The sequence below is a fragment of the Mesorhizobium sp. ORM8.1 genome (assembly GCF_053005525.2).
This window is the reverse complement of record NZ_CM132600.1, coordinates 4,900,938-5,131,140: the sequence shown is the minus strand read 5'-3', so window position 1 is coordinate 5,131,140 and position 230,203 is coordinate 4,900,938. Positions and strand designations below refer to the sequence as shown.

Here is a 230,203-nt window from a genome sequence, read left to right as displayed (position 1 = left end):
GGGGCTGGCCAGGACGAAAGAGACCGCCATGACGAAGCCGAAGACGAGAGACCACAGCACCGCGTGGATCATGCCTCTGGGCACCGCGACACGGGCGTTGTGCGTTTCCTCGGCGGTGTGCGCCGAGGCGTCGAAGCCGGTGATCGTATAAAGTGGGTAGAGAAGACCGATCAGAAAGGCCACGAGCGCCGTGCGGGCCGTTGGAACATAGCCGCCGCCGGCATCGCCGGTCGTGTTGACGAACGTCGTCAAGCGCGAAAGATCGAAGCCATGCGCGCCCCAAATCAGGAAGGTCAGCGTCAACACGACCGCGACAACGAGGATGAGGTAGCCGGAAAAGTCGGTCAACATCGTCGTCGTCTTGATGCCGAGATGATTGAACAGGCCCTGGGTGACAGTAATCAGCACGACTGCCGCCGTCTGCTGCCAGAAGCCCCAGGTCGATGTGTCCCAGCCGAAGATCGGACCCGCGACGAGCCCTTGAAACAGCAAATAGACGCCGACATTCACCGAAGCGACGACGAAGATCAGGCCGAGCAGATTGATCCAGGCCGTTGCCCAACCCCAGCCCCGCCCACCGAGAATTGAGGACCAGTGATAGAGGCCACCGGCCGTCGGATAAGCCGAGCCGATCTGTCCGAGCGAAGCGGCGACAACAAGGGCGAAGACACCGCCGATGACCCAGCCGATGGTCGCCTCGAAACCGCTGCCAGTGCTCATTGCCAGCGGGAAAGACGTGATGCCGCCGGCCAGAATGCAAATGATCGAGAAGGAAATAGCGAAGTTGGAGAAGCCGCTCATGCGGCGGGCCAATTCCTGGGCATAGCCCATGCTGTGGAGGATCTTTACATCCTCCGACTTGTCTGAGTGGTCCGGTGCCATTTGAATTCCCCTTTAAGTTTTTAGCTGGCCGATTGTACTGAGTTTCCCATTGCGCGTTGTCGGGAGCCGCTGGCCTGCTCTGGCTCCAGATTCGAAAAAATGCCGGTGAGCAGATCCGCCCATTTCCGCTGCCCGGCTTCGCCGGAGATTTCGTCGTTGCGGATTTCGATCATCGCGCAGGCAAGGCCGCGCGAACGCGCGTGCCGCTCCAGCGTGAAATAGACGCGGTCGGCCGGCGAATAGGGTTCGTTGACGCCGACGGTGACGCCGGAGAGCCGCTGCAGCGCGCCGATCAGCGGCGTGGCCAGCCGGCCGTCCTCGTCATGGATGACGCCGATATGCCAGGGCCGGTTCTTACCCTTGTAGACCGGGGTAAAGGAGTGGACCGATACCAGCCGCGTCTCCTGGCCACGTGCCAGCCGCTCCTCGATGATGTCGGCGATCGCGCCATGGAATGGGCGCCAAGCCAGATCGACACGCGCCGCAAATTGCTTGTCCGACAGCCCGGTGTTTCCAGGGATGGCTGTCGTCTCGCTGACCGGCGGCACGAGATCCGGGGCGTCGAGGGGGCGGTTGCAGTCGATGACAAGGCGCGACACGCGCGTCTCGACCAGTGTCGCGTCGAGTGCCCTGGACATGCGGCTGGCCACAGGCAGCGCGCCGGGATCCCAGGCGATGTGTCGCGTAAGGTCCACCGCAGGCAGGCCGAGCGTTCCGAATTCGGCGGGCAGGAAGTTCGAGGCGTGGTCGCAGGTGAACACGAAGGGGCTGGATCCGCCGGGGTTGGTCACCCTCACGGTCTCAGACGGTGCAAGGCTGGCGGGCCGTGCTTTCTCCATTATCGTCCCCTGGGGAACGCTGTACCGTATGTTACGTATTTTGTCTCATTGCGTCCCTGCGGATGATTTCATACACTTTGCCCGACTTTGTCAAACGCGAATTCCGAAAACGGCGTCGACGGGTCGAAGGGGCGGGGGAAAACAATGATTTCCAGCATTGCCGAACTGATTTCCGACCGTATCGGCACTATGCCGGCGGGCGAGCGTCGCGCCGCGCAGACGCTGATCGCCAACTATCCGCTGACCGGGCTGAAGACGGTCGCCGAGTTTTCCACCGCGGCCGGCGTCTCATCGCCGACGATCCTGCGTTTCGTCGCCAGGCTCGGCTTCCAGAACTATCCCGAATTCCAGTCGGCGCTGCAGGACGAACTGGCCGCGCAGCTGCAATCGCCGGCGACACGCACGCTCAACCCGTCTTCGGCCGCCGGCGCCGCTTCGCCAATGCTGGAAGCGACCCTCGACAACATGCGCGAGACCTTCCGGCATCTGTCCGAAAAGCAGCTTGCCGACATTGCCGCGACGCTTGCCGACCGGCGCGGCAAGACCTTCCTGATCGGCGGCCGCTTCACCGATCCGCTGGCGCGCTACATGGCCGCCCACCTTGCCATCATCCAGCCCGATGTCCATCATCTCGCCGGCCAGGAAAGCATCTGGCGCGATCGGTTGATCGACATGGGCAAGCGCGACGTTCTGGTGATCTTCGATATCCGGCGCTACCAGGAGAGCCTGATCCGCTTCGCCGAGAAGGCGCATCAGCGCGGCGTGCAGATCGTGCTCTTCACCGACCAGTGGCTGTCGCCGATCGCCCGCTTCGCCCGCCACGTCATTGCCGGCCGCACTGCCGTTCCCTCGGCCTGGGATTCGTCGGCCGCTCTCTTGGTCGTTGCCGAGACGCTGATCGGCGCCGTGACCAGGCGGCTCGAGGCGGACGGCGCCAGGCGCATCCGTGACCTGGAGAATTTGCGCTAGCCTATAACCCTCGCCAATCCGTTTGCGGCCGGTGATGATGACGATGATCTGCACCATCCTCGGCGGCGTGCCGCTGGTGCTGGCCGCCGGCGCCGGCGCCGAGGCGCGTGTGGCGCTCGGCTGGGTCATCGTCGGCGGCCTTGGGCTTGCTACCATCTCGACGCTGTTCCTCACCCCGGTCGCCTATCTGCTGCTCGGCCGCTTCGTCACGCCCAAGACGCATGAGGAAGCCCGCCTGATGCGCGAACTGGAGGAAGCCGCCTACATCGATGTCGAGCCGGCGTAGTAGCGCCTTACCAGAAAAAGCGCCGAGCGATTTCTTACTTCAGCAGCCGGCCCTCGATCGACCAGCGCGCCGCCAGGAAGTTCAGCACGGCGGCCACAATCACGCCGCCGATCTTTGCCGGCCATACGCCGACGGTCCCCGCCAGCACGGCGATCGAGAGGCTGGACACGCCAAGCGAAATCAGCGCGCCGAGTGAGACGAAGCGCAGGAACGAATGGTGCAGCCGGATGCCCGGGTCCCGTTCGAACGACCAGAAGCCATTTGCCACGAAGGAGAAAACGACGGCAACGAACCAGGCCGCGACATTGGCGGCCAAAGGCGGCATGGCGAGCCTGAGCAGTAGGAAAAACGCGGCAAGATCGATGCAGGTGTTCGCCAACCCCACCAAGGCGAAGCGGAGGATCTTGCTGCCGGTCGAACGTTGCGGTTGGCCGGCGTCGCTCATGCGCTGCAGCTCATGACGCGGGCTCCGGCCCGGTCCAAGCTGGCGCCGAAATCCTCTGAGCCCAGAACCGCGAACTCGACCTCGCGCGCGCCTTGCATGACGTCTCGCGCGCGCAGCGTTTCGTCGACATGGCCTGGATGGCACATGAACAACCCTTGCTCCGGCAAACTCGTCAATGCGGCGCTCAGCGTCGGAGCGAATTTCTCCGGCTGCCGCCAGTCATAGATACCGGAAAGCGGTGTCATGACGGCAAAGCCCGCGCGTTGCATCGTCTTGTTGAAGCCCGCGGCTAAGGCCGCGATCGCCGCGATCTTGGGCGCCGCGGCATCCAGGCTGGCCAGCACCGGTGCGCCGCGCAGCGCCGGCCTGTCCGTGGCCGTCGCGAAGCGCGCCAGCAGCCATTTGCGCACCACCGGCAGGAAATGCACGTGTTGGTGCCCGTCGATGAAGTCGGGAGGGCCACCCAGCGCTTCGATGAAGCGGTCATACTGGGCATCGAGTTCGGCGTGCACGTCGCGTGCATCGAAGCGGCCGCGGCGGATCGGCAGCGCCAGCGAGCCAAGCGGCGGCAGCCTGCCATCCGGCGCCAGGCTCGACGGACCGGTCACGGCGATCTGGTCGGTAAGGGTCAGATGCAATCCGATCGCCGCCCTGTTGCGGAGAGGCCTTATGCGCCGCGCTTCCTGTTCCCATTCGGGAAAACCGGTCATGCAACTGGTGCCTGTCAGGCGGCAGCGGTCGATGAGGTCGAGGATGCCATTCGATACACCGGGCGCCAGGCCGTAATCGTCGGCGATCAGGCGGATCGATCTGGTCATTTGCCGGCGGTCGCCTGTTCGGCGCCACCGCCATGCAGGACATCGCGCACGATATAGACCGGCCGGTCCTTGCTTTCACTGAGTGTGACCCAGACATATTCGCCGATCAGGCCAAGCAGGGTCAGGTTGAGCCCGCCCAGCAACACCACGGCGACCATCAGGCTTGGGTAACCGGGCACGGAGATGCCGTAGAACAGCACCTCGAAAAGCACCTTCACGCCGTAGGCCAGACCGGCAAATGCCGCCAGCATTCCGATGAGACTGATGATGCGCAGCGGGATCACCGAAAAGGAGGTGAACCCTTCCAGCGAAAAAGCGATCAGGTTCAGCCGGTTCCATTTCGATGTGCCGCTCACCCGGTTCTCGGGCGTGTAGAGCATCGCTTTCTGGTTGAAGCCGGCCCAAGCGAACAGGCCCTTGTTGAAGCGCCGCTTGTCGCGCACGCTGACCAGGGCCCGCACAACGGCGGCGCGCATGACGCGGAAGTCGCCGGCATTCTCTGGGATATCGAAGCGCTGGCTGCTGTTGATCAGCTTGTAGAACAGCCGCGCCATCTGGCTGCGCCGCCAGCTCGCCTCACGCCGGTCGTTCTGGGCGTAGACGACATCGATATGCGCATTCTCGACCAGTTCGCCGATCATTGTCAGGCTGATCTCCATCGAATGCTGGAGATCGGAATCCATGATCAGGACCATGTCGCCACGCGAATGGTCGAGACCGGCGAGCACCGCCGCTTCCTTGCCGAAATTGCGGCTGAGCCGCACTACCTCCCAGGAGCCGGACAGCGCGGCGGCGAATCTTTCGGCGCCGCCATCGCGGCTGCCGTCATCGACCAGTATCTTGCGGACCGACATTCCGAAGCGCTCGGCTACCGCCGCCTCGAGCTTGTCGAGCAATCCGACGAAGGCGACCGCGGATTCGGCTTCGTTAAGAAACGGCGCGATGATGTCGAGCGTTTCAGCCATGCGCGATGGACCTTGTCTCAGCCACCTTTTCGCGAACCTTCGTCCAGAACCAGCCGATGAGCATGCAGGCGATGATGGTGACGCTGATCGGTCGGAACCAAGGGTGGAAGAAGTTGTGCATATCGCGGGTAAGGCTGGTTAGACCCGTAAGGAATAGCAGGACGGCCACAAACCAGCGCATGGATGCGGCTTTCTCGTCCTGCCACAGCAAAGCGACCGAGAGGCCGGCGGGAACCGCCACCATGGCATAGGTGTTCGGCTCGACGCGCGGATTGAACACGCACATGTAGAATGCCGCCACCAGGAAAATGGCGAGCCCCCGGACATTTGTGTCCAGCCTGCGGTCGAACTGGAGCACGATCCAAAGCGTAAGCAATGCCGCGATTGCGCGCACGATCGTTGCGTCAAACTCGGGGATCAGCAGCCCGATGGTGGCAAAAGGTGCGGTGAAATCCGTGGCAACGAACGGGCCGGTATGGTCGACCGCCATCGAGGTCACCATGCGGAAGAAATCCGCATATTGGGCGTTGATATAGCCCGTGGATGCAAAGGCGTAAGGGATGGCGAGCACCACCGCCACCGCCAGCAAAAGCACCGGAATAAGCCGGGGCCGCAGCGCGCCGGCCAGCAGCAGCATGACCAAGGCCGTCGGCTTGGCGATGATGGCAAGCGAGGCCCAGAGGAAGGTTTCCGCGCGGCGCCCTTCAAGCGCCGAAAGAGTGAGGAGCCAACAAGCACCGGCCAGAAGGATCGTCGACTGGCCGTTGCGCACCGCGCCGAGGGACAGCGGCAGCGCCAGGAACAGGGCGTAGGAGAGGCGCCATGCCTGGTCGGAGCCGCCGATCTTGCGCACCTGGCGAACAGCGGCCAGCGTGAGCACACCGAAGCACAGCATCCGCCACAACGTATCGCCGACATACGGACCAAGCTTCAGCAGCGGGACGTAGAGGGCCGCGAAGGCGGGCGCGTAGAGGTAACCCATCGCCAGTTCGACATGGTAGAGCGGACGGGCAGCGATAAAGGCTTCGGAGCCATTTCGGTAGACGAAAACGACCGAACGGGCGTCCGGCGCATGCCAGGCCATGATCTGGACGATCACGAACGCCCCGATCCACAGCCAAAGTCCCAGACGGTCGAAAACCGGTTTGGTCATCGTCATCACCCCATACTCCGGTCAGGACGATTTTTCCCATCATCGTCCGGGCTTCAGGGCCGGCGACATATCACGGAGCAGTCAGCGCGGCATAGAGCGCCGGCTTGTGGCACCCGGAAAATGTGCAAGCGCCAGGCTGCAGACCCCGGAATTCCGGCTTTTTCGAGGGTTTGTGAGGTGTATCACAGCTCTGTGTTCGATATTTTGGACTCCCGTGTGACCCCGCGTAGCCGACGATCACGGTGGAAATTTTCTCTATGGCCTGATGAAAACCTTGCCGTTCGGCTTGGCCAGTTCCGTGGGCAGCCGCGCCATCGCCTCATCGAATGGCACCACCGCGGTGACATCCGTCGACCAGCGTCCGTCGGAAAAGCGCTTCTGCGCCTCCAGCACGGCCGCGCCCAGCCTGTCGCGGAACTGCCGCATCCATTCGACGAGCCAGAAGCCCTCAATATGCTTGTGCTGGAAGATCATCTGGCCAGGTTCGCGGATCACCGTCGGCTCGGCATCGAGCCGACCATAGATGATCCAGCGCGAGCGTTTCGGCATGGCGTTGAAAATGAGCGATGCCAGCGGGCCGGTGACCGCGTCGAGGAAGATGCGCGGCTGCTCGGCCTTGATCACTTCGCGCAGCGAGGCTTCGAAATCGACCGCCTTTTCGTTGAGCACATGGGCGGCGCCGTGCTCTTTGAGCAGTTCTATCTGCTCGTCGCGACGCACGGTCACGATCGGCCGGAAGCCTGCTTCCTTGGCCAGCCCTATGATCAGCTTGCAGAGCTGGCTGGCGCCGGCGGTCATGATAAAAGCCTTCTCGCCAGCCTCTCTGACGATGTCGAACATAGCTAAAGCAGTCAGCGGATTGACGATCATCGCGGCAGCGTCCTCATCGCGCACCGTGTCGAGCAGCGGAATGCAGGATATGGCCTCGGCGACGGCGTAGTCGGCCCAGGCACCCCAGTTCGACACGCCGGTGGCGAAGGCGACACGCTTGCCGTCGAGGCTTTTTGCATAGGCGTCGTCACCGGTGGCAACGACAATTCCGACGCCTTCGAAGCCGGCCGGCCGGCCCTTCACACGCGGCTGGCCGTATTGGCCCTTGATGAAGGCAATATCCGAAGGATTGATCGAGGCGAGGCTGACCTTGATCAGCGCTTGTGTCGGCCCCGGCTTGGGCACAGCGATGCGACCCGGCTGAAGATAAGGCTCCATCGCCTCCAGCGCGGCGGCCGAGGGCGTCCTGGTATAGCCATCGCCGACAAGCAGCAGGCCCTTCATTTCCGACGGAAGCGCCATGATGGTCAGACCTTTTCCTGCGTGTATCTCTTCAGTTCCGTGCGCGCCACCTGGCGCCGGTGCACCGCGTCCGGTCCGTCGGCAAGCCGCAGCGTCCTGAGATGCGTCCATGAGCGGGCGAGTGGAGTATCCTGGCTGATGCCTTGCGCGCCGAACATCTGCACCGCCTCGTCGGTGACTTTCAGCGCCACGCGGGGTGCTACCACCTTGATCTGGCTGATCCAGGGGGCGGCGGCGCGCGCATCGCCCTGGTCGATCATCCACGCCGCCTTGAGGCAGAGCAACCGCGCCATCTCGATCTCCATGCGGCATTCTGCGATGATGTCGAAATTGGCGCCGAGCTTGGCCAGAGGCTGACCGAAGGCCTCGCGCCGCACCGAGCGCTGGCACAGCATCTCCAGCGCCATCTCGGCCTGGCCGATGGCGCGCATGCAATGATGGATGCGGCCAGGACCTAGCCGTCCTTGCGCGATTTCGAAGCCCCTGCCCTCGCCAAGGATCAGGTCCGCCGCCGGCACCCGCACATTCTCGAACCTCAGATGCATATGGCCGTGCGGCGCGTCGTCCTCGCCATAGACCTGCATGGCGCGGATTTTGGTGACGCCCTTGCTGTCCGCGGGCACCAACACCATCGAATGCCGGCGATGCTGCGGTTCCTCGTCCGAGCCCGTACGGACCATCACGATGTAGATGGCGCAGCGCGGATCGCCGGCGCCGGACGCCCACCATTTTTCGCCGTTGAGCACATAGTCGTCGCCGCGCCGCTCGCAGCGCATCGCAATGTTGGTCGCGTCCGACGACGCCACATCCGGCTCGGTCATCAGATAGGCCGAGCGGATCCGGCCTTCGAGCAACGGCTCAAGCCACTGCCGCTTGTGGTCCTCGGACCCATACCGCTCCAGCACCTCCATATTGCCGGTGTCGGGCGCCGAACAATTGAAGGTCTCGGCGCCCAGATGCGCCTTGCCCATTTCTTCCGCAAGGTAAGCGTATTCGACTGTGGAAAGACCGTAGCCGCGCGCCGAATCGGTCAGCCAGAAATTCCACAGTCCGCGCTCGCGTGCGGTCTTCTTCAAACCTTCCAGAATTTCCGTCTGCCTGGCTGTATAGGCCCAGCGGTCGCCGCCTTTGCCGACCTCGGCCAGAAATTCCTCGCCGAGCGGCGCAATTTCGTCACGCACCATCGCGGCCACGCGCTGATGGATCGGCCTCAGCCGCTCGGTGATGCCGAGATTCATGTCCGCCATCGCATCGACCCTTTCGCAGATAAATCTTTACCCGTGGCAAGGATGACCGTACTTCGGCTAGCCTTGTCAACGCGAGTCCCCTCGCCGGTTCGGCCGAGGCATGCGGAGGAGTGCTATGAGTTATCTGGACAAGCTGTTCTCGGTCACCGGCAAGACCGCGTTGGTGACGGGTGCCGCGACCGGCATCGGCCGCATGGTGGCGACCGGCCTGGTACGCGCCGGCGCCAGCGTGATGATCGCCTCGCGCAAGGGCGAGGACTGCGTCAAGGTCGCCAACGACCTGAACGCGCTCGGCGGCTCGGGCCATGCCGAAGGCTTCACCGGCGACGTGTCCAGCGAGGCAGGCATCGCGGCCCTTGTCGCGGAGGTGAAAGCGCGCACCGAGCGGCTGCACATCCTGGTCAACAATGCCGGTATCTCCTGGGGCGCGCCGCTGCAGGAATTCCCCTATAGCGCCTGGGCCAAGGTGTTCGGCGTCAACGTCACCGCCGTCTTCCACCTGACCAGGGAACTGCTGCCGCTGCTCGACGCGGCGGCGAGCGACGAGGATCCGGCCCGCGTGATCAATCTGGGTTCGGTGATGGGCACTCAGCCGCTTGCCGACGACGCCTATTCCTACACCGCCTCGAAGGCCGCGGTTCACCATTTGACGCGCACGCTGGCGCTCGAGTTCGCCGCCCGTCGCATCACCGTCAACGCCTTTGCGCCTGGCCCCTTCCAGAGCCGCATGACGGCCTTTGCGACGGCCACCAAGGCGCAAGCTAAACATGTCGGCAACCATGTTCCGCTCGGACGCATCGGCGTAGCGGATGACATTGCCGGCGCAACGCTTTATTTGTGCAGCCGTGCCGGCAGCTATGTCACCGGCGCCATCCTGCCGATCGACGGCGGCCAGTCGGTTCAGCATGGAATGACATTGTTCAAGGAATGAAGGTGCCCGGTAAAGGTTATCCGGGCGGGGTGGGAGGACATCAGCGTGGAACCGATCAGTCTGGATCTGCTTCTGGCAAGCGTCGGCAAGGAAGTCGGCATCTCGCCCTGGCGAACGGTGACGCAGCGCATGATCGACCAGTTCGCTGACGCCACGGACGACCACCAGTTCATCCATTGCGATCCCGAGCGCGCGGCGCGTGAGACGCCGTTCGGCGGCACCATCGCGCATGGTTTCCTGTCGCTGTCGCTGTTGTCGGCGATGACCTTCGAGACCATGCCGCCGATCGAAAACACCAAGATGGGCGTCAATCACGGTTTCGACACGCTGCGCTTCCTGTCGCCGGTAAAGACCGGTTCGCGTATCCGTACCCACTTCGTGCTGGCTGACGTCAAGGTGAGGCCGTCCGGTTGGGTGCAGACCGCGCATGACGTGACCATCGAGATCGAGGGATCGAAAAAGCCGGCACTGACGGCGCGCTGGCTAACCCTGACGCTGATCGAGCGGCAGCCAGAGACCGCATGACCGGCGATGCCAATGCGCTGAATCAGTCGTCGCTTGCGATCGACCAGTCAGCGCTTGCGCCTTATCTCGAGGCGCATGTCCCGGGTTTCGCCGGGCTTTCCGCGATCGAGAAATTCAAATCCGGACAATCCAACCCGACCTATCTGTTGACGGCCGCCAGCGGCCGCTATGTGCTGCGCGCCAAGCCGCCCGGACAGCTCTTGAAATCGGCGCACCAGGTCGACCGTGAATTCCGGGTGATGCAGGCGCTTGCCGGCACGGCGGTGCCGGTGCCGCGCATGCTGCATCTTTCGAATGAAGCGACGCCGATCGGCCGCATGTTCTATGTCATGGAGTTTCTTGACGGCCGCATCTTCTGGGACCCGTCGCTGCCGGACGCGCCGAACAATGATGAGCGGGCGGCAATCTATGACGCGATGAACGCGACGCTCGCCGCCTTGCACGATGTCGATGTCAAGGCCGTCGGCCTCGGTGATTTCGGCAAGCCGGGCAGTTATTTCGAGCGGCAGTTCGCCCGCTGGACCAGCCAATGCCGGGCCTCCGAAACGGACAGGATCGCCGACATGGATCGGCTGATCGGCTGGCTGGAAACCCATATGCCGGCCGATGACGGCCGCGTTTCGCTGGTGCATGGCGACTACCGGCTGGACAACATGATGTTTGGCAATGACGGACCTCAGGTCATTGCGGTGCTCGACTGGGAATTGTCCACGCTCGGCCACCCCTTTGCCGACATCGCTTATCAATGCATGCAATGGCGGCTGCCGCATGCTTCCGGCTTTCGCGGCCTTGGCGGCGTCGACCGCGCGGCGCTCGGCCTGCCGTCCGAAGAGGCCTATGTCTCGGCCTATTGCCGCAGGCGCGGGATCGACGGCATCGGCAACTGGGCCTTTTTCCTGGCTTTTTCCTTCTTCCGGCTGGCGGCGATCTGCCAAGGCGTCTACCGCCGCGCGCTCGACGGCAACGCGTCCAACCCGGAGAAGGCAAAGACCTACGGCCAGGCGGTAAAACTGCTCGCCGCGCTCGCGGTGGAATTGATCGACAAGAAGAGCTAGAGCAAATTCCAGGAAAAGTGCGGAGCGGTTAAGTTCGGCGACTTCGCCGTAACCCTCCGTCCGGAATTGCGTAAAAACAAAGAGATAAAGCGGAGAGCGGACCAATGGGCCGTTTCAACGGGGCGACCGTACTCATCACCGGCGCGACGGGCGGCCTCGGCAGCGGCGCGGCAAAAGCCTTCGCCGCCGAGGGCGCACGGCTGGTTCTCTCTGATCTTGACGAGGCAGCGCTCAAGGATTTCGCGGTAACGCTCGACGCCGAGACGGCGATCCTTGCCGGCAACATCGGCGACGAGACATTGTCCGAGGATCTGGTCGAGCTTGCCGTCGAAAAATTCGGCCAGCTCGACATCGCGGTCAACAATGCCGGCATCGTGCACAGCTTCGTGCGCCTGCCGCAGGTGACGTCGGACGAAGCGCGCCGCGTGATTGAGATCGACCTGCTTGGCGTCTTTTACGCCATGAAGCACCAGATCCCGCGGATGGAACGGCAGTTCAAGGACAGCGGCAAGGGCGGCGTCATCGTCAACGTGGCCTCTGTTGCTGGTCTCTCCGGCGCCCCGAAGCTTTCCGTCTATGCTGCCGCCAAGCATGGCGTGGTCGGGCTGACGAAGTCGGCCGCGGTCGAGTATGCCAGCAAGGGCCTGCGCATCAACGCCGTCTGTCCGGCCCACACCAGGACCGCGATGGTCGACGGCTTTGTCCGCTCGACGGGCGCGCCGGAGGCTGACGCGCTCGCCGAGTTGACGCGCGGCGTGCCGATGAAGCGGGTGGCCGAGGTCGACGAGATCATCGCCGGAATCCTGTTCCTCGCCGATCCGGCCAATTCTTTCATGACCGGCCATACGCTGGCGCTCGACGGCGGTATCGGCGCTATCTGATGCGTGTCGCGCGGGAGCGACAGCGGATCGGATAACAAATCGTAAAGCACGTCCCCTGATTTTGTCCTGGCGCGCTTGGCATAGACGTTGCGGAACCCGTCTGCGCCCTTGTCCGTTTCCGTACAGCGTATATAATTTCGTGAGGCAACCAACCAACAAGGCAGGCGAATAGTGGCGCTCAGCGTTCAGAAACGCCGCGAAAAACAGAAAGCCGAGCTTCGTTCCGAACTGGTCGCAGCGGCCCACAAGCTTGTTCAGGAAGAAGGCTATGAAGGGCTGACCATCCGCAAGCTTGCCAAGCGGGTCGGCTATGCGCCGATGTCGGTCTATTCCTATTTCGCCGACAAGCAGGACATCCTGTTCGCGCTCGCCGAGGATGCCTTCGAAAGGCTGGCGAGACGCATCGAGGAGCGTCCCGCCAACGATCCTGTCGAGGCGCTCAAGGCGGTGATGGCCGAATATGCCGCCTTTGGGCTCGGCAACCCCAATGAGTATCGCACCGTCTTCATGACCGAAAAGACCAAGCTGCCGGAAGGCCGCAGCTATGAGGACATGGAGGAAGGCAATCCGGCCATGAAGGTGCTGATCAAACGCGTCGAGGCCTGTGTCGCCGCCGGCAAGCTCAAGGGCGATCCGCGCGCCATCGCCACCATGCTGTGGACCGTCGGCCACGGCACGATCTCGTTGCTGATCACCTTTCCTTTCTATCCGTTCGGTGACCCGGAGGCCTACGTGAAGCGCATGTGCAACTTCATGGTGGCCTCACTGTCCACGCAGGACATCCCTCCGCTCACCGAAACACCGCTCGACTGCTGATAGCCTCGGCTTTGCGCGGCGATCGCTTGATCCGCGCCAGCAAATTTCAATGTTCAAAAAAATTTGTCGTACGCGTACAGTTTTCCCCTTGAACTTCGTTTCCGTTAACCGTATTTGTACATCGTATCGTACATGTACAAAAATCTACTGGAGACGGAAAATGAAGAAAACCATTCTCACCCTCGCCGCCGTGCTGGCTTTCTCGGGCGCCGCTTTTGCCGGTGCGAACCAGCCGGTCAAGCATGCCCCTGCCGCCTGCGCCCAGGCCAACGTGACGCTCGATTGCACCTCGACCGGTTCGGTCGAAAAGGCGGACGCCACCAAGAACGAGACCGCCAAGGGCCCGCGCCTCGGCATCGACGTGAATCCTTGGTTCGTGCCTGGCCTGTAAGTTTCATCGCCAGGACCTCAAACGAAAACGGGCGGCACTTGGCCGCCCTTTTCGTTTTACCTATCGCCCAGAGCGATTTGCCGAGCGCTATTTCTTGGGTGTTTTCTTCCCGGACACGACCTTGGCCTTGCCAGGTTTGGCCGGCGCGCCGGGGATGGCGGTGCTGGTGATCGACACCGGATCGCTGGCGGGAAAAGTATCCTCGAGACCTTCCTCGAGCTCCTCTTCCTCAATCTCGTGATGCCTCTCATGCTCCAGTGAACGGACGGCCGCAGTCTTCTTTGGCGATTTCGGCGCGGATTTGGATGGCATCGATTTCTCCCTCGCTGGCCGCAGAAACGATACGGATCGGCGAAGGTTCCTCAGTCCTTCCGGACCGTGGCCGAAGGGTCAGTTCGCCGCGTCGCCTGCCGCTTCCGATAGCAGAGTAAAAACATAGTCCGAGAAGGAACGCCAGCACTCCACCCGGAACGTATCGGGCGCGGTGCGCAACAGCAGGATCTCGGACTTGCCGAGGATGGTGCGCGAGGCAGCACCGACCGGGAACGCTTCGAGGGAAAGATCCTGCGGGCAGGCCGAACCGACCGTCACGGCGGCTGCCGGACCGGCAACGGAAATCCCGACATTGCGATGCGAGATCCCGACCGCCGAATGCAGCGCTGAAACCTTGGCGCAATCGGCGAGCGGATCGTTGCCGGCCTCGTCGATGATCATCCATTCGTCCGGGCCGAGCCACAGCACCGTGCGGCCGGCCTTCGTCGCCGAGGTTTTCGGCCTCGTCGGCAGCGTCACGCCGAGCGCCTTGGAGAGTGCCGCGAGCCAAGCCTGCGGCGCGCGCAGCGAAACGCGCTCTGCCGGCGGTAGCATCTCGACCTTGACGCCCTGTGCCGACAGCGTGCGGCCGGCCAGCGCCGGACGACGCTCGACGGAAGGCGAGGGCCGTGATTTTAGTCCTGGCAGCGGCTTTAGCCATTGAGGTGCTCCCCCTTCTCGTCGACGAACACCATGCCGGTGACCTCGACCTCGATCGTGCCGTTCGGCATCGGCACGTAAAGCGTCTCGCCCATGCGGTCGCGGCCGCCGGCGACCAGCGCCAGCGCGATCGAGCGGCCGCAATTTTCCGACCAGTAGCTGGAGGTGACGTGGCCGATCATCTTCATCGGGATCGGCTGCTTGGGATCGTCGACGATCTGCGCGCCTTCTTCCAGCACCACCTTCGGGTCCTTGGTCTTCAAGCCGACAAGCTGCTTGCGGCCCTTGGCGACCAAGTCCGCGCGAGCCAGGCCGCGAATGCCGACGAAGTCGGTCTTCTTCTTGCCGACCGCCCAATCGAGCCCGGCATCGTTCGGCGTCACCGTGCCGTCGGTATCCTGGCCGACGATAATGTAGCCTTTTTCGGCGCGCAGCACATGCATCGCCTCGGTGCCGTAGGCGGTTGCGCCATGCTTCTGGCCTTCGGCCCACAGCGCTTCCCAGACCGCTTCGCCATAGTCTGCGGGCACATTGACTTCAAAACCGCGCTCGCCGGTGAAGGACATGCGGAACAGCCTGGTCGGCACGCCGCAGATCTTGCCCTCGCGCACCGACATATGCGGCATCGCCTCGTCCGACATGTCGATGCATTCGACCAGCGGCGCGATAATGTCGCGCGACTTCGGCCCCTGCACCGCGATCACGGCCCATTGCTCGGTGATCGAGGTTAGCCAGACATTCAAGTGCGGGAATTCGGTCTGGAGATAGTCTTCCATATGGTTCATGACGCGCGGCGCACCACCCGTCGTCGTCGTCACATGGAAACGGTCCGGCGCCAGCCTGCCGACGACGCCGTCGTCATAGATGAAGCCGTCTTCGCGCAGCATGATGCCGTAGCGGCAGCGGCCGGTCTCCAGCTTCTCCCACGGGTTGGTGTAGAGCAGTTCCATGAACTTGGCGGCGTCCGGGCCGACGACCTCGATCTTGCCCAGCGTCGAAGCGTCGAACAGGCCGCCAACCTTGCGCACCGTCACGCATTCGCGGTCGACGGCGGCATGCATGTCCTCGCCCGTCTTCGGAAAATACCAGGCGCGCTTCCAATGGCCGACATCCTCGAACACAGCACGTTGCGATGCCGCCCAGCCATGCGTCGCGGTGCGGCGCGTCGGGTCGAACAACGCGCCGCGCGCGTGGCCGACGATCGAGCCGAAGGTCACCGGCGTATAGGGTGCGCGGAAGGTCGTCAGGCCGACCTGCGGGATCGGCTTGCCGAGCGTCTCTGCCGCGATCGCCAGGCCGTGCATGTTGGACGTCTTGCCCTGGTCGGTCGCCATGCCGTTGGTGGTGAAACGCTTGACGTGCTCGATCGAGTGCATGCCTTCATGCACCGCCTGGCGGATGTCCTTGGCGGTGACGTCGTTCTGGAAATCGACGAAGGCCTTGACCGTCGTGTCCGGCCCGGCGCCGGGCGCGGCGCCCAGCATGCCGCGCGACCAGCTCTCGCCGGCATCGACCTTCGGCTTGGCGCCCTTGCCGACCTTGCCGGCGGCATCCTTCGCCGCCTTGGCGCCGGCCGCGTAAGCCTCGTCGACCGAGGCGGCCAGTCCGTCGGTGCCGTTGCAGGCGCCGACCGACATACAATCCTGCGCGTACGTCCCGGGCACGAAGCGCTTGGTCTCGTCGTTGAAGGCAACCTTGCCGCGCGACTGCGAGAACAGATGCACCGATGGCGTCCAGCCGGCCGACATCAGGATCGCGTCGACGGCAATCGTGCGCTCGCCGCCGCCATTCTTCGGCTGCACCGTCATCGAGGAGACGCGCAATTTCCCGCCGGCGCGGATCACCGCACGGCCGAAATTGACCTCGATGCCAAGCCCCCTCGCCTCATCGATCACCGGTCCGGTCGGGTTGTCGCGCAGGTCGACGATCGCGGCGACATTGACGCCGGCCTTCTTCAAATCGATTGCGGCGGCGTAGGCGGAATCATTGGCCGTATAGACGCCGACATTCTTGCCGACGGCGACGCCATAGTGGTTGAGGTAGGTGCGAGCCGCCGATGCCAGCATGACGCCCGGACGGTCGTTGTTGGCGAACACCATATGGCGCTCGATGGCGCCGGTCGCGATCACGACTCTGTTCGCGCGGACCTGCCACAGGCGTTCACGCGCGAGCTCCCGACCGGGGTTCTTGACATGGTCGCTGACCCGCTCGACCAGGCCGACGAAATTCTGCGCGTAATAGCCAAAGGCCGTCGTGCGCGACAGCACGCGCACATTGTCCATCGCCTTGAGCTTGGCGATCGCGCTTTGCGCCCAGGCATAGCCGTTCTCGCCGTCGATCTTCGCGCCGCTTTCGAAGCGCAGGCTGCCGCCGAATTCGGCATGCTCGTCGGCGAGGATCACGCGCACGCCGGTCTCGGCCGCGGCAAGGGCTGCGGCAATGCCGGCGGCGCCGCCGCCCAGCACCAGCACTTCGCAATGCGCATAGCGCGCCGCGTAGTGGTCCGGATCGGGCTTGTCGGGGGAAACGCCAAGCCCGGCCGCGGCGCGAATCTTGGGCTCATAGAGGTTCTTCCAGGCCGACTTCGGCCACATGAAGGTCTTGTAGTAGAAGCCGGCCGAAAACATCGGGGACGCAAGGTCGTTGACCGCGCCGACGTCGAAGGCAAGCGAAGGCCAGCGGTTCTGCGAATTGGCGGTCAGCCCGTCATAGAGCTCCTGCACGGTCGCCCGCACATTGGGCGTCTTGCGCGCATCGTCGCGCACGATCTGCACCAGCGCGTTGGGCTCCTCCGCGCCGGCCGACAGGAAGCCGCGCGGCCGATGGTACTTGAACGAGCGGCCGACCAGATGCACGCCATTGGCAAGCAGCGCCGAGGCAAGCGTGTCGCCTTCGATGCCGCCGTAGGACTTGCCGTCGAAGCTGAACGAGGCCGTCTTGGCCTGGCTGAGGCGACCGGCGCCGGAGATGCGGAACGCGGCGTTCATTTCGAGGCTCCAGGCAGCTTCGCCGGCTTCGGCTCGCCGGCCTTGTAGGTCATGACGAACTTGTCGGTGACGGTGTCGCGCACGGCGTTGAAGAAGCGTGCGCAGCCATGGATGTGGCGCCAGCGCTCATAGATCACGCCCTTGGGGTTCGAGCGGATGAAGAAGAATTTTTCGAAATCGTCGGCGCTCTCGCCGGCAATGTTGGCCGAGCGCGCGATATGCGCCTCGCCGGCATTGCGGAATTCGAGTTCCGGGCGCTCTTCCTCGCAATAGGGACAGCGGATGAGAAGCATCTGGTTGATCCTACAATTCGCCATGGCCGACGCGCGCGCCGGCCGGTTGATCGCAAAGCCTCTGGCCGAGCGCCGCGTAGGGCGCGACAAGCCGCATGCGTTCCTCGACACTGGCCGAGGATTTGAACAGAGCGCGGTTCGCCATGTTGCCGAGCGTCAACTGCATCGGGTCGGTGGTGACGATGACCCCTCGCGGCTGGAAGGGCTCGCCTTCCGGCAGGTCTTTTGGCCTGTTCTCGAAAAACATCACCAGCTTTTGGCCACCGCTCCAGACGCAGGTGAGCACGCCGTCGTCGATCGAGAACGGCCAGTCCGTCTCGTGGTCCTCGCGGCTGATTTCCTGGATGCGCACCTCGCGCGCCGAAGGGATGTGGAACATCCCCTGTTCGCCGGCGAGCACCAGCGGCATCGCGACAGCCAGCTCACTCATCATCAGTGCGCCACCGCCGCCGCGGCCGCTTCGTCGATGAGACGGCCGGTGCGGAAGCGCTCGAGCGTGAATCGCGCGTTGATCGGATGCGGATCGTCCTTGGCGATGGTGTGGGCAAAGACATGGCCCGAACCGGGTGTCGCCTTGAAGCCGCCCGTGCCCCAGCCGCAATTGACGTAGAGGCCTTGCACCGGCGTCTTGGCCAGGATCGGCGAACGGTCGGGCGTGACGTCGACGATGCCGCCCCAGGAGCGCAGCATCTTCATGCGCGTGAAGATCGGGAACATCTCGCAGATGGCGTCGAGCGTATGCTGCAATATGTGCAGGCCGCCGGTCTGCGAATAGGAGATGTACTGGTCGGTGCCGGCGCCGATGACCAGCTCGCCCTTGTCGGACTGCGAGATATAAGCGTGCACGGTGTTCGACATGACCACGCAAGGCACCACCGGCTTGATCGGCTCCGACACCAGCGCCTGCAGCGGATAGCTTTCCAGCGGCATGCGCACGCCGGCCATATCCATGATCACCGAGGAATGGCCGGCGGCGACCACGCCGACCTTCTTGGCGCCGATGAAGCCGCGCGTCGTCTCGACGCCGCTGACCGCGCCGTCCGCCGCGCGCTTGATGCCGGTGACCTCGCAATTCTGGATGATGTGCACGCCGCGCGCCGAAGCGCCGCGCGCATAACCCCAGGCGACCGCGTCATGGCGCGCCGTGCCGCCGCGCCGCTGCAGCGCGGCGCCCATCACAGGATAGCGGGCATCCTTTGAAATGTTGAGCGGCGGGCAGAATGCCTTCGCCTGCTCCGGCGTCAGCCATTCATTGTCGATGCCATTGAGGCGGTTGGCGTGGACATGGCGCTTGGCCACCTGCACGTCGTGCACGTTATGCGAAAGCATCATCACGCCGCGTGCCGAATACATGACGTTGTAGTTGAGCTCCTGGGAGAGCCCGTCCCACAGCTTCAGCGCATGATCGTAGATGCCCGCGCTTTCGTCATAGAGGTAGTTGGAGCGGATGATGGTGGTGTTGCGGCCGGTGTTGCCGCCGCCGAGCCAGCCCTTTTCCAGCACCGCGACATTGGTGATGCCATGCACCGTGGCCAGATAATAGGCGGTAGCCAGGCCGTGGCCGCCGGCGCCGACGATGATGACGTCATATTCCTTCTTCGGCTCTGGCGAGGACCACTGCTCTTCCCAGCCCTTGTGGCCGCGCATGGCCTCGCGGGCAATCGCGAATACCGAATATTTCTTCACGTTCCAGCCTCGCCCAAATCTCGCGGAATTCGGCCGGGTCTCGTCCGGCACGCGAGGTGTATCACTAGCGAAACCGCGCTGCCATCCTTGCGCTGTTTGCGACGACCCTTGCCGCTTTGCGCCGCGCTGAAGAAGAGGCATGTGGGCTGGCTGCCGTGGCTGCGTTCAGTCACAATGCCTGTCGCGAGATCCTGGAGGACGAATATGGGCAACGCCTGGTGGAATCTGACATTGCGCTTCCTGCTGGAGCTTGCCGCCTTGCTCGGTCTCGGCATCGCGGGCTGGAACCTGTCCGAAGGATGGTGGCGATGGGTCCTCGCTCTGGTCCTGCCGTTTGTTGCAGCCGTGCTGTGGGGTACTTTCGCGGTGCTCAACGACCCGAGCCGGTCTGGCCGCGCACCGGTACCGGTTCCGGGCACGGTGCGGCTGGTGCTGGAATTGGTCATCCTGTTCGGCGGTGCGGCTAGTTTCTATCTGACCGGCCACACGACCGCTGGCATCATCATGGCTCTGCTGATCGTCATCAGCTACGCATTTTCGCTTGACCGGCTCGGTTGGCTGCTGAAGCAATAAGTCACTAACTGGCCTCGCCCGGCGCGCGGGGCGTGACTAGCGAAACAGCGTTTCCACCCTTGCGCTGTTTGGGATGGCGATTGCCGTTTTGCGCCGCGACGAAAAAGACGGCACGAATCGCAACCTATGCAAAGCGGGAGCCTTATGCGGAAGGCGCGCGTTTCCTAGACAACGTTGAAGACCAGACGGCGTAGACCGGTGTCAGTTGGACACGATAACAGGCTGTCGCGATTTCCTTGACTTCGACATCATGCGACGCTTCAGCCATCGCTAGGAACTGCTCATCAACCACGTAGCGCGGCCTGATTGCGACGGCGGCACCGAAGCGCCGCACGAGTGGGTTCGGATGATCCAGCAGCCACCGCACTGTCTTGGTCGTTGCTGTGAAGTACTGGCCGTGAGCCCTGGCCAAGATCGGGAACGCCGAGTCCGGGCACAAGTTGGCTGCATTTTCCATCGCGAGCCGCAGCTGCCACCAGTCCGCAAGGCGAATGAACTCCGCTGCCTTCCACCGGACACCGAAAGCCTCGTCATCCAGCCTGAGCATCACCCGGCCGAGAATGGCTCCGTCTGCCGGAGTCGTGCATCCCAACAGGGCCCCTATTGCATCAAAGCGAACATGCACGGCCTCGCTGTCGAGTAGGTCCGCTATCTCGGCGACAACACAATTCATCTTGAAGCTTAGCCTGGAGCTTATCTCAGACGCCAAAAAAGCAGCGGCGGTCTGCGTCCGATCGTTGCTGGATGTCAGCAACGGCCGGAGGTTCTCCATCGGAAAGCCCTTGTGGAACTGGGATAGAAGGTCGTTTTCCAATTTGCCGTCGCCCTCGTAACCGGGTTCCAGCAACTTGCTCATCATGTCTTGGGGGTCATTGGAATGGGTGGCGCGTCCACCCGCAAATTTCAACGAGACCTTGGTAGCGTCTCACCCATTGCGCGTCAACAAGCTCCAACGCAGCCTTCGCACGTATCGGGTGGCTCACGCTGCCCCCACCTGCGATCACCATCCCGATTGCCGGCGATGCTGGCGCGAAGAAAAGGATGTAAGAAAATGTTCGCACTCGCCAACAAGGTCGCCATCGTCATCGGCGCCAGTTCCGGTATCGGCCGCGCCACCGCCAAACTCTTCGCGGAGGAAGGCGCCAAGCTCGTCGTCGCCGCCCGTCGCCAGGCCGAGCTCGATACGCTTGTCGGCGAGATATCGGAGGCCGGTGGTTCGGCCATTGCGCTTGCCGGCGACGTCACCGACGAGAGCTATGCGAAGGCCCTTGTCGAACTCGCCGTCGCTCGTTTCGGCGGCCTCGACATTGCCTTCAACAATGCCGGCGCGGTCGGTGTCATGGCACCGGTTCCAGACATGGCGCCGGCGACCTGGCAGGACACGATGGACACCAACCTGACCAGCGCCTACCTCGCCGCCAGGCATCAGATACCGGCCATGCTGGAGCGCGGTGGCGGCTCGCTGATCTTCACCTCCAGCTTCGTCGGCTACACCGCCGGCATGCCCGGCATGGCGGCCTATGCGGCGGCCAAGGCCGGCCTGATCGGGCTGACGCAGGTGCTGGCCGCCGAGTACGGCCCGAAGGGCCTGCGCGTCAATGCGCTGCTGCCCGGCGGCACCGACACGCCCGGCGCCACGACCACGACGCCCGAGGCCCGCGCTTTCGTCGAAGGCCTGCATGCACTGAAGCGCATGGCCCAGCCGGAAGAAATCGCCCGCTCGGCGCTTTACCTTGCCTCGGACGCCTCCAGCTTCACCACCGGATCGGCGCTGTTTGCCGATGGCGGCGTCTCGATCAATCGGACGTGAAGGGCTTCTTGCGGCAAACAGGCCTGTTCGTCGCTGTGACGCGGGCCGCCGGTCTTGATTTTTCCGCGCGATTTGGCGATTGCGGTTTTGTCGAAACAGGCTTCTTGCCGAGACAGGTCCTGGAACCATGATGCTGATCCGAACCTATGTGGCCGCGAGCGCAATCGAGGGCGTCGGCATGTTCGCCGCCGAGCCGATCCGGAAAGGCGCCTCGATCTGGCGGCTCGACCCGGACTTCGACCGGCTGATCCCGATGGAGAAATACGAGACGGCGCCGCAGCCCCTGAAGGAACTGCTCGATCGCTATGCCTATCCGAGCCCGGACAAGCCCGGCTTCATGGTCTATGAGGTCGACAATGGCCGTTTCATGAACCATTCGGCGACGCCGAACACCGATTTTTCGCAATATGGCGGCGCCACCGCCACCCGCGATATCGCCGCCGGCGATGAGATCACCTGCGACTACGGCGAGTTTTTCGAGGATTTCGCCCGCCTCCATCTGGCGACCGCATAGCGCCGGAAAACCTCAGGCAGCCGCGCCCCGGTTTTTGATCGCGGTTTCCAGCAATCAGCGGTGGACAGGGCGGCATGATTCTGCTATCAGCCGCCCACAATTCGCGGTGCAACCCGCTGCGGCGGCATGGCGGCTATGGCTGTATGCCTATCGATATCAAACCCGAAGACAGGATTGCCCGTGCAGGTACTCGTCCGCGATAACAACGTTGATCAGGCGCTTCGCGCGCTGAAGAAGAAGATGCAGCGCGAAGGTATTTTCCGCGAAATGAAGATGCGCGGTCACTACGAGAAGCCGTCCGAGAAGCGTGCTCGCGAAAAGGCGGAAGCCGTGCGCCGCGCCCGTAAGCTGGCCCGCAAGCGCGCTCAGCGCGAAGGCCTGCTGCCGATGACCCCGCGTCCGGCTCCGGCTGGTGCTGCCGGCGCATCGCGCCCGCCGCGCTCATAACGCCTATTTTTCGTCCTTTTCAAAGGATACCAAGGGTGGCGCGATGCGGAATCGCCGCCACCTTTTTGTTTATGCATAGAGGCCGGTTCGGAGAGGGAACGGACTGACGGCGCTGCGGCAGTGAGGACAAAGATGAACGCATTTTCCGTGGAGCGCAGAGCCGCTTTTCGTGGCTTCGCCCTGACGGCGGCCCTGCTTTCAGGCCTGGCGCTTGCAGCATGCCAGACGAACCCAAGCGGCGAGTTCAACTCGATCGACAAGGCGCAAGGCTCTAGCGAGAACATCTCCTCGCTGACGGCGGTCATCCAGCGCAGTCCGCAGGACCCGAAGGCTACAATGTGCGCGGCTCGGCCTATGGCCGCGGCGGCCAGTACCAGGCGGCGCTGAAGGATTTCAACCAGGCCATCCAGCTCAATCCGAATTTCTACCAGGCCTATTCGAACCGCGCGCTCATCCAGCGTTTCCTCGGCAACCAGGAAGCCGCGCTCGCCGACTACAACAAGTCGATTCAGATCAATGGCAATTACGACGCCGCCTATATCGGCCGCGGCAATCTCTACCGCAAGGCCGGCCGCACCCAGGATGCCTTCAACGACTTCCAGAAGGCGATCCAGCTCGACACAACGGATGCGCGCGCCTACCACAATCGAGGCCTGATCTATCAAAGCCAGGGCCAGCACAAATTCGCCATCGAGGACTTCTCGACGGCCATCTCGCTGGCGCCGGATGCCGCCGAGCCCTACAACGGCCGCGGCCTCTCCTACCTGGCGACGGGCGACGAGGACAACGCCTTCGCCGACTTCAACATGGCCATCAAGCTCGACGGCAAGAACGCCGAGGCCTGGGCCAACCAGGCGCTGATCTACGAAAAGCGCGGCGACAAGGTCAGGGCAGCCAAGTCCTACCGCGAGGCCATCCACCTCGACCCGAACTACCAGCCGGCCAAGGACGGCCTGTCGCGCACCGGCGGCAACGCCAGCTGAGTGACGGCCGGCGCGTCGCGGCGCCGGTCGGGATACCGTTCCATTTGCAAGCGCCAGACGCAGCCAAATCGCAACCATTGCGTGTCAAGGCAGCGGGCAGATCGCTCCCGGCCAGCACCGTTGCGCAATTATCACTGCGCGTTAACCGAAGATGACAATGCGTTAACCTTTGCCATGTTCGCGCCAAGTTTTCGGCGGAACGCTCCGCCCACCTCGATCGTTTAAGGCGGGGCCAAGATTTTCGCGAAAGGACCTTTCCAATGATCAAAACACTTGCCTGTGCCGCTGCCGCGCTTGCCGCCACAGCCCTCGCTTCTCCAGTCAGCGCCGGCACGCTCCGGCTCGGCACGCTCGATTGCTCCATTGACGGGGGTACCGGCTATATCATCTCGTCGAACAAGGGGTGTCCTGCGTCTTCCGGCCCTCTCATCACGGGCCGGCCGAGGTTTACAACGGGATGATCTCCAAGCTCGGCATCGATGTTGGCAAGACGCATCAGGGCCAGCTCGTCTGGGCCGTCCTGGCCGCCACCCCCAGTCATGATGCGGGGGACCTTGCCGGCAGTTATTACGGTGTCAATGCCGAGGCAAGCGTCGTGACCGGCGGCGGCGCCAACGTCCTGGTCGGCGGATGGAACAGCGCCTTCATGCTGGAGCCGCTCAGCGTCCAGGCGCAGACCGGCGTCAACCTGGCCGTCACCGTGGCCTCGCTGGACCTCGTCCACTCCTACAAATAAGGCGCCCAGCCGGTAACGACATCCGCTCCCTATACGCGCGGCCCGGAACACGACATTGTAGCCGTTCCGGGCCGCATGTTTTTGGGGGACGTAATGCCGAGGATCATTGCCGCAGCTTTGTTCGCCATCGCTGCATTGACGGGCGAGGCGCGCTCGCAGCACGGCGGCGTCGAACTCGGCGTCCTTGATTGCGCCATTGGCGGCGGCACCGGCTTCATCTTCGGTTCGAGCAAGGATCTGAGCTGCACGTTCACGCCTGCCGACAAGAGCTTCGCGCCGGAAGCCTATTTCGGCGCCGTCAACAAATACGGCCTCGACATCGGCACCACCACCCAGAGCGTGATGCGCTGGCTGGTGCTGACGACCATGAACAACATCTATGCTCCCGGAGCTCTGGCCGGTGACTATGTCGGCGCCAGTGCCGAAGTGACCGCCGCGATCGGCGCCGGCGCCAACCTTCTGGTCGGCGGCACCGGCAACGCCTTCACCCTGCAGCCACTCAGTGTCCAGACCCAGACCGGTCTCAACATCGCCATCGGCGTCAGCCAATTCCAGCTGCGCAGCAGCGCGAACTGATCGCAGTATCAGGTGGTTCCCCAACGCTTCGTCATCCACGGGCGGAGCAAGGAGCGTAGCGACGCGGCGCAGACCCGAGGATCCATGCCATGACGTTAAGGCGTTGAGACGGTGCGGAATTCTGCACCGTTGTGTCCCTCAGCCAGCTCGCGGCATGGATCCTCGGGTCTTCGCGACGCCGCTTCGCGGCTGCTCCGCCCGTGGATGACGAAGCTGAGAGCTCTTCGGCCAATCTCGGCCGTTTGCGCTTCGATAAGAAAAGTCGCTTGAACCCAACCATGGTTGAGGTTTTAGAAGCCAACCCTGCGTGAAACAGCGCGCATGGCCCCGCCGGAAATCCCTACTGGCTTCTAGTGTCATGCGCCGGCACCGAGATATGCAAGGCGGGGTAAAAGGAATGTCTGAAATCACCAGCAACAGGGTCGACTGGCGGGCGCTATGGGCAAGCGGCGATCTGGCGCGCTTCTGCTTCATCAACCTCGGCATTCTGCTCTACGCCACCAACGAGACGATGGTCGCGACCGTGATGCCGGCGATGGTCGGCGAATTGAACGGCGTGCAACTCGTCGGTTGGTCGCTGGCCATCTACGAGCTTGGCGCGATTACCGCCGGCGCCGCAGCCGGGCGGCTGGTCAGCTACGTTTCCTTGCGCAGCAACATGGCGATCGCCGCCTTGCTCTACGCCGCCGGTGCGCTGGTCAGCGCCGTCGCCCCGACAATGGTCCAGTTTCTCGCCGGACGCCTGATCGAAGGTCTTGGCGGCGGCGCGCTCGTGTCCCTTGCCTTCGTCTCGGTCGAGCGGCTTTTTCCACGTAACATCTGGCCGCAGCTTTTCGGCGTGATGTCGGCGATCTGGGGCGTCGCCGCCTTCAGTGGCCCGCTGATCGGCGCCATCATGGTCGACCTTCTGTCCTGGCGCTGGGCGGTCGGCATCTTCACGCTGGGCGGCCTCGCCATCGCGCTTGCCAGCTTGATCGTTCTCAACACCGAAGGCGCATCGCGGCCGCAGGCATCGAGTGGCGCGGCGCCGCCCTTCCCCTATGGCGCGCTCGGCTGTCTCGCAATCAGCGTCGTGTTGATCGCGACCGCCGGCGTCGACATCGCACTGCTTCGCTCATCCCTGCTGCTTTGCCTCGGCCTTGTCGGCCTGGTGCTGTTCATCCGGATCGACGCGTTCAAGCCGCGATCGCGGCTCTTCCCTCGAACCTGTTCTCCTGGCGTTCGCCGGTCGGCAACGGCATGACGATGATCGCCGCCTTTTCGGTGGCGACCTGCTCCTTCGGAATCTACGGGCCGCTGCTACTCACCACGTTGCATGACATACCGCTGCTCACCACCGGCTACATCATTGCCGCCGAATCGATCTCGTGGTCGATCCTGTCGATCCTCGTCGCCAACGCGCCGCCGGAGCGCGAGCGGTCGATTGTCGTCATCGGCGCCCTGATGATTGCCTGCGGCATTGCCGGCTTTGCTTATACGATCCCCGACGGCTCGATCCTGCTGATCCTGCTTTGCGCCCTTTTGCAAGGCGGCGGCTTCGGCATCGCCTGGCCGTTCGTGACCCGCATCATCGTCGCCTCGGCGGCGCCCGACGAACAGACCATCGCATCGGCAGCCGTGCCGACCATGCAGCGTATCGGCTATGCGGTGGGCGCGGCCGTCGCCGGCATCATCGCCAATGCCAGCGGCTTCTCCGGAGGGCTGAGCCGCGAGGCGGCCGCGACCGTCGCCGGCTGGCTGTTCCTGGCCTTCCTGCCGCTCGGCCTGGTCGGCTGTCTGGCCGCGCTGAAGATATTTTCGGGGGCGAACCGGCCCCGCCTGGCGGCGGGCTGACGCCGGCGCCGGTCAAAGCGACGGAAGAACAATCCGGATGTGTTCGGCAAATGCCTCGACCGCGGGCGATCGCCCCGTGTCGGCGAAGGCGACCAGAATGCCGAGGCTGGGCAAAGGTGGAAGCGGGGCGCCTAGTACATACAGGTCGGACGGCACCGCCTCCGCGGCCATCACGCTGATCGCCAGACCGGATCTTGCGACGGCGATCAGCCCGGCAAGGCTGTTGCTGGCGTAGGCGATCTTGTAGCGCAGCCCGGCGCGGGCCATGGCCTCGCAAGCCCCCTTGTGGTCGACGGCGTTCGACGCCGACAATGCCAGCGGCACGGTGTCGCCGAAATCGTAGAGTTCCAGGGCCGGCCTGCTGCCCACCCAGACCAGGGATTCCCGGCGCACGACATCAGCCGACCCGCTCGGATCAGGCGTGGAAACGAGCGCCAGGTCGATCTGGCGCGCGTGCAGAAGCGTTCGCAATTCGACCGTCGGCGCCGAGACCACCTTGATCTCCACATCGGGATACATGGTGCCGAAACTCTTCAGGAGCGCGGGAAAGAACGCGCTCAGATAATCCTCGGGACTGCCGAAGATGATCGAGCCGTGCAGGCCTTTGTCGGAAAGCGCCGAGATCGCCTCGTCGTGGATTTTGAGGATGCGCTCGGCATAGGCAAGGAAGCGTTCGCCGCTGCCGGTCAGCCGCACGCCGCTGCCGCTGCGGTGAAACAAGCTCTGCCCAAGCGCTTCCTCCAGCCGCTGGATCTGCATGGTCACCGCCGATTGCGTGCGCCCGACCTGCACGGCCACAGCGCTCAGCGTGCCCGAATGGGCCGCGCGCACGAATGTCGACAACAGCTTGAGATCGAGCGGACCTTGCATATCAAATCCATTGATATCGGAATCCGACTACTATCAATTTTACTGCACCCACGCCAACCGGTATTTATTGCGCTGGACGCTTTGGTGGAGCTGGACGATGTCGAAAAACCTGGACCGAGGCTTTTGGAATGCAGCGCAAAAGCACCTGATACGCTATGGCGGCAGTTTCGAACCGGCGATCATCGAGCGCGCGGCGGGATCCTTTGTCTACGATGCCGACGACAAGCCGATCCTCGATTTCACCTCCGGCCAGATGAGCGCGCTGCTCGGCCACTCTCACCCCCGCATCGTCTCGACGGTGAGCCGCCAGGTCGGACAGGTCGCGCATCTCTTCAGCGGCATGCTGTCCCGACCGGTGGTCGAGCTCGCCGAGCGCCTCGCGGCGCTGGCGCCGGGGCTCGACCGTGTGCTGTTGTTGTCGACCGGCGCGGAATCGAACGAGGCCGCGATCCGCATGGCGAAGCTGGTGACCGGCAAGCACGAGATCGTCGCCTTTTCGAAGAGCTGGCACGGTATGACCGGTGTTGCGGCCTCTGCGACCTACAGCGCCGGCCGCAAGGGCTATGGGCCGGCCGCCGTCGGCTCGCTGGCCATCCCCGCGCCGAACAGCTTCCGGCCGCGTTTCAAGAATGCCGACGGCTCGCTGGATTGGCAGACCGAACTCGACGACGCGTTTGATCTTGTCGACGCTCAGTCGACCGGCAACTTGGCCGCCTTTGTCGCCGAGCCGATCCTGTCCAGCGGCGGCATATTGGAACTGCCGCTAGGCTATCTGGCCGCACTGCAAAAGAAATGCCGCGAGCGCGGCATGCTCCTGATCCTCGACGAGGCGCAGACCGGCATCGGCCGCACCGGACATATGTTCGCCTTCCAGAGGGACTGCGTCACCCCGGATATCCTCACTCTCTCGAAAACCATCGGCGCCGGACTTCCGCTGTCGGCCGTCATGACCACGGCTGAAATCGAGGAAGAGGCGCATGAGAAGGGCTTCCTGTTCTACACGACCCATGTCTCCGACCCGTTGCCGGCAGCCGTTGGCCTCGCCGTGCTCGATGTCGTGGAAGAAGAAAAGCTGGTCGACCGCGCCCGGCATCTCGGCGCGCGATTGTTCGATGGCCTGTCGCGACTGAAGCAGCGCTACGACTGCGTTGGCGACGTGCGCGGCCGCGGCCTCCTGCTCGGCGTCGAGATCGTCAAGGACGGCAAGGTCCCCGACCACCAGCTTGGCGCGGTGATTGCCACGGAAGCGTTCCGGCGCGGGCTGAGCATGAACATCGTCAAGCTTCCCGGCATGGGCGGTGTCTTCCGCATAGCGCCGCCGCTGACGATCACCGAGGAGGATCTGGACCTCGGCCTGCGGATCATTTCCGACTCGATCGAAGCCGGTCTTGCAGCAGACATCAGCGTTCCGGGCATCGCCGCGGAGTGAGGTTATCGCAATAACGCCCGGCACGCCGATGCGAGCCGGATCAAGCACTCACACGACGATGGACTGCAACTGCTCGGCAATGAGCGCGGCAAGCCGCGCCGCCACCTCGTCCTTGCTCATTTCAGGCCACTCCTCGACGCCGGTCCTGGAGACGATGCGCACCTTGTTGCGGTCGCCGCCCATGACGCCGGACGGCCCGATGCCGCTCTCATGCGAGACATCGTTGGCGACGATGAAATCGGCTCCCTTCCTGGCCAGCTTGGCCTCGGCATTGCGGATCAGATCCTGCGTCTCTGCAGCGAAGCCGATCACCAGCCCCGGGCGCTGCTTGTGATGACCGACACCGGCGAGAATGTCGGGGTTTTCGACCATCAGCAGTGCCGGCGGCCCCTCGCCCGCCACCTTCTTGATCTTTTCGCCGGCCGTGCCGGCGGTGCGCCAGTCGGCGACCGCGGCGACAAAGACCGCGGCATCCGCCGGCAGCAGTTGCTCGACGGCCGCCTTCATCTCACTTGCTGTCTCGACATGCGTCGTCGCAACGCCGGCCGGATCGGCAATGTTGACCGGGCCGGACACCAGCCGCACATCCGCGCCGAGTTTCGCCAGCGCTGCCGCTATCGCGTGGCCCTGCTTGCCCGACGAGCGGTTGGCGATATAGCGCACCGGATCGATCGGCTCATGCGTCGGCCCCGAGGTGATTATGATCCTGCGGCCGGCAAGCGGCTTCGGCTTTTCGTCGAGCATCGCCTCGACCGCCGCGACGATCTCCAGCGGCTCGGCCATGCGGCCCTCGCCGGCCTCGTTGCTCTCGGCCATCTCACCCCTGCCGGGGCCGACAAAGACAATGCCGTCCTTCTGCAGCGTCGCCCGGTTGCGGCGCGTCGCTGGATGCGCCCACATTTTCGGGTTCATCGCCGGCGCCATCAGCACCTTCTTGTCGGTGGCCAGAAGCACCGTTGAGGCGAGATCGTTGGCATTGCCGTTGGCCAGCTTCGCCATCAGGTCGGCGGTGGCCGGCGCGACGACAAGAAGATCGGCCTCGCGCGACAGCCTGATATGGCCGACGTCGTGCTCGTCCTTGCGATCGAACAGCTCGGTGAAGACGTGATCCGCCGAAAGCGCGCCGACCGACAGCGTGGTGATGAACTCCTGAGCGGCCGACGTCATGACCACGCGGACCGCAGCGCCACGCTCGCGCAAGCGGCGGATGAGGTCGAGCGCCTTATAGGCGGCGATACCGCCGCCTATGATGAGCAGGACGCGTTTGCCGGAAAGCGCGCCTCTGGCTGACGGCTTGTTCGATTGGGCGGCAACGGTCGTCGCCTGGCTGCCGGAAGAGCCTGCCAACTCGCGCAACGTCTTCTCGATCTGATCGATGCGGTCGGCTTGCCCTGCCCGGCCTTCGACCGCCGCCCGGATCATCAGCCGCGCCTGCTCCTCCATGGAGCAGCCATTTTCCGCAGCCAGCTGGCGCAGCAGGTCCTTCACGTCATCGTCGAGGTTGCGGATGGTGATGCTGGCCATGTGATTGCACTCGCCTGATCGTCGCGAGTGCAATGATAGCAATGCTATCAGAATCCGGCAATCACAAGATTTTCCAGGCGATGTAGATCAACGTCAGCGCGATCACCCAAAGCGCCACGCGACCCGAACGGGTGTGACGCGCCTCGGCCTTGCCGATGGCGCGCGCGGTCGCCTCGTCGAAGCGCAGGCCGTGCTCGGCCATCAGGTCGATCTCGCGCGACAGCCGGTCGGTGCGGACGGCGAGATCGGGCGCCTGCCTTGCCAGCGTCAGCAGCGCCTTGGCGCCGTCGCGCGCGTCTGTGAGCAATCCGCGCGGGCCGAGATTGCCGGCGATCCAGTCGCCGACCACCGGTTCGGCTGTCTTCCACATGTTGAAGGCCGGATCGAGCGTGCGGGCGACGCCCTCGACCACGACCATGGTCTTTTGCAACAGGATCAGTTCCGGCCTTGCCGCCATGTCGAACAGTTCCGTGACCTCGAACAGCAAGGTCAACAGCTTCGCCATCGAGATGGTCTCGGCCGACTGGCCGTGGATCGGCTCGCCGATGGCGCGGATCGCCTGCGCGAAGGCCGAGACATTGTGCTGGCGCGGCACGTAGCCGGCCTCGAAATGCACCTCGGCGACGCGTTGATAATCGCGCACGATGAAGCCATAGAGGATCTCGGCGAGGAAGCGGCGCTCCTTCTTGCCAAGACGCCCGGCAATGCCGAGATCGACCGCGACGATGGTGCCGTTGGCCTCGACGAACAGATTGCCTGGATGCATGTCGGCATGGAAGAAGCCGTCGCGCAGCGTGTGCCGTAGAAACGACTGGATCAGGTTGGCGGCGATCGTCTTGAGGTCATGGCCGGCGGTGGCAAGACCGGCGATGTCGTTCATCTTGACGCCGTCGATCCATTCCATGGTGAGCACGTCGCGGCCGGTTCGTTCCCAGTCGACCGAAGGCACGCGAAAGCCAGGATCGTCCTTGGTGTTCTCGCCAAGCTCGGACAGCGCCGCCGCCTCGAGCCGCAGATCCATCTCGATCCTGGTGGTCTGCGCCAGCGTTTCGGTGACCTCGACCGGGCGCAGGCGGCGCGACGAGGGGATGTATTTTTCCTGTAGGCGGGCAGCGAGGAAATAGCTTTCGAGGTCCTGGAAGAAGCGCCGCCGCACGCCGGGCCGGATGACCTTCACCGCCACCTGCGAAGCGGCGCCGTCGCGCACGACATCCGCGCTATGCACCTGCGCGATCGAGGCCGCCGCCACCGGCTCGCCGAACTTCGCATAGAGATCGTCTATCTTGCGCCCGAGCGACCCCTCGATTGCCGCGACCGCCTCCGCCTTCGGGAAGGTGTGCATCTTGTCCTGCAAGAGCGCCAGGTCGAGCGCCATGTCGTTGCCGACGACATCGGGCCGCGTCGCCAGGAACTGGCCGAGCTTGACGTAGGAGGGTCCGAGCCGCACCACTGCCCGCGCCAGCCGGTCGCCACGCTGATAGCTCAGCGCACGACGGCGGGTGAACAACCGCGCCACGCGCCAGCCAAACTTCGGCATGCCCGAAAGCTCTTCGCCGGGCAACGCGGCGACGACGCCCTCGCGGACCAGCACCCAGCCGGCCCTGGCCAGCCGAAAGGCGGCGGCGACGCTGCTCATTGGCCTGCCCGTTTGAGTGAGGCCTGTTTCAACGGGGCCTGCTTCAAACGGGCCTTGCTCAAAATGTCCCGCCTCAAAGCTTCCAGCCCGAATGCAGCGCCGCGATGCCGCCGGAATAGTTGCGGAAACTCACCCGGCTGAACCCGGCGCGGGTGATCATGGAAGCGAAATTCTGCTGGTTGGGGAATTTGCGGATCGATTCGACAAGGTACGAATAGGGCTCGCCATCGCCAGTCACCGCCTTGCCAATCCTGGGGATCGCGTTGAACGACCAGGCCTCATAGGCCTTGTCGAGCAGCGGCATGTCCACCTCGGAGAATTCCAGGCACAAGAACCGTCCGCCGCGCTTCAGCACACGATGGGCCTCGGCAAGTGCGGCATCGATGCGCGGCACATTGCGGATGCCGAAGGCGATCGTATAGGCGTCGAACGTCTCGTCCTCGAACGGCAGCGCCTCGGCATTGGCCTCGACGAAGTCGGTGTTTTCAGCCAGCCCCTGCTTCTCGGCGCGATCGCGGCCGACGGCCAGCATCGAACCGTTGATGTCGAGCACGGTGGCGTGCGCCTGGCGTTGGCTGGCCTCAACGATGCGGAAGGCGACATCGCCGGTGCCGCCGGCAACATCGAGCACGCTCCAGCCTGCCCGCTTCGGCGGGTTGAGCCAGGCGACCATCGCGTCCTTCCACAGCCGGTGCAATCCGGCCGACATCAGGTCGTTCATCAGGTCGTAGCGATTGGCGACTTTATGGAAGACGTCGTTGACCAGGGGCTGCTTGTCGCCCTCCCCGACCTTCCTGAACCCATAGGAGGTCTCCATGCCGCCTGCAGCCGTGGTTCTTTCAACCGACATTATTTTCATCCGTCATAAAACCGGCGGGACCATAGCCGATCGATGGTGCCGACGCTATTGTCCAGGGCGCGGTTTTAGGCCGCGCCCTGGAGACGGGCCCGGGAAGTGCATTGCGTGTTTTTCCGGTCGGAATCTGTGCCAGAACATCGTACCGGACGGGATGACCGCATGATTTTGAAAGCCGAACTGCATTGCCACATCGAAGGGGCGGCAGCACCCGAACTCGTCATCGAGCAGGCCCGCAAATATGGCAAGGACCCCTCGCCTTTCATTCGCGACGGCTCCTTCTTCTGGCACGATTTCACGTCTTTCCTTGCGGCCTACGATTTTTCCGCCGACCTGTTCCGCACCGAGGAGGATTACGCGCGTCTGGCGGATCATTATCTCACCAGCCTGGCCCGCGACGGCGCCATCTATTCCGAGGTCTTCACCTCGCCGGATCACGCCAGGAACGCCGGCCTCTCGCCCAAGGCCTATACGGATGCGCTGGGCGAAGGCATGCTCCGCGCCAAGGCCAAGACCGGCATCGAAGGCCGCATGATCGTCACCGGCGTGCGCCATGTCGGGGTCGAGGCGATCGAGCAGGCGGCGCGCTTCGCGGCGCGCTGCGGCCATCCGCTGGTCACCGGCTTCGGCGTTGCCGGCGACGAGCGCATCGGCGACTTCGAGGATTATGTGCGCGCTTTCGAGATTGCCCGCGAGGCGGGCCTCGGCATCACCATCCATGCCGGCGAGTTGATGGGATGGGAGAGTGTGGCGGCAGCGCTCGACCATATCCGCCCGTCGCGCATCGGCCATGGCGTGCGCGCCATCGAAAACCCCGACCTTGTCCGCCGCATCGCCGACCAAGGCGTGGTGCTGGAATGCTGCCCCGGCTCCAACATCGCGCTGAAAGTCTTCGACAGCTTCGCCGCCCATCCCTTCCCGGCGTTGCGCGCCGCCGGCTGCAAGGTGACGCTCAACTCCGACGACCCACCCTATTTCTGGACCTCGTTGAAGCGCGAATACGACATCGCCGCCGAGCATTTTTCCATGAATGACAAGGCACTCGCCGGTGTCACCAGGACGGCCATCGAGGCGGCGTTCGTCGACAGGAAGACCAAGGCGATGCTGCTGGGGCGGCTGGACGCGAAGGTTCGGTGAGTGGTCAATAGGCAGTAGTCAGTAGCGGCCGATTTCGCCGCGCGTATCGCACGGTTGAGGACTGGCGCTTTCCCTCGGGCAGGGACTCGCAAATCGGCTCACTATTCACTACTCACTACTCATCACCCACTGCGAACCAGTCGGAGCAGATCATGCAGGGCGTCACCGTCGTCGACCACCCGCTTGTCCAGCACAAGCTGACCATCATGCGCAAGAAGGAGACCTCGACGGCCGGCTTCCGGCGGCTGTTGCGCGAGATCTCGCTGCTTCTGGGCTATGAGGTGACGCGCAACCTCGAACTGACCACGACCATGATCGAGACGCCGATCGAGGAGATGGAAGCGCCCACGCTTGAAGGCAAGAAGCTGGTCTTCGCCTCGGTTTTGCGCGCCGGCAACGGCCTGCTCGAAGGCCTGCTCGACCTGGTGCCGGCCGCGCGCGTCGCCCACATCGGCCTCTACCGCGATCATGAGACGCTGGAAGCGGTCGAATATTTCTTCAAGGCGCCGAGCGATCTTGCCGACCGTCTGGTGATCGTCGTCGACCCGATGCTGGCGACCGCCAATTCCGCGATCGCCGCAATCGACAAGCTGAAGGGACGCGGCGCGACAAACATCCGCTTCCTCTGCCTGCTCGCGGCACCCGAGGGCATCGAGCGCTTCACCAAGGCGCATCCGGATGTGCCGGTCTTCACCGCCTCGATCGACCGCCAGCTGAACGAGAAGGGCTACATCATGCCCGGCCTCGGCGACGCCGGCGACCGCATGTACGGCACAAAATGAGCGCATTCGTTTACCGCCTGTTTACGCACACAGGCGGTTCCGACGCGCGTTAAAGCTGAAAACACCATGTCGGCCTAAGGATGCACCCTGAAGAGCAATTCCAGGAAAAGTGTAAAGCGGTTTTCCGTTCGGAATTGCTCCAAAACAAGAGATAGAGCGGCTCAACGTTTCCCTGAAACGATAAACCGCTCTAGGGGCGTCCATGCTGCGCAAGCTTCTCATCCTTGGCATCTTTGCCGGAACCTCGGCATCGATCCCGATCGTCTATCAGTCGAATCCGCATCTGCTGGACGGCTTGCTGAAATCGACTGTCGTCTCCAAGCCTGCAGCACCTGAAGCGCAGCCGCAGGTCAACCTCGCTTCGGTCCCGGACAAGCCGGCAGCGCCGGTGCCGCTCGGCCGCCAGGTGCTGGTCAATGCCGACGAGCGCGGACACTTCACCTCGCAGTTCAAGCTCAATGGCCGTCAGGTCGATGGCATGATCGATACCGGCGCCACGCTTGTCGCCATCAACATGTCGACGGCGCGCAGGATCGGCATTTCGCTCAACCCGTCCGATTTCAATCGCCAGGTGAACACCGCCAACGGCGCCATCAAGGCCGCGGTGGTCACATTGGACCATCTGCAGATCGGCAAGATTTCGGTCGACAACATCCAGGCGATGGTGCTCGACGACAAGGCCTTGCAGGTCAACCTGATCGGCATGAGCTTCCTGCAGCGGCTGCAGAAATACCAGGTCCAGGACGGCGCGCTGCTGCTCGTGCAGTGACCCGGCCTATCGAGGCAATATCCGTCTAAGCACGGTCTTCTCGGCTGGTGGCTTCGACGCACCGATCGCATAGGCGGCGCGCACGGCGGCAGCTGCTTCTTGCGCCTCCGCATCGCTGCGGCCATGCACCAGCGCCAGCGGCTCGCCCGCCCGCACCTCGGCGCCGACCGGCAGCAATCTCGTCAGGCCGACGGCATGGTCTATTCTGTCGTCCGGGCGCCTGCGCCCGCCGCCGAGCGTGACGACGGCAAGGCCGATCTCGCGCGTCGCGACGCCGGTGACGAACCCGTCCCCGGCCGCTTTTACCGCCAACTCCACAGACGCCTTCGGCAAATATTTGTCCACATTCTCGACGAAATCAGCGGGACCGCCCAGCGCCGTCACCATGCGCGCGAAGATCGCCGCCGCGCGGCCGCCGGCAAGCGTCTCGGCGGCGCGCCGCAGTCCATCCTGGTTGGACGAGACGACCCCGGCCGATTGCAGCATCTCGGCAGCGAGCGCCAGCGTCACCTCCTCCAGCCGGCGGTCGCGGTAGCGGCCGGTGAGGAAATCGACCGCGTTCTTCACCTCGACCGCGTTGCCGGCGGCCGATGCCAGCGGCTCGTTCATGCCCGTCACCAGCGCCGAGGCTTTCAGGCCAGCGCCATTGGCAACCTCGACCAGGCTGTTCGCCAGGGCGACCGCATCGCGCGACTTTTCCATGAAGGCGCCATTGCCGACCTTGACGTCGAGCACCAGCGAGCCGAGCCCGGCGGCAAGCTTCTTCGACAGGATCGAGGCGGTGATCAGCGGTACGGACTCGACGGTTCCCGTCACGTCGCGGATTGCATAGAGCCTTCGATCTGCTGGCGCGAGATCGGCGGTCTGGCCGATGATGGCGAAGCCGGTTTCCAGAACCGTCTTGCGCAAGCGCGCCACATCGGGCTGGCTGATGTAGCCCGGGATGGCATCCATCTTGTCGAGCGTGCCGCCGGTATGACCAAGCCCGCGGCCGGAGATCATCGGCACATAAGCGCCACAGGCGGCGACGATCGGCGCCAGCATCAGCGAGACATTGTCGCCGACGCCGCCGGTCGAGTGCTTATCGGTGACGGGGCCCGGCAGGTGCGACCAGTCGAGCACATCGCCGGAATCGCGCATCGCGACCGTCAGCGCCACCGCTTCCTCGCGGCTCATGCCGTTGAGAAACACGGCCATGGCGAAGGCCCCGACCTGGCCTTCCGAGATGGCGCCGGCCGTCAGTCCCTCGATGAACGCCGCGATCTCCGGCGATGAGAGCTTGTGGCCGTCGCGCTTGCGGCGGATGATCTCTTGCGGAAGCATCAGTCGGGCAAGCCATCCTGGAAGACACGCCGCAGGATCGTCGCCAGCCGCGCGCCACCGACCGGAGCCATGTCCTTGGTTTCCTGGTGCGAGAGCTCGGCCCCTGTCATCCCGGCCGCGAGGTTGGTGATGACCGAGCAGGCGGCGACCTTGAGACCTAGGAAGCGGGCGAGGATGACTTCCGGCACGGTCGACATGCCGACGGCCGTCGCGCCCATGATACGCGCCATGCGGATCTCGGCCGGGGTCTCGAAGCAAGGCCCCGAGAACCACATATAGACGCCCTGATGCAGCGCGGTGCCGGTGGCCTTGGCCGCCTTCTCGATCGCGCCGCGCAGGCCGGCATCGTAAGCCTCGGTGAGACCGACGAAGCGGCGATCGCTCGGCTCACCGATCAGCGGGTTGGAGCCGGAGAAATTGATATGGTCGCTGATCAGCATCACCGACCCCGGCGCCATTTCGGGATCGACCGAACCGGCGGCGTTGGTGAGGATGAGATGCGAGATGCCGATGCCGGCCAGCACCTCGAGCGCCGGACGCATGGCGGCGGCATTGCCATGTTCATAGTAATGCGCGCGGCCCGACAGCATCAGCACCGGGGTGCCGGCAAAATGCCCGGCGACCACCTCGCCGGCATGGCCGGAAACGCCGCTGCGTGGAAAGCCCGGCAATTCGGCGTAGGAAATGCGCCTGGCGTCCTCGACCTGGTCGACCAGTCCGCCAAGGCCGGAGCCCAGCACGAGCGCCGCGGTCGGCGCCAGCCCGTCGAGCTTCTCGACCAGATGATCCAGCGCTTCCTTCATTTCAAGATATCGCCCCTGAAGCCGTAAGGCAGCATGTCGCCCATGGTCACGGTTTCGGCCACGCCGGCATTGTCGCACAGATAGAGTTTTGTCTCCGGCCGGCAGAATTCCGCCAGCCGCTGGCGGCAGCCGCCGCAGGGCGAGCATTTGGCCATGCGTTCGGCGATCACCGCTATCTCGACTATCCTGCCGCCGCCGCCCATGACGTAATGGCCGAGCGCGGTGGTTTCGGCGCACCAGCCTTCGGGATAGGACGCCACCTCGATATTGGCGCCGGTGAAGACGCGGCCGTCCTCGGTGCGAAGTGCTGCACCCACGGGAAATTTCGAATAGGGCGCATAGGCTTTGGCCATCGCCGCCTTCGCCGCCTCGAACAGATCATGCGACATTCGTCTCTTCTCTCTCACGATCTTGTTCAAATGCCGGTTGTTGCTGAATCGGCAAGCCTGGCCTCAGCGTTCCTTGACGTAAGGCACGCCGCCGGCACGCGGCGGGATCGCCTTGCCGATGAAGCCGGCGAGCAGGATCACCGTCAGCACATAAGGCAGCGCCTGCATGAGCTGTACCGACACCTTGCCGACAATGGGCAACGGTGTGCCCTGCAGGCGGATCGACAGGGCATCGAGAAAGCCGAACAGCAGGCAGGCGAACATGGCGTTGACCGGCTTCCATTTGGCAAAGATCAGCGCCGCCAGCGCGATATAGCCCTTGCCTGCGGTCATGTCCTTCACGAAGCCGCCATTTTGCACCATCGACAGATAGGCGCCGGCAATGCCGGTCAGCACACCAGTGCAGATCAGCGCCCGGTAGCGCAGCCAGGCGACGGAGATGCCGGCGGTGTCGACGGCGGCCGGGTTCTCGCCGACGGCGCGCAGGCGTAGCCCAAAGCGGGTGCGAAACAGCACCCACCAGGTGAATGGCACCATCACGAAGGCGAGGTAGACCAGGATAGAGTGCCCGGACAGAAGTTCGGCATAGATCGGTCCGATGATCGGCACGTCGCGCATGGCCTCGGCGCCCGGCCAGGTGATGGCCTCGAAGCGTTCGCCAGGCTGCAGCGCCGGCGTGCGCCCGCCTTGGCTGAACCAGGCCTGGCCAAGGATGATGGTCGAGCCGGCGGCGATGAAATTGATCGCCACGCCCGAGACGATCTGATTGCCGCGGTGCGTGATCGAGGCAAAGCCATGCACCAGGGCGAATGCGACCGACATGACGATCGCCATGCCGAGGCCGAGAAGGGCCGAATGGAAGACCGAGGCAGCAGCAGCACCGGCAAAGGCGCCGACCAGCATCTTGCCTTCCAGTCCGATGTCGAAAACCCCGGCGCGCTCCGAATAGAGGCCGGCCAGACAGGCGAGCAGCAGCGGCACCGAGAGGCGGATGGTCGAGTCCAGGGTCTGGACGATCATATTGAACGCGTCCATCTCAGGCACCTTTCCCCTTGACCGCTTCCATGCCGACCGATCGCGGACTGAACGAGGCGAACAGCGCCTGCACATAGGGTCGGAACATGTGCTCCAGCGCACCGGCAAACAGGATGACCAGGCCCTGGATGATGACGATCATGTCGCGCGAAATCGCCGGCATTTCGAAAGCGAGTTCGGCGCCGCCCTGGTAGAGCATGCCGAACAGGATTGCCGCCAGCACGATGCCGACCGGATGCAGCCGGCCCATCAGCGCCACGGCGATGCCGACGAAACCGGCGCCGGAGACGAAGTCGATTGCGACATTGTGCTGGTCGCCCATCACCGGGTTGAGCGCCATCATGCCGGCCAGCGCGCCTGAGATCATCATGGCGGTGAGCACGATGCGCGTCTCCGAAATGCCGGCGTAGCGCGCCGCTTTCGGGCTGTGGCCATAGGTGCGCATCTCGTAGCCGAGCTTTGTGCGCCAGATCAGCAGCCAGACCAGGAAGGCCATGACCAGCGCCAGCAGGAAGCAGACATTGAGCGGCGCCGAACGGATCTTGGCGCCGAACAGTTCTATGATCCAGTTGAGCTTCGGCAATTCAGCGCCGGCGAGGAAGTTGCGGGTCTGCGGCGCCTGCGAGGCCGCCGGCTTCAAGGGGCCGACCAGCAAATAGACCATGATCGAGGCGGCGATGAAGTTGAACATGATGGTGGTGATGACGATGTGCGAGCCGCGCTTGGCCTGCAGATAGGCGGGGATCAGCGCCCACAACGCCCCCACAAGCGCCGCGGCGACGATGGCCAGCGGAAATGTCAGCCACCACGGCAGCACACTGTCGAAGGAAAGGCAGACGATGGCGATGCCGAGACCGGCAATGTAGGCCTGCCCCTCGGTGCCGATGTTGAACAGGCCGCAATGCGCGGCAACCGCCACCGAAAGCCCGGTGAAGATGAAGGTGGTGGCATAGAAGAGGGTGAAGGCGATGCCGGTTCCCTTGCCGAACGCGCCCTCGACCAGGATGACGGCGGCGCGGAACGGATTTTCACCGACCAGAAGCACGACGAAGCCGGCGACGATGAAGGCCACAGCCAGGTTGATCAGCGGGATCAGCCCATAATCGGCCCAGGCCGGCAGTTTGGCGTAAGGCGTGCTCATTCTGCAGCCTCCTGGCGCTCGACACCCGCCATCAGCAGGCCAAGCTCGCCCTCGGTCGCCTCGGGACCGCGCTCGCCGACGATGCGGCCGGCAAACATGACCAGGATGCGGTCGGAGAGCGAGCGGATCTCGTCGAGTTCGACAGACACCACCAGCACCGCCTTGCCCTGGTCGCGCATGGCGATCAGCCGCTTATGGATGAACTCGATGGCGCCGACATCGACGCCGCGCGTCGGCTGGCCGACGATGAGGACACCCGGGTCTTGTTCCATTTCCCGCGCCAGCACGATCTTCTGCTGGTTGCCGCCGGAAAAATTCGCCGTCTTCAGCCGCGGGTTGCCTGGCCGTATGTCGTATTTCTCAATCTTGTCCTTGGCATCGGCCATGATGACGTCGATGTTGAGGAACGGCCCCTTCAGATAGCGCGGGTCGTCATGGTAGCCGAGGATCGAATTCTCGTTCTCCTCGAAGGCCAGCACCAGTCCGACATGATGGCGGTCCTCCGGCACATGAGCCAGCCCGCGGTCGCGCAACTCGCCGGGATCGGCGGCACCCGTCAGGTCGATCGGCTTGCCGTCGAGCATGACCGAGCCGGAAACGGCGCGCCTGATGCCGGAGATCGCCTCGAGGAGTTCGGACTGTCCGTTGCCGGCCACACCCGCGATGCCGACGATCTCGCCGGCCCTGATATCGAAGGAGACGTCATCGACCATGGTAACGCCGCGGGAATCCTTCACCGTCAGGTTCTTGACCGCGAGCTTGATGGCGCCCGCTTCCGCCTCGCCCTTTTCGACCCGCAGCAGCACGCGCCGCCCGACCATCAGCTCGGCCAGTTCCTCGACCGTCGTCTTCTTCGTCTCGCGCGTCGCCACCATCGTGCCCTGGCGCATCACCGAAACGGTGTCGGTAATGGCCATGATCTCGCGCAGCTTATGGGTGATCAGAACAATCGTCTTTCCCTGGTCCTTCAATTGCTTGAGGATACGGAAGAGATGGTCGGCCTCGGCTGGAGTGAGCACGCCCGTCGGCTCGTCGAGGATCAGGATCTCGGCGCCGCGATAAAGCGCCTTGAGGATTTCGACACGCTGCTGCAGGCCGACCGGCAGTTCCTCGATGATAGCGTCGGGATCGACTTCCAGCCCGTATTCGCGTTCCAGGCGTTCCAGTTCGGAGCGCGCCTTGGCGATGCTCTTCTTCAGCAACGCATCGCTCTCGGCGCCGAGGATGATGTTCTCCAGCACCGTGAAATTGTCGACCAGCATGAAATGCTGGTGCACCATGCCGATGCCGAGCGCTATGGCGTCATTGGACGTCTTGATCGAGGCCGGCTTGCCGCCGACGCGGATCTCGCCGCTATCGGCCTGGTAAAAGCCGTAGAGGATCGACATCAGCGTCGACTTGCCGGCACCGTTCTCGCCGACAATGCCGTGGATGGTGCCGCGCGTGACTTCGAGATTGATGTCGCGGTTGGCGCGCACGGCGCCAAAGCTCTTGTTGATGCCTACGAGCTCGATTGCGGCTTGCGCCATGCAGCCTGTCCCACTCTTTATTTTTTATCGCTTGGTCAAAATGCCTAGCATGATGCCCCGCGCCTGCCAATCGGCGTTTCACTCTCGACAAATCCCCGCACCCTTGTCAATTTCGAACGTGGCCGGGCGCTTCACATTCGCTAATATGGCGGTCCCGAAATTCGCACCATGGCGCTGGAGTGAGCACCCGAATGGACACGCCCGCCGACCGGTTGACGACGCTGGAAATCCGCGCCGCCGAGCAGGAAAAGACCATAGAGGAGCTGTCCGGCCAGATCGCCGAGCAGTGGAAGGTGATCGAGCGCATGGAGCGCAAGCTCGGTGCGCTGACCAACCGGTTCCTGGAACTGGAAGAGCAGTCGGCTCCCGATGTGCCGGTGACCAAGCCACCGCATTGGTGAGGAGCATGGGAGAAGGCCATGTCCAGTGAGAGCGACCGCGTCGCCAGGGCCGGCGATTATGTCTTTGGCCTGATGAACGACAGGGATCGCGCCCGCGCCGAGCGCGATCTCAAGATTGATCCGATCTTTCGCGACACCGTGCTGAAGCTCGCCGAACGCTTGCGCGCCCTTGACCCCGCCGGTTCCTCCACCGAACGCCAGGACGCCCGCTGGAAGCTGGTCTCGCAACGCCTTGCCGAATTGCCGCAAATGCATGCCCGGCCTGCCGGCCTCGCCGAGGCCGAGGCAGAGCCGCCACCTGTCGTGATCCACCGGCTGCAACGCAAGCCCTACGGCGTTGGCCTGCACGCTCTAGGCGGAAGGTTGGGATTTGTCATTGCGCTGGCCCTGCTGGCCGCCTTTGCGCTCGGCTATCTGGCCGGCACCTTATAAGCAATTCCAGGAAAAGTACGTAGCGGTTTTCCGTCCGGAATTGCGCCAAGCTAAACATCGCAATTCCAGGAAAAGTGCGTAGCGGTTGGGCTCGGCGACTTCGCCGTAGCTTTCCGTCCGTAATTGCGTCAAGGCAAGGATCGCGCCATCAAAAGCATCGGCTCGCCATCCTGCTCGAAGGGTTCGACGGCAATCCAGCCGAGCGTCTCATAGAAGCGGCGCGCCTGCCAAGTGTAGAGATAGAGCTTGCCGACGCCAACCGATGCGGCATGCGCCTCGACGGCCCGGAGCAACGCCCTGCCGACGCCTTGGCCCCGGTATGATTCGTCGACGATCAGCCCGGCCAGCCAGGGTGTAAGATCATGCGCCGGATCGATCTCTTTGCGCACCAGCAGGCAGCTGCCGATCGGCCGGCCCCGATCGCGGGCAACCAAGGCCGCCTCGAACCCGTCGCCGGCAAGCAGACCGCGCAGGCCGGCCATATCCTCATCGAGCGTTCGGCTCGTACCTTCGAAGAACGCCGCAAGCCGAAGCCGTGCGATCGCCTCGACGTCGCCTTCCGTCATGGCTTCGATCGTCAGCCGCATCGTCGTCTCCAAAGCGAAACCGCCGGGCTTTCGCCCGGCGGTTCACAAATCCTGCTTGAAGCCGATCAGTACGGACAGGCGTTGTCGGTGGTGTAGTCGTGCACCTGGATCTTGCCGGAGATGATGTCGGCCTTGGCCTTTTCGACAGCCGCCTTCATCTCATCGGTGACCAGAGCCTTGTTGTTGTCGTCCATGGCATAGTCGACGCCGGCTTCCTTGAGACCGAGATTCTCGAGGCCGCCCTTGAAGGTGCCGTTCTTGCCATCCATGAACGTGTTGTAGACGGCGACGTCGACACGCTTCATCATCGAGGTCAGCACCTTGCCGGGCTGCAGGCCGTTCTGGTTGGAATCGACGCCGATGCCGAGCTTGCCGGCATCCGCCGCAGCCTGCAGCACACCGACGCCAGTGCCGCCGGCGGCCGCGTAGACCACGTCGGCGCCCTGGTCGATCTGCGTCTTGGCGATCTCGCCGCCCTTGGCCGGGTCGTTCCAGGCGGCAGGCGTGTCGCCGGTCATGTTCTGGATGACGTCGGTCGCACCGGCCGACTTGGCGCCGCCGACATAGCCGCATTCGAATTTGCGGATCAGCGGGATGTCCATGCCGCCGACGAAGCCGACCTTCTTCGACTTCGACGCCATCGCCGCCAGGATGCCGACGAGATAGGAGCCTTCGTTCTCCTTGAACACCAGCGAGCGGACATTGGGCAGGTCGACGGCATCGTCGATGATGGCGAAGTTGAGGTCGGGATATTCGGCCGCGATCTTCTTCAGCGCATCTTCCCAGGCAAAGCCAGCCATGACGATCGGATTGCGGCCGTCCTCGGCGAAGCGGCGCAGCGCCTGCTCGCGCTGCGAGGCGTTGGAGACTTCGAATTCGACATAGGCGGTGCCAGTCTCGGCCTTGAACTTTTCGGCGCCGTGATAGGCAGCCTCGTTGAAGGATTTGTCGAACTTGCCGCCGAGATCGTAAAGGATAGCCGGCTGGACATCCGCGGCGAAAGCCGGAAGAACCATTGCGGTTGCGGCCAGAAGGCCGAGAACGATACGTTTCATGTGATCCACACCCTGTCGGTTATTTTTCCGTTATGCGCCGCCTGCCAGCCCGGTTCTCCGGCGGGCTTGCGACGTCAGGCAGGAAGTGTTTGCCCCTCCCGCTCCAGGGCAATCTGGCACGACCCGAAACAAAATTCACGTGGAATTTTGACCTGTTGGAAAAAGCGTTACCGGCAGGCCCGGTCGGTTGTTTGCATTGCCTTCAGGGGCTTGGCGCGAATTCCGCGTTGCGGCGCTTGCGCCGATAGCCGATGGCGTAAAGCAGGAAAGCCAGCACCGCGAACACCGCGAAACCCGGCTGGGCGAGCACCCAGGCGACGATGCCGTCCCAGACCACGGGGCTTGCCTTGGCGCGCACCAGGGTTTCGAAAGCCGCGCGGGTATCGGGCGAGACGGCGAGCCAGCTTGCGTTGAGCGGCGTCATGACCAGAGCCGATTCCGCGACCGACCGTGTCGTATCGATCACCGCCATGATGACGGCAATAGACAGCGCAACCATCGCCGCCAGCCGAAAGATGAAACGCAACATCGAACGCTCTCCCCGGAAGCCCCCGTCGACCCGCAACCGACATAAAGCCTGTGCAATCGCCGCGCAATCGCAGCGGTACAAATTAAGCAACGCTCGCCGGCTTGCGTCGGTTGACCCGCCAGATGGCGAAAATGCCGCCGGCGATGGCGCCTACGATCAGGCCTGCAAGGCCGATGAAAGCCGCGAAAAATCCGCAGGCCCCCTCGAAGCAGCTCATCTGCGTAGCGTCGGCGATGAGCGAGCCGGCAAAGAAACCGGCGCAGGCGCCAATGGCGCCGCCGAGGATGATGCCGAGCAGCCCGGCGAGGATCGACACGAACAGCGGCGGTCGTTTGCTCTCCGGGTTCGAGTAGACCGCGTCGGCGCCGGCATCTGGCCGCAAAAGATAGATGCAGAGCAGGCCGATGGCGATTTCAGCGACGCTGAAACCAAGCGCCTCAGCCGAAAAGGCGAAGCCGGACGCCAGCAGCAGGTAGGCCTGGCGCACCACGAGCCAGATGATGATGACAATCTGCCAGATCGTATAGTGGCGCTGGAAACGCGCCGACCGGTTGAAGGCAAGGCCAAGCAGATACAGGCCCCACAGGATGGTGACGACGCCGCCGGTAAGCCCGCTGTAGATCAGGAAGAGCACGTTTTCCGGCAGGCTGAAGTCGCCGATCAGCCGCCAGTTGGAGAACAGGCCGTAGGCCGACAGCCCCATGACGATGACGAGCCATGCCACCGGGATGAAGGAAAGCCCACCGTCCGGCTGCCCCGCGGGTCGTTGGTCGATCGATGCCATGTCAGGACGATGCCCCTCGCAAAGCCCTAAGCAATTCCATCGAAACGCTCGGCAGTTTCTGTCTGGAATTGCGTGAAAACAAACGTTTAGCCCAGTCGACAGCCGGCCGGGGTTGAAGTCAAGCGGGTCCGGATGGGTCGGCCGATCTGTGCACATCATTCGACATCGGCAAGGCGGCACGAGGGCCGGCATGCCGACCATCCACGGCAAAAACCCTTGCAATGCCATTATGGCTTGGCATTCGCTTTCGGATCGACTAGATGAGCCCCGCGCCTATATGCCTAGACGGCTAGCGGTGCTGGGAAGGGCTGCCCACCGGTTGAAGGCACCCTGGCAAGCCGTTCAAGGCTTTCCCACGGGAGCATCTCCCCAACCAGCGCGGCAAAACCAGCCGACGCGAGATGCGAAACGACGGAGAGGTGGCCGAGTGGTTGAAGGCGCACGCCTGGAAAGTGTGTTTACGGGAAACCGTAACGCGGGTTCGAATCCCGCTCTCTCCGCCATATCATCAATAAAATCAGTGACTTAAAGGGTATTTCAGAACTTACCGCCGAAAAGCCCATCATGCAGGATGCTATTGATTTAGACAGCATGCGACGGCATGAGACATCCGCCGGGATGCCCATTCGGAGCGGCAGTCGCTCCGGGAAAGGAAGCGAGTGAACCGTAGCTTCTCCGTTCCCAAGTCCGCCACCCAGGTGGGAAACCGCGCCAGACGCCAGGGAAAGCCCCTGTGTATTCTTGGGGCGTCAACATTTTTGTGGCTTGAGGGTTAACCTCGGGCTCGGTCGGGGCCGATCCCGACCTCCGGATCACTCGCTAGGCCCGACGAGCTTTACAAACAATCTTTCCCCTGATGTTCATATTTATTGAACGACCTTGGAAAAAGCCGCGTAGGGTTCCCGCCCTGTGACCGCGGCTTTTTACATGGTCGGCCGACGGCTTGCCTTCGTCAAGCGACCCTTCCCCCTCCCCGACCATCAGGCGGGCCGAGGAGTTTCCCGAGGCAACCCTCACGCCCCCTCGCGGGTCCCTCGCGGGAGCGTTCGGGATGCCCTTTCAGCGCGTCGTGCCGGCACACCGAAAGGGCCAGGGGCTCTGTGTTCTTCCAAGATGTGATAGAAGATCGCGAGTCTAAAACGGTGATCAGATGGCAATCGCTATTACCATCGTTGGGGAGAGCGCTAAGCCAGTCGAGAGGTGGTTCGGGACCACACATCTAGACCAACCAGCGAAAGCCCAGAGTTCGACCATGCATTTTGAGGCACATCAGACAAACTTTTGATTCTTTGAGAAATACCGTTTCGACGGCTAGAAGATTAACCAAAAACAGATGGGATGCCATCTGGATGGTTTACAAATTCCTAATTTTAGCCTTTAGTAATATGGCGCATGTAAAGGGCGCGCGGTCGTTAGGGGCGGTCGCGCGAGTAATTGGGAGTTGGGGTTCGTAAGACGAAATTGTCGGACGTGGCGATGGCGCGGCTAGCTTGACGTGCCAGGTGAACTACTTGTGTGGTTGTTCCGGGCGTTTGCATATGTCTTCCGCTATCCGAGCTCTCTTGCTGGGTGGTCGCTGAGGCGAACGGGTAGGGGTAGGTGGGAGTACGTCGGAGAGGGTCGCCACCGCGAAGCCAATGGAGGAAGGCCCCAGGCCTTGTGCGTTTGGGTGGTCGCGAGTTGGCGGAGTTGGGCTCACAGTGCGTTCGCGCGCCAGCTGAACCCCTGTTCATGGATCCCATTGTTTCTGATCTTCCCACGTTACCGAGAAATTTGAGGCCCAAAGAAGGTGCGATCGCACTCGGCGCCCGGCGACTAGCCGCGCCCCAGATGGCGACAGCGCTCGAGGACCGCGTGAATTTTTCCGCCGTTTGTCTGGCCGCGCAAGCGCGCGTCAGCCTCAGGTGCGGCGTCTGCTCGGCTGATTCCCGAGCCGATAAGACGCGCAAGTTCGCCGCGATCGCCGGAGACGGGGATCTCCGCTGTGGAACTGCGAGACGGCTTCCGGCGCCAAATGGCCGGCCGGTCGCCGCTGCTCATGGAAACTCAATGTGCGGTCAACGGACATCAGGATTCTGCAGCCGCTGAAAGGAAGCAAGTCATGGCCTCGACAAGCAATGGCGCGACGGTCGACAACCTTAATGTGCTCGATGCCATCGCAACTAATAACACCGGCGGCGCCCAGATTATCCAGCTGCAAGACATCGCGTCTGCCTTATTTGCTGCCACAAACGCGACTCAACTTCAGACGATCGATACCGCATTCTGGACAAACAATCTGACGCTCACGTTTCTATCCGCTAGCACGGGTCAATACTACACACTGTGGGCCACATCGCTTAACAACTTTGACTTGGTGCAAAGCGATAACTATGGAAACCCGCTTGCTGGCGCCTCCACTATCACCTTCAGCGCGAACAGCGCATCCACTTTTCTGAGTGCCTTTTCCAGCAACGCAAGCCTAGCTGGTTCCGGCCTGTCGGGCACATCTCTGCTGACCGCTCTTGATATCAACAGCAGCATTGGCAAAAACGTCTTTCAAGCAACACTGAACGGCCAGATCACCAACGTCTTCAGTTACGCCACTGCAACGGATTCCTTTAATGGTACCGGGTCGCAGTGGGATGTGATCAACAATTTCAACGAAGGCGTCGACAAGCTCGATTTCAGGAAGCTCCTCAACGACAATACGTTCGTCGGCTCGCAGGGCGGCCAAACCGCCTCCAATGCTGGGCTGGGGGAATTCTTCTGGAAGGGACAGCAGCCGGCTAACACGACCAACCTTGGGGCCGCTGGCGCCTTTGCCGTCTGGTATACCACAGACGGTAGCGGAGGGGTGTTCGTTTATGCTGATAGCAATGGTGATGGCATCGCCGATCTGAAAGTGAACGTCGCTGGCGTTTCGACGCTCACCCCAAACGACTTTCTCGGGGTAGACCCCCCAGCCGCATTCACCGTCAAAATCAATCCGATTGAGCCGAGCCAGTCAAACCCCTGGCTGATCAATTCCGCCGATGCAGCTGCCGGGGTCACCGTAACCGGCACAGTCACGCACTTCACGCCGAGCGCACAGCTTACCATCAGCCTAAATGGCCATAACTACACAGCCACGGTTGCCGCGAACGGTACATGGTCCGCCGTTATTCCGGCAAGCGATCTCGCACACGCTTCATTGGCGGACGGGACGTATACTCTTGCCGCCACGGTGAAGGTTGGTAGCTCGACAGCGGCGTCGGATTCCCATTCGGTAACCGTCGATGAGACTCCTCCTAGCGAGACCATCAGCTCGACGATCGGGACCAACACCGGCCTGACCACTACGATCAGCAGCGGCGGTCTGACCAAGGACAACACGCTGGCGCTGTCAGGCACGGTGAGCGATACCAATGGCGTGGCCTCGGTGCACGTGTTCGACGGCAATACGGACCTGGGCGCGGCCACGGTGAACGGCAATACCTGGACGTTCACCACCGCAGCGCTGTCGGACGGAGGGCACAGCTTCACGGCCAAGGCGGTGGACAACGCCGGCAACAGCACAACGACGGCGGCAATCAGCGCGACGGTCGACACCACGGTGCCCACCGAGACCATCAGCTCGACGATCGGGACCAACACCGGCCTGACCACTACGATCAGCAGCGGCGGTCTGACCAAGGACAACACGCTGGCGCTGTCAGGCACGGTGAGCGACACCAATGGCGTGGCCTCGGTGCACGTGTTTGACGGCAATACGGACCTGGGCGCGGCCACGGTGAACGGCAATACCTGGACGTTCACCACCGCAGCGCTGTCGGACGGAGGGCACAGCTTCACGGCCAAGGCGGTGGACAACGCCGGCAACAGCACAACGACGGCGGCAATCAGCGCGACGGTCGACACCACGGTGCCCACCGAGACCATCAGCTCGACGATCGGGACCAACACCGGCCTGACCACTACGATCAGCAGCGGCGGTCTGACCAAGGACAACACGCTGGCGCTGTCAGGCACGGTGAGCGACACCAATGGCGTGGCCTCGGTGCACGTGTTCGACGGCAATACGGACCTGGGCGCGGCCACGGTGAACGGCAATACCTGGACGTTCACCACCGCAGCGCTGTCGGACGGAGGGCACAGCTTCACGGCCAAGGCGGTGGACAACGCCGGCAACAGCACAACGACGGCGGCAATCAGCGCGACGGTCGACACCACGGTGCCCACCGAGACCATCAGTTCGACGATCGGGACCAACACCGGCCTGACCACTACGATCAGCAGCGGCGGTCTGACCAAGGACAACACGCTGGCGCTGTCAGGCACGGTGAGCGATACCAATGGCGTGGCCTCGGTGCACGTGTTCGACGGCAATACGGACCTGGGCGCGGCCACGGTGAACGGCAATACCTGGACGTTCACCACCGCAGCGCTGTCGGACGGAGGGCACAGCTTCACGGCCAAGGCGGTGGACAACGCCGGCAACAGCACAACGACGGCGGCAATCAGCGCGACGGTCGACACCACGGCGCCCACCGAGACCATCAGCTCGACGATCGGGACCAACACCGGCCTGACAACGACGATCAGCAGCGGCGGTCTGACCAAGGACAACACGCTGGCGCTGTCAGGCACGGTGAGCGACACCAATGGCGTGGCCTCGGTGCACGTGTTTGACGGCAATACGGACCTGGGCGCGGCCACGGTGAACGGCAATACTTGGACGTTCACCACCGCAGCGCTGTCGGACGGAGGGCACAGCTTCACGGCCAAGGCGGTGGACAACGCCGGCAACAGCACAACGACGGCGGCAATCGGCGCGACGGTCGACAACACGGCGCCGACCGCCGGCGCGCTGGCCTTTGCCAACCTGACCGACACCGGCAGCAGCGACGCGACGCCGATCACCAAGGACGGCACCTTCGACCTCAGCCTGAGCGGCGACAGCGACGCCAACGGCGTCAGCGTGGCCTATGAGGTTTCCACCGACGGCGGCGCCACCTGGAGCACGACCTCGGCGAACCAGGCCGGTCTGGCCGACGGCACCTACAGCTTCCACGCCATCGTCACCGACCCGGCGGGCAACAGCTCGACCAGCAACGCGATCACGGTCACCGTCGACAACACGGCGCCGACCGCCGGCGCGCTGGCCTTTGCCAACCTGACCGACACCGGCAGCAGCGACGCGACGCCGATCACCAAGGACGGCACCTTCGACCTCAGCCTGAGCGGCGACAGCGACGCCAACGGCGTCAGCGTGGCCTATGAGGTTTCCACCGACGGCGGCGCCACCTGGAGCACGACCTCGGCGAACCAGGCCGGTCTGGCCGACGGCACCTACAGCTTCCACGCCATCGTCACCGACCCGGCGGGCAACAGCTCGACCAGCAACGCGATCACGGTCACCGTCGACAACACGGCGCCGACCGCCGGCGCGCTGGCCTTTGCCAACCTGACCGACACCGGCAGCAGCGACGCGACGCCGATCACCAAGGACGGCACCTTCGACCTCAGCCTGAGCGGCGACAGCGACGCCAACGGCGTCAGCGTGGCCTATGAGGTTTCCACCGACGGCGGCGCCACCTGGAGCACGACCTCGGCGAACCAGGCCGGTCTGGCCGACGGCACCTACAGCTTCCACGCCATCGTCACCGACCCGGCGGGCAACAGCTCGACCAGCAACGCGATCACGGTCACCGTCGACAACACGGCGCCGACCGCCGGCGCGCTGGCCTTTGCCAACCTGACCGACACCGGCAGCAGCGACGCGACGCCGATCACCAAGGACGGCACCTTCGACCTCAGCCTGAGCGGCGACAGCGACGCCAACGGCGTCAGCGTGGCCTATGAGGTTTCCACCGACGGCGGCGCCACCTGGAGCACGACCTCGGCGAACCAGGCCGGTCTGGCCGACGGCACCTACAGCTTCCACGCCATCGTCACCGACCCGGCGGGCAACAGCTCGACCAGCAACGCGATCACGGTCACCGTCGACAACACGGCGCCGACCGCCGGCGCGCTGGCCTTTGCCAACCTGACCGACACCGGCAGCAGCGACGCGACGCCGATCACCAAGGACGGCACCTTCGACCTCAGCCTGAGCGGCGACAGCGACGCCAACGGCGTCAGCGTGGCCTATGAGGTTTCCACCGACGGCGGCGCCACCTGGAGCACGACCTCGGCGAACCAGGCCGGTCTGGCCGACGGCACCTACAGCTTCCACGCCATCGTCACCGACCCGGCGGGCAACAGCTCGACCAGCAACGCGATCACGGTCACCGTCGACAACACGGCGCCGACCGCCGGCGCGCTGGCCTTTGCCAACCTGACCGACACCGGCAGCAGCGACGCGACGCCGATCACCAAGGACGGCACCTTCGACCTCAGCCTGAGCGGCGACAGCGACGCCAACGGCGTCAGCGTGGCCTATGAGGTTTCCACCGACGGCGGCGCCACCTGGAGCACGACCTCGGCGAACCAGGCCGGTCTGGCCGACGGCACCTACAGCTTCCACGCCATCGTCACCGACCCGGCGGGCAACAGCTCGACCAGCAACGCGATCACGGTCACCGTCGACAACACGGCGCCGACCGCCGGCGCGCTGGCCTTTGCCAACCTGACCGACACCGGCAGCAGCGACGCGACGCCGATCACCAAGGACGGCACCTTCGACCTCAGCCTGAGCGGCGACAGCGACGCCAACGGCGTCAGCGTGGCCTATGAGGTTTCCACCGACGGCGGCGCCACCTGGAGCACGACCTCGGCGAACCAGGCCGGTCTGGCCGACGGCACCTACAGCTTCCACGCCATCGTCACCGACCCGGCGGGCAACAGCTCGACCAGCAACGCGATCACGGTCACCGTCGACAACACGGCGCCGACCGCCGGCGCGCTGGCCTTTGCCAACCTGACCGACACCGGCAGCAGCGACGCGACGCCGATCACCAAGGACGGCACCTTCGACCTCAGCCTGAGCGGCGACAGCGACGCCAACGGCGTCAGCGTGGCCTATGAGGTTTCCACCGACGGCGGCGCCACCTGGAGCACGACCTCGGCGAACCAGGCCGGTCTGGCCGACGGCACCTACAGCTTCCACGCCATCGTCACCGACCCGGCGGGCAACAGCTCGACCAGCAACGCGATCACGGTCACCGTCGACAACACGGCGCCGACCGCCGGCGCGCTGGCCTTTGCCAACCTGACCGACACCGGCAGCAGCGACGCGACGCCGATCACCAAGGACGGCACCTTCGACCTCAGCCTGAGCGGCGACAGCGACGCCAACGGCGTCAGCGTGGCCTATGAGGTTTCCACCGACGGCGGCGCCACCTGGAGCACGACCTCGGCGAACCAGGCCGGTCTGGCCGACGGCACCTACAGCTTCCACGCCATCGTCACCGACCCGGCGGGCAACAGCTCGACCAGCAACGCGATCACGGTCACCGTCGACAACACGGCGCCGACCGCCGGCGCGCTGGCCTTTGCCAACCTGACCGACACCGGCAGCAGCGACGCGACGCCGATCACCAAGGACGGCACCTTCGACCTCAGCCTGAGCGGCGACAGCGACGCCAACGGCGTCAGCGTGGCCTATGAGGTTTCCACCGACGGCGGCGCCACCTGGAGCACGACCTCGGCGAACCAGGCCGGTCTGGCCGACGGCACCTACAGCTTCCACGCCATCGTCACCGACCCGGCGGGCAACAGCTCGACCAGCAACGCGATCACGGTCACCGTCGACAACACGGCGCCGACCGCCGGCGCGCTGGCCTTTGCCAACCTGACCGACACCGGCAGCAGCGACGCGACGCCGATCACCAAGGACGGCACCTTCGACCTCAGCCTGAGCGGCGACAGCGACGCCAACGGCGTCAGCGTGGCCTATGAGGTTTCCACCGACGGCGGCGCCACCTGGAGCACGACCTCGGCGAACCAGGCCGGTCTGGCCGACGGCACCTACAGCTTCCACGCCATCGTCACCGACCCGGCGGGCAACAGCTCGACCAGCAACGCGATCACGGTCACCGTCGACAACACGGCGCCGACCGCCGGCGCGCTGGCCTTTGCCAACCTGACCGACACCGGCAGCAGCGACGCGACGCCGATCACCAAGGACGGCACCTTCGACCTCAGCCTGAGCGGCGACAGCGACGCCAACGGCGTCAGCGTGGCCTATGAGGTTTCCACCGACGGCGGCGCCACCTGGAGCACGACCTCGGCGAACCAGGCCGGTCTGGCCGACGGCACCTACAGCTTCCACGCCATCGTCACCGACCCGGCGGGCAACAGCTCGACCAGCAACGCGATCACGGTCACCGTCGACAACACGGCGCCGACCGCCGGCGCGCTGGCCTTTGCCAACCTGACCGACACCGGCAGCAGCGACGCGACGCCGATCACCAAGGACGGCACCTTCGACCTCAGCCTGAGCGGCGACAGCGACGCCAACGGCGTCAGCGTGGCCTATGAGGTTTCCACCGACGGCGGCGCCACCTGGAGCACGACCTCGGCGAACCAGGCCGGTCTGGCCGACGGCACCTACAGCTTCCACGCCATCGTCACCGACCCGGCGGGCAACAGCTCGACCAGCAACGCGATCACGGTCACCGTCGACAACACGGCGCCGACCGCCGGCGCGCTGGCCTTTGCCAACCTGACCGACACCGGCAGCAGCGACGCGACGCCGATCACCAAGGACGGCACCTTCGACCTCAGCCTGAGCGGCGACAGCGACGCCAACGGCGTCAGCGTGGCCTATGAGGTTTCCACCGACGGCGGCGCCACCTGGAGCACGACCTCGGCGAACCAGGCCGGTCTGGCCGACGGCACCTACAGCTTCCACGCCATCGTCACCGACCCGGCGGGCAACAGCTCGACCAGCAACGCGATCACGGTCACCGTCGACAACACGGCGCCGACCGCCGGCGCGCTGGCCTTTGCCAACCTGACCGACACCGGCAGCAGCGACGCGACGCCGATCACCAAGGACGGCACCTTCGACCTCAGCCTGAGCGGCGACAGCGACGCCAACGGCGTCAGCGTGGCCTATGAGGTTTCCACCGACGGCGGCGCCACCTGGAGCACGACCTCGGCGAACCAGGCCGGTCTGGCCGACGGCACCTACAGCTTCCACGCCATCGTCACCGACCCGGCGGGCAACAGCTCGACCAGCAACGCGATCACGGTCACCGTCGACAACACGGCGCCGACCGCCGGCGCGCTGGCCTTTGCCAACCTGACCGACACCGGCAGCAGCGACGCGACGCCGATCACCAAGGACGGCACCTTCGACCTCAGCCTGAGCGGCGACAGCGACGCCAACGGCGTCAGCGTGGCCTATGAGGTTTCCACCGACGGCGGCGCCACCTGGAGCACGACCTCGGCGAACCAGGCCGGTCTGGCCGACGGCACCTACAGCTTCCACGCCATCGTCACCGACCCGGCGGGCAACAGCTCGACCAGCAACGCGATCACGGTCACCGTCGACAACACGGCGCCGACCGCCGGCGCGCTGGCCTTTGCCAACCTGACCGACACCGGCAGCAGCGACGCGACGCCGATCACCAAGGACGGCACCTTCGACCTCAGCCTGAGCGGCGACAGCGACGCCAACGGCGTCAGCGTGGCCTATGAGGTTTCCACCGACGGCGGCGCCACCTGGAGCACGACCTCGGCGAACCAGGCCGGTCTGGCCGACGGCACCTACAGCTTCCACGCCATCGTCACCGACCCGGCGGGCAACAGCTCGACCAGCAACGCGATCACGGTCACCGTCGACAACACGGCGCCGACCGCCGGCGCGCTGGCCTTTGCCAACCTGACCGACACCGGCAGCAGCGACGCGACGCCGATCACCAAGGACGGCACCTTCGACCTCAGCCTGAGCGGCGACAGCGACGCCAACGGCGTCAGCGTGGCCTATGAGGTTTCCACCGACGGCGGCGCCACCTGGAGCACGACCTCGGCGAACCAGGCCGGTCTGGCCGACGGCACCTACAGCTTCCACGCCATCGTCACCGACCCGGCGGGCAACAGCTCGACCAGCAACGCGATCACGGTCACCGTCGACAACACGGCGCCGACCGCCGGCGCGCTGGCCTTTGCCAACCTGACCGACACCGGCAGCAGCGACGCGACGCCGATCACCAAGGACGGCACCTTCGACCTCAGCCTGAGCGGCGACAGCGACGCCAACGGCGTCAGCGTGGCCTATGAGGTTTCCACCGACGGCGGCGCCACCTGGAGCACGACCTCGGCGAACCAGGCCGGTCTGGCCGACGGCACCTACAGCTTCCACGCCATCGTCACCGACCCGGCGGGCAACAGCTCGACCAGCAACGCGATCACGGTCACCGTCGACAACACGGCGCCGACCGCCGGCGCGCTGGCCTTTGCCAACCTGACCGACACCGGCAGCAGCGACGCGACGCCGATCACCAAGGACGGCACCTTCGACCTCAGCCTGAGCGGCGACAGCGACGCCAACGGCGTCAGCGTGGCCTATGAGGTTTCCACCGACGGCGGCGCCACCTGGAGCACGACCTCGGCGAACCAGGCCGGTCTGGCCGACGGCACCTACAGCTTCCACGCCATCGTCACCGACCCGGCGGGCAACAGCTCGACCAGCAACGCGATCACGGTCACCGTCGACAACACGGCGCCGACCGCCGGCGCGCTGGCCTTTGCCAACCTGACCGACACCGGCAGCAGCGACGCGACGCCGATCACCAAGGACGGCACCTTCGACCTCAGCCTGAGCGGCGACAGCGACGCCAACGGCGTCAGCGTGGCCTATGAGGTTTCCACCGACGGCGGCGCCACCTGGAGCACGACCTCGGCGAACCAGGCCGGTCTGGCCGACGGCACCTACAGCTTCCACGCCATCGTCACCGACCCGGCGGGCAACAGCTCGACCAGCAACGCGATCACGGTCACCGTCGACAACACGGCGCCGACCGCCGGCGCGCTGGCCTTTGCCAACCTGACCGACACCGGCAGCAGCGACGCGACGCCGATCACCAAGGACGGCACCTTCGACCTCAGCCTGAGCGGCGACAGCGACGCCAACGGCGTCAGCGTGGCCTATGAGGTTTCCACCGACGGCGGCGCCACCTGGAGCACGACCTCGGCGAACCAGGCCGGTCTGGCCGACGGCACCTACAGCTTCCACGCCATCGTCACCGACCCGGCGGGCAACAGCTCGACCAGCAACGCGATCACGGTCACCGTCGACAACACGGCGCCGACCGCCGGCGCGCTGGCCTTTGCCAACCTGACCGACACCGGCAGCAGCGACGCGACGCCGATCACCAAGGACGGCACCTTCGACCTCAGCCTGAGCGGCGACAGCGACGCCAACGGCGTCAGCGTGGCCTATGAGGTTTCCACCGACGGCGGCGCCACCTGGAGCACGACCTCGGCGAACCAGGCCGGTCTGGCCGACGGCACCTACAGCTTCCACGCCATCGTCACCGACCCGGCGGGCAACAGCTCGACCAGCAACGCGATCACGGTCACCGTCGACAACACGGCGCCGACCGCCGGCGCGCTGGCCTTTGCCAACCTGACCGACACCGGCAGCAGCGACGCGACGCCGATCACCAAGGACGGCACCTTCGACCTCAGCCTGAGCGGCGACAGCGACGCCAACGGCGTCAGCGTGGCCTATGAGGTTTCCACCGACGGCGGCGCCACCTGGAGCACGACCTCGGCGAACCAGGCCGGTCTGGCCGACGGCACCTACAGCTTCCACGCCATCGTCACCGACCCGGCGGGCAACAGCTCGACCAGCAACGCGATCACGGTCACCGTCGACAACACGGCGCCGACCGCCGGCGCGCTGGCCTTTGCCAACCTGACCGACACCGGCAGCAGCGACGCGACGCCGATCACCAAGGACGGCACCTTCGACCTCAGCCTGAGCGGCGACAGCGACGCCAACGGCGTCAGCGTGGCCTATGAGGTTTCCACCGACGGCGGCGCCACCTGGAGCACGACCTCGGCGAACCAGGCCGGTCTGGCCGACGGCACCTACAGCTTCCACGCCATCGTCACCGACCCGGCGGGCAACAGCTCGACCAGCAACGCGATCACGGTCACCGTCGACAACACGGCGCCGACCGCCGGCGCGCTGGCCTTTGCCAACCTGACCGACACCGGCAGCAGCGACGCGACGCCGATCACCAAGGACGGCACCTTCGACCTCAGCCTGAGCGGCGACAGCGACGCCAACGGCGTCAGCGTGGCCTATGAGGTTTCCACCGACGGCGGCGCCACCTGGAGCACGACCTCGGCGAACCAGGCCGGTCTGGCCGACGGCACCTACAGCTTCCACGCCATCGTCACCGACCCGGCGGGCAACAGCTCGACCAGCAACGCGATCACGGTCACCGTCGACAACACGGCGCCGACCGCCGGCGCGCTGGCCTTTGCCAACCTGACCGACACCGGCAGCAGCGACGCGACGCCGATCACCAAGGACGGCACCTTCGACCTCAGCCTGAGCGGCGACAGCGACGCCAACGGCGTCAGCGTGGCCTATGAGGTTTCCACCGACGGCGGCGCCACCTGGAGCACGACCTCGGCGAACCAGGCCGGTCTGGCCGACGGCACCTACAGCTTCCACGCCATCGTCACCGACCCGGCGGGCAACAGCTCGACCAGCAACGCGATCACGGTCACCGTCGACAACACGGCGCCGACCGCCGGCGCGCTGGCCTTTGCCAACCTGACCGACACCGGCAGCAGCGACGCGACGCCGATCACCAAGGACGGCACCTTCGACCTCAGCCTGAGCGGCGACAGCGACGCCAACGGCGTCAGCGTGGCCTATGAGGTTTCCACCGACGGCGGCGCCACCTGGAGCACGACCTCGGCGAACCAGGCCGGTCTGGCCGACGGCACCTACAGCTTCCACGCCATCGTCACCGACCCGGCGGGCAACAGCTCGACCAGCAACGCGATCACGGTCACCGTCGACAACACGGCGCCGACCGCCGGCGCGCTGGCCTTTGCCAACCTGACCGACACCGGCAGCAGCGACGCGACGCCGATCACCAAGGACGGCACCTTCGACCTCAGCCTGAGCGGCGACAGCGACGCCAACGGCGTCAGCGTGGCCTATGAGGTTTCCACCGACGGCGGCGCCACCTGGAGCACGACCTCGGCGAACCAGGCCGGTCTGGCCGACGGCACCTACAGCTTCCACGCCATCGTCACCGACCCGGCGGGCAACAGCTCGACCAGCAACGCGATCACGGTCACCGTCGACAACACGGCGCCGACCGCCGGCGCGCTGGCCTTTGCCAACCTGACCGACACCGGCAGCAGCGACGCGACGCCGATCACCAAGGACGGCACCTTCGACCTCAGCCTGAGCGGCGACAGCGACGCCAACGGCGTCAGCGTGGCCTATGAGGTTTCCACCGACGGCGGCGCCACCTGGAGCACGACCTCGGCGAACCAGGCCGGTCTGGCCGACGGCACCTACAGCTTCCACGCCATCGTCACCGACCCGGCGGGCAACAGCTCGACCAGCAACGCGATCACGGTCACCGTCGACAACACGGCGCCGACCGCCGGCGCGCTGGCCTTTGCCAACCTGACCGACACCGGCAGCAGCGACGCGACGCCGATCACCAAGGACGGCACCTTCGACCTCAGCCTGAGCGGCGACAGCGACGCCAACGGCGTCAGCGTGGCCTATGAGGTTTCCACCGACGGCGGCGCCACCTGGAGCACGACCTCGGCGAACCAGGCCGGTCTGGCCGACGGCACCTACAGCTTCCACGCCATCGTCACCGACCCGGCGGGCAACAGCTCGACCAGCAACGCGATCACGGTCACCGTCGACAACACGGCGCCGACCGCCGGCGCGCTGGCCTTTGCCAACCTGACCGACACCGGCAGCAGCGACGCGACGCCGATCACCAAGGACGGCACCTTCGACCTCAGCCTGAGCGGCGACAGCGACGCCAACGGCGTCAGCGTGGCCTATGAGGTTTCCACCGACGGCGGCGCCACCTGGAGCACGACCTCGGCGAACCAGGCCGGTCTGGCCGACGGCACCTACAGCTTCCACGCCATCGTCACCGACCCGGCGGGCAACAGCTCGACCAGCAACGCGATCACGGTCACCGTCGACAACACGGCGCCGACCGCCGGCGCGCTGGCCTTTGCCAACCTGACCGACACCGGCAGCAGCGACGCGACGCCGATCACCAAGGACGGCACCTTCGACCTCAGCCTGAGCGGCGACAGCGACGCCAACGGCGTCAGCGTGGCCTATGAGGTTTCCACCGACGGCGGCGCCACCTGGAGCACGACCTCGGCGAACCAGGCCGGTCTGGCCGACGGCACCTACAGCTTCCACGCCATCGTCACCGACCCGGCGGGCAACAGCTCGACCAGCAACGCGATCACGGTCACCGTCGACAACACGGCGCCGACCGCCGGCGCGCTGGCCTTTGCCAACCTGACCGACACCGGCAGCAGCGACGCGACGCCGATCACCAAGGACGGCACCTTCGACCTCAGCCTGAGCGGCGACAGCGACGCCAACGGCGTCAGCGTGGCCTATGAGGTTTCCACCGACGGCGGCGCCACCTGGAGCACGACCTCGGCGAACCAGGCCGGTCTGGCCGACGGCACCTACAGCTTCCACGCCATCGTCACCGACCCGGCGGGCAACAGCTCGACCAGCAACGCGATCACGGTCACCGTCGACAACACGGCGCCGACCGCCGGCGCGCTGGCCTTTGCCAACCTGACCGACACCGGCAGCAGCGACGCGACGCCGATCACCAAGGACGGCACCTTCGACCTCAGCCTGAGCGGCGACAGCGACGCCAACGGCGTCAGCGTGGCCTATGAGGTTTCCACCGACGGCGGCGCCACCTGGAGCACGACCTCGGCGAACCAGGCCGGTCTGGCCGACGGCACCTACAGCTTCCACGCCATCGTCACCGACCCGGCGGGCAACAGCTCGACCAGCAACGCGATCACGGTCACCGTCGACAACACGGCGCCGACCGCCGGCGCGCTGGCCTTTGCCAACCTGACCGACACCGGCAGCAGCGACGCGACGCCGATCACCAAGGACGGCACCTTCGACCTCAGCCTGAGCGGCGACAGCGACGCCAACGGCGTCAGCGTGGCCTATGAGGTTTCCACCGACGGCGGCGCCACCTGGAGCACGACCTCGGCGAACCAGGCCGGTCTGGCCGACGGCACCTACAGCTTCCACGCCATCGTCACCGACCCGGCGGGCAACAGCTCGACCAGCAACGCGATCACGGTCACCGTCGACAACACGGCGCCGACCGCCGGCGCGCTGGCCTTTGCCAACCTGACCGACACCGGCAGCAGCGACGCGACGCCGATCACCAAGGACGGCACCTTCGACCTCAGCCTGAGCGGCGACAGCGACGCCAACGGCGTCAGCGTGGCCTATGAGGTTTCCACCGACGGCGGCGCCACCTGGAGCACGACCTCGGCGAACCAGGCCGGTCTGGCCGACGGCACCTACAGCTTCCACGCCATCGTCACCGACCCGGCGGGCAACAGCTCGACCAGCAACGCGATCACGGTCACCGTCGACAACACGGCGCCGACCGCCGGCGCGCTGGCCTTTGCCAACCTGACCGACACCGGCAGCAGCGACGCGACGCCGATCACCAAGGACGGCACCTTCGACCTCAGCCTGAGCGGCGACAGCGACGCCAACGGCGTCAGCGTGGCCTATGAGGTTTCCACCGACGGCGGCGCCACCTGGAGCACGACCTCGGCGAACCAGGCCGGTCTGGCCGACGGCACCTACAGCTTCCACGCCATCGTCACCGACCCGGCGGGCAACAGCTCGACCAGCAACGCGATCACGGTCACCGTCGACAACACGGCGCCGACCGCCGGCGCGCTGGCCTTTGCCAACCTGACCGACACCGGCAGCAGCGACGCGACGCCGATCACCAAGGACGGCACCTTCGACCTCAGCCTGAGCGGCGACAGCGACGCCAACGGCGTCAGCGTGGCCTATGAGGTTTCCACCGACGGCGGCGCCACCTGGAGCACGACCTCGGCGAACCAGGCCGGTCTGGCCGACGGCACCTACAGCTTCCACGCCATCGTCACCGACCCGGCGGGCAACAGCTCGACCAGCAACGCGATCACGGTCACCGTCGACAACACGGCGCCGACCGCCGGCGCGCTGGCCTTTGCCAACCTGACCGACACCGGCAGCAGCGACGCGACGCCGATCACCAAGGACGGCACCTTCGACCTCAGCCTGAGCGGCGACAGCGACGCCAACGGCGTCAGCGTGGCCTATGAGGTTTCCACCGACGGCGGCGCCACCTGGAGCACGACCTCGGCGAACCAGGCCGGTCTGGCCGACGGCACCTACAGCTTCCACGCCATCGTCACCGACCCGGCGGGCAACAGCTCGACCAGCAACGCGATCACGGTCACCGTCGACAACACGGCGCCGACCGCCGGCGCGCTGGCCTTTGCCAACCTGACCGACACCGGCAGCAGCGACGCGACGCCGATCACCAAGGACGGCACCTTCGACCTCAGCCTGAGCGGCGACAGCGACGCCAACGGCGTCAGCGTGGCCTATGAGGTTTCCACCGACGGCGGCGCCACCTGGAGCACGACCTCGGCGAACCAGGCCGGTCTGGCCGACGGCACCTACAGCTTCCACGCCATCGTCACCGACCCGGCGGGCAACAGCTCGACCAGCAACGCGATCACGGTCACCGTCGACAACACGGCGCCGACCGCCGGCGCGCTGGCCTTTGCCAACCTGACCGACACCGGCAGCAGCGACGCGACGCCGATCACCAAGGACGGCACCTTCGACCTCAGCCTGAGCGGCGACAGCGACGCCAACGGCGTCAGCGTGGCCTATGAGGTTTCCACCGACGGCGGCGCCACCTGGAGCACGACCTCGGCGAACCAGGCCGGTCTGGCCGACGGCACCTACAGCTTCCACGCCATCGTCACCGACCCGGCGGGCAACAGCTCGACCAGCAACGCGATCACGGTCACCGTCGACAACACGGCGCCGACCGCCGGCGCGCTGGCCTTTGCCAACCTGACCGACACCGGCAGCAGCGACGCGACGCCGATCACCAAGGACGGCACCTTCGACCTCAGCCTGAGCGGCGACAGCGACGCCAACGGCGTCAGCGTGGCCTATGAGGTTTCCACCGACGGCGGCGCCACCTGGAGCACGACCTCGGCGAACCAGGCCGGTCTGGCCGACGGCACCTACAGCTTCCACGCCATCGTCACCGACCCGGCGGGCAACAGCTCGACCAGCAACGCGATCACGGTCACCGTCGACAACACGGCGCCGACCGCCGGCGCGCTGGCCTTTGCCAACCTGACCGACACCGGCAGCAGCGACGCGACGCCGATCACCAAGGACGGCACCTTCGACCTCAGCCTGAGCGGCGACAGCGACGCCAACGGCGTCAGCGTGGCCTATGAGGTTTCCACCGACGGCGGCGCCACCTGGAGCACGACCTCGGCGAACCAGGCCGGTCTGGCCGACGGCACCTACAGCTTCCACGCCATCGTCACCGACCCGGCGGGCAACAGCTCGACCAGCAACGCGATCACGGTCACCGTCGACAACACGGCGCCGACCGCCGGCGCGCTGGCCTTTGCCAACCTGACCGACACCGGCAGCAGCGACGCGACGCCGATCACCAAGGACGGCACCTTCGACCTCAGCCTGAGCGGCGACAGCGACGCCAACGGCGTCAGCGTGGCCTATGAGGTTTCCACCGACGGCGGCGCCACCTGGAGCACGACCTCGGCGAACCAGGCCGGTCTGGCCGACGGCACCTACAGCTTCCACGCCATCGTCACCGACCCGGCGGGCAACAGCTCGACCAGCAACGCGATCACGGTCACCGTCGACAACACGGCGCCGACCGCCGGCGCGCTGGCCTTTGCCAACCTGACCGACACCGGCAGCAGCGACGCGACGCCGATCACCAAGGACGGCACCTTCGACCTCAGCCTGAGCGGCGACAGCGACGCCAACGGCGTCAGCGTGGCCTATGAGGTTTCCACCGACGGCGGCGCCACCTGGAGCACGACCTCGGCGAACCAGGCCGGTCTGGCCGACGGCACCTACAGCTTCCACGCCATCGTCACCGACCCGGCGGGCAACAGCTCGACCAGCAACGCGATCACGGTCACCGTCGACAACACGGCGCCGACCGCCGGCGCGCTGGCCTTTGCCAACCTGACCGACACCGGCAGCAGCGACGCGACGCCGATCACCAAGGACGGCACCTTCGACCTCAGCCTGAGCGGCGACAGCGACGCCAACGGCGTCAGCGTGGCCTATGAGGTTTCCACCGACGGCGGCGCCACCTGGAGCACGACCTCGGCGAACCAGGCCGGTCTGGCCGACGGCACCTACAGCTTCCACGCCATCGTCACCGACCCGGCGGGCAACAGCTCGACCAGCAACGCGATCACGGTCACCGTCGACAACACGGCGCCGACCGCCGGCGCGCTGGCCTTTGCCAACCTGACCGACACCGGCAGCAGCGACGCGACGCCGATCACCAAGGACGGCACCTTCGACCTCAGCCTGAGCGGCGACAGCGACGCCAACGGCGTCAGCGTGGCCTATGAGGTTTCCACCGACGGCGGCGCCACCTGGAGCACGACCTCGGCGAACCAGGCCGGTCTGGCCGACGGCACCTACAGCTTCCACGCCATCGTCACCGACCCGGCGGGCAACAGCTCGACCAGCAACGCGATCACGGTCACCGTCGACAACACGGCGCCGACCGCCGGCGCGCTGGCCTTTGCCAACCTGACCGACACCGGCAGCAGCGACGCGACGCCGATCACCAAGGACGGCACCTTCGACCTCAGCCTGAGCGGCGACAGCGACGCCAACGGCGTCAGCGTGGCCTATGAGGTTTCCACCGACGGCGGCGCCACCTGGAGCACGACCTCGGCGAACCAGGCCGGTCTGGCCGACGGCACCTACAGCTTCCACGCCATCGTCACCGACCCGGCGGGCAACAGCTCGACCAGCAACGCGATCACGGTCACCGTCGACAACACGGCGCCGACCGCCGGCGCGCTGGCCTTTGCCAACCTGACCGACACCGGCAGCAGCGACGCGACGCCGATCACCAAGGACGGCACCTTCGACCTCAGCCTGAGCGGCGACAGCGACGCCAACGGCGTCAGCGTGGCCTATGAGGTTTCCACCGACGGCGGCGCCACCTGGAGCACGACCTCGGCGAACCAGGCCGGTCTGGCCGACGGCACCTACAGCTTCCACGCCATCGTCACCGACCCGGCGGGCAACAGCTCGACCAGCAACGCGATCACGGTCACCGTCGACAACACGGCGCCGACCGCCGGCGCGCTGGCCTTTGCCAACCTGACCGACACCGGCAGCAGCGACGCGACGCCGATCACCAAGGACGGCACCTTCGACCTCAGCCTGAGCGGCGACAGCGACGCCAACGGCGTCAGCGTGGCCTATGAGGTTTCCACCGACGGCGGCGCCACCTGGAGCACGACCTCGGCGAACCAGGCCGGTCTGGCCGACGGCACCTACAGCTTCCACGCCATCGTCACCGACCCGGCGGGCAACAGCTCGACCAGCAACGCGATCACGGTCACCGTCGACAACACGGCGCCGACCGCCGGCGCGCTGGCCTTTGCCAACCTGACCGACACCGGCAGCAGCGACGCGACGCCGATCACCAAGGACGGCACCTTCGACCTCAGCCTGAGCGGCGACAGCGACGCCAACGGCGTCAGCGTGGCCTATGAGGTTTCCACCGACGGCGGCGCCACCTGGAGCACGACCTCGGCGAACCAGGCCGGTCTGGCCGACGGCACCTACAGCTTCCACGCCATCGTCACCGACCCGGCGGGCAACAGCTCGACCAGCAACGCGATCACGGTCACCGTCGACAACACGGCGCCGACCGCCGGCGCGCTGGCCTTTGCCAACCTGACCGACACCGGCAGCAGCGACGCGACGCCGATCACCAAGGACGGCACCTTCGACCTCAGCCTGAGCGGCGACAGCGACGCCAACGGCGTCAGCGTGGCCTATGAGGTTTCCACCGACGGCGGCGCCACCTGGAGCACGACCTCGGCGAACCAGGCCGGTCTGGCCGACGGCACCTACAGCTTCCACGCCATCGTCACCGACCCGGCGGGCAACAGCTCGACCAGCAACGCGATCACGGTCACCGTCGACAACACGGCGCCGACCGCCGGCGCGCTGGCCTTTGCCAACCTGACCGACACCGGCAGCAGCGACGCGACGCCGATCACCAAGGACGGCACCTTCGACCTCAGCCTGAGCGGCGACAGCGACGCCAACGGCGTCAGCGTGGCCTATGAGGTTTCCACCGACGGCGGCGCCACCTGGAGCACGACCTCGGCGAACCAGGCCGGTCTGGCCGACGGCACCTACAGCTTCCACGCCATCGTCACCGACCCGGCGGGCAACAGCTCGACCAGCAACGCGATCACGGTCACCGTCGACAACACGGCGCCGACCGCCGGCGCGCTGGCCTTTGCCAACCTGACCGACACCGGCAGCAGCGACGCGACGCCGATCACCAAGGACGGCACCTTCGACCTCAGCCTGAGCGGCGACAGCGACGCCAACGGCGTCAGCGTGGCCTATGAGGTTTCCACCGACGGCGGCGCCACCTGGAGCACGACCTCGGCGAACCAGGCCGGTCTGGCCGACGGCACCTACAGCTTCCACGCCATCGTCACCGACCCGGCGGGCAACAGCTCGACCAGCAACGCGATCACGGTCACCGTCGACAACACGGCGCCGACCGCCGGCGCGCTGGCCTTTGCCAACCTGACCGACACCGGCAGCAGCGACGCGACGCCGATCACCAAGGACGGCACCTTCGACCTCAGCCTGAGCGGCGACAGCGACGCCAACGGCGTCAGCGTGGCCTATGAGGTTTCCACCGACGGCGGCGCCACCTGGAGCACGACCTCGGCGAACCAGGCCGGTCTGGCCGACGGCACCTACAGCTTCCACGCCATCGTCACCGACCCGGCGGGCAACAGCTCGACCAGCAACGCGATCACGGTCACCGTCGACAACACGGCGCCGACCGCCGGCGCGCTGGCCTTTGCCAACCTGACCGACACCGGCAGCAGCGACGCGACGCCGATCACCAAGGACGGCACCTTCGACCTCAGCCTGAGCGGCGACAGCGACGCCAACGGCGTCAGCGTGGCCTATGAGGTTTCCACCGACGGCGGCGCCACCTGGAGCACGACCTCGGCGAACCAGGCCGGTCTGGCCGACGGCACCTACAGCTTCCACGCCATCGTCACCGACCCGGCGGGCAACAGCTCGACCAGCAACGCGATCACGGTCACCGTCGACAACACGGCGCCGACCGCCGGCGCGCTGGCCTTTGCCAACCTGACCGACACCGGCAGCAGCGACGCGACGCCGATCACCAAGGACGGCACCTTCGACCTCAGCCTGAGCGGCGACAGCGACGCCAACGGCGTCAGCGTGGCCTATGAGGTTTCCACCGACGGCGGCGCCACCTGGAGCACGACCTCGGCGAACCAGGCCGGTCTGGCCGACGGCACCTACAGCTTCCACGCCATCGTCACCGACCCGGCGGGCAACAGCTCGACCAGCAACGCGATCACGGTCACCGTCGACAACACGGCGCCGACCGCCGGCGCGCTGGCCTTTGCCAACCTGACCGACACCGGCAGCAGCGACGCGACGCCGATCACCAAGGACGGCACCTTCGACCTCAGCCTGAGCGGCGACAGCGACGCCAACGGCGTCAGCGTGGCCTATGAGGTTTCCACCGACGGCGGCGCCACCTGGAGCACGACCTCGGCGAACCAGGCCGGTCTGGCCGACGGCACCTACAGCTTCCACGCCATCGTCACCGACCCGGCGGGCAACAGCTCGACCAGCAACGCGATCACGGTCACCGTCGACAACACGGCGCCGACCGCCGGCGCGCTGGCCTTTGCCAACCTGACCGACACCGGCAGCAGCGACGCGACGCCGATCACCAAGGACGGCACCTTCGACCTCAGCCTGAGCGGCGACAGCGACGCCAACGGCGTCAGCGTGGCCTATGAGGTTTCCACCGACGGCGGCGCCACCTGGAGCACGACCTCGGCGAACCAGGCCGGTCTGGCCGACGGCACCTACAGCTTCCACGCCATCGTCACCGACCCGGCGGGCAACAGCTCGACCAGCAACGCGATCACGGTCACCGTCGACAACACGGCGCCGACCGCCGGCGCGCTGGCCTTTGCCAACCTGACCGACACCGGCAGCAGCGACGCGACGCCGATCACCAAGGACGGCACCTTCGACCTCAGCCTGAGCGGCGACAGCGACGCCAACGGCGTCAGCGTGGCCTATGAGGTTTCCACCGACGGCGGCGCCACCTGGAGCACGACCTCGGCGAACCAGGCCGGTCTGGCCGACGGCACCTACAGCTTCCACGCCATCGTCACCGACCCGGCGGGCAACAGCTCGACCAGCAACGCGATCACGGTCACCGTCGACAACACGGCGCCGACCGCCGGCGCGCTGGCCTTTGCCAACCTGACCGACACCGGCAGCAGCGACGCGACGCCGATCACCAAGGACGGCACCTTCGACCTCAGCCTGAGCGGCGACAGCGACGCCAACGGCGTCAGCGTGGCCTATGAGGTTTCCACCGACGGCGGCGCCACCTGGAGCACGACCTCGGCGAACCAGGCCGGTCTGGCCGACGGCACCTACAGCTTCCACGCCATCGTCACCGACCCGGCGGGCAACAGCTCGACCAGCAACGCGATCACGGTCACCGTCGACAACACGGCGCCGACCGCCGGCGCGCTGGCCTTTGCCAACCTGACCGACACCGGCAGCAGCGACGCGACGCCGATCACCAAGGACGGCACCTTCGACCTCAGCCTGAGCGGCGACAGCGACGCCAACGGCGTCAGCGTGGCCTATGAGGTTTCCACCGACGGCGGCGCCACCTGGAGCACGACCTCGGCGAACCAGGCCGGTCTGGCCGACGGCACCTACAGCTTCCACGCCATCGTCACCGACCCGGCGGGCAACAGCTCGACCAGCAACGCGATCACGGTCACCGTCGACAACACGGCGCCGACCGCCGGCGCGCTGGCCTTTGCCAACCTGACCGACACCGGCAGCAGCGACGCGACGCCGATCACCAAGGACGGCACCTTCGACCTCAGCCTGAGCGGCGACAGCGACGCCAACGGCGTCAGCGTGGCCTATGAGGTTTCCACCGACGGCGGCGCCACCTGGAGCACGACCTCGGCGAACCAGGCCGGTCTGGCCGACGGCACCTACAGCTTCCACGCCATCGTCACCGACCCGGCGGGCAACAGCTCGACCAGCAACGCGATCACGGTCACCGTCGACAACACGGCGCCGACCGCCGGCGCGCTGGCCTTTGCCAACCTGACCGACACCGGCAGCAGCGACGCGACGCCGATCACCAAGGACGGCACCTTCGACCTCAGCCTGAGCGGCGACAGCGACGCCAACGGCGTCAGCGTGGCCTATGAGGTTTCCACCGACGGCGGCGCCACCTGGAGCACGACCTCGGCGAACCAGGCCGGTCTGGCCGACGGCACCTACAGCTTCCACGCCATCGTCACCGACCCGGCGGGCAACAGCTCGACCAGCAACGCGATCACGGTCACCGTCGACAACACGGCGCCGACCGCCGGCGCGCTGGCCTTTGCCAACCTGACCGACACCGGCAGCAGCGACGCGACGCCGATCACCAAGGACGGCACCTTCGACCTCAGCCTGAGCGGCGACAGCGACGCCAACGGCGTCAGCGTGGCCTATGAGGTTTCCACCGACGGCGGCGCCACCTGGAGCACGACCTCGGCGAACCAGGCCGGTCTGGCCGACGGCACCTACAGCTTCCACGCCATCGTCACCGACCCGGCGGGCAACAGCTCGACCAGCAACGCGATCACGGTCACCGTCGACAACACGGCGCCGACCGCCGGCGCGCTGGCCTTTGCCAACCTGACCGACACCGGCAGCAGCGACGCGACGCCGATCACCAAGGACGGCACCTTCGACCTCAGCCTGAGCGGCGACAGCGACGCCAACGGCGTCAGCGTGGCCTATGAGGTTTCCACCGACGGCGGCGCCACCTGGAGCACGACCTCGGCGAACCAGGCCGGTCTGGCCGACGGCACCTACAGCTTCCACGCCATCGTCACCGACCCGGCGGGCAACAGCTCGACCAGCAACGCGATCACGGTCACCGTCGACAACACGGCGCCGACCGCCGGCGCGCTGGCCTTTGCCAACCTGACCGACACCGGCAGCAGCGACGCGACGCCGATCACCAAGGACGGCACCTTCGACCTCAGCCTGAGCGGCGACAGCGACGCCAACGGCGTCAGCGTGGCCTATGAGGTTTCCACCGACGGCGGCGCCACCTGGAGCACGACCTCGGCGAACCAGGCCGGTCTGGCCGACGGCACCTACAGCTTCCACGCCATCGTCACCGACCCGGCGGGCAACAGCTCGACCAGCAACGCGATCACGGTCACCGTCGACAACACGGCGCCGACCGCCGGCGCGCTGGCCTTTGCCAACCTGACCGACACCGGCAGCAGCGACGCGACGCCGATCACCAAGGACGGCACCTTCGACCTCAGCCTGAGCGGCGACAGCGACGCCAACGGCGTCAGCGTGGCCTATGAGGTTTCCACCGACGGCGGCGCCACCTGGAGCACGACCTCGGCGAACCAGGCCGGTCTGGCCGACGGCACCTACAGCTTCCACGCCATCGTCACCGACCCGGCGGGCAACAGCTCGACCAGCAACGCGATCACGGTCACCGTCGACAACACGGCGCCGACCGCGGCTGCGACGGTGACGGCGCTGAGCGCCGATACCGGCAGCTCCTCGAGCGACTTCATCACCAGCACGGCCTCGCAGACGGTGAGCGGCACCTATACCGGCACGCTGGGTACGGGCGAGACGATCCAGGTCAGCGCCGACGGCGGCACGACCTGGGTGACGGCGAGCGCCAGTGGCGGGACCTTCTCGGCCTCCGGCGTGACGCTGTCGTCCGGCACCAACACCTTGTCGGTGCGCACGATCGACCAGGCGGGCAACACCACCGCCGGCACCGGCCATAGCTATACGCTGGATCAGACCGCGCCGGCCGCGGCTGCGACGGTGACGGCGCTGAGCGCCGATACCGGCAGCTCCTCGAGCGACTTCATCACCAGCACGGCCTCGCAGACGGTGAGCGGCACCTATGCCGGCACGCTGGGTACGGGCGAGACGATCCAGGTCAGCGCCAACGGCGGCGCGACCTGGGTGACGGCGACGGCGAGTGCCGGGACCTTCTCGGCCTCCGGCGTGACGCTGTCGTCCGGCACCAACACCTTGTCGGTGCGCACGATCGACCAGGCGGGCAACACCACCGCCGGCACCGGCCATAGCTATACGCTGGATCAGACCGCGCCGGCCGCGGCTGCGACGGTGACGGCGCTGAGCGCCGATACCGGCAGCTCCTCGAGCGACTTCATTACCAGCACGGCCTCGCAGACGGTGAGCGGCACCTATGCCGGCACGCTGGGTACGGGCGAGACGATCCAGGTCAGCGCCAACGGCGGCGCGACCTGGGTGACGGCGACGGCGAGTGCCGGGACCTTCTCGGCCTCCGGCGTGACGCTGTCGTCCGGCACCAACACCTTGTCGGTGCGCACGATCGACCAGGCGGGCAACACCACCGCCGGCACCGGCCACGCCTACACGCTCGACCAGACCGCGCCGACCGCGGCAGCAACGGTGACGGCGCTGAGCGCCGACACCGGCAGCTCGGGGACCGACTTCATCACCAGCACGGCCTCGCAGACGGTGAGCGGCACCTATGCCGGCACGCTGGGTACGGGCGAGACGATCCAGGTCAGCGCCGACGGCGGCACGACCTGGGTGACGGCGAGCGCCAGTGGCGGGACCTTCTCGGCCTCCGGCGTGACGCTGTTGTCCGGGCCAAACACCTTGTTGTCGGTACGGACGATCGACCAGGCCGGCAACACCACCGCCGGCACCGGTCATGGCTATGGGCTCGACCAGACCGCGCCGAGCGCCGTTGCGATTGTGACGGCGCTGAGCGCCGATACCGGCAGCTCGGGAAGCGACTTCATCACCAGCACGGCATCGCAGACGGTGAGCGGCACCTATACCGGCACGCTTGCGGGCGACACGATCCAGGTCAGCGCCGACGGCGGCACGACCTGGGTGACGGCGAGCGCCAGTGGCGGGACCTTCTCGGCCTCCGGCGTGACGCTGTCGTCCGGCACCAACACCTTGTCGGTGCGCACGATCGACTTGGCGGGCAACACGACCGCTGGTACCGGCCACGCCTACACGCTCGACCAGACGGCGCCGACGGTCAACAGCGAAGTGATCACCAGCGCGACGGGGATCCAGAATAGCTATCTGAACGCCGGCGACGTGGTAAGCGTGACGGTGGCCCTCAGCGAGAGTGTGACGATCTCAGGTACGCCGCAGCTGGCGCTCAACATCGGTGGTACCACGGTGCAGGCCAACTACTCCTCGGGCAGCGGCAGCAACTCGCTGGTGTTCACCTACACCATCCAGTCGAGCCAGACCGATACCAACGGCATCAGTATCGGTGCCAACGCGCTGAGCCTGAACGGCGGCACGATCAAGGATGCCGCAGGCAACAGCGCGACATTGACGGCCAACTCGGTGACCGACAACGCCAGCTACAAGGTCGACACCACCGCGCCAAGCGTCGCAAAGACGAGCTACAGCAACGGTACCAAGACCTTGGGAGGCACTTACAGTGACTCTGGATCTGGCGTAACTTCGATTACTATTTCAGACAGTGACCATTCAGCGGCTAACGGTACTGCAACACTTAACGGTGGAAATTGGAGTTACACTAATTCGAACTTGGCGAATAATGACCATTTGACAATTGTCGCCACCGATGCTGCGGGGAACCAAACCACCATTACAACTCAGGCTCCCGCAGGCACATCTGGAGACCCTATCTATTTGGGATTGACGAACCCAACAGAAAATTATGAATCAATCGCGGTAACCGTTTCAGGGGTGCCAATTGGTTGGACTCTCAACGGAGCTGTTCACAACGCGGATGGGTCCTGGTCAATCGCCACCATCGATGTCGGCTCTCTAAGCGTCACCACGCCCGCCGACTACGTCGGAGCTACGGTGGTCAATGTGACCGAGACGTGGACCAACACGGACGGTACAACAGGTACGATGATCGTCGCGAATAATGTCGAGGCCTATACGCCGGGTTCGCCGATCTTCGCCTGGTCTGGTGACGACGTGCTGACCGGCTCTCTCGGCAACGACCTCTTCGTCTTCTCGCAACCGATCGGCAACGACACGGTGCATAGCTTCGACACCGTCGCGGATAAAATTGACCTGATTGGCTATTCCGGCTTCCAGAGCTTCGCCGACGTCCAAGCTCACATGGTCGACGACGGCAGCGGCAATGCTGTGATCACGCTTGCCGACGGACAGTCGATCACGCTCGACGGCGTCCACTCGAGCGCGCTCACAGACAGCAATTTCGTCTTCGACCAGACGCCGGTGGTCAATAACGCCGGCACTATGTCGATCGGCGACGGCGCCATGCTGCCGCTGAGCGGCACGATCAACAACACCGGCCTCATCTCGCTCGACTCCGCGGGCAGCGACACGCTACTGCAGATCATCCAGCACGGCATCACCCTGCAGGGCGGCGGGCAGGTCGTCCTGTCCGATAGCGACTGGAACGTTATCTCCGGCACGAGCGCGGACGTCACCCTGACCAACGTTGACAACACCATCTCCGGCGCCGGCCAACTGGGCGGCGGCCTACTGGGCGGCGGCCTGTTGTCCCTGAACAACCAGGGGACGATCGTCGCCACCGGCACCCACGCCCTGGTCATCAACGCTGGCGCCAACACCACCGTCAACTCGGGGACGCTGGAGGCGACGGGCTCTGGAGGCCTGACGATCACCGGGACGCTCGCCAATTCCGGGTTGCTCTGGGCCAATGGCGGCAACATCACGATCAACGGCCAGGTCACCGGGACGGGGGACGCCACGATCGGCAATTTGTCGAAGCTGGAGTTCGGCGCAGCCTCGTCGACGGATGTGACCTTCGCGCAGAATGCGGCCGGCACGCTGCAGCTGGACGATTCGTTCGACTTCAGCGGCAGGATCGGCGGGATGACCAACGACGACAAGATCGACCTCGGCGATATCCTGTTCGGCGCGGGAACATCGGCTGCCTATCAGGTAGATTCGACCGGCACTGGAGGAACGTTGACCGTGACCGATGGCACTCACAATGCCACGCTCCACCTCCTGGGCATCTTCGATGAACACAGCTTCACGCTTGTCGACGACGGGGCCGGTAGGACGGTAGTTCAATATGGTCTGACGGCGAGTGGTCTCGGGGCGTGAACGTTGAGGGTGAGCCGCAGGCACCACGCGGCTCAACTTCTGGATCGGCCGGTCGCCGATTCAGCTTACCAATTAAGGTTTACGGCAGGTAAAGGAACCGACTGCGTGGCCGTTTGAAGGATCTGGAGTAACATCGGTTCCGGGCGTGCAACAGGACAGAGGGGCGGTTCTCCGCTGGGTCATTGACTTTCAACAGCAAAAGTAAAGTGGTCGAGGACGCGCTGCTGGCGTGTCGCCATTATTTCCTGGTCGCGGCAGCGTTCAGTCTAGCGATCAACCTGCTCTATCTCGCCTCGCCGCTCTATATGCTGCAGATCTATGACCGGGTGGTCACCAGCGGTAGCGAAACGACGCTGCTGATGCTTACGATAATGCTGCTGGCGGCCTTCCTTGCGCTAGCCGGCCTCGATTTGGTGCGCGCCAGGATCCTGACCCGCGCTAGCGCACGCCTCGACCGGCTGCTTTCGGCGAAGGTCGTCGCCAACTCGCTCGAAGCATCCTTGCCGGGCGCCTCGCAGAGCCAGCCGATCCGCGACTTCGACACGTTCCGGCAGGTCGTTACCGGGAGTGGTATCCACGCGCTGCTCGACCTGCCTTGGTCGCCGATCTACATCGGCATCATCTTCCTGCTGCACCCGTGGCTGGGGTTCTTCGCGCTCGGCTCATCGCTGCTGCTTGTTGCAATGGCGGTGGGCAACGAATATCTGGTACGCGGGCCGCTGAAGCAGGCCAACGACCTGGCAACGGCCAACTACGCCTTCACCGAGATGAGCCTCAGGAACGCGGAGGTCGTCCGCGCCATGGGCATGCTCGACGGTCTTATCCGCCGTTGGGAACGCGATCGAAACCTGGCGCTTCGGCGTCAGGCGGACGCCAGCGACCGCGCCGCGCTCATGTCCGGGCTGATCAGGTTTCTTCGGCTGACCATGCAGTCGCTCATCCTCGGCCTTGGCGCCTATCTGGTCATCGAACGGCAAACGAGCGCCGGCTCCATCTTCGCGGCAAGCCTTCTGCTGGGCCGCGGCTTGCAGCCCGTCGAGCAGATCGTCGGCGCGTGGCGCAGCCTTGTCCTGGCGCGCAGCGCGCTGGTGAGGGTTCGCAAGCTGGTCGATAGCGATGCGAGCAACGACCGTTCGTTCAATCTGCCGAAGCCAACAGGCAAGATCTCGGTCGAGCAGGTCAGCTATGCGATTCCCAGTCTGCAGAAGGTTCTGCTGCGGGACATCTCGTTCCGGCTAGAGGCCGGCGAGGCACTAGGCATAATCGGCCCCTCCGGCGCGGGCAAATCCACGCTCGCCCGCCACCTGGCCGGGGTCATGCAGCCTAGCCGCGGAACCGTCAGACTGGACGGCGCCGACATGACACAGTGGGGTCGAGACGCGCTCGGCGACCATATCGGTTACCTGCCGCAGGACATCGAGCTCTTCTCCGACACCGTCGCTGCAAACATCGGCCGCTTCAAGACCAATGTCGACCAGGAGGTTATCGAGGCCGCCCGCCTGGCCGGCGTGCACGACATGATCATCCGCCTGCCGCAGGGTTATGAGACACAGATCGGCGATGGCGGCGCGGTACTCTCGGGCGGCTACCGGCAGCGGATCGCGCTTGCGCGTGCAGTCTTCGGTATGCCGAAGCTGATCATTCTCGACGAGCCGAGTTCTAATCTGGACGCCGACGGCGACCGAGCGCTGAGCGATTGCGCGATCGAGCTCAAGCGCCGCGGCAGCACGGTAATCATCGTGTCGCACCGGCCCTCGACGATCGCGAATGTCGACAAGATCCTTCTGTTACGCGACGGTGCGGTCGAAGCCTTCGGCATGCGAAACGAGATCGTGGCGCTGCTCAACCAGCGCGCGGCTCCGACCGTTGTGGCAACGCAATGAGCCGGGTCAGGAGAGATCGTTGAGCGACGGTGCCTTCATCTATCGCAGCCTGCCCGACGAGACCGGCCCCATCGCCTCGGATTCGATTAAGGCGCCCACTCTCGTCGGCCTTTTGATCATCGTTGCCTTCTTCGGCATTTTCGGCGGCTGGGCCGCCATGGCGCCGCTGAACGGCGCGGTGCTCGCGGACGCGGTCGTGAAGGTCGAAGGGAACCGCAAGAGCGTGCAGCATTTCGATGGCGGCACGGTGAAGGAGATACACGTCAAGGACGGCGACATCGTCAAGACCGGCGACATATTGCTGGTGCTGGACGACACGAAGAACCGATCCGAATTCAATCTCTATTCCCAGCAATATGCTTTGTTGCGCGCGACCGATGCCCGCATCCGCGCAGAGCTGGACGGCAAGGAGGCGGTCGCTTTTCCGAAGGACATCACCGTCGAGCATCAGGCGTATCTGCAGGACGCGATGGCCAGCCAGATCGCCGATCTCGCAAGCCAGCGCGCCTCGATGGCAGGCGCTCGGCAGATTCTGCAGAAGCGGATCGCAGAACTCGATGAGCAGATCGACGGCAAGCAAGCACGTGTGGAATCCTTCCGGGCGCAGCTGAAGTCCATCACCGACGAGAAGGTGGGCCTGGACAAGCTGCTGAAGGCCGGATTGACCACGCGCACGCGCATCCTTGAGCTCGACCGCACCGCTTCCGACCTGCAAGGCCTGATAGACCAGAGTCTCGGCGAGATCGCGGGGAACCGCCAGAACAAGGCCGAGCTCGAAAGCCAGATCGCACAGCTTACCAACGAACGCCGTGCCAAGCTCTCGGCAATGCTGATCGATACGCAATCGCAGTTAGCGGACCTTGTGCCCAAGATGTTTGCGAGTCAGGCCGCCGTGGATCGGGCCGTGGTCCGCTCGCCCTATGACGGCCAGGTGATGAACCTAAGCGTCTTTTCAACCGGCGCAATCGTTGCCCCCGGGCAGACGATCCTAGACATTGTGCCTACGCGGAACTCGCTAGTCGTCCAGGCGCAGGTGCGCGTCGAGGACATATCGAGCCTGCGATCTGACATGATGGCGGAAGTGCGCTTTACATCATACAAGCAGCGTTCCATTCCTATCATTCACGGACGCGTAACCCGCATTTCGGCAGATCGCGTCACCGACAGCAAGACCGGATTCCCCTACTACGTGGCCGATGTCGCGGTCGACCCGGCCGAATTAGCCGCAGCGCCGCAGATCACGCTTTATCCGGGGATGCCGGCCTCGGTGATGATCGTCACCGAGGAGCGCACGGCGCTCGACTATATCCTGAGCCCGCTTCTTGCGTCGGTGCATTCCTCCTTCCGCCAGAAGTAAATTGTGGTACGCTAAGTCTTTCCGTGCGCTCCTCATAGCCGGTGATGCCCTAGCCGGTGCGCTTGTCGGCTGCCGCACGAGTTGGAAGCCTGTTATGTCATCGATCATGGCAAATCGGCTGGAGGCGAGGTTGGCGCCACTCGTGGCCAACGCGACGCAATCGCGGCAGAAACGGCTTCAGCACCGCAAACAGCACATGGGGATCTGTCGCCGCACACAACTGTCACGTCCATCTCTAGGCCCAATTCCATCGTTCGTCCTCTGAGTTGCACTACAGGAGCAGATTTGCTGCCGAGGCGGCGGCGAATGCCAGTTGGCCCGCGGTCGACGCACGAAACATCGTCACCGACGATCGAGTGCGGTCTGGCTGGCTTGCCTTATCTCTGCTGGCGTCAGTCAGCTGGGCGGGCGGTAATCCAGAATCATTGTCGCGCCGCCCAAAGCTCAGCATGGTGATGGTCTGCCGTGGTCAAGGCCGAAATGAATGTGCCGTACTCCGGACTGCACGCACAAGCGCCGTCTGTTTGTGCGCCAAAGCGACACGGCGGCAACTTGCAACGAGCCGAAGGGACGTCAAGAAGGTCCTAAAAGATGCTGAACTGGATTATGCCTTTAGAGGTAGCCATGCCCGATCAGCCATTCACGGATGATACGGCGCATGGCTTCAGTGCGCATTGGCAAGTCGCCTTGGTCGCGCCGAAAATTGTCCAGAGCGACACCAATCTCTCGGGGAAGTCGCATCGTTATCTGGTCGGTGTCAGAATGAGGTCGGCCGACTTCCGAATTTCTGACTTTCTCAATTTTTGACATTCTCCGACAATAGCCACAAAGGATAGCTCTGTCGAGCGATTCACCTGGTGAGGGGAAAAAGCACGCCTTTGACTGCCAGCCCTAGCTCCGCAATTATTAGCCATCGCTAAACTGCGCCGGACGACGAAGGAGGAAACGCTGTCGATCTTCGATGATCTCCAGGAGATTTGGGACATGTATGTCGCGTTGTATCGATCGGGAGATGCTGCCGGCTGCGCTGCTATCTTTACCGACGACGCAGAAGTGCATTCACCTTACGGGTCGCCAGCACGCGGTCGGTTGAAGTGATCGAAGCAGGGCAGCTCGGAAAACCTTGCCTGGACACTGGCCGCCTACTCGGAAGGGATGCAGTCGGCAACGGCACCTCACTGAGTGTTTTCGAACTCAACCTGGCGGAGGCTGGTTGATCCGGATGGGCAGTCTCAATAGCACTGACGCTCGGGGGGGAACCCGGCTAGCTGCCCTCGGCGGCCGGACGTCCGTCCTCGTGGTCGGCGAGCGCTTGCGTGAGTTGCTCGACCCAACGTGTCATGAAGTTCGTGGACACCGTTTCCCGCGAGTTCGATCAGGTCATCCACTATCCCGGCTACCTTCTGGTCAAGCTGCAGGATAGCTCGGATGACGTGGCTCGCAACGGCGGATCGCAACTGTGAGCGGACGGGAAGGTGGAGCAGCTGAAGTGATGAGTCGCGTCATTTTAGCGACTTCGATTCTTGATCGCTCTCGCGCCTTGGCCCGCCCAGCTTACCGTTTAGGCGTGACGTGGACGAGAGCAACGCCGGACCATTCCGCGGGCGAGATCCCGCGCAGTTCTAATGCCGCGCGGAGCACCACTTTCCGGCTCGCCAAATGAGCCCTCCCCGCCCCTCGACAGAACAGCTGCAAAGGTTGCGGACCCTCATTGCAGACTCGATCGCAGGTCATAAAGCGTATGACGTGCCGGGCGTGTGCAAACGGCTAGGCCTGGGTGATGGCACGACCGATGAGGCGTTCAATAGCAAGTTCAAATACGCCTCGAAGCGCCTCGCCGGGGTGCCGGCCACCGACCTTTTGTCAGTGGGACGCCAATTACTCGAGGAAATCAGCAGCTACGAGCTCAGTGAAGCGATTGCAGCGATCGACGAACTTGGCAGTCCACCCATCACCGAGCTCACTCGAAAGCGCATCGCCTTTATTTTCGGAAGCGGCTCCCTCGCATCCGAGATGGACGATCTCGCGCTCGTCAGCCGCATCTGGCCGGTAAAGGATATGAAACCGGTGTTCGAGGATCACAGCCGCGATCTGTGGGCATCGCCTCACACCCTGGCAGACGACATAGCCGAATATCGGGTCAAAAATCGCAGCTGGAAAATACCTGACTTTCTGGCCACATTGGGCTTCTTTTCTTGCTCGCGCTCAGTTGTGAGCAAGTTCCTGAATGAGATCGTACATCCGCTCGCTCAATCCGCAGCGCGGCGGAAGGAACTGGTGGCCGAGCTCAACACCTATCTGCGTCACGACGGTTATCATCTTGCCGATGCAGGGCGGATGTCGGGTAGTCCCATCTACGAGCTGCGGCCGCTACCAGCGGGTGTGCCCGCCGATGAGAGTATCTCGGCGGTGCTGGCCGCCTTCAATCCCGGCGACATAAGCAGCCGATGGCAAATGGCGATCGATCGCCGCTCATCCGACCCGGCCGGCGCGATCACTCTGGCGCGGACCTTGCTTGAGGACGTCTGCAAATGGGTCCTCCACGAGGCTGGTGAGACCTACGACGAAGAAGCCGAGCTGCCCACACTGTATCGCCGCTTATCCAAGCGCCTAAAGCTGGCCCCCGACGACTACTCGGAGGAGGTGTTCAGGAAGATACTCGGCAGCTGCCAGAACATCGTCGAGTCACTCGGAGCGCTCCGCAACAAGCTCAGCGACGCTCATAGCCCTGGGCCGAGCCGTGCCAAGCCACTGCCCCGGCATGCGGAACTGGCAGTAAACCTAGCGGGCACTATGGCCACCTTCCTAGTCGCCACCTGGGAAGCGAGAAAGAAGGATTAGCGCTTGCTCTCACGCCTGCCCAGGTTGCCGTTGGCGCAACGCCGGGGCTACGCTGTTCGGGTTTCGCCCGCTCCGCCACTGGCAGCGACCACCGCTACGATCGCTGCCCCATTTGCTGTTCATGCCGCTCCGCCTCGAATGCCCGCTTTCCCTTCGCGGCCCACAAGTCCCGTGCATGCCCGCCCTCATGGCTCTGCAACTTGGCGGCGATCCAGAGCATCGCTCCGTAGACGATGGCGCGATCGTCATTTGTCAGCTCTACGATGCCTGCTTTGACGACGAGACCGCCGAGTTCGATCAGATGTCGGGTGCGTTTGCGGCGCTCGACCTTCCAGGTGCGCATGTCACTGCGAGCCAGAGCCGCTTGCCGTCGATTGTGGGCTGCCCGGTTGCGCTTGAGCCATGCGAAGGTTGCGCTGAGATGCCGGATTAGTTCTCCTGGACCCGCTCTCAAAAAACATCACTCCACGCTTGGCCCATGCCTCACGCTTTGCGGCATCTTTCGTCTCGGCGATTGCGACCAGCGCGCCGGCCAGTTCGTCGGTGCTGAGTTGATCGGCGCCGGTGGCGATCACCAGTTCGCCAAGCTGCTGCACTTTTCGCGCCTTGAGCTCCCGCGCCTTGTCTTCCAGTGCCTTCAGTTCCGCGTCGTAGTCGCGTGGTTTGCGCATGAATGTCTCCGTCGATTGTCGATGCGCCGATAATAGGGGAGCGCCTGCCGAAAGGCTCCAGTGTTGCCGAGACAGCCCGGGACGGGCTGGTCCATCCCGAGAATTTTTCGAGGGAGGGCGCGCTTATACGTCGTGCCGACGTGCGCTTTGACGTGCAAATGGTGGAGTAGAGATGAAGCGCTACTTCCCCTTTCGGAGACAAGTTTCTCCATCCCTCTCCCCGAACCGGACAGGCAAGTTTCCCTGCATCCGGCTCTCCGTGCATGAGCGAAAGATCGCTCATGGGTGTGCCTCAGTCCGACGTGAGGCGGTAGAACGCGTCCCAGAAGTCGCCCACGCTCTCGCGCTGACGGTGCCGGGATTGGGCATTCCATCCGTTCGGTTTCTCGATGCTTTGGTGAGGGTAACGCATGGTTCCGCCGTCGCGGAGGAGCCTCAGGCGCTTCGTGCCTTCGACCCATCGATGCCGTTGTCCCGTGACGTTGACGGTGAAGCGGCGACGCAGCTCTCGCCACGTTGCCTTTCGATGCTTCTTACGCAGCCAACGTCCAACGCGCTCCCAAATCCATTTGTCGAGATGGCTGAAGTCCCGACACGCCTGCGTGGCATATCGGTAATAGTTCCGCCACCCGAGCAGGATCGGGTTGAGGGTGCCGACGACTTTGGTGAGCGGCCATCCCGTAGGAATGCTCTTCACCAGGACCTTGATCCTGTGGCGCAGGTCGTTGAGCTTGCTCCTCGGGATGAAGAGGTTGCCGACCAGTCGCCCCGTGCGGAGCGCTTTGGTGCGCACCACCCGATAGCCGAGGAAGTCGAAGCCTTCCTTGGTCTCGGTGATCCGGGTCTTTTCCATCGACAGTTCCATACGAAGTTCCGTCTTCAGGAACTCCGCCAGCGCCTGCCTTTCAGCTTCCGCTTGCTCCCTCGTGCCCTCCATGAGGACGACGAAGTCGTCCGCATATCGCACCATGTAGAATGTCGGCTTGCCGTTCTTGCGGTCCAGAGTCCGCCGGCCTGCCGCCCTGCTACTCGGTTCACGGGGGCGCATGGACCATCGTCCGTACCGTTCGTCGATGGCTGTCAGGTAGATGTTCGACAGCATCGGCGAGATGATCCCGCCTTGTGGCGAGCCGGTTACGGGATGTCGGATGGTCCCCTCGATCATCACGCCGGCCTTCAGGAATGCGAAGATCAGCCTCAGCACCTTGCGGTCGCCGATACGCCGTCGCACGCCTTCCATCATGACGTGATGGTCGATTGCGTCGAAGCAGCCCTTGATATCGCCTTCAATGGCGTAGTCGTAGACCGAAGGTCCACGAACCGACGGGTGAAGACACTTCTGGATTCGCTCCAGAGCATCATGGGTGCTCCGTCCTTTCCGGAACCCATACGAGGTCGGATAGAAATCCGTCTCGAAGATGGGTTCGAGGATCAGCTTCATGGCCATTTGCACCAAGCGATCTGTCAGCGTGGGGATTCCGAGTGGCCGGAATGCTCCCGGTTTGCCAGGCTTTGGGATCAGCCGCTGCCTGACGGGTTCCGGGTCATATGTTCCGTTGCGAAGTGCCTCGCGTATTTCCTCGAGGAACCTTGCTGCGCCACCGGCACGCTGTTCGACCGTGCGACGCGTCATCCCGTCCGTTCCCGGTGTTCGGCTGCCGCGGTTGCGGGCGAGCCGTCGCCAAGCTTCGGCAAGGGTTCTGCGGTCGCATATGAGATTGAACAGATCAGCAAAGACCTTGTCAGGTTCGTCGCTGCTCCACCGATACAGTTTGCGCTGCATGTCGAGGACGAACGGGGTATTCACCTCGCCGGACATGTGCCCGCCTCCTGCTTGCAAACCGTATCCACTGCCTCCCTTCGCCATGTGAACGGCTTTCCCGTCCTCGGACTACTACGAAGGCTCCGTCCCTCGGCACCACGGTCACTGGCCGCTTCAGTCGTCCGGCGTCCGAAACCGCCGGAGATGGTGACAAGGTTCTTGGGTTCCGCAACTGATCTCTCGCTCGCTTTAGGCGCCGACTCTACCCCGTGTGGAATCCGGCCTCGGCGCCACGCAAACTCATGCCGAGGCTGGCGCACAGCAAGCTGCGCGCCTCCAATCCGCGTACTGATAGCGCGGACCAACACTCCACCGATCCGTAGATCGACCCGCCCACTTCCGAGTCGGCAGGTTCCATCTCTAAACGGGGCGTCCGCCATCGGTTCGGTTTCCCTCGCCATGGCAAGCTCGCTGGCCGAACCGCTCACGGGGTCGGAAGTCCCCGCCCGTTCGGCTTTGATGGGTTCTGCTAATTTACGGTTCCCCGGAAGCGCCCGGTTCTCCTCACCCATCTGCTTATCGCCGCATGTTGCGTCATACGGCGTGCGGGGTCCTCCACCCCGCGAGATCCATTGCAGCATGAAGGCTGAATCCCTCCTTCCTTTCAACTCCCAACGCACATCTTGTCGCGATGGCGATCTATCATCTTCACATCAAGGTCATTGGCCGCAAGGCCGGCTCAAGCACTGTCGCGTCCGCCGCCTACCGCTCGGCCTCGCGACTGCGCGATGAGAGGATCGAGCGCACGCACGACTTCTCCGCCAAGCGCGGCGTTGTGCATTCCGAGGTGATGCTGCCGGAGACCGCACCTGCGGCCTGGAGCGACCGCGAGCGGCTCTGGAACGATGTCGAAGCCTTCGAAATGCGCAAGGACGCGCAGCTGGCCCGCGAGGTGGAGTTTGCCCTGCCGCTCGAGCTGAGCCAGGCGCAAGGCATCGAGTTGGCGCGCGACTTTGTTCAGGCGGAGTTTGTCAGCCGGGGTATGGTCGCCGATCTCAACGTGCATTGGGACAGCGCAGAGGATGGCAGTCCCAAACCGCATGCCCATGTCATGCTCACAATGCGGGCGGTCGATGAGAACGGTTTTGGGCCAAAGGTTCGAGACTGGAACCGCACAGAGCTGATCGAGCGCTGGCGCGAGCGATGGGCGGAACTTGCCAATGAGCGTCTTGCCGAACTCGATATCGACGCCCGCATCGATCATCGCAGCCTGGATGCGCAGGGCATTGCCTTGGAGCCGCAAACCCAGATTGGAGCACCGGCTCAACGCATCGAGGACAGTGGCCTCGATCCCGCCGGCATCGAAGCCGATCGCGCAGAGCTGCACCGCGAGATCGCGCGCAACAATGGGGCGCGCATCATTGCCGATCCTAACCTCGCGCTGGATGCCATCACGCATCAGCAATCGACCTTCACCCGAAAAGACATTGCGAAGTTCGCGCATCGGCATAGCGACGGAATGGAGCAGTTCAACGCCGTGATGGGCGCCATAACCAACGCGCCCGACCTGGTCGAACTCGGCAAGGATGGACGTGGAGCGGATCGCTTCACCACGCGGCAGATGATCGAGACTGAACAGCGTCTGCATCACGCGGCAGATCGGATGGCAGGGGAGGCACAGCATGCGGTGAGTGACCGGGATCGCGCGACGGCTCTGGCGGATGCCAATCGCCATGGCCTTGTTCTGTCAGGCGAGCAGAGTGACGCACTGGATCACATCACGGATGGCCGCGGTCTCGGCGTGGTTGTCGGGTTTGCCGGCACTGGCAAAAGCGCGATTCTGGGTGTCGCTCGCCAGGCATGGGCAGCGGCAGGCTTCGAAGTTCGAGGGGCGGCACTCTCGGGCATTGCGGCCGAGAATCTCGAAAGCGGATCAGGCATCCCGTCTCGCACCATCGCTAGTATGGAACACGGTTGGGGACAGGGCCGCGATCTTCTCTCCGCGCGTGATGTCCTGGTGATCGACGAAGCTGGCATGGTCGGCACGCGCCAGTTGGAGCGCGTGCTCTCCCATGCCGCGGACGCTGGCGCGAAGGTCGTGTTGGTAGGTGACCCGCAGCAGTTGCAGGCGATCGAGGCGGGTGCTGCATTCCGTTCGATCCACGAACGCCACGGCGGCGTGGAGATCGGTCAGGTGCGCCGGCAGCGCGAGGACTGGCAGCGTGATGCGACGCGTGATCTGGCAACCGGCAGGATCGGTGCCGCGATCAGCGCCTACGACGACAGAGGCATGGTGCATCAAGTCGCGACGCGCGATGAGGCGCGCAGCGCTCTGGTCGAGCGCTGGGATCGCGACAGGCAGGCGGAGCCTGAGGCGAGCCGGATCATTCTCACCCACACAAACGACGAAGTGCGCGCGCTCAACAAGGTAGCGCGCGAGCGTATGCGCGCTGCCGGAGATCTCGGCGATGATGTTCAGGTGGATGTCGAACGCGGTGAGAGAAACTTCGCAAGCGGCGACCGAGTCATGTTCCTGCGCAACGAGCGGTCGCTTGGCGTCAAGAACGGCACGCTTGGCGTGATCGAAGAGGTCAGCGCGCAAACCATGACGGTTCGAGCCGACGACGGCAGGTCTGTGCGCTTCGACCTGAAAGACTATGCCCACATCGATCACGGCTATGCCGCAACCATCCACAAGGCACAGGGCATGACCGTCGACCGCACATATGTGCTGGCGACGCCAGGCATGGACGCGCATGGCAGCTACGTCTCCCTGTCGCGTCATCGCGACGGGATGAACCTGCACTATGGCAGCGATGACTTCACGACCCGCGAACGGCTCGTCCGGACGCTATCACGCGACCGCTCCAAGGACATGGCGTCGGACTACGATCAGGTCGACCCGGCGCAGACCTATGCCGAGCGGCGCGGCATCACGTTTCGCGAGCGTGTCGCAGAGATCGTGCGCAAGGTCGTGCCTGAAAGGCTACGCAACATCTTCGATGGCCGGCGCCTTTCGGCAGATGGTGCGCGCGACTTCGACGACATGCGCAGGCGGGAAAGAGAGGAAGTGCGCCTCGCACCCGCAGCGCCCGCCAGAGAGATCGCCGAGGACGGGCAAGCGGCGTTGCGGAAAGCCCGAACCGATGCGCTCGTGCGTCATGCCCGCGCCATGGACGCGATATTCAGCGACGAGGGTGCAGGAAACAAGCCCAACCCGATGCGGTTGCGCGAACTGGCTGACGCCCGAAAAGCCTTCGACGAGGTGCGGCCCCATGGCTGGCGCGATGCCGAGGCGGCTTATGTCAAGAGCCCGGAACTTGTCGCCGAGGCCGCCGGCGGACGAATCAACCGCGCCATCCGCGCCCTCCAGCTTGAAACCGAAATCCGCACCGGACTGGACAAAGATCCGGGCCGACGCGCAGACCATTTCGTGGAGCGTTGGCACAAACTCGACCGGACCAGCCAGCACCAGTATCAGGCGGGTGACATGTCCGGCTACAAGGCCACGCGATCGGCGATGGGTGACATGGCCAAAAGCCTCGAGCGCGATCCGCAGCTTGAATCCATCCTCGCCAATCGCAAGCACGACCTTGGCATCAGCGTCGATTCTGGTCGGCGCCTTGGTGCGGAACTCGCCTTCAATCACGGCATCGACCTTAGCCGAGGCCGCGGTATTGGACTTTAGACCCGTCCTATTTGCCGCCGTCTCTACGTCGGGCCACGATGATGCGGAAAACCCTCTTGCACACCCGCAAGTGTCTGTCCTCTCTTGATCAGGAGCAGTCAAAAACAACCAGCAGGAGGCAGTGCGTCCATGCGCGAACCAGACCGTATCATCCGCCTGAAAACCGTCGTCTCCCGGACAGGTCTGTCCCGGTCCACCATCTATCGCAAGATCGCCGACGGCACCTTCCCACGCCAGATCCAGATCAGTATCCACGGTGCAGGCTGGCATGAATCCGACATCAGTCGCTGGATCACCAATCCCGTTTCGTGGCGTCCGCAAGACGAGGGCGACAAGTTGTGATGAGGGTGATGCACACTGCGCGGAAAGCTGGCCTTCATCGAGACGCAGCGGTCACGGCGGCAGGGTTGCTGCCATGCCCGTCAGGAGCGCCGCCGAGGCGAGCGAAAACGGCAAACCAGAAACGATGGTCGGCCTCGCGCCCATCAAGATTGCTTGCTCAAGCAGGGCAACTTTGGAGCGAAGCGGCCGTGACGGGCTGCCTCCGATCCGGGTTCCTTCGAAGAAGGCTGCATTCTCACCGCCTATAATGTCCGTCGGCTAACGATTGCCCGATCGATCGCGATCACCGCCGGATCGATATTTATGCTGGCGGCCGAGGTCGTCAAGCACCGAGCGGATATGAGGCCAAGGGAAATCGGCCGGATGTTCCCAATGCTCACCCTCATGCAAGATAACGAGCAGCTTGGCTAAAATGCCTTCCATGGAGGTAGCCGCTGTGTGCGGTAGACTATCCAGAAGTTCGCGTTCGGCTATTTCGGATTGCCGTATCAGGTCGTCTGCTCTCGAATAGCCGATCTCAGCATCGGCGGCATCCCAACGCGCCTGGTGTGCCGCGAAGTCGGCAACCGCCCTGCCCCATTCGACTTCAATTCCGGGAGAGTAGGCATCGTTCATGCCTTCCATGGAATGGAGCGTTAATTCCGTACCATCGGCAAGCCGTACCTTGGCGCAGGGAAAGCCGACCGTCCTGGCGAGGTGTGTCTCCAACCTTTGCTGTTCGCGGCACAGCGCCAGTGTCTCGTTGTGGATCTTTTGCCAGTTCCCACACAGACGAAGAGCAGGATCAGCCGCGCTGCTGCCGTCCGTCAGTTCGGCGGCCCGCGACTTTGCCTGGAAGGGCCATGCCACGGCGGCCGTGGCCGTGCCCGCGAGCAAGCGCCGCCGGGTGACGAAAGACAAACTCATGCTATTGTCGGATTCATCCATGATCCGAACTCCATGAAAGCTGGGGTTGTGGTTAGGTTGGACAGGTGTGACCGCACCTGTCCAACCGCTCAAGATGCTTGTCGGCATCAAAGGTAGTATCAGTGTTACTATCTATGGCCGGCAAATGCAACAACTTAGTAACAGGGTTACTACGAATGGCAATAACTTCGGCCCAGTGTCGGATGGCGCGGGCAGCTCTTCAGCTAGGCATTCGGGAGCTTGCTGCCCTCGCCAAGGTCTCTCCCAACACTATCGCGCGATTGGAGCGCGGCGAGGTTCTGTTCGACAACACGCTGCAGGCGGTACAAAGTGCCCTGGAGAACGCTGGCATCGAATTCATTCCAGAGAATGGTGGTGGGCCCGGCGTGCGCTTAGTCAGCCGAAATTAGAGGTGGCGTCACGCAGCGCCCATCGAACTGAGCGGAAACATTTCAGCGCCACCGCTGATAATTCCGGTTCGCCCGATGCGATCAGCGATCGATATTGCTGAACAGCTTAGCGTTCCGTTTTGCTCGCGAGCTTATCGCCTTCGGACGGCATTGCCGAAGCTCATGTCATAGAGCGTTGGTTGTTTCCCGCCCCGCAAAAACGCAGCCCAATCGCTCATCATGGCGCGACGCTTCTCAATCATGGTTTCGCGCCGGTACGCGGCCTCAACGTCGCTGTTGATGGCGTGGGCCAGCGCAAATTCCCGCATGTCTCGGGGATAGTCGGACAACTCCCCTGCCCAATCCGAAAACGTTGACCGCAGCCCATGGGGCACGGCTGGACGCTTCGAGTTCTTGTCGAGCCAGCCCGTGCGGCCCGCCTCGATCTCGCTTTCATGCATCCGCCTCATGGTGGCGCTCAGCGTCATATCGGACAGCATGCCGCCACGGATTGCCGGAAACACATATTCTATGTCGGCGCTCGCGGCCTCTTTCATCGCGGTTAGGATTGTCATTGCCGCATCCGATAGCGCCACAACGTGCGGGCGCCTCATTTTCATTCGCGACGCCGGCACCGTCCACAATTTGGCGTGCCAATCGATTTCAGGCCATTCCATGCCGCGCACTTCGCCCGATCGAGCAGCGGTCAATGTCGCGAATTCCAATGCCCGTGCACCCGTGCCTTCGCGTTTGCGCAATGCTGCGAACCACGTGGGCGCGTCTTTCAACTGAACGGCGGGCTGATTATCGACTGTCGCAACCTTACTTGGCTTGGATAACATGGCATTGAGATTGCCCTTCCACTGTGCCGGATTGTCGCCCTCGCGGTGTCCGTGTGCCTTTGCCCAATCAAGCACGCGTTCGCAGCGTTGCCGCAAACGCGTGGCCGTCTCCGTCTTGGTCGTCCAGATCGGCTTGAGGATTTCGACCATGTGATGTTTGGTGACTTCGGAAACGGCAAGATTGCCGATGACGGGCATTGCATACGTGTCCAGCGTGGATTGCCATTGCTTCCGATGCTTTTCGTTCCTGAATTCCGCCAGCGTGTCGGCAAGGAATTTGTCAACGGCATCGCGGAATGTGAGATGGCGCTTTGCGGCCTCGATCGCGGCTTTGCGACGCTCGCGCTTCTCTTGAAGCGGATTGATGCCGTTGCGGATTTTGTCTTTGGTTGCCCTCGCCCGCTCGCGGGCTTCGCCCAATGATACGTCATGCCCGCCCAGACCCATTTCGCAACGCCGGCCACTGACGTTTGTTGTGCGCAATAGCCATGACCGGCCGCCGCCCGGCGTGACTTGGAGCATGAGCCCGGCAACACCGCCAACGGCAAACACAGCGTTGCCCGGTGTGGTCGATCCGGGATGTTTCAAGTTCTTGACGGCTAGCGCCGAAAGTTCCTTCGCGATCTTCGGCATCTCTCTATCCCATCATCTTACCCGCCAAAAATAATGACATTGGATGATGCGAATTGCAACGGCGCGAGACAGTCATCTTAGGTTAAAGCATTTATATTGCTTTATGATTTCCATTGATTGAGACGACATGAGACAGCAATATGGCTGTCGCTCTCTCCGCCATTTGAAGCCCTAGCTCATTGAAATACTTAGAATTCGCCATGGCGGCCGACCCAGGCGTTTCATGGTCTGTCGTGCGGCCTTCTGGAGCAGTTCCAGGAAAAGTGCGATCGGTTTTCCGTCCGGAACTGCGTAAAAACAAAGAGATAGGGCATTTCACCGTTTCCGTGAAACGGTGAAATGCTCTAGCCACCGACCAGCGGCACGGTCACCGAGGTCGCGTAGCTGATCGGATAATCGCTGAAATAGGGAAAGCCGATGACGAAAGCATAGCTGGCGTTGACATGCGCCATACGAAAGCCGCCGCTTGCCGGGTCAGTCGTAATGGTGACATTCACATTCTGCAGGCCCAGCGCCTGGAGCTTCTGCGTTGCGATCGCCTGAATGTCGGACTGAGTCAGCGTGTTGTTGAGCTGCAGCGAGCGCGCCGAGGCCTCCAGCGCGTAGCGCACGCTGGAGGCGGAGTTCATCGACCAGCCGAAGGCGAAGATCCCGAATAAAAGCATAATCAGGAAAGGCGCGATCAGAGCGAACTCGATGGCGCCTCCGCCCGACACGTTGCCGGCAAATGTCCGCGACCGAAATGCGCGAAGCTTCTGTCGGTATTCCGCCGCACTTCCGCACGGAAGCCTATGGCGAAGACGGCGAGCCCAACCGCTGCAGGCTTTTCCTGGAATTGCCTTAGCGGACACGGACCACCTGCAGATGACCGAGAGCGGTGTTGTCCGGAAAGGGTCCGAATGTGAAGGGCGGGATCCAGGTGCCGGATGCCTGGATCTGGACATAGACAGATGGCGCTTTCGGCCCGCTGCATAACGTCGAAGCATCGACTATCGTGGTTCCACATTGGTAGATGCGGCTGATAGCGACTTGTGCGTCGGAAGGCTTGTTTTCCCAGCTCGCCAGTGCGGCAGCTTGGATCCCAGCATCATCAGCGGATCCAGCCATTACGAGGTTGGCCGCCGTCTTCACGCCGGCGCGCATCGCCAGCGAACTCGTGACATAGGACCAGCCGTCCATGATACCGAGCAACGTCGCGCACAGGACAGGCAAGACCAGCGCGAACTCCACAGCGGCGATGCCTGCTTCATCGCCAATGGCCAGGATCAATCGACGGGCCGCGAGTTTCACTCAACGACCGCAACTGACTGGGCGGCGGGGATATCCTTCATCCCGAGGCTCGAGCAGTCCTGGTTGATGGTCGAATTGCCCGACCATTGGATGGTGTCGGCAACGACTTGAGTGCAGCCATTCACGCCCGAGAAATTGCCGAGATAATTGACCTGTTGTCGGGGAAAATAGATGGCGCCGGTCAAAAGCGAGTCCGCGGTGCCGTTGAAGGTGCTCTGCGCCGCGGTACCCGTCCTATCGCCATAGAACAGCACTCCGGAATAGGGGCCCGAGGTCGGCGCGCTCAGCGTCACAGTGGCATTGCCGTTCATACTTACGGTGTTGCTGCCTGCCATGAAGATGGTCACGCCGTTGGAGCAAGGTGCGGCGCAGGTGATGACCGCGCCGGCGTTGATCTTCAAATTGCCTTGCACGACATACGTGCCGGAAGAAAGCGCGACATTGCCGTTGAGGTTCATGCCGCTGCAGTATGTGCCAGCCTGGAGTGTTTGCGTGGTTTTGCCGCCGTTGACATTCCTGCATGGGTTACCGGCCGCGGGCGTCGGCAGGCTGGCGAACGGATCGGAAGCGGGCAAAGCCTGTGTGATCGGAGACTTGCAGACCATGGTCACCGGATTGTTCAGCACGATGCCGCCCGCCGAGATCAGGCAATCGGCCTTGAGACCCGCCGACCCCTGCACCTTGATGGCGTCGTTGGCGATCGAATTCGCCATGATGACGCAGCCGACCAGCTTGACGCTGGTGCTTCCGGAAAAGAGCGCCGCCTGCGAGGCCGACGGATTAAGCGCCTCCATGCAGGCCTTGGAGGCATCCGTAATCAGCGCCACCGCCCTCGCCTGCTCCGGCACCTTTGTCTGCGTGAAGATGGAGGTGAACATCCGGTCCAGATTCTGGTTCAGGATGACCTCCACCGCTTTCTTGGCCGTGTTCGGCCCTGAGGTGGGCGGGGTGTTGACGACAATTGCGCCGGCGCCCAGCCCGTTCGAAGCGGCCGATGACACGGCAGCCGCGGTGATCGCCGCCGTGTCGGACCCCTGAATCTTTTCCAGCGCGCCTGCATAGGCAGCCACATCGGCCGTCGCTTGCAGCTTCAGGCTGGAATAGTACCAATAGGAGGTCTCAACGCCGAGCCCGGCGCCCCCGACAACGACCGGCAGGGTAAGGGCGAAGATGGTTGCGACATTGCCGCTCACGCCTTCGCGAAAGCGTCTGGTGACGAGTTGAGAGAAAAGATGTTTGAAGAACCGACCTGAAATGGCCATGGCCGAGCGCACCCAAGCTATCCCAACCTTGACGTCATCATTGCCATATGAACGAACGCCTAATTATTTCGTTCGACTTGCGCCGATGGGACTACAGCTTGCCACTGCCGCATCTTACGCCGCGCGAACTAAGACTTAAGGCCCGGCAGTATGAGGACTTAAGGCGTAGGCAGCAGGAAGCCTGATATTTGCCACCTACTGCATCTCGAGCGCCGGCATAGACTAGCATCGAGCTCGTCGCGGGCGTCTTCTTCTGGGCCTTGCAGCTTTCGGCTGCGCCGTCAGAACGGCGCGACATGGGAACGTGAGACGATCGAGGTCGAGCCGGGATCGGTTTACCTCATGCCCGGTCCGGCAAGGCACAAGAGGGAACACAGCATCCCGCCGGTCACGGACCGTCGCTACTCCGTTACATTTTCTCAACGACGCGGCAACCTGCGTGTCCAGGCGATCAAGAGAGCGTTGCATCTGAAGGTTCGGGCGCCGCACAGTCGCGATGGGCCTACCGCCATCCGAGCGAGGACCTATGCCGCGCCAAAACAGCGGGCTAGACATCGACATTCGCTCCTTAGCCACCAAGAAAGAGCCCGGCATTGCCTGTCTATCCGTCGCTGATCCGCCACCTGAAAGCCCCTGAACGGTTTGGCGCGATCGACCGCGTGCCGGCGCTTGGTAGGCCGGCTGGCGGGCGCACCTTCGAAGTCTTCAATCCATCTACCGGGGAGCCGCTGGCGGAACTTCCCGACATGGGCGCCGAGGAGACGCGCGCGGCTATCGACAAAGCCCATGCCGCTCAGGTCGAATGGGCGGCGCTGACCGCCCGGGAGCGCAGCGAAATGCTATGGCAATGGCATCAGCTGATAGTCACCCACACCGACGACCTGGCCGCAATTCTCACGGCCGAGATGGGCAAGCCGATCGCCGAAGCCAAATCGGAGGTCTCGCACGCGGCCGCGTATCTGCAATGGTACGCCGAGGAGGCCAACCGTATCTACGGCGAGACGATCTCGGCACCGTCGACAGATCGCCGCTTGCTGGTGATCAAGCAGCCCATCGGCGTCGTCGGCACGATCACGCCATGGAATTTTCCCGCATCGATGGTGGCGCGCAAGATCTCGCCGGCGCTTGCGGCGGGTTGCACGATTGTGTTGAAGCCGGCCGAGCAGACGCCGCTTGTCGCAGGCGCCATGTTCGCGCTCGCCGCCGAGGCCGGTTTTCCCGACGGTGTCGTGAACCTCATCTACGCCTCCGAGGGCGCCGCCGTGGGCAGCGAGCTCTGCCACAATCCTAAAGTGCGCAAGATCAGCTTTACCGGATCCACCGAGGTCGGGCGCCTGCTCATGCGTCAGTGTTCAGACCAGATCAAGAAGGTCAGCCTGGAGCTGGGAGGCAACGCGCCTTTCATCGTCTTCAATGACGCCGACATCGATGCAGCCGTGGATGGTGCCGTCCAGGCGAAGTTCCGCAACGCCGGTCAAACCTGCGTTTCGGCAAACCGCCTCTACGTCCAGTCGGACGTTCATGATGAATTCGTCAGCAAATTCGTCGAACGCGTTAGCCAGTTGCAGGTCGGCGACGGTTTCGATCCAGCTGTCGCTATCGGGCCGCTCATCGACAAGGCAGCTCTTGCCAAGATTGAAGCCCACATCGCCGATGCCACACGCAAGGGTGGAGAGATCCGATGCGGAGGCGGCCGGATCGGAAAGGACGGCACCTTTTTCCCGCCGACGGTCCTTACTGAAATTTCCAGCGATATGGCATTGGCGCAGGAAGAGACATTCGGACCTTTGGCTCCGATCATCCGTTTCGAAGATGCCGATCAGGTCGTGCGTGAGGCCAACGATACGATCTACGGCCTCGCCGCCTATTTCTATGCTTCGAACCTGAAACGTGTCTGGCGCGTCGCCGAGGCCCTGGAGTATGGCATGGTTGGCATCAACACGGGCCGCATGTCCTCGGAAGCGGCGCCTTTCGGCGGAGTGAAGCAGTCCGGCATCGGGCGGGAGGGTTCTCGCCATGGCCTCGAGGATTACCTGGAGATGAAATATCTTTGCATGGGCGGCATCTGAAGGTTTAGGCGAAACCTTCTCGATTGGAGAGACACAGCTGCTGTCGCACGGCGCCTGAAGGACAAACTACCAGCACCACTCTTTTAAAAGGTCATAGCGACGCGAACTGTCGTTGGGCTGTCTGAACTCAACGCGAAAGTCCGTGTTCGACCAGGCGAAACCGGTAACGGTCGCGAAGAAATTCATTGAAGAAGCGGCCCTTTGACGGCGCTGCCTTGAACGCGGCATACGTCTCCGGCTCCACATCCTCATAGTCATAGCGGTCGCCGCTTGGGACGAACCAGACCGACAAGGTCCTGCTGAAGGGATCGTAGCGTATGTTGCGAATGGCCGTGGAAGGCATGGCGCGCGCCCTGCTTTGCACATGCCTAATTCTCGGACCTCACGCAAAGTTCCATTCTCGTCTGATCCGCCTTGCGGGCATGGCCCGGCGTCCTATCTGAGCCACATGCCGTCAACCAAGGCCAGAACTGCCAGAAGCGCCTTTCAAAGCGATCTTTTTGCTTCGTCCCGCAGCGTGCCTGAAGGGTTCCGTTATCAGCCGGACCTGATCACGGACGAGGAAGAGCGCGACCTTGTCCATCACATCGAAAGCCTGCCTTTCAAACCGTTCGACTTCCATGGCCATCTCGCCAACCGGCAGGTCGTCGGCTTCGGCCTGCGCTACGACTATGAGCGCCGCCAGGTCATGGAAGCGCCTCCGATACCCGACTTCCTGCTGCCGCTTCGCGACAGGGTCGCGGACTTCGCCGGCCGTCCTGCGGCTGAATTCGCGCAGGCGCTGATCAACGAGTATCGGCCGGGCGCCGGCATAGGCTGGCATCGCGACAAGCCGCATTTCGAGCTCGTCGCGGGCGTGTCGTTGCAGGCCCCCTGCAGCTTCCGGCTGCGCCGTAAGAACGGTACGGCATGGGAACGTGAGACGATCGAGGTCGAGCCGAGATCCGTCTACCTCATGGCCGGCCCGGCAAGGCACGATTGGGAACACAGCATCCCGCCGGTCGCGGACCACCGCTACTCGGTCACATTCAGAACGGCGCGCGCCAGCTGAGCGGTTGGGTGCGTGCGATGGGAACCATCGTCCGAGCGAGGGGTTTCTCGTCAAATCCACGATACGGAAGGACAGACCATGCGGACCCTGACGATTGTGCTGGCGGTTTCAGCGCTGGCTCTGACGCACCCGGCAGCGGCGCAACTCGCCGGACCGCAATTGCCGCAGGCTTCACCACCTGCGGAGCAGCCGATCCCGGATGGGACTTTGCCGGACGATCAGGCTCAGGCTGGCGAAGACGGTCAGAACATCACCAACATCGTCGTGGTGGCGATGGAGGATTTGCCGGCCGACATCAAGGCGCAGGCCGAGGCCGTGGTTACCCGAACCACCGCCGAGGATCTGGTCAAGCTGCAAAGATCGGTCGACGCATCGCCCGCAGCGGTATCGGCCTTGCGCGCCAACGGCCTGAACTCGACGCAAGTGGTCGCCGCCAACATCGACGGCGACGGCACGGTGACGCTGATCATCCAGACGACGGCGTGACCCGCCGGAGGGCGACCGAGCAGCTGCGCTACGCCTTCGATCCTCACTCTTGCGGAGGTCGCCATGACTGAAGCCGCAGTCCGTAACTTTACGCTGAATTTCGGGCCGCAGCACCCGTCCGCGCATGGCGTGCTACGGCTGGTGTTGGAACTGGACGGCGAGATCGTCAACCGCGCCGATCCGCATATCGGCCTGCTTCACCGCGGCACCGAGAAACTGATCGAATACAAGAACTATCTGCAGGCCCTGCCCTATTTCGACCGGCTCGACTATGTCGCGCCGATGAACCAGGAGCATGCCTTCTGTCTTGCCGCCGAAAAGCTGCTCGAACTGTCAGTTCCCCGGCGCGGGCAGCTCATCCGGGTGCTGTTTTGCGAGATCGGGCGGCTCTTGTCGCATCTCCTCAACGTCACCACGCAGGCCATGGATATCGGCGCACTGACGCCGCCGCTGTGGGGTTTCGCCGAGCGCGAGAAGCTGATGGTGTTCTATGAACGGGCATCCGGCGCCCGCATGCACGCGAATTATTTCCGCGTCGGCGGCGTGCACCAGGACCTGCCGGAACAGTTGCTGGACGACATCTGGGATTTCTGCGATCCATTCCTGAAGGCTTGCGACAATCTCGAAGGCCTGCTCACCGACAGCCGCATCTTCAAGCAGCGCAATGTCGATGTCGGCGCGATCTCGCTGGATGATGCCTGGGGCCTGGGCTTCTCCGGCGTCATGGTGCGCGGCTCGGGCGCCGCCTGGGACCTGCGCAAGGCGCAACCCTATGAATGCTACCCCGAGATGGATTTCGATATCCCCATCGGCAAGAACGGCGATTGCTACGATCGCTATCTGGTGCGCATGGAAGAGATGCGCCAGTCGGTGCGCATCATGCGGCAGTGCCTGGAAAAGTTGCGTTCAGCCGACGGCCGGGGTCCGGTCGCGGTACCCAACCAGAAGATCACGCCGCCACCGCGCACCACCATGAAGCGCTCGATGGAAGCGACCATTCATCATTTCAAGCTTTACACCGAAGGCCACCGCGTGCCGGAAGGCGAAGTCTATGCCGCGGTGGAAGCGCCGAAAGGCGAGTTCGGCGTCTATCTGGTCTCGGACGGCAGCAACGTTCCCTATCGCTGCAAGATACGCGCGCCGTCCTTCGCGCATCTCCAGGCGATGGATTTTCTGTCGCGCGGGCATATGGTGGCGGATGTCGCGGCAATCATCGGCTCGCTCGACATCGTCTTCGGCGAGATCGATCGCTGAACAAGAGGAGCGCGGAGAACCCGTCTCCGCCGCCGCCCATCAAGCTCTTGAACCGGCGCGGTTCCCGCGCAGCGGTTGTCGCTTCAATACATGAACACCGCTCTCAGCCAGGCAAGAATGCCCGCACCCGGAGAGATCGCCGCGCGCACGCGCGACGCCGCCCAGCGCGCCGGCATGTTGGCGCCGACATGACAATGGCAAACGACCTCATGCAGCTGCCAGTCGCTCATCTCGAAGAAGCGCTTGGCTTCGCCGTAAGTGTCGCCCTGCAAGCCCTGCGCGCGAAAGATCGGGTCCTCGAAAGCAACGGTGATCGCCGATCCGTCGGCGCGCATTCTTTCACGCATGTCGGACGCGACGTATTCGGTGCCCGCGAGCGCCGTGAGGCGGCGACTCGGGCTTTGTTCGAGAAGTTGAGCCCAGCGCTCGAGGCGCTGACCGCGATTGGCAATGAGAGCCGGTGCTTCGGCATGAACCTCGGCAACGGCGTTGATTTGGTCAAGGGTTTGGTACTTCACGGCCGTCTCCTGTATCCGGCAGATGGCCACCCGCCTGCAACGGGAACTAAGGCATCGCCCGACGCCGGCAAGAGCCGGACAGGTACGCGAGAATCATTTGATCGTTACATGTCGCCATCGCGCCGCGCGATCGCGTTGGAACCATCCGCGCGCGCGGCCGTTCTGCCAGCTTGAGCCGCCGATCGTTCTCGACGAAGCGTCCGAATGCGGCGATCCCCCAATATTTCAGGTCGGGCAGGACATCCGATTGTCGGGATCACAGCAGAGCTTGCCAGCCACCGAGCGGAAGGAAAACGCGATGGCCATTCTCCCCAATCCGGATCCGACGCCGACCCCGGTACCGCCGCGGCCGCCCATTCCCGAGCCGAAGCCGGTGCGCGAACCGGATCCGGACAGGCTGCCCGACGAGGCGCCACTGCCCAATCCGGACGAAAACGACGCGCCGCCCAAGCATGTGGTTACGGATAGCGGCGCTAGCCGGACATAGACCGGGAGTCACTGAACGCGCCTCCCGGTCTATCCGTCATTCCCCTCGCATTGTCGCCTGGAAGGTCGGCAGGTGCTTCTTCTGCGCCTCGATCATACGCTCGCGATAAACGCCGTAGATGACGTCGGTGTCGTGCAGCGTCACGCCGGCAATGGTCGGTGAGGCGAAGACCGGCAATTCGATGCCGCGCTTCGACAATTGCTCGGCCGTGCGCGCCAGAAGCTCATGCGCCATGATCATGGCCAGCACCGTCGACGAACCCGCCACCGGCCGGCTCCAGCCTTCGATCGGCACCACTGCGTCCTCGATCGGCGAGCAGGTGTCGATGACGACGTCGGCGGCGTCCGCCAGCCGCTTGCCGGAGGAGTGCGTGGCCGGCTTGTCGAGATTGTTCTTGCTGGTCACCGCGACGACGAACATGCCGCGCTTCTTGGCGTAGAGCGCGGTGTCGATGCCCGACGAGTTACGGCCGCTATGGCCGAAGATGATGATCGAATCGCCCTTGTTGAGCGGCTGATGGTCGAGGAATTTCTCGGCATACTTCTCCGTCCGCTCCAGCCACAAAAGCTCGCGCACACCGCCCGCGCCGAGCACATTGTGCCACATCACGCGTGGGTCGGTGAGCGGGTTGAAGCCGACAAAGCTGCCATAGCGCGGGAACATCTCCTGCGCCGGCAGCACCGAGTGGCCGGAGCCGTAGAGATGGACCAGCCCGCCATTTTCCAGCGTGTCGGCAAAACGGCTCGCCACCTGGCCGAAGGCTTCGGAATTGGCCTTCGATGCCTGCTCGATGAGGGCGACGAGACGAGGGATGTAGAGATCGGACACGTTGGTACTCCTGTTTGGTGTCAGCTTCTTGGGGTTGGCGGAATGCGGCCGGCGCGCAGCGTCGAGCGGATCTCGTAGCGGTCGCCGCGCATGACGGAGACAGTGAATTCGAACGGGCCGCGCTCGTCGACGGTGATGCGCTCGACCACGAAGGCCGGGCTGCCCACGGGCAGGTCGAGCAGCTCGGCATCGGCAGCGCTGACGGCGCCGACGCGGTAATTCTCGCGCGCCTCGACCGGCACGATGCCATATTGCCGCTCTAGCGCCTCGTAGAGCGAGCCCTTGAGCAGGCCGGCATCGAGGAAGCCCGGCACGCGCACCGCCGACAATTGCGCGGTCTGGATGCCGATCGGCTCGTTGTTACCGAGCCTGAGACGCCTGATGCGCACGACAGCATCGCCCTCCTCGATCTCGAGCGCCCCGGCGGCCGCCGCATTGGCCGTGGTCAGGCTGCAGTCGAGCAGGCGCGAGCCGGCGATGACGCCGATATTGCCCATCTCCTGGGTGAACGAGGTCAGTTCGCGGGTGCCGGCGACCAGCGTGGTCGAGCGCACGAAGGTGCCGCGGCCATGCTCGCGCCGCAGCAGTCCGCTTTCCTCCAGGTTGCGCAACGCGTGGCGCAGCGTGATGCGGCTCACCCCGAACAGCGCGCAGAGCCGATCCTCGGCCGGGATCTGGTCGCCCGTCGCCCACTCGCCACCTTTGACGATGGCGCGGATCGCCTCTTCGACCTGGTACCACAACGGTTCCGGCCGCCTGCGGTCCGGCTGCTGAAAACTCGCTTCGCTCATCTTATTTGCCTCCACCCGCTTCCCGCCTGCCCGGCAAGCGCCGCGCCAACCAGGCCCGCGCGAGAGCCGAACAATCCTGACTTGAGTTCGATGCCGCGCAGATGCGGCGGCAGTTGCCGCCGCATGGCCGCAAGCAGCGGCGGCCCGATCGCGTCAAGCGCATCCGCCAGGCCCCGGAAATCAGCACTGCCTGCGGGTCGAGCAGCGCGACGGCGCCGGCAAGCGCGGTGCCAAGCTGGCGCGCCGGCACTTCAAGCAAGGTCTGCGCGGCCAGTTGACCCGCCTTGGCCGCCGCAATCAGCTGGCGTCCGTCGGCCAGTCCGATCTGGCCGGCAAGGGCATCGAGCGCCCGGCCTGAGGCCATGCGCTCCAGCCAGCCGCTGCGCTCCTCGCCATGGTCCTTGATGTCGGCGCAGGCCCAGCCGAAGGAGCAGGCGCCGCCATGCGCGCCGGCGACGATGCGGCCGTTGGCCAGCACCGCCGAACCGATGCCGGTGCCGATCGCCAGCAGGATCGCGTCGGACATGCCCTTGGCGCTGCCTTCGACGGCCTCGGCCAAAAGCGCGATTTGCGCATCGTTGCCGAGCGCGACCCGCAAGTCGGGAAACAGAGCCTGGATATCGACGCCATCGAGAAAAGCCAGGTTGGGAATCCAGCGGCAGACTGAGCCCTCGACCAGCCCCGGCACCGCGATGCCGAGCGCCTCGACCGATCCGGCCTGCGCGCACAGCGCGCTGATGCGGCCAACCAGGGCATCGCGGCTCACCGGTGCTGGCTCGCTGCTCGGCATCTCCAACGCGTTGATATCGCCGGTGTGGACAGCTGCACGCAGATTGGTGCCGCCGAGATCGATGGCCAGAACCCGCGTCATCGGCCGGAGTCCTTGCCGAATGGCGGCGAGAACAACCCGCTGCCGGCATTCCAGGAATGCGACGCCGCCGCGAAGCCCTGGGCATGGCGCGTGCCGCGAAGGCAGCCGCGCAGCCGGTAGAGCGCGCTGTAATAGTCGACATAGGGGAAACTGCTGAGGCCCCGCGCCAGCTCGTATTCCATGACCGCTTCGTGCCAGGCCTCGAAGCCGTCGCTGACATCGACAAGATACTCAGGGCGGAACCCGTCATCGTCCTCCCAGTTCTCGCCGAACAAAAGCAGTTGCGGCGTATGCACCGGATGGTTGCTGGCAATCGTCGGCAGAGCGGCGAAGAAGATGCCGGTCTGCGTGAGATGCGCGGCGGCGCGATGGTCCTTGTGCCAGCTGCCGTGCCAATGGGTGATGACGATCTCGGGCTTCAACTCGCGAATGACGTCGCAGACCTTGAGCGCCGTCTCGTCATCGGCCGGCAGGAAGGCGTCGCGCAGGCTGAGGCTGCGCATTTTGACGCCGAGGCGCGCGGCCGCCTTACCGGCCTCCTCTTCCTTCTGCGCACAATAATGCGCGGGGATGAGGCAGGGGTGACCCTGTTCGCCCATGGTCAGATGCAGGAAGGTGACCGAAGCGCCGCGCTTGGCGGCCGCCGCAGCCAACGGCCCGGCGATGACCTCGGCGTCGAAGGCATGCGCGCCGACCACCAGGATCGACTTCGCGGCGTAGATCTTGTCCTCGATCATTTCATGCCTCCCCCGGCGCCGACGCCTTCCCGAATCTGGCGGGCGAGCAAACAATACATGATCAGGATCGGCGCCATGGAGATTGCCAGCGAGGCGAACACCAGGCCCCAATCGGTGCGGAACTGTCCGACGAAGACGCTGATCGCCAGCGGCACGGTCTTGTAGCGGTCGTCAAAGATGAAGATCAGCGGGAAGAAGAAATCGTTCCACACCGCGATCGCCGTGAAGATGGCGACGATCGACACCGCCGGCTTCACCATCGGCAGCACGATCTGGAACAGGATGCGCGTCTCGCCGGCGCCGTCCATGCGCGCCGCCTCGTCGAGCTCGGACGGAAGCACGCGCATGAAATTGGCGAAGATGAAGACGGCGAAGGGAATGCGGATCGCCGAATAGACCAGGATCAGCCCGGTCAGCAAATCGAGCAGGCCGAGGCCGCGCATCAGCGTGAACAGTTCCACCGAGGCGAGCCGGATCGGCAGCATGATGCCGGACAGGAAGAGGCCGAGCATGATGCCGTTCCAACCGAGCTTGTAGCGGCTGAGCGGATAGGCGGCCATCGCCGAGACGATGATGGTAAGCAGCACCGCGCCACCGGTGACGATCAGGCTGTTGAGGAAATTGTGGCCGAGATCGGCACGCGTCCAGGCGCGGACGAAATTGTTGAGCGCCCAGCTTTGCGGCAGGCCGAGCCGGTTGTCGTAGATCTCCGCCGTCGTCTTGAAGCAGGAGACGACGAGGATATAGAGCGGCAAAAGCACCGCCGCCGTCCACACCAGCAGGATGATCCAGCCGGGCAGCCGCGCCAGTCGCTGCGGAATAACGGCGGCGCTCATAGTTCCACCGTCCGCTTGTCGAAGAAGCGCAGCATCAGAAGCGTGCCTATGCTCAAGATGAGGAACAGCAAGGTGCCGAGCGCCAGCGCCAGCCCGATATCGGTGATGCCGACCGCGCCTTCGGCGCCGAAGGCGAGCCGGTAGAAATAGGTCACCAGCGTGTCGGTCGAATAGCTCGGGTTGCCCTGCACGCCCTGCATCACATAGACGATGTCGAATTGGTTGAAGGTGTTGATGAAGGACAAGGTCGTCAGCGTGCCCAGCGCCGGCATCAGCAGCGGCACCGCGATGGAAAACAGCATGCGTGCATTGCCGGCGCCATCAAGCTTCGCCGCCTCGAACACCTGCGGCGAGATCTGCCTGAGGCCCGCCGTGTAAATCAGCACCGGCAGGCCCATCCAGTTCCAGGCATCGACGGCGATCAGCATGCCAAGCGCGGTGTGGCTGTTGCCCAGCACCGTCAGGCTGCCCTGGTGCAGGCCAAGGCCGTTCAGCGCCCATTCGACGATGCCGCCCGGCGCCAGCAGCAACCGCCACAGCGCGCCGACGATGACGGGGCTGAGCACCGCCGGGAAGAAGAACACCGACTGGAAGAAGGCGGCTCCCCTGTCCCGCAGGAAGAGCAGCCAGGCAAACAGCAGGCCAAGCCCGTTCTGCAGCACCATGATGCCGAAGAACCAAGCCGCGTTGTGCCAGAGCGCGCCGTAGAGCCGCGCGCCGCTGGGAAACACGAACAGCCGCGAGAAATTCGCCAGGCCGGCGAACTCCTGTATGCGCAGTCCCCTCCAGGTGAAGAAGCTGCCCCACAGCGACAGAAGCAGCGGATAGAGCACGAACAGTCCGTAGACGGCCAGGGCCGGCAGGATGAACAGCACGGCCATACGCTGCTGCGTGCTCTGGAGGCTGGTCATGCGCCGAGGCTTGATCATCGTGCTCTGATTCTACCGGATGGAGCGCCGGCCGCGACGCGGCCGGCATTCCTCACTGCTTCGGCTTGAACCAGGTGGCGACGGCCGCCTGCATGTCGGCCGCCAGCTTTTCGGGCGTCACATTGCCTTCGACCATGTCGATGATCTCGGACTGCAGCACCGAGGACGCGGTCGGCGACTGCCAGCGGAAACCGACCAAGGTCAGATAAGGCGTCGAGTTCTTCGCCATCTCCATCATCTTGGAGAGCACCGGATCCTTCACCGTCACGTCGGTACGCGCCGGCGGCCAGCCGAGCTCGTCGGCAAAGGCCTGGGCGAACTCGGCCGAGGCCATGTAGTTCAGCACCTTGGTGGCAGCTTCCTTGTTCTGGCTTTCGGAGACCAGGCCATAGGAGCCGTCGGAGAAGGCGGACGTGTAAAGCTTGGTCGAGGCGTCGTCGGCCGGGAACGGGAAGATCGAGAATTTGAGCTTCGGGTTCTGCGCTTTGAAGCTGCCGTTCTCGAACGAGCCGCCGAAGAACATCGCCGCCTTGCCGCCGATGAACTGCTGCGTGGCGGTGGTGTAATCGATGCCTGCAAAGCCATCGGAATAGTAAGGCTTCAATTCGGCGAAGCGCTTCAGCGCCGCGACATAGCGCGGATCCTCGAAGGTCGCCTTGCCGCTCATCATCTCGTCATAGAAGCCGGGACCATAGAGCGTCGGCCCGATGACGCCGACGCCGATCTCCAGCTCCCAGGCCGAGCCGTTGGCGCCGCCATTGGCGATCGGCGTGATGCCCGCCGCCTTGAGCTTCTCGCAGGCGGCGACGAAGTCCTTGTAGGTCTTCGGCACCTCGATGCCTTGCACGGCAAAAATGTCCTCGTTGTAGAAGACGCCCATCATCGGCACCGAGTAAGGCACGCCATAGATCTTGCCGTCGGTGCGGCCGCGCGCGCCGCCAAGCGCGGCATCGGGCATGTTCTTCAAGTCCGCTACGCTGTCGTCGAGCGCGTCGAGATAGCCGCCTTCGATGAAGGGCTGCAATTCGCCATAGGCCTTGAGCTGGGCGATGTCCGGTCCGCGGCCACCGCGCAACGCCGTGCTCAGCCGGTTCTGGTAGTCGGCATCGGGCGTGAACTGGATGTCGACCTTGATGCCCGGGTTCTTCTTCTCGAAGGCTTCGAAGATGCGATGCATCGCGGCTTCGTCCTCGGTGCGCCAGCTCCACAGGGTCACCGTCGAGTCGGCGCGAGCCGGCAGCGCCGTAAGCAGCCCGGCGCAAGCGGCGGCGAGACCGCCGATCAGGCCGAACGCGGCGCGCCGGTGGATGGAAAGCATGCTCATTGCCAGTTCTCCCATTTTTTCGTTTTGAGGCCGCGCGGCGATGAGGCGCAACGCGTGCGAGTCATTCGCATGTCACACAAGTCATTATAACGACATGATGGTACCTGCAAGAGACTGAAGATCTCTTGCGATCATCGACTAGCCGCGATTTGGGCTCGTCAATATATATTAACATATTGGATTTTAAAAATAATTTTCTATTTCCGGTATTGCAGGAAATTTCCCGCCGCAATGAGAGGGCGAGCATCTTTCCGTTAGGGCTTGCGCCATCGTTCAAACTTGTCATAACGTCATTGCACTTGGTCACTGCCTGTGTAGAGGACGCCGATGTCGCTTGCCTGGATCTCGAAGCTGACCCTTGCCGCAGGATTGGTTGCCCTGCCCGCGACCGGCTGGGCGCAATCCGTCAACATCTCCTATCTGACGCACTGGTCACCTGAGACGGTGGCTTTGCTGGAGACGGCGGCAAAGGATTTTTCGAAAGCCAATCCGGATGTGGCGATCACCGTGCGCGCGGTTCCCTTCGGCGATCTCTTGACCACGCTCCGCTCGCAGGGCGGCAGCTCCGACGGACCGACGATCGGCGGCATCTACGATCTGTGGCTGCCGGAACTGGCACGCGACAAGCTGGTCGCTCCCGCTCCCGATGCCGTGGCAGCCGAGGTGAAAAGCGCCTGGCCGGCGGGCGTCGTCAGCGCCGCCTCGGTCTCCGGCACGCTGTACGGCATCCCGAACGAGATCGACGTCTACGCGCTGAACTACAACAAGTCGCTGTTCAAAGAAGCGGGCATTGCCGCGCCGCCAAAAACCTGGGCCGAATTCAAGGATACCGCCGCCAAGCTGACCAACAAGGACAAGAACCAGCAAGGTTTTGGCATGATCAACTCATGGGCAGCGGGCGTGGTCCATCCCTTCGCTTCGCTGCTGGTCTCCAATGGCGGCGAACTGGTCAAGGACGGCAAGCCGGTGCTGGACACCAAGCAGGCCGGCGAGACCTTCGCGCTCTATGAGGATTTGATCAAATCCGGCGCCAGCGTGCCGGCGATGGCCACCGCCGACGCCAACACCACCGGCCCGTTCCTCGACAATTTTGTCTCCGGCAAGACCGGCATGATCATCATGGCCAATTGGTGGGAAAGCGCGCTGAAGACCGGCATGGGCGACAAATTCGCCGACATCGCCACGGCACCTATCCCGGTCGGCCCGAGCGGCGACAAGCCGCATTCGATCTCCTATTCCTGGATGACCGTCGTCAACGCCAAGGCGAGCCAGGCCGAGCAGAAAGCGGCATGGGAATTCCTCGCCTGGCTGAACAGCCCGAAGTCCGGCGAGAACGGCGCGTCCGCCATGTCGGATATCCTGATGTCGATGGGCATCCTGCCGTCGCGCAACTCCGACATCGCGGCGCACAAGGATAAGCTCGGCTCGAATTCCTGTCCGGCTACGTCTCGGCGCTTGCCGACGCGCGGCCCTTCCCGGTGGTGCTCGGTGGTCAGGAATTCTCGGAATCCCTGCAGCAGACACTCGAAGCGTTGCAGTATGGCCAGGTCTCGGCCAAGGATGCGCAGGCGAACGCCCAGGCCGACGCCACGTCGATCCTGGAGCGCGCGGCGAAATAGACACCGGGCTCTACAGCTCGGCGACACCGGGACCCGATGAATGGCCAAAGCTTTTCGTGCCTCGGCGGGCATCATGCTTGCGCCCGCCGTGACGCTGATCGGCCTGTTCGTGCTTATGCCGATGCTGCTCAGCGTCTGGCTGTCGTTCCAGGACTGGTCGACCCAGACGCCCTTTTCCGAGGCGAGCTTCGTCGGGCTCGGTAATTTCCGGGAGATCTTTAGTCCGACGTCCGTCGGCCGCGATTTCAAGACAGCCTTCTTCAACACCGCTGTCTACACCGCGCTGTCGGTGATCCTCATCCTGCCGCTGTCGGTTATCTTCGGCCTTCTGGTCTATCAGCGCGACGTCGCCGGCGGTACCGCGCTGCGGACGGTGCTGTTCTCCACCTACATGGTGCCGATGATCGCCGTGGCGCTGGTCTGGTCGAAACTCTATTCGCCGAGCGAAGGCCCGCTCAACCAGGTGTTTGGGCTCGCCGGCATCGGCCCGCAGCCGTGGCTGTCTTCGCCACGCTCGGCCTTGATCTCGATCGTGCTCCTCAACGTCTGGCAACAGGTTGGCTATTTCACCGTGTTGGCAATCGCCGGCCTGACACAAATCCCGGGCAGCCTTTATGAGGCGGCCAAGCTCGACGGCGCCAACCACCGAGAGCAGTTCCGCTTCATCACGCTGCCCCTGCTGCGCCGCACGCTTCTGTTCAGCGCTGTCATCGCCATCATCAACGCCGTGCAGGTATTCGAGCCGGTGGCGCTGATCACGCAAGGCGGACCGGTCGGCTCCACCAACGTGCTCACTTACCATATCCGCCGCGTCGGCATCGAACGCGCGCAGGGCGGGCTCGGCTCGGCCATGGCGGTGATGCTGATGCTGTCGCTGATCGTCTGCGTTTCGGCGCTGTTCTCACTTGTCAACCGGAAGGACGGCGAATGAGCGCGCCGCTCTCGGGCAAGCGCCCTTCGGGCCGCAAGGCGCTGCTGGCCACGGCCATGCTCCTGGTCGCCGTGGCCTCAGCCTTCCCGCTTGCCTGGATGGTGCTCTCCAGCCTGAAGACGCCGGCCGAAACCATGCAGGTGCCACCGGTCTGGATCCCGCGCACACCAAGCTTCGAGGCCTATGAAAAAGTCGCCGGCGTCATCGATCTTGGCCGCTCGATGTGGAACTCTTTTGTCATTGCCTCGATCACCACCGCCGGCATCCTGCTGACCAGCATGATGGCCGGCTATGCCTTTGCCAAATACCACTTCCCCGCCAAGTCGCTGCTGTTCTCGCTGCTGATCGCCACCATGTTCCTGCCGCCGATCGTGACACTCATTCCGCTCTACCGCATGGTCGGCTCGATCGGCCTCAACGCCAGCCTGGCCGGCATTATCGTGCCCAATCTCGCCAATGCCTTCGGCATCTTCCTGATGCGCCAGTTTATCGCCGGCGTGCCGGACGATCTGATCGACGCCGCCCGCATGGACGGCGCTTCCGAGCTGCTCATCCTGTTCAAGATCGTTGCGCCGAGCATAGCGCCCGCGATCGCGGCGCTCGCACTGTTCGCTTTCGTCTATCACTGGAACAGTTATCTGTGGCCGCTCACCGTGCTGCAGGGCAATGCCGACGCCTACCCGATCGTCATCAGCCTGAGCCGGCTGCTCAGCTACAACCGGGGCGCCGTCAACACCGGCCTGGTGATGGCCGGCGCCACGCTTGCCGTGCTGCCGCCGCTGGTGCTGTTCGTCTTCCTGCAGCGCTTCTTTGTCGACTCCATCGTCGGTTCGGCGATCAAGGGGTAGCTTTTGCGGCCATCAGGTGGGCCAGCCGGCAATTTCCTATCAGGCGTAACGGCACCGTCGCCCGGCCGCATGGCGCCGCGAAATTGCGACATCCGGGATTGACGCGCATGCCCGTGCACTGCAATGTCATTTTAACCAGCTGTTTACCATGCGGTGGCTGAAGATCGGGGGCGATTTGGAACCGTTTTTGGACGCGAACCTCCTGAACTGGGATGATCGGGCGGAGCTGCATGCGACCGACAGAACAGGCAGCTACCGCATCGAGAATGTGCTGGCTGGCGGATCCAATCTCTATGAGTTGGAAACGCGCGAGGTCGGTGACATTCTGGGCAAGGACATCGTCCATCTGCAATGTCACATCGGGCTCGATACAATCAGCCTGAGGAACCTCGGCGCGGGCAGCGTGACCGGCCTGGACTTTTCACCAAAGGCAATCGCCGCGGCGCGGGATTTCGCCTCCAAGGCGGGCAGTGACGTTCGCTTTGTGGAAGCGCCGCTGTATGAGGCTGCCGAAGCGCTCGACCGAACCTACGACATCGTCTACGTCACCTGGGGATCGGTAAACTGGCTTGACGATGCCTTCCGGTGGGCTCGAGTGGTCGCCGATCTTCTGCGGCCCGGCGGCAGGCTCTATTTGGCCGAGGGCCATCCCTTGATGTTCCAGTGCAATCGCAAGGCCACGGCGCTCGAGTTGAAGCACGACTGGCGCACGCCGCTGACGCGGCCGCTCGTCTGGAACGAGGATCTGACCTACACCGGCGATGAGCGCACCTTGAAGCATCCTCGATATTATGAGTGGATCCATCCGATCAGCGACGTGGTGAACGCGCTGATCGCAGCGGGACTATCGCTCGATTTTCTCAACGAGCACGACACGGTTTCGTGGCAGCACTTTTCCTTCGCAGTGAGGGCCGGCAAAGATATGTACGGTCTGCCCGAAAATGCACCCAAAATTCCGATGGCCTATTCAATCGGAGCGACCAAGCGCGGCGCCGGGACATATCGGATCATGCCGAAGAAGGTCGATAGCCACTAGTTTCGCCATGTACGGGTTCTGGTGCGATTCCGCGCGCGACGGCGCCCTCGGAGGCCCAAAATTTTAAAGATTGTGAAGGCTAATATTAAGTTATTGCGAGCTAATATTCCCTTGGTCAGGTTCGCCCGGAGAGCCTGAGAAGCACAGGGAAACTCGTCCTATTGGCTTTTTTCGCCAGCAGGTTCGGCCGCCTCAAGGGGGTCTTTTCACCGGCAAGGATTCCGGCGGCGATCGCGATTGTGGTCATTGCTGTTTGCGCGTTGTTCGCGGACCATCAGAATAAAATCGTCTCCGACCAGGCCACCCGCGCGGACGTTCTGGCCAAGGTCAGTGTCATTCGCGCCAAACTCGAAGGAAACATCAACGGCAACCTTCAGCTGACGCGAGGACTGGTCGCGGCAGTCACGACCGAACCGTACATGGGACAGCAACGTTTTGCTGAGCTTGCCAGCCGGCTGTTCAACGAAGAGTCCCAACTTCGCAATATTGCAGGCGCGCCCGACCTGGTCATTTCCTTGATGTACCCGATGGCCGGCAACGAGAAGGCTATCGGCCTTGATTACCGCAAGAACGACCAGCAGCGTGCTGCTGCCCTGCGCGCGCGCGACGAGCGCAAGCCCATTCTCGCCGGTCCGGTCGATTTGCAGCAGGGAGGAAAGGCCTTCGTCGGCCGATTTCCGGTATTTGTAAAAAGCGCAGGCAACACCGACCGGTTCTGGGGGATCGTTTCCGCGGTCGTCGACGTGCAGCGCCTTTACCAGGCGAGCGGTCTTCTCGACAAGGATCTCGGAATTGACGTCGCCCTCACCGGCAATGACGGCCTTGGCGCGAAGGGACTCCAATTCTTCGGTGATGAACGGGTCGTCAAGAGCAATCCGGTGACGGCAGATGTTCTGGTTCCGTCGGGCTCTTGGCAGATTGCTGCCATTCCCAAGAACGGTTGGCCCACCACTCCCGCTAATGCATGGCTGCTACGGACGATCATGGCGGCGGCGGCGGCGTTGATCTTGCTCCCTTTCCTGGCTGCAGGCCGCCTCATTGATGAAAGACAGCGAAACTATTGGGAACTGCAACGGCTGTCGCGACGGCTGGAACTTGCTTTGGAGGCGTCGGCCATCGGAGTGTGGGAGCATGATCTCGAAACCAACCATCTTGGTTGGGACGATCGCGTCAACGAGATATACGGCAGAGAGGCTGACGGCGGGCCGCGCGGATATACGGACTGGGCCGAAGCCATTCATCCTGCCGATCTGCCCGGCGCACTTGCGGACTTCGACAAAGCCGTGGCTGCGCAAAGCACATATTCGTCGGAATACCGCGTCGTTCGTCCCAACGGCGAAATTCGCCATGTCCGGTCCAGGGCAATGTTTTACCAGACTGCAAATAATTCGCCTCGAATGGTCGGCGCGGAGTGGGACGTCACGGCAGACGTTTTGCTGAACAACGATCTGGTTCGCGCAAAACAGCTGACCGAGTCGAAGAATGTGGAACTCGAGTCTGCCAGGGCGCGCATAGAACACATCGCCCTGCACGATTCGCTGACGGATTTGCCCAATAGGCGTTACCTGGACCAGGTGCTGGAGGATTACGCGGCAAAGGCCAGGCTCGACGGCGGTTGCGCAGCGCTGCTTCACGTAGATCTGGACCGCTTCAAGCACATCAACGATACGCTCGGCCACGCGGCAGGCGACGCAATGCTGGTGCATGCGTCATCCGTTCTCCAGTCCAACGTCGGCGACCGCGGTTTCGTCGCCCGGATTGGGGGAGATGAATTCGTCGTGCTCTGCACGGTGTATGATGATGTCGGCCAAGCCGCCACGCTCGCCGACCGTATTATCGAGCAGATGCGCCGACCCGTGTATTACCACGGTCATCAATGCCGTTTTGGCGTCAGCGTCGGAATAGCAATCGACAATGACAGCGATACCGATGCCAAGCAGTTGCTGGTGAACGCCGATATCGCGCTTTACCGGGCAAAGAGGCGGGGTCGCAATCGGCATGAATTCTTCAGTGGAGAGCTGCAAAGCGAAATCGTCAACACGAAGAGGATTGCCGACGAGATTCTGGCCGGCCTCGAGCGAAACGAATTCATCGTGTTCTACCAGCCTCAATTCGACGCGAAGACACTGGAAATTATGGGCGTTGAAGCACTGGTGCGGTGGAAGCACCCACAGAGGGGTATTCTGGCTCCTGACGTTTTCCTGAAGACCGCCGAAGAACTGAACGTCGTCTCGATGATAGACCAGAAGGTCCTCCAGCAAGCGCTTTTGGATTTCGAGGCATGGTCTGCCGAGAAGATTGGCATTCCGCGCGTGTCAGTCAACGTCTCGGCGCGGCGCCTTCGCGATGAGGAACTCCTGAAGAGTTTGCGCGACCTCAATATCGCGAAGGGAACTTTTTCATTTGAGCTCGTCGAGTCGATCTTCCTCGACGACAACGACGATCTGGTCACATGGAACGTTGAGCAGATCAAGCAACTCGGCATCGATATCGAAATTGACGATTTTGGCACCGGCTATGCGTCCATTGTGAGTCTGCTCAAACTGCAGCCGCGCCGCCTGAAGATAGATCGCCAACTGGTGGATCCCATCGTGAACTCACCCCAGCAAAGGCAGATCGTCTCCTCGATCATCGAGATCGGCAAATCCTTGGGCATCGAGATCATTGCCGAAGGTGTCGAGACAATGGAGCACGCACGTCTGCTCAGGGGGCTGGGCTGCGACATACTGCAAGGCTATGCATTCGGGCGCGCAATGGATTCCGACAGTCTGAGAAGGTTTGTTCGATCTCGTCGGTTTCGCGTCGCAAGCTAATGCATGTCGCCCAGAGTGTGCTGCGGTTCTGGGACAACGACAGGCATCAAAACAAGACTTAAAGCGCGACACGCTTTAGCCCAATCGAAATCTCCGGCATGCGTGCTGTCGCGGCAAGGCTTCGCCGGCCTCAGCCAAACCGTGCCGGCGTCCGTACGCCGCCCGCCGCCTTCAGCTCCGCGATTAAGGGGTAGAGCGTCACGCCCCGAGCATGCCTCCCTCACCAGTCGGCAACTCAAGTGCGGACCGTAGCAAGCCGTGCTCCCGTCGATAGAGCATCGAATAGCTGACCGGCGCCAACAGGTCATCGTCAGGTTGGAAATCCGCAATGCGCTTGTTGAAGGGCACGTTACCGCAGCCGGGAACAAGGCAGTCGTGCTTTCCTTTCGGACATTGGTTGAACGAACAAAGCCGGCCGAGATAGCGGTCGCTACCGGGTTCGAAAAGGAACACGTCGAGTTGGTGGTTGGCGACACTGATGCCGACGCCTGCCTCGAACGCGTGACGCAACCGAGCCGACGCTGTGAGTTGATCCAGACTGCCAAGTCGAGATCGCCGCACTCGTGCCAGACCTCGATGCCCGCACGGCGGAACTCGCTGAACCGAGGAACTTCCTTCCACAGCGGCTTCGCCACCGATCCAATGACGGCGACCGCCTCGATCTCGGGAAATGCCATCCACGCCTTCATGACGACATCGGCCGCCAGGCGGAACTCGTGCTGTCTCTTCAGAAGATAACGGTTCTGGCTTTCGATCTGGGATCGCCGCATGAATTCATCCAAGAAGCTTCATCAGGTTGCGTTTGCGGCCGAAGCGGAGCTTGAGTTCAGCCACGTGAGCCGCCTGTTCCTCCGCAGAGCGGAGCGCAGCCATGCGCCGCAGCAGTTTCACTACTTCCCCATAGGCAACAGACCCACCGCTATCGGCCAATTGATCGATGCGTTCCACATAAGTCTCGATCGCCTCGCGAGGATGGGACGCCTCGCTCGCCTTGGTTAGCGTCTCACGCGCGCCCGATGATACGCCATGCTTTCGAACAATAGCCCATGCGTCGCCGAACGCCTTTTCGTGCGTCATGATATGGACGAGCAGGTCTGCCTCGGACGACCATTGGGTCGATCTTTTTCCACGGAGCCTCGACTGGAGTAACCCCATAGCGGCCTGGCCGGCGCCGCTTCCTCCGATCTCGCAAAGCTGCAGGTAGAGTTGATAACTGGCTGCCTTTTCGAAGACCTGCAGCAACAGCTTTTCGGCGTCCACTTGTCGACCAGCTCGAGAAAGAAGCCCGGCCGTAAGCGTCACGAGCTGCTCGTTTGCACCGTGGTCTTCAAATATCCATAGCCCCTCTTCGGCATACCGAAGAGCCTGATCCGCGCGACCATGAGCGAGGCAGAATTCCACCAACTGCTGATATTGCCAAGGCGATGACAGATCTTTCGCGCGCAGACTTATACGGGCATCGACATCGCCGTCGTTTTCGGCGAACCCATCCAGGATCTGCAGCAATTGGTGGTAATTCGAGTCGATATCCGGGGCGAACGAACCGCGGGCCGCGCGCAATCCAATCTTCGGCGGCAGTTTCTCCCACGTCTCCGCTGCCAGTCGACGATACTCCGCAAGTCCTCGCGCGCCCAACACCTCGGCGTAGATTATCGAGGCGCCGTCAAAGGCGCCGTACTCGCCCTTCATTTCACGGGCGAACAGATCCTTGGCGAATGATACAGGTTCGGGGCCCACGGCGCAGGCGGCGCTCAAATGAATATCCCGCGCCCGGCACAGCAGGTCGCCACAATAACCGTCGGAGTCGTCGATCGACTCCATCGCGCTTTCGATCCGGTCGATGGCATGCTCCGCCAAATGCAGCGCGGGGATGGACCTACCATGCGAAACCAGATCGTCTATGAGATCGAGCACCTCCTCCACATCGGCGGCCCACCGGGGCACTGCGCGATATTCGATATAGCCTCTCGTTCTCGTCCCTTCATCTATGGCCTTACGCAACCGAGCTTCGAGCGTCTTGTCGTCGGCGCTCATTGTCGACGCGGCCGTGTCGAACTTGCGAAACAACGCTGGATCGCGGTCGGCGAGCGCGACCATCATTTTGACCAGCATGTCGACGCCTTTTGCCCGCAGATATTCCTCGATCCTTGCGAGCGCGCCGATGCCTTCCGGCTCGGCGGCGGCATTCGCTGCGAGCGCGACCGCGACCATGTGCTTGCAGAAACTCGAATCGTCGAAAGCAGGACAAGAACAACTTCCAGCGATCTCGAAGTCCCGACCGGTAACCTCAGTGCGGTAATCCTCCGTGCCGGTGACCTGCGCACGCACGCGCGAGCTGTCGATGGAGAGTATTTCTACTTTGCTTTGGAGATGGTACGCTTCGCCACGCGAAAACACCTTTTCGCCCGCGATCTTGCGCAAGGCGACAACGTCGAAGCGCCTCTGGCTCGAGGTCATTTTCCGGCATCGACTCCACTGACCGCTATGGCGGCGATCGTAGTCGTCCGCATCAACTCGTCAAGAATGCGGCTGCCCTCGCCGTCATCTGAACCTTGCCGGCGTCCAGGCGCCACCTGCCGTGCTCGACTCCACCGCCGCCGCCACGAACTTCACGCCACGCGCGCCGTCGATCACATCGGGCACCTGCGCCGCGCGCACCGCATCGATCGTTCCGCCCGAACGATGGGCGCGAATAATGTCGGCGGCGTCGCGGTAGAAATTGGCGAAGGCCTCGATATAACCTTCCGGGTGTGCCGCCGGCATGCGCGACACGCGCCGCGCTTCCGCCGTCGAGCCATGGCCGCCGCGCACCAGTGTGCGCGTTTCCTCGCCATAGGGCGAAAAGCGCAGTTCCTCCGGCCGCGAACCCGACCATTCGAGCCCTGCCTTGTCGCCATAGATGCGCACCGAAAGATCGTTGTAGTGGCCGGGCGAGGTCTGGCTGGCGAGGATCGTGCCGCGCGCCCCGCCTGCCCAGCGCAGCAGGACATGCGCATTGTCGTCGAGCCGCCGTCCAGGCACCGCGGTGAAGAGGTCGGCTGAGACCGCTTCCGCCTCGAAGCCGGAGATGAAGCTCGCCAGGTTGAAGGCGTGCACGCCGATATCGGCAAGCACCGCCGACTGCCCTGCCCGCGCCGGATCGGTGCGCCACTCCGCCTGCTTGTGGCCCTGCGCATCGATCGGTTGCGTCAGCCAGTCCTGGATATAGGCGCCGTGCACCGACACGATGCGGCCGAGTTCTCCGGCAGCCGCCATTTCGCGCGCCTGGCGGACCATGGCGTAGCCAGTGTTGTTGAGCGTGACGACGAAGCGCCGCTTCTTCGCCTTCGTCAGCGCCACCAGCGCTTGCGCATCGGCAAGCGTCGTCGACAACGGCTTGTCACAGATGACGTCAATCCCGGCTTCGAGAAAGGCGGTGGCGATCGGCGCGTGCAGGTGGTTGGGCGTGACGATGACGACCGCCTCGATGCCATCCGGCCGTGCCGCCTCGGCTTTGGCCATAACGTGATAGTCGGCATAGCTGCGCTCCGGCGCGATGCCGATCTCGGCGGCCGATACAGCCGCGTTCTCGGGATCCGAAGACAGCGCGCCGGCGATGAGCGTAATCTGGTCATCGAGCCGCATCGCCAGCCGGTGCACCGCGCCGATGAAGGCATTGCGGCCGCCTCCGACCATGCCGACGCGGAGCCGTTGGCGTGACGTTCCATCAGCGGTTGCATAGACCATGATTACGATTATTCTCCTGACTGGTGCGGCGGTTGCCGCAAGCCTTCGACTAAGGTCGATCTCTGTTTTCGAATGATATTTCTATTTTTCCGTTTGTAAAACGATTGTGCCGCGTTAGCTTTTTATCCAGGTTCAGCTAGAGCATGATCCCGAAAAGTGGGAACCGGTTTCGGAAAAGATCATGCTTCAGCATAAGAGCCGCATCCGGAGGGCAGGGATCGGATGACGCATCCGGTGGTGGGGTCACAATGAGGCATACCCTATGAGTGGCCGTCGCGGAGCGGCCGACAAGCCGTCCACACATAGTCTGGAGACGGCGGCAAGAAAGCGAAGCCGTTCGCTGGCGGCATTGGGCTACACGAAACCGCAAACCTATGAAGATCTGCGCGCGGTGCTCTCCTCGGGCACGGTGCATTTCCCCAAACGGCTGCGCCAGGTCGCCATCTACCTTTGGCAGCATCCGAGCGACGTGGCGCTCGGCACGATCGCGCAGGTAGCGGCGCAAGCCGGCGTACAACCGTCGACGCTCGTCCGTTTCGCGCAGATCTTCGGCTATGCCGGCTTTTCCGATTTCCAGAGCCTGTTCAAGGACCGCATGAAAGGTTCCTGGCCCGAGGCGCAAGGCAGCCGGGAAAAGATCGCGGAACCCAACGCCGACCTGCATTTCCTGAACGGCATGGTCGGCGCCTCGCAGGCTTCGCTCAGCCGCATAGACAACAGTTTCGACATCGATGCCTTCGAGGCGATGGTGGACCATCTGTCGGCAGCCGACCTGATCTACGTCATCGGCTCCAAGCGCGCCTTCCCCGTCACCACTTATCTGTCGCTGACACTCTCGCAGCAGGGGGTGCGCAACGTGCTGGTCGACAATGTCGGCTCGAGCGCGCTCGATCAGGTCGCCTGCATCACGCCGGGCGATGCGGTGCTGGCTGTCTCCTTCAGCCCCTATAATTCGATCACGCCCGATCTGGTCGCCGTCGCACATGAACGCCAGGCGCGCATCCTCACCATCACCGACAGCACGTTTTCGCCGCTGGTGCGGCTATCCGACACCTGGCTGGAAGTGGTCGAGCAGGATTTTGGCGGTTTCCGCTCGCTCGCCGCCTCGCTCGCCGTCGGCATGGCCTTGGTCCACGGCGTCGTCGCCCGCCGGACAGGCTGACCGGCGCGATTGACTAAAACGAACTGTTGTTCCATATTTGAAAAAATAGAAACTTTGTTCCGGGAAGAGGAATGGAGGTCCGGCTCGACGGCAAGGTGGTGCTGATCACCGGCGCCACGCAAGGCATCGGCCGCGCGATCGCGGAGCTCGCCGCGCGTTCCGGCGCCGCCGGCCTGCTGATCACCGGTCGTGACCGCAAGCGTGGCGATGCCGTCGCCGCGGAGCTTTCCACCATCGGCGCCCCGGCCGTCTTTACCGCTGCCGACCTCGGTAGTGCCGATGCTCCCGCGCACTTAGCTCAAACTTGCATCGAGCGCTTCGGCCGCATCGACTGTCTGGTCAACGCCGCCGGTCTCACCGACCGCGCCTCTTTCGTCGACGCCACGCTCGACGACTGGGCATCGCTGTTTGCGGTGAATGCGCGCGCGCCCTTCTTCCTGATGCAGGCAGCCATCGCCGACATGAAGAAGCGCGGACAGGGTGGCGCCATCGTCAACATCCTGTCGATCAATGCGCATTGCGGCGCGCCCGAGCTTGCCGTCTATTCCGCCACCAAGGGCGCGCTGGCGACACTGACCAAGAACGCCGCCAACGCGCACCGCTTCGACCGCATCCGCGTCAACGGCATCAATGTCGGCTGGACAGACACGCCGGCCGAGCGCGTCATGCAGGCCGACACGCTTGGCCACGGGCCGGGCTGGCTCGATGCCGCCAACGCCGCGCAGCCCTTCGGCCGGCTGTTCTCCGTTACCGACATCGCCAACCTCGCCGTCTTCCTGCTCTCCGATGCCGCCGGGCCGATGACGGGGACATTGGTCGACCAGGAGCAGTGGGTGATCGGAGCCAATCGGTGAGCCCGTCGCCGGCCGACCGTCTCAGCCCTGCCCTGCTCGACCGCATCCCGCCGGATGTGCGCAAGCCGGCTTACGATCGCGCTGCGCTGCAGCCCGGCATCGCCCATATCGGCGTCGGCGCTTTCCACCGCTGTCATCAGGCCGAATACACCGACGACCTTCTCGAACACCATTTCGACCGCTGGGGGTTGGTCGGCATCAACATCCGCCCGCCTTCTCTCGCTGAGACTCTTGGCAAACAAGGCGCCCTCTACACGCGGCTGATCCGCCAGAACGACGATGTGGAAGCGCGCATCATCGGCAGCATCGTCCGCGTCGTCGACAGCCAGGACAGCGCCGCGCCTGCCCTGGAAGTGCTCGCCTCGCCCGACATCGAAATCGTCACCATGACGGTCACCGAGAAAGGCTATTGCCATATCCCTTCGAACGGCGCGCTCGATCTCGATCACCCCGACATCGTCCATGACCTCGACAACCCCGAGACGCCGCGCAGCGTGCCCGGCATTCTGGCGCGGGCGCTGGAACTGCGCATGGCCTCGCATGGCCGGCCGGTGACGCTGCTGTCCTGCGACAACATCCCCACCAATGGCATCATCCTTGGCAATGTCGTGCGAACCTTCGCCGAGCGACGCGGCTCGGCTCTGGCAGACTGGATTGCCACCAATGTCGCCTTCCCTTCGGCCATGGTCGACCGCATCGCGCCGGCGACGACCGAAGCCGATATCGACACGGTCGAAAAACGCTTCGGCTACCGCGACAGCGCCGTCGTCGTCGGCGAGCGTTTCCGCCAATGGGTGATCGAGAACCGCTTTGCCGGCCGCGTGCCGCGCTGGGACCTCGTCGGCGCCACTTTCGTCGACGACGTTACCCCCTTCGAGCATCTCAAGATGCGGGTGTTGAACGGCGCCCAGACGACGCTGAGCTATCTCGGCGTTCTGGGCTGCTTCGAGCATACATTCGAGGCGATTGCCGACCCGCTGCTTGCCGGCTTCGTCCGCCGCATGCTGACGGAGGAGACGCTGCCGACGCTGATGCCAGTGCCCGGCATCTCGCCGACCTTCTATGTCGAGCAGAGCCTGTCGCGCCTCACCAACACCGCGATCCATCACCGCAATCACCAGATCGCCACCGACGGCTCGCAGAAGATCGTCCAGCGCCTGCTCAACCCGATCCGGGACCGCCTGGCAAAGGGCGACGGCATCGCGCTTCTTTCGGTGCCGGTTGCCGGCTGGATGGCCTATCTGGTCAAGGCTTCCGCGCGCTTCGGCCGCGCCTGGCAGGTGTCCGACCCTTTCGCCGATAAGATCGCGGCAACAGCCGACCACATCGGCTCGGACATCAAGGCGCTTGTCGAAGCGATCCTGGCCATCGATGCGATCTTCGACCCGGCTCTGGCCGCCAACGGGGTATTCCGCGCCCATGTCGTCGCCGGCCTTGACGGTCTGCTATCGGACGATCCTATGGGGTTTGTCAGACAAGTCTTGGCTGAGCCAACAGATGGCCGGTTGAAGCAACCGGCGCGATCTGCATAGTAACAACCGGGAGGGATCATGAAGCTTGGACTGCTCACCGCACCGTTTCCGGATACGCCGCTCGGCGAAGTCGTCGACTGGGCGCGCTCGGTCGGTTTCGAGGCGCTCGAAATCGCCTGTTGGCCGAAGACCTCAGGCACCAGCCGCCGCTACGCCGGCACCAGCCATATCGATGTGGACATCTCGGCCGCGCAGGCGAAGGACATCGCCGCCGAGCTTGCCGGCAGGGGCATAACCATTTCCGGTCTGGGCTTCTATCCCAATCCCTTGCATCCCGACCAGGCCCATCGCGAGGCGGTGATCGCTCATCTGAAGAAGGTGATCGTGCTGGCAAGCCGCATGGGCGTTTCGCTGGTCAACACCTTCTGCGGCGGCGATGCCTCGAAGACCGTCGATGCCAATTGGGAAGACGCGCAAAAAGTCTGGCCTGCAATCATCGCCCATGCGCGCGAGCATGGCGTCAAGCTCGCCTTCGAAAACTGCCCGATGATCTTCAGCTACGACGAATGGCCAGGCGGGCACAACATCGCCTACTCGCCTTACATCTGGCGCCGCATCCTGGAAGCATGGGGCGGCGACGTCGGCATGAACTTCGACCCCTCGCATCTCGTCTGGCAGATGATCGACAAGGAACGTTTCATCCGCGAGTTCGGCAGCCACATGCTGCATGTGCATGCCAAGGACCTGATGATTGATCATGATGGTTTATACGAGCGCGGGATCCTTTCGGCCGGGATAGGCTGGCAGGTGCCACGTATGCCAGGGCTGGGGGACATTGACTGGAGCAGGATCTTTTCCGGCCTTTATCGGGCCGGATATGACGGTCCGGTCATCATCGAGCATGAGGACCGCCGCTTCGAGGGGTCGGACGAGAAGGTGAAGCGCGGCTTCCTGTTGGCTCGCGACGTGCTGCGTCCTTTCATCAAATGACGAAAGCTTGGTTCTGATCGCTATCGGAGCCCGGGACTAAACAACGAAAATCAATGTGGAGGAGTAACTGAAATGAAAAAACAACTGACCATGGCTTCGCTTCTTGCAGGCGTTGCCCTGCTCGCCTCGGTGGGCGTTTCGGCTGCCGCCGGCAAATACACCATCGGCATTTCCAACACCGTGCAGGGCAATGGCTGGCGCGAGGAAATGATCTGCGCCATGAAGGCGCAGGCGCTCGCGTCGGGCGAGGTGGCGAAGCTCAACATCGCCCACCGCAACACCGATGCCGCCGGCCAGCTCGAGGACATCCGCAACCTGATCAGCGCCAAGGTCGACGCCATCGTCGTCAACCCGGCCGATCCGGCCGGCATCAAGGCCGGCCTCGAGGAAGCCACCAAGGCCGGCATCGTCGTCGTTGCCGTCGACCAGGCGGTGACCGAGCCGTCCGCCTACATCATCTCCAACAACCAGGAGCAGTACGCCTATCTCGGCGCCAAGTGGCTGTTCCAGCAGATGGGCGGCAAGGGCGAAGTGTTCTACATGCGCGGCGCCGCCGGCGCTTCGGCCGATAGCGATCGCGACAAAGGCTTCAAGAAGGCGCTGGCCGAATTCCCCGACGTCAAGGTCGCGCAGGAAGTCTTCACCGGCTGGCAGCAGGACCAGGCCAAGCAGCAGATCCTGTCCTTCCTCGCCACCGGCACGCCGATCAACGGCATCTGGACCTCCGGCATCGACAACGTCATCGTCGACGCGCTGGTCGAGCAGCAGGCGCCGATGGTGCCGGTTGTCGGCGCCGACAATGCCGGCTTCGTCGGCCAGTTGAACACGGTCAAGGGTCTGGTCGGCGCTGCCGTCACCAACCCCGGCTCGATCGGCGGCGCCGGCGTGACGCTGGCGCTGCAGATCCTCGACGGCAAGAAGCCGGCGCAGCAGACCGTTCTGGTCGACCCGCAGCTCTGGGAAAACGCCACCGACGCAGGCAAGGCCAAGCTGAAATCCGCCGCCGACCCGTCGCTCAGCCCCGAATGGCCGGTGTCGATCTCGATCCCGGACTGGACGACCTACACCAAGGACCAGATCGTCGCCTGCAAAGGCCCGGGCGAGTAAGCGCCTGATCTGAAACGCAAGCGCAAGGACGCCGGACTAAGGTCCGGCGTCCTTGCCATTCGGCTTGGCACGCATAATTTTGAGCCTTTAAATCGAGAACGCTTTGACTACCAACCCTCTCCTCGACGCCACCGGCGTCGCCAAGAACTACGGCGCGGTTGCAGCACTGCGCAACGCCTCGCTGTCCGTATTGCCGGGCGAGGTCCATGCGCTGATGGGCGCCAACGGCGCCGGCAAGTCGACGCTGGTTAAGATTTTGACCGGCGCCATCCGCGCCGATGCCGGCCACATGCTGATCCGTGGTGAGACGCTGGATGTCCGCTCGCCTGCTGCGGCCCGCCGTGCCGGCCTGGTGCCGGTCTATCAGGAGCCGTCGCTGATCCCCGATCTCGACGTCCTGTCCAATCTGCGGCTCACCGGCACGCCGGTCGAGCCCTTTCGCGCCTGGGTGCGCGAGCTCGGCATTCCCGATCTCGATATCCGCGAGACCGCCCGCAATATCCCTTTGGCCATTCTGCGCGTGCTCGATCTGGCGCGTGCGCTTGCCGTCGAGCCCGACGTGCTGCTGCTCGACGAGATGACCGCGGCATTGCCGGCCAACCTTGCCGAAAAAGTGCTCGAGATCGTGCGCCGCCAGGGCGACGCCGGCCGCTCCGTCATCTTCATCTCGCACCGCTTCGTCGAGATCTCGGCGCTTTGCGACCGCGCCACGGTGCTGCGCGATGGCGCCACGGTCGGCGTCGTCGATATCGAACCGCGCATCGAGGAAAAGATCGTCGAGATGATGCTCGGCGCCCGCATCGAGAAGACCCGCGTCGCCGCGCGCACGGCAGCCGAAACGGCCACGGCAAAGGATCGCCGGCCACGGCTTTCGGTGCGCAACCTGCAGCTCGGCACTAAGCTCAACGATGTCTCCTTCGATCTTGCCAATGGCGAGGTCGTCGGGGTCTTCGCGCTCGAGGGCCAGGGCCAGGACGAATTGTTCGCCGCCCTTGCCGGCTCGATCCGGCCGGCCGGCGGCACGATCGATGTCGATGGCGCGCCCGTAAAATTCTCGCATCCGAGCGACGCCATCCAGGCCGGCATCGCCTATGTGCCGGGAGACCGCACCGAGGCTTTAGCCATGCAGCGCTCGGTGCGCGAGAACATCGCGCTGCCTTTCAGCGCGGCACTGCGTAAATGGGGCCCGATCCGCATGCGGCGCGAGCAGGTGGTGGTTTCCAGCGCCATCGCAAGGCTGCAGATCGATACCCGCGCGCAGGGCGAGGTGCAGCGCCTTTCGGGCGGCAACCAGCAGAAGGTGACCATTGCCCGCTGGATCGCGGCAAACGCCCGCACCATCCTTTGCTTCGACGCGACGCGCGGCATCGATGTCGGCACCAAGCAGGAGATCTACAAGCTGCTGCGCGAGCTCGCCGGCCAGGACAAGTCGGTGCTGTTCTACACATCCGAAATGGAAGAGGTGCAGCGCGTCTGCGACCGCGTCATCGTCATCTTCGGCGGCCGCATCGTCGACACTTTCCCGGTCGAAGAGGCCGACGAACCGGCGCTGATGCGCGCCGCCTACGGCCTGCCGCGCGGTGCCAGGGCCGATGTCGGCATCCTTGCCGAAGTGAAACCCGGTTCCAGCGCGGAGGCCGCGCCATGAGCCGCTTCTTCCGCAATCAGGGTTGGGTCGCCGGCCTTTTCGCCCTGCTGATCTTTCTCTTCGTCATCACCAGGCTGATCCAACCGGGCTATGGCAGCGGCGACTTCGGCTCGCTGGCGCGGGCGGTCCTGCCTTACGCTTTTGCCGTCGCCGCCCAGACTGTCGTCGTCATCGCCGGCGGCATCGACCTGTCGGTCGCCGCGATGATGGCGCTGACCAGCGTGACCGCCGCCTCGATGATGAACGGCGCCAGCGAGGAATATGCGCTGTTCGTCGTGCCTTTCGTGCTTGCCATGGGCTTTGTGCTCGGCGCGCTGAACGGCGTGCTGATCGTCGTCACGCGCGTACCCGACATCGTCGTCACCTTGGCCACGCTGTTCGTGCTGCAGGGCGCCGCCCTTCTGGTGCTGGGTGCGCCAGGCGGCGCGGCCGCCGAATGGCTGAAGGCAATGATATCCGGCACCGTGCCGATACCGGGCCTGCCCGACAACATCGACGCCTGGTTGCCCAAGGCGCTGCTGGTGCTGATCGTCTGCCTCTGCGTCATCTGGATGCCGCTCAGGCGCTCGCGTCTCGGCCTGTCCATCTATGCCATCGGATCGAGTGAGCTCGCCGCCTTCCGCAGCGGCGTGCCTGTCAAGCGCACCCGCATCATCGCCTATGCGCTGTCCGGCCTGTTCGCGGCGATGGGCGGCTTAGCGCTGACCATGAGCACCGGCATCGGCGCGCCCATCCCCGGCCCCTATCTGCTGGCCAGCGTCGCCGCCGTGGTGTTGGGCGGCGTGGCGCTCGGCGGCGGCAAGGGCGGCCTGCTCGGGCCGATCATCGCCGTCTTCGTGCTCAGGCTGGTGCGCACCGACCTCACGCTTCTGGCCATCGATCCTAATGTCACCGCCATCATCGAGGGCTTGATCATGGTCGCGGTCGTCATGTTCGGCGCCTTCATCACCATCCGCGGCCGGCCAGTGGGAGCAACGCCATGACCGACAGCGCCATCATGCCTCCGCCGGTCTCGCTGGGCCGTCGCGTCAAGCGCTTCATGGCCGACCGGCCGCTCATTCCGCTGATCATCCTGCTCGTCATCCTGGTGGTGATCCTGCAGATCCTTCGCCCCGGCATCGTCAACGAGCGCTGGCTTGCCAACACCGCGAAATTCGCCATTCCGCTGGCGATCCTTGCCGGCTGCCAAACCATGACCATGTTGACCGGCGGCATCGACCTTTCGGTCGGTACGGTGGCGACGATGAGCGCCTTCATCATGGCGACCCAGATCGTCAACCAGGATCCGGCCGTGGCATTCCTCATCGCCATGCTGCCGGCGGTGCTGATCGGCCTCGTCAACGGCATCGGCGTCGGCGTCTTCCGGGTGCATCCACTGATCATGACGCTCGGCACCAGCCTGATCGGCACCGGCTTCCTGCAGGTCTACCAGCGCACGGTGATTGCTTCCGGCGCGAAAATCCCGGACTTCCTGAACTGGCTGGGCACCGGCGTCACATACGGCTTTCCCAACGCGCTCCTGCTGTTCGTGCCGGTGGCGGTGCTGATCGTCTTCATGCTGAACCGTACAGGCTTCGGTCGCCTGCTCTATGCCGTCGGCGACAATGAGCGCGCCGCGCGCCTGTCGGGCGTGCGCTACTGGCAGGTGATCACGGCGCTCTACATCCTCTCCAGCCTGCTCGCCGGCATCACCGGCCTGCTCTATATTGGCCTGATCAAGGCGCCGTCATTGTCGCTCGCCGAGCCACTGGTACTGCCTTCGGTGGCAGCCGCCGTCATTGGCGGCACCTCGATCTTCGGCGGCCGCGGCGGCTACACCGGCACCATCATCGGCGCGCTGATCCTGACCGTGCTGACGACGCTGCTTACCATCCTGCAAATGCCCGAAGGCGGCCGCCGCATCCTCTTCGGCCTGATCGTGCTGTTCGTGACGGCGGCATATTTGCGTATCGTGGACGAGCGTTGAGATGGCCGGCACGGCCAGGTGCGCATATCGGACACCGGCGAACCTCACCACAACCCGACAAGCGACCTCAGCATCGCCTTGGCGCCAGCCGCTTCCCGGCAGGTCCTGCGAAACCCGGCTCGTCCCGTGGCATCGAGAACATCGTCGTCGATGCCGCGCAGGATCGCACTTGCATTGCGCCATCCCATCCTGGCCAGGGCGGATGCCAGCTCCGCGCGGGCCGGATTGAACCGGCTCTGGTCGATGGTCGGGCTTTCGTCCCGGTCGATGTCATTGCCCGCGCTGAGTTTATGCTCCGGAATTGTCACGCCGGCGCCAGCGTCGAATGGCGTGGAAAAATCCAGAAAACACGAGATCGAATTCAGGCTAGGGGCTGGCACGGAAACGAGCTCCTCGTAGCGCACGAAATGCACCGGGACGCCGGTGCGGCGCAGCGCGTCCATGGCGAAATAGAACTGGTTCCAATAGTCGGCCGGCGTCCGGAACCTGTATTCCATCTTCCTCGGCTCGGTGAAATCCTGCCTGACCTCGAATGGCTGGCCGAGGAAGGCCGCAAGGTTCCTGCTCGGCTTGAACAGCGTGTCGTTCCTTGCCTGGCGGTACCATGACAGAAGCTGGCTGACCGGGTCCTTGCTGACCACGACAATGGGCAGGTCGCCATAATGCAATTCGCGCCCATGCATGAGCGCCGGAAAAATCCCGTACTTCCAGAATCCCTGGTCGAAGACGACCGGAACCTCGAGGTAGCGTTCGACCAGGTACTTCACGAGATTCGTGCCGGATCTCGGCGTCCCCATGACGCGAACCGCGCCATCTTCGGGCCGTGATCGGCCGGAAGTCGAAATAGCCATGTCGGTTGCCGTCACGTTGAGAAAATCGGCTGTTCGGCCGCCAACCCGTTTGCCGCCTTCACGGCGTCACCCTCGGGAGCCCGTCGACGGACCCGGTGCCCGGCATCGCCCGAACCGAGCGCGGCGACATGGTCGATGACTGCCGTGAAGAAATCCCGCTCGCCGATGGGGCGGTAGCGCGACGCGATCGTTTCACGCAGTTCGGCAAGCCAAGCCCGATCCGTGCAGGCCCTGGCGACCGCGGCGCACCACGCCTCGAGATCGCGCGCCGGAAGCGTCGGCATCAGCCCCTGTGTCGCCTCGGCCAGCGACGGCGCATCCGAGATGAGAACCGGTAGACCGAAATCGAGGCACTCGGCGGCGCCCAGGCCCCAGCCTTCCACGGCCGAAGGGTAGACGCTGAATTCGGCATTCCGATAGAGCTCCGCAAGTTGCCCGTCACTGAGATTGGACCGGAACTGGACATGCTCGCGAAGCTGCGGATGGTCGCTCATGAAGGCGGCCAGCTCGTCATACATCCACCCCCAACGGCCGCAGAAGACCAGTGTCGGCAGCCGATCGCCCAAAAGTGGCAGCAGTCGATGCCACACCTTGAGCAGGAGGATATGGTTCTTTCTGATCTCGATCGTCGAGCAATAGAGGACAAACTTCCGGCCTTTGCCCTGCTGTTTGCAAGGCGCGCTTCGCTCCGGGACGGCTTCCTTGAGAAAGGCCCCAGGCGATGCCACCGCGACTTGCGGGCTCCGGTCAGGCATGGATGCGGCCGCGTGGCAGCGCACCCGGTCGGCGGTGTATTTCGACACGCAGACGAGCAGGTCCGAATTTTCCATCTGCCATGCCGTGTTGCGGACGAAACCGCGGGCGTGATGGGGGCCGACGAATTGCGGGAAATCGATCGGGATAAGATCGTGCATGATCGTGAAAATGCCGCAGCTGGTCTTTCCCGTCAGCTTCTTCGCGGCGATGTCGTGCACGCTTGCGCTCGAGAGGAAGCATATGGCGTTCTTGTCTTTCAGTGGATCTTTTGTCTCGGCCCGCCTTGGGCGCAGCGACGATTTCATGATCTTGAACAGGCGGATTACCGTCTTGGACAGCTGAAACTTGACCCCGCGCCTCTTCTCGGAACCGGAGACGAAGATTGCCGCCACGCGGTCGAACTCGCGCCCGAAAGCAAAGGGCGCGGCTCGCATGATCGTCAGCACTTTCCAGAGGCGAGCCAGATACGAACTTTGCTCTCCGCCGGTGGGTTGCGGCACGTTGCCATCGACCAACTGCCTTAGATAGCGAAGCTCTGTCTCGCCCAGCGTCTGGCCGCGCCCCTGCGCGTCGACGATGAAGAACCCAACCGGCGAAGCCTTCCACCGCAGGGCCTGGCGAATGAGCGCTGTTTCCACGCGCGGGATACCTACTGGCGGATGAGGGCCCCAGCGCAAAGGCAAAGTGGCGTCGACATAGAGTTTCTTCAAAGGCTACCCCCGACAATGGCTGGCGACCATCGCGGCAATCCGGTTGCCGCAATGCAAGGTCGCGCTGGAGCCGGATTGCTGCGGCCCTTCTCGCTTGATTTCCGCGCTCCAGGTCTGCTTCCTGAAGTCCGGCTTTCAATACGTGGGAAAATTACCCACGTCAATATGCCGGCTTGCAGACGAGTCTCGGTCACCGCATTCGCGAAAGCGCCGTTGTCAGAAATAAAACATCTCGAATTGACTTGTGGGTAATTTTCCCACACAATGAACTGGTCAGCGATGCATGCAGATGAGGAGCAAAGGCACCAGATCCCAGGTACAGGGATCGAATTTCCGAGGATCGTTCACCCCCCGAATGGTCCTGGAAGGCAGCCGTAAAAAAGCTCGAACAGGTCCCCCTACACGAGCGCATCGAACGGCTGCCCCGGCCGGTGCCTGTCTATCGCAAAAGACAGCCCGGCCGGATCATCGCCTGCTTTCAAACAAGCTGGCCTACGGCGATTTCCCAAGGCTGGGCGAGACCCTGCGCTTTCCGGAATTGCGGGGGGTCTGGAGCAATTTCGGACGGAAAACCGCTGCGCACTTTTCCTGGAATTGCCGGGCGGTCTGGAGCAATTCCGGACGGAAAACCGCTGCGCACTTTTCCTGGAATTACTCTAGGGCCCGCCTGGTCCGCCAGGGCCGGAGCCGCCAGGACCGCCGGGGCCGCCGGGACCACCTTTCGGTTGGCCGCCGGGTGCTCCGGGGCCACCTGGTACACCGGGCCCTGCGGGAGGCTGACCGCCAGGTTGGCCTGGCGCGTGCATAGCGGGATTTCGATCGCGCGAAGCCGAGACGATGTTGCCGGTTCGATCGACCCCGACCGTGAGAAACACTCGCACGGCGCCGTTCGCTTTCGGGCTGCCGCCCTGATCATCGACGGCGACACCCAGGCCTGATTCAAGGCGACGTCCCATACGCTGCAGAAAAGTCTCGTAGAGAACGCTGGCGACATCGGCCTGCGGAATGGGGGCTTCTGCTTCGAGGCTGGTGACCCTGTACGCGCCACCGACTTTGGCCAGCCGTGCCTGAACGCGCCGGTTTGCAAACCCGGATGATTCCAGTCCGACCTTGAGTCGTGCCACCCGCAACGAGCCGGATTTGGCGACGGCCAGACCCCGGACAAGGAAATGCGTTTCGTGCGGTCTGGCCTCCAGCAGGCCCGCGACGATCGTCCCATCAGGCCGGCGAATGCCGTAGACGGCGACGATGTCGCCCTTGCCGACCTCCAGGCCCTTTGAGATGACGCCGATGTCGACGGTCTGTCCGAGCACCCGGATCGAACCGGCGTTCACACGCTCGACGGGCCCGACGACCTCGCTGGTGACATGGATCGCGCGTGTGACGACGCGGCCTGCCTCCTGGGTTACGGCAACCCGCACCACGTGCCCTACCTTCAGGCTGCTTGTGGCGACGCGGACATCGTCCACCCACACCGGCACGTCTCGAGGGTACGCGACCCGCACGTCATTGACGAAGATGCTGCCGAAGCGCTGGATGGTTCCGACTATTCCGGTGCCGCCGATGCCGTGATCGTTGTCTGTCCCGGCCGTCCAGCCGGTACCGCCGATCCCATGATCCTTCGATGGTTCCGTGGCTCTTGCAAGAATACTCCAAAATGCCGCCGGCACGGCGGCGCCAAGCATCAGAAAGCTGCGCCTCGTCGGCTTCATGCGCCCGCTCATCAGGCCTCTCCGCCGGCAGGCTTCCGCGGGGACGCGTCTTCGGCGACAGCCGATGCGTCTTCCGAAGTAAGGATATAGACGCCGCAATTCCACCGGCTGGTCCCGCCGGGATCGCTCTTGACGGCCTGGTTGGCATGCTTGTTGAGATGGATCAGGGTCTCGACCATGACCTTGCGGCTGTAAGCCTCCAGTGATCTGGCCAGCTCTTCGGACAGCCCGTCATAGTGGACGGCGCGCTCGATGAAGGGCGGATCGTCGGCGAGCACGTTTGCGACGGCGGCGGCGGCATGATCCTGGAGATTTCGCGCCAGGTAGTAGAGCCGGACCTCACCGTCACCGCGTGGCACCATTGCCGCTTCCATCAGGACGATCCGGTCCTTGTCGTCGATCTCGACAAGCCCGCGGTCGAGCCAATCGTCCAGCACCGCTCTCGGCCGCAGATCGCGGGTCACCGATTCCACAAGGCCGACGAACGATACCTCTCCGGTCTCGCCGGTTCGCGGCAGCGGCAGCGGCACGCCGTTGGCATCGACAAACGACGGATCGGCAAGCCAGCGCGCGACAATCGCGCTGGTCCTGGAAACGGACTCGGGTACGGTTCTGACCGGAGCACCCGCCCCCTCAGCCGGCTGACCTCCTTTCGGTGAACACCCGTCAGCAGGCTGACCCTGCTGTCCGTCTGCTGCTTGTCGGACAGCGCAAATTCATGCTCGGCGACATTGACGTAAAGCTGCCGCAACAGATCGACGAATGCCGGAAACGTCACGCCGCATTTGATGGCCAGCCGCACCAGAGGGCGCAGAACCCGGTTCAACGCGCTCTGGACTCCGGTGGCATCCAGATATTGCCCCGTCGATCTGTTCATGGCGTCCTTCACTTGCCGATTACGAGATCGGCCCTCCATCCCTCGGAACTTCCTGGTGAAAATAGCCCGTGGGAAATGCTGCCACAAGGGACGCGCGCTCGAAGAGAAAGCGGTTCGCGTTCTTCAATTGACTTGTGTGAAATTTTCCCACAGATTTGGTCGGCTGTCAGCAGATTTGGGCGATCGGGATGAGCGGGTCCTGTCAAAGGAGAGATTTTTGAGAAAGCCGTACACCAAACCAACCATCGTCAGAACCGAAGGCCGGTTGGAGGAAACACAAGTCGATGGCCACGACTGGGCCCGCGCTGCCAGGCAAAGATCCCTTGAAACGGGAAATCGGGCCTCAGGCGCCGCCGCGCCGCAAAGCAACGACATCGACCTTATTTCCATAACCGCGAAGCTTGTATCGTCATACGTCTCGAACAATGCCTTGCCTGCCGCAGAACTCCCCGCCTTCCTCGGCAGGATCCATACGTGCCTCAGGTTCATTTCCGGCGAGGTTTCCAGGATGGAGGTCGACGACCCACAGTCATTCGTTCCCGTCAAAAGATCCGTCACGCCCGATTTCATCATTTGCCTGGAGGACGGCAAACGCTTGAAATCGTTGAAGCGGTATATTGCGGTACAGTACGGCCTGACACCGGACCAATATCGCAGGAAGTGGAACCTGCCCTTCAACTACCCGATGGTGGCGCCAAATTATTCCGCCACCCGCTCGAGGCTCGCCAAGTCCATGGGTCTCGGCCGAAAGACGAAATAGCGGTACGCACGGCTTCGTCGCCTACGCGGCTGAACTCCCCTGCTCCGCCTCTGCCGCATTCGGATCGCCTGGCGACGTCGCCCAGGCGAGCTCCACCATCGTCACCGTGCGCCGACCGGCGCCGTCGACCTGGCAGACGATGAGGCCCTGCTCCTCGATATAATCGAGCAGCCGGCGGGCGCGGCGCAGCGAATGCGAACCGTAGGCGCGCGCGATGGCAGCATCGCTAGGACAAGGCCAGCCTTCCTTGGCGGCCCGCGCGATCATCATGAACACGCCTTGCATGTCCTCGGGCAGCAGCGAGGCGCGCACCGAGACATCCCGCCAGGCGTCGTCCTCGGCCATGTCGGAACCGACACCGGCGCGGGCGCGGGTCAGCATGCGGCGGAACTCCGCAAGGTCGGGCACCACGGAAGCGAGCCCTTCGATGCGGCAGCGGACCACGAACTCCTGGTAGAGCACGCCGATGACGCGGAACCCGGCGTCGGGCTCGGACAGGATGGCGCGCAGGATGCGGTCCATCCGCTCGCGCCGCTCGGCGAGATCTTCCGCGCTCAGGCGCGGCTCCGCCGGCTCGGGACGCATGTCCAGCGGCGCGGCCTTGGCGGCCATCAACTGGTCGAGCAGATCGGGCGAAGTCCGCCGTTGCGGCCTGACCGCATCCGGCGGCGGCGCCGCCAGGATGATCGCGCGCGCATCCTCAAGTGCGGCCCCGGGCATCGGCATCAGTCGCGGCGTGCCGTTGCGCGGGCTGGTTTCGGTCTGGCCGATGCGCACGCCGAGCGGGCGGCGCGAAAGCGCCGGCCCGAGCGCCATGAAATGCCCGCGCTCGAGGTCGCGAAAAGCCTCTGCCTGCCGCCGCTCCATGCCGAGCAGGTCGGCGGCGCGCGCCATGTCGATGTCGAGGAAGGTGCGGCCCATGAGGAAGTTGGAGGCTTCCGCAGCGACATTCTTGGCAAGCTTCGCCAGGCGCTGCGTGGCGATGATGCCGGCAAGCCCGCGCTTGCGGCCGCGGCACATCAGATTGGTCATCGCGCCGAGCGAAAGCTTACGCGCCTCGTCCGACACGTCGCCGGCCACCGCCGGCGCGAAGAGCTGCGCCTCGTCGACCACGACCAGCATCGGATACCAATGGTCGCGCGCGACGTCGAACAGTCCGCCGAGGAAGGCGGCGGCGCGCCGCATCTGGTTCTCGGCGTCGAGCCCTTCGAGATTGAGCACTGTCGAGACGCGATGGATGCGCGCCCGCTCGCCGGCCGCCTGCAGGCCGCGCTCTGTGTGCTCCTCGGCATCGATCACCAGATGGCCGTAACGCTCGCCGAGCGAGACGAAGTCGCCTTCGGGATCGATGATGGTCTGCTGCACCCATGGCGCGCTCTGCTCGAGCAGGCGACGCAACAGATGCGACTTGCCGGAGCCCGAATTACCCTGCACCAGCAGGCGGGTCGCCAGCAATTCCTCAAGGTCCAGCGCCGCCGGCCCACCGGCCGACGTCTGCCCCATCTCGATCGCAACGGTCATATTTCGACTCGGGTTAATCTCTGCGCCCGGACGGGGTTATCAACCCGAGGACGATGCGTCGAGCGCGTCGGAGCTGGACGGCCGATGTTCCACACCTATCGGCCAGTTGGCGGCAGGCTGTCGGCAATCATACTGGTCGGACCACCATTTCGCTGGCGCAATCTAACCTTTGGCGTATCATTCCTGTCGGGAGGGTTCATGGCAGGAGGAAGCCAATGAACGTCGCTGCGGAAGTGCCCGTCATCGATCCGACGGTTCAAGATCTTGTTTCGTCTGCTCTTTCGAAATTCCGCGCCGGCGACACCGTCTCGACCCGCGCCATGCTCGATGCCATCCGCCGTTCCGATCCGGCCTGCGAGGACAGTGACGACCACCTGGTCGAGCTCGTTGTCATGGCGGCAATTGGTAAGACCATGGGCGTCGTGTTCGACCACCGCTCACCGGACTAACGCTCCGCGCGGCTTGCTTAGTTTGCCTCTGACAGGTGGTTCCCTCCTTCAAGGCCGTCGCGCACTAGGATCTGTTGAGATTCAGGTCAGGCCGAGTCGAAAGTGGTGACTTCCGAGAACCGGAGCGGAGCGTACTACGGTACGCGAGCACCGGAAGCACAGGAAGACGCTACTTGCAGGCCGGGCTCACCTGAATATCGACAGATCCGCTAGCTTCCCAGGGGATGCGGCATATAACCGACGAAGCCGGCGATCTTCCAGCGACCGCCGACCTTGCGGCAGAAATAAAGCGTCTGCCATTTCAGCCTGTCGACGCCGCCGTCGGCCTTGGCGATCGAACCATCGAATTTCTTGTGCAGCACCGCGCGATCACCGTCGACATCGATGTCGCGCAAATTGGTGACACGGAAAATGGCCTCACGCAGCGGCTCGGCGAATGTCGTCGCCGCTGTCTCCTTGGCCTGCCGCAGCCATTCGTCGCGATAGACGTCCAGCCTCGGGAATTGCAGGCGCCAAGCATCGGCGTTGGCGAGGAAATGCGCGTGCATGCCGAAGAAGCTTTCGGCGATGAAATCATCTTCGACCATCGACCAGTCCTGGCTCAGGAATGCGTCGATGTCGCGCCGCACCAGCATTTCCCACAGCGCATGGCGATCGGCATCGCCTTCCGGAAACGGGTTCTTGTCGAAAGTCATCCTGGCCATCCCTCTCGCAAGCAATTCCAGGAAAGTGAGTAGCGGTTAAGTTCGGCGACTTCGCCGTAACTCTCCGCCCGGAATTGCGTAAAACAAACAGCGCGCCGTCCGTCGCAACGGTTTCGCGGCGCAAGATGCTCAGGCTTTTGTAATAAAGCAACATGGATTTCGAAAAAATGTTGCTTTCCAACAGAAGCTCTATGAGGATCACGGCGACCGGCATGGACGGCTATGAGAACCGTTTCCCAAATCGACCGTAGGAGGCCATTTTGCCCAAACAGTGTTTCGGAACCTCGCATGTTCCGCTCTCGCCCGCCGTGCGTGCCGGCGACTTCGTCTATGTCTCGGGCCAGGTGCCGGTCGGCAGCGACGGGCTGGTCGTCAAGGGCGGCATTTCCGAGCAGGCCGAACAGGTGCTGCAGAACGTCAAGGCCGCTTTGGCGCTGGCCGGCTGCACGATGGACGATGTGGTCAAGACCACCGTCTGGCTCGAGGACGCCCGCGATTTCGGCGGCTTCAACGCTGTCTATGCCAGGCATTTTCCGAAGGATCCGCCGGCGCGCACGACGGTGGAGTCGCGCCTGATGATCGACATCAAGATCGAAGTCGAGGCCGTAGCCTACCGGCCGGTCTGATCGACGAGCGATAGTGGAGGATCTGGCGATGCAGTTCGATCTCCTGATCAAGGGCGGGCGCCTCATCGACCCCGCGTCCGGCCAGGACGCGCCGCGCGATGTCGCGATTGCCAACGGCCGCGTTGCCGCGATCGAGGCAGCCATTGATGCCGAACACGCCGCGCAAGTGATCGATGCGCGCGACTGCATAGTCACGCCCGGCCTCGTCGACCTGCACAGCCACGTCTACTGGGGCGGCACCTCGCTCGGCGTCGATGCCGACCGGCTTGCCGCCAAGAGCGGCACCACGACCTTCGTCGACGCCGGCAGCGCCGGCGCCGGCAATTTCCTTGGCTTCCGCCGCCACGTCATCGAGCGCTCGAAGGTCCGCATCCTCGCTTACGTCAACATCTCGTTTGCCGGCATTTTCGGCTTCTCGAACACGGTGTCGGTCGGCGAGTGCAGCGACCTCAGGCTTTGCGAACCGCGTGAAACGGTTGCCGCGGTGCGCGAGCATGCCGACGTTGTCGTCGGCGTCAAGGTGCGCTCCGGCAAGCATGCCGGCGGCGCCAGTGGCATCGCCCCGGTCGACCTTGCGCTTGAAGCCGCCGACAAGGCCGGTCTGCCACTGATGGCGCATATCGACGAGCCGCCGCCCGGCCGCTCGGAAGTGCTGCCGCGCTTACGCCGCGGCGATATCCTCACCCACTGCTTCCGGCCGTTTCCCAACGCGCCGGTCTTTGCTTCCGGCGCGGTGCGGCCGGACATGCGCCTGGCGCGCGAGCGCGGCGTCATCTTCGACATCGGCCACGGCATGGGCTCTTTCGATTTCGAGGTGGCGAAAGCTATGCTGGCCGAAGGCCTGGCGCCCGACGTCATCTCCAGCGACGTCCATCTCTACTGCGTCGACGGCCCGGCCTTCGACATCCTGGTTTGCATGTCGAAGCTGATGGCGCTCGGCATGCCGCTGGTCGAGGTGCTGCGCGCGGCAACGCAGAACCCGGCTGAGGCGATCGCCAGGCCGGAGCTCGGCACGCTCAAGGTTGGCGGCATTGGCGATGTCGCGGTGCTCAAGGTGAAGCCGGGGCGCTTCACCTTCGTCGACGCGGTCGGCGCGGCGTTGATTGCGGACCAGCGGCTGGTCTCGGAGGGCATTGCCATCGGCGGAACATGGTATCCGAACGACGCGGTCGATCATAATGAGACCGAGCGCTTCGAGCCGCATGCGCAGCATAGCCATGTCGAGATGATGGCGAAGCATTTCGGGCGTGCGTAATCTCCCCCTTGAGGGGGAGATGGCCGGCAGGCCAGAGGGGGGTCGGTCCGACCGGGCTCATCCTCCTGCGACGGACAAAGGTTGGCGCTCTACGCGCGGCGACCCCTCTGTCGCCTTCGGCGACATTTCCCCCTCAAGGGGGAGATCACCTATGCCGCGTTGCTCGGCTCGCCATAAACCGGCGTCGCAATTCCCTCCATCCGCGCCTTGATCTGCAGCGCCACGAACTTCGAGTAAAACCGCGACAGCGCCAGATTGCCGCCGTGGAACCACAGCGCGTCCTGCGCCGTCGGCTTCCACATGTTGCGCAATTCGCCCTGCCATGGACCAGGATCGCCCTTCACGCCGGAGCCGAGGCCCCAGCAGGGGCCGACCTTGTCGGCGACTTCGCGCGAGACGATGGCAGCCACCGTCTCGTTCATCGACTGGTAGCCGGTGCAGCAGACGATCGCGTCGACAGCCAATTCGCCGCCGTCTTCGAACAGGATGCCGATCGGTGTCAGCGACTTGATGCCGACACCGCTCTTGACCGCGATCTCGCCGTTCAGGATCAGCTCGCAGGCGCCGACATCGATGTAATAGCCGGAGCCGATGCGGTAGGCCTTCATCAACAGCCCGGTCTCGTCGTCGCCGAAGTCGAGGCCGAATCCGGTCTCGCCGAGGCGCTTGTAGAAATCTGCGTCGCGCGCCCGGATGACATCGTAGAGCGCCTTCTGGCCCTTCGGCACCAGCGCGAACGGCGTCGAGGCGACGATCATGTCGGCCTTGTCGGTGCTGATCCCACGCGCCAGCGCCTTCTCCGAAAAGATCTCGAAGCCGACCTCCATCAGCGTGTCGGATTTCACCACCGTCGTCGGCGAGCGTTGGACCATGGTGACCTTGGCGCCGCTTTCCCAGAGGTCGACGCTGACATCGTGGCCCGAGCTTGCCGCGCCGATCACGGCGACGCGTTTGCCGCGGAATTTCTCGCCGCTTGAATACTGGCTGGAATGCAGAAGCTCACCCTTGAAGCTGTCGGCGCCCGGCAGCTCGATCTGTCGTGGCGGGCCATAGGCGCCGGTGGCGAAGACGATATGCTTCGGCTTCAGCGCGATGCGCTGACCGACGCGGTCGACCACCACCGTCCAGACCTTTTCGGCCTCATCATAGCTGGCGCTGAGGCATTTGGTGGCGACCCAGTAATTGAGCTCCATGACGCGCGCATACATTTCCAGCCAGTCGCCCATCTTGTCCTTGGGCGTGAACACCGGCCAGTTGTCGGGGAACGGAATGTAGGGCAGATGATCGTACCAGACCGGGTCGTGCAGTACGAGCGAGCGGTAGCGGTTGCGCCAGGAATCGCCGGCGCGCGCATTCTTCTCGATGATCAGCGTCGGCACGCCGAGCTGCCTGAGCCGGGCGCCCAGCATGATGCCGCCCTGGCCGCCGCCGATGACCAGGCAATAGGGCTGCTCATGGACGCCAAGGTCGCGCGCTTCTCGGGCTCTGGTTTCAGCCCAGGTCTCGCGCTCGGGATCGGCCTTGTGGCGAATGCCGAGCGGCCGCGCCGAGCCCTTCTGCTCCTCGAACCCCTTGAGCTCGCTCATCGCCGTCAACAGTGTCCGGCAGCGTCCGTCCTTGAGGCGCAAAATGCCCTCGCCGCGCGCCACCACCGTCTCGAAGGTGAACCAGGCTTCGACGACACCGTCGTCGTTGCTTGCCTCGCCGGACAGATGCCAATGCGACGGCCGCGCGGCTGACAGGGTCGCCTTCAGCATCTCGCGGATCGCCGCCTGGCCTTCCATCGTCTTGATGTTCCATGTGAAGGTCAGCAGATCGCGCCAGTAGCAATCCTCGACGAAGAGGCCGACTGCCGCCTCGATGTCGCCAGCCTCGAGCGCCCGGCCGAAGGAGCCGAGCCATGTGGCCGCCTGTTGCGATGGTGCGATGTCGAGCATTTCCGTCCTTCCCTCCAAATATTCCACGACACGGCCAAGCTTCGTGACCATGCCGAAACACGCTTTGAGACGGTCGAGATCCAGGTCGGACCGAGTCGAAAATGATGCCCTTCCGAAAGCCGGATCGGAGCTTACCTAAAGTATATGAGCACCGGAAGCACGCGAAGCAGCCATTTGCAGGCCGACCTCATCTGAATACCGGCCGCCTCAACCTGGCATCGCCCGGCCGCGTCTGGAATCTTTATAGAATTCCTATATCTTTCCCGTCCGCCCCGTCTCGACCCTTTATGGCGATCGGGTCCATATTTCACACCAAGCATAAGTTTTCAGCGCCGCAGCCCGCGCGGCAGCGCCCATTTTCACGCGATTTTTCGGCCTGCCGATAGCGGCCTGAAAGTAGAAGCTAAAACAAGGAAACATAGCAATGGACATCATTGTTCTCGGGATGGAGCTTTTATTTTTCATCCTGTCCCTGGCTTACGTCAAAATCTGCGACAGAATCTGAACGAAGGAACCAGACTATGCTTCTCGACTATATCCTCGGCGGGGCGGTGACCTTGTTCCTGCTTGTCTACCTGACCTACGCCCTCATCCGCCCAGAACGTTTCTGATCGCACCTGGCGCCCGGCACGGAAAGCTGTTGTCATGACCCTCAACGGATGGATTCAGATCCTTCTTTACTGCGCAATCGTCCTTTTGCTGGTGAAGCCGCTCGGCGGCTATATGTACCGCGTCTTCAATGGCGGTCGCACATTCCTCTCTCGATCCTTGGCCCCGTTGAGCGGGCCCTCTATCGCATGTCAGGAACCAGTGAGAGCGAGGAGCAGCACTGGACCTCATACGCGGCCGGCATCATGTTCTTCAGCCTGACCAGCTTCCTCGCGGTCTATGTCCTGCAGCGGCTGCAGGGCGTTCTGCCCTACAATCCGGCCGGGATGTCGGCTGTCGAACCGGGCCTCGCCTTCAACACCGCCGTCTCCTTTGTCACCAACACCAACTGGCAGAATTACGGCGGCGAGAGCACGATGTCCTATCTCGTGCAGATGGCCGGCCTGACGGTGCAGAACTTCATGTCCGCCGCGGTCGGCATCTCCATCGCCGTGGCGTTGATCCGCGGCTTCGCACGCGCTTCCGGCAAGTCGATCGGCAATTTCTGGGTCGATATCACCCGCTGCACGCTCTACGTGCTGCTGCCGATGTGCATCGTGCTGACACTGGTCTATGTCTGGCTCGGCATACCGCAGACGCTTGGCCCCTATGTCGACGCCAGCACGCTCGAAGGCGCCAAGCAGACGATCGCGCTCGGCCCGGTCGCCTCGCAGGTCGCCGTCAAGATGCTCGGCACCAATGGCGGCGGCTTCTTCAACGCCAATGCCGCGCATCCTTCGAGAACCCGAACGCGATCTCCAATCTGATCCAGATGGTGACGATCTTCGCGCTCGGTGCTTCGCTAACCAACGTCTTCGGCCGCATGGTCGGCAACCAGCGCCAGGGTTGGGCGATCCTCGCCTCGATGGGCGTCCTGTTCGTCGCCGGCGTCGCCATTTGCTACTGGGCGGAAGCTGCCGGCAACCCGCTGGTCCATGCGCTCGGCATCGACGGCGGCAACATGGAAGGCAAGGAGACCCGTTTCGGCATTGCCGCGTCGGCGCTGTTCGCGGTCATCACCACCGCTGCCTCCTGCGGCGCCGTCAACGCCATGCATGACTCATTCACCGCGCTTGGCGGCTTGATCCCGATCCTCAACATGCAGCTCGGCGAAGTCATCGTCGGCGGCGTCGGCGCCGGCTTCTACGGCATCCTGATGTTCATCGTCATTGCCGTCTTCGTCGCCGGCCTGATGGTCGGGCGTACGCCGGAATATCTCGGCAAGAAGATCGAGGCCAAGGAGGTCAAGATGGCGATGCTCGCCATCCTCTGCCTGCCGTTGGCGATGCTGACTTTCACGGCCATCGCGGTCGTGCTGCCGAGCGCCGTGGCCTCGATGGCCAATGGCGGTCCGCACGGCTTCTCCGAGGTCCTCTATGCCTACACCTCGGCGGCCGCCAACAACGGCTCGGCCTTTGGCGGTCTCAGCGGCAACACGCCCTGGTACAACCTCACGCTTGGCATCACCATGTGGGTGGGCCGCTTCTTCGTCGTCATTCCAGCACTTGCCATTGCCGGCTCGCTGGCGGCCAAAAAGACGGTTCCCGCTTCCGCCGGTACGTTTCCGACCGACGGCCCCCTGTTCGTCGGACTGCTTGTCGGCGTCATCCTGATCGTCGTCGGCCTCACCTTCTTCCCGGCCCTGGCGATCGGCCCGATCGTTGAACATCTGGCAATGATCCATGGACAGACTTTCTGAGACGGCCATGCCCAAATTCACCAACATACGCTGGGGTGACCGGCGTCAACCAGACGAAGGAGGGAACGAGAAGCCTCGTCCCTTCCCGACGCTCTCAACCTTCCTCGGCATGGCAGCCGTGCTGCTCGTGCTCTGGCTGCTGGCCACCGGCCTTCCGCACCTGTTGCCGAAGACCGAGCATCCGGCGCCGTCCAACACCATTGATACTGGAGTCTCCAAATGAGCCAGTCCAAATCCGCTGTTATCGTGGATGCGGCCATCCTGGTGCCCGCCATCGGCGGCGCCTTTCGCAAGCTCAATCCGCGCACGCTGGTCAAGAACCCGGTGATGTTCGTCGTCGCCGTGGTCTCGCTGCTGACCAGCGTGCTTTTCATCCGCGATCTCATAACCGGCGGCGGCGATCTCGGCTTCACCCTGCAGATCATCATCTGGCTGTGGTTCACCGTGCTGTTTGCCAATTTCGCTGAAGCCGTCGCCGAAGGCCGCGGCAAGGCGCAGGCCGACTCGCTGCGCAAGGCGCGCACCGAGACCCAGGCCAAGCTGCTGAACGGCGAGGATCGCTCCAAGTTCAAGCTGGTGCCCGGCACCAGCCTCAAGGTCGGCGACATCGTGCTGGTCGAGGCGGGCGACATCATCCCCTCGGACGGCGAGGTGGTCGAAGGCGTGGCTTCCGTCAACGAAGCGGCGATCACCGGCGAATCCGCCCCTGTCATCCGTGAGTCCGGCGGCGACCGCTCCGCTGTCACCGGCGGCACGCAGGTGCTGTCCGACTGGATCCGCGTGCGCATCTCCGCGGCGTCCGGCCACACCTTCCTCGACCGCATGATCTCGCTGGTCGAAGGCGCCGAGCGTCAGAAGACGCCGAACGAGATCGCGCTCAATATCCTGCTTGTCGGCATGACGCTGATCTTCGTGCTGGCGACCGCCACCATCCCGAGCTTTGCCGCCTATTCCGGCGGCTACATTTCGGTGACGATCCTTGTCGCCCTGTTCGTGACGCTGATCCCGACCACGATCGGCGCGCTGCTGTCGGCCATCGGCATCGCCGGCATGGACCGACTGGTGCGCTTCAATGTGCTGGCCATGTCCGGCCGTGCCGTCGAGGCCGCCGGCGACGTCGACACGCTGCTTCTCGACAAGACCGGCACGATCACGCTCGGCAACCGTCAGGCGACCGAGTTCCGCCCGGTCAGGGGCGTCAACGAGCAGGAGCTGGCCGACGCCGCGCAGCTCGCCTCGCTTGCCGACGAAACGCCCGAGGGACGTTCGATCGTCGTGCTGGCCAAGGAGAAATACGGCATCCGCGCCCGCGACATGGCCACGCTGCATGCAACCTTCGTGCCCTTCACCGCGCAGACCCGCATGAGCGGCGTCGACATCGACGGCTCGTCGGTGCGCAAGGGCGCCGTCGACGCGGTTCTGGCCCATGTCAACCAGGCGACGGTCGCCGCCCACGGCACGCGTCCCTCCAGTGAGACGATCCGCGACCTGCAGGCCATCGCCGACGAGATCGCCAAGGCCGGCGGCACGCCGCTCGCGGTCGAGCGTGACGGCCGCCTGCTCGGCATCGTCCACCTCAAGGACATCGTCAAGGGCGGCATCGCCGAGCGTTTCGCCGAGCTGCGCAAGATGGGCATCCGCACCGTCATGATCACCGGCGACAACCCGCTGACCGCGGCCGCGATCGCCGCTGAAGCCGGTGTCGACGACTTCCTCGCCCAGGCGACGCCGGAGAACAAGCTGTCGCTGATCCGCGAGGAGCAGGCCAAGGGCAAGCTGGTCGCCATGTGCGGCGACGGCACCAACGACGCGCCGGCGCTCGCCCAGGCCGACGTCGGCGTCGCCATGAACACCGGCACGGTCGCCGCGCGCGAGGCCGGCAACATGGTCGACCTCGACAGCGATCCGACCAAGCTGATCGAGATCGTCGAGATCGGCAAGGCGCTGTTGATGACACGCGGCTCGCTGACCACCTTCTCGATCGCCAACGACGTGGCCAAGTATTTCGCCATCATCCCGGCGATGTTCGCGGTCTTCTACGTCGCGCCGGGGCAGAAAACCGGCCCTCTGCAGGCGCTCAACATCATGCATCTGGCGACGCCGCAAAGCGCCATCCTGTCGGCCATCATCTTCAACGCGCTGATCATCATCGCGCTGATCCCGCTGTCCCTGAAGGGCGTCAAGTACCGCCCGATCGGCGCCGGCGCGCTGCTCAGCCGCAACCTTCTCATCTACGGCCTTGGCGGCATCATCGTGCCGTTCATCGGCATCAAGGCGATCGACCTGATCGTCACCGCCCTCGGCCTCGCATAAGGATAATTCCGATGCTCAAGCAACTTCGACCCGCTTTGGTCATGATCGTGTTCTTCACGGTGCTGACCGGCCTGATCTATCCGATCGGCATGACCGGCATCGCCCAGGCGCTGTTTCCCAGCCAGGCCAATGGCAGCCTGATCACCAAGGACGGCAAGGTCATCGGCTCCAGCCTGATTGGCCAGGCCTTCGCCGGCGACAAGTATTTCCACGGCAGACCCTCGGCCGCCGGCAACGGCTACGATGCCAACGCCTCCGGCGGCTCCAATCTCGGCCCGACCAACCCGAAGCTGATCGAGCGCATCAAGGGCGACGCCGAGAAGCTGAAGGCGGAAAACCCGAACGCGCCGGTGCCGATGGGCCTGGTCACCACCTCGGGCAGCGGCCTCGATCCCGATGTCAGTCCCGAGGATGCCTATTTCCAGGTGCCACGCGTCGCCAAGGCCCGGGGCGTCGATGAGGCCAAGGTCAAGTCGCTGGTCGACAGCCATGTCGAGGGCCGCGAGCTCGGCGTGCTTGGCGAGCCGGCGGTCAATGTGCTGGCGCTCAACCTGGCGCTCGACGACCTGAAGTAACCCATCTACGCGCGCCGGGGATCGACACGACCCCCGGCGCAATTATGATTGGACCTGATGCCCGACGACCGAAGCAACGATTCAAGGCCCTCCCCCGACGCGCTGCTCGAGCATGCCGAGCGCGAAGGTCGCGGTCGCCTGCGCATCTTCCTGGGTGCCGCGCCCGGCGTCGGCAAGACCTACGAAATGCTGATGTCGGGCCGCGCCAGGCTGGCCGACGGCATCGACGTGGTGATCGGCATCGTCGAGACGCACGGTCGCAAGGAAACCCAGGCGCTGGTCGACGGCTATGAGCTGATCCCGCGCCGCCAGGTCGAATACAGGGGCCAGACGCTTGAGGAAATGGACATCGACGCCATTCTGAAGCGGCACCCGGCGCTGGTTCTGGTCGATGAGCTTGCCCACACCAACGCGCCCGGCAGCCGCCATCCCAAACGCTATCTCGACGTCCAGGAAATCCTGACCCAAGGCATCGACGTCTACACCACGCTCAACATCCAGCATGTCGAAAGCCTGAACGACGTCGTGGCGCAGATCACCCGCGTCAGGGTGCGTGAAACGGTTCCCGATTCCATCATCGACGAAGCCGACGACATCGAGATCATCGACCTCACCCCCGACGACCTGCTCAAGCGCCTGAAAGAGGGCAAGGTCTATTTCCCCAACACCGCGCAGCGCGCCATCGAGAATTATTTTTCGCCGGGCAATCTGACCGCGCTGCGCGAACTGGCGCTGCGCCGCACCGCCCAGCGCGTCGACGAGCAACTGCTCAACCACATGCAGTCGCATGCCATTCCGGGACCCTGGGCGGCGGGCGAGCGGGTTCTCGTCTGTGTCGACTCGCAACCTGGCGGAGCCATCCGCATCCGCTATGCGCGCAGGCTTGCCGACCGTCTGCGCGCGCCGTGGACGGCGCTGCACGTCGACACGCCTCGGCTGGCCAGCATGTCGGAAGAGGACAAGGACCGGCTGGCCAGGAACCTGCGCCTTGCCGAACAGCTCGGCGCCGAGATCACGACCATACCCGGCCAGAACGTCGCCCAGGACATCGTGCGGCACGCGACCGCCAACAACTTCACCCACATCGTCGTCGGCAGGCCGACCCGCTCGCGCTGGCGCGAACTGATCGAGGGCTCGCTGACCTATGATCTGATCCGCAACGCGGGCGATATCAGCGTCCACGTCATTTCGGGAAGCGAGCGCGACACCGATACGCCGTCGCCAAGGGTGAAGGCCGCGGCCGAGCCGAAACCCTTCCAGATCTGGCCTTATCTGTTCTCCACGGCCTATGTCGCCGGCGCGCTGGCCCTCAGCACGATCCTCGACCAGTTCCTCGATGTCCGCAATCTCGCCAGCGTCCTGCTTCTGGCGGTGCTGACCGCGGCGGTGACGTTCGGTCTGTGGCCGGCGCTTTACGCCTGTTTCCTGAGCGCGCTGGCCTTCAATTTCTTCTTTCTCGAGCCGCGTTACACGCTGACGATCAGGGATCCGGAAAGTATCGTCGCCTTTGCCGTCTTCCTCGCTGTCGCTGTCATCGCCAGCAACCTGACCGCGCGCGTGCAGCGCCAGGCGGTCGCCGCAAGGTCGCGGGCGCGCGCCACCGAGGACATCTATTCCTTCTCGAAGAAGCTCGCCGGCGCCGGCACGCTCGACGATGTGCTGTGGGCCACCGCCTTCCAGATCGCCTCGATGCTGAAGCTGCGTGTCGTGCTGCTTCTGCCGGAAAACGGCACCATCACCGTCAAGGCCGGCTACCCGCCGGACGATACGTTGGCTGACGCAGACATCGGCGCCGCCCGCTGGGCCTGGGAGCATAATCGGCCGGCCGGCCGCGGCGCCGACACACTGCCCGGCGCCAAACGCCTCTACCTCCCCTTGCGTACCGCGCGGACCGCGATCGGCGTCGTCGGCCTCGACAACGACAAGCAGGGACCGCTGCTGACGCCCGAGCAGCAGCGTCTGCTCGATGCTTTGGCCGACCAGGCGGCGGTCGCCATCGAGCGCGTCCAGCTCGTTGCCGATGTCGACCGCGCCACGCTCGCGGCCGAGGCCGACCGGCTGCGCTCGGCGCTGCTCACCTCGATCTCGCACGACCTGAAGACGCCGCTTGCGGCGATCATGGGCGCGGCCGGCACGCTGCGCGAATTCGCGCCCGCCTTGCCCGATAAGGATCGTGATGAGCTTCTGTCGACTGTTGTCGGCGAGTCGGAGCGGCTGAACCGCTTCATCGCCAATCTGCTCGACATGACCAGGATCGAGTCCGGCGCGATGGAGCCGAACTACGCGTTCCACTATGTCGGCGATATCGTCGGCTCGGCGCTCAACCGCGCCCGCAAGATCACCGCCGAGCATACGATAGAGACCGACCTTCCGTCGGATCTGCCGATGCTGAAGCTTGACCCTGTTTTATTCGAGCAGGCGCTGTTCAACCTCCTCGACAATGCCGCCAAATATGCCTCGCCCGGCTCGACCATCAGGCTGCAAGGATGGGTCGATAACGGCGCGGTCATCCTGCAGGTGATGGACGAGGGACCCGGTATCCCGCCGGAGGATCTCGAGCGTATCTTCGACACCTTCTACCGGGTGCGCAAGCGCGACCAGGTGCGCGCCGGCACCGGGCTCGGCCTGTCGATCAGCCGCGGCTTCATCGAGGCGATGGGCGGCACGATCTCGGCGGCGAATCGCACCGACCGTTCCGGCGCGATCTTCACCATCCGCATGCCTATCCCGGCCGAATTGCCTGACCTGGGCGAAGCCAGAATGGACCAGACGGCATGACCAACCAGAGCGTCTCGATCCTGGTCGTCGACGACGAGCCGCCGATCCGCAAACTGCTGCGTGTCGGCCTCGGCAGCCAGGGCTACGCGGTCTCCGAGGCGCCCAGCGCCAGGGTGGCGATCGAGCTTATGCAGTCCGAGTCACCCGATCTTATCCTGCTCGACCTCGGTCTGCCCGGCATGACCGGCCTTGAGCTGCTGGCCAAATGGCGCGGCGACGGCCTCGATATTCCGGTCGTCATCCTCTCCAGCCGCACCGACGAGGCCGGCATCGTCTCGGCACTGGAACTCGGCGCCGACGACTACGTGACAAAACCGTTCGGCATGAACGAACTGGTCGCCCGCATCCGCGTGGCGCTGCGCCACAAATTCCAGCAGCAGGGCGAAAAGCCGGTGTTCCACACCGGCGATCTCACCGTCGATCTGGTCAAGCGCATCGTCAAGGTCGAGGGCAACGAGGTGAAACTGTCGCCCAAGGAGTACGACATCCTGCGCATCCTGGTGCAGCATGCCGGCAAGGTGCTGACCCACCAGTTCATGCTGAAGCAGATCTGGGGCGACACCACCGACGTCCAGTACCTGCGCGTCTATGTGCGGCAGTTGCGGCAGAAGATCGAACAGACGCCGGACCAGCCGCGCTATATCACGACCGAGACCGGCGTCGGCTACCGCCTGCGCGAGGTTGACGCAAACGACTAGGGCGATCGGCTTTGCCGATCGCCCTTTACGAAAACCCTCTTCCCCTCAGTCCGCCGACAGGTCGGCCGTCCGCGCGAGCGCGCCGCCGAAACCGTTGAGCGAGATGGTGAAGGCGATCGGCTGTGCCGTGTCTGCGGCCGTGGCGTTGACCTTCAGCGTGGTGCCGTTCTGCAGCAACGGCGTGGTATCGGCATCGAAGGTCACCGGAACCAGGCAGCCAACGGCCTGGCAGGTGTTGAACGCCAAGGTGCCGTCCAGCTTCTTGTCGTCGATTTCCAGGGAAATGCCGTTGGCCAGAGCCAGCCCGAAGGGCAGCGCCAGCGTGCCGGCGGCGTCCTGGCCGGTCTTGGTCGTCAATTCGATGGCCAGCAGCCGCTGACCGCTCTGCTTGTTGAACTGCTGGTGCGACAGGCTGCACACCTTGTTGGTGCCGGTGATCTGGCAATTGACCGTCCAGTCGCCATGCGTTTCCGACAGCGCCGAGGCGCCGCCCGGCAGTTGCGGCTTGGCCGCCGCATCGGCGGGCTGAGCCGCGGGCGTAACCTTGTCGCTCTTGTTCTGCGCGGCAAGCGCCGTCGCCGGGAGACCGGCAATGCAGGCGGCTGTCAGCATTGCCATGAAATACGCGCGCTTCATCCTCATGAGATCCCTTCTTGGCCGCCGCCTGGGGCCAACCTAGAAGTTGACCTTGAGAGACGCGCTGACCGCGTTCTGCTTCACCGTTTTGCCGAAGGCGCCGTTATACCTGACCAACAGGCCGACACCATTGACGCCATTAAGTTCAACTCCGGCGCCGACGCGATAGAGCGGCGAATCTATTGCTTCCGTCAAGTGCAATGCCGGGTTGCCGGGCAGATTCTCCGCTGCGGCGAAGCGTCCCTCGATCTCCCATTGCTTGGTCGAGAACTCGACACCGGCCTTTCCGTAGATACGGAAACTGGCGATGTCGCTGATTGGAATATCGGTGCCAAGCTCCAGCGACGGCGTCGCGGCGTAGAACATCGAACCGCTGCCGTCGAAGTTGAACGCGGCGACCGAGCCTTCCTCCTTGCCGGAGACGTCGAGCCAGCGAACGACAGCGCCTTCAACGTGTCGTCCCGGCTGGTGGTGCCGGCGCCGGGATCCCCAGCGTCCGGGTTCGACGGTTTCTCCATGGCAAGCCGGGCTGAACGCCCTATATGAACAGCCGATACTGTGTTCATGCGGGACGTAAGTGATGTTTCGGCTTGCTTTATTGAAGGTAGTCATTTCGGCGCTGCTGACGGCATCCGCGCTCTTCATCGCGGGGTCGCAGGCTTCGGCGCAGATCGTTATCCCGACCAATCGCGACACATCGGCGGATCAGGGTCAGTTGCAGCAATTGCAGAACCGGCTGCAGCGGCAGCAATACCAGCAGCAGCAGCAATTGTATCGCGAGTTGGACCGCCAGGCCGTGCCAAAACCCCAGCCGAGCGTCCCGGTCTTCAATCCGACCTGCCGGATGGAGTCGGTCGGCAGCACGATTTCGCGTGTCTGCCGCTGACATTTCGATTTTTTCGGTTTATTAGCCGACTTACTTGCTGGCAGAATGCTGGGTTGCAGGGGCGTATTTTTAGGGTTTGCTGGCGGTAGGATTTTCGCCGTGCGCGACAGCGCACGACATCGAAGCTGCTCTCACCGGAATTTGGGATGGCAACGAAGAAGAAAGCAGTTCGCAGGGCCAAGAAGGGGCAACGGATCCGCCAGGTGGCGGCCATCCCTTTTCGTTTGCGCGAAGATGGCGGCCTTGAAGTGCTGCTGGTCACCTCACGCACGACCAGGCGCTTCATCGTGCCCAAGGGCTGGCCGATGAAGGGCAAGAGCGGACGCAAGGCGGCAACCATCGAGGCTCAGGAAGAAGCGGGCGTTCTGGGCAAGTCGCGCAAGCAGCCGGCCGGCACCTATTCCTATTGGAAGCGCATGACCAACGGGTTCATCCGCGTCGACGTCACGGTCTATCTGCTCGAGGTGACCGAGGAGCTGGCCGACTGGCAGGAAGCCGCGAACCGGCAGCGCGCCTGGCTGCCGCCGGCCGATGCTTCTTTGCTCATCGACGAGCCAGAGCTTTCGACGCTGCTCAGGGATCTGACCATCCCGGCGGCCGAGCCGGCATAGTGAATTCCCTATTCCGTGTCGTCCAGGAAGGCAGCGCCCGCGCGCCGGTGTAGGACCTGGGCAACGGCCCTTTGTTGCGGTCGCTTGGCATGCTGGACTTGGCGAACCTCGACGCGGACGCATCCTCACGGAGAAGTCGCTTTCAGCGTGCCGTGCAATTCACCGCTTGACTCACATATATCCCGATGGTTATACGTCAATCAATAGCCACTGGGTTATTGATTGAGATGACCGCTACGCATGATATGCTGTTCAGGACGCTTGCCGATCCGACGCGGCGCGCCATTTTCGAACGCCTGTGCCGTCAAGGCGAGCAGACTGTCGGCGCGCTCACCGCGCAGGCGGGCGTCTCGCAGCCGGCGGTGTCGAAGCATCTCGGCCTGCTCAAGGAAGCCGGGCTGGTGCGCGACCGCCATGAAGGCCGCCAGACCCACTACAGCGCGCAGCTCACGGCGCTTGCGCCGCTGATGGACTGGACCCGCCACATGGCGGGGTTTTGGGAAAACCGGTTCGACGACCTTGAGGAGTTGCTCAAAAGGATGGATCAATGAACGAGGCCGTAACGCGCTCCGTCATCGTCGAGCGCGAGATCCCCCACCCGCCGGAAAAGATCTGGCGTGCGCTGACGCAACCGCATCTGATCGAGGAATGGCTGATGAAGAACACCTTCAAGCCGGTCATGGATCACCGTTTCAATTTGAGCGCGGATTGGGGCGGCGTCGACTGCCAGGTACGGACCATCGAGCCTAACAGGACATTGTCCTACAGCTGGGACACCAAGGATCTCGAAAGCGTCGTCACCTGGACGCTGACGCCGACAGGCGCAGGCACGCGTCTGCGCATGGAGCAGGTCGGCTTCCGCACCGACCAGGAGCCGTATTACCGCGGCGCCACGGTCGGCTGGAAGCGGAACCTTGCGGCCCTGGAACAAGTCCTGTCGCGGATCGACTGAGGCCAAAAGCAGAGATTGCTCAGAACCACACATTTTTAGCGGGGCGGCAAACCGCAGGCGTAAGCAATGGAGATATCGAAATGAAGATCAAGCTGACCAGCATCTATGTCGACGACCAGGAGAAGGCTCTCGGCTTCTATACCGAAATCCTGGGCTTCACCAAAAAGGCCGACTTCACCAATGGACCGTTTCGCTGGCTGACCGTTACCTCGCCCGACGATCCGGACGGCACCGAACTGCAGCTGGCGCTCAACGACAATCCGGCGGCAAAAACCTACCAGCAGGCCATCTTCAAGCAAGGCCAGCCGGCACTGATGCTGTTCACCGACGACATCAAGGGCGATCACGAGCGCATCAAAGCCAATGGCGGCAGCTTTGCCATGGCGCCGACCGAGGTGACTGGCGCCACCATTGCCCAGCTCAACGATACCTGCGGCAATCTCGTTCAGCTTTCGCAGCTGGCGCGCTGGTAGGAAACCGGTCTGTCCCGGTCGTATTGCAAGGGAGGTTAGATTGGACTGGAGCAAGTGGATACGCCAGGCTCACCGCTGGCTGTCGATCATCTTCACCATCACCGTCATCGCCAACTTCGTCGCCATGGCAAAAGGCCAGCCACCGGCATGGATCGTCTATTCGCCGCTGATCCCGCTTTTCCTGCTGCTGTTTTCGGGTCTATATATGTTCGTGCTGCCTTACATAGGCAAACGGCGCAGCGGTGCGGCGCCAGAGCACGCAAGGTCGGCATGATGGCAAGAACCAAAACGTCGAATGCCGGTGCCAAGCCCTCCAGGGACGGGCCGGCGCTGCTGTCAGGTGGCAACCCGCAGATCGCCAAGGGCTATGGCGACGGACCGGTGCAGGCCTATATCGCGGCGATGCCGGGCTGGAAGAGCGACGTCGGGCGCCGGCTCGACCGGCTTATCGTGCAGGCCGTCCCCAACGTGCACAAGGCCGTGAAATGGAACTCGCCGCTTTACGGCATTGAAGGAGAAGGCTGGTTCCTCGGCATCCACTGCTTTGCCAAATACATCAAGGTGACGTTCTTTCGCGGCCTGTCGCTGGACCCGGTACCGCCGGGCCAGTCCAAGAGCAAGGACACGCGCTACCTGCACATCCACGAGGATGGCGTGCTGGACGAGGCGCAGTTCACCGCTTGGGTAAAGCAGGCGAGCCGATTGCCCGGCGAGCGCATGTGAGCAATTCCGGGAAAAGTGTGAAACGGGTCAGGCTCGGCGACTTCGCCGTAGCCTCCGTCCGGAATTGCGTGAAAACAATGAGCTAATGCATGTCGCCCAAAAGTGACCTCGGTTTTGGGAAGACGACATGCATAAAACAAAGACCTAAAGCGCGTCGCGTGGATCCGTTTCCACGCGACGCGCTTTAGGCGCACGAACGATCAAGTGCTGTTCCCCTCGAAGGGGCACGGTGGCATCTTTCATTCAGGCGCGAAGGAGATCCGGACATGACCGAAAGCGATGCGCAGGACGGCAAATCCGCCTCCGAGCTGATCGACGCACGGATCAAGGAACTTGACGACTGGCGTGGCGAGACGCTTGCTCGACTTCGCGCCCTGATCAGGCAAGCCGCGCCCGAAGCCTCAGAAGCCTGGAAATGGCGCGGCGTGCCGGTTTGGGAGGATGCCGGCATGATCTGCACCGGCGAGACCTACAAGGCCGTCGTCAAGCTGACCTTCGCCAAGGGCGCAGCGCTGCCGGACCCCGCGAAACTTTTCAACTCCAGCCTCGAAGGCAACACAAGGCGCGCCATCGACTTCGGCCAAGGCGACGCTATCAACGAAGAAGCGCTCAAAGCCCTCGTTCGCGCGGCCGTGGCCCTGAACAAGGCCAAGCCCAGGCGCTGAAGCGCCAGAAGGCCGACGACCTCTCCAGACTTACGCGGAGCCTCCGCCAGCCTGCCGCTCGAGCATGATGGTCGGGTTGTCATGGTAGGTGGTGCGCAGGATTTCGCGGTAGCCGTTCTTCTGCGCTACCCGCAGCGAAGCGCCGTTTTCGGGATCGATGATGCAGACGGTCCGGCTAGGCGCGAAGACTTCGTCGGCCCAGGTGACGATGCGCCCGACGACTTCGCTGGCCAGTCCCTTGCCGTGCACTTGCGGAGCGAAAGCCCAGCCGGCCTCCGGCAGGCCTTCGATCGACGGCACGATTTCGCGCTTCAAATCGTGGAAGCCGGCCTCGCCGATGAACTGGCCGCTGGCCTTGTCCTCGACCGCCCAAAAACCCTTGCCGAGCAGCGACCATAGGCCGGCATGGCGCAGGAAGCGCATCCAGCTTTCCTCGCGGGTGCGCGCCTTGCCGCCGATGAACCGAGCGGTGATCGGATCGGCCCACATGGCGGCATAGGTGTCGAAATCGCCGAGCCGGTGCGGCCGCAGAACGGTCCGCGCCGATTCGAGGATTGGCACGCCGGCTTCCTTCTTGATGGTCATCGGCTTCGCCTTTTGTTGAGTGGGCAGCACTGAGCAAGCCGACGCCGTTGTGCAAGAGCCAGGACAATACGGCCGCTCTTCCAGGGACGGCGGCCGGGTGTCAGCCGTGCCAGGCCATGTTCATGTAAACACCGCCACGCTCGAGTTCGTCGAGCATCTGGTCGACGCGCTTTTGCTTTGTATCCGGCCGCTTGGCGCGTGATATCCAGCCAAGATAATCGTTCTTCTGGTAGTCCGGCCGTGCCTCATAGGCGGCCGTCAGCCCGCGCTCGGTCAGCGCGTTGCGGACATCGTCCGGCATCGGGTTCAGGGCACGTTTCAATCCGCTCATGACCTCAGCAATAGACTGTCAGTTGATGGCGTCAACCGAACGGCGCGCCGCGACCTCTTCTGGGATTCTTGGGTCACAGTGATATTCTGGGCACGGGATGCGGCGCGCCCAACCCTCTCGGCGCGCGGCTGGATGAGGAGACAGCATGGATACCACCGACCTTCTGCTGGCGATTGCCCATCACTTGCTGGTGTTCTCGCTGGCCGGCATCATCGGCGCCGAATTCGTGCTGATCCGTGGCGATCTGCCGGCCGCCACGCTCAAGCGCCTGGCCGGTATCGACCGCCACTATGGCATCATCGCCACGCTCATCGTGGTCATCGGCATCTGCCGGGTGTTCTTCGGGCTCAAGGGCTGGGAATTCTACGTTTACAATTGGGTGTTCTGGGCCAAGATGGTGGCCTTCATAATCGTCGGCCTGCTGTCGATCATCCCGACCGTGCGCTTCGTCTCCTGGAACCGGCAGGCGAGCGGCAACCCGTCCTTCTCGGTGCCGGCCGGGGAACTTGCTTCGGTGAAGAGCTACATCCGGGCCGAAGGCGCCATCTTCCTGCTTATTCCGGTCTTCGCCGCGGCGATGGCGCGCGGCTATGGCTACTGAACCTCCGCGGCAACCGTCTCCTTCAACGGCGCGATCGGCACCAGCGGCGCCGGCAGGTCGGTGGTCTTTTCCGGAGATTTGCAGATGTCGGCAATGACGCAGGCCGGGCAGTCGGGCTTGCGCGCCTTGCAGACATAGCGGCCATGCAGGATCAGCCAGTGATGCGCATGGCGCATATATTCGGCGGGGATGACTTTCAGCAGCCCCGCTTCGACCTGCTCCGGCGTCTTGCCGGGCGCCAGGCCGATCCGGTTGCCGATACGGAAGATATGCGTGTCGACCGCCATCGTGTGCTGGCCGAAGGCGACGTTGAGCACGACATTGGCGGTCTTGCGCCCGACGCCGGGCAGTTTCACCAGCTCATCGCGTTTCTCCGGCACTTTGCCACCATAGTCGTCGATCAACGTCTTCGACAGCGCAATCACGTTCTTGGCCTTGTTGCGCCAGAGCCCTATGGTGCGGATCAAGTCACCGACCTTGGCCTCGCCCATGGCAAACATCTTTCGCGGTGTATCGGCGGCCTTGAAAAGCGCCTTGGTCGCCTTGTTGACGCCGACATCGGTCGCCTGCGCCGACAGCACCACGGCAACCAGCAGCGTGAAGGCGTTGACATAGTCGAGTTCGCCTTTCGGCTCGGGCCGCTGCACGGAAAACCGCCGGAAAATCTCATGCACCTCTGCGGCGCTGTAGAGCGAGCGAGCAGCATTCTTTCGCGGCCGTCGGACGTCCGCGCGGCCGCCGCTCGAAGCGGATGTCGGTGGTTTTTTGACAACCATGGATTTTTTCGACTTGGGAGGTGCCATGTCCCCTCCTATAATAGTCCCTCATGAGCGACACAAACGCCTCATTCGATGCCGACGAGCCATTCTTCCAAGCCTTGCTGACACCACACCGTTCGCTTGGCCGCACCGGCTTCCTGATCCTGATGGGAGCCCTTCTGTTCGGCTGGGCTGTCACCGGCGCCTTTTTCCTGTCACATGGCGCTTGGCCGGTGTTCGGCTTCTTCGGCCTCGACGTGATTGCCGTCTACATCGCTTTCCGCGCCAATTACCGCGCCGCACGCGCCCGCGAAGAAATAACTGTGTCGCGCACCAGCCTCGACATCCGCAAGACGGCACCTTCCGGCCGCTCGGAGGCGCATCATTTCAATCCGTTCTGGACGCGGTTTTCGATCGCGCGGCATGCCGAGATCGGCATCACCAAAATGGCCGTGGAAGCGCAAGGCAAGAGCGTCGCGATCGGCGGCTTCCTCGATCCAGATTCCGCGAGAGCTTTGCCATGGCCTTTTCACGAGCGCTGGCAAAAGCTCGATCCTGACTTGAATAGATACTCCTTTTCTGTTTCCATCACTGGTCGGGTAGAATGGGAGGAAAATCATGGTAGATCGCTACACGAAGTTTGTTCTAACTTTAATTGGCGTTATGTTATGTGTGATTTCAATTCAGCTATCGCTTCATGATGCATTCGCACAGAATAGAAATTCTTCAAACAGAGGGTGTGGATGGACACTTGAGGAAGCTTGTTTTGTAACGACTCAACAATATAACAGCTATTCGGATGGCGATTCAACGCGACTGAGAGTCTACGGTCACTAAACAGACTTACGTTCTATTCAGAACCGATAGCGCAACAGCCTGCCCACCTTGCGCAACGGCGGGATGATTTTCCAAAGGCCGACGAAAAGCCTCGCCGACCAGCTGATGCGAGCGCCCTGTTGCAACTTGTAGCGTGGAACCTCCTCGACAAAGCGCAGCTTCGGAACTACCTGTTCCAGGTCGCGCGGATCCTCGATCGCCCAATGGACTTCCGCGCCCGTTGCCTTGATGGCCGGACTGAGGCGCATCAGCTTCAGGCCGAGATGGCTGTAGGCGTCGAACATCAACTCGCCACCGGCCAGATGCGAGACCAGCCGCGACAGCAGACGCGGTCCCTCCTCGGCGGGGAGATAGGGCGTCAGTCCCTCCGCCACGACGATGGCCGATCGGTTGCGGGGTATCTCGGCCAGCCAATCCGGATCGGTCACAGATGAGGCGACGAGGTGATAATTGTCGCGCGACGGGTAAAGCCTGCGCCTGATCTCGATGACCTCCGGGTAGTCGACATCGAACCAGCCGACGTCCTTTGGCGGATCCACCCGGAAGATGCGCGTGTCGAGCCCGCATCCCAGATGCAGCACGATCGCATCCGGGTTTCTGGCGAGGAAATCCTGAACGGTCGTATCCAGCGTCTTCGCCCTGATGGCAAAGCCCAGTCCAAGGTTGGCGTCGACCTTGAGTCTGGAGAAATCGTAATCGATCTTCTTCACCGCCTCGTCGGCGAAGCGGTCCTTGAGCAGCGAATGCGGCAGCCGGCTCTCCAGCGCCTTGCCGTAGAGCGTCATCAGCAAGGTCTCCCTCGCGCCGGTCAGATTGACCTTTTCGCCGGCCATGAATCGTCCCTTTCAGATCGAGCCCATTCTATCTGGGCGGGTTCGGCGGGAAGGCAAGTTTCGGGTGGTTGCAAAGCCGGGGAAGAACGATATTCGCGGTCAAGGAGATATTGCCATGAACGCTCAGATGACCATGAATACGCAGATGAAACCGACAGCGATCCTTGGGAACGACATCACGCCGGAAGGCGGCGACTATGAAGTGGTGCGCCGCGCCATCGAGAAGATCAGCCTCGACTATCGCGACCAGCCCTCGCTGGAGGTGCTGGCCGAGGAAGTCGGCGAGACGCCGACCGGCCTGCAGAAACTGTTCACTCGCTGGGCCGGCCTGTCGCCGAAAGCTTTCCTGCAGGCGGTGACGCTCGACCATGCGCGCAAGCTGCTCGATTCCGGCATGCCGCTGTTGGAGACGTCGTTCGAGCTCGGCATGTCGGGCCCGGGCCGGCTGCACGACCTCTTCGTCACGCATGAGGCGATGTCGCCCGGCGACTACAAGACCCGCGGCGCCGGCCTTACCATCCGCTACGGCTACCATATCTCGCCCTTCGGCATCGCGCTGATCATGGTCACCGATCGCGGGCTCGCCGGCCTCGCCTTCTGCGATGCGGGTGGCGAGCGGGCCGCCTATGCCGACATGTCCGGCCGCTGGCCGAACGCGACCTATGTCGAGGACATGTCCGCCACCCAGCCCTATGCGGCGCGCGTCTTCGACCCGACGCAGTGGCGCGCCGAGCAGCCGCTGCGCGTGGTGATGATCGGCACCGATTTCCAATTGCGCGTCTGGGAAGCGCTGCTGCGCATCCCGATGGGCAAGGCCTGCACCTATTCCTCGATCGCGGCAAGCATCGGCCATCCCAGCGCCAGCCGTGCGGTGGGTGCGGCGGTCGGCGCCAACCCGATGTCCTTCGTCGTGCCCTGCCATCGGGCGCTCGGCAAATCGGGTGCCCTCACCGGTTACCACTGGGGGCTGACGCGCAAACGCGCCATCCTCGGTTGGGAAGCCGGCCAGGTAAGCTGAAAGATCGATTTTTCGCCAATTTGTTACGGAAAGCCGAAAGTCGCAATATAAACAAATATAAATTGGCAAAATCAGCTCTTTTATATAAAATACAACCGGCGACAACCTCTGGTTTCGCTGGTTTGTTTTTCAGAGTTACTTATTCGTGTTATTTCAGTTAACGCTAAATTAACCATGATAAATGGATGATGCCCCGACATTTAGCTGGACGTTCGGCTTGAAAGAGGGGTCTCGATGAAATTCGCTCGCGGCGCAATCGGTGCGGCCCTGCTGGTCGGCTGCGCCGGGGAGACGGCATCGGCCGCTGCCACGGAAACGTCCTTTTCAACGGCTCCATCACAGCCACCTGCACGCTGACGGTCAACTCCAACGGCACCATGACCGTCAGCAACAATCTGCAGTCCTTGAGCTCGCACAATGCAGGCGGTTCGGCCGGCAGTGTCCAGGTCGACACGACGGGTGGCGTCCAGCTCAGCGTCGATCCCGTGACGACCACGACGGTGCCGGCAAGCGACACCACGGCAACCACCTGGACGCCGACCTTTGCCACCACCGGAGCCCAGACGATCGCCGAAACCGGCACCGCGACGGCGCTCACCGCGCCCGGGACGTCGACAATTGCGGTCAACCTCGCCGGCACCAAGGGCGGCACCAACCGATTTTCCGCTGGCAATTACCAGGCGACCGTGACGGTCCGCTGCGAATAGTCGCGAAAGGAGCGATGCTTGACAAAGCTTCGGGTTGTTCTGGCCTTTGTGGCCATCGGTCTTGGCCCGCTGCCGGCGACCGCCCAATCGATGACGCCGATGCGCGGCGAGGTGAGGTCCTTCACCGACGCTTTCGCCGTCCGGGTCTTCCCGGGCAATCCTTACGACCAGCGCATACGGGTCGAGGTCCATGTCTACGACCAGGATTTTCAGCCCATCCATGCGCAGATCTCACCAAGCGCCTTCCTTCTCGCCGGGCAGGCATCGCGTCCGGTGCTCGTGGTCGTGCCGTTCGACGGCGCCAACGAACGTAAAGTGCGTATCTGTACCGAGAGTATCCCCTTTCCAGGCGAGCAGACGCAGATAAGGGCGCAGATATGCGGCAAGTTTTTCGGGCATCGCAGGTTCTGACCCTTTCGTTGCTGACCGTGCTTTCGGTCGAGCGTCCGGGTTTTGCCGAGGATGTCTATAATCTCAACCAGAACCAGACCGGCTTCACCTTGCCGGGTGTCACCTTGCCGCAAGGCCAGGACGAGGTTCATGCGTCGGACGGCACCACATGCCGCTCGGCCGTTTCGGGCTCGGGCGCCTATTTCGACCTCGGCGTGATCCACGGCAACACCCCGTCGAACAACGACCTCGCCACCTATGGCCGCGTCGTCATCCCGATCGGACGCACGCCCAAGCGCTTGGATTGCAGCCGCCTTTACGAGTTGGAAGTCGAACGCCTGCAGATGGAGCTGAAACTGCTCAAAATGGGCCTGGCGCCCGACGGTCAAACTGGCAGCCTGACCACCGGCAGCGTGGCTTCCAAACCCCAGGCCGCATCGGCGGGATGGGCAAACGAGGGCTGGAGCATCAGAGGCACAAGCGGCGATGTCCGGAAAAAGAAGAAGAAATAGCGCGCTGCTCGTCGCAGCCGCGCTGACGACTTTGTGCGGGCCCGCCCACGCGGCGATCATCGGCACCTGCACGATCATGATCGGCGCCTCGGGGACGATGAAGGCAAACGTCAACATCAACACATTCGGCTCGAAGCAGGCCGGCGGATCGAGCGCCAACGCCACGATCATGGCGAACTCGTTGCTTTGCAGCTTGCTCAACCTGCTTGACTGCTATTCCGTTTCGGCGCCGGCGCCGATCGCTTTCACGTCCGCCCCGAGCGGCGGCGACACCAACGTCACCTTCGCCACCGTCTACCGCCTTGACGGCTCGGGGGCGGACGTAGCGGGCAGTTCGGCGCAGAAGCTGACCAACGGCACCCACACGCTCCAGGTCGACCTTACCGCCACGAAATCGCCCGGCATCTTCCCGGCGGGCAACTATCAGGGCACGGTCACCGTTCGCTGCGAATGAAGCTGTGGGCGACAACGCGCACAGCCGACGGAGCGTTTCCCTGTTTGCCTGAAACGCTCTAGCCTCCCGCGTAATCACTTGTGTAAAGCAAGCACTTGGAGCGGACCTGCTTTCAATCGAAAGCTGGGCGGCTCGGTCAGGAGGCACTTCTTGATTATCGTTGTCGGCTCGATCAACCTCGATCTCATCGCCAATGTCGACCGCTTGCCGGCGCCCGGCGAGACGGTGCGCGGCTCCGGTTTCACCACTGCGCCCGGCGGCAAGGGCGCCAACCAGGCGCTGGCCGCCGCGCGCGCCGGCGCTGCGGTGCGCATGGTGGGCGCGGTCGGCAAGGACAGCTTTGCCACTGATGCGCTGGCGCTGCTCAAGGCCGGCAATGTCGATCTTTCCGGTGTCGGCGAAAGTTTTGCCTCGACCGGCACGGCGCTGATCCTGGTCGGCGCCGATGGCGAGAACGTCATCGCCGTGGTGCCGGGCGCCAACGATTCGGTGCTGCCCGGCGACATGTCCAAGGCCTTTCTGAAAAAGGGCGACGTCGTGCTCCTCCAGCACGAAATCCCGCTGCAGACGGTCGAAGCCGCGCTCGACGCCGCCGGCGCGGCGGGCGCAGTCAGCGTGCTCAACACCGCGCCATTCCTTGCCGAGGCCGCTGGCTTTCTCGGCAAGGCCGATTACGCGGTGGCCAACGAGACCGAATTCGACCTCTATGGCGAGGCGCTGGCTCTGTCCGGGCGCGACCGGCCTGCCCGCATGCGCGACTATGCCAAAAAGACCGGCCGCGCCATCGTCGTCACGCTCGGCGGCGACGGCGTGCTTGCCGCCACGCCCGACGGTTTCCTTACCGTGCCGGCGCTGAAGATCACGCCGGTCGACACGGTCGGTGCCGGCGACACTTTCTGCGGCTATTTCGGCGCCGGCCTGTCGTCGGGTCTTTCACTCGAACAGGCGCTGACGTGCGCGGCCGCGGCCGGTTCGCTCGCCTGCCTGAAGCCCGGCGCGCAGCCGGCGATCCCGTTGGTAAAAGACGTCGACGCGGCCCTGGCGTCGGAGCGATAGCAGCATGCGCCCCATCACAAAACATGCCGTGCCGCAGGCGGGCGACATCTGCCGCCTGTCCGCCGTGGAGCTCGCTGAAGCCATCCGGCATCGCCGCCTGTCGGTGCGCGAGGTGGTTGCCGCTTTCGTCGATCGCATCGAGGCCGTGAATCCGCTGGTCAACGCCATCGTTTCACGGCGCGAGCGCGCCGACGTCCTGGCCGAGGCCGATGCGGCCGATGCCCGGCTGGCGCGGGGCGGCGAGACCGGGGCGCTGTTCGGCCTGCCGATCGCGATCAAGGACCTCGCCCTGACCAAGGGGCTGCGGACCACGTTCGGCTCGCCGATCTTCGCCGACTTCGTGCCGGACGAAGACGAGTTCTTCGTCGAGCGTATCCGCAAGGCCGGAGCCATCATCATCGGCAAGACCAATGTTCCCGAATTCGGGCTGGGCTCCAACACCTACAATCCGGTCTTCGGGCCGACGCTGAATGCCTTCGATCCGGCGCTGACCGCCGGCGGCTCGAGCGGCGGCGCGGCGGTGGCGCTGGCGCTCGACATGGTGCCGGTCGCCGACGGCAGCGATTTCGGCGGCTCGCTGCGCAATCCGGCCGCCTGGAACAATGTCTATGGCTTCCGCCCCTCGCAAGGTCTCGTGCCGGCTGGCCCGGGCTTCGATGTCTTCCATGCCCAGATGGGTGTCGAAGGACCGATGGGACGCAGCGTGCGCGACATCGCGCTGCTGCTCGACGAGCAGGCCGGCTATCACCCGCATGCACCGCTGTCGCATGACAGGCAAGGTTCATTCCTCGAAGGTTTAGCGAGAAAAGCGGCCGGCGGTCGCATCGCCTGGCTCGGCGACCTCGGCGGCCATTTGCCGATGGAGCCGGGCGTCCTCGATCTTTGCGAGGCCTCGCTGGCCCGTTTCGCCGACGCATCGTTCCACAGCGAGGCGCTGGTTCCGGATATCGATTTCGAGGCGCTGTGGCAGGCCTTCGTCATCCTGCGCCAGGCAAGCAGCGGCTGCGGGCTGAAGGCGCATTACGACGATCCGGCAAGACGCGGGCTGCTGAAGCCCGAGGCAATCTGGGAGGTTGAACAGGCGATGCGCCTGAGCGCGCCGCAGGTCCATGCCGCCAGCGTACGACGCACATCATGGCACTGGACGCTGCTGTCGCTGTTCGAGCGCTTCGACCTCATCGCTCTGCCGAGCGCGCAGGTCTTCCTTTCGAAGTCAGCACCCATTGGCCGCGTGAAGTCGCCGGGCGTGCCATGGACAGCTATCACCGCTGGATGCAAGTCTCGGCCTTCGCCACGCTGGGCGGCTGCCCGGCGCTCAACGTGCCGGCCGGCTTCGACAAAAAAGGCCGGCCGATGGGCATGCAGCTGATCGGACGGCCACGCGGCGACCTCGATGTGCTGAGAGCCGGCGCTGCCTATGAGGCGATATTGCCCTGGCAGGTGGGAGCTGCGTAAGCGCATTGCCGGCACCGCTTGCGCCTGCGGCCATGTCGTGCATTGATCCGCCCAGCCACCGCCGCATCGCCTCTATCCATTCCAAGGAAAGACCATGTCGCTGGAACTCTACGCAACCTATGTCGTCGCCTGCATTGTCATCATCCTGGTGCCGGGACCGACGGTGACGCTGATCATCGCCAACAGCATCCGCCACGGCTCGCGCGCCGGGCTTGCCAATGTCGCCGGCACCCAGGCCGGGCTTGCCATTATGATCGCCATCGTCGGCATCGGCCTCAACACGCTGATCGCCGGCATGGGCCACTGGTTCGAATGGGTGCGGCTGATCGGCGCCGCCTACCTGATCTGGATGGGCGTGCAGATGTTCCGCGCCAAGGGCACGCTGGACGCTGACGGCACAGCCAGGAAACCGCGCGGCGGCTTCTTCCTGCAGGGCCTGCTGGTAGCGCTGAGCAATCCGAAGACATTGGTCTTCTTCGGCGCCTTCTTCCCGCAGTTCATCGCGCCGCAAGGCAACTACACGCTGCAGATCGTCGTCATGGGACTGACTGCGATGATCTTCGCCGCCATGTCGGACTCGAGCTACGCGCTTGCCGCCGGCCGCGCCGGGCGCCTGCTGTCGGCCAGCCGCGTCAGGCTGATGTCGCGCATCAGCGGCAGTTTCCTGATCGGCGGCGGCTTGTGGCTGGCGTTCTCCAAGGCGAAGTAATGCTTTCTTCCTTCCCCCTTGTGGGGGAAGGTGGATCGGCGCTTTTGCGCCGAGACGGATGAGGGGTGTTCCAGCGGAGTGAGACGCTGGCTTTCCCTGGAACACCCCTCATCCGTCGCCTGCGGCGACACCTTCTCCCACAAGGGGAGAAGGCAAAAAGGAGCCTCTACAGTCGCCCCAGCCTCTCCACCAGCAACGCAAAGAAGCCATCATGGTCGATGTCGCGCATCACCGTCGCGTTCTTCGCGCGTTTGGTGACACCCCACCAATCGATCACCGTCATGCCCATGGTGAGCTCAGATGAGGTCTCGATGCTGACGTTGCAATCGCGGCCTTTGAACAGCTCGGGCTTGAGCAGATAGGCGATCACGCAGGGGTCGTGCAACGGGCCGCCATCGGTGCCGTATTTCTCCTCGTCGAAGCGCTCGAAGAATTCCAGCATCTCGGCCGTCGCGGTGCCGACCTTGGTGCCGAGCTGACGGAAGGCCTGGATGCGCTTGGACGTGGTCAGCGCCTTGTGCGTGACGTCGAGCGGCATCATGACGAGCGGAATACCCGATTTGAACACCAGGTCGGCGGCCTGCGGGTCGACATAGATGTTGAATTCCGCCGCCGGCGTGACGTTGCCGCCCTCGAAGAAGCCGCCGCCCATCAGCACGATTTCCTTGATGCGCGGCGTGATCCTCGGCTCGCGGATCAGCGCCAGCGCAATGTTGGTGAGCGGACCAAGCACGCACAGCGTGATCGTGCCGCTCGGCTCCTTCATCAGCGTCTCGACGATGAAATCGACGGCATACTGATCCTGAAGCGGCATCTTCGGCTCAGGTAGCTGCGGTCCGTTGAGGCCGGTCTTGCCATGCACTTCCTCGGCGGTGACAAGCTCGCGCGCTAGCGGGCGGATGGCGCCGGCATAGACCTTGATGTCGGGACGGCTGGCCAGTTCGCAGATCTTGCGGGCATTGTTCTGGGTCAGTTTCAGCGGCACGTTGCCGGCAACGGCGGTGATGCCGACGACGTCCAGCTCCGAACTGCCGAGCGCCAGCAGAATGGCGACGGCATCGTCCTGGCCAGGGTCCGTGTCGATGATGATCTTTCGGGATTGGGGCATTTCAATTCCTTTTTGGGGAGTCTTTTTGGGCGGGTTTTAGAGCATGATCCCGAACCGGAGGTCAGCGTTGGCAAAAAAGCGGGAACCGGTTTTCGGACGAGATCGTGCTCCAACGATGAGCTGAATCAGGATGACGGTTCAACGAGATCGGCCTCCTGATTTAGCGGCTTGAACTTGATCGCGCGGCGGACCATATCAAGACCATCGGGAAAAATGCCATCCGGGTTTTTCCAGTTTATGTCGCTCTTGCGAGGACAGTGTAACATGAGCCGAATGACGCCCTTCTCCAGCCCGCTTCTCCTGGGTTTTGACGCTATGGAAAAAACCCTCGAGCGTCTGGCGAAGTCGGGTGACAGCTACCCTCCCTATAACATCGAGCGCCTGAGCGCTGCCGACGGCAAGTCCGAGATGCTGCGCATCACGCTTGCCGTTGCCGGCTTCGCCGAAAGCGACCTCGATGTCACCACGGAGGAAAACCAGTTGATCGTGCGCGGCCGTCAGAGCGACGACACCGAGCGCGAATTCCTCCACCGCGGCATTGCCGCGCGCCAGTTCCAGCGCTGCTTCGTGCTGGCCGACGGCATGCGGGTGATTGCAGCGGAATTGAGGAACGGCCTGCTGTCGGTCGACCTCGACCGGCCCGAGTCCGAGCGGCTGGTACGGAAAATAAATATATCGGTGAAAGACTGATCTTTGCCGATGGCTCTAATGCGGGACGGCCGGAAGCGGCGTTCTCGCGCCAAGGAGGCTTGAAATGACCAGAACTGACGAAACCATCACCATGACCAGCGGCGAATTCGCCCATCTCGGCGAAGGCTCGGTCGCTTACCTGAGAAAAGTGACGAGCGACGATCTGCGCGGCCGTTTCCCGGGCATGGATGAGATCGCTCCCGGCATGGAGTTGTGGGCGCTGTTTGCCGCCAACGGCCAGCCGATCCTGCTGTCGGATGCCCGTGACCGGGCGCTGGCAGGTGCGATGGAAAATGATCTGACCACGGTCGCCATTCACTGACCCTGGTCATCGTCTGAAATCGAAAGGCCGCTCCTGGCGGCCTTTGGAAGCTTTAATCCAAAAACTTCAGCCCGAAAATGTCAGGCCGCGTGCGAGGCCTGCGTATCGGACAGCAGCGCGTGGATAGCCACCGCGTCGCGCGCTCCCCTGATCTTGGCCACCGTATCGGCGTCGCGCAGCACGCGCGCGATGCGCGACAGCGCCTTGAGATGGTCGGCGCCGGCGCCTTCGGGAGCCAAAAGCAGGAAAACCAGATCGACCGGCTGATCGTCCAGCGCCTCGAAATCGACAGGCGTCTCGAGCCTGGCAAAGACGCCAGCGATGCGCTTTACGCCCGCCAGCTTGCCGTGCGGGATGGCGATGCCGTTGCCGACGCCGGTCGAGCCCAGCCGCTCGCGCTGCAGGATGGTGTCGAACACTTCCCGTTCCGGAATCCCCGAAATCGCCGCCGCCCTCTCCGACAGCAATTGCAGAAGCTGCTTTTTGGAATTCGCCTTCAACGTCGGCATGATCGCCGAGACGCTGATGAGATCACTCAGATCCATGCTTGAAAAATCCCTTGCTCGCCTGCCGCGCCAGTCGTCGCCCCCTCGCGCGGCTGGCTTTTTATGCTTGAGCGACTTTGGTCGTCGACGGATCGATCCAGCCGATGTTGCCATCCGGCCGGCGGTAGACGATGTTGAGATGGTCGTTTCCAGCGTTGCGGAAGACGAAAACCGGGCTGTCGCTGGTGTCGAGCTCGATAACGGCCGACGCTACCGACATGGTCCGCAGCGTCATGCTTGATTCGGCGACGATGACCGGCGCGAAGTCCGCCGGAATGTCTTCCTCGTCGTCGGTCAGCGGCGCCATCACCGTGTAGGCGATGTCGGTCGGCTCCTCGCCATTGCCGGTGTTGCGCGACTTCAGCCGGCGCTTGTAGCGCCGCAGCCGCGTTTCGAGGCGCTCGGCGGCGGCCTCGAAGGCAAGCGTCGGATCCTGGGCATCGCCGGTTGCCTGCAGTGAGGCGCCGGAATCGAGCCGCACCATGCAATCGGCCGAAAAACGCGATCCTGATTTGATGACGGTGACATGGCCCGAAAAACCGCGATCGAAATATTTTTCGATCGCCTCGCCAACGCGGTCGTTGATGCGCGTACGCAACGCATCACCGATATCCATGTGTTTTCCCGAAATGCGCAGATTCATCTGAAAACTGACCTTCCTTGCTCAGGCTTCAAACTGTTCCCGAGTTTATACCCGTGGTGCGCGCGCACAAGCTTTGCAGCGGCATGCGCGCCGATTTTAGACCCGAACTTTTCGGTGATCACAAGTCGCCTTCTTGGCCGACGAGGCCTTGTCTGACGGACCCTTTCGCAAGCGTGCATTACCGCCCCGCTCCATGCGGGCGGGCTTCTAGACACTTCATTGCGGCTTGTCAATGAAGCTTAAGAACTGTGGAAAATCCGCAAGTTTTCATACCGGCCAAGCCTTGTTGAGATTCGGGTGATGCCAAGTCCGCAATGATGGTTTCGAGGACCGGACCGCAGCGTATACGAGATATCCGGGACCGGAAGCGCGCAAACCATCATTCGCAGACCGGTATCGCCCGAACAATCGGCGGATCTAGCGGCCTGCGTTGGCGAGCGCACGCTTTTCGCGCCGCCGCTGCACCGAAGAGGGGATGTTCATGCCTTCGCGGTATTTCGCGACGGTGCGGCGGGCAATATCGACGCCATTTTCCTTCAGCATGTCGACGATGGCGTCGTCGGAAAGCACGTCGGCTGGCTTTTCCTCATCGATCATCTGCTTGATGCGGTCGCGCACGGCCTCGGACGAATGCGCTTCGCCGCCGGCAGCCGAGGCGATCGAAGCCGTGAAGAAATAGCGCAATTCGAAGACCCCACGCGGCGTCAGCATGTATTTGTTGGCGGTGACGCGGCTGACGGTCGATTCATGCATGCCGATGGCGTCGGCAACCGTGCGCAGGTTGAGTGGCTTGAGATGACGCACGCCATGGACGAGGAACGCGTCCTGCTGCCGCACGATTTCCGAGGCCACCTTGAGGATGGTCTTGGCGCGCTGGTCGAGGCTGCGCGTCAGCCAGTTGGCGTTCTGCAGGCACTCGGCGAGGAAATCCTTTTCGGCCTGGCCCTTGGTATGGCCAGAAATACGGGCGAAATAGACATTGTCCACCAGCACGCGCGGCAAGGTGTCGGCGTTGAGCTCCACGGCCCAGCTGCCGTCGCTGGCGGCACGGACCTCGACATCGGCAACGATCGCGTCGCTCGCGCCGCCCGAAAACGCCATGCCGGGCCGCGGGTCCAGCGCCCGGATCTCGGCCAGCATGTCGAGAAGATCCTCCTCGTCGACGCCGCAGATGCGCTTCAGCATCTGGAAGTCCCGCCGCGCCAGAAGCTCGAGATTGGCGACCAGCGCTTTCATCGCCGGATCGAGGCGGTCGCGCACCGCAAGCTGCAGCGACAGGCATTCGGCGAGGTCGCGCGCGAAAAGGCCGGCGGGCTCAAAGGTCTGGCAGATTTCGAGCACGCGCGCCACCGCCGCCTGGTCCGTGCCCAGTCGCGCCGCGATCTCATCGAGGCCGGCGCGCAGATAGCCGGTTTCGTCGAGCCCATCGGCAAGTTCGCCCGCGATCAGGCGTTCGCCCGGACCGAGAGCGGCAAGCGCGATCTGTTCGCCGACATGGTCGCGCAGCGTGATCGCAGCCGCGGCCATGTCGCCGACATCGAACCCCTCCGACGAAGTGGCGTTGCCGCTGCCGCCTGAAGCCGACTTCCATTGCGCCGTCAGATCCGGTCCCAGCCTCTCGCTGGTGCCTGGGTCGTCGGGAAACAGGTTTTCCAGCGACGAGTCCAGCTTGTCCGAAATCGCCTCCGCGCTCCACTGTGTCTCGCCTTCGAACCAGTCGCCTTCGGGAGCCTGCTCCTGCGCGGTCTCGTTTTTCTGCGACTGGTCGCTCGCCGCATCGTCCTGCGGCTCTACCCGCTCCAGCAGCGGGTTGCGCTCGATCTCCTCGTCGATGAAGCGCTCGAGCTCGACATGAGTGAGCTGCAGCAGCCGGATCGACTGCATAAGCTGCGGCGTCATCACCAGCGACTGGGATTGTCTGAGCTGCAGTTTGGCTGCCAGCGCCATGGTGGGGTTCAAACGCCTCGTCTACGCATTGGGCCTACGGATTTTCGATCGGGCATAGAAACTGGCCCGGCTTTTGCTTGTCAAGGCAAACGCTAGCAGCCGCGGCTTACCGGAGCGTTATCTGGCGGCGATATATATAAGAATCCGCTGAAATCCGCAGAAACCCGGGATCAAGCCCGACTTTGGCCTCAAAGCGTGAAGCCCTCGCCGAGATAGAGACGCCGCACATCGGCATTGGCGACGACCTCGTCGGCACGGCCATGCGTCAGCACCTGGCCGGCATGGATGATATAGGCGCGATCGATCAGGCCAAGCGTCTCGCGCACATTGTGGTCGGTGATCAAAACGCCGATGCCACGCGCCGTGAGATGGCGAACGAGTTGCTGGATGTCGGCGACCGCGATCGGGTCGATACCGGCGAAAGGCTCGTCGAGCAGCATATAGGCCGGCTTGGTCGCCAGCGCCCGGGCGATTTCGAGGCGGCGCCGTTCGCCGCCTGACAGCGACATCGACGGCGCCTTGCGCAGATGGCTGATGTGGAATTCCTCGAGCAGCTCGTCGAGCGTGCGCTCGCGTTCCTTGCGGCTCTTTTCCACCACTTCCAGGACGGCTCGAATGTTCTGCTCGACGTTCAGGCCGCGGAAGATCGACGCTTCCTGCGGCAGGTAGCCGATGCCGAGGCGCGCGCGGCGGTACATCGGCATCGAGGTGACGTCGAAACCGTCGATCTCGATCGAGCCTTCGTCGACCGGCACCAGGCCGGTGACCATGTAGAAACATGTGGTCTTGCCGGCGCCATTGGGCCCGAGCAGGCCGACGGCCTCGCCGGCGCGAACGCCGATCGTGACGCCGCTCACCACCTTGCGGCCCTTGTAGCTCTTGGTCAGGCCCTTGGCGATCAGGGTGCCCTTGAACTTGGCTTTGTCGGTGCCAACCGTCGCCGGCGCAGCCGGTGATACGGCCGCCCGCCCCGGAAGACGGGCAAGCAGCGATGCTACGCCGGCCATTAGTTGCTCGACGCTCCCTGCTTCTGGGCAGCGTCCTGCTTCTGCGGCTTGAACATCATGATGACGCGCGGGCAACCATCGACATTGCCGAGGCCGCTCTTCATCTGCACGGTGAGCTTGCAGCCTTTAAGCACATTGTCGCCCTGCGACAGCACCACTTCCTGGCCCGAAAGCACCAGAAGCTGCGTCTTCATGTCGAAGGTGCCGGTGTCGCCGGTGGCGATCTGGTCGTTCGACTTGATGTAGACTTTGTTCTCGATCACAAGGTGGTCGATGTTGGCGGCGCCCGTCATTGCCGACGCGCCCGCCGCGGCGCTTTTGTCGCCATTGGCCGGCTTGACGTAGTAGACCGTCATCTTGCCGGCCTTGAGCAGGGTCGGCCCCTGGTTGACTGTCACGTTGCCGCTGAACACCGCCATGCTCTCGTTCTGCCGCACCTCGAGCTTGTCGCTTTCGATCTGGATCGGCTGGTCACCCGACAATTTCAACCCGGGAACCTGGCTGGTCGCGCTCGACTGCGCGAAGGAACCCACCGTCCCCAGAAACAAGAATGCAGCGGCAGCGCCCGGAAGCCATGCGGATTTACTGCGACGCATTCTGTTCTCCACTGTTTACCCCTGCCGCCTTCAGGCCGGCCGGATCGATGTTGACGCGTACCCGGTTCTCGAAGACGACGAGCCTGCCATTGTCCTCGACCGACATCGAGTCCGCGGTGATGCGCGATCCACCACGGCTGACATCCACCGGATTGCTCGTCTTCATAGAGCCTTTGCCCATATCTAGGAAGACAGATTTGAACTTCGCCACCATGCCGTCGGAGGTCGTTACGCTGACGTCGCTGGTGAGATCCATGGTGTTGTGGTCGCGATCGTAGATGCCATGCGCGGCATTGACCGCCACCACATTGTCGCTGGCCACAGGCAGCTTGGCGTCGATGCCGTCGAGATCGATGATGCCTTGCTTGCCGACGTCCTGCGTCGCCCTGGTCGCCGTCAGCGAATAAGGCAGCTTCTGCTTGGTGAAACCGTTTAGCTTGGGATTGGCCATCACCAGCTTGCCGTCCGAAAATGCGGTGCCGTCGGCCTGGATCGAGACCGACACCGGCGCGGCGAGATAGGAATAAACCGGAAAAGCGACGGCAATGGCGACCGCAAGCAGCGGCACCGCGAATTTCAGCACGCGCACGCGGCGCGAATGTCTTTGAGCCCGATGAAAGGCGTCGCCCCGCATACCGTCCGGCATCGCGGCAGCCAACGCCGTCTCGGCATTGCTCATTTCGTCAGATCGCGCCAACATGACTTTTCTAATGGACCTTTGCCCGCCAAAACACCGACTATAGGTGGTATGCCGGCCCCCACAAGCAAGCACAAGCGGAGGAAAACTGCAAAAATGTGACGGTCGCCCTCCGCAAAATCGAGAAGAACTCGGCAAGGCGACCAACTCTTCATAGCAGATACCAACGGCCAGAGTTAATTTTTCGTGAGGTCATCGCAAGTGTCGCGGCTCGGCGCTAGACCTTTCAGGAAACGGTAGCCGCGCGCAAAGCCTTGCTTTAAAAGCGGACTTCGCACCGATCCAAGAGGCAGACAATGGCAATGAGAGCCGACGACCTGATCGACCGCCGCCGCTTGCGCCGCAAGCTGACATTCTGGCGCGTGGCCGCATTTCTGGTCCTGGCGGCAGCGGTGATCGGCTTCTCTTCCTGGATCTATGACGGGAAGTTTACCGGCCGTGCGCTCGATCACATTGCCAAGGTCAGGATCGAAGGCACCATCACCGAGGATGAGGAGCTGATCAAACGGCTGGAGTCGATCCGCACATCGCCGCAGGTCAAAGGCGTCATCCTGTCGATCGATTCGCCTGGCGGCACCACGGTCGGCGGCGAGTCGATTTTCGAAGAGGTACGCAAGGTTGCCGGCGACAAGCCAGTGGTGGCGGAAGTCGGCACGCTGGCCGCGTCCGCCGGCTACATGATCGCGACCGCGGCCGACCACATCGTTGCCCGCAAGACCTCGATCGTCGGCTCGATCGGCGTGCTCATCGAGTACCCCGATGTCAGCGGCCTGATGGACAAGCTCGGCATCAAGCTGGAGGCAGTGAAGTCATCGCCGCTCAAAGCCTCGCCCTCGCCCTTCACGCCGACCAATGACGATGAGCGCGCCATGGTGCGCAAACTGATCCTCGACAGCTACGACTGGTTCGTCGGCATCGTCGCCGATCGCCGCAAGATGACGCATGAACAGGCGCTGGCGCTGGCCGACGGATCGATCTTCACCGGCCGGCAAGGTTTGGCCAACCACCTGGTCGACGCGGTCGGCGGCGAGCAGGAGGCGATCGACTGGCTGGCGACCAAGGGCGTGGACGGCAAGCTCAACGTCATCGAGTGGAAGGACACCGACAGGCGTGGCGGTTTCCTGTTTTCCCAGTCGATGGCAAAAATGGCGGCCAAGGCGCTCGGCCTGCCCGACGCCGGCGGCGATGTCATTCATGAACTCGGCGCCGACCGCTTGTTTCTTGACGGTCTCGTTTCGGTCTGGCACCCTTGAGGCCGTTGGGGCGAGCCAAAAAAGCAATAAAATCATCCTGATAATTGACCGCAAGTGGTTTACGGGGAACGTTCTATGATTAAATCCGAACTTGTGCAGATCATTGCTGCGCGCAACCCGCATCTGTTTCTGCGCGATGTCGAAAACATTGTCGGCGCCATTTTTGACGAAATCACCGACGCCCTTGCCGAAGGCAACCGCGTCGAATTGCGCGGTTTCGGCGCTTTTTCCGTGAAAAATCGCCCCGCCCGCACCGGCCGCAATCCGCGCACGGGCGAATCCGTCGAGGTCGAGGAAAAGTGGGTGCCGTTCTTCAAGACCGGCAAGGAGTTGCGCGAAAGGTTGAACGGCGGCAAATAGGCGCCGCGCCGGACGGTTGAACGGCGCTGCAGCTCGCCTTCATGGAGATTTGATGTTCAATCGCTTCGTGCTCGTCGTGGTCTTCGTGCCGCTGGCCATCATCCTGATCGCGCTCGCCGTCGCCAATCGCGGCCCGGTCGCCTTCACCCTCGATCCGTTCCATCCCGGCAATCCCGCTCTGACGCTGAACTGGCCGTTTTTCATCTTCCTGTTCCTGGCTTTGGCCATCGGCATGGTCGTCGGCAGCCTGGCCACCTGGGTGAGGCAGGGCCGTTACCGCAAGCTCGCGCGCCAGCGCGGCCTCGAGGCGGAGAACCTGCGCCAGGCCGTAAGCCGCGCGCCCGCCGCGCCGCCGAAGGGACCGGCGCTGCCCAAGCCGACGAACTGATCTTGCCATCAGGGAGCCCGCCATGCTGACCATTTCGGCCGCCGAGGTCGACCGCGCGTTGACTTTTCCAGGGCTCGTCGAGACGTTGCGCGCCGCTTTCCGCGACGGCGCGGTGCAGCCGGTTCGCCACCACCATGGCGTCGAACGGCCGGATGGCGCCGCCTCGACCTTGCTCTTGATGCCGGCCTGGACCGACTTCAACGCAGCCGGCACGTCCGCCGGCGGTCACATCGGCGTCAAGATCGTCACCGTGTCGCCGGACAACAACGCCATCGGCAAGCCGGCGGTGATGGGCCTTTATCTGCTGCTCGACGGCGTCACCGGCGAACCGCAAGCGCTGATCGACGGCCAGCGGCTGACGCAGTGGCGCACCGCTTGCGCCTCGGCGCTCGCCGCCTCCTATCTCGCCCGCAAGGACGCCTCGCGTCTTCTCGTCGTCGGCGCCGGCGCGCTGTCGTCCTTCCTCGCCAAGGCGCATTCGGCGGTGCGACCGATCGGCACCATCCGCATCTGGAACCGCACGCCGGCCAATGCCGACAAGGTAGCCGCGGCATTGCGCGCCGACGGCCTTCCGGCCAGCGCCGCGGGCGATCTCGATGCCGAGCTTGCCGAAGCCGACATCGTTTCGTCAGCCACGATCTCGGCCTCGCCGCTGGTCAAGGGCGCGCTGCTGAAACCCGGCGCCCATGTCGACCTCGTCGGCGGCTTCACGCCGCAAATGCGCGAGAGCGACGACGACGCGATCTCGCGTGCCCGCGTCTATGTCGACACCCGCGCCGGCGCCACCAAGGAGGCCGGCGACATCGTCCAGCCGCTGGCCTCCGGCGTGCTCAAGCCGGAAGCCATCATTGCCGACCTGCACGAATTGGCGCGCGGCGAGAAGCAGGGCCGGCGGAACGACCACGAGATCACCCTGTTCAAGTCGGTCGGCGCCGCGCTCGAGGACCTCGCCGCGGGCATCGCCGTCTACAAGGCGCTCAAGGTTTAGCCACCGCTTCGATTTTAGCGCTCATCGCTTCGACGATCAGCCGAAAATCGTGTTCGTCGATTTCGAACAGGCCAAAGCGCAATTGATAGCCCCAGTTCGACTTGCCCTTGGTGAAGTCGAGTTGCTCGAGCAATGGCTTGATCGGTGCTTTCTCCGCCTTTGCCCAATCGACATCGCGCCGGAACGGCGTGAAACCGCCGCCCATGTCGCCCTGATAGGGCTCGCCTTCGCGCACGGTGCCAATCGCCGTGAAAGACTGCAGCCCATCCTTCTCACCGAGCACCGTGCTCGGCGAGTAATAGACGATGCCGTCGCCCGGCTTGATGCGGCGCAGCGGCGCCGCCTTGCCATGATTGACCTGCATGAAGCCGCCCTGGCGGCCGCGCCGGACATGCTCGGCCGACGCAACCGCGATCCAACAGGCGCTCATCCTTGTGCTCCTTCGAACGGCCAGTAGACACGCAGGCGATGATTGTCCGGATCGAGCGCGACAAAAGTGCGGCCGAAATCCAGATCGGTCGGCGTCTGCAATATCTTCAGGCCGCGCCGCTCCCAATCCGCATGCGTGGCGTCGACCGCGGCCGCGTTCTCGACCGCGAGCACCAGTTCGGCCCCGCCGCCCGCCGCCGCTGCCGCCGGCTCCACCGTATGGCGCGACCAGAGTCCGAGCTTGAAGCCCTTGTCGAGCACGAACATGACGAAGGTCGGTGCGGATTCGACTGGATCGCGTCCCAGCAGGGCGGCGTAGAAAGCGCCGCTCTTTTGCGGGCTGTCGACATAGAGGATGACGAAATTAGGCGTGGTCATATCCGATCTCCAGGGTGTTTGAACTCCGGCAATCATATGCAAGCCTACTGTCAGATTCTGGCAGCAGTGATCAGGAAGCGCCTTTCGCGACGTTCTGGCCAGGCGCGTCGAACGTTGCCCGCCACTCTTTCAGCATCGCCTGGCGCCGACGCGGATAGCGGGTGTCGGTGGCCGTGAGGTCCGACATGCGATCGGCGCGGAAATGGCGGAAATCCTGACGCATCTCGCACCACGCCACCATCACCCGTACTTTGTCGAAGAAGCCGAGCGCGAATGGCCAGACGAGGCGCTCAGAGGCCGTGCCCTCCGCGTCGCGATAGAGGAAGCCGAGCTTGCGCTCGTCGCGAATGGCTTGCCTGACGACGCCGAGATCAACCGCTTCGGCACTCTCCGAGCCCGGTCCGACGAGCAGCGTCGTGGCGTCGAGATCCTCGCGCAGATCGTCCGGCAACACCGCAGCGATCTTGGCCAGCGCATCCGTCGCGGCCGTAGCCAGCCGTCTGTCCGGCTGCTTGGCCACCCAGCGCGAGCCGAGCACGATCGCCTCGATCTCCTCATCGGTGAACATCAGCGGCGGCAACATGAAGCCGGGCCTCAGCACATAGCCGAGTCCCGCCTCGCCCTCGATCGGCGCGCCTTGTCCCTGCAGCGTCGCGATGTCGCGATAAAGCGTGCGGATCGATACGCCCATCTCGACGGCAAGCGTGCGTCCGCTCACCGGCCGCCGATGGCGGCGCAGGATCTGGATCAGGTCGAGCAGGCGTTCGGAACGGGACATCGATTTTCTATTTATAACCAATCGACGATACGGCTCTGACTTGGTTCCCGGCAAGCCGACCGATGGAACAGCCGCAGAATGTATCCGTTATTTCCACCATGGAGACGCGCGGATTTCTGTTGCTCTGGTCGGTGCTTGCCGCCACGGTTGGCGGTGACCGCCGCCAAGGCGCTCGGCTTCATTTCGCTTTGTTCCGGTCTGCTCTCCGTCACAAATAGCTGACGGTCCCATGGACCATGCGGCGTAGGTTTGTTGCGCCGAAGGGTTGAGCTGTGGCAGAAGCGGGCCGAACCGCCGGAGATGATCCTTCTTGAAATCATTTCGCGACAAACGCCGCGACAATCGTCCCGCCAGGACGGAGCAGCCACGCCCGCGCGAAGCGTTTGCGCCGGCGCGACTACAGGCAAAGCCCGCCGAAGGACATGAGCGCAAATCCACGGACCGGCAGGAGGCAAAGCCGGCGCCGCGCGTGCTTGCGCGCCGCGAGGGCCTGTTGCCGGCGGAGCGGCTGCCGCTGATCCTCGAAGTCGCGCCCAACGCCGACTATGCGCTGCTCGACAGCGGCGCCGGCGAGAAGTTGGAGCAATACGGCCCCTATCGCATCGTGCGGCCCGAAGGCCAGGCGATCTGGCAGCGAGCACTTCCCGCCAAGGAGTGGGAACGCGCCGACGCCATCTTCACCGGCGATACCGACGAGGAAGGCATCGGCCGCTGGCGCTTCCCCAAGACGCCGCTCGGCGAAACCTGGCCGATGAAGCATGCCGGCATCGACTATCTTGGGCGCTTCACCTCGTTCCGCCATGTCGGCGTCTTTCCCGAGCAGGCTTCGCATTGGGACCATATGGCAGGCCTGATCGCGGCCGCGAAACGCCCGGTGAAGGTGCTCAACCTTTTCGGCTATACCGGAGTCGCCTCGCTGGTCGCCGCGCGGGCGGGCGCCGAGGTCACCCATGTCGATGCCTCGAAGAAAGCGATCGGCTGGGCACGCGAGAACCAGGAGATGGCCGGCCTTGGCGACAAGCCGATCCGCTGGATCGTCGAGGACGCGGTGAAATTCGCCGAGCGCGAGGAGCGCCGCGGCAGCCGCTACGACATCGTGCTGTTCGACCCGCCCGCCTATGGCCGTGGCCCCAAGGGCGAAGTCTGGCAGTTGTTCGAGGACCTGCCCGGTCTGACCGATCTCTGCCGCTCGATCCTGACGCCGAAGCCGCTGGCCGTCGTTCTCACCGCCTATTCGATCCGCGCTTCCTTCTTCGCCATCCATGCCTTGATGCGCGATACTTTCGCCGGCATGGGCGGCACGGTCGAATCCGGCGAACTGATCATTCGCGAGAAGTCCGCCGGCCGCGCGCTGTCGACCTCGCTGTTCTCGCGCTGGGTGGCTTGTAATGAACGCATATGACGGCGCTCGCCCGGTCGGGCAGGTCAAGGAAGTCACCAGCCTCGCCAATCCGCTGGTCAAGGACATCAAGGCGCTGGCGCTGAAGAAATTCCGCGACCAGCAGAACGCCTTCATGGCCGAGGGCCTGAAGCTGGTCATCGACGCGCTCGACCTCGGCTGGTCGATCAAGACCCTGGTCTTCGCCAAGGCCGGACGCGGCAATGCGGCGGTCGAAAAGGTCGCCGCGCGGACCGTCGCCGCCGGCGGCATGGTTTTGGAAGTCTCGGAAAAGGTGCTGGCGGCCATCACCCGCCGCGAGAACCCGCAAATGGTGGTCGGCGTCTTTGCCCAGCAGACCCTCGCGATGAAGGATATCCGCGCCAGGGACGGCGATGTCTGGGTGGCGCTCGACCGCGTGCGCGACCCGGGCAATCTCGGCACCGTCATCCGCACCGTCGACGCGGTTGGCGCCAAGGGCGTCATCCTGGTCGGCGACACCACCGATCCGTTCTCGCTGGAAACGGTGCGCGCCAGCATGGGCTCGATCTTCGCCGTGCCGGTCGCCAAGGCGACCGAACAGGCCTTCCTTGCCTGGCGCCGCGATTTCCCCGGCCTTGTCGCCGGAACCCATCTCAAGGGCGCGGTCGACTACAGGTCGGTCGATTTCTCCCGCGGCCCGGTGCTGCTCCTGATGGGCAACGAGCAGCAGGGCCTGCCCGACAGCCTCGCCGAAAGCTGCGACAGGCTGCTGAGGATCCCGCAGGCCGGCCGCGCCGACTCGCTCAACCTGGCGGTCGCCACCGGCGTGATGCTGTTCGAGATCCGGCGCGGTGCGTTGAAACTCGACACCGCCGACTTACGATAGGGCTGCTCAAGTGAAATCCTGGTCCCCTTATGTCCTGTTGATCGTCGTGGCAATCGCGCTCGACCAGTGGATCAAGCAGCTGGTCGAGAATGGCCTCGCCTTTCAGGAAAAGGTCGACCTGCTGCCGTTCCTGGCGCTGTTTCGTACCTACAACACCGGCATCGCCTTCTCGATGTTCGCCTCCCTTGGCGACACCGGGCTGGTGGTGATCGCCGTGCTGGTCGTCGCCTTCGTGCTCTATCTCGCCGCGCGCACGCCGCCCGGCCATTTCGTTGCCCGCACCGGCTTTGCGCTGATCATCGGCGGCGCGCTCGGCAATCTGATCGACCGCGCCGTCTACAGTCATGTCATCGACTACATCCTGTTCCACACGCCGGTCTGGTCCTTCGCCGTGTTCAATCTCGCCGACGCCTTCATTTCGGTGGGAGCGGCGCTGGTCGTGTTCGACGAGCTGATCGGCTGGCGGCGCGCGCCGAAACCTTCGCAAGATTGACGCCGCGCGGCCGCCGCCGCAGAGTTGGCTCGCAGCAGGAGCGAGGAGAAGAAAATGTCCGATACGTTCAAGGCCATCCTTGTTTCGCGCGATGCCGACAAGAAGCAATCCGTCGATGTCGTCGACCTCACCGAAGCCGATCTGATGGAAGGCGACGTCACCGTTGCCGTCGAGGCGACGACCGTGAACTACAAGGACGGGCTCGCCATCACCGGCAAGGCGCCGGTGGTGCGCCGCTGGCCCCTGGTGCCCGGGGTCGATTTCGCCGGCACCGTGATCTCGTCTTCCCACGCCGACTGGCGCAAGGGGGACAAGGTGATCCTCAATGGCTGGGGTGTGGGTGAAACACATTACGGCGCCTATGCCGGGCAGGCCCGCGTCAAGGGCGACTGGCTGGTGCCGCTGCCGGCCGGCCTGAGCGCGCATGACGCGATGGCCGTCGGCACCGCGGGCTACACCGCAATGCTCTGCGTCATGGCGCTGGAACGTCACGGCATCGTGCCCGAACGTGGCCCGGTGGTGGTGACGGGCGCCGCCGGCGGCGTCGGCTCGGTCGCCGTCTCGATCCTCTCCAGCCTTGGCTATCATGTCATCGCTTCGACCGGCCGCAACGCCGAAAGCCCCTATCTGATCGACCTCGGCGCTGCCGAAGTGATCTCGCGCGAAGAGCTCAGCCAGCCGGCCAAGCCACTCGCCAAGGAGCGCTGGGCGGGTGGCGTCGATTCCGTCGGCAGCCACACGCTCGCCAACATATTGTCGATGACCTCCTATGGCGGCGCGATCGCCGCCTGCGGCCTGGCCGGCGGCATGGACCTGCCGTCGAGCGTTGCCCCCTTCATCCTGCGCGGCGTCTCGCTGCTCGGCATCGATTCCGTGATGGCGCCGAAGGCGGTTCGCCTGGAAGCATGGCGTCGCATCGGCACGGATCTCGACCTCAAGAAACTGTCGACCCTGTCGCGTACGATCGGCTTCGACGGCATCCTCGATGCCGCGCGCGACATTGTCGACGGCAGGATCAGGGGCCGCGTTGTGGTCGATATGTAGCGCGGCGCTTCCATTCGGAATTGCGCCGGGGCAGGCAAAACCACCTGGAATCCGCGCGATCGCTAAAATTCGAACGATCCGTCCCAGTCTTCCATAATTTCTGTCTGACATGCTGTGCGCATGGTCGCGGATTCCGACATCACAAAGGACAGCAAGGTCGCAGGCGCTGACGGGCCGAGCCCCGATGCGCCGAAGCGGCTGCGGCTTGTCGCGCCGCCGCTGGCCCCCGAATTGCCGATCGCAAGCCACGAGGGCCTGCCCTTCCTGACGGTGGTCGCCATTGCCGTGCTGGCGGGGCTGGCTCATCTCACCGGCGCGCCGCTCATCGTCACCTTCGGTCTTGCCGCGACGAGCCTTGCCGGCCTTGCCATGTATCTGCGCGACCGCCGCGACGAACGCCGCACCACGGCGCTGCTCGCGCAGACGGCCGCCCGCAGCCGCGCCGAGATCGAGACGCTCGCCGACCGCATGTGGGAGATGCAGGAGAGCGAGGAGCGTTTTCGCGGCCTCATCGACGCGCTCGGCGACCTCGTCGTCCACCGCGACCGCGACGGCCACATCGTCTACGCCAATAGGGTCTTTGCCTCGCTTGTCGACATCGACCCCGGCGATCTGGCCGGCAAGACGCTTTCCGACCTTGGCGTCGATGTCGGCATCGTTCCCGACGCCGCCTTTTCCGACCATGAATGTCTGAGTTCCACCGATGTCGCCATCCGCACGCCGAACGGCCCGCGTTGGTTTTCCTGGATCGAATTGTCGGTGCGCGACAAGGACACCGGCGCCGTCTCGCACCGGGCGATCGCCCGCGACATCACCGCGCGCAAGAGTGCTGAATCCTCGCTGATCACCGCGCGGGAACGGGCCGAATATGCAAGCCAGGCCAAATCGCGCTTCCTTGCCACTGTCAGCCACGAAATCCGCACGCCGATGAACGGCATCATGGGCATGGCCAAACTGCTGGCCGACACCGACCTGTCGCCGGAGCAGCGCACCTATGTCGGCGCCGTCTCCACCTCGGCCAGCGCGCTGCTCGCGCTCATCGAGGATTTGCTTGATTATTCCAAGATCGAGGCCGGCCGCTTCGAACCAGAACCGCAACCGACTTCGCCGCGCGAGATCGCTGACAACATCATCGAGCTCCTGGCTTCAAGGGCCTACGCCAAAAAAATCGGCCTCGGCTGCCATGTCGAACCCGACGTGCCGCAGATGATCACCGCCGACCCCGGCCGCGTGCGCCAGGTGCTGCTCAACCTCATCGGCAATGCGGTCAAATTCACCGACGCCGGCGGCGTGCTGCTCACCGTGGCGCGCGCCCGCACCGAGACCACCGACCACATCTGCTTCACCGTCGCCGACAGCGGGCCGGGACTGCGCGAAGCGGACATGGAGCGTATCTTCGAGGAATTCGAGCAGTCCGACGGCACCTCGACCAGGGTGCATGGCGGCGCGGGCTTGGGTCTTGCCATCTCGAAACGGCTGGTGACCGCCATGGGCGGCGCGATCTCGGTTTCGAGCCGCCTCGGCCAAGGCTCGGAATTCGTCCTCGAGATCCCGGCGACCCAGGCTACCGAACCGCCGCAGCACCGCCACAACATCCTTGCCGACCGGCGCGCGGTGATCGTGTCGAAAAACGCGATCGAGGCCGACGCCATCGCGCGCACCGTCCGTGCCCATGGCGGCAGCGTCGAGATCGTCGCGACGCCGAGCCAGGCGGCGCCGTTCGCGGCAGGCTGCAATGTGCTCTTGATCGACGCCATGCTGGAGAACGCCGATGGGCGGATGCTCAAGCGCTTGCGCGAGAGCGGCTTTGCCGATTGTGAGGCCATCACGCTGATTGCCCCGACGGACCGCGGCATGCTCGGTGAATTCCGCGCCAATGGCTACGCCACCTTCCTGGCCAGGCCGGTGCGCGGCGAAACGCTGCTACGCGTGCTGTTGACCAGTCATGCCCCGGCACTTGCCAAGCCGCAGCCGCGGCCGCGCGGCGGCACTTCCGTGCGTCGGCGCGACCAGGGCCTGTCTGTGCTGATCGCCGAGGACAATGACATCAATGCCATGCTTGCCCGCGCCACGCTTCTCAAGGCCGGGCATCGCGTCAGGATCGTCGGCAACGGCAAGGCGGCGGTCGAAGCCGTTACCGAGGCGGGGCTCAAGCACCGCTTCGACGTGGTGCTGATGGACCTGCATATGCCGGTCATGGACGGGATGGACGCCATCGCCGCCATCCGTCGCCACGAGGAAGCGATGGCCGTGTCGCCGATCCCGATCATGGTGCTCTCGGCCGACAGCCAGGAAAAAACCCGTCACGCGGTGCTCGCCCACGGCGCCAGCGGCTTCGTGACCAAGCCGCTCGATCCGGATGCCCTTGTACAGGCCGTCGAGGGCCAGGTCGCGGCCTAGTTTGCAGTCCCGAAACTGGAATCGGTTTTCTGATATATCTTGCTCAACCGGCAGGGCGGCCTGTCCCGATTTCAGCTGGACGCGGCGGTAACGAAATTTTTAACCGCGGAATGCCTTGGATTGCCTGGGTTTTGCGGCCGTAAGGTAGCCGGTTGAGGGTAATTGCCAGCCGGCGAAGTATTGCCCGTCCCCGCGTATCACGGTACTGTCACAATCCTGTTGCACCTACACCGTATCCCCGTGCCAAGAGGGATGGCTCGAAGGAGAATCACTCGTGCATACAGTCATGCCGGAATGTGACACTCGGCCAAATGCTGGCGGCGCCCTGCTCGCCGCCCGTACCGCCGATGCCGTCGCAAGCGGTGCACCGCTGGGCCGTATCGGCAACCTCGAAGTGCGGCTTGCCCGCAACGAGGCCGAAATCGCCGCCGCCCAGGAAGTGCGCTACCGGGTATTTTATGACGAGCTCGGCGCGAGGAAGGACCTGTTCCAGGCCCAGGACCGGCGCGATGCCGACCGTTTCGACCCGCTTTGCGACCATCTTCTGGTGTTGGATACCACCCTGCCCGGCCCCGAGCATCGCCGCATCGTCGGCACCTATCGGCTGCTGCGGCAGGAGATCGCCACGGCGGCCGGCGGCTTCTATTCCGAGGGCGAGTTCGAACTGACCAAGCTGATCGCGCGCCACCCCGGCCAGCGCTTCCTCGAACTCGGCCGTTCCTGCGTTCTCAAGGAATACCGCTCCAAACGCACCATCGAGGCGCTCTGGCAAGGCATCTGGGCTTACATCAACCATTACAACATCGGCGTCATGACCGGCTGCGCTTCCTTCCATGGCATCGTGCCGGCCGCGCATGCCGAGGCTTTGACCTATCTCGCGCATCACTGCCGTACCGATTCCGCCTGGGATGTCCGGGCCGTTGCCGGCCGCTACTGCTCGATGGATCTGATGCCGATCGAGGCGGTGAATGCCAAGGCGGCGATCGCCGCGATGCCACCGCTGGTCAAGGGCTATCTGCGCGTCGGCGCCCGCATCGGCGATGGCTGCGTCATCGATCATGAATTCTCGACCGTCGACGTCTTCGTCGTCATGCCGGTCAAAGAGATCGGCGCCCGCTACGTCAACTATTATGGCGGCGAAGGTCAGCGTTTCGCGGCATAGCGAATAGCGAATAGCGAATAGCGAATAGCGAATAGCGAATAGCGAATAGAAAAACCGCGGGCGTCGCCCTGTCTAACCCTATTCGCTACTCCCTACTCGCTATTCCCTCTTCTCAAGGAATATCCTCCGGCCGCCGTCCGGGCCGGCTCTTGTAAGCTGGAAACGTCCAGCCGAACTTGAGCGCGCCGCCACGCACCAGGAACGCCGCGACAAAGCCGGCAAGGTCCGACGCGAGCGGCGGCAATCCGGCAAGATCGCCAAGCGTGTAGAGGCCAGCACCCGCGAGTGCGGCGATGACATAGATTTCAGGCCGCAGCAGCACTGACGGTTCGCCGGCCAGAAGATCGCGCAGAATGCCGCCGAAGGTGGCTGTCAGCATGCCTGTGATGAGCGAAACAACCGGCGAACCGGTAATGGCCAGCCCCTTGGCCGCGCCCATCACGGAAAAGGCGGCGAGTCCTATGGCGTCGAGCCAGAGCAGCCATTTCCAGCGGGATTCGACGCGGTGGGCGCTGAAGAAGACCAGCACCGCAACCGCCGCGCAGATCAGCACATAGCTTGAATTGGCGACCCAGAACACCGGCGTGTTGAGGATGACGTCGCGAAGCGTGCCACCACCGATGCCGGTGACGCTGGCCAGGAACAGGAAGCCTATGATGTCGAGCTGCTTGCGCGAAGCAGCAAGCGCCCCGGTCGCCGCAAACACGGCGACACCGGCATAGTCGAGGAGGTCGATGGGGTTCATGAACTGAGCGAGTAGCGAATAGTGAGTAGGGCAATAGCACGAAGCCGCGGATTAGTATCAGCCCTACTCACTACTCCCTATTCGCTATTCACTCACGCATCCTTCTCGGCCTGCTCGTTCACCGGCCCGGGCTCGACCGGTGCCTCGGCGGCCGCCTTCGGGCCGCCCTTGGCGACGCCGACCATGGCCGGACGCAGCACCCGCTCGCCGATCGAATAGCCGGGCTGCACCACCTGGACGACGGTGCCGGCCGGAACGTCCGGGTTGGGCACTTCGTACATCGCCTGGTGGAAGTTCGGATCGAACTTCTCGCCTTCCGGCGCCAGCTTCTTGACGCCGTGACGCTCCAGCGCCGAAAGCATGGCGCGTTCTGTGAGATCGACGCCTTCGATCAGCGCCTTGAAGCCGGCATCGCCCGCGGCCTTCGCCTCCGCTGGGATGGCATCCAGCGCGCGGCGCAGATTGTCCGAGACCGACAGCATATCGCGGGCGAAATTCGCCACCGCGTAGCTGCGCGCGTCATGCACGTCGCGCGCGGTGCGCCGGCGCAGATTTTCCATCTCCGCAGCAGCGCGCAGCGCGCGGTCCTTCAATTCCTCGTTTTCCTTCAGCAGCCGCACAAGCGCTTCATAATCGCCGTCGACGCTGCCTTCCGCACGTTCGCCGGAAGCCTGGGTGGCTTCGATTTCCTCGGGCGCGCGTTCGTCTTTTGTCTGGTCGCTCATCGCCGTTTCCCATCATTCGCATTGGTCTGGATTTGCGCCCGATATCGAGGTTTGGAGGCCAAAAATCAAGAGCTAAGCGCCGACAGGCCAATATCGCCAATCGTTCCAAATTAATTCAAATTTTACCGTATCGGCCAGCTTTGCTTGCCCTTGAGACCAGATGGGGGAACCATTGCCATGCTGCAAGAGTTTCGAAGTCGACACAGGATTTTTGGGACGATGAACGGCAACAACGATAACAGGCGCGCTGATCTTGCCGCCGATATCAGGCGTCAGATGGGCACCGAGGCGACGAAGCGCTTCTTGCGCACGATACCCGAATTCCGCCTGCAAAAAGAAACACCCAAGCAGCTCAAGGACTTGCTCGACCGCCTCGACAATACCCAGGCAGGCGGCGGACGACGTCAGTAGCCATCCGGCCGTTTTTCACCTGCGGTCAGAGCTTGACCTGAAACGGCCAGTTGAACCGCTTATGCGGCTTGCCGCTCGTCTCGCGTCAACGCCTCGCCGTGGCGGATTTCAGTGCCGAGCACTTTCAGGCATTCCCGCATGAAAGCGGCAAGGCCGGGCCAGCCCTTGGCCGAAACCAGATTGCCGTCGACATGCGCGCCGGTCGGCGGCACATCGATATAGATGCCGCCGGCAAGCGTCACTTCCGGTTCGCAATAGTGCAAGGCCGCGACTTCGCGGCCGCGCACCACGCCGTCGACGGCGATCAGGATCTGCACGCCATGGCAGATGGTGAAGATCGGCTTGCCGGCCTCATGGAAATGCCTGACCAGCGCCTGCACGCGCTTGTCGATGCGGATGTATTCCGGCCCGCGCCCACCCGCCGCGTAGACCGCGTCGTAATCGGCAGGGTTCGCCTCGGCGAAGGTCTTGTTGAGGATGTAGTCGTGGCCGAGCTTTTCAGTATAGGTCTGGTGGCCCTCGAAATCATGCAGCGAGGTCTTCAGCACATCGCCGGCCTTCTTGTCCGGGCAGACGACGTGAACCGCGTGGCCGACCGCATGCATGGCCTGTTCAAAGACGAAAATCTCGTATTCTTCGCTGAACTCGCCAACGAGCATCAATATTTTCTTGGCTGCCATGGCTTTCCTCCCTTTTGCCGGTTATTTATTTCGAGGCGTGAAATAATAGGCCTATCCTAAGGGCAAGCTGCCGGAAACGAAAGAGTAAATCGGCAAGGTGGTCCGACCAGATGGATTCTGTTTTGCAAGAGCACCCGCGAATATGGCAAAGCAATCACAGAACCAAATTTTCTGGTCCGACCACTGGGGCAAAAAAATCAACCCGCCGCTCGGATCATGTCCGCCGCCTTTTCGGCGATCATGATTGTCGGCGCGTTGGTGTTGCCGCCGATCAATTTCGGCATGACCGAGGCATCGACAACGCGCAGCCCTTCGAGCCCCCGCACCTTGAGCCGCGGATCGACCACGGCCATGTCGTCGATGCCCATCCTGCAGGTGCCGGCGGGGTGATAGATCGTGTCGGCGCGCGCCTTGATATGCGCCATCAGTTCGGCATCGCTGGAAGCCCCCGCCGTGTAGATTTCCTTCTGACGATATTTGGCCAGCGCCGGCGCCTCCAATATCGCGCGCATCATCCTGACGCCCTTGAGCAGGAGATCGGCGTCGCGCCCGTCGGAGAGGAAGCGCGGGTCGATGCGCGGCGGCGCCAGCGGGTCGGCGCTTGACAGCCCGACCTCGCCGCGCGAATGCGGCCTCAACACGCAGACATGGCATGAAAAGCCGTAGCCCATATGCAGCTTGCGGCCGTGATCGTCGACGATGGCGATGCAAAAGTGGAGCTGCAAATCGGGCCGGTCGATCGCCGGATCGGATTTGAGGAAGGCGCCTCCCTCGGCATAGGGCGTGGCAATCATGCCGGAGCCGTCCTTGCGCCAACGCAACATATGCCGGACCAGCGCCGGCAGGCCGCGCAGGCCGATGCCCACCAGGTCGGTCTCGCTCGACTTCCAGGCCAGGATGAAATCGAGATGGTCCTGCAGGTTCTTGCCGACGCCGGGCAGTTCGTGGACGACCGGTAAGCCATGCGCCGCAAGCTCGGAAGCCGGGCCGATGCCGGACAACAGCAGCAACTGCGGCGAGCCGAAGGCGCCGCCGCACAAGATCACCTCGCGCCCGGCTTCCGCGACGGCTTCGCTTTTGCCCTTGGTGTAGCGCAGACCGGTGGCGCGCTTGCCGTCGAACACCAGCCCGGTGGCGTGCGCGCCGGTGATGATTGTCAGGTTAGGGCGGTTCATCGCCGGATGCAGGTAGGCGGCGGCCGCGGAGCAGCGCTCGCCATTGCGGCGCTCGCCCCAGAACTGCGTCACCTGATAGAGCCCCGCTCCCTCCTGCTCCGGCCCGTTGAAATCGTCGTTGCGACGAATCTGGTTTTCGCCGCAGGCTTCGACAAAGGCCTTGGAGATAGCGCGCGGCTCCTGCTGCTCGCCGACCCTCAGCGGTCCCTCGCCACCATGCAGTGCGTCGGCGCCACGCTGGTTGCCCTCGGCGCGCCGGAAATAGGGCAGCACCTCATCCCACGACCAACCCTCGCAGCCGAGTTCGGCCCATTCGTCATAGTCTCGGCGATGGCCGCGCGTATAGAGCATGGCGTTGATGGCGCTCGAGCCGCCGAGAGCCTTGCCGCGTGGCTGATAGCCCTTGCGGCCGTTGAGGCTCTCCTGCGGCACGGTCTCAAAGGCCCAGTTGTTGATCTTCGGCCGTCCAGGCAGCAAGGCGATGATGCCGGCCGGTGCGCGGACTAGGAGATCCTTGCCGTTGCCGCCGGCCTCGATCAGGCAGACCGTCTTCGATGCATCCTCGGATAGCCTTGCGGCAAGCGTCGAGCCGGCGGAGCCGCCACCGGCAATCACATAGTCGTAGCGCATTCTCTCCTCCCGGCGGATGTTTCCGTCCGTTCCGCCGAGAGAATGCCTGCCGGCGAGGCTTGTAAAGATGCCGCCGCGTCAGTCAGAGCATGACGCCGAAAAGTGGGAACCGGTTTTCGGAGAAGATCATGCTCCAACAAAGGACTGGATCAGGATGACGGTTCAACGAACGTCATTCTGGTCCAGCGCGCTTGCGCCGCCAGGAATATTTCGGGCCCTTCGGCTCCGGCTCGACCGCTGGCTGATAATAAACCGGCAGGCCGCCTGTGTGGCCTTCTTCCAGCCGCTTCAACAGCACCGGATGGGAAACTTCGAACTCGTCGAAGCCGAGCCGCAGCATATGCGGCAGCTGGTCGACCAGCACCTGGCCGGTGGCGCGAACCGGGCCCGTGAAATGATGGCGGGCGCGCAGCAATTCGCCCTTGGAGAAGGAGCGGCCGTCATTGAACGCCGGAAAGGCCAGCGCCACCAGCGACAGCTGGTCGAGCAGGCCGACGATCTTGTCGAGCTCATCGCCCGGCTGCAGCAGCACGCCGAGGCGTTCTTTCGCCGAAAGCCTGGTCTGCGGATCCAGTCCAAGAAAAGCCTGCAGCGGCAGGATGAAGCGGCCATTGCCGGCAAGCGCCTCGGCGCTTTCGGCATGGGTCCACTCATCCTCACGAAAACCGTTCGGCGTCCAGAGGCGGGTTTCCGGTTTGGTCGCTTCAGTCATAGAAGATCCTAAAAAGCACAAAAGGAACCGGCCACCGTTGGTGGCCGGCAACGCCAGAATATCACATAGCTTAAAGCGAGGCGTCGGTCAGCGACTTCTCAAGGCCGGAGAGGTGAATACCGCACTCGGTCTTGGCGTGGCCCGCCCAGCGGCCGCTGCGCGCATCCTCGCCCGGCTGCACCGGCTGCGTGCACGGGAAGCAGCCGATCGAAAGATAGCCATAGGCGACCAGCGGATTTTCACGCAGCGCATGCGCGCGCATGTAGTCGGCCTGGTCGGAGGTCGTCCAATGCGCCAGCGGATTGATGCGGATCCGCGAGCCGACCGCTTCGAAGACCGGAAGCGCCGCACGGGTCGAGGCCTGGAACCGCTTGCGCCCGGTGAACCAGGCGCGGAACGGCTCGACGCCGCGCGCCAGCGGCTCGACCTTGCGCACATCGCAGCAGGCGTCCGTGTTGGTCTCATGCAATCTGCCGGTCGGGTCGATCCGTTCGAGCGCCGCCTCTTGCGGCTTGATCACCCGGATGTCGGTCAAGCCGAAATCGGCGGCCAGCGCGTCGCGATAGCCGAGAGTCTCCTCGAAGTGTTTGCCGGTATCGAGGAAGATCACCGGCAGCGAGCGGTCGATCTCGGCGATCATGTGCAGGAGCACGGCCGAATCCGCGCCGAACGACGACACGGCGGCGATCTCGCCACGGAACAGGTCGCGCGCCGCGCGCTCGATGATCTCGATCGGCTTCAGATGGCCGTGCAGTGCGTCGAGCCCCGCCGCTTCCGCGGCGATGCCGGCTTCGACGTCGCCGGTCCGGTCAAGCGGCCTTGGTTTCGCCAGCATAGAGCGCCTCCTTGAACGGCGCGGGACCGACACGGCGGTAGGCGTCGATAAAACGTTCACTGGGGTTCAGCCGAAGGCCGAGATAGGTATCGACGATCTGCTCGATGGCGTCGGTGATCTCTTCGAGGAGAAGCCGCGGCCGATGATCTCGCCGACCGAGGTGTTCTCGTCGGCCGAGCCGCCAAGCGTCACCTGATAGAGCTCGGAGCCTTTCTTCTCGACGCCGAGAATACCGATATGGCCGACATGGTGATGGCCGCAGGCATTGATGCAGCCAGAGATCTTCAGCTTCAACTCGCCGATCTCGCGCTGTCGCTCGAGCGAGGCGAAGCGCTGCGATATTTCCTGGGCGATCGGGATCGAGCGCGCCGTGGCCAGCGCGCAATAGTCGAGGCCGGGGCACGAAATGATGTCGCTGATCAGGTTCGAATTGGCGGTCGCCAGCCCGATATCGACGACCGCGTCATAAACCGCCTTGAGGTCGGCGCGCGCCACATGCGGCAGGATGAGGTTCTGCTCATGGCTGACGCGCAGTTCGTCGAAGGCATATGTCTCGGCGATATCGGCCACCGCTTCCATCTGGCTGTCGGTAGCGTCGCCAGGCACCTCGCCGATGCCCTTGAGCGAGATCGTCACCGCGGCGTAGTCAGGATGGCGGTGCGTCACGACATTCTGGTCGAGCCATTCCGAAAAGCCCTTGGAATCGAGCCGCGCCTGCTTCAACAAGTCATCACCTTCCGGCCGATCCGGCAGCGCCGGCGGGGCGAAATAGGCGTTGATGGCCTGTATGTCGGCTTCGGGCAGCTTGAGCTCGGCGTCCTTCAACTCCTGCCATTCGGTCTCGATCTGGCGTGTGATTTCCTCGACGCCGGTCTCGTGGACCAGGATCTTGATGCGCGCCTTGTATTTGTTGTCGCGGCGGCCATAGAGGTTGTAAACGCGCAGGATCGCCGTGCAGTAGGACAAAAGATCGGCTTCCGGTAGGAAGTCGCGGATCTTCCTCGCCACCATCGGCGTGCGGCCCTGGCCGCCGCCGACATAGACGGCAAAGCCGAGTTCGCCGGCCGCGTTCTTCTTCACATGCAGGCCGATGTCATGCGTCTGGATGGCGGCGCGGTCGCGCTCGGCGCCGGTCACCGCGATCTTGAATTTTCTGGGCAGGAACGAGAATTCCGGATGCACCGACGACCATTGCCGCAGGATTTCCGCATAAGGGCGCGGATCAGCCACCTCGTCGGCGGCGGCGCCGGCGAAATGGTCGGCGGTGACGTTGCGGATGCAATTGCCGCTGGTCTGGATGGCATGCATCTCGACGCTGGCGAGATCGGCAAGAATCGCCGGGATGTCGGAAAGCGCCGGCCAGTTGAACTGGATGTTCTGTCGCGTCGTGAAGTGGCCGTAGCCCTTGTCGTATTTGCGCGCGATATGGCCAAGCATGCGCAACTGCTTGCCGTTCAGCGTGCCGTAAGGCACCGCGATGCGCAGCATATAGGCATGCAGTTGCAGATAGACGCCGTTCATCAGCCTGAGCGGCCGGAACTGGTCCTCGGTGATCTCGCCGGACAGCCGACGCTGCACCTGGTCGGTGAACTCGGCGACCCGGGCCTGAACGAAATCGTGGTCGAACTCGTCGTAACGGTACATGCTTCGTCTTTCAGGGCGCGTCCGCCCGCTCTTCAGTTCTTCCTTGAGCATGATCTTCTCCGAAAACCGGTTCCCACTTTTCGGGATCATGCTCAAATCTTAAGCCGCCCGGATCGCTTCCGGATCCGCCTGCTTGCCAAGATCGGTGCGGATGGTCGGCCTGCGGCGCGGATCTTTTCGCGCAGCCGCACCGGCTCGACCAGACCATCGACCATTTCGACGTCGATCAGATTGACATCGACCACCTCATTGTTGGCCAAAGCCGCGGCGCCGATCGCTTCCAGCCGGTCCTCCGCCGCCTTGTCATGAGCGAGATCGGCATGGCCGACCGTTTCCGCCCAGCCGCCATCGGCGTACCAGACGGCAATGCCGTCGGAGAGCCTGTTTGCGGTCAGAACCTTCATGGACGAACCCCTTCGGCGACAACACTGGCCGCTTCTTCATGCTTATGTGCCGCGAGCGGCTCGGATTGTTCAAAGTTGGCGCCGGCGACCGCATCGCCGATGATCGTCATCACCGGACCGGTGAGATCGGCGCGCGCTTCCAGCGACGGCAAATCGGCGAGCGTGCCATGGAAACGCCGGCGGTTGTCGAGGCTGGCATTCTCGACGACGGCAACGGCCGTATCCGGTGAGAGCCCGGCTTCGATCAGCCGACCTGCGACCTCGGCGGCGACGGAGCGCCCCATATAGACGGCGACGGTGGCGCCGGAGATGGCGAGCTTCGCCCAGTCGGGCAGCGAATTGCCCTTGAGGTCGTGGCCGGTGGTGAACACCATCGAGGATGACACACCGCGCAGCGTCAGCGGCAGTTCGAAATCGGCAGCGGCAGCGAAGGCGGCGGTGACGCCCGGAACCACCTCATAGGCGATGCCCGCATCGCGCAATGCCGCCATTTCCTCGCCGGCGCGGCCGAACACCAGCGGATCGCCCGACTTCAGCCGCACCACGCGCTTGCCGGCGCGGCCGAGCTCGACGAGCAGTGCGTTGATCTCTTCCTGGCTCTTGGAATGGCAGCCCTTGCGTTTGCCGACCGGCAGGCGCTCGGCATCGCGGCGGCCCATGGCGACGATCGCCTCCGGCACCAGCGCGTCATAGACGATCGCATCGGCTTCCATCAGCAGGCGATGCGCACGCAGCGTCAGCAAATCCTCGGCGCCCGGACCGGCGCCGACCAGCGCGATGCGACCTTCAGCCGGCCCATTCGAAACCAGAAGATCGAGCGCCGCGTCATGCGCTTTGGAGATTTCACCGACCTCGATGGCCTTCGCCGGGGCGCCGCCGAAGAAATCGCTCCAGAACTGACGACGCCGATTGCCCTTCGGCAGGCGCTCGGCGGCGGCGCGGAACGAGGCGGCCAGCGCCGCCAGGCGGCCGAGAGACGGCGACAGCATCCGGTCGATACGAACGCGCAGCATCTGCGCCAGCACCGGTCCGGCGCCTTCGGTGCCGATCGCAATCGCCACCGGGGCCCGGTTGACCAAGGCTGGCGTGAAGAAGTCGCAAAGCTCGGGCCGGTCGACGGCATTGACCGGAATGCCCAGCCGGCGCGCATCTTCGGCCACTCGCCGATCGAGCGTCTCGTCGCCGCTGGCGGCAAACACCAGAGCTGCGCCTTCGAGTTGCGCTGCATCATACGCGGCGTTGACATGCTCCGCGCTTGCAGCAGCGATGAATTTCAGGAGTTCGGGATCGGCGTCATCTGCGATGATGCGCAGCGTGGCGCTCGACTGCGCGAGCAGCCGCGCCTTGGCGAGCGCCTCCCCGCCGTTGCCGACGATGGCCACAGCTTCGCCCTCGACCCGCATGAAGACGGGAAAGGCGTTGAGTTTGGCGTTGGCTGGCGACATGGCGATGAGCAATACTGGAACAGTTTGGTAGTTTTACGCGGATGGGCCCAAAACCAGAAGGCAAGCACTCGCGCATCCTTTGCCGGCAGGCAATCGCTTTTCCGCGACTGCGAGAGGTCGGAGAAAAATATTCTAACATGAAGCAATGACGATTCGGACAAGGGGATTCGTACGCCTTGATCCGTCACAATTTTTAGCGCTTCGCAGGGAATGGCGCAAAACAGTTTTTTCTAAATTCTACTAAGTTAGTAGATTAAAGCCGGCGCGATCCTTTTTGACCCACACGGCCCTTCAAACGGCAGCGCGGCCTGGCAATGGCAACGCGGAACAATCCGGCTTCCAGGCACGTTGGGCTCATGATCCTTTCTGCATTGTCCACCACCTTGGAAGGCCGGCTGCGGAAACCCAACCCATCAGGAGGAACGCCATGAGCATCAAGCTGAAACACGGACTTTGGGTCATCGTGGCCGACGGCGAAAAGGCGCTCTTTCTCCGTAACCAGGGCGACAACAAATTCCCGAATCTGGAGGTCGTTCATGAGATGGAGCAGGAGAACCCTGCGACCCGCGAACAGGGCAGCGACAAGCCGGGTCGACAAAGCAATGAGGGTCCCCGCAGTGCCATCGAAGAGACCGACTGGCACCGTCTCGGCAAGGAGCGGTTCGCCGTCGACATTGCCGATCGGTTGTACAAGCTCGCGCATCGCGGCGAGTTCGATGCGGTGGTGCTGATAGCGCCGCCGCAGGTGCTCGGCGAGATGCGCCAGAAATTGCACAAGGAAGTTGGCGATAAAGTGCAGGCGGAAATCCCGAAGACGCTGACCAACCACACTATTTCCGACATCGAGAATATGTTGCAAACTGCATAAGGTGGCGCAAAGAAAGCGGCTTCCCGACCGTATCTCGTCTCGAAGCCGGCCCTTTGGCGGCGCAACGCTGATTTTGCGGCGTGAGCAGCGCCTCAGCGCCGATTTCTGCGCGGTGGTGGTTGCATCCCCGCCACTCTCCCCACCATATGGGAAACAGGCGGCGACCCCTCGGGGGTTCCGCCCATCCGACATCATGAATTTTCGAAAGGCGCTCCATAGACAATGCCGCATGACACGCCCCTTATCGCCACCATCGTCGCCGGTCTGGGGCTTGCTTTCGTCTTCGGGGCTTTAGCCAACCGTTTCCGCATTCCGCCGCTGGTCGGCTATCTGGTCGCCGGCGTCCTCGTCGGCCCTAACACGCCAGGCTTTGTCGCCGACGCCGGCCTCGCCAACGAGCTGGCCGAAATCGGCGTAATCCTGCTGATGTTCGGCGTCGGCCTGCATTTTTCGCTGAAGGATCTCTTGTCGGTGCGCGCCATCGCCGTGCCGGGCGCGATCGTGCAGATCGGCTTTGCCACGCTGCTTGGCGTCGGGCTGGCCTGGATGCTCGGCTGGTCCTTGGGCGCCGGCCTGGTCTTTGGCCTGGCTCTCTCCGTTGCCTCGACCGTGGTGCTGTTGCGCGCGCTCCAGGAGCGGCGGCTGATCGAGACCGAGCGTGGCCGCATCGCCGTCGGCTGGCTGATCGTCGAGGATTTGGCCATGGTGCTGGCGTTGGTGCTGTTGCCGGCGCTTGCCGGCGTGCTCGGCGGCCAGCCACAGGTCGAGGATCATGCCAGCCTGCTGTCGTTGCCGGCCAGCTACGGCATATGGGGCGTCGTCGGCCTCACGCTCGCCAAAGTTGCCGCCTTCGTCGTCGTCATGCTGGTGGTCGGCCGCAGGGTGATCCCATGGATCCTGCATTATGTCGCCCATACCGGCTCGCGCGAGCTGTTCCGGCTCGCTGTCCTGGCCATCGCCCTCGGCGTCGCCTTCGGCGCGGCAAAACTGTTCGGCGTCTCGCTGGCGCTCGGCGCCTTCTTTGCCGGCATGATCATGAGCGAGTCCGAGCTCAGCCACCGCGCCGCGGAAGAATCGCTGCCGTTGCGCGATGCCTTCTCGGTGCTCTTCTTCGTCTCCGTCGGCATGCTGTTCGATCCGTTCAGCCTGGTCAGCAATGGCTGGCCGATCCTGGCCACTTTGGCCATCATCGTCATCGGCAAGTCGATCGCGGCCTTCATCATCGTCATTGTCTTCCGCTACCCGATCGCGACGGCGCTGATGATCTCGGCAAGCCTTGCCCAGATCGGCGAATTCTCCTTCATCCTGGCCGAGCTTGGCGTCGGTCTGAAACTGCTGCCCGAACAGGGTCGCGACCTGATCCTCGCAGGCGCGATCCTGTCGATCCTGCTCAACCCGCTGATGTTCCTCGCCATCGATTGGATAAAGCCCTGGCTGGAAGCGCGGGCCATAAAGACGCTACCGCCGGAAGAGCCAAGGCCGATCGGCCCGGCGACCGAACCCGGCCAGGTCGCGTCCGTAGCGGCATCGTCACACAGAGACGACGGCCCGCCGCCGAAAACCACGCTGACCGGCCATTCCATCCTGATCGGTTACGGCCGTGTCGGCAGCCTGGTCGGCGCCGCGCTGAAAGACGCCGCCCTGCCCTTCCTGGTCATCGAGGATGCCGACAAGACGCTGGCCAAGCTCAAGGCCGACGGTGTCGAGACCGTGGCCGGCAACGCCGCCAATGCGGATGTCTTCGCGGCCGCCAATCCCGAAGGCGCCAGGCGGCTGATCCTCGCCATCCCCAATGCCTTCGAGGCGGGACAGGTCGTGCTTCGAGCCCGCGCCACCAATCCTGGCATCAGCGTCATTGCGCGCGCCCATTCCGATGCCGAGGTCGAGCATCTGAAGGGACTTGGCGCCGACACCGTGATCATGGGCGAACGCGAGATCGCACGCGGCATCGTCGAGGTGGTGACCGGTAAATCCGCCATTCCGGCGGAGCCCACGATTGAGATCAAGCCGCAACCCGCTTGAGGCGTGTCAGGCCGGGAATGCGGAGCCGCCATGCTGGGCGATGTCGCTGAGATATTTCGCCGGCGGCTTGCCCAGCGCCTTCTTGAACATGGTGATGAAGGCGGTGACGGATTCGTAGCCGAGATCGCCTGAAACCTGCTGCACGCTGGCGCCCGAGGCCAGTTCGCGCAGAGCGACGATCAGGTGCAGTTGCTGGCGCCAGCGTCCGAAACTCAGCCCGGTCTCCTTCACGACGAGGCGCGCCAGGCTGCTTTCGCTGAGCGCCACGCGGTTTGCCCATTGCGCCAGCGTGCTGCGGTCGGCGGGATCCTCGGCCAGTGTTTCGGCAATCCGCCGCAAACGCGGCTCGGCCGAGATCGGCAGATGCAACTGCTGCACAGGCATCAGCGGCAATTCGGTGAGCAGTATCTTTCCCAGGAAAGCGCACCTTGCGTCGTCCGGCGCGCAGTCGGACAGTTCGATGATCAGCTCGCGCAGCAGCGGCGAGATCGAAAGCGTGCAGCACCGCTCCGGCAAATCGGCCACGCCCGGCTCGATATAGACGAAGAATATCCGCGCATTGGCGGTCGCGGTGTTGCTGTGCCGCATGGCGCTCGGCACCCACACGCCGCAATGCGGCGGCACCATCCACAGGCCGCCCGGAACACGGCAGGTAACGCCGCCGCCGAGCGCGAAGACGAGTTGCCCCTTGCGATGCCAATGCTCGCGCACCTCAGCCCTCGTCTCGGTGACGTCGACGCGAACGGCGATCGCCGGCGCAAGCACGTCGTCGACATCGAAATCCAGCCAGGGCCAGCGGAGAGGTTGCCTCATGCTTGACTGTTTTTAGCGATCATTTGGACTTATATCTAAATTTTTCGAGCATCAGAGTCGATAGGCTTGAGCCGTTATCGTCGCAGTCAATCGCAGCACCCAGTTTTCAAAAGGTGGCCCCATGCTCGCTCTCACCATCTCTTCCGACAGCCCCAACCGATTGAAGCTCTCCGAGATCGACGAACCACACTTCGATGCAAATGAAGCGTTGGTGTCGATTCATGCAACATCGTTGAATCGTGGCGAGCTGCGGCTGCTCGGCATACGGCCCGACGGCTGGATACCCGGCCAGGATATCGTTGGGGTCGTTGAACAAGCGGCAGCCGACGGCTCCGGCCCTCCCGTCGGCAGCCGGGTCGTGGCTTTGGTCGATCAGGCCGGTTGGGCAGAACGTGTCGCCGTCTCAACCGACCGCCTGGCCATTGTGCCGGACGAAGTCAGCTTCGCTTCGGCAGTCACGCTGCCAGTCGCGGGCACGACGGCGCTCAGGACTTTGCGTCATGGCGGTGATCTGGCCGGGCAACAAGTCCTGATCACCGGCGCCAGCGGCGCGGTCGGACGCTTTCAGATCCAGATCGCCCGTGAGCAGGGCGCTTCGGTGACAGCGGTCGCCGCCGCGCGGCATGCTGACGATCTTCGCCGCCTTGGCGCCGGGCAAGTGGTCGAGTCGATCGAACAGGCCGAGGGGCCGTTTTCGCTGATCACGGAATCGGTCGGCGGTGAAAGCCTCGCGCATGCGATCGGGCGTGTCGCGCCAGGCGGGACCATCGTCATGTTCGGCTCGAGCAGCGGCGAACTGACACCGATCGGCTTCCGCCAGTTCGTTCCGGGCCACGAGGGGGCGAGGCTGCAGACCTTTGCCTACTACACGTCCGGCGCTGGCATCGGCGCGGACATCGCCTCGCTGCTCGACTTGGTGGCGGCCGGCCGGCTGGAAAGCCGCATAGCCCTGACTGCGCCATGGACAGATATCGGCCAAGCCCTGGACGCGCTGAGGCAACGCAGCTTCAGCGGCAAGGCCGTCCTCACGATGGCCGGGTGAAGTCAGCCGCTCTACACGTGCTGGCCGCCATTGATGTGGATTTCCGAGCCCGTCACATAGGACGCCTGCTGCGAGCACAGGAAGAAGATGATGTCGGCGACTTCCGCGGTGGCGCCGAGCCGCCGCAGCGGGATCGTCTCGACGATCTTGTCAGTACCTGGCGAAAGGATCGCCGTGTCGATCTCGCCCGGCGCAATCGCGTTGACGCGGATGCCGTGCGGGCCGAAGTCATGAGCCATCTCGCGCGTCAGTGAGCCGAGCGCGGCCTTCGATGTCGCATAGGCCGTGCCGGCGAAAGGATGCACCCTGGTGCCGGCGATCGAGGTGACGTTGACGATCGAGCCCTTGGCCGCGGCTAACTCTTTGAACAACCCCCGCGCGAGCATGATCGGCGCGAAGAAATTGACCTGGAAGACGTCGCGCCAGACATGCATCGGCGTCTCGATCGAATCCATGCGGCCGCCGGTCTTCAGTTTCGGCGAGATGCCAGCATTGTTGACCAGCGCGTTGAGCTGGCCGCCATGAGCTTCCAGCCGATGACGGATTTCCGAGACGGCGATGCCGACATCTTCCTGGTCGGCGAGATCGACCTTGATGTGGTCCTCCGGGCCGGCCGGCCACGGGCAATCCTCGGCAAATGCCTGGCGCGAGCAAGTGATGACGCGCCAGCCTTCGCGCGAAAAGCGCTTCACGGTCGCATGGCCGATGCCGCGGCTGGCGCCGGTGAGCACGATGGTTTTTCTGCTGTCGGTCTCGGCCATGTCGCGGTCTCCGGCCGGACATGTAGCCCAAGGCGTCCGCCGTGGCGAGAGGGCGAGTTGCCGCCGCAACCATGATCCCGGAAAGTGGATTCTGGTTTCCGGAAAAGATCATGGTCGAAAAAGAAGCTCAAGTCCCATTCCGATCCCATCGGGATGGGACTTCAGCCCCCGCCGAGGATATCGAGGATCGAGGTATTCCGTTTCTTGGTCGGGCCGCCGACTTCGCCGGGTGGCACCGGATGCTTGATCGAGGCGGTTGCTCCGCTGTCGCTCGGCATGTCGAAGCCGCCGGCATCCACGGTCTCTGCCGGTTGCGCCTGCCGCGCCGGTGCCTGCCGTACCGGCGCCTGCCGCGGCTGGGCCTGGGCGGCAGCCGCCGGTTGAGCGGAGGGCTGCGACTGACCGACCGCTGCCTGCGGCACAGGCGACGGCTGCGAGGCGTCCGCCGACGGGATCTCGTCCGGCACGACCGTGTCGGACGGCGTCGACCTCCAGGTGCCGGGCAACGGGCGCACCGGCACGCCTTCATGCGCAGCCACCATGAATTCGTGCCAGGCTTGCGCCGGCAATGCACCGCCGGTCACCTTCTTCATCGCCGTGCCGTCATCATTGCCGAACCACACGCCCGTGGTCAGGTTGGCGGTGTAGCCGACAAACCAGGCGTCGCGCGAATTCTGGCTGGTGCCGGTCTTGCCGGCCGCGGGCCAATTGAAGGCCGCCTTCTTTGCCGAGCCGAACTCGACTGTGCCCATCATCATCGAGTTCATCATGCCGACGATGTCGGCCTTGATGACCCGCGGCGCGCTGCCGCCATTGTTCTCGTAAAGCACCTTGCCGCTGGTGGTGGTGATGCGCTGGACGAAGTGGATGTCCGGCTTGTAGCCGCCATTGGCGAAAGGCACATAGGCTGACGTAAGTTCCAGCGGCGTCACTTCCGAAGTGCCGAGCGCGATCGAGGTGTTGGCCTGCAGGTCCGACTGGATGCCCATGCGATGCGCCGCTTCCACCACCGCGTCAGGCCCGACCTCCATGGTGAGCTGCGCCGCCACCGAGTTCAGCGACTTGGCGAGAGCCGTGGCCAGCGTGACCTTGCCGTAATACTTGCCGCCGTAATTGTCGGGCGTCCATTTGCCGATCTTGATCGGCGCGTCGTTGCGAATGCTGTCGGGCGTGCGTCCGGCTTCGAGCGCCGCCATATAGACGAACGGCTTGAAGGCCGAGCCCGGCTGCCGGCGCGCTTCCGAGGCGCGGTCGAACTGGCTGGTCGAATAGTCGTAGCCACCGACCATGGCGCGCACCGCGCCGGAATCGTCGATCGACACCAACGCCCCTTGCGTGACGTTGAGCTTCTTGCCGCTGTCGTCGATCAGCCGGCGGATCGACTGCTCGGCAAGCTTCTGCAGGTTCAGGTCGACGGTAGTGTTGATGACGATGTCGCCGCGCACGTCGCCGATGAGGTCGGGAAGCTCGTCCATGACCGTGTCGGCGACATAATTCTCCGAGCCGGTCCAGTAGGACGGCGCACGCGTCGCCGGCGCGCTCAGCGCCACCTTATATTCCTTGTCGCTGATCTTGCCTTCCTCGCGCATGGCGGCAAGCACCAGCTGCGCCCGTTGCTCGGCAGCCTTCGGGTCGCGTGCCGGCGAAAGCTTCGAAGGCGCCTTGAGTAGGCCAGCCAGAAGGGCTGCCTCGGACAGCGTCACATCACGCGCGCTCTTGCCGAAATAGCGTCGCGAAGCCGCTTCCACGCCATAGGCGCCGGAGCCGAAATAGACCCGGTTAAGGTACATTTCGAGGATCTGGTCTTTCGTGTGCTTATGCTCGAGCCAGAGCGCGAGCAGCACCTCCTGCACCTTGCGCTCCAGCGTGCGGTCCGGCGTCAGGAACAGGTTCTTCGCCAGCTGCTGCGTCAGCGTCGAACCACCCTGCGAGAAATGGCGGCCGAGAAGATTGGTGACCATGGCGCGCGACAGGCCGATCGGGTCGATGCCGAAATGCGAATAGAAGCGGCGGTCCTCGATGGCGACGACGGCTTCCGGGATATAGGGCGACATTTCGTGCAGGCCGACCGCCTCGCCGCCCGACGCGCCGCGATTGGCGATCAGCGCGCCATCGACCGAGACGATCTTGATGTTGGGGGCGCGGTCGGGGATCGACCAGGTGGTGGCCGCCGGCATCTTGGCGCCGTAATAAACGACGATGCCCGCAACCGCGATGCCGCCCCAGATGCACAGCACGAAGCACCAGTAGACCAGGCGGGTGGCGATGCCGAGCAGTCCGCGCCGGCTTTCGCCTCGGCCACGGCCGCGGCCGCGCGATTTCGCCTTGGCGGATTTGCCTTTCGGAGCGGATTTACGGCTGGCCGGCATGACGCGATCCTCCTCGCTGACCGAAAAGCCATCGGAGGATTTCGCGCGCGGCGAGCCCTCGAAGCTTGGTTCGATGCGACTGTCTCTGCGGTTCGCCATGCGCTCTTGCTGCTGCCCCGGTGCCGATGGCGTTTGGGTTGCAGACTAGATGCGGCGGTTTAAAGGCGCGTTAAAGCAGGGAATTTGCAGGCGGTTGAAAAGCCTGGCGAATTTCGAATCGCGTTGTCGCGCGGGCGAACCCTTCAACGTGCCCGTCCGTCCCGGCCGGCCGCTGCTCAGTTCTGCTGGATCGAAATCCCCTTGTCGTCGATCTTGAGCTCGACGCCTTTCGGCCTCGTCTGCTCGCGATAGACATAGATGCCGAGCGCAATAACCACCACGACCAGCGCCCCGATGATGAGATAGAGCGTGTTCTGCCTCATTGCGCCCCCATGTCGCCGCCGAGCCTCACGCCCGCCTTGGATTTACCCGGCAGCGATCGCCTAATGGTCGTCGTCATCGTCGCCCGACGCCGGCCGCCAGCTGGTCGCATCGACCTTCTTTTGCGTGTCGCTGTCGGTGTAGACCCACCAGCCGCCGTCGCGATATTGGCCGATGGATTCGTTGACCACGCCGTCGCCATCCTTCCACATGATCGTGACCTTCGAGCCGTCCTTAGGCGCGCTGGCTATCGGTTTGCGCTCTGCCATATCATTCCCTCCCCAATCATCGGCTGGCGGAAACGTCCAGCGCGGCTCCGGGTTCCGTTAGCTATGCGCGAAGATGTCTTCCTCCGCCCAGCCCATCAGGTCGAGCTTGGCCCGCGTTGGCAGGAAACGGAAGCAGGCCTCCGCCTCCTTGGTGCGGCCCTCGCGCGCCAGCCGCGCGGCAAGCACGTCGCGCAGCCGGTGCAGGTAAAGCACGTCGGAGGCGGCATATTCGAGCTGCTCCGGCGACAGCGTTTCCGCCGCCCAGTCCGAGGATTGCTGCGCCTTCGACAGGCCGATGCCGAGCAATTCGTTGCACAGATCCTTGAGACCGTGCCGGTCGGTGTAGGTGCGTGTCAGCCGCGAGGCGATCTTGGTGCAGAACACCGGCTCCGCCATCACGCCGAAGGCGTTGTAGAGCACGGCGATATCGAACCGGCCGTAGTGGAACAGCTTGGTGATGGCACGATTTCTGAGCAGGCTGACGAGGTTCGGCGCTTTCTTCTGGCCAGGCGCGATCTGGATGACGTCGGCGCTGCCGTCGCCGGGCGAAATCTGCACCACGCAGAGCCGGTCGCGATGCGGGTTCAGCCCCAGCGTTTCCGTGTCGATGGCCACCGCCCCGACATTGTAGTGGGACAGATCGGGCAGATCGTTTTTATGGAAACGGATATCGGCAGTCATTCTCTTCTCCGGATCGCAGCATAGATCGTCCTCGCCGCGATCCGGCGAAAAATCAACAGAAACTTCAATCTCACGCCTTTCGTGAGACTTCGGCTCAGCGGGTCAGCGCATCGAGGATACGCGCCCAGGAGCGCTGTCCTTTGTGAAAAGAGGTCAGCTCGTACTTTTCATTGGGCGAATGGATGCGGTCGTCGTCGAGGCCGAAGCCGACCAGCAGCGATTCCATGCCGAGATAGGTCTGGAAATCGCCGACCACGGGAATGGAGCCGCCGCCGCCGGTGGTGACGGCCTGTTTTTCCCATTCGTCCGACAGCGCGTCCTTGGCCTTGGCCAGGAACGGCGAGTCATAGGAAAGCTGGATCGCCGGCGAGCCGCCATGCGGATGGAACTCGACCGAGCAATCGCCGGGAATGCGCGCGCGCACAAAGGCCTGGAAGGCAGCGCGGATCTTCTTCGGATCCTGCTTGTGGACAAGGCGGAACGAGACTTTCGCCGATGCTTCCGCCGCGATCACGGTCTTGAAACCCTTGCCGGTATAGCCACCGATAATGCCGTTGAATTCGGCCGTCGGCCGCGCCCAGGTCAGTTCCAGCACCGAGCGTCCCTTTTCGCCCGACGGGATCGAGAGACCGACAGGTTCAAGGAACGTCTCGGCCGTTTCACCAAGCCCTTCCCAGGATTTCAACACCTGCGATGGTGTCTCCTCGACGCCGTCATAGAAGCCTGGAATGGTGACATGGCCATCCTTGTCGTGAATGTCTGCCAGCACTTTCGCCAGGATGCGGATCGGGTTGGCGGCCGGACCGCCATAGAGGCCCGAATGCAGGTCGCGGTTGGCCGCCTTGACGGTGACTTCCTCGCCGACCATGCCGCGCAGCGACACGCAGATCGACGGCGTCTCGCGGTTCCACATGCTGGTGTCGCAAACCAAAGCGAAATCGGCCTTCAACTCGGGCGCATTGGCCTCGAGGAAGGGCTTCAGCGACGGCGAACCGGATTCCTCCTCGCCCTCGAACAGGATGGTGATGCGGCACGGCAGATTGCCATGCACCTGCTTCCAGGCGCGGCATGCCTCGACAAAGGTCATCAACTGCCCCTTGTCGTCGGCCGAGCCGCGCCCGGTGATCACCTTGCGGCCTGGCTCGATTTCCTTGATCGACGGCGCGAACGGGTCGGTTTCCCAAAGCTCGATCGGATCGACCGGCTGCACATCGTAATGGCCGTAAAACAGCACATGCGGGGAGCCGGCCGGCCCTTCGTGATGCGCCACCACCATCGGATGTCCGGGCGTGTCGCGCACACTGGCTTCGAAGCCGATCAATTTGAGCTCGGCGACCAGCCACTCGGCGCCCTTGCGGCAATCGGCGGCAAAGGCCGGATCGGTGGAGATCGACTTGATGCCGAGCAGGCCGAACAGTCGCTCCAGGCTCTGGTCGAGATTCTGGTCGAGGCGGTCGAGGACGGGGGAAATACGGGACATTTTAGGGCCTTTCGCGTTTTGCGCCGACCCTAAAGGGCAAGAGCCGAAACGAAAAGCCGCGATCGTTGGACCAACTGACCGCAAAACAAAAAAAGACCGCCGTGGTGGAGGGGGAACCACGGCGGTCTTTTTTACTCGAAATGTTGCGGCAGCCCGGAGAGGGGGGATAGGCTGCCGCAGTTGCCCGGAATAGGCGGGGGACGGGCCTTGATCCGGACTTCGGCGAAAATTGCCGATGCCGTGTATTTGGGTCTTCGAACATGGCGATTCAAGGGCACCAGAATTACACTTTTGTAACATGGCCGTGAGTGCCCAAAACCCGGTGAACCGGTTCTGTCAGGGTGTTGCCGGAGCGAGCGCTTTGTTCAGCCTTTGGCATGGACCGCGAAGCCCGGCCGCGCTATCCCTGCCGGCATGAAAAAAGGCGATCATCTCTTCCTTGTCGACGGCTCCGGCTACATTTTTCGCGCCTACCACGCGCTGCCGCCGCTCAACCGCAAGTCCGACGGCCTGCCGACCGGCGCGGTGCTTGGCTTCTGCAATATGGTGTGGAAATTGATGCAGGATGCCCGCAACACCAATGTAGGCGTCGTGCCGTCGCATTTCGCCGTCATTTTCGATTATTCGTCGAAGACCTTCCGCAACGATCTCTACCCCGAATACAAGGCCAATCGGTCGGCGCCGCCGGAAGACCTGATCCCGCAATTCGGCCTGATCCGCCAGGCGACGGTCGCTTTCAACCTGCCTTGCATCGAGATGGAGGGTTTCGAGGCCGACGACATCATCGCGACCTATTGCCGGCTCGCCTGCGAAACCGGCGCCGACACCACCATCATCTCGTCCGACAAGGATCTGATGCAGCTCGTCGGCCCGACGGTCGGCATGTACGACCCGATGAAGGACCGCCAGATCGGCATCCCCGAGGTGATCGAGAAATGGGGCGTGCCGCCGGAAAAGATGATCGACCTGCAGGCGCTGACCGGCGACTCCGTCGACAATGTGCCGGGCGTGCCCGGCATCGGCCCGAAGACCGCGGCGCAGCTCCTGGAGCAGTTCGGCGACCTTGACGGGCTGCTCGCGCGCGCCTCCGAGATCAAGCAGGACAAGCGCCGCGAAACCATCATCGCCAACGCCGACAAGGCGCGCATCTCGCGTCAGCTGGTGACGCTGAAGAACGACGTGGCGATGAAGGAGGGCCTGGACGAGCTGGTGCTGCACGCCCCAGACGGGCCGAAACTGATCGGCTTCCTGAAGACGATGGAGTTCACCACGCTGACACGCCGCGTCGCCGAAGCGACCGCGACCGAGATCGGCGACGTCCAGGCTTCCGCCGTCACCGTCGAGCGCGCCGACAACGCGCATGGTCCCGATGTCGGCGCCGGCGCGCCGCCGAGGCAGGCGACACCCTCGCCCAACGGCGACGCGAAGCCTGCGGTGAGGGGCGAAGATGCGCCGCCGCAGGGCGACACGCCTTCCCTGCTTTCGGCGCTGCGGCTGGAAAAGGCATCGGCAGGCAAGATCGATACCTCCGCCTACGCCGCCATTCGCGATATGGCCGCGCTGAAGGCCTGGATTGCGGAGGCCAGGGACGCCGGCATTCTTGCTTTCGACGCCGAGACCACCTCCTGGGACCCGATGCAGGCCGACCTGATCGGCGTTTCGATGGCGATTGCGCCGGGGCGCGCCGTCTATTTGCCGCTTGCCCACCAGAACGGCAATGGCGATCTGCTTGGCGGCGGCCAGTTGGAGAACCAGATACCGGTCCGCGAGGCGTTGGCGCTGTTGAAGCCGCTGCTTGAGGACAAGTCGGTCCTCAAGATCGTCCAGGATATGAAATACGACATCGTCGTGATGAGCCGGCACGGCATCGAGGTCGGTCCGTTCGACGACACCATGCTGATCTCCTATGTTCTCGATGCCGGCACTGTGGGCCATCACGACCTCGCCGGGCTTTCGGAAAAGTGGCTCGGCCATACGCCGGCCGCGAAGAAGGAGCTTGCCGGGTCGGGAAGGAGCGCCGTCGGTTTCGATCAGGTCGATATCGAACGGGCAACCCTCTATGCCGCCGGCCAGGCCGATCTGGCGCTCAGAGTTTGGCAGGTGCTGAAGCCGAGGCTCGCCGCCAAGGGACTTGTTTCGGTCTATGAGCGGCTGGAGCGTCCGCTGGTGCCGGTGCTGGCCCGCATGGAGCAGCGCGGCATCTCGATCGACCGCCAGATCCTGTCCAGGCTGTCGGGCGAGCTGGCACAAGGCGCCGCGCGTGCCGAGGAGGAGATCTATGGCATTGTCGGTGAGCGCATCAACATCGGCTCACCGAAGCAGCTTGGCGACATCCTGTTCGGCAAGATGGGCCTGCCTGGCGGCTCGAAGACCAAGACCGGCCAATGGTCGACCTCGGCGCAGCTTCTGGAAGAGCTCGCGGCGGAAGGCCATGAATTGCCGCGCAAGATCGTCGACTGGCGTCAGCTGACCAAGCTGAAATCGACCTATACCGATGCGCTGCCCGGCTTCATCAACCCCAACACCCATCGCGTCCACACCTCCTATGCGCTGGCCGCGACGACGACGGGGCGGCTATCGTCCTCGGATCCCAATTTGCAGAACATTCCGGTGCGCACCGCCGAAGGCCGCAAGATCAGGACCGCCTTCATCGCCGAAAAGGGTCATAAGCTGGTCTCGGCCGACTACAGCCAGATCGAGCTGCGCGTGCTCGCCCATGTCGCCGAGATCCCGCAGCTCAAGCAGGCTTTCGCCGACGGCGCCGACATCCATGCCATCACCGCATCCGAGATGTTCAACGTGCCGGTCGAAGGCATGCCTTCGGAAGTGCGCCGGCGCGCCAAGGCGATCAATTTCGGCATCATCTACGGCATCTCGGCCTTCGGCCTCGCCAACCAGCTGTCGATCCCGCGCGAAGAGTCCAGCGCCTATATCAAGCGCTATTTCGAACGATTCCCGGGTATCCGCGACTATATCGAGGAAACCAAGGCCTATGCCCGCGAGAATGGCTTCGTCGAAACCATCTTCGGCCGCCGCATCCACTATCCTGAGATAAGGTCGTCCAATCCCTCGATCCGCGCCTTCAACGAACGTGCCTCGATCAACGCCAGGCTGCAGGGCACCGCCGCCGACATCATCCGCCGCGCCATGGTGCACATGGAAGAGGCGCTGGAGAAGGCAAAGCTGTCGGCCCGCATGCTGCTGCAAGTGCATGACGAATTGATCTTCGAGACGGTGGACGAGGAGGTCGAGGCGACGCTCCCCGTGGTGCGCCGCGTGATGGAAAACGCGCCGATGCCGGCAGTGTCGATGTCCGTGCCGCTGCATGTCGACGCACGCGCCGCGCACAACTGGGACGAGGCGCATTGAGCGTCGCCCTTAGCTGCGTTGAGAATAACTGCGTTGAGAATTCAGGTCAGGCCGAGTCGAAAATGGTGGGTTCCGAGAACCGGAGCGGAGCGTACTTTTCGTACGTGAGCACCGGAAGCGCAGGAAGCCGCCATTTGCAGGCCGGCCTCACCTGAATTAGGCGGCTTCGGCCCGACACTTCGCACACACACCCCTGAACTCGATCACCGCCTTCTTGGCGGCAAATCCCGTCGAGCGCACCCATTCATCCAGCTGATGCCCGACATCATGGTCGGACATCTCTGTCACCTGGCCGCAATTGTCGCAGATGGCGAAAGCGGTCATCGAATGGCTGTGGTCGTGTGGTTCGGCGCAGGCGACGAAGGAGTTGATGCTTTCCAGCCGGTGCACGAAGCCCGACTTCACCAGCGTATCGAGCGCCCGATAGACCTGCAGCGGTGCGCGAAAGCCGCGCTCGCGCAGCTGGTCGAGCAGCGTATAGGCGCTGAGCGGCCCGCTGGACGCCTCGAGTTTCTCGAGCACGCACATCTGGTTCTTGGTCAGCGTATCCCTTGCCGTCATCTTGCGGGTCCACTCATGGCGCCACTCGCGCGCGATTGCCGCGCACGAACGATGGTCTCCATGAGATAGCGACGAACGAAGGGTTTTGCCACTGTTTCCGCAGCACTCTCCATCAGGCCGCGAGCAGCAGCCGGTACTTCGCCGGCTAATCGCTATTTGCGCGGCGGCCCCTTGCGCTCCGCCGAAGCCGCCCACAGGTTGATGTCGGACTCGCGTGCATAGGTGTCGATCTCGGCGAGTTCGGCATCGCTGAAGTCGAGCGCCTTGAGCGCGCCGACGCAATCCTCGACCTGTTCCGGCCGGCTGGCGCCGATCAGCGCCGTGGTCACGCGGCCCTTGCGCAGCACCCAGGCTAGCGCCATCTGCGCCAGCGTCTGGCCGCGCCGGCCGGCAATGGCGTTGAGCGCCTTGATGTTGGCGATCGACTGATCGTTGATGAAAGCCGGCCGCAGCGACTTGCTCTGGCTGGCCCGGCTGCCATCCGGAATGCCGTCGAGATATTTGTCGGTCAGCATGCCCTGGGCAAGCGGCGAGAACACGATCGAGCCGATGCCGAGCCCCTCCAGCGTGTCGAGCAGGCCGTCGTCCTCGACCCAGCGGTTGAGCATCGAATAGCTCGGCTGGTGGATGAGGCAAGGCGTGCCGAGCTGCCTCAGGATATCGGCTGCTTCGCGTGTGCGCTGCGAATTGTAGGACGAGATGCCGGCATAGAGCGCCTTGCCGGAGCGCACCGCATGGTCGAGCGCGCCCATTGTTTCTTCCAGCGGCGTCTCCGGATCGAAGCGGTGCGAATAGAAGATATCGACATAGTCGAGCCCCATGCGCTTCAGGCTCTGGTCGAGGCTGGCCAGCACATATTTGCGGCTGCCCCACTCGCCGTAGGGACCGGCCCACATCTCGTAGCCAGCCTTGCTCGAGATGATCAGTTCATCCCGATAGGCGGCGAAATCGGTGCGCAATATTTCGCCGAAGGCCGTTTCGGCCGAGCCGGGCGGTGGGCCGTAATTGTTGGCGAGGTCGAAATGCGTGATGCCGAGGTCGAACGCCTTGCGCACGATCGCCTGCTTGGTCTTGTGCGGCGTGTCGTTGCCGAAATTGTGCCACAGCCCGAGCGAGATCGCTGGCAGCTTGAGGCCGGAACGCCCGCAGCGATTGTAGATCATTTTCTCGTAGCGGTTTTCGGCGGCGATATAGGGCATGGGAAATCCTCGGGATCGGGCGGCGCGGGGAACGCCGCAAGGAACGATTGAATCGATGCTCGCCCTCTCCTTACCCCCTCCCCGGCGAAACCGGGAGAGGGAGAATTAAAAATTATCGATAATCGCCAAACCTAGTGACGAACAACCCGCTACTTTTTCTTGGAAAGCAGCGCCTTCGCTTCCTTGATGCCAAGGGCTGCCGGGCGCTCGCAGGTGGTCTGCATGGCGACGACCTTGCCGCTTTCGCCGGCGCGCAAGATGCCGGTCATGACGTCGACGGCATGCAGCGCCAGCTCCATCGAGCAGCGATGCGGCCGCCCTTCGGTGATCGCGATCGCCATGTCGGCGAGCCCTGCGGTGCGGTAATTGGCCATCATGCCGTGGCCATGCATCTCGTTCGGCACGCCGAACGGATGGTTCCATTTCGGCAGTTTCTTCACCGGCTTGGCGCCGTCGGTGAAGCGCACGTCGCCGCCGAAGAAGTTCGGATCCGGCACGAAGACGGTGCCGGCCTCGCCATAAAGCTCCATCGGCGCGTGACCGTGGCTCCAGACGTCCCAGCTGGTGTTGAGCGTCACCACCGCGCCGTTCGCGAACTCCAGCAGGGCGTGGATGGTGGTCGGCGTGTTGACCGGTATCTTTTCGCCCGCGCGCGGCTTGGAGCTGATCGTGCGCTCCTTGGCCGGCGTCGCGGTGAACGCCGTCACCTGCTTCACCGGTCCGATCAGCTGGATCAGGTTGGTGATGTAATACGGCCCGATGTCGAGCACCGGACCGGCGCCCGGCTGGAAGAAGAAATCCGGGTTGGGGTGCCAGTGCTCCATGCCATGACCCATGACATGGCAGGTGCCGCTGGTGATCGCCCCGAGCCTGCCGCTGTCGATCAGCTCGCGCACCAGTTGATGCGCGCCGCCGAGGAAGGTGTCGGGCGCCGAGCCGATGCGCAGGCCCTTCTTCTCGGCCCGGTTTTTCAGGTCTTGCCCTTCCTTGACGGAGAGAACGAAAGGCTTTTCCGAATAGACGTGCTTGCCGGCGTCCAGCACTGCCTTCGACACCTCGTAATGCACCGCCGGAATGGTGAGGTTGACGATGATATCGATCTCGTCGTCCTTAAGCAGGTCGTTGACGGTCTCGGCGCGCAACTTGAACTCCTTCGCGCGCGCCGTCGCGGCCTCCATGTTGATATCCGCGCAGGCCCGCATCTTGATGCCGCGGAACAGCGGCGAGAGCGAGAAATACGCCTTCGAGATGTTGCCGCAGCCGATGACGCCGACGCCAAGCTTGTTAGCCATTTCGATTACTCCTGCCAGCTCTTGGCCGTCGCGATCGAGCGTCGTGCATAGCGCTCGATGTCATTGGGGTTGTCCTGTTCCATGATGAAATACTTCGGAGCGCTTTTGGCGCGCAAACTCTTGAACAGACCCGCCCAGTCGACGGTGCCGTGACCGACATCGGACCAGCCGTCCTCATCCAGCCCCTCACCCGGCTTGGCGATATCCTTGACGTGAACCGAAGCGATGCGCTTGCCGTGCTTTTCGATCCACGGCAGCGGATCGGCGCCGCCGCGGATCACCCAGGCGACGTCCATCTCCCAGCCGATATCGGGCGCGGCCGACAGGATATGGTCCTGCGGCAGCGAGCCGTCGGCGAGCGCCTTGAACTCGAAATCATGGTTGTGCCAGGCAAAGCCGTAGCCGGCCTTCGTCGCGGTCTCGCCAACCTTGGCCAGGCGCTCGCCGAAGCCGCGCCAGCCGGCGGCGTCCGACGGTCGCGCGCCTGGCATGAGATACGGGCAGATCAACAGCGTCACGCCAAGCGCGTCGGCGGTTCTACGCACGCCGTCGAAATCATTCTCCAGCGCATCGATCGAGAAATGGCCGGTCGGCATCGCAAGCCCGTTCTTGTCGAGTTCGGCGCGGAAAGCCTTGGGGTCGTCATAGACGCCGCCGAAACCCTCAACCTGGGCGTAGCCGAGTTCGCCGAGCATTTTCAGGATGCCGGGCCAGGGCTGGAAGTTGCGGGCGCTGTAAAGTTGGAATGACCAGTTCATCGTCTCTGTCCGTTCTTCTTGGGGATGGTAATTCGGGCGTTAGATGCGGTTGCCGGTTTGAGCGTCGAAGAGCGAGGCGCGCATCGGGTCGAAGCCCACCGTCACCGCCTCGTCGTTTTTAGGCGTGCGTTCCGAGGTGACCCGGACGCTGAATTTCTGCTGCGCGAGCTGCAGCCACACCAGCGTGTCGGAACCCATCGGTTCGACCACCTCGACAGTGGCCGCTGTCGAGAACGGCCAGCCCGTGCCGCTGTTCAGGCTGACATGCTCTGGCCTGATGCCGAACACGGCTGGGCCGGCTTCCGGTTGCCCGTCGAAACGATAGGTGCCGAGTGGGATCTTGAGAGTGTCCGCCACAAAGGACCAGCCATCACCGTCCTTCTCCAGCCGCCCCTCGACGAAGTTCATGGCCGGCGAACCGAGGAAGCCGGCGACGAAGCGATTGACCGGGCGGTTATAGATGGTCTGCGGCGCGTCGAGCTGCTGGATCACGCCGCCCTTCATCACCGCGATCCGGTCGGCCAAGGTCATCGCCTCGATCTGGTCGTGGGTGACGTAGATCATGGTGTTCTGCAATCTGCGATGCAAAAGCTTGATCTCCACGCGCAGTTCCGAGCGCAGCTTGGCGTCGAGATTGGACAGTGGTTCGTCAAACAGGAAGACGTCGACATCGCGCACCAGCGCCCGCCCGATCGCCACCCGCTGGCGCTGGCCGCCGGAAAGTGCGGAGGGCTTGCGCTGCAACAGCGGCTCGATCTGCAGGATCTCCGAAGCGCGCGCGATGCGTTTGGCGATCTCGTCCCTGGGCAACCCGGCGACACGCAGGCCGAAGGACAGGTTCTTCTCCACCGTCATTTGCGGATAGAGCGCATAGGACTGGAACACCATGCCGATGCCACGGTCCTTGGGCTCTTCCCAGGTGACGTTCTTGCCCTTGATGAAGATGCGGCCCTTCGAAATGTCGAGCAGCCCGGCAATGCAGTTGAGCAAGGTCGACTTGCCGCAGCCCGATGGGCCCAGCAACACGATGAACTCGCCATCGGCAATATCGAGGTTGAGCGTCTGCAGGACCGACACCGCGCCATAATTCAGCGACAAATCCTGGATCGATACGCTGGGATTTTCGATTTCTGCCATCATCACCCTTTCACCGCGCCGGCGGCAATGCCACGCACGAAAAGCCTGCCGGAAATGAAGTAGATGACGAGCGGGACCAGTCCGGTCAGGATGGTTGCCGCCATATTGACGTTGTATTCCTTAACGCCCTGCACCGAATTGACGATGTTGTTGAGCTGCACCGTCATCGGGTAGGTGTCGGGGCGGGTGTAGACGACGCCGAACAGGAAGTCGTTCCAGATGCCGGTCACCTGCAGGATGACGGCGACGACGAAGATCGGCAGCGACATCGGCGCCATGATGCGCAGGTAGATGCCCCAGAAGCCGGCGCCATCGACGCGCGCCGCCCGGAACAGCTCCTCCGGCATCGAGGTGAAATAGTTGCGGAACAGAAGCGTCAGGATCGGCATGCCGAAGATGGAATGGACGATGATCAGGCCACTGAGGCTGCCATAGAGCCCGATCTCGCGCAGGATGATGACGATCGGATAGATCATCACCTGATAGGGAATGAAAGCACCGACAATCAGGATGATGAAGAACGTGTCGGCGCCCTTGAAGCGCCAGTTGGCCAGCGCATAGCCGTTCACGGAGGCTATCGCGATCGACAGGATCACCGAGGGCACGGTGATGCGCACAGAGTTCCAGAAGCCGCGCGAAAGCCCGTCGCAATTGAGGCCGGTGCAAGCCGTCGACCACGCCTTGACCCACGGCTCGAAGGTGATCTCCAGCGGCGGCGAGAAGATGTTGCCGAGGCGGATTTCCGGCATGCCCTTGAGCGAGGTGACGATCATCACATAGAGCGGCAAGAGATAGTAGAGCGCCACCACGATCAGCGTGCCATAGAGGAAGATGTTGCGGCGCGAGAACATGTGACGCGGCTTCGGTCCGCTCGGTCCCGAGGCATCGGCGCGAATGGCGCCGGACGGCGCGGACAGGGAAATGGCAGGGTCAGACACGCTTCCTGCCTCCGAATTCGAGATAGGCCCACGGCACGATGACGATCATCACCGAGAGCAGCATCATGGTCGAGGCGGCAAAACCCTGGCCGAGATTCTGGGCGAAGAACATGTAGTCGTAGACATACTTTGCCGGCACTTCCGAGGCGATGCCAGGCCCGCCGCTGGTCTGGGCGACGACGAGGTCGTAGACCTTGACGATGCCCGACGCGATGATGACGAGCGTGGTGATGAAGACCGGCCGCATCATCGGGATGATGATGAACAGATAGGTCTTCCACATCGGGATTCCGTCGACCCGTGCCGCCTTCCAGATGTCCTCGTCGATGCCGCGCAGGCCGGCCAGCATCAGGCACATGATCAGCCCGGTGCCTTGCCACAGCGCGGCGATCGATATGCCGTAGATGACGATGCTGGAATTGTAGAGCGGATCGAAATTGAAGCTTGTCCAGCCAAGGCTTCGGATCACGCCCTGGATGCCGAAATCGGGATTGAGCAGCCATTGCCAGACCAAGCCGGTGACGATGAAGGACAATGCGAACGGATAGAGGAAGATGGTGCGGAACGTGTCCTCGAAACGGATTTTCTGATCGAGCAACGCGGCCAGGACGAAGCCGATCACCAGCGAGAACACCAGCGAGATCACGCCGTAGATCAGGAGGTTCTCGATCGAGATCAACCAGCGCGGCGTTGCCCACAAGCGATAATACTGGTCGAGGCCGACAAAATTGAGCCGCGGCAACAGCTTCGAATTGGTGAAGGAATAGAGCACCGTCCATGCCGTGCCGCCGACGAACACCACCAGCGCGGTGAGGATCATAGGGATCGAGGCGATCTTCGCATTGAGGTTGCGAAACAGTCGGACGGGGCGTTCGCTCTTGCTCATCGGTACAGCCATGCTGGATCGGGTAAGGGCGGCAGGTCCCCGGCCTGACGCGCGCCAGGCCGGGGGGAAAGGAAACTTGCCTGCGATATCAGTCCGCCGTCGCGATGATGGCGGCGAAGCGCTTCTGCGCCTCCTCGAGCGTCATCTCGGGCTTGGCGAAGAACTCAGAGAACAGGTCCTCCTTCTGCTTCTGGCTGTCCTGCGAAAGCAGCTGGTCCGTCCATGGGATGACGGCGCCCTTGGCCAGGATGGCGAGGCCCTTCTTCATGCAGTCGTTGGCCGCGTTGAGGTCGACGTCGCCACGCACCGGCAAGGAACCCTTCTTGAGATTGAAGGCAACCTGGGTCTTGGGATCGAGCAAGGTCTCGGCCAGCACTTCCTGCGCCTTGGACTTGTCGGCATCCTTGAGCAGCGGGAAGTAGAAGGCATCGCCACCGGTGGCGATGACCTCGTTCAGGCCGAGGCCGGGCAGGCAGGTATAGTCCTTGCCGGCGGTCTTGCCGGCCACTTGGAACTCACCTTGCGCCCAGTCGCCCATGATCTGGCCGCCGGCCTTGCCGGTGATGACCATGTTGGTGGCCTGGTTCCAGTCCTGCACATTGGTGTTCTTGGCCATCTTGCGCGCGTCGTCGGCCGCCTTGAACACCTTGGCGACTTCGGGGCCGGCGGCGAACTTGGCGTCCTTGTCCTTGTAGACCTTGAGGAAGGTGTCGGTGCCGCCGACTGCGGCAAGCAGCACGTCGAAGGCGCCCGACGACTGCCAGGCCTGGCCGCCAACCGCGAGCGGGACGATGCCTGCCTTCTCCAGCGCCGGCGCGGCGGCGACATATTCATTCCAGTTCTTCGGCACCGGCACGCCGGCCTTCTCGAAGGCCGCGTTCGACAGCCACAGCCATTGCCAGGAATGGATGTTGACCGGCACGCAATAGATCTTGCCGTCGATGGTGCAGCTGTCGAGCAGGCTCTTCGGCCGCACCACCTCCGTCCATTTGCCCTTGGTGGCGACATCGGTGAGGTCGCGCATCAGACCGGCCTGCACCAGCTCTTCGGCCTGCCGGCCGTGATTGAACTGGGTGGCGCCCATCGGATCGCCGCCGGTGATGCGGCTGATCATGATCGGCCGCGCCGTGCCGCCGGAGCCGGCAATGGCGCCGTCGACCCAGTGATTGCCGGTGGCGTCGAAAGCCTTGGCGAGTTCAGCGACCGCAGCCGCTTCGCCGCCGGAGGTCCACCAGTGAGTGACTTCCAGGTCCGTGGCCCTGGCCGGGCCGGCAAACTGCAGCGCGGCCGTTGCCGCCAGCGCGGCCGTCAAAAATCTGTATCGCATTTCGGTTCCTCCCAGAATCTGAAACGTTACAGATTTTCGATACGGCAATTGCGCGAATGACGCAACCCCGGGTGTGGAGACCGTTGGATATTTTTTCGAGCTACGAATAAAATACACGCTCGACCGCTTCGTTGTGCATCGCAACATTAGCAATGGCGGCGTAAAAGCTGCGAACCGCCCCTGAGCATCGGTGAAAAGGCTCCGAAACGACGCTTCGCCTTGGATTCTCAGGGGAGTTCGCGACCGCGTGTCCGCTCCAGATCTGCCGGCCAGCGCGACGAGATTGGCAATCTGTAACGTTTCAGTATATTGAGGCTTTGCCGCAGCTGGAACGCATATCGGATCGCAAAGGCGGCGATTGCCGACCCAGCCTGCGACTGCTATGCGCCTGACGGGCGGGACGAATGGATAGACGGCGTACGAACGAGAACGACGAGGCGTCGGCGCAAGAGCGGCCGACGCTGAAGACGCTTGCCTTCATGACCGGGCTGGGCGTCACCACCGTATCGCGCGCGCTGAAGGATGCACCCGAGATCGGCGCCGAGACCAGGCGGCGCGTCCAGCTCGTCGCTAAGCAGATCGGCTATCGGCCGAACCGCGCCGGCGTGCGCCTGAGGACCGGCAAGACCAACGTCATCTCGCTTGTGTTGAACACAGAACACGAGCTGATGAGCTTCGTGTCGGACATCATCTACGGCGTCACCGCGATGATTGCCGACACGCCCTATCATTTGATCGTCACGCCCTATTCGCGCTCGCAGGATCCGCTGGACCCGGTGCGCTATCTGGTCGAGACAGGCTCGGCCGACGGCATCATCATCTCACGCACGCAGCCCAACGATCCGCGCGCCCGTTACCTGCTCGAGCGCGGCGTTCCCTTCGCCACGCACGGCCGCACAGATATGGGACTGGTGCACCCGTACCATGACTTCGACAATTATGCCTTCGCCGCCGAGGCGGTGCGCTATCTGGCCAGCGCCGGCCGACGGCGGCTTGCGTTGCTGGCGCCGCCCATCGGGCTGACCTATCACGGCCACACCGTCAATGGTTTCACCGATGCGCTGAGCGAGGTTGGCGCCAGCGAGGTGGCGTTCAACACCGTCACAATCGACCATTCGATCGAACAGATCAGGATGCGCACCGCCCAGTTGATGCGGCGCAGCGACCGGCCGGACGGCTTTGTCAGCAGCGCCGCCGCCTCGACGCTCGCCATCGTGGCCGGCATCGAGGATGCCGGGCTGAAGCTCGGCCGCGATGTCGATGTGGTGTCGAAACAGTCTTCGGAACTGCTGCATCTGTTCCGGCGCGAACTGCTCGTCGTCAATGAGAGCTTCAGCCTGGCCGGCGCCGAGCTTGCCCGCGCGGTGCTGGGCTGGATCGGCGGCGCGGAGCCCGGCTCGCTGCAGTCGTTGAGCAAACCGGGCGAGGTTCTACCGTATCGGGGTTAATGGCCGGCGCCGCTGCCCCAAGGTCCGTGAAACGCACCCTGCTCGCCGATACGCTCGAAGCCATGCGCGCCGAAGAAATCGCGCTGCGCCTGGATCAGGTTCGACGTGCCGCGGCCCTGGCGGTAGCTGTCGAAATAAGCGAGCGCCGAAGCCAGTGCCGGCACCGGCGAGCCGGCCTCTGACGCCCGTGCCACGATGCGCCTGAGTGACGGATGCGCTTCCTTCATCATGGTGATGAAGGCCGGCGCCATCAGAAGGTTGGTCGACGCACTGCCGGCGCCGAAAGCTTCCGCCATCGTATCCAGCATCTGCGAGCGGATGATGCAGCCGGCGCGCCAGATCTTGGCGATGGTCGGCATCGGCAGGTTCCAGTTGAACTCCTTCGAGGCGCCGCTCATCACAGCAAAACCCTGGGCATAGGCCGCAATCTTGCCGGCGAGCAGCGCCAGCTCCAGGTCCTTCAGAAGTGCCGCCTTGTCACCGGAAATCTTGGTCACGCCGATATTGCCATAGGCCTTTTCCGCCGCCTGGCGCTCATCTTTGATCGACGACAGCACACGTGCCGCCACCGCCGCCTCGATGGCGGTGGCCGGAATGCCGAGCTGCTGCGCCTCGATGACCGACCATTTGCCGGTGCCCTTCTGCCCGGCGCGGTCGAGGATGATATCGACAACCGGCTTGCCGGTCTTCGGATCGTCGGCTGCGAGAACCTTGGCGGTGATCTCGATCAGATACGAATCGAGCCGACCCTTGTTCCAGGTCTCGAAGACCTTGCCGATCTCCTTCGGCGCCATGCCGAGGCCGTCGCGCAGGATGCCGTAGATCTCGGCAATCATCTGCATGTCGGCATATTCGATGCCATTGTGGATGGTCTTGACGAAATGCCCGGAGCCGTCGGTGCCCAACCAGGCCGCGCAAGGCTCGTCCTTGAACTTGGCGGAGATCGCGGTCAGCACATTCTCGACGCGCTTCCAGGAGTCTTCGGTGCCGCCGACCATGATCGACGGTCCATGGCGAGCGCCCTCCTCGCCGCCAGAGACACCCATGCCGATGAAGGTCAGGCCCGAGCCGGAGAGCTCCGAGAAGCGGCGCATGGTGTCGCGGAAATTGGCGTTGCCGGCATCGATGACGATGTCGTTGTTGGAGAGCACGCCGCGCAGTGCTGCTATCTGCTCGTCCACCGGCGCACCCGCCAGCACCATGATGATGATCGGCCTGGGCGGCCGGATCGCCTCGGCAAGTTCCTCCAGGCTGTAGCACGGCACGACCATGTCCTTCAGGGCGCCGGCGCTTTCGAGAAACGCATCGGTTCGTGCTTTTGTACGGTTGAAGACGGCGATGCGGTGGCCATGCTCGGCAATGTTGAGCGCCAGGTTGGAACCCATCGTGCCAAGCCCGATCAGGCCGATTTCGGCTTTTTCCATCGTTTCTTCCCTGCTTTCGGATCGTGTTTTGAAGCAGCGCCTTGCAGACGCCTTTCGCAGATGAATGACGGGCCTCGGCGGCGGCGTCAACCGTCTCGCTGAATTGTGTCGGATCGCGATGGGCGCGATTGTGGTCGGGCCGGCCCCACCTGAATATCACTCGGCGCGAATTTCAATCGGCGCCTCGATCTTCACGATCTCGAAGTCGGAAACGAGGATATCCAGCCGGGCGTTCCAGCGGCCGGGCAGCGGAATGACGAGGTTGTCGACGCGCCAGGTGCCGTCACCTGGTTTCGTCGCTGGCCGCTTGATCGGCTCGATGCCGGAATCCGGTTTCGACAGAACCAGCGTCACCTGCTTGGCGTCGAGCGGTCCGAAATCGCCGGTCATGATCATCATCGAGGCGGCGACCTGTCCGGCATGTCCAGGCGTGATGCTGAGATCGGCCATCGCCTTCAGCGTGTGGATATGGATCGACACGGGCTGTGCCGCGGCGATCGCCAACGCGCGTGGCGGCGGCGTGAAGCGCCAGCCGGCGGCGACGCCGAAGACGGCAAGCACGATCACCACCTCGATGCGGATGGAGCGCGCCAACCGCCGCTGCACCTCGGTATCGCCCGCCTCGGCGGGCGCGGTCAGCGTCCAGCGGTTGACGGCGGCGAGCGTGAACAGGAACGGAAGCAGCGCCAGCTTCACGAGCAGCAGGCGGCCATAGGACGTGTCGATCAGCGCCGCCGGCTGCTGTACCTGGATGATGGCCAGCACGATGCCGCTTGCGGCAAGGACAGCCACGACCGGCAGGATCGCGCGGGAGAAACGCCGCAGAAAAGTTTTCGCTTCCGCCGGTTCGCGTCGCAACGCCAGGCCGAGCGGCACCAGCGCGCCGGCCCAGAAGGCGATGGCCGTGCCGTGCAGGAACACCAGCGGCCGCGTCAGCCATTGCGGCTCGGCCGCACTCGCATGGCCGCTTGCGGCAAGGGCGGCGCCCACGCCGGCGAGTCCGGCCAACGCGAATAGTCTTGCAAGGACGCGCGGCGCCTGCAGCGAAAGCAGCGCCAGCCCAAGCGCGATAAGGGCGATCATCACCGTCCAGCCGAAGCTCGTCTCCAGTGCCGTCTTCCACGCCGCCGGCTCGATGAACCGGGCTAGCGGCGCGCCGAGAGCGTCCAATCCCTGCAGGCCAAGCGAGATCGGCGCCGCGACCAGGCCGAGCAGGGTCGCGGTAGTGACAGCCCGCCGGCCGCAGCGCTGGTCGCCGCCGAGCCAGGCAAGCGCGAAGGCGCCGCCGGCGCCGAGAAAGAGACCGGCATAAAGCAGCAGCTTGCCGATCCAGATCGCTGACCGCAGCGACCAGTCGACGGCCTGGCCGACAACAGGCGCCGCACTTGGCGCGCCGATGGAAAACAGCGCCGAGCCGCCGACCGGATGGCCGTCGACGGAGACCACGCGCCAGCTCAGCACATGCGTGCCGGCTTTGAGCGTCTCGGGATTGTCGATCTCGACGATCTGGTCGTTGAGGCGGAAGGAGGTCAGGGCGAGCTGCGAGCCGTCGGGTCGCACAAGGGTCAACAGCAGGGCGAGACCGGCTCGCTGAAGGTGAGCGAGAATTGTTTCGGGCTTTGCGCCAACACCGCGCCGTCGGCCGGATCGGTGGCTATCAGCGCCGCATGCGCGAAGGCGCGGCCCGGCATGGCCAGCATGGCGACCAGCACCAAAGCAGCCAACAGGCCACCGACGAGGCGGCCGATGCGGGGGCCGCTTATGGAAGCGGTCGATGGCAAGGATGTTGCGTTCATACCGTTATGACGAGATGGCGGTGGTGCGCCCGTGGAGCGCACCACCGGGAAAATCATTTCTTCGGCAGCAATTTGATGCCGGGCGCCGGATTTTCCAGCGCGTCCTCATCTTGGCCTGCCGCCGGGATTTCGATCCAGCGCGTGGCGGCGGCGTCGCCGCATTCCTGCACCACGGGGAAGTAGAGCATCTGGCCCGCCGGCAGATCGGCCGCCAGCGAGGCGCGGAAGACGAACTCGTCATAGAATTCGTCTGGCAGGTTGCCGCCGCTCCAGTCCACTTCCTTGACCCCGGTGGCGAGCGTCTCGCCATAGAGCTGGTAGGACTTCTCGTACTTGCCTTTCTTGGTCTGCAGCGTCCAGCCGGGCTTCGGCATCGGCTTGACCGAAATCACGCCTTCCGGGATCTGCACCCTGACCGCTGTCGTCGCCTTGCCCTCGCAACCATGCGGCACGCGAAAGATTGCCTTGTAAGTCGAGCCGACCGGCGCTTCCTGCGTTTCCAGGGTGATGTGAGCGAGCGCGGCGTTCGTTCCGAGCGCGAGCAGCGCGCCCGCCGCAATGAGATATGTCTTCATGAATTGTCCCTCTGATTTCTATGCGACGAGCGATTACTCGGCGTGATCCATGTCCATGTCGCCGGTCTCGCCCATGCCCTCGACGGCGAACTCGACATTCACGCTGCCGGCCTTCTCGAAGGTCAGCGTTGCGGGGAATTTCTCGCCTTGCTTGGGCTGGCGCTTCAGGCCGGTGAACATCAGGTGATAGGCGCCCGGCTTCAGTGCGACCTTGCCGCCGGCCGGGATTTCCAGCCCGCCGCTGACCGGCCGCATTGTCATGACGCCGTCCTTGACGCCCATCTCATGCAGTTCGGCCTTGTCGGAGATGTCGGATGAGATCGACAGCAGCCGGTCGGGCGCGCTGCCCTTGTTGACCACGGTGAAATAGCCGCCCGCGACCTTGGCCCCGGGAGGCGTTGCGCGCGACCAGGGATGCTCGATCTCGAGGTCCCCGACTTTGAATTCATGCGCGAAAACGCCGGAAACGCAGGCCAGAAGCAGAAGCAGGACGAGCACGGCAAACCCGAGACGCTGCTGCAGGGGAAGTGGCGGCAACGCTAGGACTAGCGCCCTGGGAAGAAAATTGGACATGGTTGCTCCATGGATGTGGGATCGCGCCGCAATACGGTCGCGAGCAGTCTGATCGTAGGATGGATAAGGCCGCGAAAGGTTCCGCGGGTCAGGCCGTTGCCGGCGGCGCGCGCGGATTTGCCGGCGAGCGATCACGGGCGAAGTCGAGATGCTGGAAGGCCGGGACGGCGAATGCTACCGTTTCGAAAGCCGTCGTTCGGGCGAGCGTGCTTGCCTGCGGCGGCGGCAGGTGCGCCGCCGAAACCATGCTGCAGCCAAGCGAGCAGCAGGCCGGCATGTGCTGCTGGTGCGGGTCGCCACCGGGAAGCTTGACCGCGCCTTCATGCGTGCAGATGACATTGCCGAAGGCATCGAGCTGCGAAGGCTCGCTGAAGGCGAAAGCACTGAGCGACGACTGAAGCAACAAAAGCAGCGCCGCGACAAGCGCGGCCGGCATGCTCCATCGTCTCAGCCGTGTGTCCAACCGACAGCCTCTCCCGGTAACTTTGCCAACCCTAGCACGAGCGATGCGGCCGGAAAATCGGCAAAACCGCGCTGCGGCAACGCGGCGCGACCCGCGTCTTTGTTTTGATGCATGTCGTTATCCCAGAACCGCGCACACTTCTGGGCGACATACTTTGTTTTGATGCATGTCGTTATCCAGAACCGCACACACTTCCGGGCGACATGCATCAGGCAGGCTGCGCCTGGCGTCCTTCGGGAATGGAGCTCAAAAGCGTCTGCCGCGCCGATTTCAGATGCTTGCGGCAGGCCACGTCGACCTTGCTCGCGTCGCGCGATTTGAGCGCCGCGATATAGGCCAGATGTTCCTGGATGGCGACTTCGTTGCGCTGGCGCTCCTGCGCCTTGTTCCACTGATAGTGGTAGTGGAAGATCATCGCGATCACGTCATAGAAGTCGACGATGAAGCGGTTGTGCGAGGCGCGGTGGATCAGCCGGTGGAAACGCTCGTCGAGTTCGGAGAATTCGTTGAAACGCGTGGCGATTTCGTCGGCGAGCTGGCGGTGCTCCTGTTCCAGCCTGTCGAGGTCGGCCCAGACCGCGCTCTCCTGCGGCAGCGCGACAAACGCCGCCGCCGAGCGCAATTCAAATATCTCGCGGATCTCGGTCAGTTCGAGCGCGAAGGCGCGGGTGAAACCTTTCAGCACCCAATGGCTGTTGCGCCGCTTCTCGATCAGTCCGAAGCGCGAGAAGCGGATCAGGAATTCGCGCACGCTGGTGGTGCCGACGCCGATCTCGCGCGCCAGCTCCAGCTCGTTGATCTGCATGCCGGCCTCCGCACCGCCGGCCAGCAGCCGGCGCATGAAGGAGCGCTCGATGATCTCGGCCAGCGAATCGGTTTCCTCCTCGGGGAAGAAATCCCCTGGACGCGGCGCCCGCAGCACCGTCTTGTTGCGCTTGTTCCAGTCGATCAGCCCGGTCTCTTCCATGCGGGCCAGGATGCTGCGCACCGTGGTGCGGCTGATGCCAAGCAGCGCGCCGAGCTCGGGCTCCGACGGCAGGCTTTTGGATTCGTCGAGCAGCCTCAGGCAGCGATTGAAGGCGTCCTTATAGACGTTGTTGCTCTTCGACATTCCCTGCCCCGTTGCCTCGCCGGCGCTTGCGGTGGCCGGCTTGAGGCGCGATGGTGTTGCGTTCCTAACCCAAGCGTCTGAGAACAGGAACGGTTTTCGCCGGCTTACCGAATGGGCACCCGCACGTCCGAAGACGACGCACGCTGCCCCATGACGAAAAAACAATTGACGCAAAAATGTTTTTTCACGATAAAAGACATTATCCCCAAATGGGCGTAAGTCAATCCGCCCGCACTCCCAGGATCACCCAGGACAGACGCCCGTGACCATTGCAAACATCATTCTTCTCGCACCATCCGACAACGTCGCCGTCGCCAACGGCCGCATCGAGATCGGCACGGCCTTGCCGGGCGGCGCCGCGGCGGTCGCGGTGATCGAGCCGGGCCATAAGGTGGCGATCAAACCGATCGCTGCTGGCGAGGCCGTGGTGAAATACGCGCAGGCGATCGGCCGCGCCACGCAAGACATCGCGCCTGGCGAGCATGTCCATTCGCACAATCTGGTTTTCGAGGCCGGCCGTCTGCCGGTGGTGCCGCCGAGCGAGGCTGAGCATGCTACCGCGGCCGACCGCAAACGCACCTTCATGGGTTACCGCCGCGCCGACGGCCGCGCCGGCACGCGCAACTTCATCGGCATCGTCGCCAGCGTCAACTGCTCGGCCACCGTCTGCCATTCCATAGCCGACACCGCCAACCGGACCTTGCTGCCGAAATATCCCGGCATCGACGGCTTCGTGCCGATCGTGCACGGCCAGGGCTGCGGCATGAGCGGCACGGGAGACGGCATGATGGTGCTGCACCGCACACTGGCCGGCTATGCGCGCCACCCGAATTTCGGCGGCGTGCTGATGGTGGGCCTGGGCTGCGAGGTCAACCAGCTTACCCTTTACGGCCAGAAGGGCGTCGCCGCCGGCAAGCGGCACTTCAACATCCAGGAAGCCGGCGGCTCGCGCAAATCGGTCGAAAAGGCGATGGGCGTGCTGGCCGAGATCGCCGAGGAAGTCGGCCAATTGCAGCGCGAACCGATCCCGGTCTCGGAGATCGTCGTCGGCCTGCAATGCGGCGGTTCGGACGGCATGTCCGGCATCACCGCCAATCCCGCACTTGGTGCCGCGGTCGACATCCTGGCCGATTGCGGCGGCATCGGCATCCTGTCGGAGACCACGGAAATCTATGGCGCCGAGCATCTGCTCGCCTACCGCGCCGCCTCGCCCGAGATCGCCAAGAAGCTCGATGGCTATGTGAAGTGGTGGGAGGAGCATGTGGCCAAGCACGGCGCCTCGATCGACAACAACCCCTCGCCCGGCAACAAGCGCGGCGGCCTGACCACGATCCTGGAGAAGTCGCTGGGCGCCGTGGCCAAGGGCGGCCAGACACCGCTCAACGGCGTCTTCGGTTATGCCGAGAAGGTCTCCGGCAGCGGCCTGGTGTTCATGGACACGCCTGGATACGACCCGGTCTCAGCCACCGGCCAGGTGGCGGGCGGCGCCAATGTCATCGTCTTCACAACCGGCCGCGGCTCCTGCTTCGGCTGCCGGCCGACGCCATCGATAAAGGTCGCGACCAATTCGACCATGTATCACCATATGGAAGAGGACATGGACGTCAATTGCGGTGTCATCGCTTCGGGTGAGAAGAGCATCGCCGGCATGGGTCGCGAGATTTTCGAGCTGATCATCGAGACCGCGTCCGGTCGCAAGACCAAGAGCGAGGATTTTGGTTACGGCGACAACGAGTTCGTGCCCTGGCATCTCGGCGCGACGCTCTGATCTGACGAACTTCGCGGGACACAATCTCCTTAACGATCAGGCGATTTCGCGAGGGAATGAATATTCCATCTTGACAGAATAATGGAACCGATGTTCCATATCCGCAGGGAGGAACGGAAGCGCCGAGTGCTGCCAGGGAGGAACCGGCTGGGCTGCCCCTTGCCAAGATCAGGCTTCACACAAACGGCAACAGACGCCGCTTGCATCGACCACGGCGATGCACTATCAAAATGTGGCATTTGTTTTTTATTGATAAAGTTCTGTTTGGGCCACGCCTATCCAGATGGAGCTTCCGAACCTTCACCAGGCGACCTTAGGGAGGAACCTAATGAAATTCGTATCCAGCCTTCTCAACCGCCGTGCCTTCGTGGCTCTGGCCGCCGCTTCGGTGCTTGCCGGCGCAATGCATTCCGCGCCCGCCTCGGCGGCCGACGTGACGATCCCGATCATCGTCAAGGACACCACGTCCTTCTACTGGCAGATCGTGCTGGCCGGCGCCCGCAAGGCCGGCAAGGATCTCGGCGTCAACGTGCCGGAGCTCGGCGCCCAGGCCGAGACCGACGTCAACGGCCAGATCTCGATCCTCGAGAACGCTGTTGCCGGCAACCCGGCCGCCGTCGTCATCTCGCCGACGGAATTCAAGGCACTCGGCAAGCCGATCGACGAGGCGGCGTCCAAGGTCAAGGTCATCGGCATCGATTCCGGCGCCGACTCCAAGGCCTTCACCTCCTTCCTGACCACCGACAACGTCCAGGGCGGCCGCGTCGCCGCTGACGGTTTGGCCGCCGCGATCGGCGCCGCCAATGGCGGCAAGGTCGAGGGCAAGGTTGCGCTGATCACCGCGCTTCCCGGCGCCGGCTCGCTCGAGCAGCGCGCCCAAGGCTTTAAGGAACAGCTCAAGGCCAAGTATCCGGGCCTCGAACTGGTGGCCGACAAATATGCCGACGGCCAGGCGACCACAGGTCTCAACATCGCGACCGACCTGATCACTGCCAATCCGGACCTGAAGGGCATCTTCGCTTCCAACCTGATCATGGCGCAAGGCGTTGGTCAGGCTGTTGCCGAGAACAATCTCGCCGGCAAGCTGGCGCTGATCGGCTTCGACAGTGACGAGAAGCTGATCAAGTTCCTCAATGACGGCGTCATTTCCGGCCTCGTCGTCCAGGATCCCTATCGGATGGGCTATGACGGCATCAAGACCGCGCTCGCGGCCTCGAAGGGTGAGAAGGTCGAGGCCAATGTCGACACCGGCGCCAACCTCGTCACCAAGGCCAACATGAAGGATCCCAAGATCGACGCGCTGCTCAATCCGAAGCTCAACTGAGCATTGGCACAGGCGCGCTGTTTCCGGGGCGCCGTGCCCCGGAAACAACAGGCATAAGTCGCTTGGAAATGCGCCGGCTTGGGCTAGGCTGCTCCGGCGGATGTGTCAAAGCCTCGCCGCATGCCAAATCGTGAGGCCAGTCTGGGAGGCCCATTTGGGAGGATTGCCATGACGTCGACGGCGCAAGAGCTGCACCCTGCCCCCGTGCTGGAGCCCGGCAGGACGATCCTTGAACTGCGCGGCCTCGAGAAGAAATATCCGGGCACCCATGCGCTGAAACCGGTGAACCTCGCCTTCAAGGCGAGTGAAATCCACGCCATCGTCGGCGAGAACGGCGCCGGCAAATCCACCCTGATCAAGCTTTTGACCGGCGTCATGCCGCGCACTTCCGGAGATGTCATCTGGGAAGGCAAGCCGGCGGCGCTGGCGACGCCGCATGAGGCGATGGCGCTCGGCATCAATGCCGTGCATCAGGAAGTGGTGCTCTGCCGTCACCTGACGGTCGCCGCCAACATGTTCCTCGGCGAGGAGAATTCGCGCTTCGGCATCCTGCAGCAGCGCGCCATGGTCAGGAAGCGCAGAAGATCATCGACGATCTCGGCTTCGACCTGCCGGCGCATGTCACCCTTGGTGATCTGACCATCGGCCAGCAGCAATTGATCGCAGCCGCGCGGGCCACCGTGCGCGGCACCAAATTCCTGATCTTTGACGAGCCGACCGCCTACCTGACCCGCAAGGAGGCCGACCAGCTGTTCAAGCTGATCCGCAGGCTCAAGGGCGAAGGCGTCACCATCATCTATATCAGCCACCGCATGGAGGAGGTGTTCGAGCTTGCCGACCGTGTCTCCGTGCTGCGCGACGGTACGCTGGTCGGCACCCGCAACATCGCCGAGACCAACGACGCCGAACTGGTCAAGCTGATGATCAACCGCTCGATCGAGCAGATCTACCACAAGGAGCACTTCACCCCGGGTGCCGCGATCATCGAGGCGCGGAACCTCTCGGGCAAGGGCTTCGAAAACGTCTCGATGACGGTCCGCGCTGGCGAGATCGTCGGGCTCTACGGCCTGATCGGCGCCGGTCGCAGCGAGTTCGTGACCACACTCTATGGCCGCCACCGCAAGTCGGCCGGCCAGATTTTTGGGAAGGCAAGCCAGTCCAGGTCAATTCCGAGCATGACGCGATAAAGCTCGGCATGGCGCTGGCGCCGGAAAGCCGCCGCGACCAGGGCCTCTGCCTCAATTTGCCGGTCGGCATGAACCTCAACCTGCCGATCTACAAGCGCATTTCCAGCAACATGCTGATCTCGGGCGCCAAGGAAAAGGCCGAAGCCGATCGCCAGATTGCCGACCTGCGCATCAAGACGCCGACGCGCCATGCGCTGGCCTCCAGCCTGTCGGGCGGCAACCAGCAGAAGATCGTCATCGGCAAGTGGCTGGCGCATGGCGCCAAGCTGTTCATCTTCGACGAGCCGACGGTCGGCGTCGACGTCGGCACCAAAGCCGAGATCTACCGCCTGTTCAGCGCGTTGCTGTCGAAGGGCGCCGGCATCATCCTGATCTCGTCCTACCTGCCGGAAGTCTATGAACTGGCCGACACACTGCACGTGTTCCGTCGCGGCAAGCTGGTGGCGACACATGGGTTCCGCACCGCCGACCACGAGGAAATTCTCACGCAGGCGCTCGCCGAGAAACAAGAAAAGCTGGGAGGAAAGACATGAGCACCGAGGCGATTCCTGCCGAAAAATCGAAGCGCAACTACAATGCCCTGTTTGGGCTGACGCTTCTGGCTTTGCTGGTGCTGCTGTGGATCATCTTGTCGGTGTCCACATCGAGCTTCGCTTCCGCCAACAACATCTCGAACCTTCTGCGCCAGGGCTCGATGATCGCGATCCTTGCGGTTGGCCAGACCTTCGTCATCATCACCGGCGGCATCGATCTGTCCGTTGGCGCCGTAGTCGGCTTCGCCACTGTCATTGCCGCGTTGCTAATCAATGCCGGTGTGCCGGTCTTCCTCGCCGTTTTGCTCACCTTGCTGGTCGGCATCGCCATCGGCCTGTTTCATGGCTTCGGCATCGTCAAGATGGGCTTGCCCCCTTCATCATCACGCTGGCAACACTGACCTCGTTGCGCGGCATCGGCCTATTGATCACCAACGGCAATTCGATCTCGATCAACAACGACGCCTTTCAGGAATTCTCGCGCAACTCCTTCATCGGTGTTCCAAACCTGTTCTGGATGGTCATCCTGGTCGGCATACCGGCCTATGTCTTCCTGCATCACAGCCGCTGGGGCCGATACCTGTTCTCGGTTGGATCGAACGCCGAAGCATCGCGTTTGTCCGGCGTCAACGTCCAGCGCACCATCTTCATGGCCTACACGCTGTCGGGTCTCTGCGCGGCGTTCGTCGGCGTGCTGCTGGCTTCGCGCATTGGCATCGGCAATCCGACGCAGGCCGAGGGCTGGGAACTGCAAGCGATCGCCTCGTCGGTGATCGGCGGCACCTCCTTGTTCGGCGCGGTCGGCTCGGTGCATGGGCCGCTGCTCGGCGCCTTCATTCTCGCCACCATCAACAACGGCGCCAATTTGCTGAACGTCAATGCGTTCTGGCAGCGCATCATCACCGGCGTGCTGATTATCGTCATCGTCTACTTCGACGGCCTGCGCCGCCGCGGCAAATGAACCCTCCCTGAAACTTCCGCGCTGGCCCTGCACATCCGGGGCCGGCGCCCTTCTTACTTTGGATTTGCGAAATGAAAGCCGTCGTCTGCCGCTCGCCCGGCGAGCTTGTCCTTGAAGACCGTACCGCGCCCGGCGCGTCGCCGCCCGGTTGGGCGCGCGTCACCGTCAGCTATGTCGGCATCTGCGGCACCGATTATCATATCTTCGAAGGCAAGCACCCATTTCTGGCCTATCCGCGCATCATGGGCCATGAAGTGTCGGGAACGATCGTTGAGATCGGTGAGGGCGTCGAGCTCGCTATTGGCGAGCCGGTGATCGTCAATCCCTATCTCGCCTGCGGCAAATGCATCGCCTGCCGGCACGGCAAGCCGAACTGCTGCACGAAGATCGAAGTGCTGGGCGTCCATCGCGACGGCGCCATGTGTGACGAGATCCTGGTGCCGGCGCAGAACCTTTATCCGGCAAACGGCTTGTCGCTGGCCGATGCAGCGGCGGTGGAATTCCTGGCGATCGGCGCGCACGCGGTGCGGCGCGCCGATGCCGAACCAGGCGCGCGCACGCTGGTCATCGGCGCCGGGCCGATCGGTCTCGGCGCGGCGATCTTCGCGCGCATCGCCGGGCTCGATGTCAGCCTGCTCGACATGAGCGCCGAGCGGCTCGGTTTTGCGGAGAAGGAACTCGGCTTCGCCGCGCTCGACGGTTCGAAGGCGTCGGCGGCGGATCTGGTCCGGCAAGCGACCGATGGCGAAGGATTCGATGTCGTCTTCGACGCCACAGGCAACACTGCGTCGGTGCAATCGGCCTTCGCCCATGTCGCGCATGGCGGCACGCTGGTGCTGGTCAGCGTGGTCAAGGACGACATCGTTTTCTCGACCCCGAATTCCACAAGCGCGAGATGACGCTGATCGGCAGCCGCAACGCGCTGAAGGCCGACTTCGACCATGTCGCCGCCTCGATCCGCAACGGCGCCGTGCCGCTTTCGAAGCTCGTCACCCACCGCACGACGCTCGCCGGCACGCCGCGCGACCTCGCCAGATGGGCGCATGAGAAATCCGGCCTGATCAAGGCCGTCATCGAGGTCGGTTCATAACATGGCAGGCGGCGAACCCGGCCGAATTGACGGCGCGCCGCGCAGGTCGATCCCCACTCCGTCTCGGCTTCGCCGAGCCACCTCTCCCCGATCGACGGGGGAGAGGAATGGCGCGAGCTTAGCAAGGCGGGCTCCTTTCCTCTCCCTCCGGAGGGCAGGGCAATCGCATATGAGTTTTTACGAAGAGGACCCCCACCCTAACCCTCCCCACAAGGGGAGGGAACGCTGCCGCACGCCACCCTTTTTGGCGTCGAACCTAGGCGATTTGCGGAGATCGGCGCCTACCAAGTCTCCCTCCCCCTTGTGGGGAGGGATTAAGGGTGGGGGTCCTCTTCGTAAAAACTCATATGCGATTGCCCTGACTCCGGAAGGGGAGAGGTGGCTCGGCGAAGCCGAGACGGAGTGGAGGAAGGCGGTTCTCAAACACCAAGCCGCTGACGAGTAAGCGCGACCGAGTTGATTTGATATCAGCGTGAGTCAAATCACGGTCTCGAAGACCCGCACTCCCTACAGCGCCGACAATTTGAGCTCCACCCGCTCCGCCGGAAAGCGCGATTCCGCGAACTGGATCGGCTGGCCGTCGAGCGTCACGTTGACGGCGACAGTCACCAGCACGATGGCGCCCGGCTGCAGATCGAGCGCGGCGAGATCGTCGGCATCGGCGTGGCGCGCCGACAGCACCGTCGAGTGCCGCAGATAATCGTTGACGCCGAAGCGCTTGAGCGAGGCCGTGATCGATCCCGTCTCCGCCATGGCGTTCTCGATGCCGGCGAAGCGTTTGGCGTCGAACCAGGTGGTGGCGCGCGAGATCGGATGCCCATCGGCCTCGCCGCGTGTCTCCAGCCGGATCACGGCCGCGCCCCCGGCAATGCCCAACGCCTCGGCGATGCGCCGGCTGGCCGGCTCTATCGAAGAAGACAAAAGCGCGATGTGCCGTTCGGTCGTCTGGCCCTGCAAGCCGGTCGAGAAGCGCGTGCGCGCGCCGATCGGATAGGAAAGCCGCTTGCGTGACAAAACGAAGGTGCCGCGTCCTTGCTCGGCCCTGAGCACGCCTTCCTGCACCAGCGCCGCGATGGCGCTGCGCACCGTGTGGCGGTTGACGCCATAGCGCTCGGCCAGCGCGACCTCAGGAGGCAGCGCGGCATTCTCGGCGAAATCGCCGTTCGCAATTCCCTGCAGGATCCTGTCTGCGATCTGCCGCCACAGCGACACGCCATTGCGTCTTTCGATGCTGCTCGCCAGTCCGGTCATTCAGCGCCCCCAAGCGATTTTTAGCCCCAAAGGCATTTTACGCGCTTTGTCATCCACCCGTCATGGACTCTCGTTACGAGGTAAGTATAATTTGTATAGTTGTCTATATCAATAGACAAATTTACTCTCGTCAAGGAGCTACACCATGCGAGGACAGGAAGCGCGCGAGCAGGCCGAGCGGAAAGCCGTGATGGCGACGCTGGCGCATGCGGCTGCCGATGAGATCGCGCGTCTGTGGAACGACTCCGGCCTGCCCTCCGAGGCCGAATTGCTGCGCGGCCCGGAAACCGGGCTGGTGACGGTGCGCGGGCGGATCGGCGGCGGCGGCGCGCCCTTCAATGTCGGCGAGGCGACGGTCACTCGCGCCACGGTGCGCCTGCCTTCGGGACATGTCGGCCATTCCTATTCACTCGGCCGCGACAAGAAAAAAGCCCGGCTTGCGGCCATCGCCGATGCGCTCTGGCAGGACCCAGCCCAGCGCGGAGCAGTCCAGGCCAAGCTCGTTGCGCCGTTGCGCGCGGCGCTTGATGCGGCGCGCGAAAAACACCGCGTCGAGACGGCCGCGACGAAAGTCGATTTCTTCACCATGGTGCGCGGAGAGGACTGATGGATATCGCCACGCAATCGATTGACGGCGGCTTCGCCGAGCCGGTCTTCAACGCCCAAACCGTGTTCCGCGCCATCATGGACGCCATGGCCCGCCCGGGCACGGTCCAGGCCCTGCCCGCGCTTGCGCATCCGCCCGCGCCGCTATCGGCGATCGCCGGCGCGGTGGCGCTGGCGCTGTGCGACAACGACGCGCCGGTCTGGCTCGATCCGCCGTTGCAGGCGGCGGCCCCCGTCAAGGCCTGGCTCGGCTTTCACTGCGGCGCGCCTTTAGCCAACACGCCAGCCGACGCGCATTTCGCTTTGGTCGCCAACCCGGCCGAGATGGCGGCGCTCGACGGCTTTGCACAAGGCACGCAGGAATATCCCGATCGCTCGACGACGCTGATCCTTCTGGTCGACGATCTCGCTTCAGGCCCGTCGCTGCTGCTCGAAGGACCCGGCATCGAAAAGACCTCGATGATCGCGCCGCCCGGCATGCCGCGCCATTTCGTCGAACAGTGGAAGCAGAACAACCAGCGCTTTCCGCGCGGTGTCGACATCATCCTGGCCGCGCCTGACAGTTTGGCCTGCCTGCCACGCACCACCCGCATCAAGACGATGGAGGCCTGACATGTATGTCGCGGTGAAAGGCGGCGAGGCCGCCATTGCCAATGCTCACCGCCTGCTTGCCGACCGCCGTCGCGGCGACCGCTCCGTGCCGGCGCTGCGTCTCGACCAGATCGTCGAGCAGCTGGCGCTCGGCGTCGACCGGGTGATGAGCGAAGGCTCGCTCTACGACCGCGAGCTTGCGGCTTTGGCCGTTGTCCAGGCGCGCGGCGACATGATCGAGGCGATCTTCCTGGTGCGCGCCTACCGCACCACGCTGCCGCGCTTCGGCTACACCAATCCGGTCGACACCGGTGCCATGCAGGTCGAGCGGCGCGTCTCGGCGACCTACAAGGACCTGCCCGGCGGCCAGGTGCTCGGTCCGACCTTCGACTATACGCACCGCCTGCTCGATCCGGAGCTTGCCGCCGGCGCCGAGGTCGAGGCGCCTGCCCAGCGTCCGGCCGAAGCCGAGGCGATGCCGCGCGTTTCCGCGATCCTTGCCCATGAAGGGCTGATCGAGGCCGATGGCGAGATGCCGCGCGACCACCTGCCCGGCGACATCACACGCGAGCCGCTGCAATTCCCGATGGCGCGCGACATCCGCCTGCAGGCGCTGTCGCGCGGCGACGAAGGTTTCCTGCTGGCGCTCGGCTATTCGACGCAGCGCGGCTATGCCCGCAACCATCCTTTCGTCGGCGAGGTCCGCATCGGCGAGGTCGAGCTCGAGCTTGACGTGCCGGAACTGCCCTTCGCCGTGCCGCTGGGCTCGATCCGCGTCACCGAATGCCAGATGGTCAACCAGTTCAAGGGTTCGGCCAAGGCGCCGCCGCAATTCACGCGCGGCTACGGTCTCGTCTTCGGCCAGAGCGAACGCAAGGCGATGGCGATGGCCCTATGCGACCGGGCGTTGCGCGCCAGCGAACTCGGCGAGGACGTTGTCGCCGCTGCCCAGGACGAGGAGTTCGTCATTTCGCATTCCGACAATGTCCAGGCGACCGGTTTCGTCGAGCATCTGAAGCTGCCGCATTATGTCGACTTCCAGGCCGAGCTCGATCTCGTGCGCCGCATGCGTGCCGAACACGAGGCGCGGGAACATCAGGACAAGGCCGCCGAGGAAAAGCGGGAGGCTGCGGAATGAGCTTAGTGTCCGCTACCGGAATGTCCGCCGCCGCCATCGAACGAGCCGCCGCCATGATCGCTGCCGCCGAAGGTCTCTCCGCACGGAGCATCCTTTGGTGCGGGGAGAAACATCTTCCGAAGCGCGAAGGCCGCGACGCCGGCGAACACCAGCAAAAGCACGCCAATATGCATCCAACCGGTAGAGTCCATTCGGGTCTGCTTCCGCGTCCTGGATGCCGAATTCATAGCACGGAGCGGGTGTGATCGCCATGACCGACATCGCCACCTACAACTTCGCCTATCTCGACGAGCAGACCAAGCGAATGATCCGCCGCGCCATTTTGAAGGGCATCGCCATTCCCGGCTACCAGGTCCCCTTCGCCTCGCGCGAGATGCCGATGCCTTATGGCTGGGGCACCGGCGGCGTTCAGGTCACCGCTTCGATCATCGGGCCGGATGATGTGCTCAAGGTCATCGACCAGGGCGCCGACGACACAACCAACGCCGTTTCGATCCGCGCCTTCTTCAAGAAGGTCGCCAATGTCGCCGTCACCACCGAGACGGCCAAGGCCTCGATCATCCAGACGCGTCACCGCATCCCGGAACAGCCGCT

194 protein-coding genes, 1 tRNA gene and 15 pseudogenes (2 of these 210 only partly in view) are annotated in these 230,203 nt (G+C 63.7%); 105 read left to right on the top strand and 105 right to left on the bottom strand.

Translation table 11 applies throughout. From position 1 onward, the window contains the following. Together ACVDG8_RS25655 and ACVDG8_RS25650 are read right to left on the bottom strand one after the other, a co-directional pair. Positions 1–882, bottom strand: the 5' portion of a protein-coding gene (locus ACVDG8_RS25655) for an amino acid permease (RefSeq protein WP_447250932.1). Its footprint begins 657 nt before the window's first position; 882 of the gene's 1,539 nt are visible here — the first part of the coding sequence; it begins with the start codon at positions 880–882; its stop codon lies off the left edge, out of view. Positions 883–902: 20 nt separating this feature from the next. After that, the gene (locus ACVDG8_RS25650; RefSeq protein ID WP_447250931.1) at positions 903–1,721 is read right to left on the bottom strand and encodes an N-formylglutamate amidohydrolase; all 819 of its coding nucleotides are present in this window, start codon (positions 1,719–1,721) and stop codon (positions 903–905) included. A gap of 144 nt (positions 1,722–1,865) precedes the next feature. Between ACVDG8_RS25650 and ACVDG8_RS25645 the strand changes: the two genes are divergently transcribed. Both ACVDG8_RS25645 and ACVDG8_RS25640 read left to right on the top strand, forming a co-directional pair. Next, positions 1,866–2,690: a MurR/RpiR family transcriptional regulator gene (locus ACVDG8_RS25645; RefSeq protein ID WP_447250930.1), complete on the top strand. Its 825-nt coding sequence runs from the start codon at positions 1,866–1,868 to the stop codon at positions 2,688–2,690. Positions 2,691–2,700: 10 nt separating this feature from the next. Further along, positions 2,701–2,976, top strand: a pseudogene (locus tag ACVDG8_RS25640) (efflux RND transporter permease subunit); the annotation flags it as partial. Between the two features lie 34 nt (positions 2,977–3,010). Here ACVDG8_RS25640 and ACVDG8_RS25635 read toward each other — a convergent pair. The 6 genes from ACVDG8_RS25635 to ACVDG8_RS25610 all read right to left on the bottom strand — a co-directional run bounded on the left by ACVDG8_RS25635 (position 3,011) and on the right by ACVDG8_RS25610 (position 8,897). Next, positions 3,011–3,421, bottom strand: coding sequence for a GtrA family protein (locus ACVDG8_RS25635; RefSeq protein WP_447250929.1), 411 nt, complete (start codon positions 3,419–3,421; stop codon positions 3,011–3,013). Further along, positions 3,418–4,239, bottom strand: coding sequence for a ChbG/HpnK family deacetylase (locus ACVDG8_RS25630; RefSeq protein WP_447250928.1), 822 nt, complete (start codon positions 4,237–4,239; stop codon positions 3,418–3,420). Before ACVDG8_RS25630 ends, ACVDG8_RS25635 begins: the two co-directional genes overlap by 4 nt. Beyond that, a complete protein-coding gene (locus tag ACVDG8_RS25625; protein ID WP_447250927.1) occupies positions 4,236–5,204 on the bottom strand; it encodes a glycosyltransferase family 2 protein in 969 nt (322 codons plus the stop codon). Before ACVDG8_RS25625 ends, ACVDG8_RS25630 begins: the two co-directional genes overlap by 4 nt. Further along, the gene (locus ACVDG8_RS25620) at positions 5,197–6,357 is read right to left on the bottom strand and encodes a glycosyltransferase 87 family protein (protein ID WP_447250926.1); all 1,161 of its coding nucleotides are present in this window, start codon (positions 6,355–6,357) and stop codon (positions 5,197–5,199) included. The genes ACVDG8_RS25625 and ACVDG8_RS25620 overlap by 8 nt, the downstream gene beginning before the upstream one ends. A 255-nt stretch (positions 6,358–6,612) precedes the next feature. After that, positions 6,613–7,650, bottom strand: coding sequence for a zinc-binding dehydrogenase (locus tag ACVDG8_RS25615; RefSeq protein WP_447250925.1), 1,038 nt, complete (start codon positions 7,648–7,650; stop codon positions 6,613–6,615). Positions 7,651–7,655: 5 nt separating this feature from the next. Beyond that, on the bottom strand, positions 7,656–8,897 hold the full coding sequence (locus tag ACVDG8_RS25610) for an acyl-CoA dehydrogenase family protein (RefSeq protein ID WP_447250924.1): 1,242 nt from the start codon (positions 8,895–8,897) through the stop codon (positions 7,656–7,658). A 115-nt stretch (positions 8,898–9,012) separates the two neighbouring features. Here ACVDG8_RS25610 and ACVDG8_RS25605 point away from each other — a divergent pair, with 115 nt between their 5' ends. The 6 genes from ACVDG8_RS25605 to ACVDG8_RS25580 all read left to right on the top strand — a co-directional run bounded on the left by ACVDG8_RS25605 (position 9,013) and on the right by ACVDG8_RS25580 (position 13,496). Then, positions 9,013–9,828, top strand: a complete 816-nt coding sequence (locus tag ACVDG8_RS25605) for an SDR family oxidoreductase (RefSeq protein WP_447250923.1) — start codon at positions 9,013–9,015, stop codon at positions 9,826–9,828. A 39-nt stretch (positions 9,829–9,867) separates the two neighbouring features. Then, positions 9,868–10,353: a MaoC family dehydratase gene (locus ACVDG8_RS25600; protein WP_447257081.1), complete on the top strand. Its 486-nt coding sequence runs from the start codon at positions 9,868–9,870 to the stop codon at positions 10,351–10,353. Further along, complete coding sequence (locus ACVDG8_RS25595; protein ID WP_447250922.1) at positions 10,350–11,408, top strand: phosphotransferase family protein; 1,059 nt, start codon at positions 10,350–10,352, stop codon at positions 11,406–11,408. Before ACVDG8_RS25600 ends, ACVDG8_RS25595 begins: the two co-directional genes overlap by 4 nt. A gap of 104 nt (positions 11,409–11,512) precedes the next feature. Next, positions 11,513–12,289, top strand: a complete 777-nt coding sequence (locus ACVDG8_RS25590; protein ID WP_447250921.1) for an SDR family NAD(P)-dependent oxidoreductase — start codon at positions 11,513–11,515, stop codon at positions 12,287–12,289. Positions 12,290–12,460: 171 nt separating this feature from the next. After that, positions 12,461–13,105, top strand: a complete 645-nt coding sequence (locus ACVDG8_RS25585; protein ID WP_447250920.1) for a TetR/AcrR family transcriptional regulator — start codon at positions 12,461–12,463, stop codon at positions 13,103–13,105. A gap of 160 nt (positions 13,106–13,265) precedes the next feature. After that, the gene (locus ACVDG8_RS25580) at positions 13,266–13,496 is read left to right on the top strand and encodes a DUF680 domain-containing protein (RefSeq protein ID WP_447250919.1); all 231 of its coding nucleotides are present in this window, start codon (positions 13,266–13,268) and stop codon (positions 13,494–13,496) included. An 87-nt stretch (positions 13,497–13,583) separates the two neighbouring features. Here the strand turns inward: ACVDG8_RS25580 and ACVDG8_RS25575 are convergent, their stop codons facing one another. The 6 genes from ACVDG8_RS25575 to ACVDG8_RS25550 all read right to left on the bottom strand — a co-directional run bounded on the left by ACVDG8_RS25575 (position 13,584) and on the right by ACVDG8_RS25550 (position 19,434). Then, positions 13,584–13,808 carry a hypothetical protein gene (locus tag ACVDG8_RS25575; RefSeq protein ID WP_447250918.1) on the bottom strand — a complete coding sequence of 75 codons (225 nt, stop codon included), beginning with the start codon at positions 13,806–13,808 and terminating at the stop codon, positions 13,584–13,586. 78 nt (positions 13,809–13,886) lie between these two features. Beyond that, a complete protein-coding gene (locus ACVDG8_RS25570; RefSeq protein WP_455707267.1) occupies positions 13,887–14,363 on the bottom strand; it encodes a sarcosine oxidase subunit gamma in 477 nt (158 codons plus the stop codon). A 98-nt stretch (positions 14,364–14,461) separates the two neighbouring features. Next, on the bottom strand, positions 14,462–17,455 hold the full coding sequence (locus tag ACVDG8_RS25565) for a sarcosine oxidase subunit alpha (RefSeq protein ID WP_447250916.1): 2,994 nt from the start codon (positions 17,453–17,455) through the stop codon (positions 14,462–14,464). After that, complete coding sequence (locus ACVDG8_RS25560; protein WP_447250915.1) at positions 17,452–17,748, bottom strand: sarcosine oxidase subunit delta; 297 nt, start codon at positions 17,746–17,748, stop codon at positions 17,452–17,454. Before ACVDG8_RS25560 ends, ACVDG8_RS25565 begins: the two co-directional genes overlap by 4 nt. A 10-nt stretch (positions 17,749–17,758) precedes the next feature. Then, positions 17,759–18,181 (bottom strand): hypothetical protein, encoded by a 423-nt coding sequence (locus ACVDG8_RS25555; protein ID WP_447250914.1) that lies wholly within the window; start codon positions 18,179–18,181, stop codon positions 17,759–17,761. Then, a complete protein-coding gene (locus ACVDG8_RS25550; protein ID WP_447250913.1) occupies positions 18,181–19,434 on the bottom strand; it encodes a sarcosine oxidase subunit beta in 1,254 nt (417 codons plus the stop codon). Before ACVDG8_RS25550 ends, ACVDG8_RS25555 begins: the two co-directional genes overlap by 1 nt. A 204-nt stretch (positions 19,435–19,638) precedes the next feature. On the opposite strand from ACVDG8_RS25550, the gene ACVDG8_RS25545 reads away from it, so the two are divergent. Beyond that, entirely contained in the window at positions 19,639–20,007 is a 369-nt protein-coding gene (locus tag ACVDG8_RS25545) for a YrdB family protein (protein ID WP_447250912.1), read from the top strand. A 142-nt stretch (positions 20,008–20,149) separates the two neighbouring features. On the opposite strand, the gene ACVDG8_RS25540 is transcribed toward ACVDG8_RS25545, so the two are convergent. Next, positions 20,150–20,863 carry a hypothetical protein gene (locus ACVDG8_RS25540; protein WP_455707266.1) on the bottom strand — a complete coding sequence of 238 codons (714 nt, stop codon included), beginning with the start codon at positions 20,861–20,863 and terminating at the stop codon, positions 20,150–20,152. A 195-nt stretch (positions 20,864–21,058) separates the two neighbouring features. Between ACVDG8_RS25540 and ACVDG8_RS25535 the strand changes: the two genes are divergently transcribed. From ACVDG8_RS25535 to ACVDG8_RS25505, 7 genes and pseudogenes are all read left to right on the top strand, one after another. Further along, on the top strand, positions 21,059–21,817 hold the full coding sequence (locus tag ACVDG8_RS25535; protein WP_447250910.1) for an SDR family oxidoreductase: 759 nt from the start codon (positions 21,059–21,061) through the stop codon (positions 21,815–21,817). Between the two features lie 127 nt (positions 21,818–21,944). Beyond that, the gene (locus ACVDG8_RS25530; RefSeq protein WP_447250909.1) at positions 21,945–22,331 is read left to right on the top strand and encodes an SET domain-containing protein; all 387 of its coding nucleotides are present in this window, start codon (positions 21,945–21,947) and stop codon (positions 22,329–22,331) included. Between the two features lie 180 nt (positions 22,332–22,511). After that, positions 22,512–22,778 carry a 30S ribosomal protein S21 gene (gene rpsU / locus ACVDG8_RS25525; RefSeq protein WP_140673838.1) on the top strand — a complete coding sequence of 89 codons (267 nt, stop codon included), beginning with the start codon at positions 22,512–22,514 and terminating at the stop codon, positions 22,776–22,778. Between the two features lie 132 nt (positions 22,779–22,910). Then, positions 22,911–23,761 (top strand): annotated as a pseudogene (locus ACVDG8_RS25520) (tetratricopeptide repeat protein). A gap of 260 nt (positions 23,762–24,021) precedes the next feature. Continuing rightward, positions 24,022–24,497, top strand: a pseudogene (locus tag ACVDG8_RS25515) (DUF992 domain-containing protein). Positions 24,498–24,590: 93 nt separating this feature from the next. Then, the gene (locus ACVDG8_RS25510) at positions 24,591–25,073 is read left to right on the top strand and encodes a DUF992 domain-containing protein (protein ID WP_447250906.1); all 483 of its coding nucleotides are present in this window, start codon (positions 24,591–24,593) and stop codon (positions 25,071–25,073) included. 397 nt (positions 25,074–25,470) lie between these two features. Further along, a pseudogene (locus ACVDG8_RS25505) lies at positions 25,471–26,906 on the top strand (MFS transporter). A 12-nt stretch (positions 26,907–26,918) separates the two neighbouring features. Here ACVDG8_RS25505 and ACVDG8_RS25500 read toward each other — a convergent pair. Beyond that, positions 26,919–27,776 (bottom strand): LysR family transcriptional regulator, encoded by an 858-nt coding sequence (locus ACVDG8_RS25500; protein ID WP_447250904.1) that lies wholly within the window; start codon positions 27,774–27,776, stop codon positions 26,919–26,921. 97 nt (positions 27,777–27,873) lie between these two features. Between ACVDG8_RS25500 and ACVDG8_RS25495 the strand changes: the two genes are divergently transcribed. Next, positions 27,874–29,205, top strand: coding sequence for an aspartate aminotransferase family protein (locus tag ACVDG8_RS25495; RefSeq protein WP_447250903.1), 1,332 nt, complete (start codon positions 27,874–27,876; stop codon positions 29,203–29,205). A gap of 48 nt (positions 29,206–29,253) precedes the next feature. Here the strand turns inward: ACVDG8_RS25495 and coaBC are convergent, their stop codons facing one another. The 3 genes from coaBC to ubiE form a co-directional block, all read right to left on the bottom strand. After that, a complete protein-coding gene (gene coaBC / locus ACVDG8_RS25490) occupies positions 29,254–30,729 on the bottom strand; it encodes a bifunctional phosphopantothenoylcysteine decarboxylase/phosphopantothenate--cysteine ligase CoaBC (RefSeq protein ID WP_447250902.1) in 1,476 nt (491 codons plus the stop codon). A gap of 61 nt (positions 30,730–30,790) precedes the next feature. Further along, positions 30,791–32,365: a 2-polyprenylphenol 6-hydroxylase gene (gene ubiB, locus ACVDG8_RS25485; protein ID WP_447250901.1), complete on the bottom strand. Its 1,575-nt coding sequence runs from the start codon at positions 32,363–32,365 to the stop codon at positions 30,791–30,793. 73 nt (positions 32,366–32,438) lie between these two features. Then, positions 32,439–33,215, bottom strand: coding sequence for a bifunctional demethylmenaquinone methyltransferase/2-methoxy-6-polyprenyl-1,4-benzoquinol methylase UbiE (gene ubiE, locus ACVDG8_RS25480; RefSeq protein WP_447250900.1), 777 nt, complete (start codon positions 33,213–33,215; stop codon positions 32,439–32,441). Between the two features lie 168 nt (positions 33,216–33,383). Here ubiE and ACVDG8_RS25475 point away from each other — a divergent pair, with 168 nt between their 5' ends. From ACVDG8_RS25475 to ACVDG8_RS25465, 3 genes are all read left to right on the top strand, one after another. Further along, positions 33,384–34,358 carry an adenosine deaminase gene (locus tag ACVDG8_RS25475; protein WP_447250899.1) on the top strand — a complete coding sequence of 325 codons (975 nt, stop codon included), beginning with the start codon at positions 33,384–33,386 and terminating at the stop codon, positions 34,356–34,358. Positions 34,359–34,510: 152 nt separating this feature from the next. Then, entirely contained in the window at positions 34,511–35,140 is a 630-nt protein-coding gene (gene upp, locus ACVDG8_RS25470; protein ID WP_447250898.1) for a uracil phosphoribosyltransferase, read from the top strand. A gap of 202 nt (positions 35,141–35,342) precedes the next feature. After that, positions 35,343–35,909, top strand: a complete 567-nt coding sequence (locus ACVDG8_RS25465) for a TIGR02281 family clan AA aspartic protease (protein ID WP_447250897.1) — start codon at positions 35,343–35,345, stop codon at positions 35,907–35,909. A 6-nt stretch (positions 35,910–35,915) separates the two neighbouring features. On the opposite strand, the gene deoA is transcribed toward ACVDG8_RS25465, so the two are convergent. From deoA to ACVDG8_RS25435, 6 genes are all read right to left on the bottom strand, one after another. Further along, the gene (gene deoA / locus ACVDG8_RS25460; protein WP_447250896.1) at positions 35,916–37,232 is read right to left on the bottom strand and encodes a thymidine phosphorylase; all 1,317 of its coding nucleotides are present in this window, start codon (positions 37,230–37,232) and stop codon (positions 35,916–35,918) included. Further along, entirely contained in the window at positions 37,232–38,035 is an 804-nt protein-coding gene (locus ACVDG8_RS25455) for a purine-nucleoside phosphorylase (protein ID WP_447250895.1), read from the bottom strand. Before ACVDG8_RS25455 ends, deoA begins: the two co-directional genes overlap by 1 nt. Then, positions 38,032–38,424, bottom strand: a complete 393-nt coding sequence (gene cdd, locus ACVDG8_RS25450; RefSeq protein WP_447250894.1) for a cytidine deaminase — start codon at positions 38,422–38,424, stop codon at positions 38,032–38,034. Before cdd ends, ACVDG8_RS25455 begins: the two co-directional genes overlap by 4 nt. A gap of 63 nt (positions 38,425–38,487) precedes the next feature. Next, positions 38,488–39,459, bottom strand: coding sequence for an ABC transporter permease (locus ACVDG8_RS25445; RefSeq protein ID WP_447250893.1), 972 nt, complete (start codon positions 39,457–39,459; stop codon positions 38,488–38,490). A gap of 1 nt (position 39,460) precedes the next feature. Continuing rightward, entirely contained in the window at positions 39,461–40,600 is a 1,140-nt protein-coding gene (locus tag ACVDG8_RS25440; protein ID WP_447250892.1) for an ABC transporter permease, read from the bottom strand. Beyond that, positions 40,597–42,129 (bottom strand): ABC transporter ATP-binding protein, encoded by a 1,533-nt coding sequence (locus tag ACVDG8_RS25435; protein WP_447250891.1) that lies wholly within the window; start codon positions 42,127–42,129, stop codon positions 40,597–40,599. The genes ACVDG8_RS25440 and ACVDG8_RS25435 overlap by 4 nt, the downstream gene beginning before the upstream one ends. 191 nt (positions 42,130–42,320) lie before the next feature. On the opposite strand from ACVDG8_RS25435, the gene ACVDG8_RS25430 reads away from it, so the two are divergent. Together ACVDG8_RS25430 and ACVDG8_RS25425 are read left to right on the top strand one after the other, a co-directional pair. After that, entirely contained in the window at positions 42,321–42,530 is a 210-nt protein-coding gene (locus tag ACVDG8_RS25430) for a SlyX family protein (protein WP_447250890.1), read from the top strand. An 18-nt stretch (positions 42,531–42,548) separates the two neighbouring features. Beyond that, a complete protein-coding gene (locus ACVDG8_RS25425) occupies positions 42,549–42,962 on the top strand; it encodes a hypothetical protein (protein WP_447250889.1) in 414 nt (137 codons plus the stop codon). A 128-nt stretch (positions 42,963–43,090) separates the two neighbouring features. Here ACVDG8_RS25425 and ACVDG8_RS25420 read toward each other — a convergent pair whose 3' ends face one another. From ACVDG8_RS25420 to ACVDG8_RS25405, 4 genes are all read right to left on the bottom strand, one after another. Continuing rightward, complete coding sequence (locus tag ACVDG8_RS25420; RefSeq protein WP_447250888.1) at positions 43,091–43,549, bottom strand: GNAT family N-acetyltransferase; 459 nt, start codon at positions 43,547–43,549, stop codon at positions 43,091–43,093. 65 nt (positions 43,550–43,614) lie between these two features. Further along, positions 43,615–44,604, bottom strand: coding sequence for a BMP family lipoprotein (locus tag ACVDG8_RS25415; protein ID WP_447250887.1), 990 nt, complete (start codon positions 44,602–44,604; stop codon positions 43,615–43,617). 202 nt (positions 44,605–44,806) lie between these two features. Next, positions 44,807–45,133 carry a hypothetical protein gene (locus ACVDG8_RS25410; protein WP_447250886.1) on the bottom strand — a complete coding sequence of 109 codons (327 nt, stop codon included), beginning with the start codon at positions 45,131–45,133 and terminating at the stop codon, positions 44,807–44,809. A gap of 82 nt (positions 45,134–45,215) precedes the next feature. Further along, a complete protein-coding gene (locus ACVDG8_RS25405) occupies positions 45,216–45,917 on the bottom strand; it encodes a hypothetical protein (protein WP_447250885.1) in 702 nt (233 codons plus the stop codon). Between the two features lie 413 nt (positions 45,918–46,330). Here ACVDG8_RS25405 and ACVDG8_RS25400 point away from each other — a divergent pair. The 7 genes from ACVDG8_RS25400 (at position 46,331) to ACVDG8_RS25370 (ending at position 80,499) form a co-directional block, all read left to right on the top strand. After that, a tRNA-Ser gene (locus ACVDG8_RS25400) sits at positions 46,331–46,420 on the top strand. A gap of 2,123 nt (positions 46,421–48,543) precedes the next feature. Continuing rightward, entirely contained in the window at positions 48,544–74,418 is a 25,875-nt protein-coding gene (locus tag ACVDG8_RS25395; protein ID WP_455707265.1) for an Ig-like domain-containing protein, read from the top strand. A 206-nt stretch (positions 74,419–74,624) separates the two neighbouring features. Beyond that, positions 74,625–76,301, top strand: coding sequence for a type I secretion system permease/ATPase (locus ACVDG8_RS25390; protein ID WP_447250883.1), 1,677 nt, complete (start codon positions 74,625–74,627; stop codon positions 76,299–76,301). 157 nt (positions 76,302–76,458) lie between these two features. Next, a complete protein-coding gene (locus ACVDG8_RS25385) occupies positions 76,459–77,658 on the top strand; it encodes an HlyD family type I secretion periplasmic adaptor subunit (protein WP_455707264.1) in 1,200 nt (399 codons plus the stop codon). 591 nt (positions 77,659–78,249) lie between these two features. Continuing rightward, positions 78,250–78,465, top strand: a complete 216-nt coding sequence (locus ACVDG8_RS25380) for a hypothetical protein (RefSeq protein WP_447250881.1) — start codon at positions 78,250–78,252, stop codon at positions 78,463–78,465. A 533-nt stretch (positions 78,466–78,998) separates the two neighbouring features. Continuing rightward, on the top strand, positions 78,999–79,121 hold the full coding sequence (locus tag ACVDG8_RS25375) for a hypothetical protein (protein WP_281408472.1): 123 nt from the start codon (positions 78,999–79,001) through the stop codon (positions 79,119–79,121). Between the two features lie 196 nt (positions 79,122–79,317). Next, complete coding sequence (locus ACVDG8_RS25370; protein ID WP_447250879.1) at positions 79,318–80,499, top strand: abortive infection family protein; 1,182 nt, start codon at positions 79,318–79,320, stop codon at positions 80,497–80,499. A 94-nt stretch (positions 80,500–80,593) separates the two neighbouring features. On the opposite strand, the gene ACVDG8_RS25365 is transcribed toward ACVDG8_RS25370, so the two are convergent. The 3 genes from ACVDG8_RS25365 to ltrA all read right to left on the bottom strand — a co-directional run bounded on the left by ACVDG8_RS25365 (position 80,594) and on the right by ltrA (position 82,989). Then, positions 80,594–80,842 (bottom strand): conjugal transfer protein TraD, encoded by a 249-nt coding sequence (locus tag ACVDG8_RS25365; protein WP_447250878.1) that lies wholly within the window; start codon positions 80,840–80,842, stop codon positions 80,594–80,596. Position 80,843: 1 nt separating this feature from the next. Then, the gene (locus ACVDG8_RS25360) at positions 80,844–81,170 is read right to left on the bottom strand and encodes a conjugal transfer protein TraD (RefSeq protein ID WP_447250877.1); all 327 of its coding nucleotides are present in this window, start codon (positions 81,168–81,170) and stop codon (positions 80,844–80,846) included. 292 nt (positions 81,171–81,462) lie between these two features. Then, positions 81,463–82,989 (bottom strand): group II intron reverse transcriptase/maturase, encoded by a 1,527-nt coding sequence (ltrA, locus tag ACVDG8_RS25355; RefSeq protein ID WP_447250876.1) that lies wholly within the window; start codon positions 82,987–82,989, stop codon positions 81,463–81,465. A 634-nt stretch (positions 82,990–83,623) separates the two neighbouring features. Here ltrA and traA point away from each other — a divergent pair. Next, a complete protein-coding gene (gene traA, locus ACVDG8_RS25350; RefSeq protein WP_447250875.1) occupies positions 83,624–86,620 on the top strand; it encodes a Ti-type conjugative transfer relaxase TraA in 2,997 nt (998 codons plus the stop codon). Between the two features lie 129 nt (positions 86,621–86,749). After that, positions 86,750–86,962, top strand: coding sequence for a helix-turn-helix transcriptional regulator (locus ACVDG8_RS25345; protein ID WP_023825499.1), 213 nt, complete (start codon positions 86,750–86,752; stop codon positions 86,960–86,962). 258 nt (positions 86,963–87,220) lie between these two features. On the opposite strand, the gene ACVDG8_RS25340 is transcribed toward ACVDG8_RS25345, so the two are convergent. Continuing rightward, on the bottom strand, positions 87,221–87,889 hold the full coding sequence (locus tag ACVDG8_RS25340) for a hypothetical protein (RefSeq protein ID WP_447250874.1): 669 nt from the start codon (positions 87,887–87,889) through the stop codon (positions 87,221–87,223). A 182-nt stretch (positions 87,890–88,071) separates the two neighbouring features. Between ACVDG8_RS25340 and ACVDG8_RS25335 the strand changes: the two genes are divergently transcribed. Next, positions 88,072–88,278, top strand: a complete 207-nt coding sequence (locus tag ACVDG8_RS25335) for a helix-turn-helix domain-containing protein (RefSeq protein ID WP_447257080.1) — start codon at positions 88,072–88,074, stop codon at positions 88,276–88,278. A gap of 131 nt (positions 88,279–88,409) precedes the next feature. Here the strand turns inward: ACVDG8_RS25335 and ACVDG8_RS25330 are convergent, their stop codons facing one another. The 4 genes from ACVDG8_RS25330 to ACVDG8_RS25315 all read right to left on the bottom strand — a co-directional run bounded on the left by ACVDG8_RS25330 (position 88,410) and on the right by ACVDG8_RS25315 (position 92,215). Then, the gene (locus ACVDG8_RS25330) at positions 88,410–89,732 is read right to left on the bottom strand and encodes a tyrosine-type recombinase/integrase (protein WP_455707263.1); all 1,323 of its coding nucleotides are present in this window, start codon (positions 89,730–89,732) and stop codon (positions 88,410–88,412) included. Between the two features lie 344 nt (positions 89,733–90,076). Continuing rightward, the gene (locus tag ACVDG8_RS25325) at positions 90,077–90,361 is read right to left on the bottom strand and encodes a hypothetical protein (RefSeq protein WP_455707886.1); all 285 of its coding nucleotides are present in this window, start codon (positions 90,359–90,361) and stop codon (positions 90,077–90,079) included. Between the two features lie 211 nt (positions 90,362–90,572). Then, on the bottom strand, positions 90,573–91,022 hold the full coding sequence (locus ACVDG8_RS25320; protein WP_447250872.1) for a TadE/TadG family type IV pilus assembly protein: 450 nt from the start codon (positions 91,020–91,022) through the stop codon (positions 90,573–90,575). Next, positions 91,019–92,215 (bottom strand): pilus assembly protein TadG-related protein, encoded by a 1,197-nt coding sequence (locus ACVDG8_RS25315; protein WP_455707262.1) that lies wholly within the window; start codon positions 92,213–92,215, stop codon positions 91,019–91,021. Before ACVDG8_RS25315 ends, ACVDG8_RS25320 begins: the two co-directional genes overlap by 4 nt. Positions 92,216–92,877: 662 nt before the next feature. On the opposite strand from ACVDG8_RS25315, the gene ACVDG8_RS25310 reads away from it, so the two are divergent. Continuing rightward, positions 92,878–94,353: an NAD-dependent succinate-semialdehyde dehydrogenase gene (locus ACVDG8_RS25310; protein WP_447250870.1), complete on the top strand. Its 1,476-nt coding sequence runs from the start codon at positions 92,878–92,880 to the stop codon at positions 94,351–94,353. Between the two features lie 127 nt (positions 94,354–94,480). On the opposite strand, the gene ACVDG8_RS25305 is transcribed toward ACVDG8_RS25310, so the two are convergent. Next, complete coding sequence (locus tag ACVDG8_RS25305; RefSeq protein ID WP_447250869.1) at positions 94,481–94,696, bottom strand: KTSC domain-containing protein; 216 nt, start codon at positions 94,694–94,696, stop codon at positions 94,481–94,483. A gap of 105 nt (positions 94,697–94,801) precedes the next feature. Between ACVDG8_RS25305 and ACVDG8_RS25300 the strand changes: the two genes are divergently transcribed. The 3 genes from ACVDG8_RS25300 to ACVDG8_RS25290 all read left to right on the top strand — a co-directional run bounded on the left by ACVDG8_RS25300 (position 94,802) and on the right by ACVDG8_RS25290 (position 97,144). Then, complete coding sequence (locus ACVDG8_RS25300; RefSeq protein WP_447250868.1) at positions 94,802–95,404, top strand: alpha-ketoglutarate-dependent dioxygenase AlkB; 603 nt, start codon at positions 94,802–94,804, stop codon at positions 95,402–95,404. Positions 95,405–95,482: 78 nt separating this feature from the next. Beyond that, positions 95,483–95,890, top strand: a complete 408-nt coding sequence (locus ACVDG8_RS25295) for a hypothetical protein (protein WP_447250867.1) — start codon at positions 95,483–95,485, stop codon at positions 95,888–95,890. 63 nt (positions 95,891–95,953) lie between these two features. After that, a complete protein-coding gene (locus ACVDG8_RS25290) occupies positions 95,954–97,144 on the top strand; it encodes an NADH-quinone oxidoreductase subunit D (protein WP_447250866.1) in 1,191 nt (396 codons plus the stop codon). 83 nt (positions 97,145–97,227) lie between these two features. On the opposite strand, the gene ACVDG8_RS25285 is transcribed toward ACVDG8_RS25290, so the two are convergent. Next, positions 97,228–97,662 carry a hypothetical protein gene (locus ACVDG8_RS25285; protein ID WP_447257078.1) on the bottom strand — a complete coding sequence of 145 codons (435 nt, stop codon included), beginning with the start codon at positions 97,660–97,662 and terminating at the stop codon, positions 97,228–97,230. 298 nt (positions 97,663–97,960) lie between these two features. Between ACVDG8_RS25285 and ACVDG8_RS25280 the strand changes: the two genes are divergently transcribed. Next, positions 97,961–98,149 carry a hypothetical protein gene (locus ACVDG8_RS25280; RefSeq protein WP_447250865.1) on the top strand — a complete coding sequence of 63 codons (189 nt, stop codon included), beginning with the start codon at positions 97,961–97,963 and terminating at the stop codon, positions 98,147–98,149. 36 nt (positions 98,150–98,185) lie between these two features. On the opposite strand, the gene ACVDG8_RS25275 is transcribed toward ACVDG8_RS25280, so the two are convergent. Genes ACVDG8_RS25275 through ACVDG8_RS25245 form a run of 7 tightly spaced genes read right to left on the bottom strand, consistent with a single transcriptional unit; the run spans position 98,186 to position 104,465 of the window. Beyond that, positions 98,186–98,977, bottom strand: coding sequence for a sugar isomerase domain-containing protein (locus ACVDG8_RS25275; protein WP_447250864.1), 792 nt, complete (start codon positions 98,975–98,977; stop codon positions 98,186–98,188). A gap of 20 nt (positions 98,978–98,997) precedes the next feature. Then, complete coding sequence (locus ACVDG8_RS25270; RefSeq protein ID WP_447250863.1) at positions 98,998–99,768, bottom strand: GntR family transcriptional regulator; 771 nt, start codon at positions 99,766–99,768, stop codon at positions 98,998–99,000. A 1-nt stretch (position 99,769) separates the two neighbouring features. After that, a complete protein-coding gene (locus tag ACVDG8_RS25265) occupies positions 99,770–100,639 on the bottom strand; it encodes an ROK family protein (RefSeq protein ID WP_455707261.1) in 870 nt (289 codons plus the stop codon). Next, on the bottom strand, positions 100,636–101,376 hold the full coding sequence (locus tag ACVDG8_RS25260; RefSeq protein ID WP_447250861.1) for a PIG-L deacetylase family protein: 741 nt from the start codon (positions 101,374–101,376) through the stop codon (positions 100,636–100,638). The genes ACVDG8_RS25265 and ACVDG8_RS25260 overlap by 4 nt, the downstream gene beginning before the upstream one ends. Further along, positions 101,373–102,212, bottom strand: a complete 840-nt coding sequence (locus ACVDG8_RS25255) for a carbohydrate ABC transporter permease (RefSeq protein WP_455707260.1) — start codon at positions 102,210–102,212, stop codon at positions 101,373–101,375. Before ACVDG8_RS25255 ends, ACVDG8_RS25260 begins: the two co-directional genes overlap by 4 nt. Next, positions 102,209–103,141, bottom strand: a complete 933-nt coding sequence (locus tag ACVDG8_RS25250) for a carbohydrate ABC transporter permease (RefSeq protein ID WP_447250859.1) — start codon at positions 103,139–103,141, stop codon at positions 102,209–102,211. Before ACVDG8_RS25250 ends, ACVDG8_RS25255 begins: the two co-directional genes overlap by 4 nt. A gap of 52 nt (positions 103,142–103,193) precedes the next feature. Next, a complete protein-coding gene (locus ACVDG8_RS25245) occupies positions 103,194–104,465 on the bottom strand; it encodes an extracellular solute-binding protein (protein ID WP_447250858.1) in 1,272 nt (423 codons plus the stop codon). Positions 104,466–104,792: 327 nt separating this feature from the next. Between ACVDG8_RS25245 and ACVDG8_RS25240 the strand changes: the two genes are divergently transcribed. From ACVDG8_RS25240 to ACVDG8_RS25220, 5 genes are all read left to right on the top strand, one after another. Then, positions 104,793–106,124, top strand: a complete 1,332-nt coding sequence (locus ACVDG8_RS25240; RefSeq protein WP_455707259.1) for an ABC transporter substrate-binding protein — start codon at positions 104,793–104,795, stop codon at positions 106,122–106,124. After that, positions 106,125–107,015 (top strand): carbohydrate ABC transporter permease, encoded by an 891-nt coding sequence (locus tag ACVDG8_RS25235; protein WP_447250856.1) that lies wholly within the window; start codon positions 106,125–106,127, stop codon positions 107,013–107,015. After that, complete coding sequence (locus ACVDG8_RS25230; protein ID WP_447250855.1) at positions 107,012–107,863, top strand: carbohydrate ABC transporter permease; 852 nt, start codon at positions 107,012–107,014, stop codon at positions 107,861–107,863. The genes ACVDG8_RS25235 and ACVDG8_RS25230 overlap by 4 nt, the downstream gene beginning before the upstream one ends. Before the next feature lie 148 nt (positions 107,864–108,011). Further along, positions 108,012–108,899: a class I SAM-dependent methyltransferase gene (locus ACVDG8_RS25225; protein WP_447250854.1), complete on the top strand. Its 888-nt coding sequence runs from the start codon at positions 108,012–108,014 to the stop codon at positions 108,897–108,899. A gap of 161 nt (positions 108,900–109,060) precedes the next feature. Continuing rightward, positions 109,061–111,712, top strand: coding sequence for a bifunctional diguanylate cyclase/phosphodiesterase (locus ACVDG8_RS25220; protein ID WP_447250853.1), 2,652 nt, complete (start codon positions 109,061–109,063; stop codon positions 111,710–111,712). A 198-nt stretch (positions 111,713–111,910) separates the two neighbouring features. On the opposite strand, the pseudogene ACVDG8_RS25215 reads toward ACVDG8_RS25220, so the two are convergent. The 3 genes and pseudogenes from ACVDG8_RS25215 to ACVDG8_RS25205 form a co-directional block, all read right to left on the bottom strand. Beyond that, a pseudogene (locus tag ACVDG8_RS25215) lies at positions 111,911–112,482 on the bottom strand (hypothetical protein). 4 nt (positions 112,483–112,486) lie between these two features. Next, a complete protein-coding gene (locus ACVDG8_RS25210; protein WP_455707258.1) occupies positions 112,487–114,169 on the bottom strand; it encodes an SWIM zinc finger family protein in 1,683 nt (560 codons plus the stop codon). Between the two features lie 84 nt (positions 114,170–114,253). Beyond that, entirely contained in the window at positions 114,254–115,438 is a 1,185-nt protein-coding gene (locus ACVDG8_RS25205; RefSeq protein ID WP_447250851.1) for a Gfo/Idh/MocA family protein, read from the bottom strand. A 262-nt stretch (positions 115,439–115,700) separates the two neighbouring features. On the opposite strand from ACVDG8_RS25205, the gene ACVDG8_RS25200 reads away from it, so the two are divergent. From ACVDG8_RS25200 to ACVDG8_RS25165, 8 genes are all read left to right on the top strand, one after another. Then, entirely contained in the window at positions 115,701–116,600 is a 900-nt protein-coding gene (locus ACVDG8_RS25200) for a MurR/RpiR family transcriptional regulator (protein WP_447250850.1), read from the top strand. A 71-nt stretch (positions 116,601–116,671) separates the two neighbouring features. Then, complete coding sequence (locus ACVDG8_RS25195; RefSeq protein WP_447250849.1) at positions 116,672–117,454, top strand: SDR family oxidoreductase; 783 nt, start codon at positions 116,672–116,674, stop codon at positions 117,452–117,454. After that, complete coding sequence (locus ACVDG8_RS25190; protein WP_447250848.1) at positions 117,451–118,986, top strand: mannitol dehydrogenase family protein; 1,536 nt, start codon at positions 117,451–117,453, stop codon at positions 118,984–118,986. The genes ACVDG8_RS25195 and ACVDG8_RS25190 overlap by 4 nt, the downstream gene beginning before the upstream one ends. Before the next feature lie 18 nt (positions 118,987–119,004). Beyond that, positions 119,005–119,916, top strand: coding sequence for a sugar phosphate isomerase/epimerase family protein (locus ACVDG8_RS25185; RefSeq protein WP_447250847.1), 912 nt, complete (start codon positions 119,005–119,007; stop codon positions 119,914–119,916). Between the two features lie 72 nt (positions 119,917–119,988). Continuing rightward, the gene (locus tag ACVDG8_RS25180) at positions 119,989–121,023 is read left to right on the top strand and encodes an ABC transporter substrate-binding protein (RefSeq protein WP_447250846.1); all 1,035 of its coding nucleotides are present in this window, start codon (positions 119,989–119,991) and stop codon (positions 121,021–121,023) included. Positions 121,024–121,126: 103 nt separating this feature from the next. Next, a complete protein-coding gene (locus tag ACVDG8_RS25175; RefSeq protein ID WP_447250845.1) occupies positions 121,127–122,671 on the top strand; it encodes a sugar ABC transporter ATP-binding protein in 1,545 nt (514 codons plus the stop codon). Continuing rightward, positions 122,668–123,654 carry an ABC transporter permease gene (locus ACVDG8_RS25170; RefSeq protein ID WP_447250844.1) on the top strand — a complete coding sequence of 329 codons (987 nt, stop codon included), beginning with the start codon at positions 122,668–122,670 and terminating at the stop codon, positions 123,652–123,654. Before ACVDG8_RS25175 ends, ACVDG8_RS25170 begins: the two co-directional genes overlap by 4 nt. Beyond that, positions 123,651–124,637 (top strand): ABC transporter permease, encoded by a 987-nt coding sequence (locus ACVDG8_RS25165; protein WP_447250843.1) that lies wholly within the window; start codon positions 123,651–123,653, stop codon positions 124,635–124,637. The genes ACVDG8_RS25170 and ACVDG8_RS25165 overlap by 4 nt, the downstream gene beginning before the upstream one ends. A 44-nt stretch (positions 124,638–124,681) precedes the next feature. Here the strand turns inward: ACVDG8_RS25165 and ACVDG8_RS25160 are convergent, their stop codons facing one another. The 4 genes and pseudogenes from ACVDG8_RS25160 to ACVDG8_RS25145 all read right to left on the bottom strand — a co-directional run bounded on the left by ACVDG8_RS25160 (position 124,682) and on the right by ACVDG8_RS25145 (position 129,543). Continuing rightward, positions 124,682–125,488: a hypothetical protein gene (locus ACVDG8_RS25160; RefSeq protein WP_447250842.1), complete on the bottom strand. Its 807-nt coding sequence runs from the start codon at positions 125,486–125,488 to the stop codon at positions 124,682–124,684. 11 nt (positions 125,489–125,499) lie between these two features. Then, positions 125,500–126,954: a glycosyltransferase gene (locus ACVDG8_RS25155; protein ID WP_447250841.1), complete on the bottom strand. Its 1,455-nt coding sequence runs from the start codon at positions 126,952–126,954 to the stop codon at positions 125,500–125,502. Positions 126,955–127,610: 656 nt separating this feature from the next. Then, positions 127,611–128,678, bottom strand: coding sequence for a DUF5666 domain-containing protein (locus ACVDG8_RS25150; protein WP_447250840.1), 1,068 nt, complete (start codon positions 128,676–128,678; stop codon positions 127,611–127,613). Then, positions 128,678–129,543 (bottom strand): annotated as a pseudogene (locus tag ACVDG8_RS25145) (DUF6502 family protein). The gene ACVDG8_RS25150 and the pseudogene ACVDG8_RS25145 overlap by 1 nt, the downstream one beginning before the upstream one ends. A 55-nt stretch (positions 129,544–129,598) precedes the next feature. Between ACVDG8_RS25145 and ACVDG8_RS25140 the strand changes: the two are divergent. Continuing rightward, positions 129,599–130,303 carry a MucR family transcriptional regulator gene (locus ACVDG8_RS25140; RefSeq protein ID WP_455707257.1) on the top strand — a complete coding sequence of 235 codons (705 nt, stop codon included), beginning with the start codon at positions 129,599–129,601 and terminating at the stop codon, positions 130,301–130,303. Between the two features lie 21 nt (positions 130,304–130,324). Here ACVDG8_RS25140 and ACVDG8_RS25135 read toward each other — a convergent pair whose 3' ends face one another. Further along, complete coding sequence (locus ACVDG8_RS25135; RefSeq protein WP_447250837.1) at positions 130,325–131,824, bottom strand: helicase HerA domain-containing protein; 1,500 nt, start codon at positions 131,822–131,824, stop codon at positions 130,325–130,327. 215 nt (positions 131,825–132,039) lie between these two features. Here ACVDG8_RS25135 and ACVDG8_RS25130 point away from each other — a divergent pair, with 215 nt between their 5' ends. Beyond that, a complete protein-coding gene (locus tag ACVDG8_RS25130) occupies positions 132,040–132,273 on the top strand; it encodes a hypothetical protein (protein WP_447250836.1) in 234 nt (77 codons plus the stop codon). A gap of 209 nt (positions 132,274–132,482) precedes the next feature. Here ACVDG8_RS25130 and ACVDG8_RS25125 read toward each other — a convergent pair whose 3' ends face one another. Beyond that, a complete protein-coding gene (locus tag ACVDG8_RS25125) occupies positions 132,483–132,968 on the bottom strand; it encodes a hypothetical protein (RefSeq protein WP_447250835.1) in 486 nt (161 codons plus the stop codon). Between the two features lie 266 nt (positions 132,969–133,234). Here ACVDG8_RS25125 and ACVDG8_RS25120 point away from each other — a divergent pair, with 266 nt between their 5' ends. Together ACVDG8_RS25120 and ACVDG8_RS25115 are read left to right on the top strand one after the other, a co-directional pair. After that, a complete protein-coding gene (locus ACVDG8_RS25120) occupies positions 133,235–133,603 on the top strand; it encodes a RidA family protein (RefSeq protein ID WP_447257077.1) in 369 nt (122 codons plus the stop codon). Between the two features lie 28 nt (positions 133,604–133,631). Then, positions 133,632–134,858: an amidohydrolase/deacetylase family metallohydrolase gene (locus tag ACVDG8_RS25115; RefSeq protein WP_447250834.1), complete on the top strand. Its 1,227-nt coding sequence runs from the start codon at positions 133,632–133,634 to the stop codon at positions 134,856–134,858. Positions 134,859–135,007: 149 nt separating this feature from the next. Here ACVDG8_RS25115 and ACVDG8_RS25110 read toward each other — a convergent pair whose 3' ends face one another. Further along, positions 135,008–136,795 (bottom strand): NAD(P)-binding domain-containing protein, encoded by a 1,788-nt coding sequence (locus ACVDG8_RS25110; RefSeq protein ID WP_447250833.1) that lies wholly within the window; start codon positions 136,793–136,795, stop codon positions 135,008–135,010. 521 nt (positions 136,796–137,316) lie between these two features. On the opposite strand from ACVDG8_RS25110, the gene ACVDG8_RS25105 reads away from it, so the two are divergent. The 7 genes and pseudogenes from ACVDG8_RS25105 (at position 137,317) to ACVDG8_RS25075 (ending at position 145,506) form a co-directional block, all read left to right on the top strand. After that, the gene (locus ACVDG8_RS25105; RefSeq protein WP_447250832.1) at positions 137,317–137,406 is read left to right on the top strand and encodes a K(+)-transporting ATPase subunit F; all 90 of its coding nucleotides are present in this window, start codon (positions 137,317–137,319) and stop codon (positions 137,404–137,406) included. A gap of 34 nt (positions 137,407–137,440) precedes the next feature. Beyond that, positions 137,441–139,142 (top strand): annotated as a pseudogene (gene kdpA, locus ACVDG8_RS25100) (potassium-transporting ATPase subunit KdpA). 7 nt (positions 139,143–139,149) lie between these two features. Beyond that, the gene (locus ACVDG8_RS25095; protein ID WP_447250830.1) at positions 139,150–139,365 is read left to right on the top strand and encodes a hypothetical protein; all 216 of its coding nucleotides are present in this window, start codon (positions 139,150–139,152) and stop codon (positions 139,363–139,365) included. Continuing rightward, positions 139,362–141,455 carry a potassium-transporting ATPase subunit KdpB gene (kdpB, locus tag ACVDG8_RS25090; RefSeq protein WP_447250829.1) on the top strand — a complete coding sequence of 698 codons (2,094 nt, stop codon included), beginning with the start codon at positions 139,362–139,364 and terminating at the stop codon, positions 141,453–141,455. Before ACVDG8_RS25095 ends, kdpB begins: the two co-directional genes overlap by 4 nt. Before the next feature lie 11 nt (positions 141,456–141,466). Continuing rightward, positions 141,467–142,030, top strand: coding sequence for a potassium-transporting ATPase subunit KdpC (gene kdpC / locus ACVDG8_RS25085; RefSeq protein WP_447250828.1), 564 nt, complete (start codon positions 141,467–141,469; stop codon positions 142,028–142,030). A gap of 57 nt (positions 142,031–142,087) precedes the next feature. Beyond that, a complete protein-coding gene (locus ACVDG8_RS25080) occupies positions 142,088–144,808 on the top strand; it encodes a DUF4118 domain-containing protein (RefSeq protein ID WP_447250827.1) in 2,721 nt (906 codons plus the stop codon). Beyond that, entirely contained in the window at positions 144,805–145,506 is a 702-nt protein-coding gene (locus ACVDG8_RS25075; protein WP_447250826.1) for a response regulator transcription factor, read from the top strand. Before ACVDG8_RS25080 ends, ACVDG8_RS25075 begins: the two co-directional genes overlap by 4 nt. A 45-nt stretch (positions 145,507–145,551) precedes the next feature. On the opposite strand, the gene ACVDG8_RS25070 is transcribed toward ACVDG8_RS25075, so the two are convergent. Genes ACVDG8_RS25070 through ACVDG8_RS25060 form a run of 3 tightly spaced genes read right to left on the bottom strand, consistent with a single transcriptional unit; the run spans position 145,552 to position 146,911 of the window. Next, on the bottom strand, positions 145,552–146,148 hold the full coding sequence (locus tag ACVDG8_RS25070) for an invasion associated locus B family protein (protein WP_447250825.1): 597 nt from the start codon (positions 146,146–146,148) through the stop codon (positions 145,552–145,554). A 33-nt stretch (positions 146,149–146,181) separates the two neighbouring features. After that, positions 146,182–146,787, bottom strand: coding sequence for a hypothetical protein (locus ACVDG8_RS25065; RefSeq protein WP_455707256.1), 606 nt, complete (start codon positions 146,785–146,787; stop codon positions 146,182–146,184). Beyond that, a complete protein-coding gene (locus tag ACVDG8_RS25060) occupies positions 146,738–146,911 on the bottom strand; it encodes a hypothetical protein (RefSeq protein WP_455707255.1) in 174 nt (57 codons plus the stop codon). Before ACVDG8_RS25060 ends, ACVDG8_RS25065 begins: the two co-directional genes overlap by 50 nt. A 263-nt stretch (positions 146,912–147,174) precedes the next feature. Between ACVDG8_RS25060 and ACVDG8_RS25055 the strand changes: the two genes are divergently transcribed. The 7 genes from ACVDG8_RS25055 to ACVDG8_RS25025 all read left to right on the top strand — a co-directional run bounded on the left by ACVDG8_RS25055 (position 147,175) and on the right by ACVDG8_RS25025 (position 150,452). Next, the gene (locus tag ACVDG8_RS25055) at positions 147,175–147,639 is read left to right on the top strand and encodes an NUDIX hydrolase (RefSeq protein ID WP_447250822.1); all 465 of its coding nucleotides are present in this window, start codon (positions 147,175–147,177) and stop codon (positions 147,637–147,639) included. A 227-nt stretch (positions 147,640–147,866) separates the two neighbouring features. Then, positions 147,867–148,190 carry an ArsR/SmtB family transcription factor gene (locus ACVDG8_RS25050; RefSeq protein ID WP_447250821.1) on the top strand — a complete coding sequence of 108 codons (324 nt, stop codon included), beginning with the start codon at positions 147,867–147,869 and terminating at the stop codon, positions 148,188–148,190. Continuing rightward, positions 148,187–148,591, top strand: coding sequence for an SRPBCC family protein (locus ACVDG8_RS25045; protein WP_447250820.1), 405 nt, complete (start codon positions 148,187–148,189; stop codon positions 148,589–148,591). The genes ACVDG8_RS25050 and ACVDG8_RS25045 overlap by 4 nt, the downstream gene beginning before the upstream one ends. Before the next feature lie 80 nt (positions 148,592–148,671). Further along, complete coding sequence (locus tag ACVDG8_RS25040; RefSeq protein ID WP_447250819.1) at positions 148,672–149,064, top strand: VOC family protein; 393 nt, start codon at positions 148,672–148,674, stop codon at positions 149,062–149,064. 40 nt (positions 149,065–149,104) lie between these two features. Continuing rightward, positions 149,105–149,338 (top strand): hypothetical protein, encoded by a 234-nt coding sequence (locus ACVDG8_RS25035; protein WP_447250818.1) that lies wholly within the window; start codon positions 149,105–149,107, stop codon positions 149,336–149,338. Further along, positions 149,338–149,787, top strand: a complete 450-nt coding sequence (locus ACVDG8_RS25030; RefSeq protein ID WP_447250817.1) for a DUF1801 domain-containing protein — start codon at positions 149,338–149,340, stop codon at positions 149,785–149,787. Before ACVDG8_RS25035 ends, ACVDG8_RS25030 begins: the two co-directional genes overlap by 1 nt. Before the next feature lie 266 nt (positions 149,788–150,053). After that, entirely contained in the window at positions 150,054–150,452 is a 399-nt protein-coding gene (locus ACVDG8_RS25025; RefSeq protein ID WP_447250816.1) for a DUF1801 domain-containing protein, read from the top strand. Between the two features lie 30 nt (positions 150,453–150,482). Here ACVDG8_RS25025 and ACVDG8_RS25020 read toward each other — a convergent pair whose 3' ends face one another. After that, the gene (locus ACVDG8_RS25020; RefSeq protein ID WP_447250815.1) at positions 150,483–151,037 is read right to left on the bottom strand and encodes a GNAT family N-acetyltransferase; all 555 of its coding nucleotides are present in this window, start codon (positions 151,035–151,037) and stop codon (positions 150,483–150,485) included. Positions 151,038–151,137: 100 nt separating this feature from the next. Further along, positions 151,138–151,368: a YdeI/OmpD-associated family protein gene (locus ACVDG8_RS25015; protein ID WP_447250814.1), complete on the bottom strand. Its 231-nt coding sequence runs from the start codon at positions 151,366–151,368 to the stop codon at positions 151,138–151,140. A gap of 145 nt (positions 151,369–151,513) precedes the next feature. Between ACVDG8_RS25015 and ACVDG8_RS25010 the strand changes: the two genes are divergently transcribed. Beyond that, complete coding sequence (locus tag ACVDG8_RS25010) at positions 151,514–151,969, top strand: DUF2214 family protein (RefSeq protein WP_447250813.1); 456 nt, start codon at positions 151,514–151,516, stop codon at positions 151,967–151,969. Here ACVDG8_RS25010 and nth read toward each other — a convergent pair. After that, the gene (gene nth, locus ACVDG8_RS25005) at positions 151,963–152,745 is read right to left on the bottom strand and encodes an endonuclease III (protein ID WP_447250812.1); all 783 of its coding nucleotides are present in this window, start codon (positions 152,743–152,745) and stop codon (positions 151,963–151,965) included. The genes ACVDG8_RS25010 and nth overlap by 7 nt on opposite strands. A 50-nt stretch (positions 152,746–152,795) precedes the next feature. Between nth and ACVDG8_RS25000 the strand changes: the two are divergent. After that, a pseudogene (locus tag ACVDG8_RS25000) lies at positions 152,796–153,286 on the top strand (DUF2244 domain-containing protein). 295 nt (positions 153,287–153,581) lie between these two features. On the opposite strand, the gene ACVDG8_RS24995 reads toward ACVDG8_RS25000, so the two are convergent. Beyond that, entirely contained in the window at positions 153,582–154,397 is an 816-nt protein-coding gene (locus tag ACVDG8_RS24995; RefSeq protein ID WP_447250810.1) for a class I SAM-dependent methyltransferase, read from the bottom strand. A 115-nt stretch (positions 154,398–154,512) separates the two neighbouring features. Here ACVDG8_RS24995 and ACVDG8_RS24990 point away from each other — a divergent pair, with 115 nt between their 5' ends. The 8 genes and pseudogenes from ACVDG8_RS24990 (at position 154,513) to ACVDG8_RS24955 (ending at position 160,698) form a co-directional block, all read left to right on the top strand. Beyond that, complete coding sequence (locus tag ACVDG8_RS24990) at positions 154,513–155,415, top strand: methylated-DNA--[protein]-cysteine S-methyltransferase (protein ID WP_447250809.1); 903 nt, start codon at positions 154,513–154,515, stop codon at positions 155,413–155,415. Positions 155,416–155,792: 377 nt separating this feature from the next. Beyond that, positions 155,793–156,122, top strand: a complete 330-nt coding sequence (locus ACVDG8_RS24985) for a hypothetical protein (RefSeq protein WP_455707254.1) — start codon at positions 155,793–155,795, stop codon at positions 156,120–156,122. A gap of 18 nt (positions 156,123–156,140) precedes the next feature. Then, complete coding sequence (locus tag ACVDG8_RS24980; RefSeq protein ID WP_447250807.1) at positions 156,141–156,533, top strand: hypothetical protein; 393 nt, start codon at positions 156,141–156,143, stop codon at positions 156,531–156,533. Then, positions 156,500–157,024 carry a hypothetical protein gene (locus ACVDG8_RS24975; protein ID WP_447250806.1) on the top strand — a complete coding sequence of 175 codons (525 nt, stop codon included), beginning with the start codon at positions 156,500–156,502 and terminating at the stop codon, positions 157,022–157,024. The genes ACVDG8_RS24980 and ACVDG8_RS24975 overlap by 34 nt, the downstream gene beginning before the upstream one ends. Further along, positions 156,999–157,478: a hypothetical protein gene (locus ACVDG8_RS24970; protein WP_447250805.1), complete on the top strand. Its 480-nt coding sequence runs from the start codon at positions 156,999–157,001 to the stop codon at positions 157,476–157,478. Before ACVDG8_RS24975 ends, ACVDG8_RS24970 begins: the two co-directional genes overlap by 26 nt. Positions 157,479–157,628: 150 nt before the next feature. Continuing rightward, on the top strand, positions 157,629–158,534 hold the full coding sequence (locus ACVDG8_RS24965) for a ribokinase (RefSeq protein ID WP_447250804.1): 906 nt from the start codon (positions 157,629–157,631) through the stop codon (positions 158,532–158,534). Between the two features lie 4 nt (positions 158,535–158,538). Then, a pseudogene (locus ACVDG8_RS24960) lies at positions 158,539–159,989 on the top strand (amidase). Between the two features lie 94 nt (positions 159,990–160,083). Then, entirely contained in the window at positions 160,084–160,698 is a 615-nt protein-coding gene (locus tag ACVDG8_RS24955; protein ID WP_447250802.1) for a LysE family translocator, read from the top strand. Positions 160,699–160,864: 166 nt separating this feature from the next. On the opposite strand, the gene ACVDG8_RS24950 is transcribed toward ACVDG8_RS24955, so the two are convergent. Next, positions 160,865–161,806, bottom strand: coding sequence for a nucleoside hydrolase (locus ACVDG8_RS24950; protein WP_447250801.1), 942 nt, complete (start codon positions 161,804–161,806; stop codon positions 160,865–160,867). Between the two features lie 264 nt (positions 161,807–162,070). On the opposite strand from ACVDG8_RS24950, the gene ACVDG8_RS24945 reads away from it, so the two are divergent. Continuing rightward, positions 162,071–162,496: an Hsp20 family protein gene (locus ACVDG8_RS24945; protein ID WP_447250800.1), complete on the top strand. Its 426-nt coding sequence runs from the start codon at positions 162,071–162,073 to the stop codon at positions 162,494–162,496. 64 nt (positions 162,497–162,560) lie between these two features. Then, on the top strand, positions 162,561–162,818 hold the full coding sequence (locus ACVDG8_RS24940; protein WP_447250749.1) for a BQ00720 family protein: 258 nt from the start codon (positions 162,561–162,563) through the stop codon (positions 162,816–162,818). A gap of 80 nt (positions 162,819–162,898) precedes the next feature. On the opposite strand, the gene ptsN is transcribed toward ACVDG8_RS24940, so the two are convergent. The 6 genes from ptsN to lptC form a co-directional block, all read right to left on the bottom strand. Next, complete coding sequence (gene ptsN, locus ACVDG8_RS24935) at positions 162,899–163,363, bottom strand: PTS IIA-like nitrogen regulatory protein PtsN (RefSeq protein ID WP_447250799.1); 465 nt, start codon at positions 163,361–163,363, stop codon at positions 162,899–162,901. A 61-nt stretch (positions 163,364–163,424) separates the two neighbouring features. Further along, positions 163,425–164,006, bottom strand: a complete 582-nt coding sequence (hpf, locus tag ACVDG8_RS24930; RefSeq protein ID WP_455707253.1) for a ribosome hibernation-promoting factor, HPF/YfiA family — start codon at positions 164,004–164,006, stop codon at positions 163,425–163,427. Positions 164,007–164,423: 417 nt separating this feature from the next. Further along, positions 164,424–165,953: an RNA polymerase factor sigma-54 gene (gene rpoN / locus ACVDG8_RS24925; protein WP_447250797.1), complete on the bottom strand. Its 1,530-nt coding sequence runs from the start codon at positions 165,951–165,953 to the stop codon at positions 164,424–164,426. 188 nt (positions 165,954–166,141) lie between these two features. After that, positions 166,142–166,960, bottom strand: a complete 819-nt coding sequence (gene lptB / locus ACVDG8_RS24920) for an LPS export ABC transporter ATP-binding protein (RefSeq protein ID WP_447250796.1) — start codon at positions 166,958–166,960, stop codon at positions 166,142–166,144. Then, on the bottom strand, positions 166,960–167,556 hold the full coding sequence (locus tag ACVDG8_RS24915; RefSeq protein WP_447250795.1) for an LptA/OstA family protein: 597 nt from the start codon (positions 167,554–167,556) through the stop codon (positions 166,960–166,962). Before ACVDG8_RS24915 ends, lptB begins: the two co-directional genes overlap by 1 nt. Continuing rightward, the gene (gene lptC, locus ACVDG8_RS24910) at positions 167,543–168,256 is read right to left on the bottom strand and encodes an LPS export ABC transporter periplasmic protein LptC (RefSeq protein WP_447250794.1); all 714 of its coding nucleotides are present in this window, start codon (positions 168,254–168,256) and stop codon (positions 167,543–167,545) included. The genes ACVDG8_RS24915 and lptC overlap by 14 nt, the downstream gene beginning before the upstream one ends. Before the next feature lie 293 nt (positions 168,257–168,549). On the opposite strand from lptC, the gene sppA reads away from it, so the two are divergent. The 4 genes from sppA (at position 168,550) to lhpI (ending at position 171,242) form a co-directional block, all read left to right on the top strand. Continuing rightward, entirely contained in the window at positions 168,550–169,506 is a 957-nt protein-coding gene (gene sppA / locus ACVDG8_RS24905) for a signal peptide peptidase SppA (RefSeq protein WP_447250793.1), read from the top strand. A gap of 75 nt (positions 169,507–169,581) precedes the next feature. Beyond that, positions 169,582–169,866 (top strand): integration host factor subunit beta, encoded by a 285-nt coding sequence (locus tag ACVDG8_RS24900; RefSeq protein ID WP_027165368.1) that lies wholly within the window; start codon positions 169,582–169,584, stop codon positions 169,864–169,866. A gap of 52 nt (positions 169,867–169,918) precedes the next feature. Next, positions 169,919–170,254, top strand: a complete 336-nt coding sequence (locus ACVDG8_RS24895) for a DUF1049 domain-containing protein (protein ID WP_455707252.1) — start codon at positions 169,919–169,921, stop codon at positions 170,252–170,254. Positions 170,255–170,276: 22 nt separating this feature from the next. Further along, positions 170,277–171,242 (top strand): bifunctional Delta(1)-pyrroline-2-carboxylate/Delta(1)-piperideine-2-carboxylate reductase, encoded by a 966-nt coding sequence (lhpI, locus tag ACVDG8_RS24890; RefSeq protein ID WP_447250791.1) that lies wholly within the window; start codon positions 170,277–170,279, stop codon positions 171,240–171,242. Here lhpI and ACVDG8_RS24885 read toward each other — a convergent pair. The 3 genes from ACVDG8_RS24885 to ACVDG8_RS24875 all read right to left on the bottom strand — a co-directional run bounded on the left by ACVDG8_RS24885 (position 171,232) and on the right by ACVDG8_RS24875 (position 172,827). Further along, positions 171,232–171,672 carry an EVE domain-containing protein gene (locus ACVDG8_RS24885; RefSeq protein ID WP_447250790.1) on the bottom strand — a complete coding sequence of 147 codons (441 nt, stop codon included), beginning with the start codon at positions 171,670–171,672 and terminating at the stop codon, positions 171,232–171,234. The two genes, lhpI and ACVDG8_RS24885, sit on opposite strands and share 11 nt — an antisense overlap. Beyond that, positions 171,669–172,049 (bottom strand): VOC family protein, encoded by a 381-nt coding sequence (locus ACVDG8_RS24880; RefSeq protein WP_447250789.1) that lies wholly within the window; start codon positions 172,047–172,049, stop codon positions 171,669–171,671. The genes ACVDG8_RS24885 and ACVDG8_RS24880 overlap by 4 nt, the downstream gene beginning before the upstream one ends. Before the next feature lie 70 nt (positions 172,050–172,119). Further along, on the bottom strand, positions 172,120–172,827 hold the full coding sequence (locus ACVDG8_RS24875; protein ID WP_447250788.1) for a helix-turn-helix transcriptional regulator: 708 nt from the start codon (positions 172,825–172,827) through the stop codon (positions 172,120–172,122). A 310-nt stretch (positions 172,828–173,137) separates the two neighbouring features. On the opposite strand from ACVDG8_RS24875, the gene ACVDG8_RS24870 reads away from it, so the two are divergent. From ACVDG8_RS24870 to ACVDG8_RS24845, 6 genes are all read left to right on the top strand, one after another. Continuing rightward, positions 173,138–174,229: an RsmD family RNA methyltransferase gene (locus tag ACVDG8_RS24870; RefSeq protein ID WP_455707251.1), complete on the top strand. Its 1,092-nt coding sequence runs from the start codon at positions 173,138–173,140 to the stop codon at positions 174,227–174,229. Next, the gene (locus ACVDG8_RS24865) at positions 174,216–175,073 is read left to right on the top strand and encodes a TrmH family RNA methyltransferase (RefSeq protein ID WP_447250786.1); all 858 of its coding nucleotides are present in this window, start codon (positions 174,216–174,218) and stop codon (positions 175,071–175,073) included. The genes ACVDG8_RS24870 and ACVDG8_RS24865 overlap by 14 nt, the downstream gene beginning before the upstream one ends. Positions 175,074–175,083: 10 nt before the next feature. Beyond that, a complete protein-coding gene (gene lspA / locus ACVDG8_RS24860) occupies positions 175,084–175,566 on the top strand; it encodes a signal peptidase II (RefSeq protein ID WP_447250785.1) in 483 nt (160 codons plus the stop codon). A gap of 54 nt (positions 175,567–175,620) precedes the next feature. Continuing rightward, entirely contained in the window at positions 175,621–176,610 is a 990-nt protein-coding gene (gene acuI, locus ACVDG8_RS24855; protein ID WP_447250784.1) for an acrylyl-CoA reductase (NADPH), read from the top strand. 120 nt (positions 176,611–176,730) lie between these two features. After that, positions 176,731–179,010, top strand: a complete 2,280-nt coding sequence (locus ACVDG8_RS24850) for an ATP-binding protein (protein ID WP_455707250.1) — start codon at positions 176,731–176,733, stop codon at positions 179,008–179,010. A 286-nt stretch (positions 179,011–179,296) separates the two neighbouring features. Beyond that, positions 179,297–180,172: a GNAT family N-acetyltransferase gene (locus ACVDG8_RS24845; RefSeq protein ID WP_447257076.1), complete on the top strand. Its 876-nt coding sequence runs from the start codon at positions 179,297–179,299 to the stop codon at positions 180,170–180,172. Positions 180,173–180,284: 112 nt separating this feature from the next. Here the strand turns inward: ACVDG8_RS24845 and ACVDG8_RS24840 are convergent, their stop codons facing one another. Both ACVDG8_RS24840 and grpE read right to left on the bottom strand, forming a co-directional pair. After that, positions 180,285–180,917: a trimeric intracellular cation channel family protein gene (locus tag ACVDG8_RS24840; protein ID WP_447250782.1), complete on the bottom strand. Its 633-nt coding sequence runs from the start codon at positions 180,915–180,917 to the stop codon at positions 180,285–180,287. Between the two features lie 92 nt (positions 180,918–181,009). Beyond that, on the bottom strand, positions 181,010–181,642 hold the full coding sequence (gene grpE, locus ACVDG8_RS24835) for a nucleotide exchange factor GrpE (protein ID WP_447250781.1): 633 nt from the start codon (positions 181,640–181,642) through the stop codon (positions 181,010–181,012). Between the two features lie 219 nt (positions 181,643–181,861). On the opposite strand from grpE, the gene ACVDG8_RS24830 reads away from it, so the two are divergent. Further along, a complete protein-coding gene (locus tag ACVDG8_RS24830; RefSeq protein WP_447250780.1) occupies positions 181,862–182,053 on the top strand; it encodes a hypothetical protein in 192 nt (63 codons plus the stop codon). A gap of 59 nt (positions 182,054–182,112) precedes the next feature. On the opposite strand, the gene ACVDG8_RS24825 is transcribed toward ACVDG8_RS24830, so the two are convergent. The 7 genes and pseudogenes from ACVDG8_RS24825 to cysG all read right to left on the bottom strand — a co-directional run bounded on the left by ACVDG8_RS24825 (position 182,113) and on the right by cysG (position 189,578). Then, positions 182,113–182,733, bottom strand: coding sequence for a DJ-1/PfpI family protein (locus tag ACVDG8_RS24825; protein ID WP_447250779.1), 621 nt, complete (start codon positions 182,731–182,733; stop codon positions 182,113–182,115). Positions 182,734–182,930: 197 nt separating this feature from the next. Then, the gene (locus ACVDG8_RS24820; RefSeq protein ID WP_447250778.1) at positions 182,931–184,538 is read right to left on the bottom strand and encodes a GMC family oxidoreductase; all 1,608 of its coding nucleotides are present in this window, start codon (positions 184,536–184,538) and stop codon (positions 182,931–182,933) included. Between the two features lie 172 nt (positions 184,539–184,710). Then, positions 184,711–185,250 carry a DUF934 domain-containing protein gene (locus tag ACVDG8_RS24815; protein WP_447250777.1) on the bottom strand — a complete coding sequence of 180 codons (540 nt, stop codon included), beginning with the start codon at positions 185,248–185,250 and terminating at the stop codon, positions 184,711–184,713. Between the two features lie 70 nt (positions 185,251–185,320). Continuing rightward, complete coding sequence (locus ACVDG8_RS24810; RefSeq protein ID WP_447250776.1) at positions 185,321–186,085, bottom strand: phosphoadenylyl-sulfate reductase; 765 nt, start codon at positions 186,083–186,085, stop codon at positions 185,321–185,323. After that, a pseudogene (locus ACVDG8_RS24805) lies at positions 186,060–187,729 on the bottom strand (nitrite/sulfite reductase). Before ACVDG8_RS24805 ends, ACVDG8_RS24810 begins: the two are co-directional and overlap by 26 nt. A gap of 99 nt (positions 187,730–187,828) precedes the next feature. Next, positions 187,829–188,133 (bottom strand): annotated as a pseudogene (locus ACVDG8_RS24800) (DUF2849 domain-containing protein). Next, entirely contained in the window at positions 188,130–189,578 is a 1,449-nt protein-coding gene (gene cysG, locus ACVDG8_RS24795) for a siroheme synthase CysG (protein ID WP_447250773.1), read from the bottom strand. Before cysG ends, ACVDG8_RS24800 begins: the two are co-directional and overlap by 4 nt. Positions 189,579–190,005: 427 nt before the next feature. Here cysG and ACVDG8_RS24790 point away from each other — a divergent pair, with 427 nt between their 5' ends. Together ACVDG8_RS24790 and ACVDG8_RS24785 are read left to right on the top strand one after the other, a co-directional pair. Next, a complete protein-coding gene (locus ACVDG8_RS24790) occupies positions 190,006–190,446 on the top strand; it encodes a baeRF12 domain-containing protein (RefSeq protein WP_447250772.1) in 441 nt (146 codons plus the stop codon). Positions 190,447–190,668: 222 nt separating this feature from the next. Next, on the top strand, positions 190,669–192,468 hold the full coding sequence (locus tag ACVDG8_RS24785) for a cation:proton antiporter domain-containing protein (RefSeq protein ID WP_447250771.1): 1,800 nt from the start codon (positions 190,669–190,671) through the stop codon (positions 192,466–192,468). Positions 192,469–192,474: 6 nt separating this feature from the next. Here the strand turns inward: ACVDG8_RS24785 and ACVDG8_RS24780 are convergent, their stop codons facing one another. Then, positions 192,475–193,281 carry an AraC family transcriptional regulator gene (locus ACVDG8_RS24780; protein ID WP_447250731.1) on the bottom strand — a complete coding sequence of 269 codons (807 nt, stop codon included), beginning with the start codon at positions 193,279–193,281 and terminating at the stop codon, positions 192,475–192,477. Between the two features lie 121 nt (positions 193,282–193,402). On the opposite strand from ACVDG8_RS24780, the gene ACVDG8_RS24775 reads away from it, so the two are divergent. Beyond that, positions 193,403–194,323 carry a zinc-binding dehydrogenase gene (locus tag ACVDG8_RS24775; RefSeq protein WP_447250770.1) on the top strand — a complete coding sequence of 307 codons (921 nt, stop codon included), beginning with the start codon at positions 193,403–193,405 and terminating at the stop codon, positions 194,321–194,323. 11 nt (positions 194,324–194,334) lie between these two features. Here the strand turns inward: ACVDG8_RS24775 and ACVDG8_RS24770 are convergent, their stop codons facing one another. The 6 genes from ACVDG8_RS24770 to ACVDG8_RS24745 form a co-directional block, all read right to left on the bottom strand. Then, entirely contained in the window at positions 194,335–195,084 is a 750-nt protein-coding gene (locus ACVDG8_RS24770; protein WP_447250769.1) for an SDR family NAD(P)-dependent oxidoreductase, read from the bottom strand. Between the two features lie 161 nt (positions 195,085–195,245). Beyond that, positions 195,246–197,552, bottom strand: coding sequence for a transglycosylase domain-containing protein (locus ACVDG8_RS24765; RefSeq protein ID WP_447250768.1), 2,307 nt, complete (start codon positions 197,550–197,552; stop codon positions 195,246–195,248). A gap of 176 nt (positions 197,553–197,728) precedes the next feature. Beyond that, on the bottom strand, positions 197,729–197,875 hold the full coding sequence (locus ACVDG8_RS24760) for a hypothetical protein (RefSeq protein ID WP_140674098.1): 147 nt from the start codon (positions 197,873–197,875) through the stop codon (positions 197,729–197,731). Positions 197,876–197,935: 60 nt separating this feature from the next. Then, positions 197,936–198,142: a hypothetical protein gene (locus ACVDG8_RS24755; protein WP_447250767.1), complete on the bottom strand. Its 207-nt coding sequence runs from the start codon at positions 198,140–198,142 to the stop codon at positions 197,936–197,938. Positions 198,143–198,199: 57 nt separating this feature from the next. Then, a complete protein-coding gene (locus ACVDG8_RS24750; RefSeq protein WP_447250766.1) occupies positions 198,200–198,823 on the bottom strand; it encodes a ribonuclease D in 624 nt (207 codons plus the stop codon). Between the two features lie 94 nt (positions 198,824–198,917). After that, entirely contained in the window at positions 198,918–200,303 is a 1,386-nt protein-coding gene (locus ACVDG8_RS24745; protein WP_447250765.1) for a M20/M25/M40 family metallo-hydrolase, read from the bottom strand. 414 nt (positions 200,304–200,717) lie between these two features. On the opposite strand from ACVDG8_RS24745, the gene polA reads away from it, so the two are divergent. After that, a complete protein-coding gene (gene polA, locus ACVDG8_RS24740; RefSeq protein WP_447250764.1) occupies positions 200,718–203,672 on the top strand; it encodes a DNA polymerase I in 2,955 nt (984 codons plus the stop codon). Between the two features lie 156 nt (positions 203,673–203,828). Here polA and ACVDG8_RS24735 read toward each other — a convergent pair whose 3' ends face one another. The 8 genes from ACVDG8_RS24735 to ACVDG8_RS24700 all read right to left on the bottom strand — a co-directional run bounded on the left by ACVDG8_RS24735 (position 203,829) and on the right by ACVDG8_RS24700 (position 211,770). Beyond that, positions 203,829–204,233, bottom strand: coding sequence for a Fur family transcriptional regulator (locus tag ACVDG8_RS24735; protein WP_371012357.1), 405 nt, complete (start codon positions 204,231–204,233; stop codon positions 203,829–203,831). 152 nt (positions 204,234–204,385) lie between these two features. Next, positions 204,386–205,432, bottom strand: coding sequence for an L-glyceraldehyde 3-phosphate reductase (gene mgrA / locus ACVDG8_RS24730; RefSeq protein WP_447250763.1), 1,047 nt, complete (start codon positions 205,430–205,432; stop codon positions 204,386–204,388). A gap of 149 nt (positions 205,433–205,581) precedes the next feature. After that, a complete protein-coding gene (locus ACVDG8_RS24725) occupies positions 205,582–206,724 on the bottom strand; it encodes a Gfo/Idh/MocA family protein (RefSeq protein WP_447250762.1) in 1,143 nt (380 codons plus the stop codon). 5 nt (positions 206,725–206,729) lie between these two features. Next, positions 206,730–207,482, bottom strand: a complete 753-nt coding sequence (locus ACVDG8_RS24720) for a sugar phosphate isomerase/epimerase family protein (protein ID WP_447250761.1) — start codon at positions 207,480–207,482, stop codon at positions 206,730–206,732. Positions 207,483–207,521: 39 nt separating this feature from the next. Next, positions 207,522–208,619, bottom strand: coding sequence for an ABC transporter ATP-binding protein (locus tag ACVDG8_RS24715; protein WP_447257431.1), 1,098 nt, complete (start codon positions 208,617–208,619; stop codon positions 207,522–207,524). Between the two features lie 2 nt (positions 208,620–208,621). After that, positions 208,622–209,557: a carbohydrate ABC transporter permease gene (locus tag ACVDG8_RS24710; protein WP_447257056.1), complete on the bottom strand. Its 936-nt coding sequence runs from the start codon at positions 209,555–209,557 to the stop codon at positions 208,622–208,624. Then, positions 209,550–210,443: a carbohydrate ABC transporter permease gene (locus ACVDG8_RS24705; protein WP_447257055.1), complete on the bottom strand. Its 894-nt coding sequence runs from the start codon at positions 210,441–210,443 to the stop codon at positions 209,550–209,552. The genes ACVDG8_RS24710 and ACVDG8_RS24705 overlap by 8 nt, the downstream gene beginning before the upstream one ends. Before the next feature lie 88 nt (positions 210,444–210,531). After that, positions 210,532–211,770, bottom strand: a complete 1,239-nt coding sequence (locus ACVDG8_RS24700; protein ID WP_447257054.1) for an ABC transporter substrate-binding protein — start codon at positions 211,768–211,770, stop codon at positions 210,532–210,534. A gap of 404 nt (positions 211,771–212,174) precedes the next feature. Here ACVDG8_RS24700 and ACVDG8_RS24695 point away from each other — a divergent pair, with 404 nt between their 5' ends. Next, entirely contained in the window at positions 212,175–213,218 is a 1,044-nt protein-coding gene (locus ACVDG8_RS24695; protein WP_447257053.1) for a LacI family transcriptional regulator, read from the top strand. Here ACVDG8_RS24695 and gndA read toward each other — a convergent pair. The 6 genes and pseudogenes from gndA to ACVDG8_RS24665 form a co-directional block, all read right to left on the bottom strand. Beyond that, complete coding sequence (gndA, locus tag ACVDG8_RS24690) at positions 213,215–214,642, bottom strand: NADP-dependent phosphogluconate dehydrogenase (protein ID WP_447257052.1); 1,428 nt, start codon at positions 214,640–214,642, stop codon at positions 213,215–213,217. The genes ACVDG8_RS24695 and gndA overlap by 4 nt on opposite strands. A gap of 156 nt (positions 214,643–214,798) precedes the next feature. Further along, positions 214,799–216,438 (bottom strand): annotated as a pseudogene (locus ACVDG8_RS24685) (copper resistance CopC/CopD family protein). 53 nt (positions 216,439–216,491) lie between these two features. Next, positions 216,492–217,013 (bottom strand): YcnI family copper-binding membrane protein, encoded by a 522-nt coding sequence (locus tag ACVDG8_RS24680; RefSeq protein WP_447257050.1) that lies wholly within the window; start codon positions 217,011–217,013, stop codon positions 216,492–216,494. Positions 217,014–217,046: 33 nt separating this feature from the next. Beyond that, a complete protein-coding gene (locus ACVDG8_RS24675) occupies positions 217,047–217,586 on the bottom strand; it encodes a copper chaperone PCu(A)C (protein WP_447257049.1) in 540 nt (179 codons plus the stop codon). Positions 217,587–217,674: 88 nt separating this feature from the next. Then, positions 217,675–218,022, bottom strand: a complete 348-nt coding sequence (locus ACVDG8_RS24670; RefSeq protein ID WP_447257048.1) for a DUF2946 family protein — start codon at positions 218,020–218,022, stop codon at positions 217,675–217,677. Between the two features lie 235 nt (positions 218,023–218,257). Then, positions 218,258–219,160: a GntR family transcriptional regulator gene (locus ACVDG8_RS24665; RefSeq protein WP_447257047.1), complete on the bottom strand. Its 903-nt coding sequence runs from the start codon at positions 219,158–219,160 to the stop codon at positions 218,258–218,260. A gap of 262 nt (positions 219,161–219,422) precedes the next feature. Between ACVDG8_RS24665 and ACVDG8_RS24660 the strand changes: the two genes are divergently transcribed. The 5 genes and pseudogenes from ACVDG8_RS24660 to ACVDG8_RS24640 all read left to right on the top strand — a co-directional run bounded on the left by ACVDG8_RS24660 (position 219,423) and on the right by ACVDG8_RS24640 (position 226,023). Then, positions 219,423–220,928 (top strand): UxaA family hydrolase, encoded by a 1,506-nt coding sequence (locus tag ACVDG8_RS24660; protein WP_447257046.1) that lies wholly within the window; start codon positions 219,423–219,425, stop codon positions 220,926–220,928. A gap of 328 nt (positions 220,929–221,256) precedes the next feature. Next, on the top strand, positions 221,257–222,252 hold the full coding sequence (locus ACVDG8_RS24655) for a substrate-binding domain-containing protein (RefSeq protein WP_447257045.1): 996 nt from the start codon (positions 221,257–221,259) through the stop codon (positions 222,250–222,252). 168 nt (positions 222,253–222,420) lie between these two features. Beyond that, positions 222,421–223,972 (top strand): annotated as a pseudogene (locus ACVDG8_RS24650) (sugar ABC transporter ATP-binding protein). Continuing rightward, positions 223,969–224,933, top strand: a pseudogene (locus tag ACVDG8_RS24645) (ABC transporter permease). The pseudogenes ACVDG8_RS24650 and ACVDG8_RS24645 overlap by 4 nt, the downstream one beginning before the upstream one ends. 71 nt (positions 224,934–225,004) lie before the next feature. After that, positions 225,005–226,023 (top strand): annotated as a pseudogene (locus ACVDG8_RS24640) (zinc-binding alcohol dehydrogenase family protein). 507 nt (positions 226,024–226,530) lie between these two features. Here the strand turns inward: ACVDG8_RS24640 and phnF are convergent. Then, positions 226,531–227,274 carry a phosphonate metabolism transcriptional regulator PhnF gene (phnF, locus tag ACVDG8_RS24635; protein WP_447257041.1) on the bottom strand — a complete coding sequence of 248 codons (744 nt, stop codon included), beginning with the start codon at positions 227,272–227,274 and terminating at the stop codon, positions 226,531–226,533. Positions 227,275–227,419: 145 nt separating this feature from the next. On the opposite strand from phnF, the gene phnG reads away from it, so the two are divergent. Genes phnG through ACVDG8_RS24620 form a run of 3 tightly spaced genes read left to right on the top strand, consistent with a single transcriptional unit; the run spans position 227,420 to position 229,609 of the window. Next, on the top strand, positions 227,420–227,881 hold the full coding sequence (phnG, locus tag ACVDG8_RS24630; RefSeq protein WP_447257040.1) for a phosphonate C-P lyase system protein PhnG: 462 nt from the start codon (positions 227,420–227,422) through the stop codon (positions 227,879–227,881). Further along, a complete protein-coding gene (gene phnH / locus ACVDG8_RS24625) occupies positions 227,881–228,492 on the top strand; it encodes a phosphonate C-P lyase system protein PhnH (RefSeq protein WP_447257039.1) in 612 nt (203 codons plus the stop codon). The genes phnG and phnH overlap by 1 nt, the downstream gene beginning before the upstream one ends. A gap of 1 nt (position 228,493) precedes the next feature. Further along, positions 228,494–229,609 (top strand): carbon-phosphorus lyase complex subunit PhnI, encoded by a 1,116-nt coding sequence (locus ACVDG8_RS24620; protein ID WP_447257038.1) that lies wholly within the window; start codon positions 228,494–228,496, stop codon positions 229,607–229,609. A gap of 2 nt (positions 229,610–229,611) precedes the next feature. Here the strand turns inward: ACVDG8_RS24620 and ACVDG8_RS24615 are convergent, their stop codons facing one another. Beyond that, a complete protein-coding gene (locus ACVDG8_RS24615; RefSeq protein WP_447257037.1) occupies positions 229,612–229,800 on the bottom strand; it encodes a hypothetical protein in 189 nt (62 codons plus the stop codon). 59 nt (positions 229,801–229,859) lie between these two features. On the opposite strand from ACVDG8_RS24615, the gene ACVDG8_RS24610 reads away from it, so the two are divergent. Beyond that, positions 229,860–230,203 carry the 5' portion of an alpha-D-ribose 1-methylphosphonate 5-phosphate C-P-lyase PhnJ gene (locus ACVDG8_RS24610; protein ID WP_447257036.1) on the top strand. 625 nt of this gene lie beyond the right edge of the window, so the window shows 344 of its 969 coding nt (coding positions 1–344); its start codon is at positions 229,860–229,862; the stop codon falls past the right edge of the window.

Excerpts from the sequence above, each read along its gene's own strand:
- ACVDG8_RS25650 (WP_447250931.1), bottom strand. The coding sequence starts at position 1,721 with ATGGAGAAAGCACGGCCCGCCAGCCTTGCACCGTCTGAGACCGTGAGG.
- ACVDG8_RS25645 (WP_447250930.1), top strand. The coding sequence starts at position 1,866 with ATGATTTCCAGCATTGCCGAACTGATTTCCGACCGTATCGGCACTATG.
- ACVDG8_RS25635 (WP_447250929.1), bottom strand. The coding sequence starts at position 3,421 with ATGAGCGACGCCGGCCAACCGCAACGTTCGACCGGCAGCAAGATCCTC.
- ACVDG8_RS25630 (WP_447250928.1), bottom strand. The coding sequence starts at position 4,239 with ATGACCAGATCGATCCGCCTGATCGCCGACGATTACGGCCTGGCGCCC.
- ACVDG8_RS25625 (WP_447250927.1), bottom strand. The coding sequence starts at position 5,204 with ATGGCTGAAACGCTCGACATCATCGCGCCGTTTCTTAACGAAGCCGAA.
- ACVDG8_RS25620 (WP_447250926.1), bottom strand. The coding sequence starts at position 6,357 with ATGACCAAACCGGTTTTCGACCGTCTGGGACTTTGGCTGTGGATCGGG.
- ACVDG8_RS25615 (WP_447250925.1), bottom strand. The coding sequence starts at position 7,650 with ATGGCGCTTCCGTCGGAAATGAAGGGCCTGCTGCTTGTCGGCGATGGC.
- ACVDG8_RS25610 (WP_447250924.1), bottom strand. The coding sequence starts at position 8,897 with ATGGCGGACATGAATCTCGGCATCACCGAGCGGCTGAGGCCGATCCAT.
- ACVDG8_RS25605 (WP_447250923.1), top strand. The coding sequence starts at position 9,013 with ATGAGTTATCTGGACAAGCTGTTCTCGGTCACCGGCAAGACCGCGTTG.
- ACVDG8_RS25595 (WP_447250922.1), top strand. The coding sequence starts at position 10,350 with ATGACCGGCGATGCCAATGCGCTGAATCAGTCGTCGCTTGCGATCGAC.
- ACVDG8_RS25590 (WP_447250921.1), top strand. The coding sequence starts at position 11,513 with ATGGGCCGTTTCAACGGGGCGACCGTACTCATCACCGGCGCGACGGGC.
- ACVDG8_RS25580 (WP_447250919.1), top strand. The coding sequence starts at position 13,266 with ATGAAGAAAACCATTCTCACCCTCGCCGCCGTGCTGGCTTTCTCGGGC.
- ACVDG8_RS25575 (WP_447250918.1), bottom strand. The coding sequence starts at position 13,808 with ATGCCATCCAAATCCGCGCCGAAATCGCCAAAGAAGACTGCGGCCGTC.
- ACVDG8_RS25570 (WP_455707267.1), bottom strand. The coding sequence starts at position 14,363 with ATGCTACCGCCGGCAGAGCGCGTTTCGCTGCGCGCGCCGCAGGCTTGG.
- ACVDG8_RS25565 (WP_447250916.1), bottom strand. The coding sequence starts at position 17,455 with ATGAACGCCGCGTTCCGCATCTCCGGCGCCGGTCGCCTCAGCCAGGCC.
- ACVDG8_RS25560 (WP_447250915.1), bottom strand. The coding sequence starts at position 17,748 with ATGCTTCTCATCCGCTGTCCCTATTGCGAGGAAGAGCGCCCGGAACTC.
- ACVDG8_RS25555 (WP_447250914.1), bottom strand. The coding sequence starts at position 18,181 with ATGATGAGTGAGCTGGCTGTCGCGATGCCGCTGGTGCTCGCCGGCGAA.
- ACVDG8_RS25545 (WP_447250912.1), top strand. The coding sequence starts at position 19,639 with ATGGGCAACGCCTGGTGGAATCTGACATTGCGCTTCCTGCTGGAGCTT.
- ACVDG8_RS25540 (WP_455707266.1), bottom strand. The coding sequence starts at position 20,863 with ATGAGCAAGTTGCTGGAACCCGGTTACGAGGGCGACGGCAAATTGGAA.
- ACVDG8_RS25535 (WP_447250910.1), top strand. The coding sequence starts at position 21,059 with ATGTTCGCACTCGCCAACAAGGTCGCCATCGTCATCGGCGCCAGTTCC.
- ACVDG8_RS25530 (WP_447250909.1), top strand. The coding sequence starts at position 21,945 with ATGATGCTGATCCGAACCTATGTGGCCGCGAGCGCAATCGAGGGCGTC.
- ACVDG8_RS25510 (WP_447250906.1), top strand. The coding sequence starts at position 24,591 with ATGCCGAGGATCATTGCCGCAGCTTTGTTCGCCATCGCTGCATTGACG.
- ACVDG8_RS25500 (WP_447250904.1), bottom strand. The coding sequence starts at position 27,776 with ATGCAAGGTCCGCTCGATCTCAAGCTGTTGTCGACATTCGTGCGCGCG.
- ACVDG8_RS25495 (WP_447250903.1), top strand. The coding sequence starts at position 27,874 with ATGTCGAAAAACCTGGACCGAGGCTTTTGGAATGCAGCGCAAAAGCAC.
- coaBC (WP_447250902.1), bottom strand. The coding sequence starts at position 30,729 with ATGGCCAGCATCACCATCCGCAACCTCGACGATGACGTGAAGGACCTG.
- ubiB (WP_447250901.1), bottom strand. The coding sequence starts at position 32,365 with ATGAGCAGCGTCGCCGCCGCCTTTCGGCTGGCCAGGGCCGGCTGGGTG.
- ubiE (WP_447250900.1), bottom strand. The coding sequence starts at position 33,215 with ATGTCGGTTGAAAGAACCACGGCTGCAGGCGGCATGGAGACCTCCTAT.
- ACVDG8_RS25475 (WP_447250899.1), top strand. The coding sequence starts at position 33,384 with ATGATTTTGAAAGCCGAACTGCATTGCCACATCGAAGGGGCGGCAGCA.
- upp (WP_447250898.1), top strand. The coding sequence starts at position 34,511 with ATGCAGGGCGTCACCGTCGTCGACCACCCGCTTGTCCAGCACAAGCTG.
- ACVDG8_RS25465 (WP_447250897.1), top strand. The coding sequence starts at position 35,343 with ATGCTGCGCAAGCTTCTCATCCTTGGCATCTTTGCCGGAACCTCGGCA.
- deoA (WP_447250896.1), bottom strand. The coding sequence starts at position 37,232 with ATGCTTCCGCAAGAGATCATCCGCCGCAAGCGCGACGGCCACAAGCTC.
- ACVDG8_RS25455 (WP_447250895.1), bottom strand. The coding sequence starts at position 38,035 with ATGAAGGAAGCGCTGGATCATCTGGTCGAGAAGCTCGACGGGCTGGCG.
- cdd (WP_447250894.1), bottom strand. The coding sequence starts at position 38,424 with ATGTCGCATGATCTGTTCGAGGCGGCGAAGGCGGCGATGGCCAAAGCC.
- ACVDG8_RS25445 (WP_447250893.1), bottom strand. The coding sequence starts at position 39,459 with ATGGACGCGTTCAATATGATCGTCCAGACCCTGGACTCGACCATCCGC.
- ACVDG8_RS25440 (WP_447250892.1), bottom strand. The coding sequence starts at position 40,600 with ATGAGCACGCCTTACGCCAAACTGCCGGCCTGGGCCGATTATGGGCTG.
- ACVDG8_RS25435 (WP_447250891.1), bottom strand. The coding sequence starts at position 42,129 with ATGGCGCAAGCCGCAATCGAGCTCGTAGGCATCAACAAGAGCTTTGGC.
- ACVDG8_RS25430 (WP_447250890.1), top strand. The coding sequence starts at position 42,321 with ATGGACACGCCCGCCGACCGGTTGACGACGCTGGAAATCCGCGCCGCC.
- ACVDG8_RS25425 (WP_447250889.1), top strand. The coding sequence starts at position 42,549 with ATGTCCAGTGAGAGCGACCGCGTCGCCAGGGCCGGCGATTATGTCTTT.
- ACVDG8_RS25420 (WP_447250888.1), bottom strand. The coding sequence starts at position 43,549 with ATGCGGCTGACGATCGAAGCCATGACGGAAGGCGACGTCGAGGCGATC.
- ACVDG8_RS25415 (WP_447250887.1), bottom strand. The coding sequence starts at position 44,604 with ATGAAACGTATCGTTCTCGGCCTTCTGGCCGCAACCGCAATGGTTCTT.
- ACVDG8_RS25410 (WP_447250886.1), bottom strand. The coding sequence starts at position 45,133 with ATGTTGCGTTTCATCTTTCGGCTGGCGGCGATGGTTGCGCTGTCTATT.
- ACVDG8_RS25405 (WP_447250885.1), bottom strand. The coding sequence starts at position 45,917 with ATGGCATCGATCGACCAACGACCCGCGGGGCAGCCGGACGGTGGGCTT.
- ACVDG8_RS25385 (WP_455707264.1), top strand. The coding sequence starts at position 76,459 with ATGGCGCCGCTGAACGGCGCGGTGCTCGCGGACGCGGTCGTGAAGGTC.
- ACVDG8_RS25380 (WP_447250881.1), top strand. The coding sequence starts at position 78,250 with ATGCTGAACTGGATTATGCCTTTAGAGGTAGCCATGCCCGATCAGCCA.
- ACVDG8_RS25375 (WP_281408472.1), top strand. The coding sequence starts at position 78,999 with ATGAAGTTCGTGGACACCGTTTCCCGCGAGTTCGATCAGGTCATCCAC.
- ACVDG8_RS25370 (WP_447250879.1), top strand. The coding sequence starts at position 79,318 with ATGAGCCCTCCCCGCCCCTCGACAGAACAGCTGCAAAGGTTGCGGACC.
- ACVDG8_RS25365 (WP_447250878.1), bottom strand. The coding sequence starts at position 80,842 with ATGCGCACCTGGAAGGTCGAGCGCCGCAAACGCACCCGACATCTGATC.
- ACVDG8_RS25360 (WP_447250877.1), bottom strand. The coding sequence starts at position 81,170 with ATGCGCAAACCACGCGACTACGACGCGGAACTGAAGGCACTGGAAGAC.
- ltrA (WP_447250876.1), bottom strand. The coding sequence starts at position 82,989 with ATGTCCGGCGAGGTGAATACCCCGTTCGTCCTCGACATGCAGCGCAAA.
- traA (WP_447250875.1), top strand. The coding sequence starts at position 83,624 with ATGGCGATCTATCATCTTCACATCAAGGTCATTGGCCGCAAGGCCGGC.
- ACVDG8_RS25345 (WP_023825499.1), top strand. The coding sequence starts at position 86,750 with ATGCGCGAACCAGACCGTATCATCCGCCTGAAAACCGTCGTCTCCCGG.
- ACVDG8_RS25340 (WP_447250874.1), bottom strand. The coding sequence starts at position 87,889 with ATGGATGAATCCGACAATAGCATGAGTTTGTCTTTCGTCACCCGGCGG.
- ACVDG8_RS25335 (WP_447257080.1), top strand. The coding sequence starts at position 88,072 with ATGGCGCGGGCAGCTCTTCAGCTAGGCATTCGGGAGCTTGCTGCCCTC.
- ACVDG8_RS25330 (WP_455707263.1), bottom strand. The coding sequence starts at position 89,732 with ATGCCGAAGATCGCGAAGGAACTTTCGGCGCTAGCCGTCAAGAACTTG.
- ACVDG8_RS25325 (WP_455707886.1), bottom strand. The coding sequence starts at position 90,361 with ATGAACTCCGCCTCCAGCGTGCGCTACGCGCTGGAGGCCTCGGCGCGC.
- ACVDG8_RS25305 (WP_447250869.1), bottom strand. The coding sequence starts at position 94,696 with ATGCCTTCCACGGCCATTCGCAACATACGCTACGATCCCTTCAGCAGG.
- ACVDG8_RS25300 (WP_447250868.1), top strand. The coding sequence starts at position 94,802 with ATGCCGTCAACCAAGGCCAGAACTGCCAGAAGCGCCTTTCAAAGCGAT.
- ACVDG8_RS25295 (WP_447250867.1), top strand. The coding sequence starts at position 95,483 with ATGCGGACCCTGACGATTGTGCTGGCGGTTTCAGCGCTGGCTCTGACG.
- ACVDG8_RS25290 (WP_447250866.1), top strand. The coding sequence starts at position 95,954 with ATGACTGAAGCCGCAGTCCGTAACTTTACGCTGAATTTCGGGCCGCAG.
- ACVDG8_RS25280 (WP_447250865.1), top strand. The coding sequence starts at position 97,961 with ATGGCCATTCTCCCCAATCCGGATCCGACGCCGACCCCGGTACCGCCG.
- ACVDG8_RS25270 (WP_447250863.1), bottom strand. The coding sequence starts at position 99,768 with ATGAGCGAAGCGAGTTTTCAGCAGCCGGACCGCAGGCGGCCGGAACCG.
- ACVDG8_RS25265 (WP_455707261.1), bottom strand. The coding sequence starts at position 100,639 with ATGACGCGGGTTCTGGCCATCGATCTCGGCGGCACCAATCTGCGTGCA.
- ACVDG8_RS25260 (WP_447250861.1), bottom strand. The coding sequence starts at position 101,376 with ATGATCGAGGACAAGATCTACGCCGCGAAGTCGATCCTGGTGGTCGGC.
- ACVDG8_RS25255 (WP_455707260.1), bottom strand. The coding sequence starts at position 102,212 with ATGAGCGCCGCCGTTATTCCGCAGCGACTGGCGCGGCTGCCCGGCTGG.
- ACVDG8_RS25250 (WP_447250859.1), bottom strand. The coding sequence starts at position 103,141 with ATGATCAAGCCTCGGCGCATGACCAGCCTCCAGAGCACGCAGCAGCGT.
- ACVDG8_RS25245 (WP_447250858.1), bottom strand. The coding sequence starts at position 104,465 with ATGAGCATGCTTTCCATCCACCGGCGCGCCGCGTTCGGCCTGATCGGC.
- ACVDG8_RS25240 (WP_455707259.1), top strand. The coding sequence starts at position 104,793 with ATGTCGCTTGCCTGGATCTCGAAGCTGACCCTTGCCGCAGGATTGGTT.
- ACVDG8_RS25235 (WP_447250856.1), top strand. The coding sequence starts at position 106,125 with ATGGCCAAAGCTTTTCGTGCCTCGGCGGGCATCATGCTTGCGCCCGCC.
- ACVDG8_RS25230 (WP_447250855.1), top strand. The coding sequence starts at position 107,012 with ATGAGCGCGCCGCTCTCGGGCAAGCGCCCTTCGGGCCGCAAGGCGCTG.
- ACVDG8_RS25225 (WP_447250854.1), top strand. The coding sequence starts at position 108,012 with ATGCGGTGGCTGAAGATCGGGGGCGATTTGGAACCGTTTTTGGACGCG.
- ACVDG8_RS25210 (WP_455707258.1), bottom strand. The coding sequence starts at position 114,169 with ATGACCTCGAGCCAGAGGCGCTTCGACGTTGTCGCCTTGCGCAAGATC.
- ACVDG8_RS25205 (WP_447250851.1), bottom strand. The coding sequence starts at position 115,438 with ATGGTCTATGCAACCGCTGATGGAACGTCACGCCAACGGCTCCGCGTC.
- ACVDG8_RS25200 (WP_447250850.1), top strand. The coding sequence starts at position 115,701 with ATGAGTGGCCGTCGCGGAGCGGCCGACAAGCCGTCCACACATAGTCTG.
- ACVDG8_RS25195 (WP_447250849.1), top strand. The coding sequence starts at position 116,672 with ATGGAGGTCCGGCTCGACGGCAAGGTGGTGCTGATCACCGGCGCCACG.
- ACVDG8_RS25185 (WP_447250847.1), top strand. The coding sequence starts at position 119,005 with ATGAAGCTTGGACTGCTCACCGCACCGTTTCCGGATACGCCGCTCGGC.
- ACVDG8_RS25180 (WP_447250846.1), top strand. The coding sequence starts at position 119,989 with ATGAAAAAACAACTGACCATGGCTTCGCTTCTTGCAGGCGTTGCCCTG.
- ACVDG8_RS25170 (WP_447250844.1), top strand. The coding sequence starts at position 122,668 with ATGAGCCGCTTCTTCCGCAATCAGGGTTGGGTCGCCGGCCTTTTCGCC.
- ACVDG8_RS25165 (WP_447250843.1), top strand. The coding sequence starts at position 123,651 with ATGACCGACAGCGCCATCATGCCTCCGCCGGTCTCGCTGGGCCGTCGC.
- ACVDG8_RS25160 (WP_447250842.1), bottom strand. The coding sequence starts at position 125,488 with ATGGCTATTTCGACTTCCGGCCGATCACGGCCCGAAGATGGCGCGGTT.
- ACVDG8_RS25150 (WP_447250840.1), bottom strand. The coding sequence starts at position 128,678 with ATGAGCGGGCGCATGAAGCCGACGAGGCGCAGCTTTCTGATGCTTGGC.
- ACVDG8_RS25135 (WP_447250837.1), bottom strand. The coding sequence starts at position 131,824 with ATGACCGTTGCGATCGAGATGGGGCAGACGTCGGCCGGTGGGCCGGCG.
- ACVDG8_RS25130 (WP_447250836.1), top strand. The coding sequence starts at position 132,040 with ATGAACGTCGCTGCGGAAGTGCCCGTCATCGATCCGACGGTTCAAGAT.
- ACVDG8_RS25125 (WP_447250835.1), bottom strand. The coding sequence starts at position 132,968 with ATGACTTTCGACAAGAACCCGTTTCCGGAAGGCGATGCCGATCGCCAT.
- ACVDG8_RS25115 (WP_447250834.1), top strand. The coding sequence starts at position 133,632 with ATGCAGTTCGATCTCCTGATCAAGGGCGGGCGCCTCATCGACCCCGCG.
- ACVDG8_RS25110 (WP_447250833.1), bottom strand. The coding sequence starts at position 136,795 with ATGCTCGACATCGCACCATCGCAACAGGCGGCCACATGGCTCGGCTCC.
- ACVDG8_RS25105 (WP_447250832.1), top strand. The coding sequence starts at position 137,317 with ATGCTTCTCGACTATATCCTCGGCGGGGCGGTGACCTTGTTCCTGCTT.
- ACVDG8_RS25095 (WP_447250830.1), top strand. The coding sequence starts at position 139,150 with ATGCCCAAATTCACCAACATACGCTGGGGTGACCGGCGTCAACCAGAC.
- kdpB (WP_447250829.1), top strand. The coding sequence starts at position 139,362 with ATGAGCCAGTCCAAATCCGCTGTTATCGTGGATGCGGCCATCCTGGTG.
- kdpC (WP_447250828.1), top strand. The coding sequence starts at position 141,467 with ATGCTCAAGCAACTTCGACCCGCTTTGGTCATGATCGTGTTCTTCACG.
- ACVDG8_RS25080 (WP_447250827.1), top strand. The coding sequence starts at position 142,088 with ATGCCCGACGACCGAAGCAACGATTCAAGGCCCTCCCCCGACGCGCTG.
- ACVDG8_RS25075 (WP_447250826.1), top strand. The coding sequence starts at position 144,805 with ATGACCAACCAGAGCGTCTCGATCCTGGTCGTCGACGACGAGCCGCCG.
- ACVDG8_RS25070 (WP_447250825.1), bottom strand. The coding sequence starts at position 146,148 with ATGAGGATGAAGCGCGCGTATTTCATGGCAATGCTGACAGCCGCCTGC.
- ACVDG8_RS25065 (WP_455707256.1), bottom strand. The coding sequence starts at position 146,787 with ATGAAGAGCGCGGATGCCGTCAGCAGCGCCGAAATGACTACCTTCAAT.
- ACVDG8_RS25055 (WP_447250822.1), top strand. The coding sequence starts at position 147,175 with ATGGCAACGAAGAAGAAAGCAGTTCGCAGGGCCAAGAAGGGGCAACGG.
- ACVDG8_RS25050 (WP_447250821.1), top strand. The coding sequence starts at position 147,867 with ATGACCGCTACGCATGATATGCTGTTCAGGACGCTTGCCGATCCGACG.
- ACVDG8_RS25045 (WP_447250820.1), top strand. The coding sequence starts at position 148,187 with ATGAACGAGGCCGTAACGCGCTCCGTCATCGTCGAGCGCGAGATCCCC.
- ACVDG8_RS25040 (WP_447250819.1), top strand. The coding sequence starts at position 148,672 with ATGAAGATCAAGCTGACCAGCATCTATGTCGACGACCAGGAGAAGGCT.
- ACVDG8_RS25030 (WP_447250817.1), top strand. The coding sequence starts at position 149,338 with ATGGCAAGAACCAAAACGTCGAATGCCGGTGCCAAGCCCTCCAGGGAC.
- ACVDG8_RS25025 (WP_447250816.1), top strand. The coding sequence starts at position 150,054 with ATGACCGAAAGCGATGCGCAGGACGGCAAATCCGCCTCCGAGCTGATC.
- ACVDG8_RS25020 (WP_447250815.1), bottom strand. The coding sequence starts at position 151,037 with ATGACCATCAAGAAGGAAGCCGGCGTGCCAATCCTCGAATCGGCGCGG.
- ACVDG8_RS25015 (WP_447250814.1), bottom strand. The coding sequence starts at position 151,368 with ATGAGCGGATTGAAACGTGCCCTGAACCCGATGCCGGACGATGTCCGC.
- ACVDG8_RS25010 (WP_447250813.1), top strand. The coding sequence starts at position 151,514 with ATGGATACCACCGACCTTCTGCTGGCGATTGCCCATCACTTGCTGGTG.
- nth (WP_447250812.1), bottom strand. The coding sequence starts at position 152,745 with ATGGTTGTCAAAAAACCACCGACATCCGCTTCGAGCGGCGGCCGCGCG.
- ACVDG8_RS24995 (WP_447250810.1), bottom strand. The coding sequence starts at position 154,397 with ATGGCCGGCGAAAAGGTCAATCTGACCGGCGCGAGGGAGACCTTGCTG.
- ACVDG8_RS24990 (WP_447250809.1), top strand. The coding sequence starts at position 154,513 with ATGAACGCTCAGATGACCATGAATACGCAGATGAAACCGACAGCGATC.
- ACVDG8_RS24985 (WP_455707254.1), top strand. The coding sequence starts at position 155,793 with ATGACCGTCAGCAACAATCTGCAGTCCTTGAGCTCGCACAATGCAGGC.
- ACVDG8_RS24975 (WP_447250806.1), top strand. The coding sequence starts at position 156,500 with ATGCGGCAAGTTTTTCGGGCATCGCAGGTTCTGACCCTTTCGTTGCTG.
- ACVDG8_RS24970 (WP_447250805.1), top strand. The coding sequence starts at position 156,999 with ATGTCCGGAAAAAGAAGAAGAAATAGCGCGCTGCTCGTCGCAGCCGCG.
- ACVDG8_RS24955 (WP_447250802.1), top strand. The coding sequence starts at position 160,084 with ATGTCGCTGGAACTCTACGCAACCTATGTCGTCGCCTGCATTGTCATC.
- ACVDG8_RS24950 (WP_447250801.1), bottom strand. The coding sequence starts at position 161,806 with ATGCCCCAATCCCGAAAGATCATCATCGACACGGACCCTGGCCAGGAC.
- ACVDG8_RS24945 (WP_447250800.1), top strand. The coding sequence starts at position 162,071 with ATGAGCCGAATGACGCCCTTCTCCAGCCCGCTTCTCCTGGGTTTTGAC.
- ACVDG8_RS24940 (WP_447250749.1), top strand. The coding sequence starts at position 162,561 with ATGACCAGAACTGACGAAACCATCACCATGACCAGCGGCGAATTCGCC.
- ptsN (WP_447250799.1), bottom strand. The coding sequence starts at position 163,363 with ATGGATCTGAGTGATCTCATCAGCGTCTCGGCGATCATGCCGACGTTG.
- hpf (WP_455707253.1), bottom strand. The coding sequence starts at position 164,006 with ATGAATCTGCGCATTTCGGGAAAACACATGGATATCGGTGATGCGTTG.
- rpoN (WP_447250797.1), bottom strand. The coding sequence starts at position 165,953 with ATGGCGCTGGCAGCCAAACTGCAGCTCAGACAATCCCAGTCGCTGGTG.
- lptB (WP_447250796.1), bottom strand. The coding sequence starts at position 166,960 with ATGGCCGGCGTAGCATCGCTGCTTGCCCGTCTTCCGGGGCGGGCGGCC.
- ACVDG8_RS24915 (WP_447250795.1), bottom strand. The coding sequence starts at position 167,556 with ATGCGTCGCAGTAAATCCGCATGGCTTCCGGGCGCTGCCGCTGCATTC.
- lptC (WP_447250794.1), bottom strand. The coding sequence starts at position 168,256 with ATGTTGGCGCGATCTGACGAAATGAGCAATGCCGAGACGGCGTTGGCT.
- sppA (WP_447250793.1), top strand. The coding sequence starts at position 168,550 with ATGGCAATGAGAGCCGACGACCTGATCGACCGCCGCCGCTTGCGCCGC.
- ACVDG8_RS24900 (WP_027165368.1), top strand. The coding sequence starts at position 169,582 with ATGATTAAATCCGAACTTGTGCAGATCATTGCTGCGCGCAACCCGCAT.
- ACVDG8_RS24895 (WP_455707252.1), top strand. The coding sequence starts at position 169,919 with ATGTTCAATCGCTTCGTGCTCGTCGTGGTCTTCGTGCCGCTGGCCATC.
- lhpI (WP_447250791.1), top strand. The coding sequence starts at position 170,277 with ATGCTGACCATTTCGGCCGCCGAGGTCGACCGCGCGTTGACTTTTCCA.
- ACVDG8_RS24885 (WP_447250790.1), bottom strand. The coding sequence starts at position 171,672 with ATGAGCGCCTGTTGGATCGCGGTTGCGTCGGCCGAGCATGTCCGGCGC.
- ACVDG8_RS24880 (WP_447250789.1), bottom strand. The coding sequence starts at position 172,049 with ATGACCACGCCTAATTTCGTCATCCTCTATGTCGACAGCCCGCAAAAG.
- ACVDG8_RS24875 (WP_447250788.1), bottom strand. The coding sequence starts at position 172,827 with ATGTCCCGTTCCGAACGCCTGCTCGACCTGATCCAGATCCTGCGCCGC.
- ACVDG8_RS24865 (WP_447250786.1), top strand. The coding sequence starts at position 174,216 with ATGAACGCATATGACGGCGCTCGCCCGGTCGGGCAGGTCAAGGAAGTC.
- acuI (WP_447250784.1), top strand. The coding sequence starts at position 175,621 with ATGTCCGATACGTTCAAGGCCATCCTTGTTTCGCGCGATGCCGACAAG.
- ACVDG8_RS24850 (WP_455707250.1), top strand. The coding sequence starts at position 176,731 with ATGGTCGCGGATTCCGACATCACAAAGGACAGCAAGGTCGCAGGCGCT.
- ACVDG8_RS24845 (WP_447257076.1), top strand. The coding sequence starts at position 179,297 with ATGCCGGAATGTGACACTCGGCCAAATGCTGGCGGCGCCCTGCTCGCC.
- ACVDG8_RS24840 (WP_447250782.1), bottom strand. The coding sequence starts at position 180,917 with ATGAACCCCATCGACCTCCTCGACTATGCCGGTGTCGCCGTGTTTGCG.
- grpE (WP_447250781.1), bottom strand. The coding sequence starts at position 181,642 with ATGAGCGACCAGACAAAAGACGAACGCGCGCCCGAGGAAATCGAAGCC.
- ACVDG8_RS24830 (WP_447250780.1), top strand. The coding sequence starts at position 181,862 with ATGAACGGCAACAACGATAACAGGCGCGCTGATCTTGCCGCCGATATC.
- ACVDG8_RS24825 (WP_447250779.1), bottom strand. The coding sequence starts at position 182,733 with ATGGCAGCCAAGAAAATATTGATGCTCGTTGGCGAGTTCAGCGAAGAA.
- ACVDG8_RS24820 (WP_447250778.1), bottom strand. The coding sequence starts at position 184,538 with ATGCGCTACGACTATGTGATTGCCGGTGGCGGCTCCGCCGGCTCGACG.
- ACVDG8_RS24815 (WP_447250777.1), bottom strand. The coding sequence starts at position 185,250 with ATGACTGAAGCGACCAAACCGGAAACCCGCCTCTGGACGCCGAACGGT.
- ACVDG8_RS24810 (WP_447250776.1), bottom strand. The coding sequence starts at position 186,085 with ATGCTGGCGAAACCAAGGCCGCTTGACCGGACCGGCGACGTCGAAGCC.
- cysG (WP_447250773.1), bottom strand. The coding sequence starts at position 189,578 with ATGTCGCCAGCCAACGCCAAACTCAACGCCTTTCCCGTCTTCATGCGG.
- ACVDG8_RS24790 (WP_447250772.1), top strand. The coding sequence starts at position 190,006 with ATGAGCATCAAGCTGAAACACGGACTTTGGGTCATCGTGGCCGACGGC.
- ACVDG8_RS24785 (WP_447250771.1), top strand. The coding sequence starts at position 190,669 with ATGCCGCATGACACGCCCCTTATCGCCACCATCGTCGCCGGTCTGGGG.
- ACVDG8_RS24780 (WP_447250731.1), bottom strand. The coding sequence starts at position 193,281 with ATGAGGCAACCTCTCCGCTGGCCCTGGCTGGATTTCGATGTCGACGAC.
- ACVDG8_RS24775 (WP_447250770.1), top strand. The coding sequence starts at position 193,403 with ATGCTCGCTCTCACCATCTCTTCCGACAGCCCCAACCGATTGAAGCTC.
- ACVDG8_RS24770 (WP_447250769.1), bottom strand. The coding sequence starts at position 195,084 with ATGGCCGAGACCGACAGCAGAAAAACCATCGTGCTCACCGGCGCCAGC.
- ACVDG8_RS24765 (WP_447250768.1), bottom strand. The coding sequence starts at position 197,552 with ATGGCGAACCGCAGAGACAGTCGCATCGAACCAAGCTTCGAGGGCTCG.
- ACVDG8_RS24760 (WP_140674098.1), bottom strand. The coding sequence starts at position 197,875 with ATGAGGCAGAACACGCTCTATCTCATCATCGGGGCGCTGGTCGTGGTG.
- ACVDG8_RS24755 (WP_447250767.1), bottom strand. The coding sequence starts at position 198,142 with ATGGCAGAGCGCAAACCGATAGCCAGCGCGCCTAAGGACGGCTCGAAG.
- ACVDG8_RS24750 (WP_447250766.1), bottom strand. The coding sequence starts at position 198,823 with ATGACTGCCGATATCCGTTTCCATAAAAACGATCTGCCCGATCTGTCC.
- ACVDG8_RS24745 (WP_447250765.1), bottom strand. The coding sequence starts at position 200,303 with ATGTCCCGTATTTCCCCCGTCCTCGACCGCCTCGACCAGAATCTCGAC.
- polA (WP_447250764.1), top strand. The coding sequence starts at position 200,718 with ATGAAAAAAGGCGATCATCTCTTCCTTGTCGACGGCTCCGGCTACATT.
- ACVDG8_RS24735 (WP_371012357.1), bottom strand. The coding sequence starts at position 204,233 with ATGACGGCAAGGGATACGCTGACCAAGAACCAGATGTGCGTGCTCGAG.
- mgrA (WP_447250763.1), bottom strand. The coding sequence starts at position 205,432 with ATGCCCTATATCGCCGCCGAAAACCGCTACGAGAAAATGATCTACAAT.
- ACVDG8_RS24725 (WP_447250762.1), bottom strand. The coding sequence starts at position 206,724 with ATGGCTAACAAGCTTGGCGTCGGCGTCATCGGCTGCGGCAACATCTCG.
- ACVDG8_RS24720 (WP_447250761.1), bottom strand. The coding sequence starts at position 207,482 with ATGAACTGGTCATTCCAACTTTACAGCGCCCGCAACTTCCAGCCCTGG.
- ACVDG8_RS24715 (WP_447257431.1), bottom strand. The coding sequence starts at position 208,619 with ATGGCAGAAATCGAAAATCCCAGCGTATCGATCCAGGATTTGTCGCTG.
- ACVDG8_RS24705 (WP_447257055.1), bottom strand. The coding sequence starts at position 210,443 with ATGAGCAAGAGCGAACGCCCCGTCCGACTGTTTCGCAACCTCAATGCG.
- ACVDG8_RS24700 (WP_447257054.1), bottom strand. The coding sequence starts at position 211,770 with ATGCGATACAGATTTTTGACGGCCGCGCTGGCGGCAACGGCCGCGCTG.
- ACVDG8_RS24695 (WP_447257053.1), top strand. The coding sequence starts at position 212,175 with ATGGATAGACGGCGTACGAACGAGAACGACGAGGCGTCGGCGCAAGAG.
- gndA (WP_447257052.1), bottom strand. The coding sequence starts at position 214,642 with ATGGAAAAAGCCGAAATCGGCCTGATCGGGCTTGGCACGATGGGTTCC.
- ACVDG8_RS24680 (WP_447257050.1), bottom strand. The coding sequence starts at position 217,013 with ATGAAGACATATCTCATTGCGGCGGGCGCGCTGCTCGCGCTCGGAACG.
- ACVDG8_RS24675 (WP_447257049.1), bottom strand. The coding sequence starts at position 217,586 with ATGTCCAATTTTCTTCCCAGGGCGCTAGTCCTAGCGTTGCCGCCACTT.
- ACVDG8_RS24670 (WP_447257048.1), bottom strand. The coding sequence starts at position 218,022 with ATGCCGGCCGCGCTTGTCGCGGCGCTGCTTTTGTTGCTTCAGTCGTCG.
- ACVDG8_RS24665 (WP_447257047.1), bottom strand. The coding sequence starts at position 219,160 with ATGTCGAAGAGCAACAACGTCTATAAGGACGCCTTCAATCGCTGCCTG.
- ACVDG8_RS24655 (WP_447257045.1), top strand. The coding sequence starts at position 221,257 with ATGAAATTCGTATCCAGCCTTCTCAACCGCCGTGCCTTCGTGGCTCTG.
- phnF (WP_447257041.1), bottom strand. The coding sequence starts at position 227,274 with ATGACCGGACTGGCGAGCAGCATCGAAAGACGCAATGGCGTGTCGCTG.
- phnG (WP_447257040.1), top strand. The coding sequence starts at position 227,420 with ATGCGAGGACAGGAAGCGCGCGAGCAGGCCGAGCGGAAAGCCGTGATG.
- phnH (WP_447257039.1), top strand. The coding sequence starts at position 227,881 with ATGGATATCGCCACGCAATCGATTGACGGCGGCTTCGCCGAGCCGGTC.
- ACVDG8_RS24620 (WP_447257038.1), top strand. The coding sequence starts at position 228,494 with ATGTATGTCGCGGTGAAAGGCGGCGAGGCCGCCATTGCCAATGCTCAC.
- ACVDG8_RS24615 (WP_447257037.1), bottom strand. The coding sequence starts at position 229,800 with ATGGACTCTACCGGTTGGATGCATATTGGCGTGCTTTTGCTGGTGTTC.